We start from the raw sequence: 230686 nt of genomic DNA, 5'->3' as shown, positions 1-230686 counted from the left end.
AGATCTTGAGCCGCATCTTGGCCGGCCAGGGCCGTCCCCAAGACCTGGATCTGTTGATGGACGTGTGCGACAACATCAGCCCCGGTATCGCCTGGCCGCCCCGCCAGACCACCATCTGTCCGTTGGGGCCTTCGGCAGTGTCGCCCATCGCCTCGGCCCTGGAGCGGTTCCGCGGCGAGTTCGAGGCCTATCTGCCCGCCACCTCGGTCGCGGTCACGACAAGCGCAGGAGTTATGTCGTGAGCGAGCAAGAGACCGTGGTCAACATCACCGTCAACGGCCAGCCGGTGGAGGCCCAGCCCGGCGAGTGGGTCATCGCCGCGGCCGAGCGGGCCGGGGTGTACATCCCCCACTTCTGCTACCACCCCCGCATGAATTCGGTGGGCATGTGCCGCATGTGCATCGTGGACATCGACACCGGACGAGGCCCCGCTCTGCAACCCTCCTGCATGGTCGCAGTGAGCGAGGGCATGGAGGTGGATACAACCTCGGATCAAACCCGCAAAGCCCAAGACGGTGTGCTGGAATTTCTGTTGCTGAACCACCCGCTGGACTGCCCGGTGTGCGACAAGGGCGGCGAGTGCCCTCTCCAAGACCAGACCATGGCCTATGGCCCCGGCGAGAGCCGGTTCGTGGAGGAGAAGCGCCACTTCGAGAAGCCCATCCCGGTGAACGACCTGGTGTATCTCGACCGGGAGCGCTGCATCCTGTGCGACCGCTGCACCCGGTTCGCCGATGAGGTGGCCGGCGACCCGCTCATCACCTTCCAAGACCGGGGCGACCAAACCCAGGTCAACACCTTTCCTGATCTGCCCTTCTCCTCCTACTTCAGCGGCAACACCGTGCAGATCTGCCCGGTTGGCGCCCTCACCGCGGTGCCCTATCGGTTCAAGGCCCGCCCCTGGGATCTCATCGAGGTGGAGTCCACCTACCCCAACCCAATGGGCGACCGGGTGGTGGTCCAGGCCTCCCGGGATCAGGTGCTGCGCTATCAGGGGGTGGACAGCGACGCGGTCAACTGGGGATGGCTGACCGACAAGGACCGTTTTTCTTTCGAGGCCACTGCCAGCGAGCTTCGGCTGCGGACGCCGCTGGTTCGGGGCACGCCCTTGGGCCGAATCGACCCCGCTGGCAGCGAGCTGGTCGAGACTTCTTGGGGCCAAGCCCTCAGCCAGGCAGCTGATGCCATCAAAGGGGCAGTGGCCAGCAATGGCCCCCAGTCGGTGGCAGTGCTGGGCGGCGCCCGGCTAACCAATGAAGACCAGTACGTTTGGGCCCGGCTGGCCAAAGGCGTAATCGGCACCGACAACGTCGACGCCCAGCTCGACGACGGTCTGCCCGCCGATGCGGTGTTGGGCCTGCCCCGGGCCACCATCAACCGGGCCTGCACTCCGGGCGGCACAGTCATTCTGCTGACCCCTGATCCCAAAGAGGAGCAGGGCACCCTGTATCTGCGCCTCCGCCACGCCGTGGTCAACGACGGGGTGCAGCTCATCGAGATCACCCCCCGCGCCACCGGGCTGAGCCACTTGACTACCCACCGGCTGCACCATCGTCCGGGAGAGGCCGCCGCGGTGGCCGCCGCGCTGGTGGGCGGCGAGATCGACGCCGGACCTGACGGAGACATCGGTGGGGTTCCCGCTGCCGTCGTGGCTGGCGCGGCGGCCGCACTGGCCGACCGCGCCGATCAGCCGATTACTGTCATTTTGGGCCGCCCCTCGCTGGCGGAGTCGGCCGATTTCACTTTGGACGCGGCGGCCGAGCTGGCTCGGTTCGCCAACCTTCTCAACGCTGGTGGCCGGCCGGGCATCGCGTTTCTGCCCGCGCTGCACCGGGGCAACGTGCTGGGCACATTCGACATGGGGTTGGGCCCCGGACTGCTGCCCGGACGAATAACTCTGACTGACGGCGGTTCGGCGCTGGCCGAGTCGTGGGGTTCGGTGCCCTCCTCCCCGGGTTCGGATGCCCGCGGCATTCTGAAAGCCGCCGCCGAAGGCCACATCGACGTGCTGATTCTGTTGGGCGCCGATCCGCTGGGCGATTTCCCGAACGCCGAGCAGGCCGAAGAAGCCCTCGGGCGAGTGGGCACGATCATCGCCTCTGATCTATTCCTCAACCCGTCTGCGGCCCGGGCCCACATCGTGTTTCCCGCCGCCGGGTTCGCCGAACGTCGGGGCACCCACACCAACATGGAAGGGCGCATCACCAGCCAGCGCCAGATCATCACTCCGCCGGGCACGGCCCGAGCCGACTGGGCCATCGCCACCGAATTGGCCCGACAGCTCGGTGCTGACTTCGGATTCGGCTCTCCTGAGGAAGTGTGGGAGGAGATCGCCCGGGTGGCCCCGTCGCACCGAAACCTGTCCTTAGAAACCATCGAGGCTGCTGACGACGGCGTTGTGGTCGCCGACAGCTCCATCGAATTCACCTCGCTCGAAGCCCCCACCTCAGCGCCGCCAATCGATGCCTACAGCCTGCGGCTGGTGTCTTCGAGGCGCATGTACGACCGGGGCACCCTGGTTCAGCACGCCGGTTCGCTGGCCGCCTTGGCGCCGGCCGCGGTCCTGTCGGTCAATCCCTACGACTTCGACCGGGTCGGCGTGGAGCCGGGCACCGACGTACAGGTGATTTCCCACGTGGGCGAGATGGACATGCCGGTGGTGGCCGATCCCGGTGTCCCCCGAGGAACCGCGGTGTTCGGCTACAACTACCCGGACCTGGATGTGAGGGATCTCGTTGATCCCGAGGCCCCGGTCACCGACTTGAGGATCCAGACGCAATGAGCGGAGAGACGCCTCATCAGGGGGGTTGTACCCGATGACCGCGGCTCTCGGTCCCAGCGTGTTCGGCCTCGACCCCCTCTATGTCGGCGGGGTGGGTTTGGCCGAGGTGCTCATCACCCTGCTCAAGGTTGGGGTGGCCTTCGCCGTCCTCCTGGTGGCCGTCATGCTGATGATCTGGTTCGAGCGCAAGCTCATCAGCGACATGCAGAACCGCATCGGCCCCAACTTGGCCGGCCCGTTCGGCATCTTCCAAACGCTGGCCGACGGCATCAAGCTGTTCTTCAAGGAAGACCTCGTTCCCGAGCAGTCCGACCGATTGGTGTTCAAGCTGGCCCCCTACCTGTCGCTGGTGCCCGCCTTTTTGGTGTTTGCCGTGGTCCCGGTGGGGGGCGACTTCAGCGGCGGCAACGGCCGAATCTCCCTGTTCGGCCACGAGACCCTTCTCCAAGTGTCCGATCCGCCGGTGGGAATCCTGCTGGTGCTGGCCATGTCGTCGGTGGCCGTGTACGGGGTGATGCTGGCCGGCTGGTCGTCGGGCTCCAAGTATCCGCTGCTGGCGTCGGTGCGAGCCTCAGCCCAAATGGTGTCGTACGAGGCCGCTCTGGGCCTGTCACTGGCCGCGGTGCTGTTGAAGTCGGGCAGCTTGTCCACCAACCAGATCGTGGCTGAGCAGTCGGTGTGGAACTGGAACCTGTGGGTCACCTGGGTTGTGCCCATGGTCATCTTCTTGATCGCGGCCACCGCCGAACTGAACCGTCCCCCGTTCGACTTGGTGGAGGCCGAGCAGGAGCTGGTCGGCGGATTCCACACCGAGTACAGCTCCCTCCGGTTCGCCTTGTTCTTCCTGGCCGAGTTCATGAACACCATCACCATGTCGGCCATCATCGTGACGCTGTTCCTGGGCGGCCCCAACGGCCCCGATTTCACTACGGTGGGCTGGCTGTCGGGCCTGTTGTGGTTCTTCATCAAGCTGATGCTGTTCTTGTTCGCCTTCGTGTGGTTGCGGGCCACCCTGCCTCGCTTCCGCTACGACCAGCTCATGGACCTGGGCTGGAAGCTGCTCATCCCCTTATCGCTGGGCTGGCTGCTGGTGTTGGCCTCCTATGACGTGGCCGGCGACCGGGGCTGGAACCGGGCCGCGGCGGTGATCGTGATGCTGGCCATCATGGCCGCGCTGGCTGGCCTGCTGGCCCTGGCCCTGCGGGCCGCCCGCCAGCGCCGAGAGCTCGATCCGCAAGGAGGGTTCGCCTAATGGGATACCTCCAGGGATTCGCAGTCACGCTGCGCAAGCTGCTCAAAGGCACCGCCACTGGCCGGGTGGTCACCACCCAGTACCCCGATGAGAAGCGCCCCAAGCCCGAGCGCTTCCACGGCCGCCACGTGCTCAACCGCTACGAGGACGGCATGGAGAAGTGCATCGGGTGCGAGCTGTGCGCTGGGGTGTGCCCGGCTCGCTGCATCTACGTGCGCGGCGCCGACAACCCGCCCGACGATCCAGTGTCGCCCGGCGAGCGCTTCGGCTACGTGTACGAGATCAATTACCTGCGGTGTATTCACTGCGACCTGTGCGTGGAGGCCTGCCCCACCGAGGCCATCACCGAGTCGAAGCTGTTCGAGTTCTCGTTCACCAACCGGTCCGACGCCATCTACACCAAAGACGAGTTGGTGGTGGGCGACGACGGCCGGCCCCAGCAGCTTCCGTGGGAACACTGGGAACCAGGCGACGATGAGCACACCTCGGCGTGGGTGCGGGCCACGTCGCCGTCGGGCATGGCCGCCTACGAGGGCAAGGTGGCCTGGTCGGGCGAGCTGGGCTACGGCATCCGTCCCCCCGAACGGGGCCAAACCGAGGACGAGGACACGGCTGAAGAGCCTGAGGAAACTGACGCCACACACGACGACCATGGCGGCCACCACTGATGGAGACCGCGGTCTTCATAGTGTGCGCGGCCATCGTGCTGGCCGGGGCGCTGGGTGTGGTTCTGGCCCGTAACCCGGTCCACGCCGCATTGAGCCTGGTGGGGACCCTGTTCGGCATGGCCGTTTTGTTCCTCAACCTGGAGGCCCACTTCTTGGCCGCGGTGCAGATCATCGTCTACGCCGGCGCCATCGTGGTCCTTTTCTTGTTCGTGATCATGCTGTTGGGCGTCGACCGGCTGGAAGACTTGTCGGTGGAGCCCATCACCGGCCAGCGGGTTCTGGCCGCCATCGTGGGCTTGGGCACCTTCGGGTTGGCCGTGGCGTTTTTGGTGACCAGCGACATCGGCTTGCCGGGTCAAAAGGCCATGACGGCGCCCATCACCGATCAATACTCCAACTTGCGCCAGATCGCCGACGTCTTGTTCACACACTACGTGTACGCCTTTGAAGCCACCGCCGCCTTGCTCACCATCTCGGTGGTGGGCGCAGTGGTCATGTCCCGTCGCATAGCCCGCGCCGACCAAGCTCAGGAAGCCCCCGAATCCCAAGAAGCCGCAGGGGACGACTGATGGTCACCGCCTCCTGGTATCTGATCTTGGCCGCCGGCCTGTTCACCATCGGCGCGGTGGGCCTGCTGGTGCGGCGCAACCCGCTGATCATGTTCATGTGCGTGGAGCTGATGCTCAACGCCGTCAACCTCACCTTCATTACCTTCGGGCGGGAGCTGGGCGACATCGGCGGGCAGGTATCGGTGTTCTTCGTGCTGGTGGTGGCGGCCGCCGAGGTGGTGGTGGGATTGGCCATTGTGGTGGCCATCAACCGCCGCCGCCCCCAAGCCACCGCCGACGACTTATCGGTGTTGAGGGGATAGGGCCGGGGTAGTCCATGAGCACGCTCGTTGATCTGGTCTGGCTGATCCCCGCGTTCCCGCTGGCGGGGGTCTTGATCCTCATGACGCTGGGCCGCCGCCTGGGCGAGCCCTGGGCCGGCTGGCTGGCCACGGCCATGATGGGCGGATCGTTCCTGGCCACGCTGCTGGTGTTCATCGGGCTGGTGGGCCACGAGGGCGACGAGCGGGAGACGGTGGTCACCCTGTTCGAGTGGGTGCCAGCCGGGAAGCTGGCGGTGGACATCGGTTTTCTGGCCGACCCGCTGTCCATCACCATGGCCCTGTTTGTGACCGGGGTCGGGGCCCTCATCCACCTGTACTCCATCGGCTACATGCACGGCGACGCCGACTTCTCCCGGTTCTTCATCTACCTCAACCTGTTCGCCTTCTCCATGCTCATGCTGGTGCTGGGCGACAACCTGCTGCTCACCTTCCTGGGCTGGGAAGGTGTGGGGGCCTGCTCCTACCTGCTGATCTCGTTCTGGTTCACCGACGAGGCCAACGCCTCGGCAGGCAAGAAGGCGTTCGTCACCAACCGGGTGGGGGACTGGGGCTTTCTGGTGGCCATGTTCCTGGCCTTTTTGACCTTCGGATCGCTTCAGTACGGGGAGATCTTCTTCGACGTGGAGTCCAATGGCGTGGCCGCGGGCACGGCGTCGGCCATCGTGGTGCTGCTGCTGGTAGGCGCGGCGGGCAAGTCGGCCCAGTTCCCGCTGCACATTTGGCTTCCTGACGCCATGGCCGGCCCCACCCCGGTGTCGGCCCTCATCCACGCCGCCACCATGGTTACCGCCGGGGTGTACCTGCTTACCCGGATGAACCCCATCATCGCCGAGGCCCACGGCTGGGTGCCCGACCTCATTATGTGGGTGGGTCTGGGCACCGCGCTGATGGCCGCCACTATCGCGGTGGCCCAAAACGACATCAAAAAGGTGCTGGCCTACTCCACCGTCAGCCAGCTCGGGTTCATGTTCGTGGCCGTGGGCTCGGGGGCCTACGTGGCTGCCATCTTCCACATGGTCACCCACGCCTTCTTCAAGGCGCTGCTGTTCTTGGGAGCCGGGTCGGTGATCCACGGCATGGACGGCGACCAGGACATCCGCCGCTATGGCGGCCTGGCTCGGCTGCTGCCCATCACCTCGATGACCTTCGTGGCCGGATGGCTGGCCATCGCCGGGGTGCCCCCGTTCTCGGGCTTCTGGTCGAAGGACGAGATTCTGGCCTACGCCTACGGCGAGAACAAGGTGCTGTGGGTGCTGCTGTTGGCCACCGCCATCCTCACCGCCTTCTACATGACCCGACTGGTGCTCATGACCTTCTTCGGTCCGCCCCGCTGGGTGTCCGGCGACGACGCTGGAGACGTCGAGCCAGGCGAGGCAGAAGACACGGCTGATGCAAACGAGGCCGACGCCCACGACGAAGCAGCCCCACCCAATCGCCACCCCCACGAGTCGCCGTGGACCATGACCATTCCCCTGGTGGTGCTGGCCGGATTGGCCATGGTGGCCGGGGTGTTCAACCTGCCGTTTACTTCTGATGTCCACTTCCTGGGCAACTGGCTGAAGCCCTCTCTGTTCGGCAACGGCGGCCATCTCCCCTTCGGCGGGGGCACCCAGTGGGTGCTGGCCCTAGTGGCCATTGTCGGCAGCCTGGGCGGGGTGTCGGCCGGCGCCGCGGTCTACATCCGCCGCCGGATCGACCCGGCTCGCATCGAGCGCCCCTTCTTGGCCCGGGCCTGGCGCATCGACGAGATCGTCACCAACTTCATGGGCGGTCCCGGCCGCCGGGCATTCGAGCGCACCACCCAATTCGATGAGCGAGTGGTGGACGGTGCGGTCAACGCCACCGGCACCCTGATCCGCCGGGGCGGGACCAAGCTGCGGGTGTCGCAGTCCGGCCTAGTCCGCAGCTATGCCCTGGGCATCGCCATCGGCGCGGTGGCGCTGCTGGCCTGGTTCATCTCGAGGGCGGGATTCTGATGGGTGGCGCCATGATCTTGCCGGTCATCATCTTCCTTCCCCTAGTGGGCGCGGCAGCCATCGCGCTCATCGCCTCGTCCCGGTCCGAGGTGCTCAAGCCGGTGGCGGTGGCCACCTCGGCGGCCACCGGGGCACTCACCCTGTGGCTGATGGCCACCTTCGACAAGCACGACGGCGGCTTCCAGTTCACCCAGCTCACCGAGTGGGTCGACTCCGCCGGCATCTCCTGGCACGTCGGGGTTGATGGCATCTCGCTGTTCTTGGTGGTGCTCACCGGGCTGCTGTTCCCCATCGCCATCGTGGCCTGCGACCCGTCCCACGACGCCAAGGCCTATTACATCTGGATGCTGGTGCTGGAAACCGGCTGCCTCGGGGTGTTCCTGGCGCTGGATCTGGTGCTGTTCTTCCTGTTCTTCGAGATCGTGCTGATCCCCATGTACTTCCTCATCGGCTCGTGGGGCCACGAAAACCGCAAGTACGCGGCCACCAAGTTCTTCTTATTCACCATGCTGGGCTCGGCCCTCATGCTGGTTGGGATGCTGGTGCTGGCCCTGCTCACCGCTCGGGAGACCGGCAACGCCGTCACCTTCAATGTGCTGGAGTTGGCCAACAGCGCGGGCGAGCTACCCACCATCACCGCCCGCTGGATCTTCTTATCGTTCGTGTTGGCCTTCGCGGTGAAGGTGCCCCTGTTCCCGGTACACACCTGGCTGCCCGACGCCCACACCGAGGCCCCCACCGCCGGGTCGGTGATCCTGGCCGGTGTGTTGCTCAAGCTGGGCACCTACGGGCTGGTCCGTTTTGGCCTGTATCTGTTCCCCGAAGCATCCCGCTACTTCGCCCCGCTGCTGTTCACCTTGGGGGTGATCGGCATTCTTTACGGCGCGGTGGTGGCCACCATGCAGCGCGACTTGAAACGCCTGGTGGCCTATTCGTCGGTGGCTCACCTCGGGTTCATTGTGCTGGGCATCTTCTCCATCAACACCGAGGGTATCGAGGGCGGCCTGCTCCAGATGGTCAACCACGGCCTGTCCACCGGGGCGCTGTTCTTGCTGGTGGGGTTCATCTACGAGCGCCGCCACACCCGCCAGATCTCCGAGATGATTGGGCTCCAGAAGGCGGCCCCGGTGCTGGCCGCGGTGTTCACCCTGGTGATGCTGTCGTCGGTGGGCCTGCCCGGCCTCAACGGCTTCGTGGGCGAGTTCTTGATCTTGGCCGGCGCCTTTGTGGCCCACCGCTGGTGGGCGGTGGTGGCGGCTGCTGGGGTCATCCTGGCTGCGCTCTACCTCCTGTGGGCTTACCAGCGGGTGTTCCATGGCACCCCCGACGACGCCAACCGGTCTATGCCCGACCTCAACTGGCAGGAGAAGCTGGTGATGGTGCCCTTGGTGGGGCTCATCGTTTTCTTGGGGGTGTACCCCAAGCCGGTGATCGAGCGGATGGAGCCGGCCGTCAATGCCTTGATTGAACACATGGAGGAAGTCGAGGGATTTGAGTCTCCCACCGTGGATGACCGACCCGAGGGCAGCTTTGAAGAACTCCGCACCCTCATGGGCGACTACGGCGGCGACGAGGGGGAGGGTCACTGATGCTCTCCGTTCTCGCGCAGGTAGAAATTCCCGACATCCAGTGGCTGCCGCTCATTCCCCATCTGGTGATGGCCGGAGCCGCGGTGGTGCTGTTGACCATTGTGTCGCTGGCCGGCAGCCGACTGCCGGGGTGGTTCGCGTCGGCCTTCACGGTGGCCGCCGGGCTGGGAGTGCTGGCCACCGCTATTCCGGTTTGGATACGGGTATCGCAGTGGGGCCCCCATTCGACCATTGCCGGTTCGATCGGGGTGGACCAGTTCTCGGTGTTCATCATCGTGGTCCTGGCCTGCACAGTGGTGTTGACCGCGCTGGTGGCCGATGGGTTCTTGCACCGGGAGAACCTCGATGCTTCGGCCTTCTACGTGTTGTTGATGCTGTCGGCTGCCGGCGGCATCACCATGTCCTCGGCCAACAACCTCATCGTGCTGTTCTTGGGCCTGGAAATCCTGTCGCTGGCGGTGTACGTGCTGGTGGCCATGCACCTGCGCCGGGCCGAGTCGCAGGAAGCGGGCATCAAGTACTTCGTGCTGGGGGCGTTCGCGTCCGCATTCCTGCTCTACGGCATCGCCTTGGTGTACGGGGCCACCGGCTCGCTCAACCTGATCGACATCGAGGGAATTCTCCAGAACAACGATCTGAGCGACAACGGTTTGCTCCTGGCCGGAATGGGCATGCTGTTGGTGGGGTTCGGCTTCAAGGTGGCCGCCGTGCCGTTCCATGCCTGGACGCCCGATGTGTACCAGGGGGCGCCGTCACCGGTGGTGTCGTACATGGCCGCCGGGGTGAAAGCCGCCGCCTTTGCTGCCTTGCTTCGGGTGTTCTTCGCCGGATTCGAGGACGTGGCCGACGAGTGGCAGCCGGTGGTGTTCGGCCTGGCCATCGCCAGCTTGGCGGTGGGCTCGATGCTGGCCATCGTTCAGACCGACGTGAAGCGGATCTTGGCCTACTCCTCCATCAGTCATGCCGGATTCATTCTGGTCGGCGTGCAGGCCGCCACCGACGAAGGCGTGGCCAGCGTGCTGTTTTACCTGGCCGCCTACGCGGCCATGGCCATCGGCAGCTTCGCGGTGATCACCGTGGTGAGCAGCCCCGGCGACGAGGGTACCGGCATCGACAATATGCGGGGTCTGGCCGCACGCCGCCCGCTGCTGGCCGTGGCCTTCACCGTGCTGTTGTTGTCGCAGGCCGGCATTCCGTTCACCGCCGGGTTCTGGGCCAAGTTCGAGGTGATCACCGCCGCGGTGGACGCCCGCTCTTTCTGGCTGGCCGTCATCGCCATGCTGGCCGCAGTGGTGGCCGCCTTCTTGTACCTGCGCATCGTGGTGGCCATGTTCCTCGACGCCCCCGACCCCGACGCCCCCCGCCTCCGCATACCTCGCGGCCCGGCTCTGGCCATCGCCATTGTGGTGCTATTCACCCTGGCCTTCGGCATCTACCCCGAACCCCTCTTCGACCTCGCCGACCACGCCCAACTGACACTCCAGCACTTCTCCGCCTACTAACCCACTGTCCAGTCTCTGCAACCCTTCTACCGGTTTTGGAGATGGCGTTGGTAGCCTGAACGGTCTGTAAGTGGGACAGGATGGTGAATTGGATGCGGGGATTTAGGTGCTGGGTGGCTGTCGCGGCGGTGGCCGTGTTGCTCTTTGGGTTTGTGGCGTGCGGCAACGATGACGATGGGGCGAGCGGGCCACCGCCCAAGACCGAGCGGGACGCATTCACGAAGTGGTTTGTGCAGCAGGCGGTGGATCGATACGAGGAGACCGGTCGGCAGGCCACTCTCGACTACTACAACAACGAGGCCGGCGCCGATGACGAGTGGTACATCTTCATCTCCGACACCGAGACGGGCACTGTGGTGGCCCACGCCACCATTCCCTCCCGGGTGGGCACCTACTCAGCCGACAATGTGGACATAAGGGGACATGCTTACGGTGCCCTGCTGATGGCTTCGCCCGAGTCGGGTCATTGGGTTGACTACGTGTTCTTCAACCCGCAAACCGGCACCGGCGGCACCAAGCACTCCTGGGCCGTCGGTCGAGACAACCTGGTAATCGGTTCCGGCTGGTACGAGGACTCCTACCCCGTTCCCCGGCCCACCAAATCTGAGCCCGGCTCTTACACGCGGGCCTTTGTGGAAGACGCGGTGTGGTTCTATGAGAGCAACGGGCAGGCCGCACTGGTTGACCACCTGAATTCCCCCGAAAGCACCGATCCTCCCAGCGTGGACGGGCAGTGGTACGGGTTCGCCTTCGACCTCGACGGCGTGGTGATAGCCCATCCCACGGTCCCCGAGAATGTGGGTATGTCCCTCCATGAGATTCTCGGTGCCACTCCCGAGGGCCTCGCCGCCGCCGATGAGATGGTGGCCGCAACCGAGGCGGGCAAATGGGTGGACTACACCTATCTCAACCCCCAAAGCGGCAATTGGGAGACCAAGCACACCTGGATCGTCAAGCGAGACGAAGTTCACATCGCCTCCGGCTGGTACGAATCTGGCTGAGCCTCTTTCGTCTCCGGGCGGGCAGCACCGCAGCTAGGGCGAGATCAGCCCGTCTTGGGGGTGGGCCCAGGGGAGCTTGGGCACATGTTCGATCTGCTTGGGCCGTTCAAGCGGAATATGGCCGATGGGGACGTCGATGATGACCGGTGCTGGCCGCTCTAAGGCCGACGGAATCAAACTCTCGAGGTCCATCGGGTCATCTGCTCTCAAGCCGATGGCGCCGAATGACTCGGCGTACTTCACGAAGTCTGGGTTGGCGAGGTCGGTTTCGTGTGTGCCGCCGAATAAGTCGTCCAGATCGCGGGCAACATTTCCGAAAGAGTCATCTCTGAAGATGACGGTTGTGACATTGATTCCGTACCTCACGGCAGTTGACAACTCCGATGAGTTGAACAGGAAGCCCCCGTCTCCGGCCACGCACACCACGGGGCGGTCTGGTTGGGCCACCTTTGCTCCCAGCGCAGTCGGGAAGGCGTATCCCAAATTGAACGAATAGCCGGAGTCGATGTAGGTCCTTGGCTGGCTCACTTGCCAGTGCGTGCGAGAATAGAAGCCGAACTGAGTGACGTCCCAGACAGTGAAGGCGTCTTCGGGTGTGCCCCGCTGAAGCGCCTCCAAGATGGGGTACTGCGGCTCTTTGAATCGGATGTCGTAGTAGGCGATGAGACGGCGGGCGGCGGTCACCGCATCAGCCGGTGACGGACGCTCATGGCAACCGGCGTCAATGAGCAGCGGCAAGAGCGCCTTGATGGTCGCCTTGGCGTCACCGTGCAAGGGGATCGTGTTGGCTTGAATCCGCCCGAGATCGAACTCGTCGATGTTTATGTTCACCAGCGTCGATGACTCTCCCGCAGGATTGCCCAGGGAAAAGCGTGTTCCAATCCCGATGACCACATCGGCGGTCTTCATCACGTCTAGAAGCTGGTTCAATTCGTGCCGGTCACCGCCAGGGCTGACACATGAGCCGTAGCACAACCGATGGTTATCGGGGATGGCGCCCTTTCCGCCGCCCGAAGTCACCACCGGGATGTTTGTGGCTTCCACCAGATCGAGGAGCGCCTGCTCTGCGCCGGAGAGAGCCACTCCACCTCCGGCGACGATCAGGGGAAGGCGGGATTGTGAGATGGCCGCCGCAGCGCTTTGCAGCTGCTCGCGGCTAGGCACAACCGGTGATACTGGAACGGGATCCCGTAGCACGACTTCATCCCGTTCCACCAGGGCATCCGGTGGGCATTCGATGTAGGTCGGACGGGGGCGGCCGGTGCGCATTTGTCGAAATGCCTCGGATACGGCCGCGGGTATCTCTCTGGGCGTCAGGGCTTGTTGGCGCCATTTGGTGAGGGATCGAACGATGTCCATCTGGTCGTCAATCTCATGGACGCCTCCCAGGTCTTTCCCCATCTGCCCTCGGGGAATCTGTCCGGCGAGGAGCAAGATTGGCGATGAGCGGGAGTAGGCGGTGGCCAATCCCCCTGATGCGTTGCATACCCCCACCCCGGGAACCACCAAGGCCACTCCCGGCTTGCCTGACGCTCGGGCGTATCCGTAGGCCATGAAGGTCGAGGCCTGTTCGTGTCGATTGGTGACCATCTCGATGCCAGGCTCGTCTCGCAGCGCAGCCACGACTCCGTATAGCTGGATGCCGGGAATGCCAAAGACAACCTCGACACCCTCTCGGACCAGCGCTTTGACGAGAGCCTCGCCGCCGCTCAACTGCACCGGATCATTCTTGCACCCGCAGAATCGGGTGCGGCTACTGGGCCGGCTCGAGCCGGTACACGGTGCCGCCGAAGCTCAGCACGTACAGCTCGCCGGAGGCATCCTCGCCGAAGGAGACCAGCGTGACCTGGGGGACGGAGAGGCCGAGTTCCACCCGAGTGTCAACTCCCTCGTCGTCGATGGTCAGCGCCCATAGGCGCCCCGCGCAGTAGTCGCCGAACACGTAGGCGCCTTCCAAATGGGGAATGGCCGAGCCACGGTACACGTGGCCCCCGGTGACCGAGCAGCCGACGTCGTGGCTGTACACATGGACGGGGAAATCCAAGTCGTCGGGGGTGGCGGTTCCGGCAAAGCGCTCGTTGCCCTCGAATAGGGGCCATCCCAAGTTGGCGCTCGGAGCCCAGCCGTCGGCGGCCCAGAGAACGTGGATCTCCTCCCAGTCGTTTTGGCCCACGTCGGCGATCCACAGGTCGCCAGTGGCCCGGTCGAACGAGAACCGCCAGGGGTTGCGGGCCCCGTAGGCCCAGATCTCCGGCTGGCCTTCGCCGACGGTAAACGGGTTGTCAGAGGGAATGGTGTAGCTGGCTTCGCCAGCGGCCTCGGGGTTGATCCGTACCATGGTGGCCAGGAGGCTGTCCAGATTCTGACCGTGACCAAACTGGTCGTTGGACCCACCTCCATCACCGAAGCCAAGCCACAGGTGGCCGTCGGGGCCAAAGGCGATATGGCCGCCATTGTGGTTGCAGAACGGCTGATCCACGCTCAGCACCGTCCGGCCCTGGTCGCTTCGAACCCGTTGCCCGCCCATGGGGTACTCCACGATCTGGTTGTTGCCCAGCAAATCGGTGTAGTGGACGTAGAGGTGGGATCCATCGGGCGAGAAGGCCAAACCCAACAGCCCGTTCTCGCAATCGTCGGTGGTTATCTCGCCAATGTCCAGCACCAACTCCGAAGGCTCGTCCCCATCGGCACTCAATAACCACACCTGGCCGGCTCGGGCGGCCACATACAAATCGCCGGTGCCGCTTCCGGTGCCTGGGCGGGCCACCAGGGCAATAGGGTCGGGCAGAGAGACCACCGGGGTCAGTACTAAGGAGGGCTCCTGCGGCTGGTCGGCGGGTGCGGGTTGGCCATCACCGTCTTGCCCAAGAGTGGGACCGGCGGTCGGGGCTGGGGTGGGCGGCTGGTCCGGTGTGGGGCTCATGGTGGGTGAAGCGGTGCCATTCTCAGGAGTAGGACTGCTAGTAGCTGTCGCAGTGCTGGTGGCGACTCTCTCACGCCGGTCGCCATCATCGTCGTCGTTGCCCCCGCAGGCGCCGGCCAATAGGCCGATCGCGGCGGCCACCGCCAGCAGCCTCAGGCACAGTGTCATGGCTGCTTGCGCAGGGGCCGGATCAGGCCCTCCTGCACGACAGAGGCCACCAGTTCGCCGGTGCGGTTCCACGCTGTGCCCCAGGCCAGGCCCCGGGCATTGGACGCCGAGTTGGACATTTGGTCTAAGAAGATCCAGTCGTCCATGCGCAGCGGCCGGTGGAACCACATGGCGTGGTCCAGGCTGGCTGCTTGAATGTCGATCTCGTTGCCCCGTACCGGGAGGGCCTTGGTGGCGGTGTCCAGCACCGTCATGTCGCTGGCGTAGGTGAACATGCAGGTATGCAGCACCGGATTCTCGGGCAGCGTACCGGTGGCTCGCAGCCACACCTGCAAGTGGGGCTCTCGGGTCTGGCCCCGCTCGGCTGGGGAGCCGGTTACGTAGCGCAGCTCTATTGGGCGGATCATCCGGCCCTGATCGTCCACCGGAAAGCCGTCCCACACAAACGGCTCCAGTTCTTCGGGGTCGGGAATGCCGGTGGGCAAGTCGGTCTGGTGCTCGAAGCCTTCTTCTTCTTTGTGGAACGAGGCCGACATGGCGAAAATGGGCTGGCCGTGCTGGATGGCGGTCACCCGCCTGGTGGTGAACGAGCGGCCGTCGCGCACCCGCTCCACCAGATACACCAGGGGTGCCGACACGTCGCCGGGGCGAATGAAGTAGGCCTGGAGGCTGTGGACTGAGCGGTCTTCCACTGTCCGGGTGGCGGCCACCAACGCCTGGCCAGCCACCTGACCACCGAAAACCCGCTGGCGGTCTTCTTGGGGGCTGACTCCCCGGAAGATGTCCTCTTCGATGGGTTCCAGATCCAGCAGCTCGATTAGCGCATCTACCTCAGCCTGCATGACCGACTGATCCTACCGTTTGCCCCTACGATTCCCTGCTGCCCGGACGCCGGTTCCCTCCTGCTGTGCTCCCGCTGTGGCCTTGCCCTAGTCGATATTGCAGGGCGCTGGGGTACGCTTATTGCTCCCCATGTCGCTCCTTGTCTCCGCCCGCGCTCACGTCACCGACAACTGGCAGCGCCTGCTGCGCTACTGCGGTACCTCCGCGGTAGGGGTGGTGTTGGGCCAGACCATTCTGCGGGTGTGCTACGACCTGCTGGGCTGGTCGGGGCTGGTGTCCAACCTGGTGGCGTTCATTATCGCCAACATCCCCGTGTACTTCCTGTACCGAGGGTGGGTGTGGGACAGCGATGGCCCCACCCGTTGGGGTCGGGTGGTCCTGCCCTTCTGGCTGGTCTCGCTGGCTGGGTTGGCCCTGTCGTCGCTGGCCGTGGGCTTGGTGGACGCCGCTACCGACAACGGCTGGTACATCACCGCGGCGTCGGTAGGGGCTTTCGGCACGGTGTGGCTGGTGAAATACGCGGTGTGCGACCGCTATCTGTTCGGCGCCCCATTGGAAGGCGACGAATCCAAGCAAATTTTTCTGGGGACGGCTAACGATGGATCCCAGTCGGCGGGCGTTCGCTGAAGCCGCCCGGGGGTTCATGCCCCCAAATGAGGGGGTGGCCCTGCACCAGGCGGCCTGTGATCTAGAGGTCGACGGGCCTCTGCTCGAGGTGGGTAGTTACTGCGGCAAGTCGTCGGTGTATCTGGGCGACGCCGCCCAAGCCCAGGGCCGGGTGCTGTTCGCCCTCGACCACCACCGGGGGTCGGAAGAAAACCAGCCCGGCTGGGAGTGGCACGAGCCCGACCTCGTCGATCCCTCGGTGGGCCTGATCGACACCCTGCCCCACTTCCGCCGCACCGTGTACGAGGCCGGTTTAGAGGGGAGCGTGGTGGCGCTGGTGGGCGACTCGGTTGCCATTGCCCAGAACTGGTCCACGCCGCTGGCCTTGCTGTTCATAGACGGCGGCCACGGTACCGAGCCGGCCCACGCCGACTACGAGAATTGGGTGCCCCACGTTGCCATCGGCGGCCGTCTGGCCATCCACGACGTGTTCCCCGACCCCGCCGACGGCGGTCGCCCCCCCTTTGAGATCTACTGCCGGGCCATGGACTCCGGCGCTTTCACCGAGCAGTCTGCCACCGGTTCCCTGCGAGTCCTTACCCGCCTCGCCCCCGGCATCTGACAAGGCCCAACGTCTCACAGCACTACTAACTTCTTGGACGTGGACAGCGAAGAAAAACTGGTATCAGGTGAAGCCTGGCGGGAGTTCTGCAATCGATTGAAGTCCGCTGGCGACCGGTTGCTGGAAGACGACTTTCCCGCGGGGGCGGCGGATCGGGCCGAAGGCTTTCGGCATTTGGGCCGATTGCTGATGCAGGGGTGGATCGAGCAGGTGGAGTTTGCCGATCGAGATTTCCCGGTGATGTACCGCCACAACGACGACGTCATGCGCTGGGGCGGTCCCAACATCGACAACACCTACTGGCGGGCCCACGTGAGCCCCGAATACACCTACCGGGTCACCGGGTGGCTGCCGCCAGGGGCGATGTTCGTGATCCAAAGCGCCCATGGGGAGATGCACCAGAATCGGCTGGGAATCTCCGCCGAGCGTTCCAGCGACGACTTTGCCGTCGAGCCCGACGGCAGCTTCACCTTCATTGCCAGCGCCACTTCCCACGAGGGCAATTGGCTGCCCATCGACGAGCACACCGATCACATTTCGGTGCGGGAGTACAACGTGGACTGGGGGGTCGATGAGCCGGGACGGTTCTCCATAGAACGGCTAGGCAGCGAGGGCCAAACCCCTGCGCTCCTCGATCCTGGTGATCTGGCCGATGGGTTGGACCGGGCCATTGCTTGGGCCGAGGACGCCCTGGTGTTCTGGAACCAGTGGATGGAGCGCAGCCGCCGGGCTGCGCCGCCCAACGTGTTCTATGGCCCCCGTTCAGTGCCCGGCGGTGCTGACGCCATCGGCTACGGCGGCTGCTCCTACGAGCTGGCCCCCGATGAGGCCCTGATTGTCACCTGCGATGTGCCCGACGCCCAGTACTGGTCGTTCATGCTCTACAGCTATGCCTGGTTCGAGTCACTGGACTTCGCCAATCGCACCGTGAGCCTCAACAACGCCCAGATCGCCACTGATTCCGACGGCCGCTTTCGCATTGTGGTCGCGCACCAGGACCCAGGCGTGCAGAACTGGCTCGACACCGAGGGCCGCCCGGAAGCCCTCATCACATTCCGCTGGGTGCTGAGCACCACCATGCCCACCCCCGAGGGCCTTGTGGTCCCCTTCGCCGAGATCGACAACCACCTTCCCGAGTTCGTCACCCGCCTCACCCCCGACCAGCGCACCGCCCAAATCGCCCTACGCCGCCAGTCCCGAGCTCACCGCTTCCGCTGCTGATTTCCAGCTAGGTCCGCCCTAAAGCAGCGCGTACCCACTGTTCAACAGCATCGGCGACGGCTTCGGGGTCTTCGTGTTCCCAGAAGCGCAGGACGGTCCAGCCGGCTTCGGCGAGATGGGCATCGGTGTCTTGGTCGCGGGCCATGTTGCCGCTGATCTTGTTGGACCAGTACTCGGGGTTGGTTGAGGGCTGGGTGTGGTGCTCGGGACAGCCATGCCAATAGCAGCCGTCTATGAACACCGCGATCTTGGCTTTACGGAACACCAGATCGGCCGTTCGCCGCAGCTCCGGTAGCGGTCGGGTCGCCACTCGATAACGCAGGCCCCGGCGGTGCACCGCCGAGCGAACCGCCAACTCCGGCTTGGTGTCGCGGCTGCGGTTCCCCTGCATCGACTTCCGAGTGGCCTCAGACGAAGCCCACGACTCCTCCGGCAGCCCGCTCATGGGCCGATGGTATTGCTATTGCCGTCTACTGTGGTCGCCATGGCATACCAAATGAGTGGGAAAATCCTCGGACTTGTCGGTGTAATTTGCTTGTTGGTCGCCGCGTGCGGTGATGACAACGGCGGCGGTGCGGCTTATGAAGCTGACCGGGTTGGTGATATGGCCGTGGCTGATCTCATCAACCCCGAAGGTGACGCCGTAGGTGCTGCCTCCTTCCATCAAGGACCGACCGGCGTATTGGTGACACTCTCGGTAGAAGGCCTCACCCCTGGTGCCCACGGCATCCACCTACACACGGTTGGAGCGTGTGCTCCTGACTTCACGGCGGCAGGCGGTCACCTCACAGCTACAGACAACGCAGTACACGGTTTGAAGAACCTTGAGCGAACCGTGGACAACCACGACAACGGCGACCTGCCCAATCTCTATGCAGCGGCTGACGGCATTGCCCAAGCCGAATACTTCACATCACTGGTCACCATATTCGGAGGCTCGATGCCCGCGCTGCTCGACGCCGACGGTGCCACGTTGGTCATCCATGAAAACCCAGATGACCACGTCACCCAGCCCATCGGCGGTGCCGGAGGCCGCGTAGCCTGCGGCATAATCCGCTAACCCCGGATTCCGCAGACGAAGTACGACTCGTCTACTTGAGTTCTTCTAACCTAACCGGTGATGCGGATTATTTGTCCGACCAAACTGCTACTTCGTTACCGATTGGGTCATGAAAGTGAAATCGCTTTCCGCCCGGAAATTCATATGTTTCTACAGTTATATCACCTCCTGCATCAATGATGGTCTTCATAGATGCATCAAGATTATTGCTGTAGATGACGACTAGGGTGTTGTTTGGTTGTTTGGGCTCTACATCTATCCCACTCGTGAGACCACTGTCGTGCGTGTCGCTGTATAGCTCACCCCAGTCGGTGTATTTCCAGCCGAATGACTTGGCATAGAATTCTGTTAATCTGTCTCGTTCATCTTGGGATGAAGCTCTAAGCTCAACTAGGTCGATTTGGTGATGCTCGCTCATGCAATGTCCACCTAGAAGCCTCAGCCGATGGTGATGAGTTCGGGGAGGGTGCGGTGGTTGGAGAACAGGGCGGAGGCGGGGGAGTACCGGGATAGGGCGTCGGCTGCCAAGATGACAGCCGCGGCGGTGTAGGAAGTGCGCTCGTCGGCGGGGAAGTGGGTGCGCTCGGGGTGGACCATGCCGGTGAAGTAGGAGCCGTCGTCGGCCCGCAGGTCTTGTACCCATTCGAACATCTCGGCGGCGACGTCTCGGCGGCCCACGCCGAGGTGGGCGATGACGCATTCGCAGGTCTCCGCAGCGGTGACCCAGGGCCGGTCGGACACGCAGCGCACTCCGTGGCCGTCCATCACGAACTGGTCGAATTGAGAGGCCAGCCGGGCTCGGCCCTCTTGTCCGGTGACCACCCCCGACAGCACCGGGTAGTACCAGTCCATGGCCCAGCGGTCTTTGGGGGCGAAGGCGTCGGGCTGGGTGCGGATCACATCGGCTAGCCGAGCGGCGCTCAATTCCCAGTCGGGCCGCTCGTGGCCCAGTTCCTCGCCGGTGGCGATGGCGGCCCGAAGACTGTGGCAGATGCTGGACGACCCGGTGAGCAGGGCGAACGACCACGGGGTGCCGTCGGTGTGGCGGGCCCAGCGGATCTCGCCTCGAGGGAGCTGCAAGTCGAGCACGAAGTCCACGGCCCGCTCCACCACCGGCCACATCGACTCCAAGAAACTCCGGTCACCGGTACACAGGTAGTGGTGCCACACCCCGGTGGCAACGTAGGCCACACAGTTGGCATCTAGTTTGTCCTGCTCCACGCCGTCGGCCACGTAGTACTGGTGCCAGGCGCCGTCGGGCCGTTGATAGTCCACCAGCCATTGGTAGGCCCGCTCGGCCTCGGTCCTACGGCCCATCACGGTGAGGGCCATGGCGGCTTCCACATGGTTCCAGGGGTCGGCGTGGCCGCCGGAGAACCAGGGGATCATGCCGTTGGGCAACTGCCAGTCGGCGATGCTGTCGGCCGTTTGCTCGAGGTCAGACGCCGATAGAACCCCGGCCACGCGAGGCCCGGCGAGGTCGGTCTCCCTTTGGTTGTGGGGTTCAGACGGCGACAAGCTCGGTCTCCCTTGAACTCTCTGATCCTGGCTTCCGGCTATAAAGAACCAGGCTCTTGCCCAGCACTGGACTCAGGACCCGTTCGGCAATTCGGGTGATTTTCGGTTGGCGAACAATATCCCATTCCAAGAGCCGACGATAAGCCGCCACCAGCCGGTGATCGTGCCGATTGGGCCCGACCGCGCACCGCAACCACCAGTACGGGCTGTGCAGCGCATGGGCGTGGTGGCCTGTATAGGGGGCCAGTCCGGCCCGGCGGAGCCTCTTGCGGAGCTCGCCTCGCCGGTAGATTCGCACGTGGCCGCCCACTGCCTTGGGGGCGTGGTACTCATCGGACAGCGCCCAGCACACCTTCTCGGGGAACCAGGTGGGCACGGTCACGGCCAGCACCCCGCCGGGGCGCAGAATCCGGGCCAGTTCGGCCAGCGCGGTCTCATCGGAGTCCACGTGCTCCAATACCTCGGAGGCAATTACTCGGTCGAACGACTGGTCGGGGAACGGCAGGCAGGTGGCATCGCCCTGAGCCGCCTGGCACGTTCCGTGGTACTGCTCGCCGGCGTCAGACATGGCGGCGAACGTGGCCCGAACCTCGGCCAACTCGGCCGAGGCCAGATCGCATGCCACCACATGGGCTCCCCGGCGGGCGGCCTCGTAGGCGTGGCGCCCGAATCCGCACCCCAAATCCAGCAGCCGTTCGCCCGGCTTCAGGCCCAGGCAGTGGTAGTCAACGGTCAGCATAAGAGGCCGGGTCCCTTGGAATCGCGGAGAACTACCGGCTGGGCCGCCACTCGTCGAGCAAGGCCCGATAGTGCTCCACAGTCTGTTCGGCGGTGTGGTGCCAGCTCCACCGGCTGACTACTCGCTCCCGTCCCGCCGCCCCGATGCGGGCGGCCATCGCAGGGTCGTCCAATACCTGGGTTAGCGCGGCGGCCAGCGCTCCGCTGTCGCCCGGTGGCACCGACACGCAGGTCTGGCCGTCGGGGCCCGCCACCTCGGGCAGCGCCCCTCCGGTGGTGGCCACCAGCGGTGTGCCGCTGCTCATGGCCTCGATGGCGGGCAGCGAGAACCCCTCATACAGCGACGGCACCACTGCCACCGAGCTGGTGGCGTACAGCTCCACGATGCGCTCGTCGGGGACCCCAGAGATGAACTCCACCACCTGGCTCAGACCCAAGCTGGCAATGGCCTCCGCCGAGGTGCCCCCCTCACGGGGCTTGCCGATGACAATTAGGCGAACGTCCCGCTCGGTTCGCAGTTTGGCCACCGCCTCCAGCAAAAAACGCAATCCCTTCATGGGCACATCCGCGCTGGCGGTGGTGATGATCTGCTCTGGTTTGCGGTCGACGCCGGGCAGCGGGCGGAACTGCTCGGGGTCTACGCCCACCGGCACCACGTGCATCAGGTGACGGGGCACCTTTTGGTCCCGGGTGATGTCGTCGCGCGAAGACTCCGACACGGTGATGATGCGCCGCAGGCGCCGAGCCACCCGGGCCTGCATCCGGGTGAAGGAGTACCAGCGTCGCTTGCCCAGTCTCTCCACCGGGCCTCGGGCGTGCTCCAACTCCAGTTGACGATCGACGGTGATGGGGTGGTGGATGGTGCCGAGCACCGGCAATCCATCCCGTTCGATGGCCAGCAGCCCGTAGCCCAACGACTGGTTGTCGTGAACCAGGTCGAAATCCCCGAGCCGGGTGCGCAGCATCTGCCACGCCCGGATGGAGAAGGCCAGCGGCTCTGAAAAGGCCCCAGTCATGAAGGAGCCCACCTCGGCGGCGTCGGCCCACGACTTGATCTCCCAGAACCCCGGCATCCGCCCCGGGTGGATGTCGTTGAAGATGTCCAGGCTGGGGAGCTGGTGCAGCGGCACCCGGTCGTCAAGCACCGGATAGGGCTGTCCGCTCAGCACCTCCACATGGTGACCGAGCTCGGTCAGCGCCCGGCTCAGATGGTGGACGTATACCCCCTGCCCGCCGCAATGGGGCTTGCCCCGGTACGACAAAAGGGCGATTTTGAGCGGCTTATCCGCCGAGACCATAGCCCCACAAGGCTTTCGGAATTCGGGGGGTTTAGCAAATGCTCAACCACCGAAATGGGCCGCTATCTTGGCGCCGTGCGAGCGCTAGTGCAGCGGGCCGCCGAGGCTCGGGTTCGGGTGGACGGCGAGGTCATCGGGGAGATCGGCCCCGGGCTGTGTTGCTTAGTGGGCGTGACCCACGACGATGATGCCGAGACGGTCAAAAAGATGGCCGGAAAGCTGTGGAACCTACGCATCTTCACCGACGAGAACGGGCACATGAACCTGTCGGTGGCCGACACCAGCGGTGAGCTGTTGGTGGTGAGCCAGTTCACCCTCTTCGGCGACATCAGCCGCGGCCGCCGCCCCTCATTCCTGGGCGCGGCCGCTCCCGACCAAGCCGCCGCCCTGATCGACGACCTGGTCGCCGAGCTCCGCAGCCTCGGCGCCACCGTCGCCATCGGCTCCTTCGGCGCCATGATGGCCGTCGAACTCACCAACGACGGCCCCGTCACCCTGATGGTGGAGGTCTGATCAGCGGGTTCGGCGGCTGGACGGCGTGGGGGTGCGGTGGTGGGCGATCCAGGCGGCTAGGAGGGCGGCGAGGGCGAGGGCGATCATGGGCCAGGGGCCGGCGCGGGTGGCGAGGGTTTGGCCGGTGCGGAGCTCGATTTCGGTTTGGATGACTTTGCGCTCCGAGACGGCGGTGCGCTGGTATACGTTGCCGTCGGGGTCGACGAAGGCGCTGAACCCGGTGGGGGCAGACTGCACTACCCAGCGGCCGGTTTCCAGGGCTCGCAGCCGGGAACTGGCAATTTGCTGGGTCTGCACGATAGTCAGCCAGTAGCTGGCTCCATTGGTGGGGTTCAACAGCACCTCGCCGCCGTTACCGATGGCGTCGCGGGCCCGGTCCTCGAAGAAGATCTCCCAGCTAATGGTCACCCCGAGTCGGCCCACAGGGGTGTCCACCACCGCGGGGGTGTCGCCCCGGCGCATGTCTCGGGCCGGCAGGTAATCGGGGGCCAGCGGTTCGATAAGAGATCGCAGCGGCACATACTCCCCGAACGGCACCAGCCTTACCTTGTCGTAGCGGTCTACCAACGATCCGTCGGGAGCAAACACCGCAGCGAAGTTGGCTGCCTCAGTGGCTGACACGTCTTCGACCACTCCGGCCACCAGCGTGGCATCGAGTTCGGTGGCCAACTCTGCTAGTCGTTGACGCTCCTCGCTGCCGACAAACAAGCCGTGGACGTCCACCACGTCTTCGGGCCACACCACCAAGTCCACCGGCTTCTGCACCAGCTGGCTGGCTTCCAGGTGCCGTTCAAACACCACTCCGGGGATGGTGTTGGCCGCCCTGGTCCGCTGCGGTCCGCCCCCCTGCACGATGGCCACGTCGATGGTCCCGGTGGCCGAGCCTCGGGGGGCCAGCGCCGCCCAGCCCCAGAACCCCAGCACCACTACCGCCAACACCAGTGCTGCCTGCCACCGGCGCTCCAGCGCAGCGGCCAGCACCATGGCGATGACTACACACACCCCTACCAGCAGCAATGGCCCCAGCACCCGCACGGTGGTGGCCCATGGGGTGTCGACCTGGCTCATGGGCAGGGTGGCCAGCGGCACACCTCCGAACGGCCACCGCCAACGGATTGCTCCAACCAGCACGAATAGGCCGGGCAGGGCCACCCACCGGCTGCGTCCCGGCGGACAGGCCGCCCCCGCCAGTCCATAGAGCGCGGAGAACACCACGCACACCGCCAGATAGCCGGGCAGGGTGAAATCCACCATCCAGAAGGTGGCCGGGAATAGCCACCCAGCCCCGAAGCCGAACCCTCTCCACGCCCGAGCCCAAATGGGCTGATCGGCGATGAGGCGCTCGAAGGCCACCAGCCCTATCAGGGCCAGGGGCCACCACCCCCAGGGGGGCATCGACAGGGCCACTAGTCCGCCCGCTGCCAATGAGCCCGCCGCCGTCCACCCGCTGGTGCGAGCCCACACCGCCAACCTCGGGCTACTCATCGGGCGACCGTCCGTCGGTCTTACTGGCGGGGCTACTCATCTGGTGACCGCGCCCTGAGCCACGCTGGTTTGGGCCGCGAGACGGCCCTGGTGGATGCAGGCCGGAATCCCCAAACCCCGAGCCCATGCCCCGGCAACTTGCAGCCAGGGGGCGTCTTGGGCCAAAGACTGTTCAATTTCGGCCACCAACCCCAAATGGCCAGGTCGGAACTGAGGCAGCGACCGCTCCCATCGGCTAATGCGCACCTCCTGCGGCTCGGCGTTCAAGCCCATCGTGGTCGTCAAGTCAGCCCCCACTGCCTCCAACAGCGCATCGTCGCCGAGGGCCAACACCTGGTCGTTGCCGTAGCGCCCGGCCGACACCCGCAGCACCACCGTGTCGGCTGATCCGACGTGGTTCCACTTGCTCGATGCCCAGGAGCAGGCCGTGATGGAGAGTCCCTCAACCGAGGGCACCAGATAGCCCGAACCGGCCATAGGGTGGTCAACCTCGGATGCGTCGAAGGCCAGCGACACCAGCACCACCGACGCGTAGTCAATTTTTCCCATCAGCTCGGCGGCGCGAGCTGACACGGGGGCAACCAGCGGACGGGCGGCATCAGCCGGGAGGGTCACGATCACCTTGTCGGCGTCGATCTCGCCCAGTTCAGCCACCGGGGACGACAGTCGCAAACGGTCGCCCAGCCGGTCGCCCAATCCGTCGGTTAGCCGCCCCAGGCCGTCGGGCAGTGTGAAGAACACCGGCGCGGCCGGATCGACCGTCGACGACGCGGCCAAACGCCGCAGCTCTTGCACCAGGCTGGGGCCCCGAGAAGCGGCCTCGGCCAACTGCGGCACCGCTGCCTGAACGCTGAGGTCATCGATGGAAGAGGCGTTGATGCCCCCAACCAGCGGATCCACCAGCCGTTCGGCCACCTCGTCGCCCAGCCGCCGTCGCATCAGCGCCCCCACCGACTCGTCGCCGACTAACGGCGATCCGGCCAGTTCGGGCTCTTGGCGGGCGCGATTCGCGCCATCGGAAGAGACGATCCCCGAAGCAGCCAAGGCGTCGAAGTCCAACGGCACACCCATTACGTTGGGCTGGGGCAGTGCCCGCAGCGCCCCTCGGGAGTACACGAATGCTGCCCGCTGAGCGGGCGAAACCAATTCATCACCCAGTCCCAGCTCCTGGCACAGTTCTGTCGCCCACGGCACCCGAGCCAAGAATGCGTCCGCCCCCTCGTCCACCGGCTGACCGGCCAGCTCGGTGGTGAGAAGCCGCCCGCCAGCCCGCTCGGCGGCCTCGTACACCACCACTTCGGCTCCGGCCTTGGCCGCCTCATGCCCGGCAACCAACCCGGTGATTCCCGCCCCGACAACGGCAATCTTCACAGAGACACCCTCATGGCGCGGCAATCTCCCTGCGAACTGCTTCTCTCACCGCGACCCTCACGGGGTGGCCTTGTACCCGTGTACCAACTCCACCACCCGTTCCAGCGTCTCGGGGTCGGTCTCGGGCAGCACGCCGTGGCCCAGGTTGAACACATGACCCGGCTGTCCGGCATTGCGGTCGAGCACGTCGATAGCCCGCTCGGCCACCACCGACCACGGGGCCAGCACTGCGGCCGGGTCCAGGTTGCCCTGCACGGCAACGTCGGGCCCCAGCCGTTCCCGAGCGTCGTCCAGGTGAACCCGCCAGTCCACCCCCACCACGTCGGCCCCGGCCTTTGCCAAAAGCTCCAGCAGTTCTCCGGTGCCCACACCGAAGTGAATGCCCGGCACCCCGTCGCCGCGACCGCCCAATTCGGCGAAAATCCGCTGGCTGGCGGGCAGCACGAATTGCCGGTACTCGTCGGGGGCCAGTGCTCCGGCCCACGAATCGAACAGCTGAAAGGCAGAAGCCCCGGCGTCGAGCTGCGAGCCAATGGAGGCGATGGCCAGGTCGGCCAAGCGATCCAGCAGTGCGATCCACAAATCGGGTTCGCCGTGCATCAGCCGCTTGGTGAGGGCGTGGGTGCGCGACGGGCCCCCTTCCACCAAATAGGAGGCCATGGTGAACGGCGCCCCCGCAAAGGCGATCAACGGCACGTCCAGCTCCGCCACCAAGTTACGGACCGTCTCCAGCACATGGGGAGTATCGGTCTCGGGGTCGAGGGGGCGCAGCCGGTCGAGGTCGCGAGCTTCCCGAAACGGGTACTCCACCACTGGCCCCACCCCAGGCACGATGTCCACGCCAAACCCGATGGCGTGGGTAGGCACCACAATGTCGGAGTACAAGATGGCCGCGTCCACCCCGTAGCGCCGCACTGGCTGAAGGGTTATCTCGGTGGCCACCTCCGGGCGGGCGATCGTTTCCAGCATCGACCCCTCGCCCCGCATCTTGTGATATTCGGGCAGCGATCGTCCGGCTTGTCGCATGAACCACACCGGCACCCGGTCTACCGGCAGGCCGCGGCACGCCCGCAGAAAGACATCGTTGTTGATGGGAGCGCCGCTGGCCACGTATCAACGGTACTGACATATTGAGCGGTCATTGCTATCGCTCCGATGCCGGTTTCTCCGCGCTATCGCTCCAAGACCTGCGCCCCAGTACCATCGACAGCGTGCGCCGGTCTATAGACGACTACCCCTTCGACCCAGCAGACCTACCTCCCGGCGATGACGACGAGTTCTCCCCGGTGTCGTGGGCGGTGGCCATTGCCGACGACTATGAGGACGCCACCCCCCGGGTGGTGCTCACCGTTGAGGAGGTGGGCCAGGCCGGTTACGGGCTGGTAGCTCATCTGCCCCCTCACCTCGCTCGCCGACTTCGGGCCGCCATTGGCGATGCTCTCAAGGAGATCGGCGAGCCCACCACGCCATAACGGGACAAATTCGTACTAGACTTGAACGTTCACTGATTTTGCGCTCAGTCTGAGGAGCATCCCGATTCATCCCGATCACACCGCGGAGCAGTCCTACATCGATCGGGCCCACCAAGCCCTCGAATCAGCTCGGGAACGAGCCTTGTCGCTGCAAGACATGGTGGAGGTGGGCGCTGGCGGCACTCACCAGGCCCGGTACGAGCGGGAGATCATCTGGGATTCCATCAGCAACCGCCTCAGCGCCCTCGACATCGGCGAGTCCTCGCTGGTGTTTGGGCGTCTCGACTGGAGCGATGATCAAGACCAGGGGGGCGACCAGCTCTATGTGGGCCGGGTGGCGGTATGGGATGACGATCAGGAGCCGGTGACCATCGACTGGCGGGCCCCGGCGGCCGAGGCCTTCTATCGGGCCACCGGCAGTGAGCCCATGGGCCTGTCCCGGCGCCGCCACTTCGTCACCAGAGGCCGAGAGCTCCTAGGGGTGGAAGACGAGTATTTCGGCGAGACAAACGGCCGCGGCCGCCTGACTCTAGTGGGGGAGGCCACGCTGAGAGCCAGTTTGGAGGCCGGGCGCACTGGTCGCCTGGCCGATGCCGCCGCCACGATCCAGGTCGAGCAGGACGCCATCATCCGCTCGCCGCTGGCGGGGATGCTGGTTGTGCAGGGCGGTCCCGGCACCGGCAAGACGGTGGCCGCTCTCCACCGAGCCGCCTACTTGCTTTACACCCACCGCTTCCCCCTCGAAGGGCAGGGAATGCTGGTGCTCGGCCCCAATCGCCTGTTTCTCACCTACATCGAGCAGGTGTTGCCGTCGCTGGGCGAGGCCGGTGTGGAGGTGTCGATGCTGGCCGACCTGCTGCCCGGCACTCGAGTAAAGGGGCTCGACAATCCCCGAGTCTCCCGCATCAAGGGTGACCTGCGCATGATCACGCTTCTGCGGCGAGCCCGGCGGGACCGCCAGCGGCCATTGCGTTCTGACGTGTCGGTGGGATTTGGCCTGCGCCGGCTCCGGCTCACCGTGGAGCAGAGCGAAGAGATCGTGCGCCAGGCTCGCAAGCGATTCCGCACCCACAATCGGGCTCGCCGATTCGTAGAGGAGCAGTTTTACCAGCACTTGGCCGACAGCGGATCGCGTTCCAACAGTCCGGGCCCCGATGTCGAGACGGTGCGAGAGAGGCTTCGCGGCAGCATCGAACTGCGTGAGGCCCTGGAGTGGATGTGGCCAGTGCTCACCCCGGCTCACTTCCTTCACGACTTGTTCGGCTCTGAGGCCCTGCTCCGCTCGGCGGCCGGTTCGCAGCTCACCTCCGAGGAGACCGAGCTGCTCTATCGCCCCCGGGCTGCCCACGCCTCCGATGTGGTGTGGACGGCCGACGACGCCCCCCTCCTCGATGAGGCTCTGGCTTTGCTGGGCCCCCGTCCCGGCCACAAGCTGGCCGACTCGATTCGCACCTACGGCCACATCGTGGTGGACGAGGCCCAGGATCTGTCGCCCATGCAGCTCAAGATGATCAGCCGCCGCTCGCTCAACGGCTCCATGACCTTGGTTGGCGACATCGCTCAGGCCACCTCAGCCTGGGGGCACGATTCCTGGGACAGCGTGATCGAACACTTGCCCGGTCGCGCCGAACCCCGCTTCTCCGAGTTGACCATCGGGTATCGCCTGCCCGAGCCGATCATGGACGTGGCCGCCAAGGTGCTTGACGCGGCCATGCCCGGCCTAGTGCCGCCGCAATCGATTCGCGCCGAGGGCCGACCTCCCCGGTTCGTGCCCGTAGCTGGCCAAGAGGCCGCAGCCAGCGCCAACGGACAGGGCAATGGTCAGGGCCCCCAATCCACCCCCAGCAGCCTGACCGCTGCCGTCGTCGGCGAAGTGAAAGTCGAGCTCAGCGCGTTGGCCAACGGAAACCTGGCGGTGATTTGCCACAACGATTTAGCTAATGCCATATCTGAGGCACTCACCGCGGCCGAGGTCGACCACGGCTTGGTATATGAGCGGGGCCTGGAGTCGCGGGTGACCATTGTTCCGGTGGAGCTGGTTAAGGGACTCGAAGTGGACACCGCCATCGTGGTGGAGCCGGCCGACATCTGCGAGAGGCTCCCCAAGGGGATGCGAGCCCTGTATGTGGCCATGACCCGGGCCACCCAGCGCCTGGTCGTGGTCCACGCCCGCCCCCTGCCCGAACCCCTGCTTACCAAGGAGGCATGAGCCGATGGCCCACGACCCCCGCAACCTCACCGACGAGATGAACGGGTTCCTCCGGGATCGCCACTTGGGGTCGCTCACCCTGCTGCGCCCTGACGGCACCCCTCATGTGACCCCGGTGGGGTTCACCTGGGATCCCGACACCGCCACCGCCCGCATCATTACTTATTCGGGAGCTAAGAAAGTCCGCCTGCTGGAGGCATCCGGAGGCGGTCGGGCCGCGCTGTGCCAGGTGGACGGCGGCCGGTGGATCACCCTGGAGGGCAACGCCATCGCCACCGCCGATCCCGAACAGTGCGCCGATGCGGTGGCCCGCTACGACCAGCGCTATAGCCCGGCCAAAGACCGAGGCGCCGACCGGCGGGCCATCATCATTGCGGTAGACACCGTGTTGGGGCGTGCCTAGTGAACCCCAAGAGCATCGGCCTCAGCGCCAATGTGCAGGAGTACCTGGTGGCCCACGGGGCGGGTATAGATCCCATCGCCCAGGAGCTGATCGAGGTCACCGCCGAGCTGGGCCGGATTTCCGGGATGCAGGTTGCTCCTGAGCAGGCCGCCTTCATGACCATGCTCACCCGCCTGCTCGACGTGCGCTTCGCCGTGGAGGTGGGCACCTTCACCGGCTATTCGGCCCTGTCCATCGCCCGGGGGCTGGCCCCCGGGGGGCGTCTGCTGTGCTGTGACGTGAGCGACGAGTGGGTGAATGTGGGGCGGCCCTACTGGGAGCGAGCTGGGGTGGCCGATGGCATCGAGGTGGTGATCGCCCCCGCGGCCGAGACGCTGGCCGCGCTGCCCGATGATCCGCCCATCGATTTGGCCTTCATCGACGCCGACAAGCGGTCGTACCAGACCTACTACGAGGAAATCGTGCCCCGCCTCAGCCCCAAAGGGATCATCTTGGTGGACAACGTGCTCTGGGGCGGTCGAGTGGCCGATCCCGATGCCGACCTCGAAGAAAACCCCGACACCGCCCATATTCGAGAATTCAACGCCTCGGTGGCGGCCGACCCCCGCACCGCCCAAGTCATGCTCCCCATCTCCGACGGGCTGACGCTCATAACTCTGGCTCCCTGACCCGCCAGCCTGCCGGGGGGTTCAACTTCTAATCAATCAAATGCGCAACCGGTCCCCGACCCGCACCCAAATCCCAGTCAGCCGACCGCACAATGCACTGTCGCACAAACCCCTTAGCCGCCGCGACCGCATCCATGGGCTCCACTCCCAGCGCCAACCCCGCCGCAACTGCCGACGAAAACGTGCAGCCCGTCCCGTGGTCGTTAACCGTTTCCACCACCTCCCCGGCCAGCACTGTCCAGTCGCCGCCTTGGTGTACCCGGTCGGCCGCGGTGGTCTCTCCGGTCACCACCAACCAGCCGGGGCACAGGGCGCCCAAATCGTCCAAATCGTCCAACCTGGCCACTTCCCGAAGCACCGCAGCCTCCCGGCCGTTGGGCGTGGCGACGGTGGCGTGCTTGAGCAACTCCAGATAGAGGGACTCGGCCCCGGCGTCCAGCAGCCGGACCCCGGTGGACGACACCATCACCGGGTCCACCACCAGGTTGGGCAGCCGTCCGGCCGCGGCGTAGTCGCCCACCACGGCGATGATTTCGAGATTGGCCAGCATGCCGGTCTTGACCGCGGCCACCGGCAGGTCATCCAGCACTGAGTCGAGCTGCTGGGCCACAAATTCAGCCGGGACGGGGTGAACCCCCTGCACCCCCGCCGTGTTCTGGGCCGTGACCGCAGTGATGGCCGCGGTCCCGTGAACTCCTAGCGTCGCAAAAGTGGCCAGATCGGCAGCAATCCCCGCGCCGCCCGAGGGATCCGACCCGGCCACACTGAGTGCTACGGGCGGATTCATCCCGAGTGCCATTCGTCCAACAGCGAGGTGATGGTCTCTTGGGGATTGGGGCTGCGGGCTACTGCGCCCTGCACGGCGACTCCCGCTGCCCCGGCGTCTCGACAGGCAGCGACCCGGCCCAGGTCGATTCCCCCCAAGGCGTACACCGGCACATGGGCTTGGCGAACGATCCTTCCCAGACCGCCTAGACCCAGAGGAGGTCCGTAGCCCGGCTTCGACTCGGTTTCGAACACCGGGGAGATGGTCACGTAGTCCACCCCGTCGAGTTCGGCTTGGCGCACGTCATCAAGGCTGTGGCACGACCGGCCCACAATGCCCTGGTACATCTTGGGGTAACGGTCGAATCCGGTGAGGTGAACCCCATCGGCCACCGGATCGATCATCGACCCCAGGATCAGGCATTCGGTCTGCTCTCTCATCAATTTGGCCAGTTCACGCCGGATATGTGCCGGTCGGTCTTTGGCCCGAAAGATCACCGCCGGGGCCTTCACCACTACATCGGTGAGCACAAGCAGCTCGGAAGAAGGGGCCCGTTTCGGGCTGAACGGGCGGCGGTGGTCAGAACTCGGCACGGCCATGGGCGGAGGTGGAGGCCTCGGCGAGATATCGCTTGGGTATCCGACCAGACAGCCGTGCCCGCCGCCCGGCTTCGGTGGCCAGCCTCATGGCGATGGCCATTTGCTCGGGGTCGCGGGCCCGGGTGATGGCCGAAGCCACCATGACCGCGTCGCACCCCAGCTCCATGGCCAGAGCGGCGTCGGAGGCGGTGCCGATTCCCGCGTCCAACACAACAGGAACCGATGACTGCTCCACGATCATCTCGATGTTGTGGGGATTGCGGATCCCCAGTCCCGATCCGATCGGCGCCCCCAGTGGCATCACCGACGCGCAGCCCAGATCTTCCAGCCGGCGGGCCAACACCGGGTCGTCATTGGTGTAGGCCATCACGGTGAACCCGTCGTCCACCAGGGTCTCGGCCGCCTCCGCCAATTCGATGCCCTCGGGCAGAAGGGTGATGTCATCGGCGATTACCTCTAGCTTCACCCAGTCGGTTTCGAATGCCTCTCGGGCCAGCTGGGCGGTGAGCACCGCATCGGCTGCGGTATGGCATCCGGCGGTGTTGGGCAGCACTTCGAGCCCTAGGCGGTCGATCACCTCCAGCACAGAACCGGTGGCCTCGGGCGACACCCGCCGCAGGGCCACGGTGACCAGCTCGCACTCCGACGCCACCAGGGCCCGCTCAAGCACGGCCAGGTTCGGCGCACCACCGGTGCCGGTGATCAGCCGGCTGGTAAAGCTGCGCTCAGCCACGGTCCAGGAGTCGCCCATTCAGATCACCTGCTCAAGGGGTCAGAGTCGCCCATCTATCCCCCCTGGGCCGCTTCGAGAATCTCGACACGATCGCCCTCCGCCAGCATGGCCTGGCCCCATCGACTGCGGGGGACGATCTCCCGGTTGACGGCCACCGCCACCCCCCGCTTGTTGGGGGCCAGGGTGCCCACCGTGCAATTGGCCGGGACGTCGCGGCTCTCACCGTTGACGACAACAATCATGTTGGCCCGATCATCCTGGAACCCCGCTTAGGGGCTGTTCGGCTCCAGTAGAGGGGCCGCGGTCGGTATGGAACCGGCTAGGGCTGAATGGAGCCAGGTCAACCGGTGGTTTGCGGCCTTGCACCAATGCAGATACCGCCGCCGCGGTGATGGGGGCAGTGAGAATGCCGTTGCGATAGTGGCCGGTGGCGTAAACAATGCCGTCGTCGCCGGTCCCGATGATGGGGGCGTTGTCGGGGGCACCGGGTCGCAGGCCGGCCCACGTCTCCACCAGGTCAATCTCGCTGAGCCCTGGCAAGAGGGCCAGAACGTCTCGGAGCAGTTCGTAAATGCCGCCTGCGGTCACCCGGGTGTCAAAGCCCTGTTCCTCTTGGGTAGCTCCCACCACGATTTCACCGTCGCTGCGGGGTACCGCGTACACGCTTGACCCTCGCACCACCCCTCGCACCGGCATCCCCATGAGCCCCTCGGGGCCGCTCAAGCGCAGGATCTGTCCCTTGATGGGCCGAATGGGCACTCCCAACAGCCGGCCGCTCCATGCCCCGGCGGCCACCACCACCTGTTGGCAGGCCATCACTCGGCCATCGTCGGCCACAACTTGACTGCGAGCCACCTCGGTAGCCGTCACCGGGATGGCGGGCACACGATTCAGCAGCTCGGCCACCACCCGGCGGGGGTTCACCTGGTGGTCGAGCGGGGAGTACACGCCGCCCCGCACACCAGGAGCAAGCAGCGGCTCTCGGCCACGGCATTCCCGGCTGCGGAGTCGCTCCACCGGCAGGCCTTCCTGCTCATGAAGGTCTCCCAGATTGTCGAGCAGCGCCTTGTCGTCAGCGTCGTAGGCCGCCATCAGCATCCCGTTGCGGCGGTAGTCCACGGCGTCGACTCCCAGAGAGTCGGCGAATGCCGGCCACGCTTGGCTGGCGGCCAGGTTCAGTCGGAGGATGTGGCTCTCTCCCCAGTAGGCCTCGTGGATAGGGGCCAGCATCCCGGCGGCGGCGTGGGTGGCTCCGGTGCCGGGCGCGGGGTCGAGCACCACCACCTCAACTCCTTCCTGGCGAAGCTGCCATGCGGCTGAGAGCCCGATAATGCCTCCACCCACGATGATGACGTCGGGCCTGGCGGGCACGTCAGCCACCGAGGGCCTCCAGCAGTTCAGCGGTGGCTGAGATGGGGTCGGCGGCGTGGGCTACCGCACCGATCACCGCTACCCCGTGGGCTCCCGCATTCAACAGCTCCGGTATTTGGGCCGCGGTGATTCCGGCGATGGCAATCACCGGGATGTCCACGGTGGCGGCCACCTTCTCCACCCCGGCTGGCCCCAGCGGCTCGGGTAGACCGTCTTTGGTGGTGGTGGCATATACCGGGCCGACTCCCACATAGGAGGCGCCGTTGTCTTGGTGACGAAGTGCAGTGTCGGGGTCTCGGGCCGTGCCCCCCACCAGAGCGTCGGGGCCGAGCACGCGGCGCAGCACCGAAACCGGTAGGTCGTCGGCGCCTCCGTGAACGCCGTCGGCCCCAACAGCCAGCGCGATATCGGCCCGGTCGTTCACGATCACCACGGCTTGCGCCTTGTGGGCTGCGGCCACGATCTGCTCGCACTCAGCCAGCATCTCGGCATCGTTCGACCCTTTGATCCGAACCTGCACCGCGGGGGCTCCGCCGCGAAGTGCCTTATCGGCCAATGAAGCGCAGTCGGCGATGACGTGCAGCCGGGGAACATGCAGGGTCACGACCCGGCCGAGTAGATCTCGGCGCCTTTGTCCCGGAACTCGTCGGCCTTGGACTTCATCCCCAGCTCGATGGCCACCGACTCGTCCACCCCCTGGCGAGCGGCATAGTCCCGCACGTCCTGGGTGATCTTCATAGAGCAGAACTTGGGTCCGCACATGGAGCAGAAGTGGGCGGTCTTGGCCGGCTCGGCCGGAAGGGTCTCGTCGTGGTATTTCAGCGCCGTCTCCGGATCCAGCGACAGGTTGAACTGGTCGGCCCAGCGGAACTCAAATCGAGCTTTGGACAGGGCGTCGTCCCACGCTTGGGCCCCGGGATGGCCCTTAGCCACATCGGCGGCGTGGGCGGCGATCTTGTAGGCGATCACCCCATCTTTCACGTCAGCCCGGTTGGGCAGGCCCAAGTGCTCCTTGGGGGTCACGTAACAGAGCATGGCGGTGCCGTACCAGCCGATGTTGGCCGCCCCGATGGCCGAGGTGATGTGGTCATAGCCCGGAGCCACGTCGGTGGTGAGCGGGCCCAGCGTGTAGAAGGGGGCGTCCTGGCACCACTCTCTTTCCAAGGTCACGTTCTCTTTGATCTTGTCCAATGGCACGTGGCCCGGTCCTTCGATCATCACCTGTACGTCGTGGGTCCAGGCCCGGCCGGTGAGCTCGCCCAGGGTTTCCAATTCGGCCATCTGGGCGGTGTCGTTGGCGTCGGCGATCGATCCCGGCCGCAAACCGTCGCCCAGGGAGAAGGCCACGTCGTAGGCCGCGAAGATCTCGCACAGCTCGTCGAAGTGGGTGTACAGGAAGTTCTCCTGGTGATGGGCCAGGCACCAAGCGGCCAGGATCGAGCCGCCCCGGCTCACGATCCCGGTGGTGCGCTCGGCAGTGAGGGGCACATAGCGCAACAGCACCCCGGCGTGGACGGTCATGTAGTCCACTCCTTGCTCGGCCTGCTCGATCACAGTGTCGCGGTAGATCTCCCAGGTGAGCTCCTCGGGGCTGCCGTTGGTCTTCTCCAGGGCCTGGTAGATGGGGACCGTGCCGATGGGCACCGGCGAGTTGCGGATGATCCACTCCCGGGTGGTGTGGATGTCGGACCCGGTGGACAGGTCCATCACCGTGTCGGCCCCCCAACGGGTGGCCCAAGTCATCTTCTCCACCTCCTCGGCGATCGACGAGGTGACCGCCGAGTTGCCGATGTTGGCGTTGACCTTGGTGAGGAACTTGCGACCGATGATCATCGGCTCCGACTCGGGGTGGTTCACGTTGGCCGGAATGATGGCCCGGCCCCGGGCCACCTCCGATCGCACCAGTTCGGCGTCGAGCCGCTCGCGAATAGCGATGAACTCCATCTCCGGGGTGACCTCCCCCCGACGGGCATAGGCCATCTGGGTAACCGCCGCGCCCTTGGCCCGTAGCACGGGGCGGCGCTCGCCCAAGAACGGGTCGGAGGCGCCACCGTCGCGCACCGCCCGGCGACCGTCGTCGCGCAGATCAGCGCTTCGCCCCTCGATCTCGGTGGTGTCGCCCCGCTCGGCGATCCAGTCCAGCCGCAAGGGTGGAAGACCCACGCTGGGGTTGGAGCCCGGGCCGCTGGTGTCGTACAGCAGGAATGGCGGCTCCGGTTCGGTCAGGTTCACCTGGGTGAACGGCACCCGCACGTCGGGTCGGTTCCCGGTTTCATACACCTTTTCACGAGCAGGCTTTTGGCTGGAGGTGGAGCCTTCCTGGGTTGGCGCGTTGCCGTTGGTGCTCTCGCTCATCGTCATCTCCCTTCGCCGGCGTTATCCGGATCAGGTTCAGCGGTCGGTGCCAGCGGACACCCTCTCAGCCCGACGATCCTCGAGCTCCCGCGTGGTTGTCGCCCTTATCTTGTCACACCCCGCCGACAGGCGACGTAGCGGTTGATGAGGGATTGGGTGGAGGAGTCGCGGGTGGGGTCGGGGGTGGCTGCGCCGGTGAGTTCGGCGGCGATGCCGCTGGCCAGGGTCTTGCCCAGTTCCACTCCCCACTGGTCGAAGGGGTTGATGCCCCACACGGTGGCTTGGGTGAACACCTTGTGTTCGTAGAGGGCCACCAGCTGGCCCAGCGAGCGGGGAGTGAGCTGGTCGGCGAGGACCACGGTGCTGGGTCGGTTGCCGGGAAAGCTCCGGTGGGGATCGCCGGTGTCGGGGGCGCCGAAGGCCAGGGCCTCGGCCTGGGCGAACAAGTTGGCCATGAGCAGGTCGTGGTGCTCGATGTGGGGGTGGTTGGGGCGGCAGAAGCCGACGAACTCCACCGGGACGATATCGGTGCCTTGATGCAAGAGCTGATGGAATGCGTGCTGGCCGTTAGTGCCCGGTTGACCCCACACCACCGGGCCGGTGCCCACGCCCGCCGGAGTACCGTCGGCCCGAACCGACTTGCCGCTGCTCTCCATGTCGAGCTGCTGGATGTAGGCCGGGAACAGGGCCAGCTCTTGGGCGTAGGGGAGCAGCCCGTAGGTGGGCCAGTCCCAGAAGTTGCGGTTCCAGATGCTGATGAGCCCCAGCAGGGCGGGCAGGTTCTCCTCCCATGGGGCGGTGCGGTAGTGCTCGTCGATGTAGTGCATCCCAGCCAGCATGTCGGCGAAGTCGTCAGGCCCGACGGCGATCATGAGGCTGAGCCCCACCGCGGAGGCCAGCGAATAGCGGCCGCCCACCCAGTCCCACATGGCGAAAACGGCGTTGGCATCGATGCCGAATTCCCGGGCCTTGTCGGGGCTGGCGGTGACGGCGGCGAAGTTACCGCCCGCCTTCTCCAGCCCCACGGCGTCGGCGACCCATGCCCGGGCGGTGATGGCATTAGCCAGGGTCTCGGTGGTGGTGAACGTCTTGGACACCACTATGAACAGGGTTCGGGCTGGGTCCAGGCCCCGGGTGGTGGCACCGAAGTGGGCGCCATCCACGTTGGACAGAAAGCGGACGTCCAAGTCGGCGTCGGCGTAGGCCGCCAGTGCGGAGGTGGCCATAGCCGGTCCCAGGTCCGACCCGCCGATGCCGATGTTCACCACTGCCTGCCACCCTCCACCTCGGACGTCGGCCGCGAAGCCCGCCATGTGGTCGAGTTGTTGCCGGATTTCGGGAGGCGGATCGGGTCGGCGAAGAGCGGCGTGCCAGGCGGGACGGTTTTCGGTGGTGTTCACCGGCTCGCCATCGAGCATGGCCTCAATCCGGTGCCGTAGCCCGGTCCGGTCGGCCAAGGCGGCCAGCATCGCCACTGTCTCATCGGTCAGCCGGTTCTTGGAGTAGTCCACCAGCAGCCCGTCGGTCTCGGCCACCAGCCGCTCGCCTCGTTGCGGGTCGCGGTCGAACAGATCCCGCAGATGCACGCCGTCAAGCGCCTCTCGGTGGGCACTCAGCGCTTGCCACTCGCCGGTGTCGTGCATGCTCCGCAGCGTAACCGGGGCTTGCGTCGCCGCTGGACGACTATTCGTAGGAGATGGCGTCGAGCACGTTGAGGCGACTGGCCCGGCGGGCCGGTATCGAAGCGGCCAGCAGGCCGGCAACGGCCACCACCACCAAATAGATCCACAGCGTGCCCCACGGGATGGCGAACGACGAGACGAAGTTGTCGGGGATGATCTCCACCGTGGCCCAGCCGAACAGCACCCCGACGGTTATGCCCATGAGCCCGCCGAACACGGCCACGATGCCCCCTTCCCAGCGGATCATCCGCCGCGCCTGGCGACGGGACATGCCCACTGCTCGCAACAGCCCCAGCTCACGGGTCCGCTCGAACACCGAGAGGGCCAGCGTGTTGGCCACTCCCATGAGGGCGACGATCAGGGATATGGCCAAGAAGGCGTTGACCACCCCCAAGAACGTGTCGATCTGGCTCTCTTGGGTCTCTTGGAACTCGGCCTGGTCCCGCACGTTGAGCTGCGGGTAGGCCAGGGTGGCCTGCTCGATTGCCTCTCGAGCCTGGTCCGCGGTGTAGCCCGGTGCGGTCAGAGCCGAGATAAAGCCGTCCTCTTGCTCGAATAGGTAGCGGTCCCAGTCGACGATATCGATCAGCCAAGAGCCGAATATCGCATTGTTTTCGAAGATGGCCGCCACCTCAAAGGTCGCCGTCTGGCCGTCGGAGAATTCCAGCTCCACCGGATCGCCGACGCCGACCGCCAAGTCGTCGGCCTGGTCGGTGTGCAGGGCAACATCGCCGGGACCGGCACCGGCAAGGCTGCCCCTGGTTACCTCGATGTCGAAGTGCAGGGGGAGGACATCCAGATCAACGGCCCCGACTTCGTCGACATCGCCATCGATCACCGACCGGACCCCCTCGAACTTGAACCGAGAGGCCAGCACCGAGGCCACCTCGTCGCGTTCACTGATCCTCTGGGCCGCTTGCGTACTGAAGGTCTCGGTGGGGTCGCCGCAGCCTCCCGGGCAGATTAGCCAGTCGGACTTGACCGAGCGGTCCAGGGTGTCATCCAGGGTCTGTTTGAAGGACTGTCCCAGCACCGAGACCATTGACACCAGAGCCAGGCTGATCATGAGAGCCGAGGCGGTGTTGGCCGTACGCCGGGGGCTGCGCTCCGCGTTCTGTCGGGCCAGCCGCCCGCTCACTTGGGAGACCTTGGCCGGGATCCATCCCAAGACTCTGGAAACCGGTACGGCAAACACCGGGCTGACCAGGTTCATCCCCACAAACACCAACAATGCGCTCATGCCCAGCAAGGCCAATAGCGAGCTGGTCGGGAATTCTCCGACCACGGCCACGATGAGCATGGCCAGGCCCAAAATCAACACCCGGGCCTGACCCACCGGCTGGGGCAGGTTGCGACCCCCGACGAAGGCCAACACCGCGCCAACCAGCGCAGTTACCACGATGACTGAAGCCGTTTCCGAGACGATTCCGAATGCCACCAAGATCACGCTGGACGCGGTGAGCAGCTTCTCCAGCCCAGTTGAGCGGCGCTCCTCGGTAAGTCGGGGCGGCATATTCCCGGTGAGCGCCGCCATGGGAGTCACCCGCCGGGCTCTCAAGGCGGGCCAAATGGCTGACACCGCGGTCACGCCCACCCCGACTAACACCGCGGCCAGAATTGAGTTGGTGCCCACAACGATGGGCGCGTCGGGCAAGCCGGCGCCGAAGCCTGAGATCAATGCTCGGATGCCAAGAGAAATCAGCACCCCTAGTCCGAGCCCGGCGGCGCTGGCCATCACCCCGACGGCGATTGCTTCGCCGACCACGATGGCGGTGACCTGCCGGCCGCTGGCCCCCAATGCCCGCAGCAGCCCCAGCTCCCGGGTGCGCTGGCTCACCAGGATGGTGAAGGTGTTGTAGATGATGAAGGCCGACACCACCAGGATCACCACGGCGAATCCCAGCATGAAGTACTCGAAGAAGCCGATGAACTCGTTGAACAGGTCGGACTGTTCTTCCACCAACTCCTGATTGGCCACCACCTCCAAGCCATCGTCAAGCACCGTGGCCACGGCCGCCGATGCCGCCTCCGGTGAGGTATTGGGCTCCAGTCGGATGTCGATGCTGTCGTAGCCCCCACCGTTGTGCAGCAGTTGGCGGGCGGTCTCGATGTCCCAGGCCATCATTTGCGCGCCCGCGGTGGCATTGTCACCGCTGCCGTAACGGAACAGTCCGACCAGGGTGAACGCTTCGGTGCCGCCGGGGGTGGACACCCGGTAGCGTTCGCCGATTTCGAATCCGTTCTCGTCGGCGGTGTCGGCGTCCATGGCGAACTCGTCGGGCCCGGAGGGGATCCGGCTGACGCCATCGGGCCACACCTTGAGAGCTCCCAGGGAGTCGTCGGAGGGCCAGCCGATGCCGATCTGCGGGGGTCCGAAAAGCTCCACCGCTTCGCCGTCAGCGGTGATGGGAACCACGTTGAACTCGACCACCGTCCCCACTGCGGCCGCCACCCCGTCTACCGACCGCACATCGTCGAGGAGCTCGGGGTCTACCAGTGTCCCGCTCTCGCCCCGGTCGCCGAAGGCCAGCTCGGGGCGCACCGACAGATCAACGCCCTCGAAGATGTCCTCGGAGAGAGTGTCGAACGTGGAGCGGAGCCCCGAAGTGGTGACTAGCACGCCCACGGTGAATCCCACGCTCACGACGACGGCCAGCGTGGTCAGCAGGAACCGAATGCGGGTTCCTGCGATGCTCTTCAGGGCGTAGCGGATGAGGCCTATAGCGGCATTCTTACTGGTGAGCGATGGCTTCCAACACATTGAGGCGGTTGGCCCGGCGGGCCGGGAAGAAGGCGGCCAGCATTCCGGCCAAGGCTGAAACAACCAGGTAAATCACCAAAGTCACCCAGGGTATGGACGGGCTGGAGATCAAGTTTGAGGGGAAGGCGGCCGCGGCAATCGAGCCGGCAACTACGCCGGTGGCGACGCCGATGAGCCCCCCGAACACGGCCACAATGATGCTTTCCAAGAAGATTGTTCCCCAGGTTTGCCGCTTGGCCATGCCGATGGCTCGCACAAGACCCAATTCTCGAGTTCGTTCGAATATCGATAGGGCCATGGTGTTGGCGATGCCTACCACCGCGATGAGCAGCGCGAGCACCAAGAACACGTTGATGATGACCAGCAGGTTGTTGATCTGTGAGGCTCGGCTCTCCCGGTATTCGGCCTGGTTTTTCACGTTGACCTGGGGGTAGTCGGTAAGGATGGATTCCATTGCTGACCGAGCCTGGTCCAGTTCGATACCCGGAGCGGTGACTGCTGTCACCAGGTTGACTTGGTTGCTGAGCTCAAGGCGTTCCCAGTCGGAGGTATCAATCACCAAGGGGCCGACAACTGATGTTTCGGTGTGAAGGGCAATGACCTCAAAGGTCGAATGCTGCTCGCCGGGAAACTCGAGGGATATCTGGTCTCCGACCGCTACGTCCAAATCATCGGCTAGATCCTTTTCCATCAGCACATGGCCAAGGCCCGCTTGGCTCAAGCTGCCGACGACGACGCCCGGGTTGACGTGGGGGGAGAACGAGTCGAGGTCGGCGGCGGTAATCCGGCGCTGTTCGCCGTCGGAGGTGCGCACAGCATCGGAGCGGAACCGGAAGTTCTCCACCGACTCCAATTCGGGCAACCCTGCCATCCTCTGGGAAGCCTCCAGACTGAATGCCCCGAGCTGAGTGCTGAGTGCTGACGTGTCGTTGCTGCAATCGCCGGTGCAGATGAGCCAATCAGCCTGCACTGAGTCTTCTAGTTGGCTGTTCAAGGTCTGCTTGAAGGATGTTCCCAGCACGGCGACCAGTGACACCATGGCCAGCCCGATCATGAGCGCCGAGGCGGTGGTAGCGGTACGGCGGGGATTGCGGGCCGCGTTCAGTCGGGCCAGTCGTCCGTTGATGGTGAACAGCCGGTTGGCGGGCCACCCCAGGAATAGCGACATCGATCGGGCTAGGGCCGGGGTGATGATGTTGACCCCCAGCAGCATCAACAGCGCTCCCAAGCCAAGCGGAAGAAGGAGTTCAGAGGTGGAAAGGTCGGCCAGCAGGCCGATGAGCAGCAGAATCAATCCAGCTCCGCTGACTACCGACCCGATGATCAGAGAGCGGCGCCGGTTGAAGGGGTCGATTTCGGCCTCATCGGCCAGCGCCACCATGGGCGTGACCCGGCGGGCCCGCATGGCCGGCCAGATGGCGGTAACCATGGTCACGCCGATGCCGATGACCACCGCGGCAACAATGGTCCACCCGCTGATAATCACATCGGATTCGGGAAGGTGAGCACCGGAGCTGTCCAGCGCGGAGCGAATGCCAAGGGCCACTAAGACGCCGAGACCCAATCCCACGATGGTGGCCACGATCCCTACGATCAGGGCTTCGAACCCGACGACTCGAGCGACTTGACCCCGCCCAGCGCCGAGAACTCGCAGCAGCCCCAATTCTCTGATCCGCTGACCCATGACCAGGATGAACGTGTTGTAGGTAATGAACCCCGAGATGATCAGGACGATGACGGCGAAAGCCAGCAAGAGGTTCCGAATCAGGTCGATGTTTTCGGCGAACTCTTGGTTGCTTTCTTCGATGTTTTCCTGTCTGGAGATCACCTCGATGTAAGGGCCGACGCGGGCACCGATGGCCGCAGCCACCTCGTCGTACGATGCGCCGGGTGACAGCTTCCCGTGGATGAGGTCGTAGCCGCCGCCACCGTGAACAAGCTGCCGGGTGGTTGTCATGTCCCAGGAGACAATTTGAAGAGTGATGCGGGTCTCGGGATCGAGGAAGTACAGGTAGCCGACAAGCTCGAAGTCGAAGGTTCCGGAGGGAGTAGCCACTTCGTAGCGCTCGCCGATAATGAAGCCGTTTTCCCGGCCGGTGAAGTGGTCGATGGCCATTTCATCGGGTCCGACGGGTTGGCGACTTATGCCGTCGGGATATGGGTAGACCGTGCTCAGCACTTCGGACTCGGGCCAGCCGAAGCCCATTTGTCGTCCCACACCGGGGTCTACGGCGTTGCCGTCACCGTCGATGGCAACCACGTTGAATTCCTGCGCCAGTCCTACTACCGCCTCTACGCCGTCGATCGACGCAAGCTCCTCACTCAATTCCACGGGGAGGAGGGGCACGCCCTCATTGCGATCACCGACATCGGTTGCGGCGCGAACGGTGAAGTCGTACTTTTCGTAGATCCTGCCCGACAACTCGTTGAGGGAGGCGCGGAGGCCGTCGGTGGAGATGAGCACGCCCACTGTGAGAGCGACCCCGATGATCACGGCAAGGGTGGTGAGCGCGAACCTCACCTTGACGCCGGCGATGCTTCGGAGGCTGTATCGCAGGAGGGTCATCCGCCGACTACCGGGTCATGAACTTCGAGGAGGGGCTACCTGGCTGCGCCCAAGCTCAGTCGTCCAGGTCCTTCATGTATTCCAACACTTCTTCCATGGTTGCCCCCTCTGTTATGCCCCGGACGAACTGGCCCACTTGCAGAATCTTCATGTAGTCGAGGATCTGATCGGCGGTGGGATTGAGCATCTCGCCCTGAAGTCTGCCGTCGGCCAAGAACACGGTCCGGTCGGCGAACGATGCCGCCTTGGCGTCATGGGTGACCATCACAATGGTCTGGCCCAGATCGTCCACCGCTTCGCGCATGAACTTCAGCACGTCGTTGCCCGACCGGGAGTCGAGGTTGCCGGTGGGCTCGTCGGCAAAGATGATCTCCGGCTGGCTGGCCAGCGCCCTGGACACCGCCACTCGTTGTTGCTGACCCCCCGATAGCTCGTTGGGCCGGTGGGTGAGTCGGTCGGCCAGCCCCACGGTGGCGATCACGCTGTCGACCCACGCCTGGTCGGGTTCGCGTCGAGCCAGGTCCATGGGCAGGGTGATGTTCTCGATGGCGTTCAGGGTGGGCACCAGATTGAAAGCCTGGAAGATGAACCCCACCCTGTCGCGGCGCAACAGGGTCAGCTCTTTGTCCGACAGGGTGCTCAGGTCGGTGTCGCCGATGAGGGCGTGACCTTCGGTGAGATTGTCGAGTGCGGCCATGCAGTGCATGAGGGTAGACTTGCCCGAGCCCGACGGGCCCATGATGGCGCTGAATTTGCCCTTCTCAAAGGTAATGTCCACCCCGTCGAGGGCTCGGACTTCGGTCTCCCCCGACCCGTAGATCTTTACCGCTTCTACCGCTCGGGCGGCAGCCATGGTCTCTGTGGCCAGCGTGGACGCATCGCTCATGGAAATAGCACCCCTTCGGCGTCAGCCAGGTTTTCCTTGGTGGAAGTAGTGGAGATTATGGCTGGGAGACTACACGAAGGTAGGGCTTCTGCTCGTCCCAACCATCGGGGAACAGCTCCGCGGCCTCATCATTGGAGAGGGCGGGCACGATGATCACATCGTCGCCGTGCATCCAGTTCACCGGGGTGGCCACTTTCTTAGTGGCGGTTAGTTGGAGCGAGTCGATCACCCGAAGAACCTCATCAAAATTGCGCCCGGTGCTGGCCGGATAGGTGATGGTGAGCTTCACCGCGTTGTCGGGACCGATCACGAACACCGAGCGCACCGTCATGGTGTCGCTGGCATTGGGGTGGATCATGTCGTAGAGGTCGGCCACCGCTCGGTCGGCATCGCCGATCATCGGGAAGTTGGGACGAATGCCCTGGGTGTCCTCGATGTCCTGTGACCATGCAATGTGGTCTTCGACCGAGTCGCACGACAGGCCGATCACCTTTACATTGCGGGCCGCGAACTGCTCGGCCAGCCGAGCGGTGTAGCCCAATTCGGTGGTACACACCGGGGTGAAGTCCTTGGGATGGGAGAACAGAACCGCCCAGGAGTCCCCTTTCCACTCGTGGAAGGAGATGGTTCCCTCGGTGGTTTCGGCGGTGAAGTCTGGGGCGATGTCGCCTAGTTGAATGGCCATTTCCGGCTCCTTGCTTTGCTGCGAATGATGCAGGAAGTCTGTTCACCCTACCCGGTCAGGGCAATACCTGACCAAAGAGGTCTGGATTAGCGTCGCCGCTTTTTCTACTCAGGGTCCTCGGGGGTGCGGCGGCGGCGAAGGACGCGGCGGATGCGGCCGCCTTCAAGGTCCTCCGTGGTGTCGTCGGGAGTGCCGACGGCAACCTGCAAGGGACCATCGGTCTGGTCCACCAAGTCGAGAACCGACTCCCGTTCTTCTCTGACCATGATTGGGGCCTCGAAGTCGGGCTCGACCTCTTCGGGCTCTTCGGTTTCGAACAGAGCGGATTCCAGCGCGGCGCGTATCTCCTCCAACTCGAATTCGTCGGTATTCATCACCGAACGAAGACTGGTCATGGGGCTTTGGGAGAATTGGCGGAGCCGCTCGATCCACTCATCCCGATACTGCACATAGATGAGGTGTTGGCGACGAGCGGTTTCGTAGTCGCTCTTGATCACTGCGAACACCGCCGCCTCGCCGGCCACGTGCATGGCGCTCAGCTCGGCCCGCATGACCGGTGAGGGATGGCTGGCGATGGCCTCTCGCATCTTCGGGGCCAGCTCATCGTGTCCGGCCAACAGTTCGTCGCGCTGGCCCATGTCGATCTGAAGTCCGGAGGCATTGATATCGCTCAACACCTTCTGGTGGTTCTCTATCCAGTCCGACACCGTTTGCTCGTGCCGACGGTGCCATTGGGTCAGGAGCTCTTGGCCGGATCGGGAGATTCCCACCACATCAGCAACGTCCTCCGCGGGATCACCCACCAACTCCAGCGTTGGTCGGCCGTTGCCCGCGCCGTTCTCTAAATCGCCCTCCGACGGGGAGTACTCGGCGCCGCCGTCGAACAACTCAGGTCTGCCGACTTGGTTCTCAACCCCAGCATCGGGGGTTGGGCCAGGAAATATGTCCCACAACGCCTTCTTCTTGCGGGTGGAAAAGGCCACAATGAGACCGAGCAGGCCACAACCCAGGATGATGGCAGCGGGAATTAGAAGCCCAGCGCTCACGACTCGCCAACTGTGCTGGCAGCTAGCACGCGAACGTTGGCAGTCGGGGCCGGGGTGGTGGCGGTGTGCTGGCGGCACGACCAACAGGTGTCGCGCGCCGTGCCCCACCAGGTGACATCGCAAAGAGGACACCACATGGTGGCTTTGCGCCTTGCCTTGGGCGCAAGAAGCCATGCACGAGCCGGAGCGGCCATGTATCCCACACTAGAAGCGCGGTGTGCCGAAATTGTGGATATCCACAACCTGCTGTTCGACCAGGGCTCGTACAACGCACTGATCTATTGGTCGTCGGTCGAACCACTAAGGCGCGGGCTCTTCTGCGTCGGGGGGAATGATGAGCTCTTGGCCGACCTGGATCAGGTTGGCTGCGGTGATGTTGTTGGCCTCGAGTACCTCATCCAGGGTCTTGCCGTACTGAAGGGCGATGTCCAGCAACGTGTCGCCAGCCACCACGATGTGGGTGCGCTCGCCGGGGCGGACGGTGCCGTCGCTGTTGAGCACCACCGGCGCGTCCTGGGGAATCTCAATCTCCTGGCCGATGCTTAAAACGTTGGGGTTCTCCAACTCGTTGACGGCGTCGATCTCCTGCCAGGTGATGCCGAACTCGTCGGCGATGCTGCCCAGCGTGTCGCCCTCACGCACGACGTAGATGAACGCTTCTGGAGTTGAAGTAGGTGTGGGGGTGGGGGGAAGGGTCGGCTCCGGGACCGCGATGGTGGCGGTGACCAACTCGTCGGAGTCCACGCCGATCGGGCGATCCTCCGAAGTCGTTCCTCCTCCTCCGCCGCAGGCCGCGCCCAACACAGCCAACATCAGCACCATCAACAACACTTGGGCCCGGCGCATGGCGGCACCTCCTCTGAACCAGTGGCCCACAACAATACGCAACGCGCCCCAAAACCTAAAAAAGAACGATCACCGTCTTGTACCGAGAACTGTGAATGTCGGTGAATGACCATATTCTGAATGGATGCTGGCAACGACAACCACGCGCTGGACTGATGCTGACAACATGGAGGAGTGTCCACTGTCGGCATCTTGGTGAACCCGCGTTCGGGCAGCGATGTGCGCCGCCTGCTCACCAGTGCGGGCTCGTCCACCGTCGAGGACAAGGTCAGCATTCTGCGCCGCATCATCCACGGAGCGACCGAAGCGGGTGCCGAGGAGGTGGTGTTGACCCGCGATCCGTTCTCCATCACCCGGCGCGCCACCGAGAACCTCCACCTGCCCCTGAAGGTGGCGTTTCTCGACCTGCCCCTTCACCACAACGAGCGGGATTCGGTGGACGCCGCCCGGGCGATGCGGGACGCCGGATGCGGCTCAGTGGTCAGCCTGGGGGGAGACGGCACCAATCGGGCGCTGGCTCTGGGATGGCCCGACGCGCCGCTGATCCCGATCTCTACTGGAACCAACAACGCCTTTCCCGTCCACGTTGAGCCCACCGTGGCCGGCGTGGCCGCGGGACTTGTTGCCACCGGTGCAGTGAGCCTCATGGCCCATTCGGCCCGGGCCAAGGTGGTGGCGGTGGAGGTGACCGGTGGTGACACCGGCACCGAGACCGACATGGCGCTGGTGGATGCGATCGCGGTGGACGACCCCTATGTGGGTTCGCTGGAGCTGTTCGATCCCGAGACCATGATGCTTGGCGTACTGACCCAGGCCGATCCGGCCGCCATCGGCTTCAGCGGCCTAGCTGGAACGGTGCTGCCGTGCCCTTCCGTCGAGGAACGCGGGGTGGTGTTGGAATTTGCGCCTCCCAGCCAATATCCAGCCCGGCTGATAAGGGCCGCTTTGGCCCCGGGGTGGTTCGCCGCGGTTGGCTTGGTTCGAAGTGAGTATCTGGATCTCGACACCCCGGTCGAAGTGGATGGACCGTGCCTGTTGGCCTTCGACGGTGAGCGCAGCCGTCGCCTTCACGCTGGCCAGACCGCTTCGCTGCGGGTGGTGCGCCAGGGACCCCGGGTGATCGACGTGGGCGCAGTGGTGCATTCGGGAGCCCGAACAGGCGCGTTCGAGCTTCGCGTGGGAAACTCTGACCTATGAGTGCAGACGTTGTCATTCGCGGGGGAGTTGTGGTGGACGGCTCGGGCGAGCCGGGACGGGAGGCCGACGTCGCCATCACCGGGGATCGCATCAGTGAGATCGGTTCAGGCTTGTCCGGCAAGGTCGAATTGGACGCCGGCGGCCAGGTGGTGGCCCCCGGCTTCATCGACATCCACACCCATTACGACGCCCAAGTGTTCTGGGACCCGGCGCTCACCCCCTCGTGCTACCACGGGGTGACCTCGGTGATTGCCGGCAACTGCGGTTTCTCCATCGCGCCCACCCGGCCCCGCCATCAGGATCTCATTGCCCGCACGCTGGAAAACGTTGAGGACATGAACGTGGATAGCCTGGCCGAGGGCATCCCCTGGGACTTCGAGACGTTCCCCGAGTATTTGGACTCCATTTCTAACCGGGGCATCGCCCTCAACTTCGGGGCCTACATCGGCCACACCGCATTGCGGCTGTTCGTGGTCGGCGACGAGGCCTACGAGCGGGCGTCCACCGACGGGGAGGTGGCCCGCATGGTGGAGGTGGTGGCCGAGGCCATCGACGCCGGGGCGGCCGGGCTGGCCACCAGCTTTGCCATGACCCACCGGGGCGCCGACGGTCTTCCCATTCCCAGCCGATTCGCCACCCGTGATGAGTTCGAGTCCCTCATCGGCGTGCTGGGCCAAAAGCGCCGGGGAGTGGTGTCGATTGCTCCCGGCGAGCAGATTGGCATCGACGATATGTACGCGTTGCAGCCTCAGGTGGGCGTGCCGTTCACCTACGGCGCCCTGTTGACCTTCCCCAACGGGAACCACGAGAAGAGCGCAGCCAAGAACCGGGAGGCATGGGAGAAGGGGATCCAGGTGTGGCCCCAGGTCACTCCTCGCCCCCTCACCTTCCAGATGGTGATGTCCGACCCGTTCACCCTCAACGTGAACCCCGAGTTCGCCGCGTTGATGAGCGAGGACCACGACGCCCGGCTCAAGTCCTACGACGACGAGGATTGGCGCAACCGGACCGCGGAGGCCTTCGAGCACCAAAAGGCCATGCGGCCCCGGTGGGAGACGTTCCAGATCGCCGAGACGGGTTCCCGGCCCGAGCTGATCGGACGGCGGCTTACCGACGTGGCCGAGGAGCTGGGGGTGCGCCCCCTCGACGTGCTGCTCGACACTGCGGTGGCCGACGACCTGACCACTCGGATCAGCTGCATCATCGCCAACGACGATCCCGACGGTGTGGCCATGCTGTTGCAGCAGGACGGTTGCACGCTGGGCCTGTCCGACGCCGGGGCCCACGTGGGCCAGCTTTGCGATGCTCCCCAGGCCACCGATTTCTTGGGCAACTGGGTGCGCGACCGCGAGCTCATGCCGATGGAAAAGGCGGTGCGGAAGCTCTCAGGGGTGCAGGCCGACCTGTTCAACCTGGTCGACCGGGGCTATCTGCGGGAAGGGGCGTATGCCGACGTGGTGGTGTTCGACGCCGACACCGTGGCGCCCGGACCGCTGCGCCGGATCCGAGACTTCCCCGCCAACGCCGAGCGGCTCACCGCCGACGCCTCCGTGGGCATCAACCATGTGCTGGTGAACGGCACCCCCATCCGCCGCGACGGCGAAATGGATCAGAGCGGCGTGGACGCTCACCCCGGCGACATCCTGCGCCCCACTGCCCGATAGTCCCAACCAGGCGTAAGCGCAGAATTGGCAAAAGTCCTCTGGCGTTTTCCGTTGGAGCGGGCCTAAGCTGGCCTTGAACGCAAGAGCGACAGCGTGGTCGTTCCCACATGATGACGAGGAGATCGCCATGGGGGAAAACACAGACTGGCGCGTTGAGCTGAATAGAGCAGGGGTTGGCCTGCACGAGCTCTTGTCCGAGGGCATGCCTGCTGACAATCCCGATGACTGGGTGCACCGCCTTGAAGACCAGCTCGGAGAGCTCAGCCGGGCACTTACCGGTTTCTGCTCGGATTGCGACCTCGGGTTGTTCGACGAGTGCATCGAGCTGGCCCCCCGGCTGGTGCCGCAGGTGAACAAGATCCGCACCGAGCAGGTTCAGCTCCAGGCCTCGGTGCAACAGCAGATCGCTCGGCTGCACACCCAAAAGCCCGACTCCAGCCTGGAACGGTCGATGGCCGACATCGTCCACCGGGTGGACCAGCTCAATCACCACGCCGTCGACGTGGTGTACAGCGCTTACGAAACCGACCTCGGCGGACCCGGCTGATTCTCTCTTAGCCGGAACAGCTCAGAGCTCTCCGAACTGGCGGTCGCCCGCGTCTCCCAAGCCGGGCACGATGTAGGCCCTCTCGTTGAGGCCCTCGTCTACCGCCGCCGCGAACAGCCTCACGCCAGGAGCGGCGGCTTCTAGTGCCTTCACCCCTTCGGGTGCGGCCAGCACGCACACCGCGGTGATCTGTCCGGCCCCAGCTGCGGCCATCCGCCCACACACATAGGCCAGCGACCCCCCGGTGGCCAGCATCGGTTCCAACACCAAAACGGCCTGTCCGCTGAGGTGGTCGGGCACGGTGTTGAGATAGGGCTCGGGCTGGAATGTCTCCTCGTTGCGGCGCACGCCCAGAAAGCCCACGGCGGCCTCTGGCAACAGCTTGCGGGCCGCGTCCAGCATGCCCAGCCCCGCCCGGAGCACCGGCACCAGCAGCGGGGGATCGGCGATGTGCACCCCGGAGGTTCGGGCCAGCGGCGTGTCGATGCTGATGGCGGTGGCAGGGAGATCCCGCAAGGCTTCGTAGACCAACAGTCCGCTCAGGTCGTCCAAGGCCTGTCGGAACTCCGGTGATGGAGTCTCGGCTCGACGCAACACGGTCAAGCGGGCCTGCACCAGCGGGTGATCGACGACCGTAACGCTCATTACCTCACCTTAGGCATGGATCACGGGTGACCGGTTGTCGAACCGCCGCCCTATCCTTGGACGGGTGACCGATCTGCTTGCCGTCGAGACCCCGGCAGGACCGGCCGACGCCGTGGCCGGCATACGCATCACCCCGGTGGACGCGGTGGGGCTGGAGCAGCGGGCCGCGTCGCTGTGTACTCGGTCGATCAAAACCTCGTCCAAGGCGGCGGCGCTGGATTTGGCCATCCGGATGATGGACCTCACCACCTTGGAGGGGGCCGACACCCCCGAGCGGGTCCAGGCCCTGTGCGCCCGAGCCCGTCACCCCGATGCCTCCGACTGGTTGGTGCCGCCAGTGGCCGCGGTGTGCGTGTATCCCGAGTTGGTGCCGGTGGCCGCCGAGGCGCTGGCCGACAGCCCGGTGGCGGTGGCCAGCGTGGCTGGGGGGTTCCCCGCCGGTTTGGCCCCTCTGGAGGCTCGTCTAGCCGAGATCGCCTGGGCAGTGGCCGCCGGGGCCGACGAGGTGGACATCGTGCTGAACCGCTCGGCGTTCTTGTCCGGGCGGTACCAACAGGCCTACGACGAGATCGCCGCGGCCAAGCAGGCCTGCGGATCGGCCCACCTGAAGGTGATCCTGGAGACCGGGGAATTGGGCGCCTACGACCAAATCAGGAGGGCGTCCATGCTGGCCATGGTGGCCGGGGCCGACTTCATCAAGACTTCCACCGGCAAGATCGGCACCTCGGCCACCCCACCCACCGCCCTGTGCATGGCCGAAGCCATCCGGGACATGGCCGAGCAAACCGGGCGGGCCGTGGGCCTCAAGCTGGCCGGGGGCATCCGCACCGCCAAGCAGGCCTGGCACTACCTGGTGATCGTGGGCGAGACGCTGGGATCAGGATGGCTGACCCCGGAGCGGTTCCGCCTGGGAGCATCCAGCCTGCTCAACGATGTGCTCATGCAGCGGGCCAAGCTCGGTGACGGCCGCTACCAGCGGCGGGAGGATTTCAGCGTTGACTGACCGTTCGTCTTCTGGGCACGAATTGGAACCCGCCAGCGGGTTTGCGCTCGACTACGCCCCCGCCCCCGAGTCCACCGCCCCCGTGCGACTGGCCTCGCAGTACGGCCTGTTTGTGGGGGGCGAAATGGTGGAGCCAGCCGCGGGGGCGCTGGCTCCCACCATCAACCCGGCCACTGGGGAGCAGTTGGCCGAGGTGAGCGTGGCCGACGCCGCCGATGTGGACCGGGCGGTGGCTGCGGCCCGGGCCGCGTGGGAGGGAGGCTGGCGGGATCTGCCCGGAGCGGAGCGGGCCAAGTACCTATACCGGGTGGCCCGGCTGCTGCAAGAGCGAGCCCGAGAGTTCGCGGTATTGGAGACCATGGACGGGGGCAAACCCATCCGGGAATCCCGCGACCTCGACATCCCGCTGGCTGCGGCCCACTTCTTCCACTACGCCGGCTGGGCCGACAAGCTCGACTACGCCTTCAGCGGTCGCCGGGCCGCGCCGATAGGGGTGGCTGCCCAGGTCATCCCGTGGAACTTCCCCCTGCTCATGGCGGCCTGGAAGCTGGCCCCCGCGTTGGCGTGCGGGAACACCGCGGTGCTCAAACCGGCCCCGACCACCCCGCTGACTGCCCTGCTGTTGGCCGACGTCTTGCGCGACGCCGAGGTGCCCGCCGGTGTGGTCAACATCATCACCGGCGACGACGCCACCGGGGCCGCGCTGGTGTCCCATCCCGGCGTGGACAAGGTGGCGTTCACCGGGTCGACCGAAGTGGGCCGGGCCATCGGTGCCGAGCTGGCCGGTACCGGAAAGCGCCTCACCCTGGAATTGGGGGGCAAGGCGGCCAACATCGTGTTCGAAGACGCCGCCTTGGATCAGGTGACCGAGGGCATCGTCAACGGCATCTACTTCAACGGCGGCCAGGTGTGCTGCGCCGGGTCCCGCCTGCTGGTGCAAGAGTCGGTGGCCGACGCGGTAATCGGCAAGCTCCAGCGGCGCATGGAAACCCTGAGGGTGGGGGATCCACTGGACAAGAACACCGACATCGGGGCCATCAACTCCCAAGCCCAACTCGACCGCATCACCGAGCTGGTGGCCTCCGGAGTAGCCGAAGGGGCCGAGCTGTACACCCCAGAGTGCGTGCTGCCTGAGCAGGGGTTCTTCCACCCGCCGGCGCTGTTCACCAACGTGTCCACCGCCCATCGCATCGCCCAGGAGGAGATCTTCGGCCCGGTGCTGTCGGTGCTCACCTTCCGCACCGCCGAGGAGGCGGTGGCCAAGGCCAACAACACCCCGTATGGGTTGTCGGCCGGCATCTGGACCGAGAAGGGGTCGCGCATCTTGTGGATGGCCGACCGGATGCAGGCCGGCGTGGTGTGGGCCAACACCTTCAACCGATTCGACCCGGCCAGCCCGTTCGGCGGCTACCGGGAGAGCGGTTACGGCCGTGAAGGGGGCCGAGCGGGTCTCCTTCCTTATGTGGAGTTAGTGGTCCGTCCGTGAATTGGACAGGACGCCCTGCTCGGCATCGACGCCCCTCGCGGCGTTGCTCCTCCTTGCCGTACGCTTCGAGTATGGCTGCGTCGGTGCGCCTTGCGAGGAACGCCGCTACCGTCGCAATCCGCCCCGCCAATTCACGGACGGACCACTAGCGGCATGAGCAGCCGGTTAACGGTCAACAAGACCTACAAGCAGTTCATCGGAGGGGGGTTTGAGCGCTCGGAGTCGGGCCGGTCTTATCCGGTGACTGGGGCTGGGGGAGAGCTCTTGGCTCACGCCGTCCAGGGATCGCGCAAAGACGTCCGGGACGCGGTGGCCGCGGCCCGTTCGGCCCAAGCAGGCTGGGCTGGGCGCACCGCCTACAACCGAGGCCAGATCCTTTACCGGGTGGCCGAGGTCATGGAGTCGCGCCGCGACGAGTTCTGCGCCGAGGTGCTCCGGGCAACCGAGGGGTGTTCGGAGGAAGCCGCCGCCACAGAGACCGCCACAGCCATCGACCGATGGGTGTGGTACGCCGGCTGGGCCGACAAGTTCCCCACCGTTTTGGGCGGGGCCAACCCGGTGGCCGGCCCCTACTTCAACCTCAGCGTGCCCGAGCCCACCGGAGTGGTGGGGATCGTGGCCCCCGACGAGCCTCCCCTGCTTCCGCTGGTGTCGCGGCTGGCCCCGGTGATCGTGTCGGGCAACACCGCGGTGGTGCTGGCCTCCGAGCGCTGCCCGCTGGCCGCCATCACCCTGGCCGAAACCCTGGCGCTGAGCGACGTGCCCGCTGGGGTGGTCAACATCATCACCGGCCACCGCGGTGAGCTGGTCTCCCCGTTGGCCGGCCATGTGGCGGTGGATTCGCTGGACCTCACCGGTTGCGACTCTGAACAGGGCGCGGCGGCGGCCCGCCAGGCCGCGGCCACCATCACCCGGGTGGTGAGCGCATCGGCCGCAGAGCGGCAGTGGGCTGATGAGGCCGCCCAGAGCCCCTATCTCATCGACGCCTTCTGCGAGACCAAGACCGTCTGGCACCCCAAGGGACGATGAGCCCGGGGCCGTTTGTGCTCGGCGTCGACCTCGACGGGGTGTGCGCTCAGCACACCGTGGCCTTCCGCAAGATCGTGGCCCAGGAAAAGGGCGTGGCTGAGGAATCTCTGACCCTGGAGTGCGGGTGGGGCTTTCAGGAATGGGGGTTCGAGGACGGCGACTTTGAGACCTACCACCGGCGGGCGGTGGTGGAGCACCGGATGCTGGCTGACATGCCGGCCATGCCCGGCGCCTCCAAGGCGCTGTGGCGGCTGTCAGAGGCCGGAGTGTGGATCCGCATCATCACCCACCGGCTCTACACCAACTGGGACCACGCCATCGCCGCCGGCGACACCGCCGAGTGGCTCGACAAAGCCAAGATCCCCTACCGCGACCTGTGCTTTGTGGGCGGTAAGACCGCGGTCGACGCCCACGTTTACATCGAAGACGCCCCCCACAACGTCGAGGCCCTACGGGAAGAAGGCCGAACCGTCATAGTGTTCGACCAGCCTTACAACCGGGATCTCGACCCACCTCGGGCCACCACTTGGGACGAGGTGGAGGCCATCGTTTATGACGAGTTGGCCGCCCACCAGGGGGCCGTGCAGCACCAGCTCCCCACCTTCGATCCCAGCACCGACCGCCTCGACGACTATTCGCGCTGAACCCGCTATTGGGCGGCCAGCCAGGAGGGGAGTTGGCGGATGTCGGACAGTTCCACCCAGCTGTCGTGGGGCGAAATGGTGGCGTGCTCCAGGTCCCAGGTGAGGTGATAGGGGATGTGGACGCCCCGGCCGCCGAGGGCGACCACGGGCTCGATGTCGGAGCGCACCGAGTTGCCCACCATCACGAACCGGTCGATGGCGATGTCGTGGCGCTCCAATAGCCGGGTGTAGGTGGCCTCGTCTTTCTCGGCCACGATCTCCACCGCGTCGAAGTGGTCGGCCAGCCCGGAGGCGGCGATCTTGGTCTCCTGGTTCCACAGGTCGCCCTTGGTGATGAGCACCAGCCGGTAGCGGTGCTCCAATTCCTCGATGGTGTCGGCCACCCCGTCGAGCAGCTCCACCGGGTGGGCGTGCATCTCCTTGGCCCAGCCCACGATGGTGTGGATCTCTTGGGCGGTGATCTGGCCATCGGTGGCCTCGATGGCGGTCTCGATCATCGACAGCACGAACCCCTTGATGCCGTAGCCGAAGATGGCCACGTTGTGGCGCTCCAGCTCGATGAGCCGCTCGTGGAAGTCCACATCGGGCAGGTAGCGGGCCACGAGGTTGGCCATTCGCTCCTCGTAGTCGGCGAAGATCGACTCGTTGTGCCACAAGGTGTCATCGGCATCGAGGCCGACGGTTTCAATGGTGGCCGAGGTCACAACGAGAGGGGGCCGTAGGCTGGCTTGACGACCTTGTTGATGATCTCCAGCCGCTCATCGAAGGGGATGAACGCGCTCTTCATGGCGTTGATGGTCAGCCACTGGATGTCGGCCCAGCTGAAGCCGAACTCGTCCACCAGCTGCATCACCTCTTGGGTCATGGAGGTGGCGCTCATCAGGCGGTTGTCGGTGTTGACCGTGATCCGGAACCGCAGGTCGCTCAGCAATTTGATGGGGTGCTCGGCGATGGACGGCGCCGCCCCGGTGTGGACGTTGGACGTGGGACACAGCTCCAATGGGATGCGCCGATCCCGCACGAAGGCGGCCAGGCGGCCCAGCTTGGGGGTGCCGTCGGGGCCGAAGTCGATGTCGTCGACGATGCGCACCCCGTGGCCCAGGCGCTCGGTGCCGCAGTACTGCACGGCTTCCCAGATGGACGGAGGGCCGTAGGCCTCCCCGGCGTGGATGGTGAAGTGGAAGTTCTCCCGTTGGATGAGGTGGAAGGCGTCGAGGTGGCGGGTGGGTGGGTTACCAGCCTCGGCCCCGGCGATGTCGAAGCCCACCACGCCCCGGTCGCGATGGCGAATGGCCAGCTGCGCGATCTCCAGCGAGCGGGCCGCGGTGCGCATGGCGGTGAGCAGCGTGCCGATGCGGATGTTGCGGTTGGCGCTGCCCGCCTCGAAGCCAGCCACCACCGCCTCCACCACCTCGTCCAGGCTCAGCCCTTCCTCGGTGTGCAGTTCGGGGGCGAACCTCACCTCGGCGTAGACCACTCCGTCGTCGCCCAGGTCTTCGGCGCACTCGGCCGCCACCCGCTCCAGGGCGTCGCGGGTCTGCATGACGCCCACGGTGTGGGCGAAGGTCTCCAGGTACAGGGTGAGGTCTAGGCGGCTGGCCCCTCGCACCATCCAGCGGGCCAGCTCGTCGGCGTCGGTGGTGGGCAGGTTGTCGTAGCCGGTCTCCGCCGCCAACTCCACCACGGTCTGCGGGCGCAGGCCGCCGTCCAGGTGGTCGTGCAGCAGGACTTTTGGAGCGGCTCTTACTTCTTCGATTGTCGGGTGAATCACTGCCCTAATGGTACGGAATCCGAGCGGCAATCAGGCGGCGAGGCTCGGGAGCGGTGTTGGCGATGGTCAAAGCTGAGCTCAGGGCTTCGTGGGCCGCGGGCAAAAGGGACGGGTCGTCGGTGTGCAGTTCGGCGATCACCTCGCCCGCCGCCACCCGGTCTCCGTGCGCTCGGCGCAGGAGCACCCCGGCCACCGCCGACACATTGTCTTCCTTGCGGGCTCGGCCCGCGCCCAGCCGCCAGGCCGCCACTCCCACGGCTAGGGCGTCTATGCGGTTGACCACCCCGTCGGCCGGGGCGGTCCAGTGCTCCACCACCGGGGCGGCGGGCAGCGCAGCGGCGGGATCGCCGCCCTGGGCGGCCACCATGGCCCGCCACACGTCCATGGCCCGGCCGGAGGCCAGCACCTCGGCGGGGTCGGCGTCGAGACCGGCGATGGCCACCATCTCCTGGGCCAAAGCCAGGGTCACATCCACCAGGTCGGCGGGCCCGCCCCCGGCCAATGTCTCGACCGACTCGGCCACCTCAAGGGCGTTGCCCGCAGCCAGTCCCAAGGGTTGGTCCATATCAGTTAGCAGCGCCACGGTGTCCACCCCGTGGGCGTGGCCCAGCCCGACCATGGTGCGAGCCAGTTCCTCGCCCATGGCCGGGTCGGGCAGAAACGCCCCCGATCCGAACTTCACGTCCAGCACCAGCCCGGCGGTGCCCTCGGCGATCTTCTTGGACATGATCGAGCTGGCTATCAGCGGGATCGACGCCACCGTTCCGGTCACGTCTCGCAGGGCGTAAAGCACTCGGTCGGCGGGGGCCAGGTCGGCGGTGGCCGCGGCGATCACCGCGCCCACGTCCTGGAGTTGGCCCAGGAATTGATCGTGGCTGAGGGCGGCCTGCCAGCCGCTGATGGCCTCCATCTTGTCGAGGGTGCCCCCGGTATGGCCCAAGCCCCGCCCGGAGAGCTGGGGCACTGCCGCGCCGCAGGCCGCCACCAACGGGCACAGCACCAGCGACACCTTGTCGCCCACCCCGCCGGTGGAGTGCTTGTCGACCGTGGGCCGGGCCAGGCTCGACAAGTCCAGCCGCTGGCCGCTGTCAATCATGGCCGCGGTCCAGGTGGCCAGCTCTCGGCCGGTCATGCCCCGCCACACGATGGCCATGAGCAGGGCGGCGGCTTGCTCAGCCGGGATGGCGCCCGAGGTGACTCCTTCGATGAACCAGTTGATCTGCTCGTCGCTCAGCTCGCCGCCGTCACGCTTGGCGACGATGAGATCGACCGCGTTCACGATTCGTCCTCGCCTCGGGGAATCACGCCACCGCGTTCACGGCAGGTCGTCGGGGCCGAAGGCGCCGGGTAGCAGCTCGCCCACGGTTTGGGTCTCGTTCACCTGGCAAGCGGCCCCGCCCGCTTCGTAGAGCAGTTGACGGCAGCGCCCACAGGGGGTGAGCGGGTTGCCGTCGCCGTCGGTCACCGCCACGGCCACCAGCCGCCCGCCCCCGGTGCGGTGCAGGTCGCCCACCAATCCGCATTCGGCGCACAGGGTGAGCCCGTAGGAGGCGTTCTCCACGTTGCACCCGGTGACAATCCGCCCGTCATTGGTCAGCGCAGCCGCGCCCACCGACAGCTTCGAGTACGGGGCATAGGCCCCCGTGGACGCCTCATGGGCCGCGGCCCACAACTCACTCCACGGGATCTCCTGCGTTGCGCCCATTTCGTCTCTTTCCGCTACTTGCTTCGCTGGAATGGCTGGCCCGCGGCCGCAGGGGGAATAGAGCGGCCCACCGCCCCGGCCACCACCACCAGCGTGACCACAAACGGCAGGGCCTGTAGGAACTCGCTGGGAATCTCGAACCCGCTCACCTCTACCCCGAGGAACTGGAGTCGGGTGCCCAGCGCCCGGGAGAAGCCGAACAGCAGCGCCCCGCCGAACGCCCCCCACGGGGTCCACTTGCCGAAGATGAGGGCGGCCAGGGCGATGAACCCCGCCGCGTTGGTCATGTTGTCCTCGAAGCGGGTCTGCGACTCCATGGAGAACCAGGCCCCGGCCAGACCGGCGATGAGCCCGCCCAGGATCACCGACTGGTAGCGGATCCGAATCACGTTCACGCCCAGCGTCTCGGCGGCATGGGGGTTCTCCCCGCACGATCGCACCCGCAGCCCCCACGGCGTGCGGAACATCACCAGCCAGGTGCCGATCACCACCAGATACATCATCCAGTAGATGGGCTTGCCCCGGAACAGCTGATCGCCGATCACCGGGATTTCCGACAGCAAGGGCAAGCCGAACTCAGAGGTCCCCACCCCGGTGGTGATGCCGGTTTTGACGATCACCTCCGAGCGCAGGAAGCCGGTGAGCCCCAAGGCGAACAGGTTGATCACCACCCCGGCCACGATCTGGTTCACCCCGAAGCGGATGGACAGCACGGCCAAGAGGGAGGCCACTAGTCCGCCAGCCAGCACCGAGATGAGGATGGAGAACCACAGCCACCCGGTGGACTGGGCATCTCCGATGGTGGCGTAGGTCATGTAGCCGATGCCGGCGCCGGCCAGCATGGTGCCCTCGATGCCGATGTTGATGATGCCCGAGCGCTCGCACCACAAGCCGGTGGTGGCTCCCAAGGCCAGCGGGGTGGCCAGCACCAGCGATTCGTTGAACAGGTTGATGATGTTGGTGCTGGGGTTGTCGGATAGCGCCAGGCTGAGCACCAGCACCAATGGGATCAGAGCTATGGCGCTCAAGAGCCGGGCCGGGCTGGCGTACCGCCGGGCGTCGGGGGGCGCGAATCCCAGCACCGCGGCGACCAGGAACAGCACACCGATGGCTATGACCCACGTCGGGGGATGGAATCCGATGCCGGCCGGGTCGGGGGGCGGCTCGAAATTGAATCTCCGGCTGTTGCCGCTGATGGCCGGGGCCACCCCGGCGATCAGGGCCACTCCCAGAAGCCCGAAGACCAGCCCGGTCACCGTCTGGCGACTCAGACCAGTCCGCTCCGCGGCTCCGGTCGCGCCCACGGCGTGCTCGACGGTGGTCACACGCTTCTCCGGGGTTGCACTGATATCCAAGCTGTGCTCGTGGTGTGGTCAATCATGGTCACACCGCCCCCTCGACGGAAGTGGCCTTGAACGGGCTCTGGTCCATTTCTCGCACCCGGAACAGGTAGCGGACTATGGCGTCAGCGGCCACGAACAACAGCACCATGGCCTGGATGATCCGCACCACGTCGATGGACACATCGGCTTCTTGCTGCATCAGCGGCGCTCCCGACAGCATCGACCCCCACAACAGGGCGGCGGCGATGATGGCCACCGGGTTGGTGCGGGCCAACAGGGCGATGGCGATGCCGTCGAAGCCCATCAGGAAGAACGTGCCCGGCTGGAAGAAGCCGTTGGTGCCCGAGATCTCCGAGGCCGCGGCCAGCCCGGCGAATGCTCCCGAAGCGGCCATCGAGATCACAATTACCCGGTTCACGTTGATCCCGGCGTAGTGGGAGGCGTGGGGGTTCAGTCCCACGGTGCCCACCTCGAACCCGAAAGTGGTGCGGTTGAGCACGAAAGCCACCACGAAGCAGATGCCCAGCAGAGCGAGCAGGCCAGTGTGGAGAACGGGCTGGCTGTCCACCAGCTCGGGCAGCACCGCGGTGTCGGAGATGGGGTCGGTGCGGGGAACCGTGCTCTCGGTGTCCCGCAGGACTATCGGATCACGGGAGTTCACCATCCAGCGGACTCCGAACAGCACCAAGGAGTTGAGCATGATGGTGCTGATCACCTCGTGGGCCCCGGTCTTGGTGCGCAACACGCCGGGAATTCCGCCCCAAAAGGCACCCCCCAGCGTGCCGGCGATGAGGATCAGCGGGATGGCCACGATGCCGGGCAGATCGGACATCCACGACAGCGCCCCCACATAGGCCGCGGTGATGCCACCGGCCAGGAGCTGACCCTCGGCGCCGATGTTGAACAGCCCGGCTCGGAAGGCGAAGGCCAAGGCCAAGGCCGACCCGATGAACGGCACCGACCGGGCCACCGACCCGGCGATTTGGTCGCCCCCGCCCACCATGCCCCGCAACAGCGCCCAGTAGGCGGTGAAGGGGTTGACCCCGATGATGGAGATCAGCACGCCGCCGACCACGAACGACAACAAGATGGCGTAGAGCGATACGTACAGCGGTTGGAGCCGCCATGCTTCGGTTAGCAGGCGGTGGACTTGGCTTGCGGCCCGCCCAATCCCGGCGTTGGCGTTCTTGGCGGCGCTCACGACTGGCCTCCAGAAGAGCCAGTGGCCATGAGCAGGCCGAGTTCTTCGCGGGTGGCGTCGGCGGCGTCCACCGTTCCGGCCAGTCGGCCCCGATAGAGAACACCGATTCGGTCGGACAGCGACATGATCTCGTCCAGCTCGGCCGATACCAACAGCACCGCCACGCCCTGGTCGCGCAACTCGATGATCTTGCGGTGGATGAACTCGATCGATCCCACGTCGAGGCCCCGGGTGGGCTGGGCCACGATCAAGGCCTTGAGATCGCCGGTCAGCTCTCGGGCCACGATCACCTTCTGCTGATTGCCGCCCGACAGGGTGTCGATGGTGGCGTCGACCCCGGGGGTGCGGACATCAAACTGCTCCACCAGCTCTTCGGCCTCGGCGTTGATGGCCGCGGCGTTGCGCACCCCGCGCTGGGAGAACTGGCGTTGGTGATAGCGGTTCAGCACCAGATTGTCGGCGACGGTGTACTGGGCCACCACCCCGTGCTTGCTGCGGTTCTCGGGCACATGGGCCACGCCCAACTCATGGATTTTGCGGGGAGTCCAGTGGGTGGTCTCCTGCCCGAGCATCTCCACTCGCCCCCCGGTCGCCGGACGCATTCCGCAGATGGTCTCCACCAGCTCTCGCTGGCCGTTGCCCTCCACGCCGGCGATACCGAAGATCTCTCCGGCCCTCACCTCCACATCCAATCCGGTGACCGTCTCCACGCCCCGGTCGTCTTGTGAGCGCAGGCCCTGCACACGAACGACCGGTGACCCCGGATCGGCTTCGGCCTTGTCCACCCGGAACACCACATCGCGCCCCACCATCAGGTTGGCCAGCGACTGCTGGGTGGCGCCCTCAGCCGTGGTCGTCCCCACCACCCGCCCGGACCGCAGCACGGTGATGCGGTCGGCCACGGCCAGCACCTCGCGCAGCTTGTGGGTGATGAAGATGATGGACTTGCCCTGGCCGGTGAGGCTTTCCACCACCCCGAAGAAGTCGTCCACCTCGCCGGGAGTGAGCACCGCGGTGGGCTCGTCGAGGATCAAGATGTCGGCGTCTCGGAACAGGGCCTTGACCAGCTCAACCCGCTGCTGTTCGCCCACCGAGAGCTCGCCCACGGTGGCATCGGGGTCTACGGCCAGCCCGTAGCGCTCGGCCAGGGCGTCGATCTGGCGGCGGGCGGTGTCGAGGTCTAGGAACGCCCCTTTGGTGACCTCGTTGCCCAGGATGATGTTCTCGGCCACGGTGAACACCGGGATGAGCTGGAAGTGCTGGTGGACCATTCCGATGCCCCGGGCGATGGCATCACCCGAGTCCTCGAAATGCACCTCTTCGCCCCGCACCTTGATGGTGCCCTGGTCGGGCCGATACAGCCCGAACACCATGTTCACCAGGGTGCTCTTGCCGGCGCCGTTCTCTCCTAGCAGGCAGTGGATCTCGCCCTGATTGAGGGTGAGGCTCACGTCGTCGTTGGCCACCACTCCTGGAAAGGCCTTGGTGATGCCCTCAACCTCCAGCACTGTGCCCCCGCTTGCTTGAGCCATGCGCAGCCCAGGCTACGTCAAATGACGCCGGCCGAACGCGAAAGGCGGCGGCTGATTTCTTTCAGCCGCCGCCTTTCAGTTGTTGATCACAGGATCGGTTAGTCGCAGAGAGAGCCTTCGCCTATGAACAGGCCGTCGATGCCGCACACACCGGTGTCGATGGTGCCGCCGGCCAGTCCGGCTCGCACCATCTCCACGTTGGCGGCCGCTTCGGCGCTCACCGCGGCGTCGTGGAATGGGGCGTAGGTGATGCCCAGGTTCTCGGCGGTGAGCACGAACGGCCCACCGGCGAAGGTGCCCTGGATGGTGGTGGCGATGTTGCGGAACACCGACAGGTCCACCCGCTTGATGGCCGAGCTGGCCAGGTACTCAGAACCAGGAGCCGTGCCGCCGTTGAAGGTGGTGTAGTACTCGTCCTGGTCTACGCCGATGCCCCAGGCCCCGGCTTCAGCGGCGGCCTTTATGCCGCCGGAGCCGGTGGGACCACCAGCGCCGAAGATCACATCAGCGCCGTCGCCGATGAACTGCTGGGCGTCGGATGCGCCCTTGGCCGGATCGGTGAAGCTCTCGTTGTACACCGACAGCACCTGGATGTCGGGGTTGATGTACTTGGCGCCGGCTTCGTAGCCGTTGACGAACTTCACCACCGGGGGTACGTCCTCGCGGCCGGCGACCACGCCGACCACGCCCGACTCGCTGAGCGAGGCGGCCAAGGCACCGGCGATGAAGCCGCCCTCGTGCTCGTTGAACAGCACGCCCACATAGTTGGACGGGTACTCGGGGTGCCACTGGTCGATGCCGATGTAGTTGATGTTGGCGTTCTCGCTGGCCGCGGCCATGGTGTCGGTGCCGAGCAGGAAGCCCACGGTGATGAGCACGTCGGGGTTCTCGCTGGCTGAGGTGCTCAGGTTGGCGTCGTAGTCGGCCTCCGACGCGGTCTCGATCACGCTGAAGTCCTCGATGCCGAAGCACTCGGTGGCCCCGATCATGCCCTCATAGGCGAACTGGTTGAACGTGCCGTCGTCCACCTTGCCGATGTCGGTGACCATGTTCACCCGGAAGCCGTCGGGGGCTTGGATGCCGCCCCACGCCTCGCATTCTTCCTCCAACGAGATCAGGGCCCCGGAAGGCGCCATTGGCGCCTCAGGCTCCGGCGCTTCGGTTGGCTCGGGGGCCGGGGCCTCGGTGGGCTCAGGAGCTGGTGCTTCGGTTGGTTCCGGTGCCGGAGCCTCGGTAGGTGCGGGCGCAGGAGCCGCACCGTCATCATCGTCGTCGTTGCCGCAGCCGGCCGCTACCAGGGCCAGGCAAAACAGCAGGGCCAATAGAGCAATGAGTTTCTTACGCATCTGAACCCCTCCGTCTGATGCCAGTGGTTGGACACACGAGGCTAGCCCAGGACGGTGGCAGCCACAGTGTCGAACACGGGGTCGGATCAGTGAGTTTGAGGAGCCTCAAAGTGTCTAGGGTGGGGCCATGTCAAGGCTTGCAGGAAAGACAGCCATCGTCACCGGCGCAGCCCGGGGCACTGGAGAGGTCATCGCCCAGATGTTCCGGGATGAGGGCGCCGTGGTGGTGGCCACCGATATCGCCGAGGGCGACGGAGTCGTCAAGCTCGACGTGACCAATGAGGCCCATTGGGACGAGGTGGTGAGCGGCATGGACCAAGTGGACGTGCTGGTGAACAACGCCGCCATATTGCACTTGGGGTCCATCGAGCGCACCCCGGCCGATGTCTACCGCCAGGTGCTGGACGTGAACCTGGTCGGCCCGTTCTTGGGCATGCGCGCGGTGATCGGACCGATGAAGGCGGCCGGGGGCGGCTCGATCGTCAACATCAGTTCCATTGACGGACTCATTGGCATGAACGGGATTTCGGCCTATGGGGCCAGCAAGTTCGGCCTTGGGGGGTTGATGCGCTGCGCCGCCCTGGAATTGGGCCGATCTGGCATCCGGGTCAACAACGTGTGTCCCGCGGGCGGCAACCCGGCCATGTACGCCCAGTGGTTCGACCAGATGATGTCGTTTATGGATGAGACCGCGGCCTACTCGGCCAATCGGGGCATTCCCGGCGAGGTCCCGCTGGAGGGCATCGCGGCCGCCGCGCTGTTTCTGGCCTCCGACGAGTCGTCCCACATCACCGGCGCCGACTTGCCGGTGGACGGAGGAGCGGCCGCCGGAGTGTTTATCGGGGGCATCAACTCCCTGGAGTGACTGGGCGCCGCAAAGTCTCAGATTCGATCATCAGCGATATCATTCAACCAATCGGCCTGGCCCTCGGCGGTAGAGGAGAGACGCATGGCTCCGCCCACTCGCACTGACGAAGAGATCATCGGACGCGCCGACGTCAACGACATCGACACCATCATCGATATCTCTCGAGCCAATAGCGATGTGACCTCGTTGATCCACGCCGTTCAGGACAACAGCGACGCCCTGTTCACCTGGGATTACGCCAAGGGCGCCCGGCCCCAGCTGGAGCGCCTGTACGAGAAGGCCAAGACGTCGCAATGGAACGCCCAAACCGACCTGGACTGGTCGATTGAGGTGGACCCCTATGAGGCGTTCTCCGTTTTCTCCGAGTCCAATTTCACTCCCGAGTTTGAGCCCGACAAGAGTCGCCGTCTCCCCACCGACAACTGGGGCGAGGCTGAGTGGCGAGAGTTCTCCCTGGAGAGCTTCAAGTGGCGGATGAGCCAGTTCCTCCACGGCGAGCAGGGGGCTCTGTTGTGTACCGCCAAGATCGTCGAGACCGTGCCGTGGATCGACGCCAAGTACTACGCCGCCACCCAGGTGGTGGACGAGGCCCGCCATGTGGAGGTGTTCGGCCAGTACATCGAAACCAAGCTGGGCGACTCCTATCCCATCAACGTCCACCTCAAGATGCTGCTCGACGACATCATCAATGACAGCCGCTGGGACATGACCTACCTGGGCATGCAGATCATGGTGGAGGGCCTGGCCTTGGCCGCCTTCGGCTTCATGTACCAGCTCACCCCCGAGCCGCTGCTCAAGCAGCTCCTTCGCTATGTGATGGCCGACGAGGCCCGCCATGTGGCCTTCGGGGTGCTCAGCCTCCAGGAGTTCTACAGCGAGTTAACTGTTCCTGAGCTTCGTGAGCGCCAGGAGTTCGCCTTTGAGGCTGCGGTGCGGATGCGCGACCGGTTCTTGTCCCAAGAGGTGTGGGAGCGCATGGGCGTGCCGGTGCGGCCCATGGTGGAAAACTTCCTGTCGCTGCCCGCCGACCAGAAGCCGTTCCAGAACATCCTGTTCTCCAAGATCGTGCCCAACTGCAAGAAGCTGGGCCTGCTGGATGCCGGCGACGGCTGGCTGCGGCGCCGGTTCGAGGAGATCCACGTAATCGAGTTCGAAGACTGGGTGGACACCGGCGAGGAGTACGAGGACTTCCAGCTCGACGAGGCCGCCGCGGTCTGAGTTGTCAGCGCTGCGGCTACCTATCGCACTTTTTGGGGCTGCCGAATCGAGGCAGGCGGTAGCGATTGCCAGCTATTAGTCGATATGTCCAGCGGGCCAGCGGGCTGATGGGTCCCAAGGTAAGCAGGCGGCCTAGCGCGGGCCAGGGGGCGGGCATGGCTCTCAGGGCATTGGCGATGCATCGGTGCTCGTCGGAGCGGGTGCCGTCGGGGTCGACCCACCAGGCTGAGCGGGCTACATCCTCATCGGTAAGTCCGAGGGCATCGAGGTCGGCCTGCTGGGAGGGGACTACCCGGTAGTCGTCGCTCAGCCGACGTTTCGCCCACAGAGCGGTGGCGGTGCAGAAACCGCAGTCGCCGTCATAGATCAGCGTGCCCGAGGGGATGGGCGGAGAGGGAGAGTTGGGCTCAGCTGTTGCGCCCGGGGGTGATGGCGCCGAAGAGCTCGGTTCAGCTGTTGCGCCCGGCATTGGGCTTCCGCCCATGGTTGGCCTTCTTGCGCCGCGCTCGGGCCTTGCGTTTTTGGGTGCGCTTCGACATTCGAACCTCCGCGTCTCTAGAAATAGTACCGGCCGGGGCTAGCGTGAACGACCCGTGGAGCGCTTCGGGTTCGTCGGATTGCCCAACTCTGGCAAGTCGTCCCTGTATAACGCCTTGATCGGGTCAGACGTGCTGGCCGCGCCGTATGCGTTTGCCACCACCAGCTCCAACGTGGGCGTGGCCAAGGTGGTCGACCCCCGTCTTGACGCCATCGCCGAGCTCAGCGGCTCTCGCACCGTGACCCCGGCCAGCGTGCAGTTCACCGACATCGGCGGCCTGGTGGAGGGGGCCAGCCGGGGCGAGGGTTTGGGCAATCAGTTTCTGGCCGGCATTCGGGAAGTGGACGCGGTGGTGTTCGTTCTCCGGGCCTTCGTCGACCCCGACGTGCCCGGCCCCACCGACCCGCTGGACCACCTGCGGGTGTTGGAGATCGAGTTGACGCTGGCCGATTTGGATTCGGTGGAGAACCGGCTGGTCAAACGGCGCAAGTCTGCGGTGCAAGACCGTTCGCAGGCCGGGGAGGTGGCCGCTTTGGAAGCTGCCGCCGACGTGTTGGGCGAGGGTATCCCGATATATCGCAGCGATCTGTCGGCCGACCAGCGAACCGACTTGCGGGAGAGCTTTCTGCTCACCAACCGCCCGGTGCTGGCGGTGGTCAACATCGGCGAGGACCAACTCGACGATGCCGATGCGGTGATCGAACCGGTGGCCGCCGAGCTGGACGGCCGGGCCGGGGTTATAGCGGTGTGCGTGCAGCTCGAGGCCGAGGCCGCCCAGCTTCCCGCCGGGGAGCGGGCCGAGATGCTCGATGGCCTGGGCCTGGGCGAGGGAGCCCTGGGCCGGTTCACCCACGCGGCCTACGACCTGCTGGGATTGCGCACCTTCTTTACCACCGGCGACAAAGAGACCCGGGCCTGGACCTTCCGCATGGGCGCCACCGCCCCGGAGGCCGCCGGGCGCATCCACACCGACTTCCAGCGGGGGTTTATTCGGGCCGACGTGATCGGCTGGCAGGAACTGCTGGAGGCGGGCGGATGGACCAAGTCCAAGGAACTGGGCGTGATGCGCACCGAGGGTCGCGACTATCTGGTGGCCGACGGCGACGTGATGGAGATTCGCTTCAACGTTTAGCGGTTGTCAAAGTCCCTCTTGAACAAACGCCGCTGGAGTTGGAAAATCATGAGATGGCGTGGCTCGTCTGTGACGACCGGGTGCTGGCCACCGTGGAATTCGCCACCGGCTGGCGGGAACGGGCCCTCGGACTGCTGGGCCGGGACGAGTTCGACAATGCGCTGCTGCTGCGACCGGCGCTATCGGTCCACACCCTGGGCATGCGCTTTCCCATTGACGTGGCCTATCTGGACCGCAATCTGGTGGTGCTGAAAGCAACCACCATGGCTCGCTTTCGGGTTGGCCTGCCGGTATGGCGGGCCCGGGCGGTACTGGAGGCCGAGGCCGGTTCGTTTACCCGCTGGGGCCTAAAGCCCGGCGATCGATTGGAAGTGCGACAGACTGCTAGTGATCCCCATCGGGGATAGACAAGCTCCTGGATTAGGTGATCCCGATCGGGGATAGACAAGATCCAGGATTGGGGAGGAAGCATGGCTGGAAAGCTGGTTTTGGTTGCCACCCCGATCGGCAACCTGGGCGACCTGTCCCCGAGAGCGGTGGAGGCATTGGCCGACGCTGACGTGGTGGCCTGCGAGGACACTCGTCGCACCGGAAAACTGCTGGCCCACGCCGGGGTGAGCGCTCCCCGGTTGCTGGTGGTCAACGAGCACACCGAGAAGGCCAGTGCGGCCGAGATCGCCGACCTGATCGTCGCCGGGAACATGGTGGCCCTGGTCACCGATGCCGGCACTCCAGCGGTGTCTGATCCGGGGGCCAAGGTGGTGCAGGCGGTCCTCAAGGTCGGAGCCGAGGTGGAGGCCGTACCCGGCCCGTCGGCTGCCTTGTCGGCCCTGGTGGTGAGCGGCCTGCCCACCGGGCGCTTTTGCTTTGAGGGATTTCTGCCCAAGAAGGGGCGCCACCGCACCGATCGCCTCCACGCGCTGGCGGCCGAGCCTCGCACCATGGTGCTGTTTGAAGCGCCGCATCGGCTGGCCCGCACCCTGGGCGACCTGGCATCAGCGCTGGGCGGGGATCGGGCCATCGCCATCGTGCGGGAGCAGACCAAGCTGCACGAGGAGGTATGGCGGGGCACCCTCGCCGATGCCGTTGCCCAGGTAGGCGAGGCAGAGCCCCGGGGCGAATACGTGCTGGTGGTGGCCGGTTGCCCCGACCCTGCTCCGCCCTCGGTGACCCAGATCAGAGCGGCGCTTGAGGAGAGGTTGGCCGACGGATTGTCCCGCCGGGATGCGGCCGCCGCGGTGGCCGCCGACCTCGGAGTGTCCCGACGAGCCGTGTACCAGATCAGTCTGAAAGACTGACTCTTCCAGAGGCCCCAAGTACTGGCCCAGTTGGCAGAGGAGTCCCCATGAGCGAAGTAAAGCCCATTCCCGACGACTACCCCCGTGTCACCCCCTACCTGTGCGTGGACGGCGCGGCCGCGGCCATCGATTTCATGGTCGAGGTATTCGACGCCACCGAGCGCATGCGGATATCAGCCCCCGGAGGAATGATCGGCCACGCCGAGGTGGCCATCGGCGACAGCATCATCATGGTGTCCGACGAATATCCCGAGATGGATGTGATCGGACCCAAGAAGATCGGCGGCACTGCGGTCACTGTCATGGTGTACGTGGAGGACGCCGATGCCACCTTCGCCAAGGCGGTAGCTGCCGGGGCCACCGCCGAACGACCGGTGGAGACCCATTTCTACGGCGACCGCGGCGGTCAGTTCACCGACCCGTTCGGCCACCGCTGGAACGTGTCCACCCATGTGGAGGACGTGGCCCCCGATGAGCTGGCCCGCCGTTCGGCCGAGATGTTCGGGGAGTGACCCCGAGCACTTGGGCCATCCCAATCGGGAACAGCGGGCCGAGGAAAGTAGGGTGATCCGGTGTCGCGCTACTTCTTGACGACCCCGATCTTCTACGTCAACGACGCGCCCCACATCGGCCACGCCTACACCGTGCTAAACGGTGATGCCGTCACCCGCTGGCATCGGCTGTTGGGCGAAGAGGTCTTCTACCTGACCGGGACCGACGAGCACGGCCTCAAAGTTCAGCGGGCCGCGGAGGCCAACGGCCTGTCTCCCCTAGAGCAGGCCGACGGCACCAGTCAGCGCTTTCGGGAAGCGTGGGCCGAGCTCGGCGTGGCCAACGACGAGTTCATCCGCACCACCGAGCCCCGCCACCACCGTTCGGTCCAGACCCTCATGCAGCGGGCCTACGACAACGGTTACATCTACTCGGCGGTCTACGACGGTTGGTACTCGGTGTCGGACGAGGCCTACGTGTCAGAAGAAGACGTGTCGGAGGAGGACATCGAGTCGGGCCGAGTGGAGCGGATGACCGAGGAGAACTACTTCTTCAAGCTCTCCGAATTCGAGGAGCCGCTGTTGAAGTGGTTCGAGTCCAACCCCACCAACATCACCCCCGAGGGTTATCGCAACGAGGCGCTGGGCATCATCCGGGGCGGCTTGCGGGACATCTCCATCACCCGCACCTCCATCGACTGGGGCATCCCGGTGCCCTGGGCCGAGGGCCATGTGTTCTATGTGTGGTACGACGCGCTCACCAACTACGCCACCGCGGCGGGCTACGGGAACGACGACGAGCGGTTTGCCCAGTGGTGGCCGTCGGTGCGCCATCTGCTGGGCAAAGACATCATTCGCTTCCACTGCGTGTATTGGCCGGCCATGCTCCTGGCCGCCGGGGTCGAGGAACTGCCCCAATACCACGTCCACGGATGGCTGCTGGTGGGCGGGGAGAAGATGTCCAAGTCGGCGTTCAACCAGATCTCGCCCACCGACCTCGTCAACGACTTCGGCGTGGACGGATTCCGCTACTCCCTGCTCCGTGACACGCCGTTCGGCCCCGACAGCGAGGTCAGCCACGAGGCACTCCAGCACCGCTACAACACCGATCTGGCCAACAACTTCGGCAATCTGTTGCAGCGGTCGTCCACGTTGGTTCACCAAAAGTGCGACGGGATCGGCCCTGCTCCCGACCCCGACCATCCGCTGGCCGACATTGCCGCCGAGGTGTACGCCGACGCCGCCGCGGCCTGGGACCGGTTCCAGCCGTCGGTAGCGCTGGAGGCCACTTGGCGGCTAATCCGCGACACAAATGAGTACTTGCAGGCCACCGAGCCGTGGAAGATGGACTCCGGGCCCTTGGTGAACACGGTGCTGGGCAATGCCTTGGAGGCTCTGCGCATCGTGTGCGTGCTGGCCAGCCCGGCCATCCCCACTTCCTGCGAGGCGGCGTGGACCCGCCTTGGGTTGGACGGATCTCCCCTCGACCAGCGGCTGCCCGAAGCCGCGGTGTGGGGGCAGTATCCCGGCAGGTTGCCGGTGGCCCAAGGCGATCCGCTATTCCCCCGCCTCAAGGGCTGAAGGTGCGCTGGATAGACAACCACTGCCACCTGGAGTCGGACACGCTGGATGAGGTGGTCGCCCAGGCATCGGCGGCCGGAGTGGAGCGCCTGATCGATGTGGGCACCGATTTGGCCACCTCGATGGCCGCAGTAGCCAAGGCCGCGGCCAGTGACCGGGTGTGGGCCACGGCGGGAGTTCACCCTCACGAGGCTCGCCACGGCATCGCCGGCATCGAGGATTTGCTGGGATCCGACCGAGTGGTGGCAGTAGGGGAGTGCGGGCTCGACTACCACTACAACCACTCCCCGCAACCCGACCAGCAGGCGGCGTTCGCCGTCCAGATCGACATGGCCCATCGGCATCGGATGCCCCTGGTGATCCACACTCGGGAGGCGTGGGACGACACCTTCGCCATCCTGGACGAGGGCGGGGTGCCCGACCACACGGTGTTCCACTGCTTCACCGGAGGTGCCGACGAGGCCCGGGCCGCCCTTGATCGGGGGGCGTACCTGTCGTTCAGCGGCATCGTGAGCTTCCCCTCGGCCGACGACGTGCGGTCGGCGGCCGAGTTGTGCCCGCTAAACCGGCTGCTGGTGGAAACCGACTCGCCGTATCTGGCGCCGGTACCTCTGCGCGGCAAGCGCAACGCCCCGGCGAATCTGCCGCTGGTGGGCGAGGCACTGGCCCGAGTCCACGGCATCGCACCGGAGCAGGTGGCCGAGCACACCTGGGACAACGCGGCCGCCTTCTATGGCCTATGACCCTTACCCGCACCCAGGTTCTTGACCTGCTGGACCGCCACGGTCTGGCTCCCAGCCGGGCCATGGGTCAGAACTTTGTGGTCGACCCCAACACCATCGATGCCATGGTTAGGGCCGCTGAGCTGGCCCCCGAGGATTCGGTGGTCGAGATCGGCCCGGGGCTGGGGTCGCTCACTCGAGCCCTGGCCGCCGAGGTTGATCATGTGCTGGCCGTGGAGGCCGACCGCCACCTGCTGGCCCCACTGGCCGAGGTGGCTGATGCTCCCAACGTCGAGATTGTCCACGCCGATGCCACCACCTCAGAGTGGCGCACCAAGCTCGGCCCCACCGAGAGGCGGTGGTCGCTGGTGGCCAACCTGCCCTACAACGTGGCCGTTCCCCTGCTGTTGGACCTGTTGGACAACGAGCCCCGCATCGAGACCATCACCTTCATGGTGCAAAAGGAGGTGGCCGATCGGCTGGTGGCCCCGGTGGGTACCAAGGCCTACGGGATTCCCACCCTCAAGGTGGCCTACTGGTGCGAGGCCCGCATCGTCCGCTCGGTACCTCCCACGGTGTTCTACCCCCGACCCCGGGTGTCGTCTGCGGTGGTCCGGATGGAGCGACTACCGGCCCCAGCCGTCGAAGCTGATCCTGACCATCTGTTCTCCCTAATCCGCACCGCCTTTGGCCAGCGCCGCAAAATGCTACGCCGCTCGCTGGCCGCCCACTTGACGCCCGATCATTTCGCCCAAACCGCCATTTCCCCCACCGCCCGCCCCGAACAACTCACCCTCGCCGACTGGGCCGAATTGGCTGTCGTAGCCTCGTCTCGATGACCACGCTCATCGCCTCGGCCAAGCTCACCTTGTCGCTGCGCATTACCGGCGTGCAAGATGACGGGTATCACTTGATCGATGCCGAGATGGTGGCCCTCGATTTGGCCGACACGCTGGAGATCGAGGAGGGCCACGGAGTTGCCATCAGCGGAGCGGACGAGATTGACCCGTCTGAAAATCTCATAACCCGGGCGCTGGCCCTGGTGGGGCGCACTGCCCGGATCACAGTGGACAAGCGAATCCCACCCGGGGCCGGGTTGGGGGGAGGATCGGCCAACGCCGCCGCCATTTTGCGCTGGGCCGGCTACACCAAAGTCCAAGGAGCGGCTCAGCTGGGTGCCGACGTCCCCTTCTGCCTGGTCGGCGGGCGGGCTCGTGTGCAAGGCATTGGTGAGCTTGTGCAGCCGCTTGACTACGTTCCCCGAACGCTTACCCTGAACATCCCCCCATTCGGATGCTCCACACCAGCGGTATATCAGCGCTGGGACGAGATGGGAGGACCCGAGGGATCGAACGGGAACGACTTGGAGCCGGCCGCTCTTGAAGTGGAACCCCGCCTGGACCAATACCGCCGAGAGTTGGAGGAGGCCACTGGCCAGACGGCAAGGTTGGCCGGCAGCGGATCTACCTGGTTTGTCGAGGGCGCCTACCCCGGTGAGGGTCGAATCGTGGTTAGCACCGTGCCCTCTCAGCCTTTGCGAGCTTGAAGAGGAGTGGGGGAGCTACTTCCCGCGGGCCCGCCGCTGGAAGCGAGTGCGCTAGGTCTACTTCCCGCGGGCCCGCCGCTGGAAGCGAGTGCGCTTCAGCATCTTCTTGTGCTTCTTCTTGCGCATCCGCTTGCGGCGCTTCTTGATCAACGATCCCATGGTGCTTCCACGCTAGCCCGGCCAACGCCATCACCAATAACCCGAGAGTTCATATGGTGGTCATGGAGTAGCCTGCAAATGGTGCCTGACGACTGCATAGCAAGGGGCTCCTTGGCGAGTAGTTCAAGTGGCAGAACGCCTGGCTTTGGACCAGGAGGTTGCAGGTTCGAGTCCTGCCTCGCCAGCCGCGCTAGAAATACACATGTGATGGTCGAGAGCGGGTTGGCCCGCTAAACACATGACGGCTGATCCAATGCCCCTTTCTGCGGTTGTGTTGGCTGCGGGCAGGGGCGCTCGTATGAGATCGGGGCGACCCAAACCCCTCCACGACCTCTGCGGCCGGGCCATGCTGCTGCACGTGATAGATGCCCTCGCCGCCGCGAAGCCCCGCCAAATTGCCGTGGTGGTGGGCTTTGGCGCCGAGGAAGTGGCCAAACACGTCACCGAGGAGGCCTACGACCTTCGGATCGACTTTGTCGAGCAGCCCGTGCAGCGGGGCACGGCTGATGCCACCGCTTTGGGCCTGTCCGCCCTGGACAGCGATGTCGACGACGAGGATGTGCTGGTGGTTTCGGCCGACATGCCGCTCATGCAGGGTCAGACGCTGCGGGGCCTGTCCGCCCAGCACCGGCTGTCCGGGGCCGCGGCCACCGTGGCCACGGCGTCCGAGGAGCCCGCCGAAATCGTCTGCTTCCGCCGGAGCCTGCTGTCCCCGGCCCTGCGCCGACTGGCCTCCGGCGACTTCGGGCGCGAGTACGACCTCAACGACGCGGTCGCCGTGCTCACCTCCGCCGGGCACGACGCGGGGTCTTTCGCTATCGACGAATCTGAGGCTCAGGGGGTGGACGACCGAGAGCAACTGGCCTTCGCCGAAGCGGAGATGCGTCAGCGCATCAACCGCAACTGGATGGTCGCTGGGGTGCGCATCATGGCCCCCCACAGCGCCTACATCGACGTGAGCGTGAAGCTGGCCGCCGATGTGGTCATCCACCCTGGTGTCGTACTCAGAGGCCAGACGGTGATCGGCGAGGATGCGGTCATCGGTCCCCACACCCACTTGGTCGATTGCGTTGTCGGTCCTCGAGCGGTGGTGGAGGCGGTGTCGGCCACTGACGCCGAGATCGGCGCCGATGCCCATGTTGGGGCCTACATCACCCTGGAGCCTGGAGCTCAAATACCACCTGCCTCCACTGAAGGAATTTGATTTCATGGAACTCGTCACCAAGAAGAAGCTGGCCATCATCTCGGGTAGGGCCAACCACGAACTGGCCGCCGAGATCGCCGAAACACTTGGAGAGGAGCTGGTGGAGCCCAACATCGCCGACTTCGCCAACGGGGAAATCCACTGTCGGTTTGAGGAATCGGTGAGGGGCACCGACGTGTTCATCGTCCAAAGCCACACCGCGCACGGCGACGCCTCCATCAACGACGCGGTGATGGAGCATCTCATCATGGTGGACGCGGCCCGGCGGGCCTCGGCCAAGCGCATTACCGCGGTGTGCCCCTTCTACGGCTATGGCCGCCAAGACCGCAAGGCCGCGGGCCGTGAGCCCATCACCGCCAAGCTGATGGCCAACACCTTCCGAACCGCGGGGGCCAATCGCATGCTGAGCGTCGATCTCCACTCTGGGCAGATCCAGGGATTCTTCGACGGCCCATGGGACCACCTGACCGCTATGCCGGTGCTAGTCGACTATCTCAAGGACTTCGACGGCGACTTGGTAATTGTGTCCCCCGATGCGGGTCGAGTGAAGGTTGCCGAGCGCTACACCAACGAACTGGACGCCGACCTAGCCATTGTTCACAAGCGCAGAGCCATGGATGTCAAGCACGCGGTGGAGGTCATAGAGGTGGTGGGCGACGTGGAGGGCCGAACCTGCGTGCTTATCGACGACATGATCGATACTGGGGGCACCATCGTGGCCGCGGCCGACGCCTTGGCCGCTCGGGGTGCGGCCACGATAGTTGCCGCCACCACCCATGGCGTGTTCTCCGGCCCGGCCGTCGACCGGCTCAAGAACTCGGTGATCTCAAAGGTGGTTATCACCAACACCTTGCCGTTGTCGCCCGACAAGCAGATCGACAAGGTCGAAGTGCTGTCGGTGGCCAGCATCATCGCCGACGCCATCGATGCCGTGTTCGAAGACACCTCAGTCTCCGAGATCTTCGGCGGCAAGAACCTCTCTTAGCTCTTAGCCCTTTCGCGCTGCGGGCCGATAAGATTGCTAGCTGCACTATGGCTGAGCTGATCTTGAAGACCGATACCCATCGCGAGCTGGGTACCCGGCCGTCTCGGCGCCTGCGCCACGAGGGACGGGTTCCCGGCGTGGTGTACGGGCTGGGTGGAGAGACGGTTTCGGTGGCAGTGGATGCCCGCGAGCTGCGGTCAGCCTTGAACACTGAAGCTGGCCTCAATGCCCTGCTCACCTTGGAGGTGGACGGCGATCGCCAGCTCAGCCTGGTCAAGGATTTGCAGCACCACCCGGTTCGCAATGAGGTCATCCATGTGGATTTCATCCGGGTGGACGCCGACGTAGCCGTGGAAGTAGAGGTTCGGGTGGTGCTGGAGGGCGATGCCACCGCAGTGACCAACGAAGACGGTGTGGTGGATCAAGTTGCCTTCACTGTCGCGGTGCTGGCCAAGCCCGAGGCCATTCCCAACGAGTTGACAATCGACATCAGCGAGATGGTGATGGGCGACACGGTGAGAACTGGCGATCTCGAACTGCCCGAAGGGGTAGAGCTGGCCGGCGATCCCGAGGAGCTGGTGGCCAGCACTTCGATCAGGGTCATGGAGATTGAAGAGCCTGAGGTGGACGAAGAGGCCGAGGTCGAGCTGGATGAAGACGGCCAGCCGATTGTGTCCGAGGAAGACGACGAAGCCGACGACCAGGGCGACGACGCCGCTTCCGAAGACCCCGCCGAATAGCCCTCGGCGCCTGTCGCCGTGCCCTCCCGCTGGCGATCCCGAAAGAAGCACACCGACACCCCGGCCGATCTTGTGGTGGTGGGGTTGGGCAATCCCGGAGACAAGTACGCGGGCTCTCGCCACAACGTGGGTGCCGAGGCGGTGGAGCTTCTGGCCGAGCGCTACGGGCAGTCGTTGGGCAAGAGCCGGGAGGCGGCCCTGGTGGCTGAGATCAGGGTGGAAGGCCGACGGGTGGTGCTGGCCTTTCCCCAGACCTTCATGAACAAGTCGGGCGAGGCGGTGCGGGCACTGGTGCGCCGCTGGAGCATCGCCGAGCACTTGGACCGGTTGGTGGTGATCCACGACGAGCTCGACCTGCCCCCGGGGCGCATCAAGGTAAAGGATGGCGGGGGGCTGGCCGGGCACTATGGCCTGTCGTCCATCAAGTCTCACCTCCGTACGGCCGAGTTCACCCGCATCCGCATCGGAGTGGGCAAGCCCCCCGATACCCGGGCTGGTGCCGACTATGTGCTGAAGCGACCGGGCCGGGCCGACCGGGACCTGTTGGACGATGCGGTGGAGCGGGCGGCCGACGCCGCCCTGGCCCTGCTCGACCGCCCGGTTGACATTGTGATGAACAGGTTCAACTGATGGCCGCTACCGCAGTTGCGGCCGCCGGACCGGGTTTGGCCGGACTGGGGCGACTGCTGGCCTCAGACCCATCAGTGGTGCAGGTTCTGGGGCAGCGCGACGCCTCTTTGGCGGTGGCCGAATCGGGCCAGGCTGCGGTGCTGGCCGCCATCGCCGAGCTGAACGGCCGCCGCCCGGTGGTGGTGGCCGTCCCCACCACCGCCGACGCTGAGCGTCTGGCCGGCGACTTGGCCGCGATGCTCGACGGCGGCGCCGCCGTGTTCCCGGCGTGGGAGACGCTGCCGTTCGAGCGGATCAGCCCCGGAGTAGAGACCATGGGGCGACGATGTGAGGCCATCTGGCAGCTCCGCGATCCCGACAGGTGCCCGCCAGTGCTGGTGGCCCCGATCCGGGCTTTGCTCCAGCGCCTGGTCTTGGATTCTGACGACGCCGAGCCGGTGACCGTGGCTTCGGGCGACCGAGTCGACCAAGAGCAGCTGGTTGTCAACCTAGCCACTCGGGGATATCGGCGCGACGTGCAGGTGGAGCACCGGGGCGTGTTCGCGGTGCGGGGTTCGATTGTCGACGTGTTCCCGTCCACCGCCGACAGCCCGGTGCGCATCGACCTGTGGGGTGACGAGGTGGACCGGTTGACCGAGTTCTCGGTGGCCGACCAGCGGGCCACCCACCCCATAGGCAGGGCGGTGATCTTCCCCGCTCGTGAGGTGCGGCCGGTGCCAGAGGTTCGAGCTGCGGCCGAGGGCCTGGTGGCCTCCCGACCTTGGGGTCGAGAACAGTGGGAGCGGTTGGCCGAGGGTCAGTTCTTCGACGGTATGGAGTCGTGGCTTCCCTGGCTCATCGACACCGACGAGATCATCACCGACCGACTCGGCGCCGACGCCCTGGTGGTGCTGCTGGAGCCGGGGCGGCTGCGGGATCGCGCCTCCGACATCGCCGCTGAGGAAGCGGATCTGGCTGGTGCGCTGGCCCAGACCTGGGGTGCGGCCGGGGAGGAGTTTCCCCGCCTGCACGTGGACTACGACCGGCTGCTGACCGCCTGCCAGTCACCGGTGTGGACCATGACCCCGGTGCCGGCCTCGCCGTCCACTCCGGTGGTGGCGGTGGGAGGGTGGGCTTCGGCCATCGGCGACCCGTCGGCCCCCGTGGCCCAGGTCTCCCGGCTTCTGGCCGACGGGTACCGGGTTCGGGTGGCTGCCGACGGGGCCGGATCGGCCACCCGGTCGGCGGAACTGCTGCGAGAGCACGGGGTGGACCTCCCGGTTCACATGGGAGGCGACGCCGGATTCGGGGGTACCTCTGACCCCGCGGGGTCCGTGGTGGTGGCCCCAATTCAGCGGGGGTTTGTGCTCCCCGACGCCAAAGTGGCCGTGATGGGCGAGGCCGATCTGACCGGCCGCCGCCGGGCCCACCGGCGCAGCCGTCCCCGCCAGTCGTTGGCCCAAGAGATGGACGACCTGGCCGCAGGCGACTATGTGGTCCATCGCCACCACGGCGTGGGCCGCTACGCCGGAATGGTGAACCGTTCGATAGCCGGGGTCAGCCGCGACTACCTGCTGGTGGAGTACCGGGGGGGCGACAAGCTCTATGTGCCCACCGACCAGGTGGACGCCGTGCGCCGCTATTCGGGGGGCGAGTCGCCCACCCTGAGCAAGATGGGGGGCGCCGATTGGCAGCGGACCAAGAGCGGGGTGCGCTCCGCGGTCAGCGAGATCGCCAAGGAGCTGGTGGTGCTGTACCAGCGCCGGATCACCACCCCCGGCCGGGCGTTCTCCCCCGATACCCCGTGGCAGACGGAGATGGAGTCGGCCTTCGGATACCAGCTTACCCCCGATCAGCACAAGGCCATCGTGGAGGTCAAGGCCGACATGGAGCAGTCGGTGCCCATGGACCGCCTCATTTGCGGCGATGTGGGCTTCGGCAAGACCGAGGTGGCCTTGCGGGCGGTTTTCAAGGCCGTCCAGGACGGTGCTCAGGCGGCGGTGCTGGTGCCCACCACGCTGTTGGCCCAGCAGCACTACCAGACATTTGGCGACCGGTTCGCCAGCTATCCCATCCGAGTGGAGGTGCTGAGCCGGTTCTTGTCCCCTGGCCAGGCCCGCAAGGTGGTGAGCGGCTTGGCCGACGGCTCGGTGGACGTGGTGATCGGAACCCACCGACTGCTGTCCGACGACGTCGCCTTCCGGGACTTGGGGCTGCTGGTGGTGGACGAGGAGCAGCGCTTCGGGGTCACCCACAAAGAGGCCATCAAGTCGATAAAGGCCGATGTGGACGTGATCACCCTCACCGCCACGCCCATTCCCCGGACCCTGGAGATGAGCCTTACCGGTATTCGCGACCTCACGCTGCTGCACACGCCGCCCGCCGACCGCCAGCCCATCTTGACCTACGTGGGCGCCTTCGACGAGCGTCCGGTGGCCGAAGCCATCCGCCGGGAGCTGCTGCGCGATGGCCAGGCCTTCTTCGTCCACAACCGGGTGGCCGACATCGACCACGTGGCCGCCGACCTTCGGGAGATGGTGCCCGAAGCTCGCATTGCGGTGGCTCACGGTCAGATGGATGAGGGCACGCTGGAGCAGGTGGTAATCGACTTTTGGGAGCGGGCCTACGACGTGCTGGTGTGCACCACCATCATCGAATCGGGCATAGACATGCCCACGGTGAACACCTTGGTGGTGGACCGGGCCGACCTGTTGGGACTGGGCCAGCTCCACCAGCTACGGGGCCGGGTGGGCCGGGCCGGAGCCCGGGCCTACGCCTATCTGTTCACCCCCGAGGGCCGGGTGATCACCGAAGATGCCTATGAGCGGCTCAAGACGATCGGCGAGGCCACCGAGCTGGGATCAGGCTTCAAGATCGCCATGCGGGACCTGGAGATCCGGGGCGCGGGCAACATGCTGGGAACCGGCCAGTCGGGCCACATCGCCGCGGTGGGCTACGACCTGTATTGCCAGCTTGTCACCGAAGCGGTGGCCGAGTTGAAGGGTGAGACCCCGCCCGAGCCGGTCGAGATAAGCATCGATGTGCCCCAGGCCGCCAGCATTCCGGCTGACTACATGCCCAAAGAGGAGCTGAAATTGGAAGCCTATCGACGGGTGGCCGGCTGCCAGAGTCCCGACCAGGTTGACGACGTGGCCGCCGAATGGGTCGACCGCTATGGGCCGATCCCCGACGTGGCCCAGACGCTGCTGGCTGTGGCCCGTCTGCGGTGCGAATGCCTGCGCAGCGGGGTTCGGGATGTGGCGGTGGCAAAGGGCCCCGGTTTCGGTGGCCCGAAGTGGGTGGCCCGGCTCAGCCCGGTGAGGCTCCGGCCCAGCCGCCGCGTCCGCTTGGAGCGCCTCTATCCGCAAGCCACTTTCCACGAAGCTGCCGGACTCCTCGTCCTCCCGATGGAGTCCACCGCGGTGGCCGTGGAGACCATCATCGCCACCCTGCGGGACCTGGTTCCCGACGACGAGGCGGCTGAGGCAGCAGCATCGTGATAGGCAGGACAGCATGGCCAAGGTAATCGTTGCCGGGCTCGGACCGGCCGGCCCTGAGCTGATCACCGACGAGGTTCTCGGGGCCATGAGCCGGACCAGCCGCCGCTTCGTGCGCACCCGTCGCCATCCTGCCGCGGCAGCGGTGGAGCCAGCCGAGTCATTCGACGACGTCTACGAGCACGCCTCATCCTTCGAGGAGGTGTACGAGGCCATCGTCGACCGCTTGTCGGCCGAAGCCGATGGCGCCGATGGCGACGTGCTCTATGCCGTGCCCGGATCTCCGATGGTGGCCGAGCGCACCGTGGAATTGCTGCGGTCCGCGCCCGGAGTGGAGCTGGAGGTACTGGCCGGCTTGTCATTTGCCGATCTGGTGTGGGTAAGGCTGGGCATCGATCCCCTGGCCAGCGGGGTGCGGCTGGTGGACGGGCGCCGGTTCGCGGTGGACGCCGCCGGAGAGCGGGGGCCGTTGTTGGTGGCCCAGTGCGACGCGATGCATGTGCTCAGCGACATCAAGCTGGCCGCCCTGGCGTCCCTCGATCGCTCGGCCGCGGACGGGGCTGAACTACCGGTGACCGTGCTGCAGCGCCTGGGACTTCCCGACGAGCAAGTCTTTGAGGTGGCTTGGTCCGACTTGGACCACGCGGTGGAGCCCGACCATCTCACTTCGCTGTACGTGCCGGAGCTGGGCGCGCCCATCGCCTGGGAGGTGGCCCAGTTCGCCGACCTGGCCATCGAGCTGCGTCGCCGCTGCCCCTGGGACAAGGAGCAGACCCACCAGTCGTTGCGAGGCCATCTGCTGGAGGAGACATACGAGGTTCTGGAAGCCCTTGACGCGGTGGACCCCGACACCCTGTCGGGCTACGAGGAGCTGGAGGAGGAGCTGGGCGACTTGCTCTACCAGATTGTCTTCCACTCGGTTCTGGCTACCGAAGCCGGCCAGTTCACCTTGGCCGATGTGGCCCGGGGCATCCACGACAAGCTCAAGTCCCGCCACCCCCATGTATTCGGCCCGTTTGATTCAGACCGGTCCGACCCCGACAGCGCCGACGAGGTGCTGGTCAACTGGGAGGCCATCAAGCGGGACCAGAAGGGACGGGCCTCGGTGATGGACGGAATCCCTTCAGGGCTGCCCGCTCTGTTGTTTGCCGACAAGGTGATTCACAAGGCCCGCTCGGTGGGGGTGGAGCCCAAGGTGGATACCGCGACGGTGGCCGGTCGACTCTACGATGCTGTTTTGGCTGCTCAGATGGCGGGTTTGGATGCCGAATCAGAGCTTAGAGCCTTTGCCAATACCGTCGGAGACCAAATTCGCACCGCTGAAATTTCTTCCTTGTAATTTGAGACAATCCCTAGTCAAACCGGACTTTATCGTCTACTTTTGTAACTCCAGCCACATCAGCAACAAGCGATGGGCCAGGAAGACCCCGAAAGACCCGGCAATTGAGCGCGATCACACACATAGTCGCCCGAGAGGTTCTCGACTCCCGGGGTAACCCTACAGTCGAGGTTGAGGTAACGGTGGAATCCGGTGCATCTGGGCGGGCCATCGTGCCATCGGGAGCATCCACCGGACGCTATGAGGCGGTGGAGAGACGCGACGGCGGCAACCGGTATTTGGGCCGGGGCGTGGCCGGCGCGGTGGCTTCGGTCAACGATGAGATTGCCCGGGCCGCCACCGGATTGGATTCCTCCGATCAGCGGGGGCTCGACCAGGTGATGATCGATTTGGACGGAACCGACGGGCTCAGCCGCCTGGGAGCCAATGCGGTGCTGGGCGTGTCGCTGGCGGCGGCTCACGCCGCGGCCGCCGACAGCGGTCTGTCGCTGTTCCGCTACATCGGCGGGGCCAACGCCCATGTGCTGCCGGTACCCATGATGAACGTGCTCAATGGCGGAGCGCACGCGGCCAACAACATCGACCTTCAAGAGTTCATGGTAGTGCCGGTGGGGGCGGCCTCATTCCGCGAGGCCCTGCAATGGGGGACCGAGACCTACCACCAACTGCGCCGCCTTCTGGTGGAGCGTGGGCTGTCGGCTGGCATCGGCGACGAGGGGGGATTCGCCCCCGACCTGGAGTCCAACGAAGCAGCGGTTGCGGTGCTGGTGGATGCCATTGAGGCGACCGGGCTGACCCCAGGCGACGACATAGCCCTTGCCTTGGATGTGGCCTCTACCGAGTTCTTCGCCGAGGGTGAGTACCGCTTGGCCGCAGAGGACCGGTCACTGAACTCCGCCGGAATGGCCGCCTATCTGACCGATCTGTGCAACGCCTATCCCATCGTTTCTATCGAGGACGGGATGGCCGAGGACGACTGGGATGGCTGGGCGCTCCTCACCAAATCTCTCGGTGGGCGGGTGCAGTTGGTGGGCGACGACCTGTTCGTCACCAACACCGAGCGGCTGGCCCGAGGGATTGAGTTGGGCGTGGCCAACTCCATCCTGGTGAAGGTCAACCAGGTGGGCACCCTCACCCGAACCCTGGAAGCCGTGGAACTGGCCACCGCATCCGGCTACACCTCGGTGATGTCGCATCGCTCAGGAGAGACCGAGGACGCCACCATTGCCGATTTGGCCGTGGCCACCAACTGCGGACAGATCAAGACCGGAGCCCCGGCCCGCAGCGACCGTGTGGCCAAGTACAACCAGCTTTTGCGAATCGAGGAGGAGTTGGGCGAGGCCGCCGCCTACCGGGGCGCAGAGGCGCTGGCGGCGGCAACGGAGGCAGGGTCGTGATCGCCCTGCGCCGCTCGGTGGTCCCGCTAGTTATCGCACTCGTCATCCTCGCCGTGCTGTTCTATGCCTTGTTCCCCACCCGGACCTTTATGGAGCAGAGTTCGGCCCTCTCCGAGGTCCGGGCTGAGCTGGACGCCCTGTATCAGGAGAACGACGCATTGCGCGACCGGATTTACCTGCTTTCCGAGCCCGAGGAGATCGAACGCCTGGCCCGTTCGGAGTACAACTTGGTGTATCCGGGCGAGGAGGCATTCGCGCTGCTGCCCCCGGCCCCCAAGCCGGTTGAGATTCCCGACCTTTGGCCCCTCAACGCCCTGGTGACCTCCCTCGGCGGTTAGTAGCGGGATAGCGTCGGGGCGATGCCGGAGCGGTCGCACTACGACGTTCTGGGTGTATCTCCGGGCGCCAAGCCCGATGCCATTCGGCGGGCTTATCTCCGCCAGGCTCGTCGCTGGCACCCCGACCGCCCGACAGGCGATTCCGAGAGGATGCGGGCCGTTAACGAGGCTTGGGAAGTGCTCGGAGACATCCGATCCCGGGCCGCCTACGATCGAAAGCTGGCCCGCAGCGCTCCTGGACATCCCGGCAGCCCTCGTCCTGCGGGTGCAACCCGACCGACCGGCAGCCCCCGTCCTGCGGCCAGCCCTCGCACTTCCGGGACACCGCCAAGACCGCAAACCCCCTCCCTAGAGGTGGTCAGCATCCGCTGGCGCTGGATCAGCCTGGCGGCTGTGGTCTTGGCCGCAGTGGCGGTGGCAGTGATCTTCCTGGCCACTTCCGCCATTGACGACTCCGACCCCGACGATCCCATCGCGGCGACGGCGCCGGTGTCTGAGTCCCGCCCCGAGCCCGGCGACTGCTTCCGCATCGGCACCACCACTCTCATCACCGTGCCCTGCGACCACCCCCACGACGGCAAGCTAGTGCGCTGGGTGCCCCTTGGCGCGCCTTGCCCCCCCGACACCGAGCTCCGCTGGGTGCGCTCCGCCCAGGAAGCCGTCTGCTACCACCCTCCCTCTGGCTAACTGCTGCGAACCCGCGATATCAGCCCGGTCATGGCCAGGAATCCGATGAAACTCGGGAGGGTGACCACGGCGATGGCGCTGCCCACCGAGAGGCGGCTCGCGGCCAGCGTTCCCACCAGAAGGGGGATGGTGAGGAAGGCGGCCCGGAGGCCGGCGGTGAGCGCTCCGAGGCCAGCGCCCGGCCGTCCGGGATGCTGAGCCGCGGCGTCGTAGAGAATCGGGCTCAGATTGGCCACCCCCAGGCCGGCAATGGCATATCCGATGAGGGTGACGGTCTGGTCAGGAGTAAGGGTGGCGGCGGCCAAACCGCCGCCGGTCATGATGGTCGACATGCTGAGGAGTCGGCTTCCCCCCAGCCGGGCAGCTATGAGGTCGCCGGTGAACCGACCGGCGGTCATCCCTGTGGCGACGGCCACATAGCCCAGGGCGGCCAGCCCCGTAGAGGCCGAGAAGTCGTCGGTGAGGCGAAATGCAGCCCAGTCGATTGCGGTTGACTCGAGGGCAATTGAGAAGAAGCCGACCAGTAGGAAAGCCGCTAGGACAGGAGAGACACGTCGGCCATTGGGAATGGTCTGTGCTGGTGCCTCGGTTGACTCGCTCCCGGAGTGCTCGTCAACTCGAAGCAAGCCCCGGCTCGCAAAACCGAGGGCAGCGAGCAAGATCGCCGCGGCGCATACCAAGTGAGTGGACAACGAGATTCCCGCGGCGGCGACTCGAGAGGCCGATACGCCGCCGATCACCGTTCCGAGGCTCCACAGTCCGTGCAGGCGGGTCATCACCGGTGTGTGCCTTCGTGCACTCAGCCACGAACCCTGCAAATTCATGGCCACATCCATGAGCACGTCGAAGGTTTGCAGGGCGATCAAGCCGACCAACAGCACCCATGGGGCGCGGGCGACGCCGATGACGGGGAGCGACAGGGCGGTGAGCGCCCCGGCGACCAGCATCACCAGTCGGGTTCCGAAGCGGCTGACAGCCGGGCCGACCACCGCACTGCCCACCAATCCGCTGACTCCGGCAATCGACATGAGCAGACCGATCTCGGCCACGCTGATGTCCACTCGGTCTCGGATCTCGGGGAGTCGGGGGATGAAGGATGCGAAAATCGCCCCGTTGACGAAGAACTGAACGGCGACAGCCCTCAGCGCCCGTTGATCGGAAGCAGTGAACATAGGGAACGGGCAATAGTAGGTCTTGGCCCGACCGGTGGGTTCGACTCGTCGTCTTCTGCCTCCTTCTGCCGGTTGACCTACTCTTGGCGGACCAGCAAGGCACACGCCAGCAAGGGGAGGACAGCCAGCCATGCGGCATGGGTACAAGGTTTTTGACGCCGACGGGCACGTGGTGGAGCCCAAGAATCTGTGGGAGCGGTTTTTGGACCAGAAGTTCCAGCACCGGGTGGGCTGGAAGGAAGTCCCCGGCCGGGAGGCGTTCCGTCCGGCCACTGTGGACGGCCGCTACACCCAGAGCCGGGTCACCATCTACGGCGACTTCATGGAGGCGGTGAACTGGACCTACGACCACATGCGGGCCAAGTACGGCCAGGCGGTGGTGGACAACGGCTTTCCCGGTGACGCGGTGGCCGAGGCCATGCCGCTGGACGGCATGGACTTCATGGTGATCTACGGCCCCGGCTACGACCTGTGGTCCGACGGCATGGACGCCGAGCTTCAGGCCGCCATGTGCCGGGCCTACAACCGCTGGGGCCAGGAGATGCGGGAGACCTCGGGCGGGCGGGTCATCGCCGCGGGGCCGGTGGTGATGAACGACGTACACCGGGCGGTGGAGGAGATCCAGTACGCCTACGACCACCTGGGCACCCGGTGCTTCTTCGCCCGGCCCAACCTGTTCAACCACCGGACGCTGGGCGACCCCTACTACGACCCCATGTACGAGTTGCTCCAAGACCTGGACTGCGCCTTCGCCACCCACGACTTCATGGGCCACAACGGGTCGTCGGCCGGGGCCGACCGCTTCGAGACCTTCACCGAGTGGCACACCGTCTGCCACCCCCATGAGGCCCAGATGGCCATGCTGTCGATGATCTGCAACGGAGTCTTCGAGCGGTTCCCCCGGCTGCGGGTGGCCTACATGGAGGCCAACTGCGCCTGGCTGCCGTGGTGGCTGTGGCGCATGGAGGAGCACATCGAGCTGTCGGGCGATTACGAGAAGCCGGGGCTCACCAAGTCGCCCCAGGAGTACTTCCAGGACAACTGCTTCATCTCGGTGGAGCCCGACGAGTATCTCGTGTACCACGTGATCGAGGAGCTGGGCGACGACAAGATCGTGTGGGAGAGCGACTACCCCCACCCCGACTCCAAGTACCCGGAGGCGGTGCAGTCGTTCTTGGATCTGCCCAAGATTTCGGACGAGTCAAAGCGCAAGATCCTGTGGGACAACTCCCTCGACCTGTACCGGTTCCCTGAGGGCTACCTGCCCGACGAGTTCATCGAGGCCACTACCTACGAGTACGACCCCTCGAGCTACGTGCCCAGAGTTCCTGCCGGGGTGAGCTGAGCGATGGCGTCGCCCCATGAGGTTCCCGGCGTGGAGCCCATCTTCCGCCATCTCGATGACAAGGATCTGAAGACCCAGCAGGTCCGCACCCAGATGCACCCCGACGGGCAGAAGTCGGTGTGGGAGAAGTGGTTCACCTTCGGCAGCCACGGCAAGCAGTACCTGTCGATGTGGGCCCGCTGGGACCCGGGCATGATCGTGCACCGCCACGGCCACCACTCTCCCCAGGTGATGTACGTGCTGAGCGGCGATCTGATGTGCGGCGACGTCCACTGCCCGGCCGGCACTCACATAGAGCTGCCCCACGGCGCCGCGCTAGGACCCCTGATCGCCGGCCCCGAAGGGGTTGAGCTGTTCGAGGTGATGATGGGCGACGCCGCCTCGTGGGCCGCCGACCCCGAGGGCTTCGAGGCCCTGCTGGCCTCCCGCAACATCACCAAGCTCCCCGATCCCCCCATCGACCTCCCCGAAGACTTCGAAGACCGCCGCCACCAATAGAAGGGCGGTCCTTGTCGGGCTATCGGGGTTTGCGGGTGGCGATGGTGAAGCCGAAGGCGAAGCCGACGAACTCGATGATGGCCAGGCTCAGCGCGGAGTGGAAGAAAAGGGCCGCATAATCGCCGACCACGTTGGAGTGGAGGTCGGGGCTGTCGATGACGAAGTGAGCCAGATAGCCGAAAAGGAATGCCGCCGCCATCGACACCGCGAACAGACCGGCGCCCAGTCGCACGTCTTTGCGAAGCGCGACGTACACCGCAGCCAGCGGCATGAACGTCGCCACCACGTAGATGAATACCTGCTGCATGGCGGATAGGCCAACGTCGGCTGCTAAGTGGCTGTAGCCGTGGGTCAACTGGACCACAAGGTGCACTAGGGCCAGCACCAGCAGCGTGACCTGCTCAAATCTCGCAGGCGTCGCCATTGCATCCCGGTTTCTTGCGCCCGAAGTAATTCGAGATAGAAGTAATGCCCATCGGGATGTCTCCTCGACGCTGAGGTCTTCCAGTTTGAAGCTATGGCATCGACCGGGCTCAGTTGTACTTGTAGACCCGGGCGGCGTTGGCGTAGAGGACCTTTTCTGTGTCGGCGTCGGTCATGCCGTCGACCAGCTCGGCGATGATCTTGCGGCTGTCGGGCCACAGGGTCACCGAGTGGGGGTAGTCGGACGACCACATGGACATGTTCACCAGGGTCTGGTTGCCGCCGGCCATCTGCATGTGGCCGTTGTGGTCGTCGAGGCCGGTCACGAACACGTTGGTGCCCAGGTAGCTGCTGGGATCGCGCTCCATGGGCGAGTCGGACCAGGCCGACTGGGTGCGGTACTCGTCGTCCATGGTCTGGTACCAGAACGGCACCCAGCCGTAGTTCACCTCGGCGGCCACCACCTTGAGGTTGGGGTGGCGGTCGAAGATGCCGGCGAAGATCATGTAAGTGAGCGGGCGCACGGCGCTGAAGAACCGGTTGACGATGCCGGGGACCGACACGTTCTGCTCCACCAGCTCGTCCCAGTCACTGTCGGGCGGCTTGCCCCCGAAGGTGCGGTGGAAGGTGACCGGTATGTCCAGCTCCGAGCACGCCTTCCACAGCGGCTCGTAGTACGAGTCGTTGTAGGGCCGGGACGGCATGCCGGGGATGAACAGCCCCTTGGCCCCCTTCTCCAGCACCCGGTCGACTTCGGCCAGGGTGATCTCCATGCCGTCCTCGGTGGGCAGCATGGGCAGGCCCCGCAGCCGGTCGGGCGCCGCCCCCTGGAACTCGTCCAGCACCCAGTCGTTGTAGCTGCGCATGCAGGCCACCGCCAGGCCCCGGTCGGGCTCCAGGTAGGTAAAGATGGAGTTGGCCGGGTACACCACCGAGCCCCACACGCCGTCGATGTCCATGTCGGCGCAGTGGGCGGTGCCGTCGTAGTTGCCCGGCATGATTTCCTCGAACTTCATGCCCGAGAGCTTGTAATCCTCCTTGGCCACCCCGGCCATGGCCTCGATGCCGAAGCTGCGCTTGGGCGGCCCGCCGTCGAACGACCATCCGTCGCCCCCGTCGGGCGCGGGCATCATTCGGGGGATGCGGTCTTTGTACTCCTCGGGCACCCGCTCGAACACATGGGGCGGCTCGTTGATGTGGCAATCGGCCGAGATGACTTTCACGGCCAAAACGCTAGTTCCCGACTGGGGCATCGTGCAGTGGCCGGGTTCGCGGTCTGTCGCCGCCTAGCTCGGCGCGGGTACCGTGGCTGTTCTATGAGCACGGGGCATGGCGCGGGAATGCGGCTATGAGCACGGGGATGCGCCGCCCGCACCAGCTGGACTACGACGCCATCGAGCGCCTTTTCCCCCCGCCGCCGGAGTACTTCGAGACCACATTCTTCGAAGATCCCGACACCATTGCCCGCAAGCAGCTACTGCGCCTCCAAGACCGGGCCCAGCGGGCCTGGCAGGTGCCCTTCTTCCGCAAGCGCTGGGAGGCGGCCGGCTTCCACCCCGACCAGCTCCACACCGTCGACGACCTTTGGAAGGCCCCGGCCTACACCGTGGACGACATCCGGGCCTCCATCAACGAGAACCCCCCGCTGGGCGACTACCAGAGCATCGGTTTGGAAGACGCCCGCAACGAGCCCATGCGGTTGTACGTGTCGGGCGGGACCACCGGGCGGTCCCGGCCCACCCTCTACACCGCCTGGGACCGGGAGGTGGGGGCCATCACCATGGCCCGAGCCCTGTACGCCGAGGGGATCCGCCCCGGAGACGTGGTTATCAACGCCTGGGCCTACTCCACCCACAACGGCGCCCACGCCTTCGACGAGGCGCTCTACCGCTGGCTCAACTGCGTGGTCCTCACCACGGGCACCGGCAATGTGACCTCCACCCGCAAGCAGGTGGAGCTGGCCCACGAGTACGGGGCGGCCGCCATCTTGACCACCGGCGACTACATGCTGAAGATGGCCGAGACCGCGGTGGAGATGGGCCTCGACCCCAAGGCCGACTTCAACATCCGGGCCCTGCCCGGCGGCCACATCGGCGATGCCGAACGGGTCAAAGAGGTGTGGGGGGTGACCCCCGCCCAGCCCTACGGCTTCCACGAGGTGCAGAACGTGTCCATCGAGTGTCCGCTGCGCAACGGCCAACTCCACATCTTCGAGGACTGCTTCGTGGTGCAGGTGGTGGACGTGGAGACCGGCGAGCAGGTGCCCGACGGCACCCAGGGGGCGCTGGTGATTACAGAGATCTACAAGACCGGCTCGCCCCAGTTCCGCTACAACATCATGGACCTGTCGTTTTTGTACCCGCCGGGCCAGTGCGAGTGCGGCTCGTGGCTGCGGCGCATGGGGCCGTTCGCCGGGCGGGGCGACAACATGGTCAAGCTGCGGGGGGTGAACGTGTGGCCCGAGGCCATCGGCGACGTGATCAGCGATGTGGCCGGGGTGACCGAGGACTTCTTCTGCCGGGCGGTTCGGGCTGGCGATCGCGACGAGATGATCGTGATGGTGGCCAGCGACGCCCCCACCGACGAGTTTGCGGCGGTGGCCGAGCGGGTTGAAGCCCGGATCAAGGAGGTCATGAGCGTGCGGATGACCGCCGAGGTGGTGCGCCCCGGCGAGCTGGACGACCTCACCGGCATGGCCACCGGTGCGGCCAAGCTGGTGCGCTTCAAGGACGAGCGGCCATGAGTGCCGCTGCCCCGGCCAGCGGCGCCATCGACTACTGGTGCAACCGATTCTTCCCTGAGCAGGCTGACATCTGGAACGCCGCGGTGGGGGCTACCGGCATCGCAGTGAAGTTCCGCACCGACGGCAACGACTCTTTCTGCGACACCGAGACCATGGTGGCCCGCATGGACGAGCTGGGCATCGCTGCGGTGATTATGACCGTGGCCCATCGGCCCGCCCATCCCGAGACCACCGACTTCGAGCTGGTGGCTGCCCAGCCCGTTGACCTGGAGCGGTTGGCCGCCGATTACCCGGGCCGGTTCTTCGGCCAGTGGTCCATCGATCCCCGCACCGGCATGGCCGGGGTGGACGAGGCCGCCGCCATGCTGAATGAGCCCTGGTGCGTGGGCCTGCACACCCACACCCACAGCTTCGACCGCCGCTTCGACCACGCCGACTTCTACCCCTACTACGCCCTTTGCGCCACCCACGACGTGCCCTTCGTGATGCAGGCAGGCACGTCTGGCGGCCTCATGCCCAGCGAGTGCGGGGTGCCCGTCGGCATCGATCGGCCCGCCCTGTACTTCCCTCAAGTGCGGTTCGTACTGTCGCACACCGGCTGGCCGTGGGTGGCTGAGTGCATCGCCATGGCCCTCAAGTTTCCCAACGTGTACCTGGGCACCTCGGTGTACCCGCCCCGGCACTGGTCGGACGAGCTGGTGGAGTTCATGAACCGGGCTGGTCGCCGCAAGTGCCTGTGGGGAACCGGATTCCCTGCGGCTGGCCACCGCCACTGCCTGGACCAGCTCCAGGAGTTGGACCTGGGCGATGAGGCCCGGGCCAACCTGCTCGGCGACACCGCCCGACGGGTGTTCACTCGCCTGGGATGACGTGACCGTCCCCGAGCCAGAAGTCAAGGCCCTGCTCGCTGATACCGGGGTAGTAGTGCCCAAAGGCGTGGTGGCGGCCTACGACGACGCGGTGGCCAACCCCTCGCTGCTGGCCGACATGGTGGCGGCCTACGGGCTGAGCGAGCCTCTGGTGCTGAAGGGCTTCGGCGGCAGCGTGGTTCACAAGAGCGATGTGGGCGCGGTGCGCATGGGGGTGGCCGCCTACGAGCTGAACTACGAGGCCTCCCAGATGGCGGTGGCGGTGGCCGAAGCTAGGGGGCACATCCACGGGTTCCTGGTGGAGGAGCAGGCGGCGGCCGGGGTGGAGCTGCTGGTTGGGGTGGTGGACCGGCCCCCGTTCGGCCCGGTGGCCGCCCTCGGATTGGGGGGCACCCTCACCGAAGTGCTCGACGAGGTGGTGCTGCGGCTGGCCCCCATCTCCCGAGCTGACGCCGAGGCAATGGTGACCGGATTCAAGGGGGCCGAGCTGTTGGGCGGCTTCCGGGGCCAGCCGCCCGTGGACGTTGACTCGCTCATCGAGCTGTTGTTGGCCGTGGCCGGCCCCGATGGGCTGGCGGTGCACCTTGGCGGCCATCTGGCCGAGCTGGAGTGCAACCCAGTGATCGCCACCCCGAACGGTTCAATGGCGGTGGACGCCCGGCTCATCCTCCGGAACGCCACCGCCGAGGTTCCCTCGGAGTCGCCGCTCACCGACTTCGGACCGCTGTTCGCCCCCCGGGGCATCGCGGTGGCCGGGGCCTCCACCAGCCGGCCCGGATTCGGCAACACCTTCCTCACCGCCTACAAAGAGCTGGGCTGGGGGCCGGGCACGCTGTGGGCGGTGCATCCCAAAGCATCTGAGATCGACGGCGTACCCGCGGTGCCAACTGTGGCCGACATCGACGGCGAGGTCGACTACGTGGTGGGCGCGGTGCCCGCCGCCGCGTGCGCCGATCTGGTGAGGGGAGCGGCGGGCAAGGCCAAGTTCGTCCACGTGATCAGCGGCGGGTTTCGGGAGGCCAGCGGGGAGGGCGCTGATCTGGAAGATGCTTTAGGTGAGGTCGCCCGAGAGTCGGGGGTGCGGGTGCTCGGCCCCAACTGCCTGGGGGCCTACAGCCCAGCCGGACGACAGACGTTCTTGCGCAACGCCCCCACCGAAATAGGCCGGGTGTCCATGATCTCCCAGAGCGGAGGTCTGGCTGGCGACATGGTCAAGGGCGGGGCCATCCGGGGTATCCGCCTGTCCAAGCTGTGTACCGTCGGCAACTGCATCGACGTCACCCCCGGCGAACTTCTGGAGTGGCTGGTGGACGACCCCGACACCGGGATCATCGGCATGTACCTGGAGGATCCCCGCGACGGCCGCCGCCTCTACGACGCCCTCCACAAGGCCAAGGGCCACAAGCCGGTGGTGATCCTGGTGGGGGGTCGCACGACTCAGGGCCGGGGAGCGGCCATATCCCACACCGGAGCGCTGGTGGCCGACGACCGGATATGGGAAGCCATCAGCGCATCGACCGGCGTCAGTGTCGTAAGCACCATCGAGGACTTGCTGTCGTCGGTCGCCTATCTCCAGCGTTGGGCCGACGTCGACATCAGCGGCGACCTCGACACCCTGGTGCTGGGAGTGGGCGGGGGTGCCTCGGTGCTGGGCACCGACGCGGCCGATAGGGCCAGTTTGGTCACCACCACCGTCAGCGACCAGGGCCAGCAAGCCCTCCGCGATCTGGGCTACGGCGTGGGGGCCAGTGTCCGCAACCCAATCGAGATCGGCTTCGGCCCGGTGTCGGAGCCCGATGTGCTGGTGCAGGCCCTCGACCCCATCCTGGAGGTTCAGCCCTATCCCGACGTGGTGATCCACACCAACGTCCAAGCCTTCTACAGCTACGCCGGCGACGGCATCGAGCGCCTGTTCCCCATAATCGAGACGACCGCCGCCCGAGGCTGGCCCCACTCCCGGATGTGCCTGGTGCTCCGCAACATCGACTGCGCCCCACCCGAGACCGCGGCTCGCATCCAGCAGACCTGCCTAGACGCCAACCTTCCCACCGTCACCCGCTTCGCCGAGGCCATGACCGCCGTCGCCACCGCCAAACGCCACGCCCGCAACCGCGCCCTCGCCGGATAGCTACCATCGCCCTATGCCTGCTGAGAATGAGTTTGCCGGTCGGGTGGCGCTGGTCACGGGGGCGGCGGGGGCGGCCATCGGGTCGACCACTTGTCGGTCGCTGGCCTCATATGGGGCCGGGATTGTGGTATTGGACAACCACGAGCGCCGCACCCATGAGATGGCTGAGGCGCTGCGGGAGGCCTATGACGTGCCGGTGATGGCCGCGGTGGCCGACATCGGCGACCGGGAGCACATGGCCAAGACCATGGATGAGGTCTACGCCGAAATGGGGTCAGTGGACATCTTGGTGAACAGCGCGGCGGTCAATGTGCAGGGGAGCATCTTCGACTATAAGCCCGAGGACTGGGACTGGGTCATCGGCGTGGATCTGACCGCCTGTTGGTGGCTGATCTGGCGCACCATCGGAGCGATGCGGGATCGCCAGTGGGGCCGCATCGTTAACGTCTCCTCGGTGGCCGCCTATCTGGGGGGCAACGGGCGGGAGGGGCCGTACGCCGCCGCTAAGGCTGCACTCAACGACGTCACCCGAGGAGTCGCCATCGAAGGCGGGCCCCACAACATCCGGGCCAACGCCGTGGCGCCCGGCCTGATCCGCTCCAAGTGGGTGGACGCCCAGGCCGAGCACTACGAGTCGTTCAAGGAGGAGACCCCACTGCGCCGCCACGGCGAGCCCGAGGACGTGTCCAACACCATCGCCTTTCTGTGCAGCGACGAGTCGGCCCACATCACCGGCCAGGTGATCAACATCTCCGGCGGGTGGTACCTCACCCCGTGACGCTCGGCCCATTGAGTCCTGGCCGATGAGCGGGATCGGCGGCCGGATTCGGGCCGCGGCTCCGGCGCCGGGAGAGCTTGACCGCAACGCGGTCGTGCTGATCCTGCTGGCCATCGGCACCGTCATCGCCATCCGCTACGGCGGACTGTCGTCCACCACCGACTGGCTGACTACTGCCCTCGATGGCGTGGCCCTCGACGGATTGTCCAACCGTTTCGACCGGGCCCTGGGCCAATCCGAACACGCCGGCTTCAACCGCCGAATCTATTGGGGGCTGTTCCGCTGGGTGGTGTATGTGGCGCCCGCCGTGCTGGTGGCCCGCTACGTGCTGCGCACCCGCCTGCGCGACCTCGGCCTCAAAGCTGGCCCCGAACTCCGCCGCCACGCCCCCCTCTACCTGGGCCTGTATCTGCTGCTGCTGCCGTTCGTGGTGGCGGCCAGCTTCAACGGCGAATTCCAGGACACCTACCCGTTCTACGAGCCGCCCCCCGGCATCGGCTACTGGCCCCGCTTCTACATTTGGCAGGCGGTGTACGCCGGGCAGTTCCTGGCCCTGGAGTTCTTCTTCCGCGGCGTGCTGGTCCACGGCCTGGCCCGCCGTTTCGGGGCCATGGCCGTGTTCATCGCCCTCATCCCCTACGTGATGATCCACTTGACGAAGCCCCTGGCCGAGGCCCTCGGGTCCATCGTGGCCGGAACCGTTCTCGGCTTCCTCAGCCTCCGCACCGGCTCGGTGTACTTGGGCGCCGCCCTCCACTTCGCCGTCGCCCTAACGATTGACCTACTCGTATTGGCCGTAAGCTGAACCCCATGGCCGACCTCGGCTACCGCACGTTCGACTCCGACAACCACTACTACGAGGCCCCCGACTGCTTCAGCCGCCACATCGAGTCTCGTTACGCGGAAATGGCCATTACCGCCAGCCAGAGGGCCGACGGGGAGTGGGAAGTCAAAGTGGGCGACCGGCCCTACAACTTCATGCACGTGAAGTTCGACAAGACCAACGCTCCGGGCTCCATGTACGAGATGTTCAAGGCCAAGCGCGACAATCCCGACCTGAGCTGGGGCGACGCCTACACCACCGAGAACATGCTCCCCGCCTACAAGCAGCCCGACGCCCGCCTCGACCTGCTCGATAGCCAGGGCGTGGAGTGGGCCATCCTGCTCCCCACCTTCGGGGTGTCGGTGGAGGAGTACATGGTTGACGACGTGGAGCAGACCTACGCCAACCTGCGGGCCTTCAACCGGTGGCTGGAAGACGACTGGGGCTACGTCCACCAAGACCGTCTGTTCACCCCGCCGCTTTTGTCGCTGCTGGAACGGGAGCACGCCATCGAAGAGCTCGACCGGGTGCTGGAGGCCGGGGCCCGCATCGTGCACCTGCGGCCTTGCCCGTGGGGCGGCGAGGGCCGCTCGATCGCCGACCCCTACTACGACCTGTTCTGGGCCCGCCTCAACGAGGCCCAGATCCCGGTGGCGTTCCACATCTCCGATCTGCGCTACGGGGATTTGGCCGTGCGCATGGGCGACGACCCGGCGGCCAACGTGCGGGAGATGTCGGCCTTCCAGTGGGCCTTCCTCCACGGCGACCGCCCCATCATGGAGACGTTCGGGGCGCTGCTCTACGGCAACATGCACGCCCGTTTCCCCGACCTCAACTTCTTGAGCATCGAGAACGGCTCCGACTGGGTCCACTACCTGCTCACCCTGATGGACAAGAAGAAGGGCATGGCCCGCTTCGGCCCCTGGCCCGCCGGCCGCCCCGCTGGGCGCATGAGCGAGATCTTCAAGCAGTGCTGCTTCGTGTCCCCCTACCCCGAAGACGACGTGGAGGCCCTAACCGACCGCATCGGCGCCTCCCAGGTACTGTTCGGCTCCGACCACCCCCACCCTGAGGGCATCGCCGACCCCAACTCCTTCATCAACCTCATCGCCAACCGCCCCGAGCCCGAACAGCGCCTCATCATGCGCGACAACGCCGCCACCCTCTTCAAGGTCGCCTGAACCTCACCGCGCGGGGACGAAACCGCCGTCGACGATGATGCATTGGCCGGTGATGTAGCTGCCGGCGTCGGAGGCCAGGAGGAGGGCGGTGCCGACGAGCTCGTCGGGGTGGCCGATGCGGCCGATGTGGCTGAGGTCGGCCATGCGGCCCATGGCCTCGGGTCCGGTGTTGCGGGTCATGGTGGTGTCCACGGTGCCGGGGGCGATGGCGTTCACCCGGATGCCTCGGGCGGAGTACTCGCCGGCCATGGTCCGGGTGTACGACAGCAGGCCCGCCTTGGCCGCCGAGTACATGGAGGTGTTACCCGCCGGGATGTAGGCCCCCACCGAGATCACGTTGATCACCGAGGCGTGGTCGGATTCCAAGAGCGACGGCAGGCAGCGCTGGAACAAGAAGAACGGCCCCCGCAGGTTGACGGTAAAGGACTTGTCCCAGATCTCGGGGGTGATGTCCTCCATGGGAACGCCCAGCGGGTTGGCGGCGTTGTTCACCAGGATGTCGATCTGGCCGTAGTGCTCCAGGGTGGCGTCGACCAGCTGGTTCACGCTGTCGAGGTCGCCCATGTGGACAGGCACGGCCAGCGCCTCGCCCTCGGCCTCGGCGATCTCGGCCACGGCCAGATCGCAGGCGTCGGCCTTGCGGCTGGCCACCACCACCTTGGCCCCTTGGGCGGCGAAACCGTGGGCGATGGACAGCCCGATGCCCCGGCTGCCCCCGGTGACGATGGCCACCCGCCCCGACAGGTCGAACATTGTGGCCGCATCCAGCGACGCCGAGTCTGGCCGGGGGGCCAAACGCGGGTCAGTAGTGGTATCAGCAGCGGAGGGGTCGGCCATGGCCGAACCCTAGAGCCAGATTCGAACAGGACTAGAAGTGATACGGGAACTTCGAGAAATCGGCGTCGCGCTTCTCGAGGAACGAGTCCCGGCCCTCGGCGGCCTCGTCGGTGCCGTAGGCCAGCCGGGTGGCCTCCCCGGCGAACACCTGTTGGCCCACCAGTCCGTCGTCGATGAGATTGAAGGCGAACTTCAGCATGCGCTGGGCAGTGGGGCTCTTGGCGTTCACCGCCGCGGCCCACTCCAAGGCCACCTGCTCCAGCTCGGCGTGGGGCACCACTGCGTTGACCATCCCCATCTCGTAGGCCTCGGCCGCGGTGTAGGCCTTGCCCACGAAGAACACCTCCCGGGCCCGCTTCTGACCCACTTGGCGGGCCAGGTAGGCCGAGCCGAAACCGCCGTCAAAGCTGGCCACATCGGCATCGGTCTGCTTGAACATGGCGTGTTCGGCCGATGCCAAGGTCATGTCACTCACCACGTGCAGGCTGTGGCCCCCGCCGGCCGCCCACCCCGGCACCACGGCGATCACCACCTTGGGCATGAACCGGATGAGGCGCTGCACCTCCAAGATGTGCAGGCGTCCGGTGCGGGCGTCGTCCACCGTGTCGGCCGTTTCGCCGCTGGCGTACTGGTAGCCGTCGGCTCCCCGGATTCGCTGGTCGCCCCCGGAGCTGAACGCCCACCCGCCGTCGTCCGGCGACGGCCCGTTGCCGGTGAGCAGCACGGTGCCCACGTCGGGGGTCATGCGGGCGTGGTCCAGGGTGCGGTAAAGCTCGTCCACCGTGTGAGGCCGGAAGGCGTTGCGCACCTCGGGACGGTCAAAGGCGATTCGCACCGTGGCCTGGTTCACGGCGCGGTGATAGGTCACGTCGGTCAGGTCAAACCCCTCAACCGGCTTCCACTCTTCGGCGTCGAACAGCTCCGAAACCATTCCTCAAGACTACGGGCGAGGCACAAGAGGCCGGTATTCGAACCCGGCTGGTGCGTCGTCCCGCCAATCTTGGTAGGTCTCCTTGGCCTTGCTGGTGGCCCTCTTCCGCACGGTCTTGGCCACCTTCTTCTTGGCCTTCTCCGCCGACTTTGTGAGGGTGTAGTACTGCATCTCCTTGAACGCCCGGCGTCGGCCCATCTCCACCAGCGCCCGGGCCGCCATCAGCGTCTTTCCCGACCCCAGGGGCATGGCCACCCTCCCGGCGAACATCAGCGCCGAGCGCCAATCGCCCTGGCTCAGCGCGTACAGAGCCCGGGTGGTGTCCACGATCTCGCCCACCACCGGCAGCACCCCGGCGGCCTCCATGGCCCAGAACCCCACGTCGTCCCAGCCGAAGCCGTCCTTGCGGTGGTAGGCCCCGTGGGCGATGACCGCCGCGGCCGCCTCCCGCACCGCAGGCGGCAGGCTCTCATCGGCGGCGATGGCCTCGAAGTCGGCCTTGGACAAGAACCGGTCGGCTTTGGTGGGGTCGCCCTGGGCCGCAGTGTCGATTGCGGCCAGATAGGGCAGCAGCGTGGTGTAGGCCGACATCTTTGCCTCGAAGGCGTCGAGGTCGTCGAGGCTGATGCGCCCGTCTCCGCCGCTGGCCGAGAATCCCTCGGTGGGATCGGACAGGTAGTCGCGGTTGTTGCGGGCCGTGTCCACCATGGTGAACAGGCTGGGATTGGTGAGCAGGATCCGGGACGCCTCGCCCAACTCGTCGGTGCGGGTGACGAAGCCCTCCAAGTCGCCCCGCGACACGATGTGGTCGCCGCCCCACGCCTCGGGAGCGTCCCGCAGCACCTCGATGGCCCACAAAGCCAGGTTCAGCCCTTCGGGACCGAGCAGGATCATCTGAGCCCGCTGGGAGATGTCTTCCGAGTCGATCCGAAGCTGTTGGGCGATCCCGCCTAGCGACAGCTCTACCGGGTACTGCTCACCCCCCAGCCAATACTCCACCTCGGGCAGTACCGCAGCCCACCGTTGGCGCCGCCGGTCGATCTCGTCGGCGGCTACCAGGTAGCTGGTGGCCAGTCCAAAGGCCGCCTCGGCATCCATTCCCACAGTGGGCATACATGGAATATAGGGAAATTATTTGAAACTGGCTATAGGCAATTGGCTAAGCGGCCTTGCCGGGACCAGATCCGCCATTTCGCGAGAAGGACCGCGGTGGACGACGCAGCAGGTTCACAGCCATGGCCGATGCCCGCGTAGACCACGGAACGAACTCGCCTTGCTCATCCACCGGGACGCCTTCTCGGGCCACGATCCGCCACCCGGTGTAGGCCACCACCACGGCATGGGCCCCCACCAGCACCAGAAAGAAGGTCCAGGGGGCGGTCAAACTCATGACCACCCCGCCGGCCACCGGTCCAATTATCGAACCCACTCCGGCCATTCGTACGAGCGATGCGCTGGCTCCGTTCAGCTGCGACGACGGCACCCAGTCGCCGGTCAGGGCAATGGCCAGCGAATAGAGCGGGAAGGTGGCGCCACCGAAGCAGAACATGAGCACCAGCGACAGGGCCGAGCCCGGCTCGACCAAGGGCAGGATCCCGGCGATGGCGGCGGCCGCGGCGGCGGCGGCAAAGATCACAGCTCGACGAGACACCCGATCGGAAAGCGACCCCACGGGCCATTGGAAGGCGATGGCCCCCGCGGTGGCGGATACCAGGAAAAGGGCGATTCGGGAAGTGGGCAGGCCCTCGTAGGCGGCGTACACCGCGCCCACCCCCAGCAGTGCCCCGTGGCTGATGCCGGAGCAGAAGGCGGTGACCACCCCGGTGGGGGCCAGAGAGATGAGCTGGCGCAGCGACAGCGGCTCGGGCACGGTCAGCGGAGGAGCACTGGTGGCCGACAGCGTGATGGGTACCAGCGCGGCGGAGATGAGCGCCGAGGAAATCACGAACAGCTCGAAACTGAAGGGGTCACCCCCATTGAGCAGCAATTGGCCGAGGGTGAGCCCGCCCATCGACGACACCATGTACATCGACAGAAGCCGACCCCGGGTGGCGTTGGTGGCCATGTCATTCAGCCACGACTCCACCACCACCAAGACGCCGGCGATGCACAGACCGAACAGCATCCGCAGCAGTGCCCAAGCGGAGGGGTTGATCCATAGCAGATGGAGAATGGAGACCGCGGAGGCCACCGAGGCCAAGGCCGCGAACACCCGGATGTGGCCCACCGCGGCCAGGAAGTGCTCGGCCAGTCGCGTCCCGATCATGAACCCCAGATAGAAGCAGGCCATGACAAGGCCGCTGACCGCCAGGCCGAACCCCTCCGACTCGGTTCGCACGCCCAGCAGCACTCCCTGGAGGCCGCCGCCCACCTGAATGAAGAGCATTCCCACCAGCAGGGCTCGGGCCGCACCGAGGCCGCGTCCCTTGGGCCCTGTCTCGATAAGGGGTCCACCGACGATCCCGCCGTCGTCTTCCTCTAGCCGCCCGACGGCGTTCTCGGCCACTGCCGCTCAGCCTACCGACAAGACTCCTAAATCCCAGATGATCTTATTTATGCAATAACCTATAACATATGAATTAGAAGTTCTTGCAGACCTATTGCGCTCTCTAACTCATTTGTATAGCGTCTAACCCACGTAGCTCCACGGCTTCCAGGGGGGAGGGGTAGATGCTCGGTGACCGCGAGCGGGCACAACGCCACCTAATTCCCCATTTCACGCGGGGCGACGCTTGGCGGGCGGACGATCTGGTGGTGATCGACCGGGGCGAGGGCTGCTACGTGTGGGACGCCGACGGCAACCGCTACCTCGATGGTCTCGCCGGCCTTTTCTGCACCAACCTGGGCCACGGTCGAAGCGACCTGACTGCGGCGGCGGCCAAGCAGATGGACAAGCTGGCGTTCTACTCCAACTGGGGTTTCGCGCACCCTTCTTCCATTGAGGCGGCATCGATGATCGCCGCCGTGGCGCCCGGCGACCTCGACCGGGTGTTCTTTGTGAATTCCGGCTCTGAGGCGGTGGAGTCGGCTCTCAAATTCGCCCGCTGCTATCACTTGGCCAACGGCGAAGAGCAGCGCAACAAGGTGATCTCCCGCAACTGGGCCTACCACGGGACCTCGCTGGGCGCCTTGGCCCTGACCGGCATTCCCAACCTGCGAGATCCGTTCCTGCCCATGCTGGCCGGACCGGTGAGACACGTGCCCAACACGCTGGGCGTCCAACTCGAGGCCGGCCAATCGGCCGCTGAGCTGCCGTGCGTGACCGCCGTCGAAGAGGCGATCGTGGCCGAGGGCCCTGAGTCCGTGGCCATGGTGATCGCCGAGCCGGTGCAGAACGGCCGCGGCGCGTTGGTGCCCCCGGAGGGCTATTGGCGGGAGCTGCGCCGCATTTGCGACGCCTATGGCGTGCTGTTGTGCGCCGATGAGGTGATCAACTCGTTCGGACGTCTCGGCCATTGGTTCGGCAGCGAGCGCTTCGGCGCGGAGCCCGACATGATCACCTTCGCCAAAGGCGTCACCAGCGCCTATGTGCCCTTGGGCGGCCTCGTCGTCAGGAGCCCGCTGGTGGAACGGGTATGGGATTCCTCTCTGGCCATGTATGTCCACGGGTCCACATTCGGCGGCCATCCCGTATCCACCGCCGTCGCCGCCGCCAACATGACGGCGCTGCGCGACGAGAACGTCATGGCCAACGTGCTGGGCAACGAAGACCGCTTGGCGGCCGGACTGCGCGATCTGATGGCGGCCCACGCCTGCGTGAAGGACGTCCGGGGCACGGGCTACTTCTACGCCGTGGAGCTGATGCGCGACCGGGACAGCGGCACCGACCTAACCGAGGCCGAGTTCGCGTCGTTGTTGCCTGGCGGGGTGCTGGAGCGGTTCGTGAGGGAGGCGCGGGTGCTGGTGCGCCCAGACTCCCGGGGTGCGGCCATGTTGATGATCTCGCCGCCGCTGGTGGCCGACGCTGAAGTGATCGACGACCTGCTGAGCCGGGTCGACCAGGTGTTCAACCGCGTGAGCGGTTGGCTCAAGGCCTTGAAATGAGGCAATAGACATCCATCGAGATGGAGGAACCAATATGAAGCGACTACTGGCATTATTCATGGTGATGGGGTTGATCGTTGCGGCCTGCGGCAATGACGACGACGATGCCCCAGACGCCCCTGCTGCTCCCGAGGCCACTGAGGCTCCCGAAGCCCCTGCCCCTGACGACGAGATGATGCTCGACGAGCTGAACGTGGCGTACTTCTTGGAGTGGCCGACGGCCAACCAGGTAGCGCAGGCCCGCCAGACCTATGACGATGCTCTGGGTGTGACGGTGAACTGGATTCCGTTCGCATCGGGCGGCGACATGGCCCAGGCCATGGAGGCCGGCGACATCGACATCTCCTACTCCCAGGGGCTGACGCCGTTCGCCAACTTCGTGACCGGGGGTTCCGACCTGCTCCTCGTCGGCGTGGCGGTGAGCTATGCCGATGCCGACAACTGCGTGGCCAACCCCGACCTCGGCATCAACGCGGCCAACGCGGCGGAGACTCTGGCGGGCCAGAGCATCTACACGCCGCTGGGCAACGTGACGCACTTCAAGCTGTTGAAGATGCTCGAGTACCTGGGGGTGGACACCGCCTCGGTTGAGCTGATCCAGTCTGAGGGCGGCCCGGCTGCGGTGGCCGCGCTGGACTCGGGCGAGGTGGCCATGGCGTGCGCGTTCGGCGGCGCGGTCAACCAGATGATCGCCAACGGCGGCAACCTGGTGATGACCGGCTCCGAGCAGGAGGCCATCGGCATCCGCGTGTTCGACATCATCTCCACCACCGGCACGTTTGCCGCCGAGCATCCCGACGTCGTCACCACCTTCTTGCAGGTGACCGAGGACGCCAACGTGGCCTACAACGACGACCGGGAGCCGTTCATCGACATCATCGCCGGAGCTGCGGGCATGGAGCGTGCCCCGACCATCGCACTGTTGGACGCCTTCTCGTTCCCCGAGAGGGACGTGCAGCTCTCGCAGGCATGGCTCGGCGGGACGGTGCAGCAGGTGATGAAGGAGCAAATGGACTTCTTCGTTGCCCAAGGCGAGATTGAATCGGCGCTGCCCAGCTACGACTCCTTCGTCGACACCAGCTTCCTCGAGGCCGTCGAAGGACGGGCGAAGCCTGATGAGCTGAACGTGGCGTATTTCCTGGAGTGGCCGACGGCCAACCAGGTGGCCCAGGCCGAGCAGACCTATGACGATGTGCTGGGTTTGACGGTGAACTGGATTCCGTTCGCGTCGGGCGGCGATATGGCCCAGGCCATGGAGGCCGGCGACATCGACATCTCCTACTCCCAGGGTTTGACGCCGTTCGCCAACTTCGTGACCGGCGGTTCGGATCTTCTGTTGATCGGTGTGGCGGTGAGCTATGCCGATGCCGACAACTGCGTGGCCAACCCCGACCTCGGCATCACCGCGGACAATGCGGCGGAGACTCTGGCGGGCCAGAGCATCTACACGCCGCTGGGCAACGTGACGCACTTCAAGCTGTTGAAGATGCTCGAGTACTTGGGGGTGGACACCGCCTCGGTTGAGCTGATCCAGTCTGAGGGCGGCCCGGCTGCGGTGGCCGCGCTCGACTCGGGCGAGGTGGCCATGGCGTGCGCCTTCGGCGGCGCGGTGAACCAGATGATCGCCAACGGCGGCAACTTGGTGATGACCGGCTCCGAGCAAGAGGCCATTGGCATCCGCGTATTCGACATCATCTCCACCACCGGAGACTTTGCCGACACATATCCCAGCTTGTTGACGGGCTTCTTGCAGGTGACCGAGGACGCGAACCGGGCGTACAACGACAACCGGGATCCGTTTATCGACACCATCGCAGGAGCGGCTGGTATGGAGCGGGCGCCGACCATTGCACTGTTGGACGCCTTCTCGTTCCCCGAGAAGGACGTGCAGTTGTCGGAGGCCTGGCTTGGTGGCACTGTGCAGCAGGTGATGAAGGACCAGATGGACTTCTTCGTCGCCCAGGGCGAAATCGCCTCGGCGCTGCCCAGCTACGACAGCTTTGTCGACATCAGCTTCCTCCAAGCCGTCAACTGAGCACTGGCAGCGGGGGCGGGTGTAATCCCCTCCAAGCCCGCCCCCGCTAATGGCTCATCGCCAAACAGCTAAGTTCATTCTGGGTTGATCCTCTACGCCAAAGGCGGACGCTATGGATTCGTTTGTTCAGGGACTGGCCGACGTATACGACGGCATCACCTATGTGATCGCCCGGGGTGCGTACTGGCTCTCGGTCGCACTCCTTGCTGCCGCCGCCTTGGCGGTGCTGGTGATGGTGGTTGATCTGGCCATTACACCGGCCCGCCGTTTCAAGGGCGCGGATCGGGCCGCCCAGCCCCGTGACGGCATCATCCTGATCGGCCAGATCATGGCCGGCGTGGCCATTATCGGGGGCGTCGTACTGTCGTTCCGCGATACCGCGTCGCCGTGGCAGCCGGTGGTCTCGCTGGTGGGCGGGGCGGCGCTGCTGGCCATGCTGATGCTGTATCGGCGGGCCGACGAGGAGAGGCAGGCCGCCACGGCTTGGTACGTGTGGCTTGCCTTGGCGGCCAGCGCCACCATCGCGGTGATTTTGGCCTTCCTGCAGCGCGAGGACTCGTCGATTCCCTATATGGGGCTGCTGGTGGCGGCGCTGGTAATCGCCCGGGCATGGTTGACGCTGGCGCGGCCCGAGGTGCACTTCGATCCGTCCAAAGTGGAGGTCGCCCGGGAGTCCAAAACGGAGAGCCCCCTCGTCGTGGAGGAGCTCGGCATGGTGTACGAGCTGCCCGACGGAGGCGGAGTGGAGGCGCTCAAGGACGTCACGTTCACCCTTGAGCCGGGCCGGCTGCTCACCCTGCTGGGGCCGTCGGGGTGCGGCAAGACCACGCTTTTGAACATCATCGCCGGCTTCCTGGCCCCCACCTCCGGCGACGTGAGGCTGGGTAGTGAACCGATCACCGGACCGGGCCAAGACCGGGGCATGGTGTTCCAGCGGGGGGCGCTGTTCGAGTGGCTGAGCGTGAACGACAACGTGGGCTTCGGCGCTCGCATGAACGGGCGCTCCCGACCCGCTTCCCGCGAGGCAGTTCAGGACTTGCTGAACATCGTTGGGCTCCAGGACTTTGGCGACAAGGCCGTGTACGAGCTCTCCGGCGGGATGCAGCAGAGGGTGGCCTTGGCCCGATGTCTGGCCAACGATCCGAAGATCATCTTGATGGATGAGCCCCTGGGCGCCCTTGACGCGCTGACCCGAGAGAAGATGCAGAGCCTGGTGCTCAACCTGTGGAACGAGACCGGCAAGACCATCGTGCTGGTCACCCACAGCGTGGAGGAGGCGCTGTACTTGGGCGACCAGCTCTTTGTGATGGCGCCGCGGCCGGGCCGCATCGAGCGGACCTACGAGCTTCCCTTCGCCCAGGAGGCGCTGACCGCGGATGCCCGCGAGCTGAAGACGTCTCAGGAGTTCATCGACACCCGAGAGGAGATCCTCACGATGATCTGGGAGATGGAAGAACAGATCATGGGCACGGGAGGAGGTGCCTGATGGTAGAGGGACCGGGCGGGCACGCCGTGAAAGAGAACATCGAACAACAGAACCGCACCGCGAACTGGCCCTTCAACTGGCTGTTCCGGGGCAAGACCGGCCAGAGCACTCGCAAGACGGTGACCTTTGGCGACGCGGCCGAGGTCAGCGGTGCGCTGCGGTGGACCATTTTCAGCCTGATCGTGATCTTGGCTCTGTGGTTCATATCCACCCGGGTGTGGGGACTGCCCCAGGCCTGGTACGGCTACGCCGACGACGTGCGGGCCGGACTCTCCGAAGACGAGAGCTACGGCCAGCGCGACCTGCTGCGAGACTGCGACCGGGCAGCCGACGACCCGGGGGACTTCCCCGGGCTGCCCTCGTGCTCTTATACGCAGTGGCTCAGCGAGTCGACCCTTCCCAGTCCGGGCCAGGTGTGGGACGCCACCTGGGACTTCGCCCGCAACGGCTATAGCGGGTTCACCCTGTGGCAGCACCTGTGGCTGAGCTTCAGCCGCTTGGCCAAGGGCTTGTTCTGGGGGGTGGCCATCGGGGTGCCCATCGGTCTGGCCATGGGCCTCTCCAGCCGCTGGCGGGGCATCTTCGACCCCATCGTGGAGCTGTTGCGGCCCATCCCGCCGCTGGCGCTGATCCCCCTGTTCATCGTCTGGTTCGGCATCGGCGAGGAGGGCAAGGTGAACCTGCTCCTGTTCGCCGCCATCTGGATCATGATCATCGCCGCCCGATCCGGAGTGTTGGCGGTGAACACCACCAAGGTGCACGCCGCCTATTCGCTCGGCGCGTCCAAGGCCCAAGTGCTGCGCCATGTGATCCTGCCCAACGCGCTGCCGGAGATCTTCACCGGACTTCGAGTTGCCATTGGAGTGTGCTGGGGCACGCTGGTGGCCGCCGAGCTGCTTGGGGCCAGCTCCGGCCTCGGATTCACCATCTTCAAGGCCCGCCAGTTCTTCCTGCTCGATCTGATGTTGTCGGCGGTGATCCTCATCAGCATCCTCGGGGTGACCATGGACGTGGCCATGCGCATGGCTGAGAAGCGGCTCATCCCCTGGCGGGGCAAGGGTTGACCAAACTCGAGCCAGCCGCGGGCCACGTCCCCATCACCGAGTCGTGGCGCCAACGGGCGCGCGCCTCGAAACGGCGGGTGGTGCTGGCCGATGGCAGCGACGAACGAGCCCAGGCCGCCGCCCGGTATCTGGAACGCGAGGGTCTGGCCGAACCCGTGATCCTCGACGACCCAGCGAACTACTGCTCGCCAGCGGTGCAAGAGCAGATTGCGATTTCGCCAAAAGGCGAGAAAATCGATTTGGGCGATCCACTCCACGTCGCCGCCCTCATGGTGGCGGCCGGCGAGGCCGATGCCTGTGTAGGGGGCGCGAGCCGGCCTACGCCCGATGTGGTGAGGACTGCCCTGAATTGCATCGGCTTGGCATCGGACGTCGAAACCATCAGCAGTTGTTTTCTCTTCGTGCTGCCCGACGGGACCCCGATCACCTATGGCGATTGCGGAGTGGTCCCCGATCCCAGTCCCGACCAGCTCGCCTCCATTGCGATCTCGACGGCCACCACCCATGAGCAGCTGGCGGGGGAGAGGGCCCGGGTGGCCATGCTGTCGTACTCCACCAAGGGGAGTGCCGACGGCTCGCGGGTGGATCGGGTGCGCTCGGCCACTGAAATAGTGCGCCAGCGGATGCCGGCGCTGGCCGTCGACGGGGAAATGCAGTTCGACGCGGCCTGGGATCAGCAGGTGGCGGCGGCCAAGGCACCCGACTCGGAGGTTGCCGGCCGGGCCAACGTGTTCGTTTTTCCCGATCTCGACTCGGGAAACATCGCCTACAAGATCACCGAGCGCCTCGCTGGAGCTCGGGCCTATGGACCGCTGCTTCAGGGAACCGCTCGGGTGATCCACGACCTGTCACGGGGTTGCAGCGCCGACGACATCGCCACGGTGGCCGTGATCGCGGCTTGTCAGGCGGCGAAGGGCTGCCCCTGATGTCAATGCACTCTAACAATTTCGCTATAGCTGCTAACTTGCCTGCCATCCACCCCTGGGAATCGGGAGCGGGCAGGGAAGGACGGGGGATATGACTCAACGCAAGGGAGCTAAGTCTCCGGAGCGGCTGCCGCTGGACAGCGCCAGGGTGATCGCCACCGCTGCGAGAATCGCCGACAGCGAAGGGCTCGATCGGCTGACCCTGACCCGGGTGGCCGAGGAGCTCGGCGTGCGCCAGCCGGCTCTGTACCGCCACATCGGCGGATACGACGACCTCCTCCGCAGCCTCAGCCTGCGGGGACGGGAGATTCTGGCCCAGCGGCTGGCCGATGCCGCAGTGGGCCTCTCGGGAGACGACTCGGTAGCGGCGGTGGGCCACGCCTGGCGGCAGATGGTTCGGGATCATCCCGGCATCTACGCGGCCACCGATCGCTACCCGTGCGCCGGCGACGATGAGTTGGAAGCGGCGGTGGAGTGGGTGCTGGCCGTACTGGGCCAAACCCTGCGGGGCTACGACCTCACCGAGGAAGACCAGGTGCACGCGGCCCGCGCTCTGCGCAGCGCCTTTCACGGTTTCAGCCATCTCGAATCAGGCGATGGTCATCCCCTGCCCCACGATCCCGAGGACACCTTCGACCACCTCGTGCAGCTGCTGTGCGCCGGAATCCAGCGGCTCTCTCGCAAGCCCCAGATGAGCACAGGAGTTGTGGAGTGAATGGCATTCCCCAGATGAGCGCCAAGGGCGTCGGGTGACCCGACTCGGTTTCCTCCTCGACAGCGAGAGCTGCATCGGGTGCCATGCCTGTACGGTGGCGTGCAAGGCCGAGCACGACGTGCCTCTCGGCGTGAACCGAACCTGGGTGAAGTACATCGAGACCGGCACGTTTCCCGATGTAAACCGGCACTTCTCGGTGATGCGGTGCAACCACTGCGACGACGCGCCGTGCATCTCTATTTGTCCTACCAATGCCCTGTTCCGGGCCGACAACGGGGTGGTGGACTTTGACGATGACAACTGCATCGGCTGCAAGGGGTGCATGAACGCTTGTCCCTACGACGCCATTTACATCAATCCGGCCACCAACACAGCCAACAAGTGCAATTTCTGCAACCACCGCATTGAGCAGGGTCTTGAGCCGAGCTGTGTGGTGGTGTGTCCCACTCACGCCATCAAGGTGGCCGACCTCGACAACCCGGCCGACGCCACCACCGAGCTCATCGCCCAAAGCGACACCGCGGTGCGGGCGCCGGAGCAGAACACCCGGCCCAAGGTGCACTACCGGGGGGCAGATGCGGCTTCGCTTGACCCGTTGCGCACCGCAATCGCTGTCGACGGGATGATCTGGGCCGACACCACCGCCCAGCATCCGACGGCCGATCTCGGCGGCGATGGGGTGGAGGCCCGCACCGCCTACACCACGGCCCACCAGATGACCTGGAAGGCCAAGGTGTCGAGCTATCTGGTGACCAAGGCGGTGGCCGCGGGCATGATGATGGTGGCCGCCCTGCTGGTTCTGCTCGGCCACGGCGGAGAACAGGCGGTTGTGGGGGTGGCGCCGGCGGTAACCGCGGGGGTGTTCTTGGCGCTCACCGGCGTGCTCTTGGTGGGCGACCTGCGCCAGCCCGCTCGGTTCTACTACCTCATCACCCGGGCCAATCCCCGGTCTTGGCTGGTGAAGGGCGCGGTTGTGCTTGGGGCATTCGCCGCGGTAAGCGCGGCTTGGTTCATTGCCGGTGTGGCGGGCTCGGTGGGCGCGCTGCAAGGGCTGGCCGCGCCCGCTGCGCTGTTGGGATTGGCCACCGCGGGCTACACCGCATTCTTGTTCGCCCAGTGCGAGGGCCGCGATCTATGGCAGTCGCCCTTGGTGCTGCCCACGCTGTTGGCCCAAGCGGTTGTCGCCGGGGGTGCCGGCTACGCGGTGATGGAACTGGCCGCCGATGGTCCCGACCCTGTCGCCGTGCAGTGGGTTCTGTTGGCGGGGTTGCTGGCCACCGCAGTGCTGGTGGCCGCCGAGGTCTTGGGGCGGGGAACGCCCCATGTGGAGGCGGCGGTTGCGGCCATGACCCGGGGTCGATACGCCCGGCAGTTCTGGCTCGGAGGAGTCGTGCTGGGGCTGGCTGCGCCGGCAGTGCTGGTTGCGATCAGCCTCGCCGCTGACGCGGGGTCTTGGCTGGCCGCAGTGGCCGGGATCAGCGCCGTGGTGGGCATGTGGTGCTACGAGGACAGCTTCGTGCGGGCCGGCCAGTCCGTGCCGCTGTCATAGGCGGATGGCGACTGATGACTGACTTGCACCGCTACCCCCCGCACGAGACCTGGCACGACGCCACTTCGCTCGACGCTAAGGCCTGGCCCCGCCGGGTGGAGCTCCACCACACCCTGGTGCCCACAACCTGCTTCAACTGCGAGGCGGCCTGCGGGCTGGTGTGCCATGTGGACCATGCCACCGGTCGCATCGACCGCGTGGAGGGCAATCCCCTGCATCCGGCCAGCCGGGGCCGCAATTGTGCCAAGGGTCCGGCCACGCTCAATCAAATCGACGACCACGAGCGCATCCTGTATCCGCTGCGGCGGGCCGGTGAGCGGGGCTCCGGGCAGTGGGAGCGGGTGAGCTGGGACGAGGCGCTGGCCGACATCGGCAGCCGCATTCGAGGGGCTATCGCCGAAGGGCGCCACAACGAGGTCATGTACCACGTGGGCCGCCCCGGCGAGGACGGCTTCGCCGAGCGGGTACTCCAGTGCTGGGGCGTGGACGGCCACAACAGCCACACCAACGTGTGCAGCTCCAACGCCCGAGTCGGCTATCAGAGCTGGATGGGCCACGACCGCCCATCGGCAGATTTCGCCAACGCCGAGGTGATCTTCCTCATCTCGTCGCACCTGGAGTCGGGCCACTATTTCAACCCCCACGCCCAGCGGATCGTCGAAGCCCAAAGCCAGGGAGCCACTGTCATCTGCGTGGATCCCCGGCTGTCTAATACCGGCTCCAAATCCGACTATTGGCTGCCCGCCTGGCCGGGCACCGAGCCCTTCTTGTTGCTGGCCATCGCCCGGCTGCTGTTGCTCAACGGCACCTGGGAGCGCGACTTCGTGCGGCGCTGGACCAACTGGGAGGTGTACCTGCGCCAGCGCCACCCGCACCGCGCGATGGAGTTCGAGTCGGTGGGCCCGGCGCTGCTCGACGACTACGCGGCCTACACCCTTGAGGAGGCTGAGCGGGTGTGCGGGGTGCCCGCGGCCCAACTCATCGAGATCGCCGAGATCATCGGCGCCCATCCCACCAAGTTCGCCTCCCACAACTGGCGGGCCGCAGCCGCCGGCAATCTGGGCGGCTGGCAGACGGCCCGGTGCCTGTTCTTCCTCAATGTGCTCACCGGCTCGGTGGGCACGGTGGGGGGCACCACCGGCAACGGCTGGAACAAGTACAAGGCACCCCACCCGGCGGGCGCGCCGCCCTTTGAGCAGTGGAACGAGCTGAGCTGGCCTCGGGAATACCCGCTGGCCCACCACGAGATGTCGATCCTGCTGCCCCATTTTTTGGCCGAGGGCCGGGGCCGCCTCGAGGTGTACTTCAGCCGGGTGTACAACCCGGTGTGGACCAACCCCGACGGGTTCAGCTGGCTGGAGGCGCTCAAAGACCCCGACAAGGTGGCCTGTCACGTGGCGCTGACGCCCACGTGGTCGGAGACGGCGGTGTTCGCCGACTACGTGCTGCCCATGGGGGTGGGGGCCGAGCGCCACGATGTGGCCAGTTTCGAGACCCACGCCGGGCGGTGGATCGGCTTCCGCCAGCCGGTGCTGCGCCGCTACGCCGAGATTCGCGGCGCTGAGGTGGGCAATGGGTCGCGAACCCACGAGTTCAACCCGGGCGAGGTGTGGGAGGAGAACGAGTTCTGGATCGACCTGTCGTGGCGCATCGACCCCGACGGCTCCATGGGCATCCGCCGCTGGTTTGAGAGCACTGAGCGACCCGGCACGCCGATGAGCGTGGACGAGTACTACGGGTCAATGTTCGCGGCGGTTCCCGGCTTGGCCGACGACGCCGAAGCGGCCGGTCAGACCCCGTTGGAGTACATGCGCGACCGGGGCGCCTATGCCCTCGACGGCGACATGCACCAGCCCTATGAGCGGGAGGTGGACCCTGTTGAGCTGGAGGGATGCCACCTCGATGACGCCGGCGTGTACCGCCGCTCGGGCACTCCCGGCACGTGGTCGGGCTCGGCGGCCGACCTGGCCGGCTTGGAGCTGGCCGGCTTGGGGGACGGCTCCCCGGCGGTGCAGGTGGACGGAACCCCCAAGGAGGGCTTTCCCACGCCGTCGCGCAAACTGGAGCTGTACTCGGAGACGCTGGCCGACTGGGGCTGGCCCGAGTACGCCACCCCCACCTGGATTCCGTCGCACGTGCATTGGGAGAACCTCGATCTCTCCGGCGCCGAGCGCATCCTGGTTCCGACCTTTCGCATCCCGACCTTGATCCACACCCGCTCGGCCAACAGCAAGTGGCTGTCGGAGCTCAGCCATCGCCATCCGCTGTGGATCCATCCCTCAGATGCCGAGGCTCTGGGAATCGAGGTGAACGGGCTGGTGAGGATCACCACCCGTATCGGCCATTTCGTGATTGGAGCGTGGCGCACCGAGGGCATCCGACCCGGCGTGGTGGCCGCATCGCATCACATGGGCCGCTGGCGCCTCGATCCGGACAACGGCGGGTCGTGGACGGGGGGCGACGCCGACATTTCCAACGACGGCACGCGGTGGCGGCTCACCCGTCGAGGCCGACCGGAGCGCCATGCCAGCACGGATGACGACACCGAGCGGATCTGGTGGAGCGATACCGGCGTCCATCAGAATCTGACGTTCAGTGTGCAGCCCGATCCGGTTTCGGGCATGCAGTGCTGGCACCAGCGGGTGCGGGTGACGCCGGCTGAGCCCGGGGACTCACCGGGCGACGTGGTGGTGGACACCGCCGAAGCCCGCAAGGCCTATCAGGAGTGGCTGGCCATGACCCGCCCAGCTCCCGGCCCCGGAGGCCTGCGCCGGCCCTTGTGGTACTCCCGTCCGCTCAAGCCCAAGCCCTCGGCCTATGCGATCTGATCTTCTTGCCCGCGGGATCTCCTTCAACGGAGAATTCTCTTACACGAAAGGAACGAGCCATGACCCGCATGACTCCTAGCGAAGCGTTCGTGGAGACCATGGTCGCCCACGGCGTCGACACCATCTTCGGCATCATGGGCAGTGCGTTCATGGATGCCATGGACATCTTCGAGCCGGCCGGCATCGAGCTGGTGCCGGTGGTCCACGAGCAGGGCGCGGCCCACATGGCCGACGGATTTAGCCGGGTGAGCGGCCGCCACGGCGTGGTGATCGGCCAGAACGGGCCGGGCATCTCCAACTGCGTGACCGCCATCGCCGCCGCGTTCTGGGCCCACAGCCCGGTGGTAGTCGTCACCCCCGAAACGGGAACCATGGGCATCGGCCTGGGTGGCTTCCAAGAGGCCAACCAGCTGCCGATGTTCGAGGAGTTCACCAAGTACCAGGGCCACGTCAACAACGAGCACCGCATGGCCGAGCTCACCGGCCGGTGCTTTGATCGGGCGCTGTCGGAGATGGGGCCCACGCAGCTCAACATCCCCCGCGACCGCTTCTACGGCGACATCGACGTGGAGATTCCGCAACCGCAGGGCCTGGATCGGGGCCCAGGCGGCGAGCGCACCCTGAACGAGGCGGCCGAGCTGTTGGCCGGTGCCTCGTTCCCGGTGATGGTCTCCGGCGGCGGGGTGGTGATGGGAGACGCCATGGCCGAGACGGTGGCGCTGGCCGAGCGGCTCGGTTGCCCAGTGGTCAACAGCTACCTGCACAACGACTCGTTCCCGGCGTCGCATCCCCTGTGGTGCGGGCCGCTCGGCTATCAGGGCTCCAAGGCGGCCATGCGGCTGATCTCGAGGGCCGACGTGGTGCTGGCGCTGGGCACCCGGCTGGGACCGTTCGGGACCTTGCCCCAACACGACATGGACTACTGGCCTGCCGAGGCCAAGATCATCCAAGTGGACGCCGACAACAAGATGCTCGGGCTGGTCAAGCCCATCGACGTGGGCATCTGCGGCGACGCCGGCGCGGCCGCCACGGCGCTGCTTCAGCGCCTGGAGGGTCGGGAGCTGGCGTGCGATGCCACTCGGGCGCAGCGAGCGGCCGAGATCGCCGCCGACAAGGCCGACTGGGAGGCCGAGCTGGACGACTGGATCCACGAGACCGACGACTTCAGCGTGGACATGATCAAGCAGGCCGCCGAGGAGCACTACAACTGGATGCACCCCCGGCAGGTGCTGCGCGAGTTGGAGAATGCCATGCCGGAGCGGGTCATGGTGTCCACCGACATCGGCAACATCAACTCGGTGGCCAACAGCTACCTGCGCTTCGAGGAGCCCCGGTCGTTCTTCGCCGCCATGAGCTGGGGTAACTGCGGCTATGCGCTGCCCACCATCATCGGGGCCAAGAAGGCTGCGCCGGATCGCCCGGCGGTGGCCTACGCCGGTGACGGGGCATGGGCCATGAGCATGGTGGAGACCATGACCGCGGTGCGCCACAACATCCCGGTGACCGCGGTGGTGTTCCACAACCGCCAGTGGGGCGCGGAGAAGAAGAACCAGGTGGACTTCTACGGTCGCCGGTTCGTGGCCGGCGAGCTCGACGGCGGCGAGGACTGGTCGGAGGTGGCCCGGGCCATGGGCGCCGACGGCGTGCGGGTGAACGAGCTCGAAGAGGTGGGCCCGGCGCTGACCAAGGCCATCGACGCCCAGATGAACGGCGGCCGCACCACGGTCATCGAGGCCATGTGCACCATGGAGCTGGGCGACCCATTCCGCAAAGACGCCCTCAAGATCCCCACCCGCCACCTGGACAAATACACCAACTACACCTGATCGCTGATGCACTAGGGCCAATAGAGCCAGTAGTTCAGGACGAATCAAACCTCGACCATATGTAGTTGCCGGGGGAGTCTCGGTCAGATGATGCCTTCGGCTCTGAGAGAGTCCAGCTCGGTGCCGGACAGGCCGACCACTTCCGACAGCACTTCGTCGGTGTGCTCGCCCACGCGGGGCGCGCCACTCGGAGCGGAGGGCACTTCGCCCAGCACGCGGGGGAATGGCGCCTGCTGACGGACCGGTCCGACGATCGGGTCCTGAACCGTGCAGATGTCTCCCCTGGCCAAGACGTGTTCGTCAGCGGTGAGGTCGGCAACGTCGTAGATCTTGCCGGCGGGTACGTCGCAGGCGACGCAGCGGGCCTCTATGTCGTCGGCGTCGGCCTCCGAGACCCATTGGGACACGATGGCGTTGATGTCGGCCCGGTTGCGGGCTCGGGCCGCCGCGGTAGCGAAGCGCTCGTCGGCGACCAGATCGGGGCGTTCCATTGCCCGGCACAGCCGTTCGAAGAAGGTTTGGCTGCCGCCGACGATATACACGTAGCGCGAGTCGCGGCTGGCGTAGTTGCCGACCGGCGCGGCGATGTCGAGGCTGTCGGCCGAGCGGTTGCGGACCATGCCGAGTCGGTCGTAGGCGGCGATGGTCCACTCCATGATGCGCAGCACTGAGCCGTACATGTACACGTCGATGACCCCGCCGGTTCCGGTGCCGCGAGCGTCGCGTTCATAGAGCAGGCTGGTGATCGCCTGAGCCGCGAACAAGCCGGTCAGATAGCCGGCGATGTTCACCCCCGGCCTCGCCGGAGGCCGATCGGGGTCACCGGTGAGGTGCATCAGCCCGCTGAAGGCCAGCGCGTTTCCGTTGAGTCCCGGCTGAAGCGACTTCGGGCCGTCTTGACCGAACACGCTGAAGCGGGCCGTCACCACTTGAGGCGGAAGACGGGAGGGGTCGATGTCCCAGCGTTCAAGGGTGCCAGGGCGGAAGCTCTCGCACACCACGTCACTGGTGGCGGCCAGGGAGCGGAAGATCTCCTGCCCCTGCGGGCGGCGCAGGTCGATGGTCACCGACTTGCGGCCCCGGCCCTCCACTGACCAGTAGAGGGAGTACAGCTCATCGCCGTCTTCGACGTAGGGGCCGAGTTCGCGCAGTCGGTCGCCTCGCCCCGGCTCCTCGATCTTGATGACTTCGGCGCCCTGTTCGCCCAAGATCCCGGCGCAGAACGGAGCCGAGACGCGGGACCCCAAGTCGATTACCCGCAGTCCTTCCAAAGGTCGCCTCATACATTCTCCGATCTGCTCAAATCACGTTTCGCCTTTTCAGAGCGGCAATCTCGATTTCAGAGAGGCCCAGCAGGCTCGAGAGCACCTCGTTGGTGTGCTCTCCCAACCGGGGCGCGCCCTCGGGCACCGGAAGCGAGTCGCCATCGAAACGAGGATAGGGGGCCTGTTGGCGGACCGGGCCGATGACGGGATCATGCACGGTGCACACATCTCCTTGAGCACGCACATGGTTGTCGGCAACCACGTCGGCCGCGTCGTAGACGACGCTGACGGGCACCCCGCGGCGACCACAGCGCTCTTCGATGGTGGTGGCGTCCAGTCCCGATGCCCACTCGGCAACGGTCTGGTTGACAACCTCCCGATTGTGGCGTCGCGCCTTTGGTGTGGCGAAGCGCTCGTCGGTCAGCAATTCGGGGCGGTCCATTGCCTCACAGAGGCGTTCGAACACTGCCTGGCGCACGGCCACAATGCACACATGCCGGCCGTCGCGGCTTTGGAAGTTGTCGAGCGGCGCAGCGTTGTCCGACCTGTTGCCCGTGCGCTGGCGCACCGAGTTCAGGCGGTCGTAGGCCGCGATGGTCCACTCCATGATCCGCAACACCGATCCGTACAGGTAGGCGTCTACCACGCCACCGGTTCCGGTGCCCCTGGCGTCTCGCTCATAGAGCAGGCTGGTCACGGCCTGAGCCGCGAATATTCCGGTCAGATAGTCGGAGACAGAAAGGCCCGGCCGGGTTGGGGGCTGGTCGGCATGTCCGGTGAGGTGCGTCAGCCCGGCGAACGCGACAGCGTTGTGGTCGAAACCGTTATACAGAGACTTGGGTCCCTTCTGGCCGTACAAGCTGATGCGGGCTGTGACCAGCTTCGGGTCGAGCCGGGACGGATCGATATTCCAGCGCTCCAGCGTGCCGGGTCGGAAGTTCTCGCACACCACATCGGATTTCGAAGCCAAACGCCGAAACAGGTCCTGGCCCTCAGAGCTTCGAAGGTTGATGGTCACCGACTTGCGCCCCCGGCCCTCCACCGACCAAAAGAGGGAGTAGAAGTTGCCGTCGCTATCAGTGGTAAATGGCCCGTTGGTACGGGTCTTGTCGCCGCCAATGGGATCCTCGACCTTGATTACCTCCGCCCCCTGTTCACCCAGGATCCCGGCGCAGAACGGGGCCGCGATCCGAGTGCCCATATCGAGCACCCTCACCCCGGCCAGAGGCTGCCTCACCGCCACTTCGTCAAAATAACAACTACAATCCCTGGTGGCCCACCTGTCTTGCCCTGGCGTGTGTTTTTCTGTCCTAGTGAGGTCCTATTGGCTGGGTGGTGTGGCCAGGCTGTGAAAAAGGGTTCTGATGAGAGCTTCCCAATCCGAGGCGGTAGGCAGATGTTGGTCGTCTCGGCTAGCGGAAAGCAGTAGGTGGGTGCCGACTCCGACGGCCTGGATTAGCAAGGCGACGGCGGCGGTGCTGTAGCCGGGGTCGAAGTTCGCCTCGCCTCGGCCTCGATCGACGATGCGCCCAATTTGGTGGGCCTGCTCGTCGAGGAACCACCTCAGGCGCTCTCGCACCGCGTCGTTGTTGCGGGCGCTGGCGAATACCTGCACCATCACGTCTTGGGTGTCGTCGCCGGACAAGATGTTGGCGGCCCACGCCGAAAAGATGTCGATCACCGGCCACTCGTCGATGCCCAGCTGCTTGATCCTCTGGTCGGGCAGGATCTGGTCGAAGATGTGGTCGGCGGCCGCAGCCATCAACTCGCTCTTGTTGGCCCACCGACTGAACACTGCGCCGGTGGTCAATCCGGCGCGGCGCGCGATGTCAGCGATCACGGCACGGTCATAGCCGTGCTCCACAAACACCTCAGCCGCAGCATCCAACAACCGCGTTGTGGTCTCATCCGAATCCCTGCGCCGCACGTCATCGTCGGCCACGTGCACCCCCCCAAAGCAGAAGACTAATAAGAACACAAACTATCTGAAGGTGAAGCCCAGGATCGGTTTGACTTGCGGGCAATTTGAACTTGCTTGTAGTTTGTGCTATTATTTGGAATTCTGGCGCCTGCGGGCCGGAACGCGGGCGGGTTGCGGCTATCGTGGATTTGCCATGCCGTCCACGCCAGCGCCCCACTCCCGAACTCCAAGCAGGGGGAGCAGTGCTGAGGAATCGACCGAGCGCCTCCTGGATGCCGCCGCCAGCGTGTTTGGCGAGAACGGTTTCGAAGGCGCGCGAGTTGCCCACATTGCACGCCGATGCGGTCTGACGACAGGGGCTGTCTATTCCCGATGGCTGACCAAACAAGAGCTGTTCCTCGCGGCAATAGAGCACCGGGCTTCGCGGGGCACTGAGAAGTTGTCGAGTCGTTCCGATATGTCGACGCTCGAGAAGATCGCCGTTATGGGCAGCAAGTTGATGGAGTCCGGTGACGACGAAGCCGGCAACCTGTTGCTTGAAGCCTGTGTGATTGCCCGACGCGACGATTCAATGAGTGTGGAGGTGTCGCGGTCCCTGGAAGAGGAGGGGGCGGTGATCGCCGGCATGATTGAGGCGGGCAAGGCCGCAGGGGAAGTCGACGCGTCGCTGAGCACCGAGGCGATCGTGTTCGCATGCCAGTCGCTCAGCCTCGGAGTCAGGCTGGCCGCGGCAGCCGCACCACGTCGGGGAGGGCAGCCTTCAGAGGAAGACTGGAATACGCTGCTCGGCCGGTTTATTAACTCCATTGGCCCGAATGCTGGAGGGTCTGGCACATCCAGCGACTGAGGAAACCGTCGGCACCATCGACGGGCACCCACGCCCTGGACGCCATGAATCCCAATTCCTAGAGGCCTGCTGCTGGCGCGCCCTAGCCGCCTGAATCAGCACGGGACGCCATCCCTTATTTGAAATGTAGTAGGTACTACGATTTATCCTCTCAGGCTGATAGTAGTACGAACTCCAATGAATGGGAGGCACAATGAAGGCATCTACGACCGGGCGCGCCCACCAGCGGTATCTGGTGGCAGTGGCGTGCGTGTTGGCATTGGTTGCGACGCTCTTGCCGCTTTCTGTGGTCGGCGCGCAGAGCAGCAGTACCGGCAAGGTGCGCGAATTGAAGCTCTACATGTGGAACCCGAGTCAGGGCGTGCAGCCGGGCGATTACCTCAAGTGGGAGAGGCCGACCACGGGCCGGAGCGACATCGTCGATTACACAGTTGAGCGCCAGACCCGCACCGACAACCGCTGGAGTTCTTGGTCGCATATAGCGGACGTAGGCACCTCGGTGGACCCGAAGATCTACGACATCACTACATCGCAGCCCGCGTGCACCGACTGGAATTACCGGGTTCGCGCCAACTACAGCAACGGGACGTCAGGCCCATGGTCGAAAGCGTGGAACATCTTGACGGCGCGCCGGTATCCGGCGCGGCCCAACCTGGACACCACCCACAGCGGAACCGTCAATGTGATCAACACCGCGACCAATACCGTGGAGTTGACCGCAAAGTGGCCCCAGGCCTACTGCCAGACGGACTACCAGGTGTGGTACCGCACCCGCTCCGGGGGCCGGACTGGGAACATCAACGCCAACTGGTCGGCGTGGCAGCTGCTTGAGGGCGGCCCTTCCACTGAAGGTGCCGAGAACGTCGACGATGTCTATCCGGGAACGACGACCAGCACGACTTTGGAACACAACTTCACCAGACGGGGAGTCGGCGTACAGATGGCGGTCACGGTCAAGAACCGGGTGGGCTGGAGCTACTGGAGCTATATGCGATGGACCTGGGGATTCCGGGTTCCGTGTTCCGATTGCGGTTGGGTGGCAATCACCAGAGGCGACCTCGACGACTAGCAGACCCCCAACCCCGCCATACCGGAGAGGACACGAGTTCATGAAGCCAATCAAGTCGTACGCGTGCCGTCAGCTGTGCCGGTGGCTGCTGGTGCTGGTTGTCGCCGCTTTAGCGGTGCAGGCGTGCAGCAACGATGACGCGGCACCAGATGATGCCGGGCCGGCAGCCGCTCCCGGCGCCGAGCAAGGGCCCGATCCGGCCCAGTACACCCAGCAGGTGGTGCAGGATGCCATCGACATGTACGAGTCCTCGGGTCTCGACGCCGCGGTGGCGCACTACAGCGATCCCGCGAGCATCGACGGCCAGTGGTACGTGTTCATCATCGACGGCGACGGCGCGCTGTTGGCCCACTACCAGCCCGAGAGGGTGGGCCAGAGCCTTCACGGGTGGATCGGCACCGACATCAACGGATACGAGTTCGGGCCCGAGATGATGTCGGCCGACCACAACGGCAAATGGGTTCCCTACGTGTTCACGAATCCCGCCGGAGGCGTGCTGGACGACACTGCGGAACTTGCCTTCGAGCTGAAGAACGCCTGGGTGGTACGCCACGATGGCCTGTTGTTCGGCTCTGGCTGGTACATCAGCGCGGAGGAATTCCTGCCGGAGCTCATCGCCGAGGCCGCAAAGCATTACCGCTCCGGCGGGCTCGAGGCGACTCTGGCCTTCTACAACAACCCCCAGGGCATCTCGGCGGGACTGGAGACGGCGGTGAGGTATTACAACAGCACCAACACGGTCGACGGCTACTTCACGGGGATCATCGCTGCCGACGACGGCGAGATTGTCTCCCACATCGATCCTGCGATCATCGGTACCGCCATTGAGGATCTGCTGGGGCCGGCGGTGAGCAAGGCGACGCCTGAAGGTACGTGGATCACCGCGGAGGACAACGACCCCGGTGCCGGCGGACCCGACACCATGCGCGTCTGGCTCGTGGACGTCGACGGAACCCTGATCGGCGGCGGCTGGTACACCCCCAGCGGTACTCCGTGAGCGCACGGACCTGGGCGTTCGTTGTGCAATTGTAGTAACAACGACTATTCTCTGGGACATGGCAAGGCTTTTCGGCAACAGCTCGGCAAACTCAATCGCAACTTCCCTCTCCGACCCGCGGGGTTTCCACTCGGCCCGGCGCGCCCGGTTGCGCTGGCCGCGCTGGGCCGTTCTAGTTGCCGCATTAGCACTGCTGGCGACGGCAACCAGCTTCGGCCCGGCCGCGGCCCAAGGAGTGAATTCAGAGGATTCGACCGAGCAGTTCGGGCGCACTCCTTCCAAAGACATCACCGTCAACTTGGACAGTTCCCTGAGCCTGTGGGGCACCCTCGACGACGCCGGACTCGGCGAAAAGCTGTGGGTCCTGGGACACACCTTTTTGCTTGACGATGGCGGCTGGGTTGAAGCGAGCAGCCGCTATTCGTATGACCTGACCTCAGGCACCCAATTCGGCAGAACCCTCAGCGGTAATGCCTTCAATGACCCCGGGGTGGACCGGTCCGGCCTGTGGTCGGACGGCACCACCGCCTGGTTGCTCCGGGACGCTACCGCCCCAGACGGGGCACCGATTTCAGGCCGCAACAAGATCTTCGCCTACACGCTGAGCGACTGGAGCCGCGACTCCAGCAAGGACATCACCCTCCAAGCGCAGAACGAAGACCCGATGGGCCTGTGGTCGGACGGCACGACCATCTACACAGCCGACACCGTGGACAAGAAGGTGTACGCGTACACGCTGTACACAACCGACGACAACGGCGACCAAGTGTTCAGCGGGGTCAACGACAGCACCAAGGAGTTCAGCCTCTTCGGCGGCGGCAACTCGGCGTATTCCGACGGCAACGCCCTACCCGGAGGCCTGTGGTCCGACGGCACCACGATGTGGGTTACTGACGGAGACAGGAGTGTGTACGCCTACACGCTGGCCACCGGTGCCTACGACTCCGCCAAGACGTTCAGCGCAGTGATTTCCATCACCATACCGCCGAGCCCAACACGACCCCTGGGCGCCCAGACACACGTCACCCCCCACGGCATCTGGTCCGACGGCACAACGGTGTGGATCAGCGACTACACAGACGGCGACGTCTACGCCTTCAACCTGACGGGGAACCCACCAGTAGGCGGCGTCTAGACACTGAGTCATTTGCGAGCAGAGAGGTGCCATAGCCGAGCGCCTCTCCGTGGCTCCTCGGGATCCGTAGTGGCCAGCCAATAGCTGGCTGACACAACCCATCACCCCTAACTCCCGCTGCCCACCTAGAATTCGTCACTTAGCAATAGGCGCCAGCCCGCCCACGTAGGCGTGTGCGCGAAATTGAGTAGAGCCTGATCAGGGGCTCGTCGGAATTGAGGTTTGGGACGGGTTTCGCCAGATTCTGGAACTTTTTTGGCCACTGCCGGCTAGTGCGGCAGTGTTTTCCCTGGTCTGAGGGGTGTGGGAACTGGTGGTCTCCTTGCACGCCGGCGTTCTTTTTCCATCGCATGTGGGATGGGGAAATTCGTAATGCCAAATTTTATGGGTGTGATTTACTGGCCTGATGACTGGTGATGGCTCGAGCGACTATGGACCCGTTGACGGCTCGGCGCTGGCTGCGATGGTTGATGCTGCGATCTGTGAGATGCCGGGGCTGGGCAAGCGTCTGTCTCTGTCTGGCCTTGGCAGGCACTTGATCGGGGAGCTGGCTGATTCTGATCCGCTGCGGGGTTTGGCGGTCGGGTTGCAGTACCGGCTCATCGCGAATGCTGATTCTGAGGCCCGGCAGTTGTTTGGCCCTTTCGGCCCGTTCTTTGAGGGAGTGCTTGAATCCGGCGAGCCTTTTCGGATTCCACAGGATCTTGGCGAGGTCAGCTCCGATGCAGTCGAGGTTTGGCGCTTGTGCGCTCTTGAGGATGTGCATCCTTTGGTTCGGGCCCGTCTGGCCGATCTGCTGTGGGAGGTCGGGCAGGGAGCTGAACCGCACGAATGGGCCTTTTTGGCCATCGACAGCTATGCGGCGGCGGCTGGCGCCGACTGGGGGCATCCGATAGAGGTGCGGGACGGCCTGCTACGAGCGCTCGAGCTGTGCCTTTCGCTCAACCAGCCCGATCGGAATGTCCCTGTCCTGGCTGCGCTGGCAGACATGGCCGAGCGCTCTTTGGCCAGCACAGCTGACGAGCCCGGTGTTGTCATCCCGATTCTCGAAGTGCTGGCTGAGCGCGGCGAGCCAGCCGCAGAGCTGCTCACCGGCGAAGCGTTGGAGGTCTATGGGGATGACCCCAGGGTCATGGAGTCCGTGTTGGAGATCCATGCTCAGTTCTGCAGCCCCGACGAGCGCGAGGAGATTTGGGAACGGCAGGTAGCCGGATATGTGACGCAAGCCGACCTGGCAGAGGGGATGCGCAAGCATGCCCTGCTGAGGAGGGCCGCAGAACTGGCGGCCTCCAAGGGTCTCACAGCGACCCATGACGAGATCGTCACCCGGATCGAGGCGATCGACTGGGACGAAATGGGCTACGGAACAGCCCAAGCCGAAACCGAGATTGATGGGGAAGTGATTGAAGAATGGGTGTCGTACTTTGTTGGCGATGACGACCTCGACTCGGCCCTTGCCCGATTCGGATCGTATAACCCGGCCGGCGACCTCGACGAGAACCGGGACTTCGTCGAGCGCCTGGCCCAAGAGCACCCAATCCAGCGCCTGATTCCCTGGAGGGTCATGGGTGACTACAACAGCGTTGTGTGGGAGGTTTCAGACGTCGAGGGCCACCAAGAATTCGACCTGTACCGGCACGAGCAACAGAGCATCTTGTTCTTCGCGCAGCTGCCCGGGTTGCAGGCCTTGCGGCGCATCGTGTCCCGCTACCCCGCCTCTGCCGAAGCGCTGACCGAACTGTTCACCACTCAGCTCGTCGAACCGGCGGTCGCAGAGCGCATCGCCCGGTCAGTCGGGCTGTGGCAGCAAGGAGACCCCGACGCTGCCGTGTCGGTTATCGCGCCGCGCCTTGAGCGGGCCATACGCCACGCATGCCATCACGGCGGGCTAAGAGTCACCAGGCAAGCCGACATGGCACGCGGCATGCCAGGAGGGGTTCTCAGCCTGGGTGCGCTGCTGTCATCGCTGGAAGGCAGGCTCGAAGAATCAGAGCGTCGGTACCTTCGCGGCGCGCTCGTAGAGGTGACCTCGCTGAACCTTCGGAACCGAGTCGCCCACGGCCAGATCGACCGCGCATCAGACACGGATTTCGTCGTTTTGTTCCACATCGCCTGCTGGCTCCGCCTCCTGATGGTGTCCGCCCCGGAGACATAGGAAGGTGGTCGCGCTACTGATGCCTTCTGAACAGGTAGGTCGTGGGAATTGCGGCATCGAACGCGTTCAGTCGAGTTCTGGCATCTACTGGCTCGAGCAACCGGATCTACAGCGTCTTCCCAGGCCGTTGGTGCTGTTGCGAAAAGCGACTTAGCGCACTGAGAGGGCCAGCGCGGGATCCTTCCCCCGTGGGGGCTGTGGCCTTCACCTGTGGATTGGGACCGCAAGAATTTTCGGTGCACTGGCGTTGCGGTGGGGCTACGTTTCCAACATGTCTGTGGTCGGCAGATCTCAAGCTGTGGGCATTCTTCTAGCGGTCAGTCTTGTGGCGTGGCTGCCTTGGATTACAGGCGCAGATGCTCAGGGGGGTAGCCGCGGGCCGACTCTGCACGACATCTCTGTTCGCGATGAGTTGATCGCGGATCAAGAGGCTCTTTTGAACATTTACCGCTGCAATTTCGATGTCAACACCCATCTTGTTCCTGGCGGGTGCGTAAGCGGCAAGCCCGGGCACGGTAGGCAAGGTCCGGCACCGTTCGAGGGGCCCCCTACCAGAGCCGACATATCGAAGCGCGACTGGCTGATCGCCGTTCAGGAATTGGATCTCAACATCTTCCGCTGCCGGTTCAAGGTGGACACCCACGTCATTCCAGGGGGCTGCCCGACAGAGCCGCCTGAGTTTCCCGAGCCTTTGTCATGGGAGTCCTCCGGCGACTCCTATTCCTCCGGTTTGGGGATCGAGCCATACAGCTGGATGTTAGGCGAGAACTCCGACGGCTATTGCAAGCGGAGCGACGAAGCATACGGCCCCAAAGCAGCCGAGATTCTGCGAGAGAGAAAATGGGAAATAGACTGGCAATCGGAGACGATGACCGCCTGCTCAGGGCACCACATCGAGCAGTTCTTCAACTTCTATCCCGACGTCGAATCATTTCGTTTTGGGATAGAGAATAGAACGACAAAAAGAGGGCTCTGGGATCAAGGGAGATACAGCCAGGCCGGACCTGAGAGGGTCGATGTGCTGACTTTTTCGTTCGGGGGCAACGACATCGGTTTCGGCAGGTTTGAGAAGAAGCTGTTGGACTGTTTCAATCCATTCAGCCGATGCTCCCCGTTCACAGACACAGCAGACAATATTGCGCACCTGCTTGACCCAATTCACAACTGTACGGGGCTTCGCTATGAGAAAGAGGAGCCTGGCAGATATACCTGTGATCTGCTCATAGACGAGAAGTTCTCGGCATTCGAATCAGATGATATCAGGGGCGGGCTAGCCGACTTCTATGTTCATGTTGTGAACATCACACTCACCGATCGCGGTCGGCTCTATGTGGTGGGATATCCCGCACTTATCGCCGAGTTCGATGAGTGGCAAGATGGTGGCAGTGGCGAAAGAGCGCAGGGGTGTTCCGACAAGTTGCGATATGTCCCCGATGGTCCTGTAGAGGATGTAGTCAACGCCCTCAATTGGTTGGCCAGGACCCTCAATTCGACCATGAAACAGGCTGTCGGCCGTGCAAATGCCGAATTGGGAGACATTCGCGTGCACTATCTGGACCTGTATCGGCTATATCGCACGGGCACCCACCAGACGATGCTGTACCCCGCCGAGAATCTCGTCGAAGCAGGTGAGTTAGGCGAATGGGACTATGGAACCGGGGGTTCGCACGAGCTCTGCGGGAACAATGAGGGTTGGATGCGGGGACTTGGAGGAGATGCGCGCCTTCATCCCACCCAGGCGGGTCATGCTGCTGCTGCGGAAGCGCTTGCTGATTTGATCATGGAAACCCATCCTTATTTGAAGGAGCTCAACAAGTACCATCGAGACAGAAGTCTTTATCTGTTCACACGTGAGTAATTGCAATACGGCGCGGCTCATACAGATTATCTTCGAAAGTTCGCCGCCACCATTGATCACGGCTTGATCGCACGATATCCAGGGGCTTCACTGAACGTGGAGGAAAGTCACTACCTCAGGATCGGAAACTATAGGCCTAACTAGATATCCGGGTCGTCATCGCCCTCATACCTGATGTTGTGCTTGAAAGGCGTCTCGGCTGACTCTTCGACAAAAAGGTGGCTGAGAGCTGACGGGCGCACAAGCCCTGGGTCGTGTCCGTAGGCCCCCATCAATGATCTCACCGTTTCGAGCATCCATGGATGCGCTCTGGGCGACACAAACACTCCGTGTTTCATCAAAGCGTGGACCGACATAATTTTGACGCTGGTGCCTGAGGCTGGCGAGACAGCAGCGGGGACGAACACGCCAACGGAATCATTCGGGAGAGGAATAGGAGCGGGGCTGGCGCGATATCGGAAATATCCTCGTTCACCTGGGCCTTTGGATTGTCGTTCCGAGTGCGTTTGAAAGCACTTTGCCCGAATTAAGAAGGGACTATGACGGTTTCATTACGGTACGTGTCCTGCGGTGGGGTCGTTGAGTCTGGAGGAGCGCCATATGCAGGGGATTCGAGCTGGTGAGAAAACAGTCCTTGAGGCTCGAGGGAGAGCGGTTACAGTCAGGGTGTTTTGAGCGCCGATCTTGTCCATTTGCGCGTGCGACGCGAGTTTCGGGAGCTGTGCTCGGGTTGGGGGACGCTGCGCCTAATTGAGGATGCGTTTGATGCTGAGGGGTTCGTGCCTGGTCCGGAGCCCGAGGAGTGGGAAGTCAGCGGAATGCGTCGCCGGCTGTTCGACTCCTATGCAGATGTCATCGACTGGCAGAACAGAGAGCAGGTCGATAGGGCGATGCGGGTCTTCGAGGAGGTCTGGTCGTGGGGGGAGGGAGTCGAGGCTGAGTACCGCGAGAGGGAACTGGCCAAGATGCTCCGTTTGCTTGACAAGGATGGATACACGATCGACGACCGGGGACGTATCCGCCCCGCCCGCCTTCCCCGTTTGGCTGAACTGCCGCTCGAGCACCTCGACGACCCGGCTTCCATCGAAGAGCACCTCGGCCGGCTCGACCCCGACGACCCCCCGCTAGCCATCAGCTCGGCGAAATCGCTGATCGAGGCCACATGCAAGAAGGTCCTCGAAGCCCTCGGGGAGGAATACGAGGAGAGGGCCGAGGTTCCCCAGCTCGTCAAGTCCGTCCAAATGGCGCTCAAAGCCCACCCTGAGACAATCGCCCCCACCGCCAAGGGCAAGGACACCATCGTGCGCGTCCTGGCAAGCCTGTCGCAGGTCGCCATCGGCGTAGCCGAGCTGCGCAATGAGTACGGCACCGACCACGGCAGGACAAGGCCCAGCAAGGGACTCGGTCCTCGACACGCCCACCTTGCCGTTGACGCCGCCCACACTTACTGCCGCTTCCTTCTCCAAACTCTCCATGACCGCCTGCCTGAGGCCAGCCAGCGACCGGCGCCTTGAGCGCTCCCCAAGAAATAGAGCGGAGATCGTGCTTGCTTGAGCGTCGCCCTCCAGAATCCCTGAAGTAGGCCTGTAGAGTGCCGACCGGACAGCCGTTCTCCACAGGAAGCGAGACATCCGTGTCCATTGCCGACCCCAGCGCCGCACTCGAAGAAATCGGCAGATTCATCGACCTCATAGTCAAGGACAGAGAGCTAGAGGAAGCCGAAAGAGGAGGGGGTCGCCCGTACCAGCGGAAAGGTGGCGGGGACGACGAGCGGGGTCGCGTCAATACTGAAATCCTGCGACTCCAGCCACTGATCGAGGCCATAGCCCTCGAGGTCGACCCCTACGAAGCCTCAGATAGATTCAAGCGCTACACCACCGTGGCAAGAGGTTGGGGATGGGGCGCGGCTCTGAACGCAGCGGAGCGATTGATCGGCATTCTGGAGCAGCAGGAGAAACTCGATGCGATCCTCGGCCCGAAGGGCCCGCTCCTGGCCGCTGGGGACTTGCACAGATGGGTCTGGAACGCGGCGGTCGATCTATGGGACAGCGGCCACTTCAAAGAAGCCGTCCAGTCTGCCGCGTCCGCGGTCGAAGAACAGACTCGCCTCAAAATCGACCGTAGCGACGTCGCAGGTGCCGCGATCTTCGGCGAGGCCTTCAGCCTTGACCCGCCCAAGGCTGGCAGGCCCAGGTTGCGCTTCCCCCATATTCCCGAAAAGGCCGGAAGTGGCGAGAGATCGCAAGAATGGATTTCAGCGCACGAGGGCGCGATGTCGTTCGGCCGAGGATGCTTCCAAGGGATCCGCAATCTCCAGGCGCACGGCACAGCCGACCTCCCTAAACAGCAGGCCCTCGAGTGCCTTGCGGCCCTCAGCGTGCTCGCCCGCTGGGTGGATGACGCCAGGCTAGACAACAGGGGCCACAGCTGAGCGCTCTCGGAATTCTACCGGGGTGAGTGCGACGCGAAATGACCCCTGGTCGAGGGCTTGAGATTCTGTGAGTTGGAACGCGTTTTGGCTGATTCTGACCCGCTTCTTCTTTACCCTAGATCAGGATGCCGCGAGAATTGCCTTGAAGCACGGTCGGCCAGTGCAGGGCAGTAGGACCACCCAGCGGCGGGGGTCGCATAGCGAGCCCGATCGGAACGGCCGGGACATCTCGGCTTCGAATCGATGGATTGATATCGACCGCTGAGCGCTGGCTTGCTCGACCCGCGCGCTGCCCGAACAGCCTGAGGATCTGGCGCGCACCGATGGCAGGGTGGATGGCCCAGGGTAACTGTCATAGGCGGTGGGTAAATTGTTTGTGACACATATTTGGCATTGCCAGAATCACTTTGAACAGGTGAGACAGGCATGGGACTCGCAGGAGGCGACATGGCCAAGCATTTTGAACCCGGCGAATGGGAGCGCATCAACGCGGCGCTCGACGAGGACCCGGGCAGGTATGGCTTCCCGGAGCGGGCGGCCGGTTCGGTGCTGCTCGGCTCGTTCAACATCCGCAAGCTCGGCGACCCGGACAACCGCACAGATGGCGACTGGAAGTTCCTTGCGAGGGTGTGCGCCGAATTCGACCTGCTCGGAGTGCAGGAGATCATGTCGGACCTCGGCGGCCTCGACAGGCTCATCGACGAGATGAACCAGCTTGTCGATGGCACAGATGGGGGTTTTGCCGCTGCCGTGTCCGACGAAACCGGCGCGTTCGCCGGCGATCCGGGGCTCAGGGAGCGCCTGGGGTTCGTATACCGCTGGTCCGCGGTGGAGCGCAGGAGGCTGGCCAGCGACCTCACCTACGACAGGACCAAGACATATCGGACCCTCGTCGAGAACGCCGAAGGGCTGAAGCAGGCGCTGGACGACTGCGACGGCGACTCGGGAGAGTTCCGCCCGCCGTTCTTTGTGACGTTCGCCCGCCAGCCGTACGTGACCGCATTCCGAATCCCCACCTCGAGCGGGGAGCCCTACGACTTTCTGGCAGTGGGCGCCCATCTCATCTTCGGCGACCGCATCGACGACCGCCGACGAGAGTTCACCGCGCTCATGGACCTCATCAAAAGCCGCCTCGTCGCAGACGACAGCATCAATTTGATCCTGATGGGCGACCTCAACCTGGACTTCGACAAACCCGACAGCGACCGCCCCCGCATCGACGAGGAGATCAAAGAACTCGGCGCAGGCGCAGAGGGCGATGGCGCGTTCATCAATTTCCCGTTCCTGGACAAGCACCAAGGCCAAGAAGAGGTGTTCCGCACCAATGCCCGCCTGAACCAGACCTACGACCACATCGGACTATTCGCCCACGACCCGCGGCTGCCGGCTTACGACAAGAACGAGCAGATGCCCTTGTCTGGCGACGGCCCCGACTACGGCGTGTTCGACTTCATGGAACTGTTCAGCCAAGCGATCTACGACAAGACATGGGACGACCTCGAGCAGGCAGAGCGAAAGGCGCTGTGGAAGAAATCGGAGCACTCCGTGAGCGACCACCTGCCACTGTGGCTCAGACTGCCCCTCGCAACCTGATCGCGAGCCGGGAGAACCTGCCGTTCGCCCCAACTGGGTGCCTCTGCGCTGCGGTGGTCGGCGCCGAAGACGTGCGAGCTCTCAGCCGCACAGCGAAGTCAGATTCGGAAGGTCGCCTTGCGCTGCTCATTTGGTCTGGCTGGGCGTGTGTTCGGCAAGAGGCAACTCGCCTTCCGATGAGGGTGGCGACTTGACCGGGTTTGTCAGCAGCCTCTAGTCGCAAAGGGACGGCAACGCCAGCGTAGAATCCGCACCCGATACCGCCAGCACCGAGGTAGGCAGATGGCCGACAACTCAAACAGGCGACGCATTCGCCTCTTCTATTCCTATTCGCACGAAGACAAGAACCACCGGGCGGACATGCAGAAGATGCTCAGCATGCTTAAGCGGCAAGGCGTCCTCCAGGATTGGGATGACACCGCGATCACCCCTGGGCGGAGCATCTCCAAGTACACCCGACGGAACTTGCGAGAGTCCGACATCATCGCCTTCCTGTTGAGCCCGGACTTCTTGGACTCCGAGGCGTGCATGGAGGAATGGCGGGACGCCAAGGAGCTGGAAGAGACCGGCCATCCGGTTGTGCGCGTCCCGATCATTCTCCGCCCCTGCCGATGGCAAGACCTCCTCAAGGACGACGACATCAAGGCGCTGCCCACCGACGGAGCCCCGGTTACGTCGTATCCGAGCAAGGACGAGGCCTGGCTGGTGGTGAGCGACGGGATCGAAGCGGTCGTCGACGAGCTCCGCACGACATTTGCGCCCAAGCCCGAGTTCCTCACAGAGATCAACGATTCCGAATTGCCGTCATCGCAGCCGGTGTTGCTGGACGACATCTTCGTGTTCCCGCACCTCGCCACCCAGCCGCGTGAGACAACCTCCAAGCGATATCAGGAAGACGTGCTGTCATCAGCTGAAGACCTGCTCGGCTTGAAGCGTGTCATAGTCCACGGCCAAGACAAATCGGGCAAGACCGCCCTGGCCAAACATGTCGTCCGGACGCTCATCGACAGGGACGAGCCGGTTCTGCTCGTGACCATGGACAAAGCATCGGGGCAGCTCGGAAACAGGTTCCTGCGGGACTTGTACGAGAGCCAATTCCAGGGCGACTACGACCTGTGGAAGCAACAGGACAACAAGACCCTGCTTGTAGACCATGTGACCGAGTCTCCCAAAGTGCTCTCGTTCATAGAGAAGCACTTGGGCGATTTCGACCGGATATGCCTGTTCACATCGTCTGACACCTACCACGCCTTTTTGATAGACGACATCCGCACAGCCGGCTTCCAGGTAGCTGGCTTGAAGCCGCTGACACGCACCCAGCAGGAGGTATTGATCAGGAAGCGGCTCGCCACCTTGAACCGAGACGAAGCGCTGGCAGACGGGTTGGTGGACCAGGCCGAGGACCACGTCAACTCCATAATCTTCTCAAAAAGGATCGTTCCCCGGTACCCCTTCTACGTCCTCTCAGTCCTCCACATCTACGACACCATCATGCCCGCCCCCATAACGATCACGTCCTACGGCCACTGCTACTACATCTTCATAGTGGCCAGCCTCAGCCGCGCAGGCGTCGCCAACACTGACGACGCCCTCAACTCGTGCTTCAACTTCGCCGAGCAGCTGGCACTGGCGACATTCCTCGCAAGACGGCAGGGTCAAGAGGCAGTCGACTTCGCCGCCTTCAGGCAGAAATACCACGGCGACTACTTCATAGAGACATCTCTCATCAACCGGTTGACCCACAAGGAATACGGCATCATCACCGAGGCGGGGGAGTTCAAGACCGCCTACATGTACTACTACTTCCTCGGGAAACTGCTCGCCTCCAACCCCGAACTGGGCAAGCAGCACCTCCCGGAACTGGCCGAGTTCAGCCACTCACGCGAGAACCACCTGACGTTGCTGTTCGCAATCCACCACGCCACAGACAACTCCATCATCGACGAAATCCTGCACCACACCAAAACAGCAGGCGACGGCCTGGAAATAGCAACGCTGCACCGTGAGGAGACCGCGAGATTCGACAGGATCGTGCCAGAGCTCTCCAGAAGTGTGCTCTCAGAGCAATCGGTCGAAGAAGAACGCGCGGAAATCCGCCGGCGGATGGAGAAAGTCGAAGAGGCCAGCAGCGAACTCCCAGATGAGGTCGACGACGACGCGAGCATGTCAACCCTGCGCATCTTAAAGAACAACGAGATATTGGGACAGGTGCTCCGAAACCAGCACGGCCGGCTTCAAAAGGACCGGGTGGAGGAGATCGTAGAGGTAATAGCAGAAAGCTCTTTCAAGCTCGTCAATGTTGTCCTAAAGGACGAAGACGAAATACGGAAGCTCGCACTGCGACTTGTTGCCGAAACGCCGGACATGGAACTCGACGAGTGCATCAAGCTAATGACCTTCATCTCATTCGTATGGACGATGGTCAGCATCGAGACTGCCGTTCACGCCGTGAGCGTCCCCGCCATACGAGAAGCCGTCAATGCAGTCGTGGCGCACCACAATACTCCCGCCTACAAGATTCTCGGCTACTTCTGCGAACTGGACAACGCCGAAGAGCTGTCTACCGGCGAACGCGACTCGCTCAAAGCCATCTACCCGGACCATCGCACAGACTTCGTTGGGAGGGTGCTGTCGCTCCGCACCCAGATGTACCTGAACACCCACCGCAGCAAACCCGAGATCGCCCAGTCGATCTGCTCCGTCCTCGAAATCCAATACACGCCTAGACGAGCCATCGGGCCCTCCCCCGGCCAGATCTGACACCGACAGGCCACAACAACTTCAAACTGCGGCCAAATCGACGTGTCGCCGGGCACGTCGTCGGGAGGGTCGTCCTTCGGCGACCTGTCAGTCCCTTTGGGTCTGCGTATGCGGCTGCCCGGGATGCGGCGGTGCCCCTTCCGTAAAAGTCATCCTTATGTTGGACGGTCACACCCCTGCGGACTGCTCGGCATCCTTACTGGGGACAGCCATTCCTGCCGATTGCGTTAACTCTCTGTCGGCAGGAATGACCAACCACCCAGAAGGGATCACAAGATGAGGCACAAGCAGAAGATGGCCTGGCTTGGAATAGGGCTCGGCGCCGCCGTGGTGGTGTTGGCGGTGTTCCGCCAACACCGGGCTGGGATCGCCGATGGCCTACCAGAGCAGTCAGAGCCTGGGGAACCCCGCACTCCGCAGCGTCCGAGCGGCACTTGCGGAAAGGGATGGCGCTACTGGCTCCTCAATCTCTTTTTGGCAGCGCTGGCGGCAGGGTCGATGACTTTCACGCTGCGTAACTTCCAGGAGTCCGGTTTGAGTGTGGCGGAGTTCCTGGCCTATTTGATCCTTCCGGCGATCATTCCGGCTGCGGCCTTCTGGCGGGTCATCTCCAAGCGCGACAAGGGCGGGGCGCCGGTAGCCGCGTTCATCGTCATCGCCTGGCTCGCGGTGGCGGTCGTGTTCGGCCTGCTCGAGTCGTTCGGCTTGGCCAGGGGGTTTCTGCAGTGGTTCGGGGCCCTGATGGGGATGATCGCCTTTTTCACAGTCACCCATCGGCCGCTGATCCGAGTGTCGACCTGGTTCGCCGAGGCCTACTACCGGAACAGCCCCTGAAGTCTGCGATCATGGCCAGGGGCCCCTGGCAGGCCTTGGGCCAGGAGGCCTTCACCACCCGGTCCCACAGGGGCGGGCGTGTGGCTGTGCCGTAGCCGGCATTGTTGAATCGGTGGATCGACGCAACTAGCGGCGCGCCTACGCCTATCCACACAACCAAGTCCCAATAGCCAGGCAAAGGGACCAGCCAGTGGGCCACCCGGATCAGCGAAATGGCCGCCGCGACCTGGACGACGATGACGAGAAGCGGCGGGACAGGCGGGCCGCCATCGCTGTTGGGCGCAGGCGATGCCACTCAGGCGAGTCTTCCACGAGCCCGCTTAAGAGCCAAAGGAACAGCACCGTGGGGTGCAATTGCCGACGGAACCCTGTCGGTGCAGGTCAGCGCCGGTTGCTGCGTCAACGGCTTGTTCAGCGAAGAGGGGAACAGAAATCACCTGGAAGTGGCACTGCGAGCGGCCTATGGTCACCGATCACCATGAGCGCTTCAGAGCCAGCAAGAACCATATCGCCTCAAGAACGTGAAGCGATCAGAGTACTCAAGACAATCGTTGGCCAAGAAAGCGCCAGGGTCAACTGGAGATTGCCAGGATCCGATGGCGGCAATTATGACGCTGACCTCGTCCTTGCGAATGGCGTCACAGTAGCAGTAGAGGTCACTAGTTCGGATGGTGGCAGGAGGAACCTGGCATCAACACATAGACGACACTACAAGAAGCCTGCCACCAAGAACGCTTGGACAATTGAAATCAAGCCTCTGTCCGTTCACGGCGAAGACATGCTCAACTCGCAAGAAGTCAAACAGATCGTTGAGGAAATTGTCCCCACCCTGCGCAAAATCGAGCGAGAGTACCAGACGGGAATAGACCCGAGACTATACGATCCAAACTTGTACAATAGTCTTTTGCAAAGGGAAATAAAACGGAACGCCCACTTGAAGCTGCGAGTGAGAGAATCACGGCATCCCGACACAGAGCGCCCGCCAGGAATAACTGTTGAGATACTGCCGATCGCTGCCCTGCAATTCGACAATACAGACATTTTGGCCAAGAGAACGCAAGAGGTAATCGATTGCAAGTCTGACAAAGATCAAGGAGCCAAATGGCTTGTCTTTTTGTTGTGCGACTACGGTGCAGGTGCTGAACAACTTCGAGAACTGTGCAAGACTGACAGGGATCCGCCAAATGGCGTAGAACGCCTGTGTGAGATCGACTTGAAGAGTTTCGACAAGGTTGTCGCATATGCGGGAGATGGTGGCAACTACGCCGTCCTAGTGCTTGATGCATGTGCTTCACCCAACTATGGCCTCTGGGAAGTTGAGTAGAGGCGAACGCTGCAGATGGTTGTGGCGGACGCGTCATGTTGGCCGGTCCGGCACATCGCAACCGACCGGTGTAGATCGCAGGGACCGGTGCGAATGGGGTTTCGGCCCTGTCTGAGCTGGGTGGTTGGATCAGCGGATTGCAGGCACCGGAGAGCAATTGGGCCGGATACGAAAGGGCCTGTTGCTGTGCCACTGCTGATTGGGAGCCTCCTCGGATGTTGGGACTTCCCTCGGCAATTGCGGCAGCGGCGACAGCTTGGTCTTGAGTCAGGCCCGGCCTCGCCGCCGTCTCCGCGACGCGGTGCGGTAGAGGGAGAGGGCGGCCAGGAAGACGAAGAATGATGGCCATTGCCCGACGAGATCGGACAGCACAAAGCGGTGGGCCAGGTACATCGCAACGCCTGCGGCGACGACATCGAATGGCCAGTCTCTGCTTTTTCTGGGCGGCATCCGGCGCTGCGGAGGCGGCAACGGTGGGATTCTCATATGGCGGGTCTCAGGTGATCATGCGGTCCGGGACAGCGGGCGACGACGCGACGATCGCTCGAATTGCCCCGCTTGGCGCGCCTGCCAGTCGCTCGACCGCTGCGGTACGCAACATCGAAGTCGGCCGCTAGGCCCTCCGCCCCGGTGTTTGCCGGTCGCAAGTGTGTTGTGTGTGACGCGTGGACGTCAGCCAGCCTGCCGCAGCAATAAGGTATTGGCTGACGCTACTGTTCTCGCAACTCTCGGTTTGTTGCTGAAAGTAGCCGTGAGGGTGATTTTCTGTTGCCGGGGACCCGTATGACGAGGAAGCACCTGTCTGTGCCCTCTGGTTCAGGTGATTCCAGTCGATCTACCCATACATTGTCGCGTATGTGAGCTGCGAGCGGCCCAGAGCTGAGATCAAGCACGATTAGCATTCCGACCGCGATGTCGGCAGCTAGGTATGCGGCGGGTTGGCGCAAGTATCTGCCCAGTGAAGGTTCTGTCGCGTCGACCAGTTCGCGTTTGAGCTCTATCACAAAGCGGAATTCGTTGAATGCGAAGGTGATGTCGGGTCGCCCTCCTCCGATGTTCTGCGGCTCTCGGTACATCCCGTAGAGCCCATTCCCTTTGAACCAGTCGACCAGGTCGGTCCTGAGGTCGTCCTCGTCGGCGTCAGGGTCGAACAGGTACGCGGTCCTGCCGCTCGACCCTCCCTCTTGTTCATCCAGGCACCGGGCGAGAAACCGGATTGCCGAGGTGATGATCGGAGTGATCTGCTCTCGCTTCGGAGCCGTGAAGTCGGGGCATTCTCTGAGTCTTTCGATTGCTTTGCCGACTACTTCTTCGACGACAGGGGCGAGTTCTGATCTTGACAAGGCGTCGCGACACTGGAGTCCGGCTTCGATTTGGGAGAGAAGTACCGGGTCTGTGCTGGAAGGCGCGGTTCCGAGGAGTGCCGTTACCGCCGGATAGATCCCGGCGGCTGCGCTTTTGGGGACACCACCTGCGAATTCACAGCATCATTGTCCAAGAGTCGTTCCGCGGCTTCTTTCACCAGTTGGGCGAATGCCTCAGCGTCGGGGCTGTCGCTTTCCTTCAGCCATTCGTCTACGAGGGCGAGGCGTTCGGTTCTTTCCAGGAACGGAGCTGTGAGGCGAGGAGCGATCATCCTTGTCAACATTGCAGGTTTCTCGGCGTCGTCATCCTTGTGCCTGAGCGGCAGAAGACTGTTGGATGCCTTATATGCGTCTGACAGTGAATTGATTACCATTGCCGGTTTGTACCAAGCGTGGGTTCGGGTTTGTGGGCCGACTGCTTGGTGGATGCGTTGGATTGCGGAAATCCAAGCGCTCTCGGCCGCGTATCGTGGTCGGAGCCATGTTGGCCGTTCAGGAAGCCCGGTGCCTCCAAGCACGTACTCGGCTAGGGCCCTTTCTGCTCCGCGAACGTGTGGGCGAAGCTCTTCGGCGGTGGCGTTTTTCGCAAGCGCTGTTACGAATCGGATGATGTGGACGTACAGCGCTGCGTCCGAGCGGCTCTCTCCGGTTCTTTCGGATTTCTCGAAGCAACTCAGGGCTCTTTGTAGTCCTTCCACCATGGCGTCGCTTCCGTCTTCTTCTAGGGCATCTACAAGCATCACTTGCCCGAGGCCGAACCACGCGTCGGCCTCCGCGTCGGTGTCAGTTAGCCGCAATAGGCACTCTCGGGCGTTCTGGTCTCTCCAATGGTCGTAAGCGATCCCAGCAGCTTGAGCTGCCGCAATTGCGAACTCTCGAGTCTCCCTACTTTCGCTGGGGATGACCGTGAACAGGTCGCAGAGGCCCGGCCGGGCCGTGTGGATGCCCACGGCGAGATGAGCGAGCCACTGAATGGAAATGGCGGCGAGAGCGCCTTCGGAGGGGTTTGACCGTGCTGAGGCCTTCTCGCGGAGGGCGTCCTTGAGTCGGATGTCGATTTCCAGAGCCGCCGCGGAGGGCACTATTGCTTTGCAAGTGTCATTGAGTGCCAACCCCGACTGGGCTGTCGTGATGGCGGTGACGAACATACTGGCCGCGGCCCCATGTTGGCTGTCATCCAGTTCGTCCCAGCCGAGCACTATCGCCTCGGCCGCGTACGGAAACATGGCCGAGTTAGCCAATTCTGCTGGGATGGCGTTGAATCCTCCGATTGCGCCGAGGGTGACTTCTTGACCCAAGGCGCAGATTTCCTCGATTTTGGCTTCGAGATGCTCAGCTGCTCCCATCGTCACCACAGGTATTCTTCGCCCCTGGCAATTATGCACCGATTCTCGGCGACATGCTCTGAGACTTCGGGCCGGGCTGAAGCGACTATGGTCTGGATGCCCAGTTGGTTGGTCACACTGCCGAGCTCCCGCATGAAAGCGGCCAAGTCGCTGGGTTCGGTTTCCTCGGCTCCAATGGAGTCGATCAGCAGTAGCCCCGGGTGTCGGCCGATGCCGAGATTGTGGGCGACGCGGAGGAGCGCAACGATGACCGCGATGCGCAACCGCAGCTTCTCGCCTGGCGTCTGCTTCGAAAAAGTATCTTCGACGTCTCCCTTTTTTAGTCGAAGCTGTGCGGCGAGATTTAGGCGGACTTCTTGGAGGTTCTCCAGCCCGAATCTCCGGGCCAGATCGAATATCTCCTGGTTGATCAGCCCCATGACTTCTGCGAATGCGGTGTCGACCCGTTGTTTTGCTTCGCCTGCAGCGGCTTCGAGAATCCGGATCCGGTCTTCCACATCTGAGTCTGTGGAAACCGGAGTCGGCGCGTCGACGGCAAGATTCCCCAAATCTTCTATCACTATTTGTATGGCTGCTACCTGGGCTTCTAGCTCACGCCGTCGATTGATGACGGCCAGTTTGTTGTTGTGCTCGTCAATGCGGCCTTTGGCGGCATCTGTCTCGACGGCCAGAGACTCGGCCTGTGCTTCCAATTCCGCGACCCGAGCCTGTTCGTCGGCGGCGGCTTCCCTTGCCTCGTTTATGAGCTGTTCAAGCTCTTCGGCGGTCCTGGTTTCGTCGATGTCTCCGTTGCCAACGTCGGCGCCTTCGATTTCGGCGTCCAACTCGAGGTTCAATTGGCGGTTGCATAGGGCGCACAAGTGATCGCGCTTTTCGGCTTCTCTTCGATGTTCGTCAATAGCGGCAGTGCATCTTGGGCAGCGGACGGGGTTGAGCCCTTGAAACAGCTTGCGGGCCAGGGCCGCCTCGGTGAAGTCGTCGAGGATTTTCTGCTGCCGTGTTGCTTCCCTGTCCGCTTCTCTGGCGTCTCGTCTGGCCTCGCGCAATTCGTTTTCGACATCGGCGTGCCGCGAAATGAGCCCTAGCCATTCCTCTCGGGCTTGTTCGATCTCTTCATCGGTAGGAAGATCGCTTGGAAGTGCTGCGATCTCGGCCGTGGCATCGGCTAACTCTTGCCGTCGGTGTTCCAGGATGCCGTCTGCTGTGTCTTGGATCACCTGTATGCGTTCCGCCCTCTCCCCGTGTTCTGACTGTGCGGCTTTGAGGGCTGCCTGGGACGAAATGCGCGTTCGCGCCCATCTAACTCCGATGAACAATTGAACCAGCCGTTGAGCGAGTCCCGCTTTGGTAGTGTCACCGATTACGGCATTCTGCGATTCGCGGGGCAAGTACAAGACGGTCGAATACAACGGCCAACCATGGATGGAGATTCCCCTGTTGTTGACCCACTGGGGAAAGGTGTCGAATCCGAGTTTTTCCATCATGAACATCGACATGGTGTCTGCAAACGCGGCATCGCTGGAGAACGGTTGCGACTCCCCGCCGTGCGTAAGGGATCCGCCAGGCACACCGCCGACCAGGTCAAAATGGACAGTGAAGGGGCTGGCGTCGACCGTGCCTTCGAGAGTGACCGTGTGAAGCCAAGACCGGACGTCGTCTTGCAGGCGTTTGGGCTGGCCGCGCAGCGCCCACATCATAATTTCCATAACGCTGGTTTTGCCCCGATCGTTCTTCTCGGTCACAAACGCCCAGAGCCCGTCCCCGAACGTTTGGTTGAAGTCAATGTCCTCGCTGCTGACTCCCGCCTTCTTCCCCGTGAAAGCGAGACGTTTGACTCGGAGCCGATGTGGCGCGCCGACAATGTCGATTGTAGGCACCTGCTTTGCCTTCAGCAGGTCGGCCACCATGTCCACGGGCGTGCCGCTGCGCTCGGCGACAGCGTCCACGAAGGATGCGCTCGTCATAGCCGGGCCCGGAGTTCGCTGAGCTTTTCTAGGACTGTATCGGCAATCGGCTGGATCACGCTCCCGATCCTCGTTTGTGCGTATTCAGCCAACTCATATTGCCGGCCCTTCAATTCGCTGCCTGAGCGGCCATTGCCGACAAGAGCCACCAAGCCGGCCTGTCGGGGGTACCACTCCAATTCGGCGTACTCGTCGACTATCTGTTTTGCCAGCGCCCGACCTTGCTGAAACAAGTAGAAATCGGTTCTCTGCACTTTCCCCGGCTCGCCGAACCTATGACACGCCGCGAGCCCTGCTGCGACAAGATATGAGAACGAGTTGTCAATGGGCTCGTAGGCTCCGAACTTGTAGCGAAGCATCGGGTAACGGCGCAGGTCGGGCTCGTCGCCCTCGAGGAGCTTTTCGGCCTGATCCATCCACTGCTGGTCAAGTTCGCCGTTATCAACGAGAACAAGGATCTCGTGGGCCAGATAGTCCGGGTTCCGCATCCAGAAATCGAGCGCGTGGATCTTCATTTCAGAGGCAACGACTGCAACAGCCCCCGCTTCGCTGGCATGGCTTCCCTCTACCGGCGAGGAGCCTGCAGTATTGAGCAAATGCAGAATTCGCAGCGCACCTTGCAGATCCCCCTCATCCACCGTTGGTCCCTTCGTAGTCGTCTTGCCGCTATCTTGCTTTCCCTTTGCTCAGGGGTCGCAGCGGCAGCCAAATCGAAGTGAAGGTAGCACGCCCACAATTGCTTGCCCGCAGTGGCTTCTATCGATACATCATGCGGCCGGGCAGCGCCTACGAAGGCAAAGAACCGTCGGCGCTGGTTGCGGCATAAGCTGTGCGGCACATGCAGGGGGTCGTCGACCTGCACCAAAGAAGCTAGCTGGGACGCGATTACGAAAAAACGTCTTAGCGAGGCGCTGGGCCGTGCATCGGCTGGCGCCATCTCCTGCTCGTGTTGGGGTCGGTTGCGGAGCCCAGCCGCTAGAGGGCGGCAATGCAGCCTCCAAGGCTGTCAGCCCCGATGGGAGAGAAGCGGCACGCGCGGCTGTAGCTTGTGGCCCGTGCGAAACAACCCGAAATCCCTCCCGCTAACAAGGCTCGCCGCAGTTCTCGTCCTAATGGCGGTGCTGCTCGCTCCTGTCGCCTCGGCGCAGACCCAAAGCGATGTCGAGGTGCGGGACCAGCTCATCGCCAACCAGGAGAACCTGCTGAACACCTACAGGTGCCTGTTCGGAGTGGACGTCGATGTGGTTCCGGGCCAGTGCCCGAATCCCGACTTGGTTGCCCCCGGCGTGGCGCCGCCCAACCCCAGCCAGAACGACCTCGACGTGCGCGACGGGCTGATCCAGAGCCAGGAGGCCCTGTTGAACGTCTACCGATGCCAATTCGACGTCGACACCCAGCTCGTGCCCGGAGGATGCACGGCAGACGGCGGTTCAGCCGACCCGTCGGAAGGCGATGTCGGCACTGGCACAACGGTGATCGACGTGCTCAACACCTTGACCGTCGTTGTTGAGTACGGGGGGTCGGGCTATTCCCGGGCCGATTTCGACCATGACCGGGGCTACCTGTGCAATGACGCCGGCACCGACCCTTACACCGGCATTAGCTTCGACCCGTCGACCTGCGACGTGGACCACATCGTGGCCGCACAAGAAGCATTCGAGTCCGGGGGGTGGTCCTGGGATGTCGCCCGCCGTGAGACGTTCGGAAACGATGCTCTGAATCTCGTGCCGACACGCGATTGCGTGAACAGAAGCAAAGGCGCTCGCGATATGGCCGAGTGGTCGGGCCGAATCGGCAGCGGAATCTGCGAAGGCGTGACGACAACCAGCCAAGGCCAGTGCTTTTTGGCTTGGAAGACAGTCGAGGTCAAAGCCGCCTACTCGCTGTCAGTCGACCAAGCCGAGAAGAACGCGCTTGCGCAGGTCCTGGGTGGCTGTCCTGCCGACGGTCCGATGCAGCCGTCCGGCCCTGTCGGCTCTCTGCCCACACCGGAGCCGACTCCTTCGACTCAGACCGGGGCGACCGGCGGCTCCGACTGCCACCCCGCGTACAGTCCATGCCTTCCCAACCTTCCCGGCGACGCGCTCAACTGCGGCGACATACCGTCATCGCTGAAGCCGATCCGAGTCCTCACCATCGGCATCGACCCATACCGCCTGGACCGCGACCGCGACGGATGGGGCTGCGAATCCTGAACAGTGAACAGCTACATCAGATGGAATTCGATATCGGGGTCAACTAGGAGGCACGAGTCACCATGCCTAAATTGCACGCAGACCTAAATAAGAATACGAGGGTGTGGAAGTACATGGACTTTGACAAGTTCGTGCATATTTTGGCCACACAAAGCCTATGGCTGACTCCCCTTGTGGACCTAGACGATAGACGTGAAGGCAATTGGTGCGACTACACCTTGTTTTCTATGCATCTTCACGACATTTACGACCACACGAGAAATCAGACATCAGTTTCCTGCTGGTCTATGTTGAAGCAGGAATCTGTGTATATGTGGGACTTATACACCACCCCCGGAAAGGGCATTGCCATTTCTACTACCATTTCAGGACTAGAATCGTGCTGCCCTGTCGAAAAGTCGACTCCAGGACAAGACCAATTCAGACTGAAAGATGTGCGGTACGAGGACAGGCCGGTTTTCATAGAGATAGAGCCGGGAGAATCCTTTGACCCGCTGGATGTAGCTGGCTACAAGAGCGCAGATTTCAAGCATGAGAGTGAATTGCGGTTCATCTACTCGCTAGACATCGAGAACAAGCTCGAGAGTGCCGACAAACCAATCGACGAACTGCCACCGCCTCTTGGTGTGCAAATGCCCGTCGATCTGGAAATTCTCATAGATAAGGTGCACATTTCGCCAAGAAGGGCACCCTGGCTAATGGATTGTGCAAAGGCAGTCCTAACAGCGTTCGGGTTGGAGGACATATCTGTTGTGCCGTCGTCCCTCAGCACCCACTTTTTCTTGGAGCCTTCCTATCGTCGGAGGAAAATATCTATGGGTGCTGCCGAGCCTCAGCAGTATCGAGAGCAATCCCCGGGACCTGGTACCGGATAGCAGCGGAGCGCTATGGCCGGTCGCAGGCTTGTTGTCAATGCCGCCCACACTGGAAGCAGTTCTTCCACGCGTGTGATCGTTTAGGGAGTCGGCCACGCCCTGAGCCAAATGGCAGCTCTGCCCGACTTGCTGTCTTGGGCCGTGCAATTCCCTTGGTTGGCGCGGCAATCTGTGAGATGGTCTTTCACGCGTCGGCGCTCGGCGCACCTGATCGTTTGATCCAATCTGCAGCGTGAGGTGTCGTTCAAGTGTTCCTCGCCCATGCGCTTTAGCGCTTCGGGCAGATCTTCAAAAGTCCCATCAAACACATCTTGGGAGTTGTAGGTATCCTCTAGCTCTTTGGGTGGCCCTTCCTCTGATGCCATAGTCCATCTACCTCTGGTCTGGGATCGCGGCGTGAGAAGTTGAGATGGTCAACATTCAGGAACGAACACGGGTCAGGTGGCCAACACCCGGACTCGTCTGCCTTGGCGGTCAGGGGCACAATGCGCCAGTTCCAACAATGGCAGTACTCCGATGGGCAGCCGGATTGGCCACTTGGGCGGTGCCGACGGGCTGTCCTTGATGCGCCCCTTCTAACGGCCCCAACTCAATGACTGGTCGGCATCCCGCATCACACTCCCGCGCACTTCCCTGATTGGTGCGGCCCGTGTCCCGCAAAGGGATGGGTGTGGGTTCCTGGGTTATAGCCGAGATAGCCGTGACCTCTTCCATCGTGCGTGCATGTCACAGCAGGCTGTTGGACGGGCCTAGGAGTAGGCCTTTCAGCAATTGAACTGGATTCGCAGCCGATTCCGTCCCCGTCCCCGTCCAGTCGATAGGGGTCGACTCCCGGCCGATGGACCGTGACCGGCTTCTGGCCTGCGGCCAGGTTGCCGCAGTTGAGCGCGTCGCCCGGCAGGTTTGGCAAGCAAGGGCTGTAGGCGGGATGGCATTCATCGTTGGCCCCGGTGGGACCGGCGGGTGAAATCGCTTCCTCGTCCGGCCTTTTGGTCGGCTCTGGAGGGGAAGCGAAGGACAATTTGAACGGATCTGATGGAGGCACAGGCCCGCTCTCGGGACAGCCGCCGAGCACGAACGAGAGAACGTCCCTCTCGCGTTCGTCCACAGACAGGCCATATGCGGCCTTCACCTCTATCGTCTTCCAGGCCAGGTAGCACCAGCCCTTGCCCGTTATAGTCACCCCTTCGCACGCTCCGCTCCCGACACCTCCGGTCCACTCTCCCGGGTCGCCCGCCCCCTTGGACCGGTTCACGCAGTCACGGGTTGCGACAAGGTTCAGGGCATCGTTGCCGAACGATCGCCGGCGGGCGGCATCCCACTCCCACGCACCCGACTCGAATGCTTCCTTTGCTGCGACGATGTGGTCTACGTCGCAGGTCGAGGGATCGAAGGCGATCCCGGTGTATGGGTCGGTGCCGGCGGAGTCGCAAAGATATCCCCTGTCATGCTCGAAGTCCGCCCGCTCATATCCCAGTCCCCCGTACTCAGGCTCAACGGCCAGATCGTCCAGCATTTCGGACGTGGTTGGGACAGAGGTCGGCTCTGGTGTCGCTGCCGCCGGAGTGGGCTGAGGGGTCGGCCTGGCGGTAGCAGCGGCTCTGGGGGCCGGCGGGGGAGTCGCCTGAGTCTCGGTTCTCGTCTCAGACGTACAGGAGGCCGCCAGCAATACCGCCGCCAGCAACAGGGCAAGCGGGCGGGGCATCCGGTCATCGTAGATTCCGCTGACCTGTGTGCAGCAGTCGCCCACACACCCAAAAGCTGCCCGCCCAATCCGCACGATCGCCCGCGCCGAAACGGTGGACGATGATTGGGAAGTGCCAACCTGGTGCCAACACAGCGCCGGATCGACCAGCACTGGATGCTGCTGTAGACAGGCAATCCGACGCCCTCTTGTGAACCGGTGGCTACGGTGAGCTGAGGAGCCATTCAAGAATGCCTTGCAACCTGAGGGCATTTCGCCGAGCTGTCGTCCACGAGTGCTCCAACGTCTCGCCATCTATGCCGTATTCGAACTGCCCGTGGCGAATATTGCCTGTGGAAGTGTCGAAGGCAGCTGAGATGGCTTCCATCAGCGGAGCCATCTTGAAGATCTCGTCATGGTCGTTGTTCGAGATCAGATCGAGGAATCTATTGACGTCCTCAAGTGCCTGTTCCTTGGTGTAGGAGGCTGGGAGCTTCACCTTGAGCCCTCCGTTTCCTGCGGGTCAACGTACATCTTCGTATTGCCCAATTCCCAGACCCGATGCGGCCCGATTGCCCTACCCACACCGGCAGCGCTTCGGCCATCTCATCAGTGCCTTTGCGGTGACGTCGGTATCGATCATGACTTCTGCTGGTCAAGGAATTTTCTCACATCGGCGCACAGCCCAGATATGTGCCCTATCGCCTCGGCGGCGTCGGCCTCGGACCCGAATGCCGTGCGGGCCGCAGCCGCAGCCGACGCCAAGAACGCGGTCTCGGCGGTGTCGGGGTCGAGGTCGGCCCTCGCCGCTGCCGCCAGTTTGCCGAGCGCTGCATGAAGGGCGGTCAAAGCGCCAGCCAGCTCGTCGATGGCCGGGTCTAGCTGGGCTGTGACATGGGGCGGCAGACGGCTCACAATGGGGGCTCCTGAACAATGGGAATTGGCAGCGGCCAACGGTAGCCGACCACAGCGGGAGCCCACACAGGGCGGCGGCCGACTGAGCTCCCCGCCGCCAGCGGGTACTGCTCCTGCGGGTTCAACGGCGACGGTGTCCCGGGGACCTGTGCCGCGTTGGCGGGGATCCACTTGGGCTGGGCGCGCTCTTTTACCGGTTGCAGCTTCGGCTCTAGGGCAGCTTAGGATTCGAATTCTCGCTCTGGGCCTTTGAGCATCTCTTGGCAGGGTTCAGTGCAGCAACGAGGAGGCGGAGCTTCGCCATTCGGCTTTGACCTGTCGGTGGCCCAGCGCGAGTACGGTATCTGTTGCCGCGTTTGATGTTCTTGCGGTGTCCTCTGCGGATCTTCCTTCCGTCAGCGAGGCAACTGGTGGTTGTCGCCGTCCATTGGCGCCCAGCGCTTTTTTCGTATTTGAGGTACCTGTAGCAGGACAGGACGAGCATGCTCACTCCCACCCATGAGACGAGTTCCCAGCCCAGAATGACGCCGATCAGCGCCGGACCGGGCAGTTCAGTCCCCCATCCATGGTCGATCATCGACCAAGGCAGCACTGCGCCGGCTGCGAGCGGCACTGCGGTCGCCAGGTATCGGCCCCACCGTGTGGCATCCCAAGGCTCGCGCGGGGTGCATTGGGCAGCCTCGTTTCCGCAAGGCTCGGGCAGAGCGCGCTCGTCACTCTCATTTCCGCAAGGCGGGCAGACCTGCTCCTTTGTGCCCGGGCTGCTCTGGGCGTCCCTTGCGGCGGCTTGGTCGGAGCTGCGATCGGGATCTTCTTCGCCTGTGGCCGAGCTGGGGTCGGTCAGGAACAGCCAAATGGCGTCATCTGGCAGCTTGCCGGTCTTGACTATCTCATCGTGCTGTCTTTGGGCGTAGAGGGGGTCCGCGCTGTACACGACTGCTGCTCCTTTGTCATCAGCAGCTTTTTTCGCGTATCGGCGGTCCACGAACAAGACTTCGATCGGGCCGTCTGGGGCCAAGAAATCCTCAATCTGGCCGTCTGGGGCCGAGGAATCCTCGATCGGGCCCTTTGAGTCCAAGAGGCCGGCAATCGGGCCGTCTGGGTCCAAGAAGTCCTCGAGCGGGCAGACCAGCAGTGTCCTCAGCGGCCTGGCGCGCCCGGAGGTCAAGCTCCCTTTCAGGTGCTTGGGGTTCTCGTTGGGGTGGAGGGCGATGAAGATGCGTTTGCCGGCGGTCCGTTGCCTTACAACCGGGCCCTGCGGGGGCAGTCGCACCTGCACAGAGTCCAACACCTCCACCGAGGAGACCAAGAATGCCGGTTTCGGCGAGCTCGGCCTCGTCGCCAGGAAGAACAGGCGCCTCGCAATGCCGAGGCGGCCGTTGAATTTCAGGCGCGGGTCCAGGGGCATCCTCCCGTATTCGTAGACGGATTCGACGGGCGCATATCGGGAGGGCTGCAAGACGCTGCGGAACCGCAGCCACCGCCGCCCCAGGCCCGGACCCGCAGGCTCGCCCGGCAAGCGCCTTACCAGATACTCGAAGGCGACCCGCAGCAGCAGCGGGCCGACAGAAGCCGCCGCCAGGATGACGATGCTCACCCCGTCCCCGTCGGCGACTGCCGCCCACCACCTCTCGACGGCCCCCTGCGGATCCCCTGATGCTCCTACCATCAAGCCTCCTGCCTACCGGTGAGACGCCGCCTGCACAAGCCGCCTCGGCATGCCGTTCTGGTGCGTCCCCGGCCGTCGGCAGGCGCTCGCGCCGCGAGCCCTCCCGGCTGCGGCTCTGCCGCGCCCAGTTTCTCGCCTGACGCCCGGGAAAGCCAGTCCCCGGGGATCGCCGTTCAGCGGGGAAACTCCGCGGGTTTCGCGCCGGGGACGGGCTCCCTGGGAGTGGTCGAGGCGTGGCGCTGCCCGTGCTTCTGTCGGCCGGCTTGCCCGGGTTCGGCCGGTTGTCGTGGCGTGGCGGAACTCGTGCATGGCGGCGGGACTTGCCGGGGGCCGGTCTAGTCGGCTGTTGGGCCGGTTCCGCCGATCATCCTCGCTATCAATTCGACCCAGTCTTGCTGTCCGGGGAGGTGGCGGTTTGCCCGTTCGGCTGAGATCAGGAGATGGGTGCCGATCCCGACTGCTTGGATCGCCAAGACGATGCTGGCCGTGGTCAATGCGGGATCGAACAATCCCTCGCTTTTGCCTCTCTCGACAAGGTCGCCCAGCTGGTCGGCCTGGTCGTCGAGGAACCGGCGAAGGCTCTCTTGGACCGCGTCGTTGCTGCGGGCGCTGCCGAACACCTGCACCAGCACGTCCTGCGCGGCATCGTGGACGAGCAGGTACGCCGCCCACACTGTCAGGATCTCTGATGCCGGGAGCTCGCTGATCCCGAATTCCCTCATCCTCTGCTCGGGGGTGATCTGGTCGAGCAGATGCTCCAGAGCGGCGACCATCATGTCGTTCTTGTGGGGCCACCGCGCATAGATCGCGCCGGTGGTGGCCCCGGCCCGGCGGGCGACTTCGGTGACGACCGCTTCGCCGTATCCGCGCTCCACGAACACCTCGGCAGCCGCTTCCAGCAGCCGCTCGGTCAGCCCATCCGGGTCGCGCCCGCGGCCCCGCCCATCACCATCAGACACGGAAACGTCCTCCAACAAGCAGCATACATCGACCGGTTTACCGAGACTTGACCCGTTGCGAGGATAGTTGTTCCATTCCTTTTCCATCTCTTCTAGAGATGAGATTGTTTGTTCGTATCCTTTTCCATCTCTTCTAGAGATGAGATTGTTTGTTCGTATTCTGCGGCGAGTTCGGCGATGGTGCTGAGGTCGGAGAGGGCGTCGTCTGGGTGCTTTGACTGATCTGTGTCCGCGTCAGCGGCGCAGCCAGCGCTGCTGGCTGGCCGCAGCGAGTGTGTTCGGGCGAAGGCTTCGACGGCTTCGCCAAGCTCTCAGATTCTGGTGGTGGCCCGGACCGCGGCCTCTTGTTCGCCCGCTCGATCACCGATGACTGCTCTGGGCTGGGCGGGGCTCGCCTGTATTGCAAAGCCGTCGCCGTCAAGGGTGACATGTCTGCTGAATTCTCTCATCGCATCCTTCAGGGGCTAGTCGGCTGCGGGGCCGGCTCCGCCGATTATTCTCATGAGCGCTTCGGCCCATTCTTGCTGTCCGGGGAGGTGGCGGTCTGCCCGCTCGGCTGACATCAGAAGATGGGTGCCGATCCCGACTGCTTGGATCATCAGGGTAAGGCTGGCCGTGCTCATTTCGGGGTCGAGGAATCCCTCGCTTTTGCCTCTCTCGACGAGGTCGCCCAGCTGGTCGGCCTGGTCGTCGAGGAACCGGCGAAGGCTCTCTTGGACCGCGTCGTTGCTGCGGGCGCTGCCGAACACCTGCACCAGCACGTCCTGCGCGGTGTCTGAGACCAGAAGTTTCTCCGCCCACACTGTCAGGATCTCCGCTGCCGGCAGCTCGCCGACCCCGAAGCCCCTCATCCTCTGCTCGGGGGTGACCTGGCCGAGCAGATGCTCCAGAGCGGCGACCATCATGTCGTTCTTGTGGGGCCACCGCGCATAGATCGCGCCGGTGGTGGCCCCGGCCCGGCGGGCGACTTCGGTGACGACCGCTTCGCCGTATCCGCGCTCCACGAACACCTCGGCAGCCGCTTCCAGCAGCCGCTCGGTCAGCCCAACCGGGTCGCGCCCGCGGCCCCGCCCATCATCATCAGACACGGAAACGTCCCCCAGAAGGCAGCACTTGAACATAATACCTATGATCGCGAACCGCCGCGAACGCTCGCCAGGGACGCTCGCGCCTTGGTCTCTGGTCCCGCCGGGGCGGAATCGGCGGTCGCCCGGGGATCCCGCTGTCTCAGCCGTCTACCTCCGCAAAGGCGATGCAGGCACCGGCGGAGCCGCCCCAGAGGTGGGAGGCTCTTTCCGACACGCGAAGAGCGCAGCGCCAAGGTGTGGCCAGCGACGCGTCGCGCCCGCGGCCATCCGCCGCCATAGGGGCGAATCGAGAGATCATGTTCCGGTAGCAGGGGCCAGCATTCCAGGCCACGCCGTGGACGATGCCGGCCGCTCTGTGGGCCCGCCGCTGTTCGAGCCATTCGAGCCTATGGTGCACCGCCTCGCCCGAGGCGAAGTCCTCCGCCGCCTGCAAGCGGCCCGCTCCCGCCTCCAAGACCTCGCCTGAATGCCGGCGTCTGGCCTGCGGCGATAACAAAGCTGGATTGTCCCCGACGGCAGAAATCTCGACGCCTGTACGCCGTCTGTGTGCGCCATGTTCATCGGCACGATGGCAATATGATAATAAGTGTGATGATATGATAATAAGTGTGATAATGCGACCGTGGCCTTGCAGAGGGGGTTGACATGTTCGAGTTAGCCAGAACACCTTCACGGGGAAGGGGGGCGGTGGCGAGGGTCGTTGTTGCCTTCGCCCTGCTTGTTGTGCTGCTGGCCCAGCCCGCCGCGGGCCACACTCCGGGATACGACTCAGAAGGCTTGCAAATAACCACCACTCACGCGACGGGCATCTTGTACTACTGGTCCACCCATCCCGATAAAAGCTCTAATGATAGCGAGTGCGCCGACGATCGGTTCGGAAAGATGCAGCACTTTGAGTTGTGGATGAAAGACGGCACGGTCGAAGTCGGTCTCGAGCCGACCACCGCTCCGAATGTGTACAGCAAGGCTATGGACGAACAAGACGGCAGCACTCACGGTCAAATCTCGCATGCCTGCAACAACGCCGAGAGCGCAGAGGCCTGGTGGACTGCTAATACTGACGTGGGTACGGCAAGAGACACTCTCAATGCTCAAAGGAGTAACCGGCAGAATCCCTCATCAACCAATGTCGAAAGGGCGCAGTACAACTTCTTGTCCGATACTCCACTTGCCGCTGGTCTGGACATTAGATCGACCGCGGTTGCCAGTAGGTACTACTGCGCCATGGTCAGGATCAACAAGCGCCCTCTCGGCAGCGGCACGGGCACTCTGTCCACCCTGGTCGACGGGCCGTCAACCGGTTCCGATCGAGGAGATTGGACCAATGTCCTGTGCATCTTTGTGGACGCAAGCCGTACCAATACCAAAGCGTGTTGGAATCATCATACTAGTCCTAATTCAGTAATTGCTCCTGGTGATTATTCTAATTCTCATTGCAGGAGGCCATAGACGGTTTCGCCCCGACAACGACGATTTCTTCGGCTGCGCGAAATGAGGAGACCTATGAGTCAGCGGGCTCGGCAACTGGGCGCGCTCGCGCTGGTGTGGGTGCTGGTGGCGGCCTGCGCCGGTTCAGAGTCTGGAGGCGTCTCGGTTGGCCCGGGGGTTGATGCCGGGTCGAAGACCATCCGGGTGGGGGTGAACACAGATCTGTCGGGCATCTTCACGACGCATTCCCTGAGAGCCGCCGAGGGCCATGTGGCCTATTGGGAGTGGCTCAACGACCGGGGCGGGATCAGGGGGTGGCAGATCGAACCGGTTGTGATGGACAACGGGTATGACGTGGCGGCCCATGTGGAGAACTACGAGGTGATGTCGGGCGACGGCCCGAACAGCGTGGTGATGTTCTCAGTGTCCACCGGGTCCCCTCAGAACGAGGCCATCGTCGACCGTCTGGCTGAAGACGAGATGGCGGCCGTGCCCTTTTCCCGGCACTCTCGCTGGGCCGACGCCGAGATGGGCTCCAATCTGTTCGAGACGCTGGTCAACTACTGCGTCGAGGCGATGAACGGCGCCACGCACATGGCAGAGGCCCACGGCGACAAGGTGGCGCTGGTCAGCTTCGACAACGAATACGGCCGGGACAGCGCCGAGGGGCTGAGGATCGCGGCCGAGGCGAAGGGCCTGGAAATAGTCTACGACGCCGGGGGCGCCATATCCTCCGGCGACAACCTCGACGGAGTGATCAGCCGAATCGCCGCCTCGGGCGCCGACTGGGTGTGGCTGGGCACCAGCCCCGAGACGACCGTCGCGCTGCTGGTCGGCGCCGAAAAGGCGGGGTTCGAGGGCCAGTGGTCGGGGAGCGCCCCGAGCTGGTCGCCGCTGCTGTTGTTGACGCAGGCCCGGTGGGTTGCCGACACCAGCTACACCCATGTGGCCGCGGCCCAGCTGTGGAATGTGGGCGACTCCCAGGGGATGCAGGAGATGGTGTGGGCGCTGCGCCAGTACCGCCCCCGCGCCGCCTTTGACGACCTGTATGTGTACAGCTGGATCCAAGGCTACGTCACCACCCAAATCCTCGACCGCGCCATCGCCGACGGCGACTTGACCCGAGCCGGGGTGCTGGCCGCAGCCGGCAAGATCACCGCCGACCTCAAGGGACTGGGGCCCGACCAGAGCTGGAGCGGCGAGCCCGACGACATCATCGCCAGAGGGTCCTACATCTACGACGTGGACTTGTCGCTATACGCTCACAGCCTCCTCCCCGAAGAGATGTACGACTTCGACCTGGGCGTCGACGGCATCGACGTCGAGTTCGACGAATGGGGCCACACAGTGGGCTCAGACCACGCCAACGCCGGCTACCGCCTCATCAAGGGCCCCTACGTGTCCGACGTCGCCCGCGACTGGAACTACCGCCCCTGCTCCTAACCCCAAGCCACCCCCTGCCCCAGCCCGACCCCTCGCACTCTGCTTCTGCCGCCAACCCGCTGAGAACGCAGAAGGTAGCCGACACCGCAGGGCTGGGCCATTGACGACGTGTCGTCTGCCCCCGTCGTCGGCGGTGAGCCGCCCGGCTGCTGGAAGCACCCACCAGGCACGAGCCGGGGGGCAACTGAGACGGGGCACGAGAACCCAGCCCGACCCCCTAAACCCCGGACTTGTCGGTGCTCATCAACGGAAACGAGGGCGGCTACCACCAGCTCTAATCGAGCTACTTGCCATTATATAACAAGCCTTATTATGGTCCGCGCCGTGCGAGCCTTCACCAGATCCAAGTCCGTTGCAATCCTTTTCGCTGTGGTCGCAGCAATCTCGGTGTTCGCCGCGCCTGCTGCGACGGCCCAGACTGTCGAGGACGTGAGACAGAGGGATCAGCTGATCGCCAACCAGGAGAACCTATTGAACACCTACCGGTGCTTGTTCGGAGTGGACGTCGATGTGGTTCCGGGCCAGTGCCCGAATCCCGACTTGGTTGCCCCCGGCGTGGCGCCGCCCAACCCCAGCCAGAACGACCTCGACGTGCGCGACGGGCTGATCCAGAGCCAGGAGGCCCTGTTGAACGTGTACCGGTGCCGTTTCGACGTCGACACCCAGATCGTTCCCGGCGGCTGCGTCGACGGCGCTCCTGCGCCTCAGCCCGGCGAGGACTCCCAGCCGGACGGCGGGGCGCTCACAGCCGCCCAGATCTACGAGCGGACAGCTCCGTCTGTACCGCTCATTCGAACCGCGTCGGGCTCTGGCAGCGGGATCTTGATCGAGGGAGGCTATGTCGTCACCAACTATCACGTGGTCGGCTTCCACGAAACAGCCCGGGTCGTGTTCCCCGACGGCACCGAGTTCGAGGACGTCCCGGTGATCGGCTACGACTTCATGGCCGACATCGCGGTGTTGGGGCCGATCGAATTCCACGCAGCCGCATTGGAGCTCGCCGACGGGGAGGCTTTGGCGCCGGGCAGCGATCTGTTCCTGGTCGGCTACCCCGCCGAGTACGAGCAGTTCCCACAGGCTTCGATCACCCGGGGCATCCTGTCCCGGTTCCGCCAGTGGGACACCTATGACCTCACCTTGATCCAGACTGACGCGGCCATCGCCGGCGGCCAGAGCGGCGGGGCCTTGGTCAACGAACGCGGCCAAGTAGTTGGCATCTCCACTTGGAGCTTCAGCGCAGCCGGCTTCGGAGTCGCCACCTCGGCCGCCGACGTCGCTGTGATCGTCGAAGGCCTCATCGCGTCGGGCCCATCGGCGGACCCCGACGACGACCGCACCCTGTCAGATGCCGTCGGGGATTTCGCCTTCGAAGTGGATGCCACCTTCGCCCAAGCGCTCACCTTCCACGGCCAGGCGGGAACGACTGTGACCATCACCATCGACGGGGAAGCAGACGGCATCCTCTTGGTGACTGACGCCATCGGCGTGCTCGTCGAAGTCGACGAAACCGAGACCAGCGAGGAAACGGCCGTATTCGAGATCCCCGAAGACGCCACGTACTTCGTTGTCGTCGACAGCTGGGCGAACGACTCCGGCGACTACACATTCGACCTGACGAGCTCTGTGCGACTGCAGCCCTACGCCGATCCCGACGACAGCCAGGAGGCAATAGACGCCAGCGGCTGGGCGCAGGGTGAATGGGCGGCCACATTCGGCCTGTTCGACTTCTACTCAGATGTCGACGAATACGTGCTCGTCCTGAGCGAGGGCGCGACCTACTCGGTGAGCACCGACTCCATTTTCGCCGACACCGACATCGCAATCATCGCCCCCGACGGCGAAGTCCTCTACGACGACGACAGCGGGCCCTCAACGGTTTTCGACAACCCCTACAACGCGATGATCGAGTTCACAGCAACAAGCACCGGGGAGTATTTCGTCCTTGTCGGAGAGGTGAACGGAGAACGCGGCGACGGCTACGCCATATTGGTCCAGCGGCTGGCTTGATCGGCCGCCCACCGGCCCACTAGCCCAGCGAGCAGGAAGCCCGAACGCGAGGGATTGCCAGTCTTACTGCGGTCGCTCTCCGGCGTTTGCCGCTCGGTAGCCTGAGGAGTCATGGAGCGCACTGATCAGCCGATCGGTTCTTTGCTGTTCTCGTATCGGCGTGGTGGAGGCAGGGCGTGCAACGACTGATCGAACTGCTGGATTCAGCCGCCGCCAGTTCTACATTCGACATCGGCCACACGAAACCAGAGGATGATGGCTTTGTGACCTACTACGGGCAGAGGCCGGATGAAGTCCTCACAGCGCAACAGCTACGCGACCTGATTGAACGCCGAACTTGGCAAGACAGAGAACACAAAATGGCAAATCGGGCACGGATGTCAGTGCCTTCATCGTCGCTCGCGCAAGTCGCCGATTACGTGCGCGCCGAACTCGCCCACTGCGTTGACTCATCCAAAGACCGCATCGGGCACGCCTTCCCCGGCCGCGGATCATCAGGCACTCTCACTGTCCAGGCTGATGGCGTGGTGAGCCACACATCAACGTCTCAAGTATCGGACCTTGCCGAATCGCTAGTCAGAGGAGCAGCCTTCCTCGGCTCAGCACGCGTGGCAGAGCTCCTCACAGGGTGGGCAGACGGCGACCCGGCCGCCTTCAAGACCAGAGTCCTTCTCAACGCCAAAGGCATCCTCGCGGAACCCCTATCACCAGTGGGCGGCATCCGAATAGAGTCACTGCCTTTGTCGACCCGCCAATTCACGTTCTTCTTGCCGACGACGAAGGGCCGCACGATCGGGGACTACCTGGCACGCATGGTGATCACGATCGATCACACGACCGCACCTGCGCTGTTCCACCCGAGCAACACGGATCAGGTACGGACCACGCGGGCTACGGCCATGCCGGGAATTGACGCAACCACAGTCTGCACAGCCCTCTCGCTAGAAGCGGATATACATGCCGACATCGCCTTCTTCTGGACCGACTTCGGCGAGCTTGTGGCCTTCGGCAGCGGACACGAGAACGCGATCCGGTCTTTCGGCCAACAGCACTACAGGAGCCACTCCTACACAAACGCAACGATCAGACCCGAATCCCACCCAGACGGTCCTTCCATAGAGCTTGCTGAAGACTGGACGCTGGAGATCGAGGAAGCCGAACTCGGGCGTACCCTTGACGCGCTAGCAGCCGACTGTTCGCATCAACTGCGTATAGCTGCATCAAGGTGGCAAAGCACGAAGAATACGCGAGCCAGTCTGGAGGATAGATTCATCGACCTGCGTATTGCATTGGAGTCGCTCTACCTCAGAGACTTCGGCAATGAGATGAGTCAGGAGATGAGGTTCAGGCTGGCGCTCTTTGCAGCTTGGCACTTGGGAGCCGACCACGAAGAAAGAAAGACCATCCGCAAGAAATTCCGTGACGCCTATGACACAGCATCAAAAGCAGTGCATCTCGGACACGTCGAGAGCACTCAACAGAACCGAGACTTATTGTCTGATGCCCAGGCACTGTGTCGGCGCGGAGCTCTGAGACTGCTCAAGGATGGCGAACCTCAAGACTGGGGAAACCTAGTCCTGGGCCCCGACGAATAGACCTGTCTCTCGTAGCTGCTGCCGTTGCGTGGCCACTCCTAGGCCCCGCAAGAGTCCGCGCCTTGAGTCCCCAGATTTCTACCCTTGAGCCCGCCACCAGCGCGCCACAGGACGCAACTTCTGCGCTTCACCCGGTGAGAGATACACCCGGCAAGCCAAGACTTCAACAGCAGCGATTCAGTCGAGCAGCACCTTGACTTCTAGCTCGGTGACCGTTCCGTCGTCGCCTGTCCTGCCGGCAGTCGCCACCAGCTCGAAGCCTGCGCCGACAAGCAAGGCGAGGTGCCATGGAAACGGTTACAGGGCCGAACAGGGCTGGGCGAAAGCGCGAATGCGACACGATGGTCCTGCTGGTACACGAAGTGGCCGCCTGGATGAACGGGAGCTATCCCGAAGCCGACGACCAGTACAAAGACCCCGCCCACTGGACGAGGATTTGCGACACGCGACAAGCCGCCCACCCAGACACCCCGAAGTATTGGATGTCGCGCAAGCCGGTCAACAGATCACAGAACTTCAGATTCCGCAAGAAATTGACAGCCAACATACAAACAAAACAGCCTGCTTGAAACCCGGTGAGGTTCAAGATGCCCATTCCGCGAGGTGGCCGAGAGCCGACGAGCGCACAGGGCATGGACAATGCCCAGAGAGATTCATTGCTGACTTCGCCGCCATCGGCATCCATGGGTGCGCTCTGGGCGACTAGTGGACACCGTTGTTCGTCGGATCGCCGATGCTCTCAGTTCTGATCGAAGTGCCGGGTGCTGGACGATACTTGCGACATCGCACGATGGCTGCGGCGGGCACGGCGGGTCATCGGCGCGAAGAGCGTCGATCGAAGTCTCTGGTGTAGGCGCATCCGATCTTGGACCAGAATTCGGAGCATCCTTCGAATTCGCCGGTCTTCTCGGATTGGCGGGGCACGATAACCCCGACGCGGCACCACGGGCATGACTCGGGCTGCTCCCCGCAGCCGGGGTTGGTGCATGCGGCGGGGCTCCTCTTTCCGGAGACGACGTACCCGTCTTCGCAGTGCCGGCAGCGGGGCGCCTGGTAGTCGCAGTGCGGATGCATGGTGCATCGCAATGTCTTATGGGTCTGTGATCGCACCAGGCGCCCGCCGGGGCAGCGCGGGCAGTTCCTGGCCGGGGCGAGCTCGCCTATCGTCCGCAGGCCGGGGTTTCGGTCGAGCAGCTCCAGCACGAAAGGCGACGGGAAGGCCGGGTCGGTGACGAGGTAGGCGCCGTTTCGGGCTCGGGTAAGCGCCACGTAGAACAGGCGGCGCTCCTCGGCGAACGCGAAGGGGTTGTCGCTGGCTGGGGGAAGGAGCAGCTCGAGGAGCGGGTCGTCGCCGATCTGGGAGGGGAACCCCCGCCGGCCGTCTTTGAGGTCGACGACGACCGTGTAGTCCGCTTCTGTCCCCTTGGCCCTGTGGACCGTGCTGAATCCCGCACCGGGCGGCGCCGTCTCCCTGCTCGTGTTGTAGCGGCCCAGAACCAACACATCCGACGGCCCGGCGCCTCTTTTGCGCTCGATGTCTTGCAGGGCCGCTTGCACGCCGCCGGCGGGGTTGTCGGCGGCCACGACGGTTATGCCGTCGTCGGCTGCTGCGCTCTGGGAGCGCATCGGCCGCTGGGTCTGCTCGGGGTTCTGCTTGATGAACGCGGTGGAGGGGGCGAGGATGCCGTCCGAGTGGCGGAACGTCCGACTCAGTGCCCGCTGCTGGACGTGGCCCAAATGGCTGCCGCAGCCGCGCACCAGAGCCACGTCGCTGCCCGCGAACCGGTAGATCGACTGCCAGTCGTCTCCCACCAAAAAGCACGCGGCGCCCTGGCCGCTGAAGGCGAGGGCTTGCAGCAGGTTCATCCGGCCGGCGGAGATGTCCTGGAACTCGTCGACAAGCACATAGCGGTACCGCCACCGCTCTCGGTCTTGGCGGATGCAGGCGGCGGCGCGGTTGATGAAATCGTGGAAGTCCATTTCGCCCGCTTCGGAGAGGAGCCGATCGTATTGTCGGCGCACCTGCTCGAATACGTCCAGGAAAGCCGCCGACCGCCGCTGGTCCCGGCGATCTGAGGCCCGTGCTCGCAGCACTTCGGAGCTGGCATTGCTGGTCTTGGCGTGGTTGAGGAACGTGGCCAGCAGCCCCGACAGCCGGGAGATCCTGGTCTCGGAGAGGCTGTCGATGAGGTCTCGGCGGGGAACCGGGGCGAGGTCCACGCCATTCGATTCCAGCTGGGCTCTCAGCGACGAGCGCCATGTGCCGTGTTTGTGCTCCCAGCTGTAGGTCTCGATCAGGGTGGTCGAGTGCTGCCGGTGGGTCTGGCGCTTCCAGGCCACGCCTTCGGCGTAGCCGCCGAAGTGAGGCGGTGGGTTTCCCTGCTCGTCGAGCGCGAAGTGCTCGATGTAGATGCCGTGTTCGGGCAGGTAGAAGTCGGGGAGATAGGGGCGGTGCTCGTCGGTTCCCGACAAGTGGGGGTATTTGGACTCGTATTCGAATTTCACTCCGTGCTCTGAGAGGAAGTTCGCTATTTGCAGCTCCTGGATGCTCTTGACCAAGTCCCCGCTCAGGGTGCGCAGCTCGATTCTCCGCCAATATGCCTCGTATTCCTGCTCCGTTGCGAAGTCGAACGGCGAGTAGCAGGGCTCGTGGTGGTACAGCAAGAAGCTGACGACTGCATCCGACGACCCTTCGTCTTCGATCAGCGCTTCGAGGATGTCGTCGATCGCTGAGCGGCGAACATGGTCGTCGGTGGCCATCTTCGACAAGTTGGGGGTGTCCCCGCTCTCGATGAGCACCCCTCGGCCGAACGCATGGAACGTCTTGATGTCCACCTCTGACAGCTCGTCTGGTAGCCGGCCGGCGATCTCGGCTTGTGCGCTGTTGTTGTAGGCCAGCACCAGTATCTGGTCGGGGTCGACGCCCTCGTTGCGCACGAGGTGCGCGACCTTGGCGGCCATCACGGTCGTCTTGCCCGTGCCCGCACCTGCGAGCACCAGCGTCACGTCCTCATCGGTCGCGATCGCCTCGGCCTGCTCGCCGGTCAGGCGGGCGCCGAAAGCGGCCCGCGCCGCCTCGGCCACATCGGGTACGCGCTGGGACACGAACCGCTGGTTGGCCTTGTCGCGCAGCGCCTCGATGCTCTCTTCGGGCACCAGGGGCTCGAGCCGCCTGCGCGACTCGATCGCTGGTTCGGACAGATGGCAGGCGACGATCCCGCCGCTGCGGCCCACTGACGACACCAGCTTCTGGTGGACCGCCCCCATCGCAGAATGGCGCACGTAGATGTCGAGCCGAAGAAGCTGCCGCAGCGCTTCGTCGACCTCGACCAGTTCTCGCCCAACGGCCGCCGCGGCCTTTCGGGCAGCTTCAGCCACTGCGTCGCACAGGCGCGACGCCTCGTCTCTGTCGAGCCCGCGCACCGCGACCGCCGCGCCCCCGACCTCGCGGACCGTCAGGCGGCTGGCGAACCTGCCCCGTCGAACCTCCACGCCGTCCAACGACTCCAGAGCCGCACTCTCCACAAGGGTGTGGCGGCGGCCCTCTACCCGCAACACCCCGTCCGAGAAGACCGCCCGCCGCCGACCCACCGCCAGCAGCCGGAAAAATGGCGTGCTCTCAGCGACGACCGGCAGCGAGCACATCGCAAGAACAGTAACCGTTCACCGGTGCGACGCGAATCTGGACCATGACCTGTGCGGCTCCCCCAACTGCCCGAACTTCGGGATCAGACGGGCCTGTCACGGCATCCAACCGCCTCTCCAATTCCCCCCTTGCGGCGACCTCCACCCGCCGCAAAGATGTGCCAGCAGCTGGCCCAGCGGAGCTAGCCAGGCTGAAACAGAGGCTGCACGATGCCGGCCTGCAAGTCGCCTCATGACCGGACGGCGAATCCCTGCGCAAGAGCAGCGGCCGGCAGGGCGGCTGAGTTCAATCGGGTGCCGGGCCAACCCCCTTCTTCTGCCCAAAGTACGGTTCCAGTATCGGGATTGGCGAGGGCTTCTGGTCGGCGGTTGATGGCTGGAGCAAGAAATGGGTCGTCAGCGGCGAGACACCGGGGTGGACCAGTCTTTGGTCTCTAGCGTGTCGACGTCCAAGATGAGCGCCGCGCCTGCGGTGTTGTCGCAGTTGAGCCCTTCGATGGTGATGCCTTGTTGCTGGGTGGTGTAGCGGCGGTGCCAGTGGCCGTGGACGACGAGTCGGGGTTGGATGGCCTCGGCGACTTCGGCGAGCCGCTCTTGGACTAGGCGGGATATGCGGTCGAGCTCTTCGTCGATGTCAAGGGTGCTGGGCAGGTGGTAGCCCAGCGCCGGGTAGTCGTGGCACAAAAGCACGTCTGTCGGGCCGGCGTCGATGGCGCGTTGGAGGTCCTCGTCTGAGGGGAGTTCTTCGATGAACCAGGTCTTGCCGGATATGCGGAACGGCCGGTCGACGCTGAACGCTCCGCCCAGGGCGCGGAATTTCGTAGTGCCCCATTGCCAGGCGCAGCCCCGCGGCAGGTACCACAGGTCAGGGTGCAGCTGCACGGGCCGGCCGTTGTCGCATTGGGGATCGGCGTTGCGGGCTGATTTGCGCAGGTTCAGGTGGTGCTCGTGGTTCCCGTCCAAAAACAGCACCTGAACCCCGGCCTTCTGCGCGTCTCTTGAGACTTTGCGGGCGAACGCGAGCTGGGGCCACCAGCCGAAATCGCCGAGCTGGACGACTGTCTTGATCCCGTCTGCGGCGAGGGCCTTGATGACGCGCAGCACCCAGTCGGTGTTGGCGTGCGTGTCGCCCAGCAGTGCGACGCGCCCGTCTTCTGGGCTGGGGAAGCCCTCGGGGATCTCGTAGGCCACTGTTCCTCCTGGCGGTGTGCTCCCATTAAAACCGCTGGACAAGCACCGGTTTTAACGATTTTCGCCTGGGGCTCCGGCAGGCCGTCTATCGGGCTGGTATGCCGGTTGGCCCCGCGATCGCGGCCAGCTCTCGGCATCGCTGGCGGAACAGTTTGCCTTGTCCTCGTTCGGCGTCGGCTACTTCGACGAACAGTTCAGAGCGGATGGCGCCGATCCAGTCGCGGGACAGGTAGTCGGCGTGTTTGTCGAGCGCTTTGGGCCATGTGATCTCTGACCATGTATCGAAGTCCCTTATGGCTTCGAGCAGCGACGCCTCCCACATTGTCAGCTCGGCTCGGCGCTTGTTGGAGCGGCCTGTGAAGACGATGGGTACCGGGGTGCGGGGCGGGCGTCCCACTACTGCGATCCATATGCGGGGCGGCACCTGGGTGCTCCAGTGGATGCGGTTGGCGACGTAGGGCCCGGTCATGCCTGCGCCGGGCCCTGCGATCCTCCATCCCAGGTGCGGATAGACCATAGGGGGTACCGGCACAGGGTAGGGGGCGTCCTGGATCCGCCGGCAGTACCAGCCGCGCGCCGGGCGGCACATAAGCGGATCGTCGTCGTTGCACAACCGGCCCAGACCCGCGATGACCGCGGTGCGGGACATGGCGGGGAACATGTCTTGCACCTCGTCCAAGTTGAACAGCTCGTATGGCTCCAGGGCCTCGGCCCAGTCGCGCATCTCCTCTATGCCCATCGCACACCTCTTCTGACAGCAGCCGCTTATCGCAGCACAATGTCGAACCGCCAGACCAGCGAATAAAGCGCCCCCTTGCTTCCGCGGATTGGGTCCGGTGGTCTGGGATTCGCTGGCGATGGGGCTCAGTCGAGTTGCCCTGCGATGGCGGCGAGCTCTCGACATCTTTGGCGGAACAGCGGGCCGCGGCCCCGTTCGGCGTCTGCGACAGCGACGAACAGGTCCGGGCGCAAGGGGCCCAACCAGCCTCTGGAGGCATATTTCGCGTATCGGTCCAGAGCGTCGGCCCATTCGAGCTCGGACCATGTGTCGAAGTCTCTGATGGCTTCGAGCATCGACACCTCGAAGTTCGCCAGCTCGAGGCGGCGTCTGTTCGAGCGGCCCAAATAGACCGGCCCGCCGGGAGATCTGGGCGGGCGGCCCACGACCGCAATCCACCAACGGGGCGACACCTGGGTGCTCCAGCCGATCACGTTGGCGACGAAAGGCCCGGCCATTCCCGCACCCGGCCCCGCGATCCGCCACGCGAGCACCGGGTACACGTCATGGGGGACCGGCACCCGCCGAAGGGTTCCCAGCCGACGCCGGCAGTACCACCCACCCTGTGGGCGTCCCATGAGCGGGTCGTCGCCTTGGCACAACCGGCTCAAGCACGACACGACCGCAGACCGCGACATGGCGGGAAATACCGCCTGAACCTCGTCCAGATTGAACAGGGCGGCCGGCTCCAAGGCCTCCGCCCACTCCCGCATCTCCCTCAAACCCATCGCACACCTCACCCGGACAGCAGCCGCCCATCGCAGCACAGGCCCCTACCGGAGCACCAGCGAATAAAGCGGATCCCTGGCCGGACGGGCACGGCGAACACGTAGGCCCGGGAGGCCGACCTTCTAGTTGCTGTTCCTAGTCCCTGTGAGGTGCTCGTCTCCCCAGAGGCTGGCGTCGAGGGCCTTTTCGAGTCGGGCAACGGTGTCGATGTCGGGCCAGGAGATGCCGCGGAGGATGTTGGTGATGGTCGTGATCGACAAGCCGGTGGCAGCGGCTGCCTTGCGGGCCGAGCCGGGGCCCCGGCTATTTGCCCGGTTGTGCTCCAGGGCCCGTTGGAGGCGGGAGGCGACGCCCCGAGCTAGCGCTGCCGAGGGCGGCGCACCCTCGCGCAGGGGAGCGTTGGGCCATTCGCCGGAGATACTCCAGTGCCTCGGGGGGTGTTTCGGGCGTCTGCCGGGCACGGGCTCATACTACGTTCCCGGAAATCCCCCCGGCGCCACCGCCCCCGCAAACCGGGCCACGCCGCTGCGGCCGTGGAGGCCGGACTCTCGTTGAGAAGATCCCTTGCATTGCCGGCCGCAACAGCTAGTCTATTAGAATGGACTAGCTGGATGGGCTCGTCTCCGGCAAGGGGCGGGCCCGGCGGCCAAAGAGCATCGAGGCACCCCAGATGTCTTGCCGGACAGGGGTGCCTCGATGGAACAACCTCGAAGAGGCGTCAATGCAGAGTACCACAGCATGCCGGTCGAAAAACCGGGGGACACGGCGTCGCCCCGGGCTCTGCCCGCCGCCGGGCCTCACATGGTCGGGCCGGGCCCAATCCAGAGCGGCAAGTGGGAACGCCCGGCGACTGCCGAGCCTCACAGCGGGTGCGGCAGCCGCTTCAGACGCCCCCGCTGAAGGGCATTGGACCTGTCTTTTGGGCCGCGAGTCCCGGTTGTGCGGCCGCCTCCGCTCCGTCCTCTCGGGTTCTCGACACGCTGCACACAGGCCGTTGGCCAGGGTGTTTTTGCCCTCAGGAACACAGCGTGAAGGGCCGAGTCGGCGGCCAGAAAAAAATTTTCCGAGTTTCTGTCAGAAACGGGACACCCTTGGACCTAAGGCAGGAAAGCAGCAGCGCCCCATCTTTTTCCGAGGACAAGGCGCTGCTGCAAAACACAAAAGGTTTACATGCAGTCTACCGCCGCAAACGGCATATCTCCAGGGCAAACAGACCGAACCCTGCGGCTGTTCGACCCCGACGGCGGCGGCCCTGCGGTGCTGCGCCGGATACGCCTTCTCGCGGCGGGCTGGAGGCTGTCAGTGAGCGGCGCTTTGCTGATGGAGGAGTGGCGCGACCTGGTGCAGGCGGCGCTGCGAGAGCGCTATGGCGGCAATGAGCGCACCGCGGAGAAGATCGCGGCCGAGGCGACAAGGCTGTTCAGGTATCTGGGCGCCCGAGGCGCCGCTTCGTGGCCAGAAGTGACCGAGCAGTTGGTGGCGGAGTGGTGCTGGGCGCCGCGCCCGGACCGATGGGGCCGGCTGCAAGACCCGGCGCAGACCACCGCCCGCAATCGCCAGTGGGCCGCGCTGGCCGTGTTCGAGGAGGCCAAGGGGCTGGGCGCTCCTATCGACCCCGAAGAGCTGGTCGGCGAGCGAATCAAGCGCAGGGGAGCCGGCATCCCGACCCGACCGCTTACCGACGAGGAGGCCACCTCGGTCGAGGTTCACGCCGACAGGGGGCTGCCGGGGTCCCGGCGCTGTCTTCTGGTCGCGTTCAGCTTCGCCGGCGGCACCGCTACCGAGGTGGCGGGGGTGCGGATGGGCGACGTGGATCTCCAAGCCGGGATGGTCGCATTCGACGGCCCTTCGGCTCGCACTAACCCGCTTGGCGGTTGGGCCGCGGAGGCCGTCGACTGCTTCGTCCGAACCCACCGGCCGATCCCGCCGGAACAGCTGTTGTGTGTTTCGGGGCGCACCGACGAGTTCCAGGCCGCGCACTCGGTGACGGTCCGGCTGGGCGAGGTGCTCGCCGACGCAGGTATCGCCGGGCGGGCGGGGGTGACGGCCCGGTCGATCCGCCTCACCACTGCGGTGCGGGTGCTCCAAGAATCGTGCATCGAGGCCGCCGCCCGGTTCCTGGGATCCCGGTCGCTGGACGCCGCCGCCGACGCGCTCGGCCACGACTGGAGGCACGGCGATGTCGGGTAGGGTCGAGAGGCTGTTCGCCGACGGCCTTCCCGTGAGGCTCGCGGACATCAGGGCCATCGGCAGCGCCAAATCGCCTCGCAAGGGCGGCGGCAGCGGCCCCAAGGGCAGGAAGAAGGGCAAGAGCAAGCGCGGACCCGGGGGAGGCAGACCCCAGCCGACTAGGGCCGACAACATCTCCAACCTCGCAGACCGCCGCCCAGCGCGCCCCAGCGAAGAGGAAGCGGCCGATGCCGGAGGGGAACCTGAAGACTGGTCCGAGCAGTCCGGCGGCGCCGGGCGCAAGGTCAAGAGCGCCCCGCTCAAGCTTTCGGACGTCGAGCTGCTCGAGCTCATGGCCTGCTTCATGCCGATGCTTACGGCGGCCGGCCTGTTCGAAGGGGTGATCTCCACGCGCTCTGAGCGGCGCAGGGTCGGGCGAAAGCGGGAGTACAGCGTGATCGATGTGTTCGTGTTCGAGTTCGCAATCTGGCTCTACGGGTCCATCAGGTCAGCGGAGGACAACCTGAGCGACCCCAAGAACTGGGAGCGGGTGCGCGAGGCGCTCGAGTTCGCCCACCCCGACCGGCCCGATTGGCGGCTCTCGCCCAAGCCGATGAACCGAGACAAGCACTACCGGTTCCGGAGCAAGTATCTGACCGATCAGATGCTGAGAACGATCCGCAAGCTCGCAAGGGACGCCGCGGTCAACGCCGCCAAAGCCATGGGACTGCTCGACCCCGAAGGCAGGAACTCGTTCACATACCCCCGGCTGTTGATGGTCGCCGACGCGACGTTCCTCCCCGCGGTGTACACCATCCCACATTGGGCCGTCGGCCCAGGCGACAACAAGAGAACCGACCCCGACGCGAAGGTGTTCTACAGAAATGACCGCTATTTGGCCGGCTCAGCTGGATACATGCTGGTCTATGTGTCTTGCCGTCTCCCCTTCGGGAACGAGCGCCTCGTCCTTGACATCGACTTCGCCGACCCAGACCACCCCGGCGCAGACGACGACCCGGGTTTCAACCCCAACAACGACGCCACCGTCGCAACGAAAATGTTCCTGGACCTGATCGGGGACTACGCCCACAAGCTCGCCAGGGTCCACGGACTGTGCTACGACATGGCACTCCGGTCAGCGGACGCCGACCGGCTCCTTGACGCGGGGAAGCTCCCCTTCACAAGAATCCCCTACACCGCAGGAAGCGGGCCCGCAGAAAAGAACCTCGGAACCCACACCTTCACAACCCGAGACGGCAACAAAGCCACGTTCAAGGTCTACGCCATCAACGGCACGCCGGGCATCGTGTTCCCCGACGGCAACGGTGAGCTCTGGTTCTTCCCGCTCAAACGCATCCAAACCAAAAAAGTCCCCAGAGCCGGCGACAAGTTCTCCATCCAAGGCACCTGGGCGATCCGCGAATACAGCAAGCACACCAAGAACGGCGCAAAGCGCGACGCCTCCCAAAGCACCGACTGCGACCACAACCGGGAAACCGACGAGATCCCCGCGCTGTTCCCGAACCTGATGAAGTTCAAAGGGGCCAAGACCACCATCACCCACAACAGCTCCCGCGCCGAGCGCAAAGCCAACCCCCACGCCCGCCGCACCCTCGCCCTGCGGCCCATCCCAGAATCAGACCCATGGTTCACAGAAATGTATGGGCTACGCGAAGACGCGGAATCCACCTTCAGCGGCGTCAAAGCCGACCTCTTGGACCGGCGCTGCCGGACCATAGGAAAGCGCAGCGTCCACTTCAACCAGCTGGCCTACCAATTCAAGACCATCATCACCGCACTGGTCGCGCACCACAAACGCACCAATGCCGACATATCCAAATGGTTCGGGAAATACCAGCTCCCCGTACGGCTCAGAGCCGGCCCCGAACTCAAAGCCGCCTAACCCCAACACCCAGACCGAAAATCCAAACCAGACAGACGCGCCCCCGAACACCCCCAAACCCACCCGCAGACCGCGCGCACATCCTGCCTGAGCCAAACCAGCCCTAATCGGCCACCGGAAACTGCCCGAAGCCGCCTAAAATCCCGTTCCCAACCAAATTCGCGCACAAAATCGCGCACACCCGCCCACGTAGCTCAGTCGGGACAGAGCAGGGACCTCCTAAGTCCAAGGTCGCAGGTTCGAATCCTGCCGTGGGCGCTGCCGAGAGTTTTCTGTTGTTGCCAGCACGTCTGCGTAGTTCTGCATTTGACCAGCGTAGCGACCGTTTATGTCATCGGCCGGTGGTAGGCTGTTCCCAGTATCGTTCGAGCTATCCCCGAAAATGTGGGGGATAAATTGGGGGATGGGATGCCGCAGTTGACCGCCGCGAAGGTCAAGAACGCCGGTGTGGGAAAGCACCAGGACGGCCAAGGATTATTTCTGCGAGTGTACGAATCCGGGTCGAGATGCTGGGTTCTGCGCCTCACTGTGGACGGGCGCCGCCGCGAGATCGGGCTGGGAGGCTGGCCCGAAGTGAGCTTGGCCGATGCGCGCGCCAAGGCGTTCGGGCACCGCGCCGCTGTAGCCAGCGGCCGCGATCCATTGGCAGATAAGCGCCGGGGCGATGTGCCGACGTTCCGCGAGGCTGCGAAGAAGGTGCTAGATGCGAACCGGGCCAGATGGCGCAGCGACCGGACCGCGACCCTGTGGTGGGCGTCGCTGGAGAACCACGCTTTCCCCATCATCGGGGACATGGCAGTAGACCGCATCTCCCAGTCTGACGTGCTCCACTGCGTGGAGCCCATGTGGGCGACCCGCACCGAAACGGCCCGCAAGGTCCGCCAAAGGATCCGCGCGGTGCTGAGATGGTGCCAAGCACACGGCTACGTCCAATTCAACATGGCCGGCGAAGTAATCGACGGGGCCCTGCCGCCGATGCCCCGCATAAAGTCCCATTTCCGTTCGCTGCCATACACCGCAGTGGCGGAAGCCCTTGCGGCGGTAGAGGAATCCGGCGCGTCGCCGTCGGCCAAGCTGTGCCTGCGGTTTGTCGTGTTGACTGCGGCCCGCTCCGGCGAGGCCCGCGACGCCACATGGGGTGAAATCGACTTCAACGCCTGCGAATGGAAGATCCCCGCAGAGAGAATGAAGGCCGCATCCGAGCACAGGGTGCCACTGAGCGACGCAGCCCTCGAGGTGCTGGACCGGGCCAAGGATTGCCACGACGGCTCCGACCTGGTGTTCCCATCCCCGCTCAAGCCCGGCAGGCCCCTGTCGGACATGACCCTCACTAAGATCCTGCGCGATGTCGGGTTGGCTGACCGGGCCACCGTCCACGGTTTCCGGGCCAGCTTCCGTACCTGGGCGCTGGAGCAGACCGACACGCCCTGGGCAGTGGCCGAGGCCGCATTGGCCCACAGCCTCGGCGACTCAACCCAACAGGCCTACATCCGAGGCGACGCCTACACCAAGCGCCGCAAGCTCATGAACCAATGGGCCGACTACCTGCAACAGACATAGGAGAGGGCCGGGCTCCGTTCTGGAGACACGAGGGGAACCGTCGAGCCACGGGACCGGATCGGAGAGAAATGAGGGAGGAGAGGTCGGGTTGGTTGGCCCTATTGCCTAATCCGGTGGCTGCCGACGGGACGGGGCATGGGGATCGCCGATTGGCTTCTCCGTGGCGTCTAACTAGCTCACGGTAGGGTTGGCTCTTGAGCCTATTTGTTGTCTGATTGTTGGAGCCGTTGTCGAAGGGTTGCTGCGTCGCTGGCGACTGCGGTGTCTATCGCGTTGCGGTCTCTCACGGCGTATTTCTTGTACAGCCAGGTGGGGATGCGCCGATTTTCAAGGCGCATTCTGCACAGCTCATCTTGTGCGGTGCGCACATCACGTTCTGTGGCGAGCGAAGTACTGCTGAGCAAATTCCGAATGTGGCGTTCGAGGTCCTCACGCTTGAGAGCAAGAGCAGCGTGGGCTCGTGCGCTATGCAGCCGGCCAACGACAAGTGGAGCCATAGCCATCAAAACAGCCGCCGTTTCACGTGCGTCAAGGTCTGAAATCAATGCTGTGGCAATGATGAGGGCGGGGCAAATGAGAGCTAGGGACTTATTTAGACGTGCATAGCGTTCGTGACCCATGGCACCCCAACCGGCTGACTGTTGGATTCTGAGGAGGGCTGCCTCGTTTGGTGGGATGTCGTGAGTAGCTATCCAGTAGTCATCGTCAAAATCCAATTCCTTGTTTTTTTGTGAGAGGTCTCGAATTTTCCGTGGCTGAATTGGGTCGCCACAAAGGAGATGGTTCCACCCTTCGCTCCAGGCTTTGGACTTCCAGAATGTGAGGTCGAACTGTTCTTGGATGGCCACGGCGATGCGTCGGTGTTCTTTGTCTTCTACAAATAGGCCAGACTCCCGGAATATCAGCCAAACCAGGGCTGCTGTTGGCAACCAGGTGATGAGGAAGTCAACGATCGAACTGGACGAATCGCCGGATGCGATTGCTGCCGCGATTGCTGCCGCGATTGCGGCGAACACGATGTCTGCAATGAACGAGATGCGGCGATTACTTGCTTCTGTCTGGTAGCTCTGAGAATACGCGCGATACAGGTCCTGCTGTTCTATGGCCAGTTGAGTCATGGTCGGGGCATCCGGGGACCGAAGATCTCACGCCATAGCTCGACGGCATTGCGCTCTTCTCCCTCGTCCTCCAGATATACGGCTTCCTCTGCGATGGAGAGCGCATCCTTCGCCGCGCATCTGATGGAATCTCGGTCGCTAGAGGTAAGGAGTTCGTCGACGTCTGGACCTATTCCGGCGGGGTCGGCCCATGGGCCGGAGGCATGGTCGATGACATTTCCAAAGAATGTGGTGATTTCGTCCTGGTAGCGGCCAAATGGGGGGTGCACGAGCGTGAGCGCCATGGTCTCGATCAAGAACGACTGGGGCACTGGCCGTCCGACTTGGAGGTTCCAGCCTTTCACCATTTTCACGAAGGGCACCCACATTTTCCTGCACGCAGCGTTTTTTGATGAGGTGAGTTGGGCGTGTGCTTCGGGGTCGGTCCGGATCCAGCGCCCGCGCTGAGGGTCGGGAGCTTCATACCCGGCCTGAGAATGCTCAAATGCTGGAACCAATTCGAATGAGGCGTCACCGTCATTGTCCGACATTGTGATGCGCACTGCCATTCCGTCTGCTTCTACACGGTTGAACTTGCCTTGGAGGCAATTGACGAGCGCCGTGATGATGCTGTTCGGCAGCTTCTGGCGGTAGTGGCCCTGTCCTCCGGCAGGGTCGATGACTGCAAAGATGTCGACATCCTCGAGAGGTTTGATCTTGGTGTGCCGGTCGTAGCTACCGGTCAAGAACGTCTTCTCTATGTCCCACTCGCCGCTTAGTACTTCTCGGATTCGATGGTGCCGTTTCTGCGCTAGAGCCTGCTCGCCCTTAGTGATCTCTCCGGCTTGGCGCATCTTCTCGAATGCGTCATCTACATAGGTCACGTTGGACTCCTCTCAAGTAAGTCGATACGAGCGCAGCACCGCGGAGGCACCTGGACCACTGCCTGCTGTGCCATGGCGGTATCCGTTGCTGAAGGATGGCAGTTGTCTGTTCGTATTGGTCCATCCAGGTTGGTCAGACAGCGAATACCCAGACCGTGGTGATGCGATTACTTTGAAGTCAGTCCCTGTTCGCACTCGTGGTTCTTTCACTATCTGGCGGCGGATGCGGGCGAGTTGGTCGCGGAATTTCTGTTCGGGATCCCAGGCTGTGTAGTCGATGTCGAACGCGTAGCCAGCGGTCTCAGCTCCACCGGGGGGCTTGAGGGTGACGCGAATCTTTGCGAGGGAACGCTCTTCAATCCAGCACTTGATCGCAGACTCGTACTCGAAGACCCGTGAAACCCTGTCGGAGGACACTCCGATAGCAAGCAGTGTCTCAGCTAGCGCCGAGACCATTACGCCCGCGAGTTGGGTGGCCGTGTGGGTGAAGGTGCGAGTGGTCGTGTATGTGGTTGTGCTCATTTGCTGCCTCGTGAGTGTGCGAGCCTCGACAAATCGATCACGGGTGCTGAAGACTGTCCTTGGCGCGAGGGGGTCTCGGCTGGCGCTGGTTCAAGCGAAATGTGGGGGCACGATTTGGCAGCTCTATGCACAACAGGGGCGAGGCCGTCAGGCGCAGGTAGATGCAGCGACCACGAACTGGCTGTCGCGGCACCCCGCGGCACGTCGATATGCTCCTTCGCGGCGTGAGCGTCCTCACCTACCGGCACTTCGACCTGCAGGCGAAGTCCTGCAGCTACAAGTACGAGTTCGCCTCGGCAAAGGTGCCCTCCCACACTGAGTAGTCCCAGTGCTTGTTCTGCTCCTTTGAGTTCTGACCTGACTGCATCTCCGTTTAGGCTGGAACTGCGATCTAGCGTGTCGGCTACAAGATCAATGATTTTCGTCGCGACAGTCTTGCCATCGTTGACGGGCCGTCCTGGCACGGTGCGTATTGCCTTCATTGGATCCCTTTCCACCTCTGCGCAGCCTGGCCCAGGTGGGTGGCGGTGAGCCGCCTCGGGTCTGATGCAAGCTCAAGATCAGAACTGAGCACGTCGAGCACGAATTTGCGGCTCTGACGGGCATCGATTCCCTTTGCTGCTAGTTCCTCCGAAACGCTTGAGATCGAAGGGTGATCGATTACCGCCTTGAGATCGGGGAACTCTCGTGACCAAGCCTTGAGCGTTGATTGGATGATCTCCTGGACGGCCTCTTTGGTCGGCAGTGGAATCGCGACGGTTACATCCGTCCGGGACCGCAGCGCGGAGTCGACAATCTCGGGGAAATTCGTGGTCATCACTGTTACGACGTTGGGACAGATATCGGCGAGCAGGTCTAGGGCGGTTATTGCTGCATCGGTTGTCCTGTGTACGTCGACGGGATTCGCCTCCAAGCTGACCTGTCCGCGGTGGATGGCCAGTGCCTCCACTTCATCTACTACCAATACAGTTATGTCGGCACCAGCGAGGTGAGGGACGGTCTCGGTCAGAATCCGATGCACTTCACGCTGAGTGCGGCCGTGTTCTCCGCTCATCGCTTCGTGGGAGGCGAACTCGATGACCCGGACTGCTGACTCAGCAATGGTCGACAGAGGGGCTCCCAAGTTTCGGGCTAGTGAAGTCTTACCGGTCCCAGGTGGGCCCTCGACCAAAGCGAGCCGGTTCACCGCAGTGGCATTTCTGTCAAGCGACCCAGCCCTTAGCGAGAGAGCCGCCCAGGCGAGGAGTTGGTTCTTTTGGGCATCGATGCCCAAAAGGCTGTTCCAGGCCTCACGATGGCGCTCTTCGATGACCTCGTTCCGAACAATACTGGTGCCTTCCATGCCTTTCCTCGAATGGTCTATATGGTCCACCAGCGGAATATAGCGGCAAAGTAGTATAACTGCAACATGATAAAACAGGAATTTAGCGGGGGGACGTGACTTCATGAATGAGTCAGGGACGATCCCTACAGCAGCCTTGGCCCTGTCTGATCTGCGGAAGCGAATCGGCAGGTCACAGGCTGAGATTGCCAACGCAACCGGCACCACCCAATCCGGGGTCTCGAGGCTTGAGCATCAATCAGATATGCGACTGTCGACGCTCGTCGAGTATGTCACCGCACTCGGGGGCCACCTACACCTGGTTGTAGAACACGGAATTGATCAGATTGAGATAGAAATTCCGCTGCTGCGGAAGCAGCGTGGGGACCTTGGCCATGAGTTCCGCGTGATTTGGCAAGATCAGGACTCGCGAGGCCTCATTCACGTCGGATGGCTCGAGATCGCCGGAGAACAATACCTGTTTTCGTACACCAACGAAGCCAAGTCCCACCCTCGCTTCCAGCCATTCCCGTCGTTCCCACTGTTCGACAAGGAGTACCGATCTAGCGAGCTGTTCCCATTCTTTGCAGTAAGGCTCATAAGCACAGCAGACCCGGGCTATCGCGCCACCCTCGATGCCCTGGGACTAACGCGCGATACCGCGACCCCGGCAGAACTCTTGGCTCGGTCACCGACAGAGTCACCACATGACACGATTCAAGTCGTCCCGGAACCTACGGAGAGGCCAGACGGCTCTCTAGTGCGGTTGTTTTTGGTGTCGGGAATCCGCCACGCAGACCAACAGAATCCGCAAGCCTTGAGCCAACTGATCGAGAATCTCGCAGAGGGTACTCAGCTTGAACTTGTGCCCGATCCCCACAACCCCGCAAATCCCGAGGCGCTTCAACTCGCAGTAGATGGCAAATTGATCGGGTGGGTACCCGACTATCTGGTGTCAGAGGTACACAGCCACATCAACTCAAACCGCTCAGTGGCGATCAACGTCTCCCGAGCCAACGGACCTGACGTCCCGTGGCATCTGCGCCTTCTTTGTCAACTGACCTTATCTGCCAAGTCGAACAGCTAGCGGGCGCACCAGTCTTGAGGCACCAATCCCATATACATCGGGTGGCATGCCCCAAATGCGAATTGCGGAATTGTGGTTCGACTCCTCTGCAGGGGATCACTGCCCGAGGCGAAACTCCTGGTTGTGTTCTGAATTCGATGGTGCTGGCTAGTTCCTTTTGACGCTTCTAGCCAAGGGCAAGGTGCCGCAGCCACTGGGCTGTCGACTGGAGGGGGTATCGGCCTCTTCAACGTTGAGAGCGCTCGATGCAACGAGTGGCGGTACCAGAGTGTTTGGACTACACGGCCGCCGGCGGGGAATCTTGGCAATCCTTCCACTCACCCCAGGCCCTCCATCCATTCACATCCTGAAATCATCCGGCAGAAAGACAGGTGATGGCACGCTGGGTGCGCCGCGTGACGGTTTCGCAAAACCGGTCAAGTGCCTGCCCTGGGCGGCGTGTACGTAGATGCAGATGAGCCGCGATCATCTTGGAATGGGTGTGGAGCGGAATGCGATCTGGCACGGGATGCCACCTGGCACCTTGATATCGCAGCAGCGTTGTCATAGCTCGAGTGAGGGGCCAGGGAGGTGGCGGCGCGGGAGGGTTGTGTTGATGGCGTCGATGGCGTCGATGACGTGGTGGGCTACCCAAACTTGGGACCTTTCGGCGCGATGGGAGCTGGGTCTGAGGACGTCGGCGTCGGCGAGCTGGTGAAGTATTTGCGATGCCCGGCCGGGGGTTACGCCGTAGGTGTCTTGTATGTGGCGGGCGGTGATGGCCGGTGTGTGGATGAGCGAGTCCAAGATGTGCTCGACAGCGGATCCGGCCCGGGTGGGGACCCGGTCCCGGTGTTGTTGTGCCAGTTCGTCGACGCGTCCGACGAGGCGGATGGCGGCGGTTGCGCCGTCGGCGACGGCGGCCGCGAAGGTTGCCACCCATGTGTCGATGTCTCCGGCCCGGTAGGCGGTGAGGCCTTCCACGTAGCCGGCCGGGTCGTGCAGCAGGCCGTGGGCGACGGGAACCGGAGCGGGGCCGGCGTCGAGGAGGGGGTGGACCAATAGCCGGCCGACGCGGCCGTTTCCGTCGACGTAGGGATGGATCGTCTCGAACTGGGCGTGCGCTATCGCCGCATGCACCACCGGGTGCAGGTCCCGGCGAGCGACGAATCGGACCAAGTCGTCCATCAGCGCCGGTACCTGGTTGTGGGGCGGTCCCTCGAAGTCGGCGGTCTGACGGTTCTCCCCTATCCACACCGCGCAATCCCTCCACGCCCCGCGGTGGCGCGGCAGTATCTCTCGGTCCGCGGCCAGCAGGTTGCGATGCCGGCGATGGAACCACTCGGCGTCGACCGGCTCGTCGGACCGGAAGGCATGCAGCGCGGTCGCCACGTTCGCCGCCACCAACTCGGTACCCCGGGGGACAGGGTCAGCCTCCTCATCTCCGAAACCGGCCAGCGCGACCGCTAGCGCCTCGCTAGAAGTGGTGATCTGCTCGATCTGCGACGACGCCACCGCATCGGCGCGGATCAACACCGCGCTCAGGTGCCCCAGCGCACCGGTCGCATCCCCCGAGTGGGCCCGCAACCGGCTGACCTCATCCCGCGCCTCATGAACCGCCTGGGCCGCATGCTGTCCAGGCGGCGGCACCGGCTGATCCGCTATTGGTGGGGGCACCGTCTGCACGACCGTGATACGCGGCTCGCTGTCGTCGATCCACGGGCGATACAGCTCATTGTCGACTACTACCGTCCGGCGGCCGGCGGCCGGCCACCTCTCAAGTGGCACCTCAACCCCTCCCCAAGATGTTTAGGCAATTATAACTTTGCCTAAACTCTGTGCGCCGATGTTTAGGCGCAGTACCAACCCACCCCACCTCAGTCGCCACCTGTTTCCCAGAACCCGCCAGTCCGCCGAACCGAACCTTAACCCGCCCTCGGCCGTCAACAATCCACCACACCAGCCAACACGACAACCACAACAGCGCCAAGCCGCATCCTGCCGCCGGCACACGGACAACCCCTCGAATCACAGCCGCCATCTTGCAACCCCCCACCGGTCGCGACAGGTCGCAAATCCCCGCCAGCACCGGTCGCAACCCACACCCGAAGCCCCAACGACCGGTCGCAAACCCTAGACCCCGCGAAACCCGCCAAACCGGGCCACCCGACCCGGGCCGAATCCCCCCTCCACCGCCGCCCACAGCCAAACCCCCAGGCCCGCGGCGCACAGGCACCCGCTGCCACCCGAAGCAACACAGCAGTTGAAACGCGGCACCGGCTAAGACTGCTGGGACCCGACCTAGCCCACCCGGTGAACGCGCACCCGCAAAGCCGTGCACCCGAGCACGGCCCAAGACCAGCCAAGAGAAATCACCCAAAACGAAGCCAACCAACCGCAACCAGCGAGCCAGCAACAGCAAGCAAAGACAACCAGGCCAGAGTTGAGGCCGAATCAGTCAACCCGCTAGCACCCAGCGAACGACCCAGCCAGCACCGAGCAAGAGTCAGGTCTACACGCTTGCACTAGGAGTGCCGCTGCCGAACATCCTAACTGTTTGTTAATCGAACCAGTATGTGTTCGTATCTCGAACGACTAACATGTGTGCTGTGACGAACACCTTGCAACTGGCCGATCTGAGCGACGATGAACTCAGAGCGCTACTAAATGACGAGAGCCTTCCTCTGGCTCAGCAGATCAAGGTTCTCGACGAGCGCCGCCATAGAGCCGCAGTACGTCGCAAGGTCGAGGAAATGGCCGAGTTGGTGGCGACGGTCCCAGTAATGGCTGCTTTAGACGACAGCGCCCAAATGGTGTGGAAGGCCCAAGCTTGGCTAGACCGCACCAAGTGGGTGAGGTCCAAGGCAGTGAAATCAGCCCTCGCCGCCGGTTACAGCGTCCGCACGGTGGCCGAGGTCGCCCGGGTGGCGCCGTCCACCGCGCTGAGGATCGGCTCTCAGGAAGTCGCGGCCGAGCCGCCTGGATAGTCGGGCTCTTGCCCGAAACGGGCGTATCGCCGGGTTCTCGAATGGTTGACACCACAAAGAGCATTCAATCAAGCAAGTGCGATGACCGTATGAGAGCGCCCACAGAAGAATTGATAGTCCCACTACAGGGTCTGCCCGATGGATGAGATGAGGTAGAAAAGACGGATGTTGGATCAAGCGCGTCCGAGCCTGCTTGAACGACCAATCCAGGCAAGCGCCCTCAATAGGCTCGCGGTCGCTGAATCTTGGCGCAAGGAGGTGCACAGTCCTCCCACTCATGTGCACAAGTGGTGGGCTCAACGTCTCGGGGTGGTCAATCGTCATCTGTTGATGGCGGCGGGCTCGTCATCCCAAGCCGAGCTAGAGCGACTCGGCCGAGGGGAGGCCGACCTTGGCGGTATTGTGGTGTATGACCCGTTCTGTGGTTCGGGCGGAGCACTACTAGAGGCGGCCAAGCTCGGAGCGCAGGTCGTCGGTCGTGACATCAACCCGGTGGCGGCCCTTGCAACGCGGCAAGCTCTTCAAAGTTGGGATGCTCACGAACTCCGGCGTGGGTTCGACCTGATCTCGCAATCGTGCGGGGACGAGCTCACTGACCTCTACCTCGATGACGAGGGCCGCGTTATTCGGGGTTACTTCTGGGTCGCTACTGCCGTGTGCGGTGTCTGCGACGAGCGTGTGGACCTGTTCCACCGTCACGTCTTCGCGCGGCACGCCTATCCAAAAAGGCACCCGTCTGCCCACGGATTATGCCGCACGTGCGGGGAGGTCGCGAAGGTTGACCTCTCCGTCGACAACGCCATCTTGTGTCCTTCATGTGCTGCTCTAACTCCGTTTCGCGGATCGGTGCGCAGCGGCGCCGGCACCAGCGGGGCGCAGTTTCAGTGCGGGCTTGGCCATACGACCAAAGTCGCAAACAGCGCAGAGATCGCTCCGATCAGCTATCGCATGTACGCGAAGCTAATTGAGGAAGAAGGCAAACGGGTCTACGCACGCACGACAGAAGCAGACGATGACGCCTACCTGCGGGCGAGCGCCAGGCTAGGTCAGCTTGGCTCTGGGATTGTGCAGCCATGCGGCTCGCTGGAGCGGGGCAAGAACACCGACCAGGTGCTGAGGGTCGGTCTCAAGGAGTGGCGGGACTTCTACAACGACCGGCAGCTTCTTGCGCTCGGCCTGATCGCCACCGCCATCCGCGATCTCGAAGTCGGTGCGGCCGAACGCGAGGCTCTCGCAGCGGCATTCTCCAAGTCGGTCGAGTTCAACAACATGCTCTCGTCATACAAGGGGGAGGGCACCGGAGCGGTTCGCAGCGCTTTCCACAACCACACGCTCCAGTTCGAGCGGATGCCCTTTGAGGCAAACCCGTGGTCAGCGGCCTCCGGAGGCTTCCACGCGAGCTACCTGCGGTTGCACAAAGCGTTGGATTTCAAGGCAGCGCCGTCTGACCTGAGGATCACCGGAGGCAACACTGAGCGCATCATCGGGTGCTCGGCTCCTTTGCAGCTACGCGTCGTGGACATGCCACAGTTCGGCCCAGGCTTGGCCTCGGTGACGTGCGGAGATTCAGGACGCTCTGAGATCGCAGACGCATCGGTGGATATCGTGTTGACCGACCCGCCCCATTTCGACAAGGTGAATTACTCCGAACTTGCAGACTTCTTCCACGCGTGGCTTACCCAGATCAGGCCCTTTGCCGGATACCCGCAACCAGAAACCACCCGCAGCGAACTTGATGTGCAGAACAATAGTTCTGCAACGTTTGAAGATGGGTTGACCCGCGTTTGGAAGGATGTAGCGCGCGCTCTCAAGGCCGACGGCATCGTGGTGTTCAGTTTCCACCACAGAGACGCCCAGGGGTGGAAGGCATGCATGAACTCCCTGCGAACAGCCGGGCTGTGCGTCACCTATCTGCAGATGGTCAGGGCTGAGATGACCACGAGCTTGAGCAAAAAGAATCAGAGTTCGCCGCATTCCATGGACATCTTGGTGATCTGCCGGAAGCAACCGGCAGCTGAGCCTCTTGCCTTCGACATCAAGGGGGCGGTCAACCATGCGCGCGGCCGGATTCGCTCGCTCGCAAGAGGTGGAGTCGAGCCGCTACCGGGCGATGTCCGCTCGATCGTGCTCGCCTCGGTTCTCAGTCTTCTCACGAACACCCAAGTCGTCGTGGATGTTGGCGACCTTGTCAATGCCGCCGACCGCTTTGCCGTCCGTGCCGAGCAACGGCGAGCAAATCGAATCCGGTCTGTGGAGAGCGCGGCCTAGCGTTGCGTTACCCACGGGGCAGCAGGCTCCGCTCCATGTGTTGTCACACCGCAAACATATAGTGGGCAGTAATGGGCATGAAGAGGCTCTGGTGTGGCCTGGGTTGACGACCTCATTCCTCCGGGAACGGAGCAGCTCCCGATTCTCAGCCGAATCTGTTCCACCCAAATCACGGACGCAGGAACACTCGTCTATCTCGGGGCTGTTGACCAGAGTTGCGCCGGTCTCGCCTACCAGCTGTTGCAGACCCAACCCGGGACGGGGCTGGTCGTCCAGTTCCCCCGTGGCCGCCACGAGCTAGCTGTACTGCTCGGCTGCGTTGTGCAGTTGATGAGACTGGCGCGGCGTGTGACCTCCGTTGCCGCGTCAACGAGCTTCGACGGCCCCGTTGTCGTAATCGGTACAGACACCCTGGTGCATGAACGTCTCGCTCGAATCCGAATCGCTAACCAGCCTTCTCATCTCGCTCTGCTGGCGGGAAGAATCCGCAGCGATGGGAGAATCGTCGCCTCCGACGGCGAACTTCACGAGAACGTCCCAGACGGGCTGCTCTACCTCAACACCCGTGTGGGATGGCCTCGCCTATTACGAGGGCTTAACGCTGGCGTAGTGATCATCGACCGCTCGACGTTCTCGTCGCCGAGCATTCTCGATCGAGCGCTTGCCTGGGCCCATGAGCACCGAGCTCGGCATGTGATCGTCGTGGCGGAGATCGGAGACGAGAGCACCATAGAGCAGACCAAAAGCGCTTTGGACCAGCAGCCTTGCGTATGGCCTTGGACCGCCGAGATGATCGCAGACTGCCACGCCACGGTCGGAACCCCTGAGGACACGTCCTCGTTGTCGGCAAACGAACTGCGCGGCGCCCCACGACATTTCTCGGTTGTTCGACCTAGTTCCACGAACATCGAGGACATCAGCGCAAGAATCCGAGTCGCCCTCGGCAATGCAGCCAGGCTGCAACTGGAATTCCCGCCCTCGCTCCAGACGGCCCGACGGCTGTTCTACGGCCTCGTCCAGCTCACAGGACATGTTGAGACGTACAACCTTCATGCCGCTCTCGATCACAGGACCTCGGCGTTGTCGTCGCTCCGCCACCGCATCGAGAGCGAGCGCGACCCTCGGGTCGAAGCCGGGTGGTCCACCTACTACATGACCAGATGGACCGACCTGCGGCTGGATTTGCTGGACCTCTACCGACTGATGGAACAAGACAACCCGAAGCTATTGGGAGTGGCGCTCGCCATCGAGTGGTTGCGCGACAAGCACAGCACAGCGCCAATCTGCATCCGAGTACCTAGCGAGGCGGCTGGCATGGCCTTGGCCGACGACATGGCAGATTTGGTCCCCGAGTGGCCAATCGACGGAGAGTCGATCACTTGGCGGCCCTGGAGCGAGAGGCTCGAATGGAACGCCGATGAGCGATTCGAGATCCTGCCAGCTTCGCCGCCTCCCTCACGGGCGGGGCTGCTTTGGTCCGTTGAGGCCTCTCAGCAGATGCTCGTACTGTACGACTTCGAACTGGCAAGCGTCACGCGCCGGGTCGAACACAGCAACGAGCTCTCCATAGAACGGCTCAACCATTGTTGTGACCGACTTGGTCTCGGCAGTCTTCCACCGCTGACGGCATCAGCGAGTATCGACGAAGTCATCGAGTTCGATCCCGGCTCTCGAGAGAAGCCAGTCGTGGACCTCGAAGTAGACCTCGACGTCATGTTCTTCGATCCCGAGGACGACACTGGTGCAAGCTCTGAGTATTCGGCTGTTGGAGGGGACCCAGTGACAGTGATCCCCGTCGTGTTGGAGCCTGATGGAAGCCGATGGCTGATTCGACACGACGCACAAGTCGAGACTCTCAAGGCACAGAAAGTCGTGTACCTTGCAGTCGATTCGGTGAAACCGGGAATGACAGTCGTGGTTCCCCAAGGCGACGGGCGCGAGGAACTCTTCGCCCGGCTCGTGACCGCAACCCACCAGTCCCAAGACCTCCAAGCTTTCGACGTGCTATTCGTGCGCTGGCGAAACGCATGCCGGACCGCGTACCGCGACGCCGGCTCATGGGAGGCCCTCGGGCGGCGCATGCAGGCGGAAGGCTGCCTCGTCACGTCTCAGTCGCCCCGGACATGGGCGACTGGCGCGGTGATCGGCCCCGAAGACCCTGAGGACATTCGCCGTATCGGCAAACTCGCTTGCGACCCGCTCGTTGAGACGCAATACAGGCGGATCGACGCCGCAGTCCGGCAGGTACGGTCTCTACACATGAAACTCGGTTCGCTGTTGAACGCAGCCATGACAGACGCCATGTCTGGTGGGGGTGTCAACCTGGACAAGCTAAAGGACCTTCTCGGCGGCATTGACCCGTCGGAACTGCTAGACGAATTTGAGCTGCGCGTTGTTCGCGCAATTGACGAACCCGAAGAAGCCCCTGGGCATCTAGTACGGCGAGTCGTGGCCCCATGAACGTCACCACTTCAACAGAGCCCAGCTCCGAACACAGCGAGCTTCGCCTTGTCAACAACGTAGCGACCGAGATCAAGCGCCTACTCACCGACCGTGAGGGCGATAGGCACCCCCCGCCATGGGAACCACGACAGAACGTTGTCATCGGCGTACTGCCTTCAACAGTCGCCCCACCACCGCCCGTCGCGACCACCAATAGCGACGAAGACGATCTGCTAGAGGATGTAGACCCCACAGAGGCGAGCATCGACGAATTGCTGAGCGGCGACGGCACTAGCGGTCCCAGCATTGGAATGAGCTTCGCGGTCAAGAGCGATGAACCGATCACAGTGAAGGCATCGCTTGACTTCGCGATCTACGTCGAAGAATACGCAACACTCGAGGAATTTCGGGAATACATCGCGCTAGCAGCCTCCACCGCCCATGACACTTCACAAACGGACGACGCCGCCGACGCGGACCCGAGCCCGGCCAACGCGCCAACGCGAAGACCGGTGACAGTCCTCGGTGCCTGGCGCCGCATCCCCATTTCGCTCTCAGACATCGAGCTTCGAATTCACCTCGACGAGGAACACACCGAAGTGCAGCAACCGATCACTAGGGCGGTAAGGAGAGCAATCGACAAGCACTTCGACAACCCAGCAGCGGCACGTCCTTTCTCAACTCGGACACGAACGATCTCCTCGGCTGACCTGGCCGATCATTCGACATATCTGACGGCGCTACAGGCGAAGCACGACCCGCACTTCGAACCCGTCTACCCCCAAGTTCGTTTGACCGGCTTCGCGCAGCCTCTCGACGATGGCAGCTCACTGGTGAGCGTCTCGGTCACTAACGCGAGCATCCTCGGCGCGTATCCGTTCCAGGACCTGAATCTCTATGACTGCCGGCTCCGCCTCAATGTCGCTCCCCCCGCAGATATACAGAAGCAACGGTTCCTCTTAGCGCCACGCGATTACCGCTTCGAGGACGTGGCGGATGTTTGGGGCCAAGGCAACGCCTGCGTGGTTACTCGCAGCGACTCGGGTGAACTCGTGGCCGAGACACTCCCCCTATTCCACCAGCCAGTGGTCGAGCCTCGCAGCGACCTCGTGGAACCCGCCAAATGGGACGACCTCGCTGATGACCCGCGCCCAACTCTCGACGCCATCGAATCCGCCATGCGCGAATACTTGCGACATTGGGACAACTTCATCCAAGGTGCTGAGCCGAGCATCGCCTCGGAGTCCTCCCTCGACAGGACCCGCTTTGAACAGGAGATCGAGCGATTCCAACTCGGACGCCGCGCAATGCAAGTCGACGATCGTCTCGAGCGGGCGTTTCGCCTTGCCAACCGGGCCTTCAGCAGAGCGAACGCCAGCAAAGACTACGACAGCTGGCGCCTGTTCCAGATCGTCTATCTGGTGTCGCACCTGCCCGACCTGGCGGCCAGGGAACACACCGACTACCCGCTCTTTCGACAGGAGCTCGAATTCGCTGATGTTCTGTGGGTACCCACAGGCGGCGGCAAGACGGAGGCATACCTCGGGCTGATAGTCACGGCGCTGCTGTACGACCGGATGCGCGGCAAGGACAAAGGAGTCACAGCCTGGCTGAAGTTCCCTCTTCGGATGCTGTCGGTGCAGCAGCTCTCAAGGGTGCTGCGCGTCCTGGTCGAAGCCGAAAAGATCAGGCGCGAAGACCTCCATGGTGCAGGAGACCCATTCGAACTTGGCTACCTCGTCGGCGGCAGCAACACACCGAACAGTCTCACATGGCCCAGGGAGTGGTGGCCCGGCTTCGAGGCCGCCGTAGACGCCGAGAGCGGCTCATTCGACGAACGCCGGCTGCTAGCCGAATGCCCGTTCTGCAACGAGGAGGAGGTCAGCATTCGTATCGACGGGCAGCACCGCCGATTGCGGCATACCTGCGGGGCATGCGGAGAGGCGCTCCCACTGCACATGAGCGACGAGGAAATATTCCGGTTCATGCCCTCGGTGCTAGTCGGGACGGTCGACAAACTCACAGGACTGGCTTGGTTCGGAGAATTCGTCCAGTTCTCCCACGGCGCCCGGTGGCGATGCCCCGACCACGGCTACTTCACTTTCAATGTGGCCGGCCGCTGCCTCGCGGGGAGGAACTGCGGGCGCAAGCCCGCCGACTTCGAGCGGCAAGAGGCTTGGCACGACCCGGTACCGGCATTGATCATCCAAGACGAGATGCATCTCCTCAAAGAAGAGCTTGGAGCCTTCGATGCCCACTACGAAGGCGCGCTGGCCGAACTCCAGGCAAGAGCTGGCATAGGCCTCCCCTCAAAGGTCCTCGCAGCCTCAGCAACGATCGAGCAGTACGAAGACCAACTCCGTCAAGCCTACGGCCGGAAACCGCGGAGCTTCCCGACACCCGGGTTCGAGCGGACCAAGAGCTTTTACTCCCAAGAGACAACCGACACGCGAAGGCTCTACCTAGGAGTGATGCCCCACTACCGCCGCAAAGCCGACGTCGCGGGCATTATCCAGCGGCATCTACTGTCCCACATCTCCGCCCAGCAAGACACGCTGACCCCCAGCATCGAAGGCGAATCCCGCTCCGAGGTGGAGGAGGCACTCTTCAACTACGAGCTGTCCCTCGCGTATGTCAACTCCAAGATCCATGGAGACCAAATAGCCGATGACCTGCGAGAACTGGCCCAGAGCTTCGTCGATCACGACCAAGACCACCTTGCAATGCGCGTCCTGACGGGAGACGTCAGAGTAGCCGAACTAGCAGAACCTATCAGCCGAATCGAGAAGGACACCCTCGACACACCACGTTCAGACCGCATTCGAGCTCTTGTGGGCACATCCGTTGTGTCACACGGCGTCGACCTTGAGCGGCTGAACATGCTCGTGATGGCCGGACTTCCACCCACAGTCGCCGATTACATCCAGGCTTCGAGCAGGTCAGGCCGCAACCACGTCGGACTCGTCGTAACAGTGTTTGACGCGTTCTCCAAGCGCGAGAGATCAACATTCGTGAACTTCACCAGCTTCCACCAGTTTCTGGACCGCATGGTGGCCCCAGTTCCGGTTAACAAATACGCCTATTTCGGCGCGGAACGGACACTTCCGGGCATTGTCGTGGCGCACCTGTGGGATCTAGCCCTTGATCCCGACCTTGGAGGCCCCGCGGAGGGCATTAGACAGACCAAGCGGCTGTCACCGTGGTGGCAGGCACATGCGAACGAGTTGGAGGCACGAATTCTTGAGCGCCTTGAGCGGTCCTATCGGGCCTTTGTAAACGGAGTTAACGACAGGGTCCTCGAGGACGAGCTGATCGAACGTGTCCTGTACCGGTGGGAGGAGCACGAACTCCATTCGATGGTCCGGTTCAACCACGACCGAACAACCGAGCTGTTCATGTCGAAAGTGCTGACAAGTTTCCGAGATGTAGACGAAGCGGTCGGCTTTAGCGCAATGCCCAAGACGGCCTACGCCTTCGAACAACTCACCGGCAGTCCACCAGAAGGAAGGGGGTCCTGATGCAACGCAGCCGCACCCAGGTGCTGTTCTCCTATTTGCCGGGGTCTGTCTTCGTGCACGAAACCGGTTACATCGCCAGGAGCACAGAGATCCGAGGATCGGACCCTCCACAGCTCAGCAGCAAGCAAGTCCTGCTAGAGGAAATCGACCGCTACCTGGAGCACTGGGACGACGACAGGATCCAAGGGCTGCGTCGACCATCGCGTGTCGCAAGCAGCGACTTCAGGGTGCTGACCCCAGAAGGAGTTCGCTGGGAGTTCTGGCCGCTTCGTTTCGAATGCGCACGAGAAAACTGCCGCAGAATCGTCTCGTTCCAGCGAATCGACGACATTCAAAAAACCCCCCGATGCGCAACCTGCAACGGGCGGTTGCGTCAACTGCGATATCTCAGCGCCCACGAGTGCGGCCGTATCCTCCCGATGCACATACCTCCCTGCACCAGCCACGGATACGACCACGTCTACTTCGACGACACTGGAACTTTCCGCACCGCCGTGTTTCGTTGCCGGGCATGCAACGGAAGCATCATCCGCCGCACACTGCAAAGCCCATGCTCGTGCAACCTCGCTACACAGGACGGCGAGCAACCAAAAATGCACGCCTACACAGTGCGCGACACCCGGATCTACTTCACACACTACCTGTCGCTGATCAACCTCCAATCCCAGACATTCAACGACCTCCAAGGCCATGCGAGGCGCGGGGAGATCGCGGTCGCCTCCTACCTCGGCCACCTTGGGGCGACGAACGACGTCAAGAAAGGCATCCAAGAGGCGAACCTGCCAAGTCAATCGCCACGGCTGTCGCCCGAAGAATGGGAGATCCGCGAGCGCCAGCTCCGAGAGATGGAGCTAGGCGAAGAGGAAATCGAAGCGATCCGGTCTAGTCTGGCGCCAACAGCAACTGGACTCGCATCACTCGCCGGAATCGAGTCAACAGTCATTGATATAGGACAACGCCGACGCGTCGTAGAGCGAGCAGCGCTCTTCGACACCTCCGAGGTCAGTCGGCTTAGCCTCAACGACGCCCAAGAATCACTCAGCGAGCGCGGCGAAATCGCAGCATCCCAGGCAGTGACCTCAGCCATCGACAAGGCACACGAACTGGGCATCGACGACGTCAGCGTCACATGGGCCTTCCCGATTGCCCTAGCCGCCTTTGGCTACACCCGTACGACCGGCAGACCGGGCGAAGGGACACTGCAAGGGTTCTTCTCCTCAGCAGACCAGTACCAGGGCAAGTATCCCGTGTTCGCGGTGGCGACCGACACCGAAGCGGTGCTCATCACTCTCAATGCCGCCCGAGTTATGAACTGGCTTACACATCAAGATGCCGTCGAACCCGCAGGCGAAGATCCCAAGCTCCAGATCTTGCGCCTCTTTGCGTCGGAAGCAGCCAACCCGCGCCCAGCCAAATTAGTTAGGACTCTGCTCCACACCATGTCTCACACGATGCTTCGCGCTCTCGACGATGGCCAGGTCGGATTCTCCGAATCGTCTCTAGCCGAGTGGGTTGTACCCGAAACCCTCACCTTCGCCCTCTACGCCAACAATTTCAAGAGCGTAACTATGGGCTCACTTTGGACGCTGATCAACAACCGAACCCTGCAATGGCTGGAACGATCCGCCGACGCTTCACAGAGATGCGACAACGACCCCCTGTGCCACCAGCGAACCGAACAGGCCTGCGAGCGCTGCCTCTACATCACATTTGGATGTCAAGACTTCAACCACGACCTCGATCGAAAGACGCTCCGCACCTTCTGGCGGCATGCGTGATCTCAACAAGTTCTTCCTGTTCCCAAAAGATGCTTGCCACCCAAAGGGCCCAGTCGAATTTGTCGACTGCATCCGAGCACGAAGCGCAACTCCCTTTGTGGATCAGGTCGCTTCGATCTTCCACCATTCGACGAACGCAAACTGCAGCAGGTTGGCGCCCTTATCCCGGACGGCTCCCCTGACTATGCACAGGCGTCCAAGTTTCTCGTAGTTGCAGGCATCCGCATGGAGGTGCTCCGGGTTCGAGCATCATCCGCGAAAGGACAGCCTCCAGCCTTCACCGTACCGACCGAAGCAGCCGAACTGGTGCAGCCCTCCAATCGTCAAGAGTTGGCGGTTGTTTGTGCGACAGGCCGGTCGCCGGTGGCGCGTGGCCGTGAGGCGAGCCATGCGTCAATCTCCGACGCATACCAACGCACAGCCCGCCTGCCGACCCGGATCGGCTCGGGGAACAGTCCATCGCGCATCAGTCGGTAGATCGAGCTGGTTGACAGACGGCAGAGCGCCTCCAACTGACGGCGGGTCAAGAGCGTCTCGCGGCGGTAATGAATTTCAGTTTCCATGCCCACCACACTGGTATGACGCACCGGTCGGAACCGGTTGCTAGCACACTGGGGACCGGTCGGAGCCCTCAGGAAGCAACCGCCGGAATTGGAACAGCGACGCTCGATGCCAGCCGATCAGTATTGCCCGTCCTTAGCCGCAGTAAGCCTTTGCCCACGAACCGTCTCCTTCTCGAGAATCGCGTCACAAATGGGGGATAAAGTGGGGGAAGAGCAAGTTGCTAGCGCCCGTTTAGCGTCTCTACCTGGGTGTTTGGCAAGTATTCGAATCCTGCCGTGGGCGCTGAATGACGACTTTTTCAATTTCCGAGTTGTGGCGCTATCCCGTCAAGTCGATGAGGGGGGAGCGGGTCGAGAGCCTTGAGCTTCGCATCAGTGACGTGGTCGGAGATCGGCAGTGGGCGGTGCGCAACACCGAGACCGGCAAGATTGCCAGCGCCAAACGGCCGCGACCCTATGGCCAGCTCCTGTCGTGGAGCGCCAGGACTCAGGCCGATGGCGGGCTGGTTGTCGTCGGTCCTAACGGCGGGGAATACGCCGTGGGCAGCGGTGAGCTTGATGCCGCGTTGACCGAGGCCCTGGGAGAACCGGTTCAAGTGGTCGAAGTGGAAAAGGGCCGCGAGGAGACCTACGGCAGCGAGTGGCCGGAGATCCCCGGCACCGTCCTTTCCGATGTGGAAGTCGACCTACCCGTCGCCGCACTCACCGAGAAGACCTCGTTTGTCGACGCCTCGGCCGTTCACATCATCGTCAACCAGTCGATGGCGCACCTCGCCTCGCTTTTGGACGGCGTCGGGCTCGGCGTCGAGCGATTCCGCCCCAACATCGTGCTCAACGCCCACGACGATGTCGGTTCCGGGGAGTTCGCTGATCTGGCATGGAAGGACATCGACTTCAAGATCGGCAACGCCGAGCTTCGGATTGGCGACGCCACCCCTCGCTGCGTGATGACCACCTTGGCCCAGCCGGGCTACGAGCAGGCCAAGGGCGTGCTGCAAGTGCTCGCCGCCACCGCCCGCAAAGAATTCGACTACGGGGCCTTCGCCTGCTTTGGCACCAACGCCGAGATCACCGCGGCGGGCACCATCAACGTCGGCGACACGCTCACCGTCCCAGACTGAGTGATTTGTCGGCGAGGTTGATGGCGGCGACGCAGCGAGTAAGCACGCCGGTGAAGACCTCGCGCTCGGCCGCAGTGGCGTCGGGATGGCGTTGGGCGAAATCGGCGAGTCCGTGCAGCAGCAGTACCGCCGTGAGCTCCAATCGGTGTCCGAGGTCGGGCATCGTCGTGTCTTCCATCAGATCAACCAGGGCTTGAGCCACGCGCCGAATGCCGGGTCTCGGCTCGTTGGCGGCCTCCCCGCCGTCGGCGCTCGCGAGCAATTCCCGCATCAGGTCGGAGTCGCTGGGAAGCCTGGCTGTGCCCACCAGCTGAGCCCGAATCCTGATGTAGTGGCGCCCCGACTCGTTGTCGAGCAAGGAGGCGAGGGGCCGAACGAAAATCTCGATGAGTTCGTCAAGCGCCGGCTGCTCGCCGAGTTCATCGAGCATCTCGGTTCGTCGAGCATCGAGGCGGGCCTGATGCGGATCCATGATCGCCTGAAGGAGCCCGGCTTTGTTGCCGAAGTGGTATTGCACGGCCGAGCTGTTGCGCTGGCCGGCGGCCTTCACCACGTCGCGCACCGTTACTGCGTCGACGCCTCGCTCGGCGAAAAGGCGCTCGGCGACGGCAATGAGCGCCTCGCGTGCAGGCTCGGGCGAACGGGGCATCAGCCGAGAGGATAACCAGCTGTCATCGACACCTCCGCCCCCTGCTGGGCAACGCGGCTCATGCCCGCGGTCCTACGAGTCGAGTCCGCTGTAGAACTGGAGCGCCCACTCTCGCCCGACGCGGATGTTCCGTTCCACGGCGGTCACTAGCGGCTTCGGTTCGTAGCGCTTGTTCTCCCAGATGACGATGTCCTGGCTGATGCCGTCGAGGAAATTGGCCGCGAGACCCTTCAGAGCCGCTTCTCCCAATGAGTTCGGCATGGTGAACCACCACCTCATCCTCACGTTCTCCTCGTCGGTCGGCAGGAGCGATTGGCCGATTCGTATCGAGTCGCCAACCGAGATGAGGGTGCAGCCGAGGCCGAAGTTCTCGATCGTGAAGTTGCCGTTGGAGTTGTGTCGGTAAGTCCCGTTGACGACCATGTCGGTGCTGGGCAGCGGGGTCGCGCCGTGCACATATTTGAAGTGCTGAACGTCGAATTCACCCTCGGCGAACTCTTGGGCGATGGTGGCCACTTCGACGTCGTATGTCTCGTAGGGCTGCCAGTCCGGGTCCTCGAACTCCGGAATGTGGGGCACGTCGTAAAACGGCTCGCCGCCCTCGAGATGATGCCACGCCCAGATCATGTGGCTGCTCTCGATGATCGGATAGGTGCGAATCTTGGCCTTGGTCGGGATCGCCTTGCCTTCGGCATAGGGGATGTCGATGCAGCGGCCGCCGCCGTCGAAGTGCCAACCATGGAACGGGCACCGCATACCGTCGCCTTCGACCCTGCCGCCCACCCCGATGTGGGCACCCAGGTGGGGGCAGTAGGCGTCCATGAGCCGGGCCTCGCCGCTCTCGGCGCGGAATAGAACTAGGTCTTTGCCGAAGGCGTAGAGGTTCTTGTGCTCACCCGGCGCGAGCTCGCGGGACTCGTCGACAACGAACCAGCCGTTGGGGATCGGAAACGGATAGCGCTTCTCGCCGACGCCTTCACGGCGGATCTGAACCCGTCGGCTCAAGTCGTGCACCGATGCCGGGTCGGATCGCATCGGCCCGACCTCGAACACCGCATCTTCCATGCCAGGCCGGGCCCCGTTCCCGGGCTCGTTTGTGGTAGTGCTCATCGGTCGACCTCCTGGAGGCCTGGCATTGGGTTCCGCCGGACCTGTCCCTTGTCTCGACTGTTGCTAATGTAGCAAGATTACTAAAGAGTTGGCTATAGCGGACGGAGCTGATGAGCATCACCGATGACCAGCTGACGCAACCCTTGCCGGAATTGGACGAGATCAGGCATCGGTACCGCGAGGAGCGCGACAAGCGCCTGAGAGCCGACGGCCCCGACCAGTACATCCAGGTAAACGGGTCGTTCGCCCGCTATACCGACGACCCCTGGGCCGACCCCGAGTTCACCCGCCAGCCGCTTCACGACGAGGTCGAGGTTCTTGTCGTCGGCGGAGGCTTCGGCGGCCTTCTGGCCGGAGCACGGCTGCGCCAGCAGGGCGTCGACAGCATCCGAATCGTCGACCCGGCGGCCGACTTCGGGGGAACCTGGTATTGGAACCGATACCCGGGCATATCCTGCGATGTCGAGTCGTACGTCTATCTACCCTTGCTGGAGGAGGTGGGCTACGTACCGAAGCACAAGTACTCGTACGGCCAGGAAATCCTCGAGCACAGCCAGGCGATCGCCCGCCAATTCGACCTCTACCGGGACACCTGCTTCCAAACCCGGGTAACCGAGCTCCGGTGGGACAACGACGCCTCGCGCTGGATCGTCGAGACCGACCGCGGCGATCGGATGAAGGCCCAGTACGTGTGTCTGGCCCTCGGGCAGTTGAGCCGGCCCAAGCTGCCGGGGATTCCCGGCATCGAGGATTTCGAAGGCCATTCGTTTCACACCAGCCGCTGGGACTACCACTACACGGGAGGCGACCAAGAGGGGAATCTCACCGGTCTCGTCGGGAAGCGGGTCGGCGTGATCGGCACCGGCGCCAGTGGCGTGCAGATCGTTCCCCACATCGCCGAATGGGCAGAGCATCTCTACGTGTTCCAGCGGACTCCGTCGTCGATCGATGTCAAGAACAACCCGGATACCGACCCCGAGTGGGCCCGGCAGCTGACGCCGGGCTGGCACCAGCACCGCCGCGACAACTTCAACGCGCTGGTGTCAGGCGTCCCCCAAGAGGAAGATCTTGTCGACGACGGCTGGACCGACCTGATCGGCAACCTCATGAAGCTCTTGCGGGCGGGGCAGGGCGGAGAGATGTCGCCCGAAGACATCAAGCGCGTCATCGAGCTGGCCGACCTCCAGAAGATGGAGCAGATCAGGGCGCGGGTGGACGAGCTTGTACACGACCCCGAGACCGCCGAGCTCCTCAAGCCCTACTACCGGCAATTCTGCAAGCGGCCCTGCATCCACAACGACTACCTCCCTGCGTTCAATCGCCCCAACGTGACCCTCGTCGACACTGAGGGCAAGGGCGTTGAACGCATAACGGCGACGGGTGCCGTGGTTGCCGGGCAACACTACGAGGTGGATTGCCTGATCTACGCCAGCGGCTTCGAGGTCGGGACCCCGCTTTCGCAGCGAGGGGGATTCGAGATAATCGGCGGTGATGGCGAGACGCTCATGGAAAGGTGGGCCGACGGCCTCCGCACCCTGCACGGGATGCACATGCACGGCTTCCCCAACCTCTTCCTCATGTCCATCGGCCAGTCGGGCAACACCATCAACTACACCCACATGCTGGACGAGCAGGCGATCCACCTCGCCTACATCGTGGCTCGGGCCCGCGAGTTGGGGGCGGAGACGGTGGAGGTCTCGGCCGAAGCCGAGGACGCCTGGGTGGCCGCGTGTCTCGAGAAGGCGAACAACCGCGGTCCCATGAACGAAGACTGCACCCCCGGGTACTACAACAACGAGGGCCAGGCCCGGAACCAGCCCCAAAACGGCGCCTACGGCCTGGGCCCGGGAGTCATCGAATTTCTCCAGCTCCTGGGCGACTGGCGCGCCGCCGGCGATCTGGCCGGCTTGGAGATCGGCCTTCAACCAACCCGAGGAGAGCAATGACAACCCACCAGGCAAGCATCCAGGCGGTGGCCGACCGATTCTTCGCCGTCTACGCCGCCGCTGACGAAGACGGTATTCGCGAAGTCCTCGCCCCCGACTTCGAGGGATGGACGAGTTCCTTCGGCGGGCGGGAACTCACCGTTGACTCGCTCGTCATCGGGGCCAAGTGGGAGGCCGACAACGTCAACATGGAGCTCGACGAAGTGCGCTTCCATGTCACCGACAGCGGTTTCGTGCGCCAGTTCGTGATCCGAATGACCAACGCCCAAGGTGCACCTTTGGAAATCCCGGGATGCATGGTGGCACTGGTGGCCGACGGGAGGATCACTCGATTCGATGAGTACGTAGTAGTGCCGAACGCGGGACAGAAGTGACCCGCCTTTGCCTAACGTGAACCTCGGAGAGGAGCCCACCTCATGACCGACCCAGCAAACACCCCCGAACCGGCCCCTGAACAGAGCCTCTTGCGCCGCCTGCGCTGGTACCTCGCCATAGCGGTGGTGGCCGCCGTCGTGGTCATCGTGCTGATCGTGTCTGGCGGCGGCTCCGATGACGACGATGGTGACGACGCCCCCGGCGACACCGCGCCCCCGGCGACCGTTGAACCCGCGGACGACAGCGCCACGGACGACGACGCCACGGGTGACGACGCCACGGGCGACACCGCGTCCCCGGCGGCTGAGGAGCCCGCGGACGAACCGATGGACGATGCCGCCGAGGCCACCGAGCCCGCCGACGAGGCCGCCGCGGCCACCGACGACGACACCGCCGCAGCTGAGCCGGCCGAGCCGGCCGAACCCGCCGAGCCCGAATTCCCGGGCATCGGGTCCGAAGCAGCGCTGGCCAACCCCCACTGCGATCCGGAGACCGGGCAGATCCGGGTTCCCCTCGTGGACGCGCCGCCATGCGTCCTCGAGTGGCCTGAGGGCGCCGACAACGGCGGAAACACGGCCCCGGGCGTCACCGCCACCGAGATCGTCATGGTGGTGAGAGTGGATGCCGGCCAGACGGAGTTGGTAAGCGACGTCGGCAGTATCCCCCGAGGCTGGCTGGACGGCGTTGACATATTCAACCAGAACTACGAATTCTGGGGCCGCCAGGTCCGTCTCGAGTTCATCGATGCGAGCGGATCAACCGAGGTCGCCCAGAGGGCCGACGCCACTCAGGCCGTGAACGATTTCCAGCCGTTCCTAGCCTTCGACGCCACCACCTCCGGCGAGGGGAAGGCGATTTTCGAGGCCGAGATGGCGGCCCGAGGGGTGATCGTCTGGAGTACGGGCGTCTCCTGGCAGGAAACCCAGGACCAGGCCGGCTTCCGCTGGGCGGCCACGGCCGACGACCGGGTGACGATGCTCCATGTGGCCGAGTACATCGGCAAGCGCGTCGCCGACTACCCGGTGCAGTGGGCTGGCGACGGCGACATGATCGGTGAGCCCCGGCAGATCGGGATGATCTACACCGATCGGTGGAGCAGGGAATTCATGGAAGACCAGGCGGCACAAAATGGCTTCGAGCTCGTGGAGGCGGTGAGCTACGACGAGGGCGCCGAGAACACGCAGCGACAGGAGCGAGCCCGGGTGATCGCCGCCCGGATGAAAGATGCCGGTGTCACCACGGTGATCGCCGGAACCGACAACATCTTCACCAGGACGATGACCGAGGCGGCAACCGAGCAGCAGTGGTTCCCGGAGTGGATCATTACCGGCTACAGCGGTCACGACACGGCCTTCTTCGCTCGCGGCTACGACCAACAGCAGTGGGCCCACGCGTTCGGGCCGGGTCCGCTCGGTTTGGCCGTCGCTGACCGGCCCAGCGCGCTCGGGTTCTTGTTCGAGTGGCACCACGGCAGAGAGCCGGTCTCTCTGTCCGAGAGATTCTCGATTTCGACCCTGAAGTGGCCTATGGCGTGCCTCCATCTGGCCGGACCCGATCTCACCCCCGAGAGCTTTAGCCAGGGCTGCTTCGCGCTGCCCCCGTCGCTCGGGTCGTACTGCGACTGCGTGACCGGCCCAGGCGCAGCCTTTGGCCCTGGCCGGCTTCCCTGGACCGACTACACCGGTTTCGACGACATGGCCGAGAAGTGGTGGGATCCCGAGTTCGAGCGCACGACGGCGACCGGTCGCGTAATCGTCGGCGAATACATGAAGGTCGACGACGGGCGCCGCTACGCAGCCGGCGAGTGGACCGCCGAGCAGCCGAAGGTGTTCGATCCGGATGCGGCCGTTGGCATCCTCTACGAACTACCCCCCAACGACACTCCGCCGAGCTACGAGCGCTAGGCCGGCGACTGCGGAGCTCACGCCTTTTCGGAGGCCTCCATGCTGTGGCCGTCGTCGACCACAGCCCACAGGCGGTCGTAGGCGCTGCCGGTGCCGACTAACCCGTCGGGGGGGCCGACCTCGACCACCTGACCGGCTTCGAGCACGATGGCGAGGTCGGAGTGCTGGGCCACGTTTTGGCGGTGGGTGACGGTGAGGGTCGTGACCCCGAGGGTTCTGATCGCCTCGAGGACCCGATCCTCCATGGGGCCGTCGAGGCTGGACGTGGCCTCGTCGAGTACGAGGATGTCGGGACGGGCAAGCCACACCCGCGCCAGCGCCACGAGTTGGCGCTGGGCGGCGGTGAGGTTGCGGGCCTCCTCGTCGACGGGGTGCTCGTAGCCGCCTTCGAGGGCGGTGAGCACGTCGTGGGCGCCGATGGCCCGCGCCGCCCGGTCGATCTCATCGAGTGAGGCATCGGGTCGCGAGTAGGCGATGTTGGAGGCGATGGTGCCCTTGAACAAGAACGCGTCTTGGGGGACGATTCCGAGCCGCCGTCGGTAAGAGCGTGATTCGTAGTCGGCAATGTCGACGCCGCCGGCGAGGACCCGGCCCGCGGTCGGGTCGTAGATCCGGGCGAGCAGCTTGGTGATCGACGACTTGCCAGCACCGGTGAACCCCACCAGGCAAGTCACCTCGCCCGCGGAAAGCGTGAACGAGATGTCGTGCAGAACGGGCAGGGTGGTGTGCGGGTAGGTGAAGGCAACCGACTCGAAAGTCACGTCGCCATCGAGAGCCCCCGCCTCGGTCGCCCCGGGCCGTTCGGCGGGCAGGATCGGCGTGTCGAATGGCTGGGCGAGGCGGAGCCAGGAGACCCGGGCCTCGAGCATCTCGGTGTAGATCGAGCTCATGTACGCCAGGGGCTGAAGGGCCTGCTGGGCCACGAGTCGGGCCGACAAGGCGGTGCCCACCGCGATCGTGCCAGCGAGCACTTCATGGCCTGCGACCCAGAGGATGAGCGCCCCGCCGATGTGGGTGATCAGCGCCATGAGCTCCGAGTACATGTTGGCGATCGAGGTCGCCCACCGCCGGCTCTGGCGCAGCTCCCAGGCATCCTCGACAAACCGGCGATTGGCTTTGTCGGTTGCCCCGCAGCCCCGCAGCTCGCTGCGCCCCGCAAAGTGCTCTTCGAACGTGGCCACGGTGCGGCCGAGATCGTCGCGCGCCCGGTTGAAGGCCCGCATGCCCAGGTAGAGCTGGGCCACGGTGAAGGCGAGGATCACCGCGACCAGGCCGATGATCGTGGGAGTCAGCTGCGGCACGAGCACGATCACCACCACAACCCCCACGGCAAAGCGACCCAGGCTCGAGATGAATCGGAACAGCCTCTCGCCCACGAATCCGAGGATTGTGTCGAGGTCGTTTACCACCCTGGTGGCCACCTCGCCCGGAAGCTCGCGGTCGTAGAAGTCGATGCCGAGCTTGGTGAGCCGCTGGAAGATGCGACGCCGCAGCAGATAGCCGATCGACTGGGCGATCTTCATCGACAGGACCCTCACGAAGTAGCCGCTGGCGGCGAAGACGATCCCAACGGCGACCACCGCCAGCCCGATCCCGTAGATGATGCTCGTCTCGCCGTCCTCGGCCGACTCGGTGGCCTCGGCGAAGAGAATCTCGGGACCCAGACCGGCCAGGGAGTTGACCACCAGCAAGATGAGCACGGCGATCAGCGCAAACAGGGTGATTCCCACCAGCCGCCGCACCCGGGGCATGGCGTCGACCCGGCATTCGGCGTCAGAGACGATGGGCGCCTCCTCGCTCACCTCAAGCGAGTGCACGACGTCCATCAGCTCGGATACAGCCTCGCCGGCGCCCGGTTGCTCGGGGGCCGTGGCCTGGGCTGTGACGGGGGCGGGCGGGGCCGGCGCTTCGGGTTGGCCGAGTTCGACCACGGTGTCGGCCATCGAGGTGGGGCCGGGGCGCCGGGTGATGGCCACGATCGCGGCTTCGGGCAGGAACTCGGCAACCCGCCGGATGATCTCCATCTCGTGGGCTGGGTTGACGGCGGAGAGGGCGTCGTCAAGCACGATCACTCGGGGTCGGGCCACCAAGGCTCGGGCAAGGGCCAGCCGCTGGCGCTGCCCGCCCGACAAGGTGAGGCCTCGATCGCCCACGTGGGTGCCCAGTCCGTCGGGCATCCCGGCGACGATGTCGTCGGCACCCGCCGCGTACAGGGCGGCGTTGATCTCGTCGTCGGAGACGCTCCACGCCGCCCCGAGGTCGAGGTTCTGGCGAATCGACCCCGAGAACAGCACCGGATCCTCGGCCACAATGCGCACCATCGAGCGGATTGTGGTGATGTCGATCTCGCCCAGTGGCCGCCCATCGAGCAACACCTCACCGCTCGTCGGCTCCACCAGACCGCCGATCAATCCGGCCAGAGTGGACTTGCCCGATCCGGGTGGCCCGCTCACCGCCACGAGCTGGCCCGGACGGGCCTCGAACGAGAGGCCGTCGATCACCGGTGTGCCGGCAAAGGAGACTCCTGCGTCGCGAAGTTCGACCGACTCGAATCGGCTGGCGGCGGGCCGCCCCTCGGTGGGCCGGGCCCCCAGTGAGATAACTTCGGCCAGCCGGCCCTGGGCGGTGCGCAGGAACTGCCATGAACTGGCCAGCTCATCGAACAGCTGGGCGATGGCGATGACGTACCCCGCCACCTGGAACGTGACCAGGAACACGCCCACCGACAGCTGATCGGCGGCGATGAGCTGAGCGCCGGCCACCAGCACCAGCGCGTTGATGAGGAGGGGTACGGCTTTGAGCAGAATGTCGTAGCGGGCCAGCAACCTGACTCGGGTCATCGAGTAGCGGAAGGCCCGCAGCGCGGTGGCCCCCAGTCGCTCCCGCTCGTGCTCCTCGCGCCCGAACGCCCGCATCACCCGCACCCCGCGCACGGGCTCGTCGATGGCACTGGCAACCTCGGCCCGCTCGTTCAAGTCCGCCCAGCTCAGCCCCCACAGACGCAACCGGAACTTGGAGAGAAACCACAGGTTGAGGGGCAGCGCCAGCGATGCGATCACCGCCAACGGGAAACTGAGATAGGCGAGATAAATGAGCAAGACGATCGTCGCCGGCGCCAGCGTCACAATGGAGGGCAGGAACTGGATGATGGTCTGAACCATCTTGAGGTCGGTCATCGACCGGGTGACGAGTTGCCCGGTGGCCATCTGCTTGGGCATGCGGAGATCGGCCCACTGCACCCGGGTGTAGAGCCAGGCCCGCAGGTCGTACTCCAGCTGGTAGCCGATCCGGGCCGTCATTTGGCGACTGGCGAAACCGACGATGAAGCTCAGCAGGGCCAGCTTGGCGATGTGCGACACATAGGGCCCGATGGGGGCGGCCTGGTCGACGATGCCGTTGTCCACCAGCTCTACCACCTCTTGGGCGATCATGAGGGCCAAGATGCTGTGCAGCACGATCAAGGCCAGCACGGCGCGCACCGGCCCCCTTTGGCGCGACAGGAGCATCCACACCAGCGACCGGCGCGCCGCCGAGTTGGTGGCGGCTGCTCGCTCCCGCATCGACTCGAGCCTGGTCATGTCGCCCTGCTGAGGTCGGGACCTCGGCCCTCGGGCCCCCCGCCGGATCGCTCGGTTGCAGAGCGGGACCCGCCTAAGTAGGAAGCGATCACCGCGGGATGCTCCAAGACCTCAACCGCCGGTCCCTCCGCCACCTTGGCCCCGAGGTCGAGGGCCACCATCCGATCGCAGATCGATGCCAGCACCGCCATGTCGTGATCGATCACCAGCAGGCTCGCACCGGTGTCGTCGCGGATCTGCTCCAGCATCGGCCCGAGCGCCTCCGCCTCCCGTTGGGCGATGCCCGAGGAGGGCTCATCGAAGAGGATCACTCGGGGCGAGCCCACTGCCTGACAGGCGAGATCGACAATCCGCCGGGTTCCGGTGGACAGCTCCGACACGAACTTCTCGCGGTAGGCATCGAGCCCGAGCCCTCCGATCAGCTCGTCGACCTGGCGGGTGAGGCGGTCTTCGGCCCTGCGGACGTCGGGGAATCCGAGGGCGGCGGCCACCGGATCGCGGGTGGCCATGGTCTGGTCGAGGGCCACCTTCAAAACGTCCTCCACGGTGAGCGATCCGAAGAGCCGGGAGTCCTGGAAGGATTGTCCGAGCCCCAGTCGGGCCCGGCGATCGGGGGAAAGGTTGGTGATGTCGCGCCCGTCAAGCAGCACCCTGCCCTCGTCGGGGGTCAGAAGGCCGGTGATCAGCTCGAACACCGTGGTCTTCCCCGCGCCGTTCGGCCCGATGACGCCGACGATCTCCCCCTCGCCCACTTGAAGCGACACCCCATCCACCGCTCGGTTGCCGGCGAATGACTTGGTCAGGCCCTCGATCTCGAGCCGCGGCACGGTGGTTGCTCCGATGGGGGCGCGGGCCGGTTGTGACCGCTCTGCGGTGCGGGCCGCGGCCCCGCCCAAGAACACCGACCGGACGATGTCGTCGCGCCCCAGCAGATCGCTCGTGGGCCCCCGGAATCGGACCTCGCCCTTCTCCATGAAGAACGCCGTTTCCGCAATCGTGAGGGCCACGTTGACGGACTGCTCGACCACCACGATCGTGACCCCTTCGTCATTCAAGGCCCGCACCACGTCGAGGAGTTGATCTACCACCACGGGGGCAAGGCCGAGCGACAGCTCATCGATGAGGAGGATCCGAGGCTTGGACACCAGTGCCATTGCCAGGGTGAGCATCTGCTGTTGGCCGCCGGATAGGTTGGCGGCCAGTTCGTTCTGCTTCTCCCGAAGGCTCGGGAAGATTTCGAGCACGCGGGCGGTCTCCCGCTCCATGTGCTGTTTGTTGCCGCGGTGGAGCCAACCGCCCAAAGCGATGTTCTCGGCGACGGTCAGCGACGGGAACACTCCCTTGCCGCCGGGGACCTGGGCGATCCCGAGCGCGGCGATCCGGTGCGGCGCCATCGTGGTGATGTCGGCCCCCTCGAACGACACCGACCCCCCGGTGGCCACCGAGAGCCCGGAGACGGCCCGCAGCACGGTGGACTTTCCCGCGCCGTTGGTTCCCAGCAGCGCTACGAATTCGCCTTCGGCCACTTCGATGTTGACGCCGAACAACACCTGCACCGGTCCGTACGACACGTCGATCGCCCGAATGCTCAACAACGACCCGTCGTGATCGTCGCCCATTCCGATGTCGGGGAACGAGAAGTAGTCGGTGGGTGGTGCCTGCTTGCTTGGCAGATAGCGGAAAATCCCCTCGGCATCGCGACGAGGTGATCTCGTCACGGCCACCGGTTCTGCCGGCCCGAGCCCGGCGGCCTCGTCGGTGCCCGCGTGATCGTGGGTGACCGCGTCATCGTCGATGCGCTGGTCGGCGAGCAGATTGGGGACCGGGATCTGGCGGCGGAAGGCCGCGATGGCCAGCAGACGCCGGCGGACCTCGTATAACAGCCCGCCGAGGCCCTCGCGCAGGAACATCAACACCACCAGCAGGCCGACACCGCTGCTGGCGAACAGCCACAACGGCCGGATGTCGGCGGGGATGTCGTCGCCGAAGTAGTCGGTGCCCTGAAGGAACACCGCACCGAGAAGCGCGCCCGGTACCGATCCGAGGCCGCCGATGACCACCATCGTGAGGACCCGGATGCTCTCTGCCGGCGAGAACGAGCCCTGGCCGAGCGCTTGCTGGTGCAAGGTGAACAGCCCCCCGGCTAAAGAGGCGTAGAAGCCGGAGATGGCGAATGCCATGAGCTTGGTCCGGGTCAGATTCACACCGAACGCCTGGGCGTTGTCCCCGTTGTCGCGGGCCGCCCGCAGAACCCGGGCGGTCCGGGTTTCCTCCAGCCGCCCCACGGTCCAGATCACCGCGACTAAGGCGGCGAGGCACACGTAGTAGAAGGCGTGCTCGCTTGACACGTCGATCCGCCCCAGGAGAGGCAACCGGGTGACCCGCTCGCTGATGTTGTCGGGGAGGAAGGTGAATCGGTCATTGTCGAGGAGGTACGACGCTGTCGCCACCGAGAAGGCGAGTGTGGTCACCGCGAGGAAGAGCCCACGGATGCGCAGGGCCGGTAGGCCGACGATCACCGACGCCACCGCCCCGACGACCCCGGCCAGCAGCAGCGTCAGGGTCAGGTCCCACTGATAGTGGACATTCACCACCGCGGCGGTGGCCGCGCCGATGGCGACGAAGCCCATCTGGCCGAGGCTGATCTCTCCGGACCAGCCGGTGAGGATCACCATGCTCACGGCGATGACCCCGTAGATGATGACCGCCGAAGCGAAGTGGATGTCGGAGTCGCCGAGCGCGAGCGGTAGCCACACCAAAAAGCCGATCATCGCCAGCTTGGCCAGCCATCCACCCCATTGCACCTCCGGCAGCGAGGCCAGGTTGCGGGGGATCTTCTTCACCGACGCGGCTTCCGCCCACGACCCCTCGGTCTGGGTTTCGGCTCGGCCGCGGGCCCGCCGCTGGAACAAGAGCACAACCACCACGATCACGAACAGTGCCGGGTCGATCAGCGCGTCGGTGTCCTCGTTCCAGATGACGGCCGTTTCCAGCACGCCGAGAAAGGTGGCGCCGACGAACATCACCGAGTAGTTCTGCATCCGCCCCATCACCGCCACCGCGAGCGCCCGCAGGAGGATGGCGGGTCCAAAGGCTGGTCCGAGGGGGAGTCCGAACATGCCCGCCCGCAGCACCATGGCCACCGCGGCCAACACCGCGGCGATGATCCACACCACGTTCTGGGTTCCCTGCACGTCGATGCCCACCAGCGACGCGCGGTCTCGACTCTGGGCACTGGCCCTCACCGCGGTGCCCACGTCGGTGCGGTTGAGGAAGGCCATGAGGCCGATGATCGCCAGGGGCACGATGATCATGGCCAGCAGGTCGTTGACGGTGAAGACGATCGGGTCGATCTCGAAGGTGAAGTCGATTGGCGGGTTGAATCTCGGGAAGCGGAGGAGCGCCAATCCGTCCTCGTCGCTGAACAACGTCGGAATGTAGAAGCCGATGCCGAGCAGCAGCTGGGCGAGCCCGATCGTGGCGACGCTGAGGATGATCCGCGGCGCCTTCCAGAACCGGCGGACCACGAGGAACTCGACCGCCGAGCCCAGAGCCATGGCCACCACGATTGTGATGGGGAGGACGACGAAGTAGGGCCAGTCCCAGTCCCTCAGCAGCGACAGGCCTAGCGTGGCCGGCACCACCCCCAGGTCGGCCTGGGCAAAGTTGATGATTCCGTTGGTTTTGTAGACAAGCGACAGCCCTAACGCCAGCAGCGCGGTGAGCGAGCCGACCACCACGCCTTGGACGATCACCCCCGGCGGCGTGGGCCAGATGAACTGGAGCGCGCCGATCGCTGCCCCCCAGATCAACGCCTGGCGCGCGTAGCGAACAAGGGTGTGCGAGCTCAACAGAACTCCTCGTGTTGTTCTTCGCACTCGTCGCTTTCCGGCTCGCCGCGATACACGAGGACGCACCCACGGGAGGTGATCGCGCCGTCTTCGCTCACGCCGAAGTCGGCCCCTGCCCAGTTCGACTGGTCGCGGGCGTGCTCGTCCACCGAGAGGAAGTAAGACCCCCGAGGATCGTCGGTGAACCAGGTGAGGATGTCGCCGTCGAAGTCTTCGTCCTTGTCGGAGGGAAGGAACTCGGCGCTTATGAAGAACTGGTCGTCGGTCCGCTCGTGGGTGCGACCGTGGCGCAGCGTGCCATCTTCGGTGAGGCCTGCTTGCAGCGTTTCCATAGTGGCGGTGAGCGCAACGTCGCATCCGGAGACGTCGATCGAGGGGCCCGTGCAGGCGGAGAGGAATGGCGCAACAAGCGCGATGATCGCCGCGGCAGGCAGCGTCCTCGTCGGCGACATGCTCATCGTCGCCGACTGATCACTAGTCCTGGGACGATCGCCCGTTGCCGAGGGCGATCAGAGTTCTCCCGAGGCGAGCATGTCGGCAGGGACTTTGAGGTCGAGTGCTCCTAGGTAGCCGCCGCCGTCGTCGACGGCGTAATGGACGTCGTAGCCCAGCAGCTCTTGGGCTCGGCGGGGGAGGGTGCGGGCGATGTCGGGGGGTGTGGCCAGGCAGTTGTTCTCCTCCGATCGCAGCCAGCCCAGCATGTAGCTGAGGTGGAATGCGGGCCGGTGCTGGTCGGTGGTGGAATTGGTGCCCGCGCCGTGGATGGTGGAGCCCAGGTAGATCACTCGGGAGCCGGAAGGCATCTCGGCGTTGGCGAACTCATGGGGCTCGGGCTGGCGGTCGGGCTCCCAGCGGTGGCTGCCGGGCACTACTCGGGTGGCGCCGAGCTCGCGGGTGAAATCGCACAGCGCGGTCACCGACGACAGCTCCATCTCGGGGCTGGGTTGGGGCATATGCACCCACACGTCTTCGTCGCGGTGGGGAAACTGGGCTTGGGCCCCCGGACCTACCACCAGCATGTGGGCCACGTTCACCTGGATGTCGGCGCAGTTGGGGCCCAGCACCGCATCCGCAATGTCCAGCATCAATGGGTGCAACAGCACCTCGGCTACGAAGGTGGGCGACTTGGAGGCCAGTCCGGTCACGTGGCGCGTGTGATCGCCGAAGAAGGCCGCGATCGCAGGGCTGATGTGGGTCCGGTTGGAGTCGGGCTTCTCGGCGTAGGGCATCAGCTCGGCGAGGATCTGGTTGATCACCTCGTCGCTGAAGCACTCCTCCACGATGATCGCCCCGTCGGCGTCGAGCACCTCCAGCACGTGCTCGAGCGGCTCGTCGTTCTTCAAGTGGACCAATTCGGCTTGTGCGGCCATGCCCCACTGTATTCCGAGCTTGCCGAAGCGGCGCCCGATCAGGCCTCTTGGAGCAACCAGAGGCCGACCACGCTGTAGAAGACCATGACCAGCAGCATGGGGCGCTGCGCCCAGGTGGCCTCACTGGCGTCGCTGGTCTCTACCGCCCGGTCGTGAGCCACCAGCACTGCGGCGATGTGGCCGACCACGATGGCCGAGAACTGCACCCAGGCGATGGCATCGGTGGACACCAGGAAGAAGTTCACCGCCCAGTCGGCGGTCCCAAACCAGTTGGACCCCCGGTCGAATGGGTTCGAAAGCAGGCGCAGGAAGTTCTGCCCGCCGTCGAGCACCAGAAGCGAGAAGTAATGGGCCACCGTGTAGCCCAGCGCGATGGGCACCAGGGAGTGGGCGAATCGTCGGGCCACATCGGCTGCGGACTGATCGGTGAACCAGCCCACGGCCAGCGACCCCAGGTAGTAGAGCGCCGCCATGATGGCGATGACGACGATCATTCCTGCGGTGTTGATGCCGGTGGCGGTCCAGCCCCGGTGAGTTCCCACCAAATCGGGCCACAGGGTGCTGCCGGCCAGCGAGTCGAAAGTGGTGCCGCCCAGCACCACCAGCAGCACGGCCAGCAGGTCGATGCGGGGGGTCAGGGTTGTCAACCCCGACAGGGGTGCCCGCAGCCGCACCGCTCCGGTGTCGTCCCGATATAGCGGCGACATCCGGGCCAGCAGCGAGAACAGCACCCCAAACCCGTCGGCCTGGCGCAGCCACCGACGCCCGAACACCGCCGATCCGCCCACCATCCCCAACGTGTAGGCGATCATGGCTCCGGCCACCGCCTCGTTGGTGGTGCCGTCGTGGTAGGCGAGTTCGAACAGCAGGAACCAAAACAGCGCGATCACCGCGGGCCAGTAGCCGCCGGGGATCTCGCCCTTGTCTTCTAACTGGGGCAGCCCCAGCTTGCCCGCGGCCCACTCGATGGCCGCGGCGATGGTCTCGAAGGGGTTCAGCACCCGCCATACATCGCCGAACACCGCCGCCACCATGGCCATCCCCACCCACAGCGCCACGTACACCGTGAGGGGTCCGAAGCGTTGGCTTCCCACAGCGGCATCGCTGACGCTGCTGGCCAGGGCCAGCACGAACACCGCCAGCGACGCCAGCCGGGCCGGCACCGCCACCGCATCCAGCACCCGGCCGAAGGCTCTTCCCAGACTTCGTCCCGAGGCGGCCCGGGGCAGCCAGGCCCGATGCCAGAAGAAGCTCAGGCTGACGAAAGTGGCCATGAGGGCCACGGCGGCGCCGATGCCGAACAGATAGAACGGCAGGGGCAAGTCGCCCCGCGACCCCACCCCATGGGCCAGCACGGTGTTCAGCGTGGTCACGCCAGGATCATCCCACCTGGAGCTCCATCACTAGATCACTGTGGTGGTGGGTCTCTACTTCGAAGATGCCGGGGATATTGGCTTCGAAGGTGATGGTGCCGGGCTGTCCGGGGGCAAAGGGCACCACGAGGTCGTAGCCGTGGATGTGCAGTTCGTCGGTGGTGTCGCCGTTCACAACGATGCTGACGTCGTCTCCGGCGTCGACCCGGAAGCGCTGCACCCCGTCCACCGGCTTGCCCCCGGCCACTTCTAGTTCGATGGCGGTACCGGCACCGTCGTTCATCTCCATGGGCTCGGGGTCTTTGGCTGCGCCGGGAATAGTCACCACGGCGGTGGCATCGAGCTTTACCCCGTTCACCGCCAAGACGGCGTGGTTGTTGGCCGACATCTCCACCCGGATCTCGTAGTCGCCGGGCTCTTTCAGGTCGACATGGGCCCAGTGGGCGTACAGCCGCCTGAGCTTCACCCCGTCCACATAGATGTGGAAGTGCCCCTCACCGTCGACCGGGTCGGTCGAGGCTCTTTCAGGGGCCAGGGTGAATCCGGTGGTGATCACCTCGAGGTTGACGCCCGACATCGGGTCGAGGTGGGTTCTGAGCTCGATGGTGGGCACCGGCTCGTAGTCCACCTCCATCAGCGTGGCGTGGTCGTGATCGTGATCGTGGGCGTGGTCATGCCCATCATCGGCACCTTCCATCGCGGTGTCTTCGGAATGGTCGACGGTGCTTTCGGTTGTCGGTGGGTACGACGCCGAATCGTCGTCGTTCCCGCAGGCGGTGGTCAGCAAGCCGAGAATGGCCAGCAGGCCAATCAAGTAGGTGGCGCCTCTTCGGGTGATTCTCATCTCATACTCCCTGGACGGGTGTTGTGACTTCGGGGACGTCGTTGGAGGCCGAGTTGACCAGGCGCGACACCTCGTAGGCTTCCAGGGCATCGTCGGGGTACGGCTCGAGGAGTTGCGACAAAGCGTCGCTGTCATCGAGGGCGGTGTCGAGCCAGATGTCCTCTGCCTCCTCGGCCAGGATGACCGGCATTCGGTGGTGGATCGGTTTGAGCACGTCGTTTGCCGCGGTGGTGATGATGGCGCAGGACGGGATGCGGTTGCCCTCGGGATCGGTCCACATTGACCACAACCCGGCGAAGGCGAATGGCTCTCCTGACCGCATGGTGATTCTCATCGGGCGCTTGGCGTCGCCCACCTTCTGCCACTCATAGAAGCTGTCGGCGGGCACCAGGCACCGCCGGTTCTTCAGCGGACCGCGGAATGAGGACTTCTCGGCCACCGTCTCGGCCCGGGCGTTGATGAGGGGCCGGCTGGAAGGGCCATCCTTGGACCACGATGGGATCAGGCCCCAGCGCATGAAGCCGGCTCGTCGAGTGTCGCCACCGATCACTGTTAGCACTTGCTGGGTGGGAGAGACGTTGTATCTGGGTACGAAGCCTTCGGGTTCACCGTCGAATTCAAACCGCTGGGCCAGCTCTTGCAGGCTGGCGGTCAGGCTGTACCGGCCACACATCTCGATCCCATTATGCGGCTGACGGGGGCTTCTAACCAACCCCCCGACCGCTGTGTCAGTGCCAGTCGTGCGACGGCGGCATGGCCACGCCCGAGTCGATGCTGCGCACGTCGGTGGCCACCACGTTCACGGTGCCGTCCCATCGGGAAATCCGCCCGGTGACCACGATCACCTGGCTGCCCAGCTCCCGGCGGCGTCGGGCGAACAGGTCGGAGTAGATGATCACCTGGGTGTCGCTCGTCTCGTCTTCGATGGTCACGAAGACGGTGCCATCGCGCCCATGGGGGTGTTGGCGGGCTACCGGCCAGCCGGCGACGGTGACCACTTCGTTTTCTTTGCGGGCCTCCACCTCGGCGGTGGGCATCACCCCGGGATCGAGGGTTGGCCGGAGGAACTCCATGAGGTGGCCCTTGGGATACATCCCCATGGTTCGGTACTCGCCCATCATCTTCTCCCGCTCGGTGAAGTCGGCGAGCTGGGGCACGCGGTCGTCGGTCGACAGCGAAAGGGCGGTTTGGCCGGAGCCCGAGGGCCGGTTTTGCAGCCCCGACTCCCACAGCGCCTCCCTTCGGTTCGCGGCAATGGCGTCGAACGCACCGGCTAGCACCAGCGACAACACTGCCTGGTCCTTCAGCCCCGTCCGGCGCACCAGGTCGCCAGCGCTGGTGTAAAGCCCTAGGCGCTGCCGTTCGGCCACGATGAGCTTGGCCGACTCCACCCCCACGTCCTTGATGAACTGAAGCCCGAGCCGCACCGAGGCGCCTTCAGGCGAGCACACGGCACTGCTTTGGTTGACGCACGGGTTCAGAAACGCCACGTCGAAGCGCCGGGCGTCCTGCTTCAGCGTCTCCATGGGATAGAAGCCCATCGGCTGGTTGTTCATCAGTGCCACGAAGAACTCCACCGGGTGGTAGCGCTTGAGCCATGCCGCCTGATAGGCGGTCACCGCGAACGCATGGGAGTGCGACTCCGGGAACATGTAGTGGCCGTTGATCTTGGCGAAGATCCTCTTGGCGGCCGCTTCGAGGACGCCGTTTTGGCGAGCGCCCTCGGCGAAGCGCTCCCAGTGCAGGGCGATGAGGTGCTCGCTGTTGGGCCGGGCGAAGGCGCGGCGCACCTCGTCGGCCTCAGACGCAGTCATGCCGGCCACGTCCTCGATGAGCTGCACCACCTGCTCCTGCCACACGATGATGCCGTACCCCCGTTCCAGGGCGCGCTTCTCCAGCGGATGGTCGTAGTCCCAGTCAGCATCGTGGCGGTAGCGCTCAACGAACTGGGACACCGCGCTGCCTTGGGTGCCCACGCCGGGGCGGATGAGGGCCACCTGGTAGGCCAAGTCGAGAAGGTTGCGCGACTTCAGCCGCTGGGCCATTTTCAGCTGCGCGGGGGACTGGAGCAAAAACACCCCCTTGCAGAGGCCGTCGTTGATCATGTCGTAGACGCCGGGGTCCTCCGGGCTGATCTGGCCCAGGTCGGGCCGGGCGCCCTCCCGCTCGGCCACGAGGTCGAGGGCTTCGTCGATCTGGTCGAGCACCGGCAGCGACAAGATGTCGATTTTGGCGAAGTTGGCGTCGGCCACGCTGTCTTTGTCCCAGTCCATGATGTAGCGGCCGTCGGTGGCCCCGGCCCGGATCGGCACCATCTCCGGGATGGGCGAGCTGCTGAGCACCATGCCGCCCACGTGCTGGCCCAACCCCCGGGGAGCGCCCATGAGCTGGGGGGCGAGGTTGAGCAGGTCTCGCCATCCGGGGGCGTCCACTTTGTCTTTGAACTCCGGCAACTGAGCCATCTCATTACGGAGGTCATCGGCGTGGTGGGAGTGCAGCCGCTTCGACAGCAGCCCGAGGCGCTCCTGGGGCAGTCCCAGGGCCTTTCCCAGGTCTTGGATGATGCCCTTGACCTTGTAGGTGGTGATGGCCCCGGCCAGCACGGCGTGCTCGGGTCCGAAATGGGCGTGTACCCGCTCGATCAGCTCGTCGCGCAGCCCTCGGGGGAAGTCGAGATCTATATCGGGCAGTGTGGTCATGTCTTCGGAGATGAAGCGCTCCAAGGTGAGATCCCATTTCAGGGGATCGACATGGCTGATGCCGATTAGGTAGCCCACGAGCAAGGCCACCGACGAACCCCGCCCCCGTCCCGGCGGCCTCTCCTCTATCGGCGTGTCGGGGCTGATCTCGCCCCGCTCCACCAGGATCTGCTGGCCCAGCAGGGCGATCTGGCGGTAGAGCAGCAGAAATCCGGCCAGGTTGAGCCGTTCGATCAAACCGAACTCCTCGGCTAGGCGATCTTCCACCTGTGAGGTGACGCTGCCGTACCGCCGTACCGCCCCCTCCCGGCAGAGCCGTTCCAGGTAGCTCAGGGGTGTGTTGTCGGGGGGCACCGCGGCATCGGGCAGGGCATAGCCCAGGTCGGTGCTGAGGTCGAAACAGCACTGCTCGGCGATGCGAAGGGTGTTGGACACCGCTTCCGGGCACTCGGCGAAGAGCCGCTCCATCTCGGCGGGCGGTTTCAGGTGCAGATGGTGGTTGGGCCGCAGGTGGGGCAGGGCTTGGTCGATGGTGGTGTTGAGTTTGGCCGCCACCAGCGCCTGCTGGAGCCGGGCGCGGTCGGGGGTGTGGTAGTGGACGTCGTTAGTGGCCACCACCCGGGCGCCGGTCTCTTCGGCGAGCCTGATCAGCTTGCGGTTGCGGTCGGTGTCGCCGGCCAGAAAGTTCTGCTGAAGCTCCACGTACACCGAGTTCGGCCCATACCAGTCGAAGTACTGCCGCAACAGGCCGTGGGCCTCGCCGAAGCGGTCTTCCATGGTCAGCTGGGACAAGGGGCCGTCGCGCCCCCCGGTCAGCAGCACCACGCCCTCGCAGTGGTCGGGAAGGTGGGAAGGGTCGAGCTTCGGGTCCCGGCGGTCGTCGGCGTTGGCCAGGGTGAACAGGCGCGAGATGTTGGAGTACCCGGCCCGGGTCTTGGCCAGCAGGGCGAGCTTGGAGCCGTCGGTCAGCGTCAGTTCTCCGCCGGTGATGGGCTGGGTGCCCAGGCTCTTGGCCAGACGGGCGAACTCCAGTGCGCCACACAGGTTGGTGTCGGTGAGAGCCAAAGCCGGATAGCCGAACTGCTTGGCCTGGGCCAGCAACTCGTGGGCATGCGACGCCCCCTCCCCGTAAGAGAAGAAGCTCTTGGCCCGAAGCTCCACCCAGTTCGCCATCAGGGGTCGCCCATCCTGTCCGTCACCCAGTTCGCCATCAGGGGTCCATCGTCAGTGGTTCGTCGCTAGTAGTTCCCATCGACAGCTCGCAATCAGGCGCTTTGTCGGTACCAGCGGCTGTCGGTGCAGTCTCGGAACAGGGTGATCAGCCGCCCGTCGCCGGGGTCGACCCGGTAGTAGGAGCGGGCCACCGGCTTGGGGAGCCACCACAGGTCGAATGTCCACCGGTCGTCGATTCGAGCCACCTTCCTCCAGCGCCGGCCCGCCCGCAGCGACCGCGGCTCGCCCTTTGAGTTCTCGCGCACGTCCACCGGCCTCGGCGTCAGCAGGGGTCTGATGGTGTCTTGGGCCGACGGGTCGAGGGGCATCTGGAGGAACCGCATCTCCGGCACCGGATGCCACGGGGCCACGCCGGCGATCCGGTACAGGGCATGGTCGCCCCTCATCAGCGGCCGTAGTCGGCGATCGGCTTCCACGAGCCGCCCCAGGCGGTCGCGTCGTGCATCCTTCAGCAGTGTCAGCTGGGCCACCGACTCGCCGGTGAGGTCCGACAGGGTGAGGGTCACGTCCTCGACAGGACGGCGCGGCGGGTCGGCTTCCAGGCGATCTCGGATGATCTCCGAGGCACTCTCCCACTCGCCGACGGGCTGCTTGAACCGCACACTGTGCTCCCACGCCGGCCAGCCCGGCGCCTCGCACAGCAGGTGCGCCGACCCGGCGAGGCGGCCTTTCGCCTCCGGGCGAGCGAAGGCCCGCAGCAAAACGGTGTCCACCGCCATCAACAGGGCCTCGATGGCGGGGTGCAGCGCCATCGAGATGTGCTCGACCACCGGCTCCTCACACGTCTGGGGAACGAGGGGGCTGTCGTCGATGCCGTTGCACAGCGACCATGCCCGCAAGCCCTCGAGGCCGAACCGGTCGGAGAGCAAATGCCCGCTCACCGAGGCGACGGCGCCCATGGTGTGCAGGCCGAAGCGGTGCAGATCGTTCTTCATGGCGTCCGAGACGGGAAGCAGGTCGATGCTGTGGGGGGCGAGAAAGGTGCCAAGATCGTCGCCCACCCCACAGGCGCCCGGGCCCCGGCGCATCCGAGCGGCGACAAAAGCGGGGAACTTGGCGTCTGCCACTCCAACCCGGGGACTCAGGAAGGCGGGGAGCGCGCTCATGAGCGCAGAGACCGCGCCCGATTCACCCCCGTACAGCCCCTCCAGCCCGTCCAGCCGTACATAGGCCGTGCCCAGATCGGCCGCCTCCACCCGGTCGCTCACCCCTTGCAGGTCTGCCACCATGCGGTGGAAGGCCCGCCGATAGCAGGGCTCGTCGGCGTCCAGCACCACGGCGTTGGCGTGGTGTGACATGGCCTCTTCCAAGGTCATGCCCTCCCTCACCCCGACGGCGGCGGGGAAGTGATCGACCACCAGAGCCCTGGTGGCCGACGGATCGCCGTCGACGATCAGCACCGGGCTGTCCTCCAGGTGGCGATGCCGGCTCATCTCCACCTTCGCCCGCAAATGGGTCGCCAGCACACACGCAACCCTCATGTGGCACCCGTGCGAAGCTCGCTGCAACTACACAGGACAACCTTATTGACGCCAGTGACACATTCGATCCGACGAGGCGGATGAGCCGGTCAGAGGGTTTGGGTGCCGTCGACGCCGAGGGCGATGGCGAGGACGATGGCGATGCCGCCGAGGAGGCGGGCGGTGACCGAGAGCAAGGGGGTGGGCACCGCTCGGAACCAGAGCAGGGCGGCGGTGACCAATGCGGCCAGCACCACGCCGGCCATGGTGCGGAGGGTGCCGTCGTGGGCGGCGGTGGCCAGCACCACGGCGACGAGCTGGGGGGTGAACAACACGGTGAGCGCGATGAGGGCCACTTGGGTTCCGGCCCGGGGCTCGTCGTGGACGGGGTGGTCGGGCCACACCATCCACCACAGCCCGGCTACGGCGAAGGGCACCGCGGTGGCCAGTCGCCAAGTGCCCGTCGTTACCGACAGGCCGTCGAGGATGGGATCAGCCAGCGCGGCGATCACCCACAGCGCGCCCACCGCGGCAACCACGGCCAGCGCCACCCGGGGCCGCCACTGATCCCGGTTGGAGGGCCGCCAGGCCACGCTCAGCGCGCCCGCGGCCGGGTTGGCCGCGACCAGCACCATCAACATCACCGGTCCGAGTCCGCTCATGGTTGTCTCGCTTTCATGGCTTGTTTCCTCCGAGGTTGAAACTGACATCGGCCATCAACAGGCCGGAGATGGCGTGCTGTTGGTCGTCCACTCTGGTTTGGTCGTCGTAGTACCAGGCGCCATCGTCGGCCTGGACTTCGGCCAAGCGGGCCGCGCCGCACTCCAGCCGATCCCGCAGCGGTGCGTCGGCGAGACGGGGCTCGTTGAGCCAGAGCCACTCCAGGGCGCCCAGCCCCTCCAGGATGGTCCCGTAGCCGCCGCCGCGGGGCATGGGCAGATGGGAGATCTTGGCCACGCCCTCCCGCTGGGCGTCCCAGCGGATCATCTGCCCGAATCGTCCGGCCAAGCGCTCGGCATAGGCCAGATGGTGGTCTTCCAAGCCCCACTCGGCCGTCTCGCCCAAGGTGTAGGCCGCCCACTGATCGGGCCATGGCGGAGGCCACAGTTCTTCCAGCTCGTCCCGCTCGGTGGACAGATAGTCCAAGATGGCCCACACCGGGGCATCCCACCCCTCGCCGGGAAATATCTCGTGCAAGAGCGCCAAACCCCAAGAGGCCTCTCCGGTGGCGAACCGGGACCGCTCCCCGGGCACTGGCGCGCCGGTCTTGGGATCCCAGAAGTTGAGCATCCCGCCATCGGGCAGCTGCTGGCCCACCAGGAACCGGCCCAGCGCCCGCATCTCGCCGTCGTAGCGTTCATCGCCGGTGAGGATGCGCCGATGGGCCAGCGACACCAGCGTGAGCGCGGCCGTGCCTGTTTTCACCGGACCCCGGGGCGACAGCGCCGGTCCCATGCCCCCGTTGCTGGTGTCCACGGCCCGCTCCAGCAGGTAGTTCATGCCCCGGTCGGCGGCTTCCACCACTTGGTGGTTGCTGCCCTGTTGCACGATGGCCAGCTGGTAGAGCGACATGGTGCCCCCGGCGTGGCGGACCAGGTTGTACCCCGGCTTCGCTGACTCAATTCGCCGGTCGTACTCGTACAGATACCGCCCGCTGGGCTCCTGAGTGCGGACGATCCAGTCGGCCCCGGCGTCGATAGAAGCCTGGCCGTCGCCGGGGAAATAGGCCGGGCACACCTCGGGCGCGGCCAGCGTCACCCGCAACAGTGCGGCCATCACCACCCACACCACCGCCCAGGCAATGAGCCGACGCGAGGCTCGACCGGTCCAGAGCCGCCGCAGTGACGACAAAGCGCTCACGGATACCGCCAGAGCCGGGAGAACAAGAACGTGGCTGGCAGCCGAGTCCGCACGAACTGGCGGGCTTCTCTTCCCTCCAGCACCGTCCCGTCGCGATCCACCATGCGCCACGATGCCCCCGGCACCACGGTGATGTCGAACCGGGCCGTCCAATCGAACCACCAAACCCAGCGGCTCGGAGCAACCAAGGTGCGGTCGCGTGTGGAAGGGGTGGCCCAGATGGCCAGGGCCCCGATGGCAATCACGCTGAACACCTCCACTTGTGCGCTCACCTCGATGCCCACGTGGAAGGCCACTGCCACCCACACCGCGGCCAGCCGGGTGCGGCGGAACCAAATCCCGAAAGCGATGATCAGCTCGGTGGCCACCGCCACCGGCGACAGCACCCACTGGAAGGCCCGGGCGGTCAGCACTTCGAGGATGGGGTCGCCCAGCGTGTCTCCCAGCACCTCCCGGGCGTCGTCTTGGTAGCGCAAGGTTCGGTCGTGCATCACCCGTCCGCCCACCCAGTCGGGATCGATCAGCTTGGAGAACCCCGAGGCGAAGTAGATGGCGGCGGCCTCGAACCGAAGCAGCCACACCGGCCACAAAAGCGCCCGATCATCAGGGGGCGGCCGGCGGCGGGCATCTAGCGACAGCACCCGACCGTTGTCGCACAGCGCCACCCCAGCCAACAGGATGATGAGAAAGGCCCGGTTGTGGCGGAAGTGGGTCTCCGACAAGAAGAAGTTGTAGGCCACCACCGCCAAAGTCACCCAGGTGGCGGTTCGGGACCACAGGCCCACGGTCATCAGCACCGCAGCGGCCACGCCGATCCACAGCAGCGCCACATACAGTCCGGCGGGGGCGTTGGGCACCCACGGCCACCACTTCTGCTGGAACACGTCGAGGTAGGTGGTGCCGTCGAGGGCGTCGGCCAGAAACGGACGCAAGTGCCAGATGACCGACGGGCCCAGCACGATGCGCACGATGGCCACAGATCGCACGCTGGCGGGCTGGTCGAATACCTCGTCCAGCCACCGCCGGCACCTCGCCCGCCAATCGGCGGTCGTCGAAACAGAGGCCGTGGCCGTCATGGGCCGCCCAACTCCCGGTCGTGGCTGCGGATCACCGTGACATAGGGGCCGCGGGCGTTGCGGAAGTAGGTGACGGTGGCTTCGAGGTAGAGGGTCTCAGTGTCGTTGGGGGTGTTGTCGGCCATCCAGTCCAGGGCATGGTCCAAGTAGTCCACCACCGCGTCCACCCCGGAAAAGGCGTGGCGCTGGCGCCATGGCCCCTGCAATGCCCGCCAGCCGATCAGCTCGTCCCAGTCGTAGCCCTCCCAGCGCCCGTAGGGAACCTCCACCCGCTCGCCGTCGGGCAGCACCCGCACCAGTTCCACCGCATAGGTGCTCGACTCGTTGAACGGCTGGAAGGCGAAGTAGTTGTGCGGGTCCCGGTAGCCGTTGGCTACCAGCCCCAATTGCACCACCACGATGGCGGCGGCAAACCACCGCGCGCCCCGTCGCCGCCACAGGGGTCGGGGCGGCGCGGTCGCTTCTAGGTCAGCGTCAGCCGCCGTTGCCATACCTCTGCTTGTAGGCCTCCAGATCAGGCGGCAGGCGGTCGCGCTTGAGCTCGGCGAAGTTGTCGTAGGCGGTCAGCCACCGCACATGGCGCCACAGCTCCACTGCCTCTTCGGTGGTCGCCGCCGGGTTTGAGATCACCGGGCCGAACAGGGCCGGGCCTTGTCCGCCCTCCAAACGAATAGTGGGCACGCCAAAGCTGCGGGTCTCGTCGCACAAGATGGTGTGCTCGGACTTCAACGTCTCCCAGGTGCTGTCGTCGGCCAGGGCGTCGTCCACCAAGCTGGCGTCGAATCCGGCGTCGACTGCGGCGGCCCGGATGGTGTCGAGCTCGTCCACCGACTCCACCAAATCGAACGCCCGGTGGCCGATGGCCTGGTAGTAGGCGCCGATGCCGTCGTTTCCGCCCACCTCGCGGGCCTTCACCGCGGTGCGCAGCGAGCGCACCCCCACCCCTCGGTCGGGGTCGAACTCGTCCATGGGCTTGTCGAAGTTGACGATGGCCAACGAGAACAGGCCCCAGGTGACGCTCACCTCACCGGCGTCTTCAATCTGACGAACCCAACGGGCCGTCTGCCAGCACCATGGTCAAAGCGGGTCGAAATAAAAGGTGATGGGCTCGCTCATCAGGCTCTCTCCCTGTTCCAGTTCATCGGACTTTCAATTTAACCCAGGATGACATCGGCGATGGTCCGCAGCTCGTCTGCCGATCGGGCGCCCACGTTGATGCCGGTGATCGGGCTCTCCTCCCAGGCCGCCAGCCGGTCGCGGATCCGCTCCGGCGAACCCACTAGGGAGATCTCATCGGCGAACTGGTCGGGCACCGCGGCGATGGCCTCTTCCCGCCGGCCCTCGAAGAACAGGTCTTGGATGTGGTAGGCCTCCTCCTCAAACCCCATCCGGGCCATGAGCTTGGTGTGGTAGTTCTGGCCCTTGGCCCCCATGCCCCCGATGTAGAAGCCCAGCGAGGCCTTGGTGGGGAACAGCGCTTCGGCCAATTCCTCGTCGGAGTTGCCGGTGACCCGGATGGTGGTGTGGACGGTGATCTCGAAGTCGTCGGAGCGCCCGGCGATCGATTCGGCGTACACCTCGGGGCGGAACGGGGAGTAGTACAGCGGCAGCCAGCCGTCGGCGATCTCCACCGTCTGGGCGATGTTTTTGGGGCCCTCAGCGCCAATGAAGATGGGAATGTCGGTTCGGGGAGGATGGGTCATGATCTTGAGCGGCTTGCCCAGGCCGGTGTCGCCCTCTCCCTTGTAGGGGTGGTTGTAGTAGTCGCCCTCGAAAGTCAGATAGCCGTCGCGGGCGAACACCCGCCGCAGGATCTCCACGTACTCCCGGGTGCGAGCCAAAGGGCGGTTGCCGGGCTGGCCGTACCACCCCTCCACCACTTGGGGGCCCGACACGCCGAGGCCCAAGATGAGCCGCTGGTTGGACAGGTGGTCGGCGGTGACCGCATGCATGGCCGTTGCCGTGGGGGTGCGGGCGGCCAGCTGCACGATGCCGGTGCCTAGTCGGATGCGCTCGGTGTGGGCCGCCAGCCACACCAGGGGCGAAAATGCGTCGGAGCCCCACGACTCCGCCGTCCACACCGAGTCGTAGCCCAGTCGCTCGGCCTCCTGGGTTAGGGGCACAAATCCCTCCGGCATCCCGCGGCTCCAGTATCCCCAGACCAGTCCGAGTTTCATGGCGGCGACCCTATCCCGATCGCCTGCTGAGACCGTTGTCGGGATTGGGCGCGAGTGCCTCTATCCGTTTGCCGCTGGCCGTTCTCCGACCGGTAACATGGTTCCCTATGTCCAAGGTCTGCCAGGTGACCGGTCGTCGCCCGTCGTTCGGCAATAACGTGTCCCACTCGCACCGCAAGACGCGGCGCCGGTGGAACCCGAACGTCCACAAGCACCGCTTCTGGGTGCCGTCGGAGAAGCGGTGGATCACCCTCAATGTGTCGGCCAAGGGCCTCAAGACCATCAACAAGCACGGCATCGACAAAGTGGTGGCCCAGATGCGCCAGCGCGGGGAGAAATTCTGAGCCATGGCTAGCGACAAGCGTCCCATCATCAAGCTGAAGTCCACGGCGGGAACCGGCTACACCTACGTGACCACCAAGAACCGCATCAACGACCGGGAGCGGATCGAGCTCAAGAAGTACGACCCGGTGGCCCGCAAGCATGTGGTGTTCAAGGAGGAGCGGTAGTCACCACCGTCGACGAGCGCAGGGAGCTCTTGACAGCCGCACTGCTGGCCGAAGACCCTGCCCCGCCGCTGTGGCATCTGGTTGACTCCGGCCTCGCCGACGAGATCGTTCCCGAACTGCCCGCGCTCCGTTTGGAGCAAGATCCGGTCCACCGCCACAAAGACGTGCTGGCCCACACCATCGCGGTGGTGGCCAAGACCCGCGCTGATCTGGTTTTGCGGTTGGCCACGCTGTTCCACGACGTGGGCAAGCCCCGCACTCGCTCCTATGAGCGGGGAACGGTCACCTTCTACCACCACGAGGCGGTGGGGGCTCGCATGACCCACAAGCGGCTCACCGAGCTGGGCTACCCCGAGGAGGTAGTGGACGACGTGAGCGAGCTGGTGCGGCTGTCGGGCCGATTCAAGGGTTACGCCGACGGCTGGAGCGACGCTGCCGTGCGCCGCTACGCCCGAGAGGCTGGTCCCCTGCTGGGTTACCTCAATGAATTGGTGAGGGCCGACTGCACCACCCGGAATGTCCAGAAGGCCAACGATCTCCAGCACCATGTCGACGATCTCGAAGCCCGGATTGCCCGACTGGCTGAGGAGGAGCGCCGGGCGGCCGAGCGGCCCATGATCGACGGCAACGAGGTCATGGAGCGCTATGGCATGGGTCCCGGACCCGAGGTGGGCGCGGCGTTGAAGTTTCTGTTGGAGCTGAAGCGGTCCGAACCCGACCTAGATCGGCCCGCCACCGAGGCCCGACTCGACGCCTGGTGGGCTGAGAACCGCTAAATCCCCTGCTCAGGCGGTGACACAAAAGTAGGCGGTGGCCGGGCTAGCCTCCGATCGGGAGTTGTCAATTGGCCGGTCGAATTGTTGTTCTCATAGCAGTTTTGTTGCTGGCCTCGTCCTGTTCTGACCGCTCTGCCGGCCAACCGGATTCTCAGCCGATCAGCACTCCAGACACTCCCTTTACTCCCGAAATTAGTCCTGCGCCCTCGGCAAACCCCACTGTGGTCGCCACTACGCCGGAGGCACCTGCGCCCACTGAGGTCCCCACGACGGCGGCGGTCCCCGAGTCCACTGCGACGCCCGAGCCCACCGCGGCCCCCACACCGACCCCAACCCCTGAGCCCACTGAGACACCCGAGCCCACCGCGGCCCCCACACCAACCCTGACCCCAACCCCAGAGGCGACCCCAGCCCCCGAGCCCATAGAGGACGATAGCGAGTGCTCGCCACAAGTCCCCGACGACTTCCGTCTGTCCACCACCGATCTCGCCCCGGCCAGTGTCCAGATAACGCAGGCTGCCTATAGCTGTGCTCATGAGGTCGGCATTGCACTGGCCCGGGACCATGCTGCGATTGCCACATTGGCGTCTCGTGGGGTCAACGGCCCGATGCTGCTGCTTGAATCGTGGTTCGAACCCGCATTCATGGCCGAGCTTGGGCGTCTCGCCCCCCAGGTAGTGGTGGCGGCCGGGTTCGAAGAACAGGTCCTCGGTACCTCCTTGGCCGACTTCGAATTCGAGCTGATGTCTGTCGATGAGGAGGCCACGGTGCCTCCCTACGAAGGGTCCAGCGACCGCATCTGGCTAGTCGGCGATGATGCGCCGGTGGCCACGCTTACCGCACTGGGCGCCCCAATCGGTGCCCGGCTAGTGATTGTCGACGGCGATCTGCGAGCCCTTTCTCCCGAGACAAGGGAGATGATTCTCGGCGCTTCCCAGGTTGAAGTGCTCTCCGACCTTGGGGAGGACGCAGACTGGCAGTTGGCGGTAGTCCTCCGGGGCGACGAAATCCCCGGTGGCGGGTGGCTCATGTTCGATGCCGGTTTCAACCGCCGTCTAGTGGCGATGTACGGACACCCGTCGACGCCAGGCCTCGGGGTGCTGGGCGAGCAGGACGCCGAAGAGGGAGTCGAGCGCCTCCAGACCATCGCCGAGGGCTACGACGCCGACGGCGCCGTGATACTGCCCACCTTCGAGATCATTGCCACCGTTGCCTCTGCCGGCCCGGGAGAGGACGGGGACTATTCGGCTGAGACCACCCGGGCTGAGATACGGCCTTGGGTCGAGACAGCGGCGGCCAACGATATGTACGTGGTGCTGGACCTACAGCCGGGGCGAACCGACTACCTCACCCAGGCCAAGATCTACGAAGAGTTCCTGCGCCTGCCTAATGTCGGCCTTGCGCTGGATCCCGAGTGGAGGCTCAAGCCAAACGAGGTTCATTTGCGCCAGATCGGCACGGTCGACGCCGAAGAGATCAACCAGGTTGTCGAGTGGCTAGCCGGAATTGTCCGTGAGGAAGCCCTTCCCCAGAAGCTGCTGATTCTTCACCAGTTCCGCTTGCAGATGATCACTAACCGTCATCTGGTTGAGACTCCTCCGGAGCTGGCGGTGTTGGTCCACATGGACGGTCAGGGTCCGGTTCGAGACAAGATCAACACCTGGAACTTGTTGACCAGACAGCCCGATGCCGGGCAGTTCTATTGGGGTTGGAAGAACTTCTTCGACGAGGACTTCACCATCGCAACCCCGGAACAAGTACTTGAACGAACACCCACACCATTGTTCGTTTCGTTCCAGTAGGGCCAGAGTCAGCCTGACAACAGACCCCTAGAGCTGGTCGACGTAGGTGTCGGTGCCCACCACGGTCTTGTAGAACGGACCGGCCCAGCAAACGCTGGCCAAGCCCGAGCCGTTGACGGCGTCCACATACGATGCGAACGAGTCCCAACAACCGTCGGGCTGCTCGTCGCAGAAGAAGATTTGGAGGGTGCGAGCCTCAGTGCCGGTGCCCGAGCCCAGGTCCATGGGGGAGTTGGAGGTGATCTCGTCACGCTGGCGGGGCTTCCAGGTGGAACCGATGGCCACCGGGGAGCCAGCCATCATCTCGGGCACGGCGGTGTCCCGCAGAAAGGCGTGCAGTTCGTCCTCGCTCACCCCGTCGGCCCGATCCATGGCCACCACCCCGATGCCGGCGTAGCCGTGATCGAGGGCCAGCTCCAGGGGCACCGGGTCGCCATCGCGGTAGGCGGCCCAGCCGACGTCGGCCAAGATGGTGTGGCGGTGGGTGCGCTCAGCGAATCCCCGGTCGTTGGTGTAAAGCCAGTGAACCTGGTCGCCGGCCCACTTCCAGTGCTCCTCGTCGTGGCCGTCGAGCACCCAGTACACGGCCAGGAATGACCCGTCGCCGGCCTGCGACACTTCGCCGCTGCCGTCGGTGATGCGCATGTCCTTGAGCGTCCGGGGGGCCACCCAGCGGGAACCGGCGAACATCCAGGGGCCGATCATGCACCCGGCGTAGAAGTGGTCTCGCTCGTACCAGCGGTTGTACTCCTTCTCGTGGCCCGGATTGGGGTCCACCAGGGTGAAGAGCATGCTGCCAACGTGGATGGGATAGTCGTTCACGCCGCCCGAAGATAGCCGTTGCGCTCTAGTGTCGGCATGGTGAGCAGCCATCCATTCCGCGACAAGGCGGCCATAGCGGGAATCGGCATCACCGAATTGTCCAAGAACTCGGGGGTAAGCACCCTCACGCTGGCGCTGCGGGCGATCATGGCTGCCATCGACGATGCCGGCCTCCGCCGGGGGGACATAGACGGAGTGGCCTGCCACCAGGTGCAGGACTCCATCACCGCTTCCATAGTGGCCCAGTGCCTGGGGGTGGACGACCTGTCGTGGTTCTGCGACCAGTTCGGCGGCGGCTCCACGTCGCATTCGGTGGTGGGCCAAGCCGCCAACGCCGCGGCACTGGGACATGCCCGTCACATCGTGGTGTGGCGCTCAATCAACGCCCGATCCGAGCACCGCATGGGCGGCACCGGCCGTCCACCTCCGGCCATTGTGGAGACCCAGTACCAGCACCCCATCGGATGGGTGACCCCGCCGCAGTGGTATGCCATGTTCGCCCGCTCCCACATGAGCCGCTGGGGAACAACCTCTGAGGACTTGGGGCGCATCGCCGTCCAGCAGCGGGCCAATGCCGCCCACAACGAGCGGGCCATGATGCGGGCCCCCATGACCATGGACGACTATCTGGCCTCCCGGTGGATCGTGGAGCCGTTCCGGCTGTTCGACTGCTGCCTGGAGACCGACGCCGCCGCCGCAGTGGTGATCACCACGTCTGAGCGGGCCCGGGACCTGCGCCAGACTCCGGTGCTGATCTCGGGGATGACCTGGGGCGGCGGCCACATGATGCACAGCAATCGGGTGCAGGCCGACTGGACCACCTCCATTGCCGCCAAGATGGCCCAGAGGTTGTACGAGATGGCCGGGGTCGGCCCCGAGGACGTTCAGTACGCGTCCCTATATGACGCCTTCACCCACCTGGTACTAGTCCAAGTGGAGGACTACGGATTCGCCCCCAAGGGCGAGGCGGCGGCGTTCATTGCCGAGGGTGGAACCGCTCCCGGCGGCCGAATCCCGGTGAACACCCACGGCGGATTTCTGTCGGAGGGCTACGTCCACGGCCTCAACAACCTGCACGAGGCCGTTCGCCAGGTCCGGGGCACCGCCGGGCGCTTCCAAGTGCCCGACGCCGAGGTGGCGCTGTCCACCGGCCAGCCCGGCTATGTGGCCGGCAACTCCTCAGCCCTCATCCTGCGCCGCGATAGCTGACCGGCTTCTCTTGTTCCTGGCGTGCGGCATACCAGGCCGCGGCCGCGGCGGCCACCAGCAGCAGGGCGCTGAGTCCGGCCCAATGACTTAGCGAGTGAAAGCCGAAGTGCTCCATGGCCACGCCTGAGGACAAACCGGCGACCGCCCCGCCGCCGGTCATCAATAGGTCGGCGCCTCCCTGCATCTCCACCCGTTGGGCTACTGGAAACGCGGAAGTCAAAAGAGCGCTCCCCGCGATCAGCCCGAAGCTCCAACCCAAGCCCACCAGCAGGAGGCCGGCGAACATCCCGGCGCTGTCCTCAGCGCTGTTGTGCGCCGCTGTCTCTGCGCCGATGCACAGGATCACCCCACCCAGTCCGACCATGAGGTAAGGGCCGATTCGGTCGACCAGCCAGCCCACGATGGGCGAGAAGGCGAACATGCCGATGACGTGCACTGAGATCACCCAGCCGATCACCCGGAGATGGTGATCCCCGTTGTCCATGTGTAGCGGGGTCATGGTCATCACCCCCACCATCACCGCCTGCCCGGTGAGCATGGCGATCACCGCCAGCCGGGCCGCGGGCACGGTGGCGATTCGGCGCCCCACCACCCGCAGCGGCGCTGGCCGGGCCGCGGCTTGGCCCACCGTGCCCAGCACTTCCAGCGGGTCGGGACGCAGCCACACATGGGTGACCATGAGCCCGATGACGAAAAGGACCATTCCCAGCAGATAGGGGCCGGACAGCTCCGGCAGCCCGAAGAACTCAGCCACCGCCGAAGCAGGACCCAGCGCGATGGTTGGCCCGAGAGCCGCGCCGAAAGTTGTCGACCACACCAGCATCCCAATTGCTCGGGCCCGCCGGTCGTCGGGAGCCAGGTCGGCCGAGGCGAATCGGGCCGCCAAGTTGGTGGCGTTGCCCGCGCCGATTCCGATGATCCCCACCACCAGCAGCGGATAGAAGTCGGCCACCGCAGCCAAGAAGGCGAGGGTGGCTCCGACGGTTCCTATCGACCACCCGGCCACCAATCCCCGGCGGCGGCCCAGGCGGGCCATCCGGCGAGCCAAGGGAACGGTCATTGCCACGCTGCCCACCTGCATCATGGCGGCGGCCACCCCGGCCAGCGTCTCGCTGTCGGTGATCTCCTTGGCCAGTACCGCGGCGGCCGCAAATCCCGAAGCCATGGCCGCCGAGGTGGGGACCACCGAGGCCATCAGCGTCCGTGATGCCCGCTGATAGGCGGCTGTTCGCTCTACCGTCATATCAGCGCAACTGGGGTCTTCAACGTCCTAATGAGAAGTTCCCTTTTCGGAGTTCTTGCTTGGCTTCGGCTCACTCTAGTGACAGTCTGAAGGCGATGACCGCCGTTGACCGGCCAGCCGACCAGGCCCCCAAGCCCCGGCCCTATCCCGAGCGGGACTCGGCGCCGTGGTGGGAACGGATCAACCAGCACCGCTTTGAATTGCAGCGCTGCGATAAGTGCGGGGCCTGGCGGTGGCCCCCCCGAGTCATGTGCGGGCGATGTGCCTCCTTCGAATTCACCTGGACCCCGCTGTCGGGCCGGGCCACGGTGGAGAGCTGGGTGGTGAACCACCATGCCTTCCTGCCGGGATTCGCCTCCCCCTACACCGTGGTGCTGGGCCGACTAGACGAACAAGACGACCTGTGCCTGCCCGCCACCTGGCAAGGCGACCATGAGCCCGCCGATGGACAGCCCATCGAGGTGGCATTCGAAGACCACACCGACGACGAGGGTCCATTCACCCTTCTCGCCTGGCGCCCGGTTTGAGGATCTGGGGGTGCAAAGGCTTGGCGTTCGGGGTGACCAGAGCGGGGGCGGTTGTACTAGATTTCTCGCGGACCCGGAAGACGATTAGGGAGATGCCGTGGAAGTAACGGTCACCATAAATGGGGACAGCCACACCCACGATGTGGAGCCGCGCACGCTGCTGGTTCACTACATCCGAGACGTGGTTGGCCTCACCGGCACCAACATCGGGTGCGACACCTCCTCGTGCGGCGCCTGCACCATCCATGTGAACGGCGAGTCGGTGAAATCCTGCACCATGCTGGCCGTGCAGGCCGACGGCCAAGACCTCTTGACTATCGAGGGTCTGGCCGACGGCGACGTGCTGCATCCCATGCAGGAGTCGTTCCGCCAGTGCCACGCCCTCCAGTGCGGCTATTGCACGCCGGGCATGGTCATGGCCGCCGTCTCGCTGCTAGATGAGAACCCCGACCCCACCGAGCGGGAAGTCCGCATCGGCCTCGAGGGCAACCTGTGCCGCTGCACCGGGTACCACAACATTGTCAAAGCTGTTCTGCACTGTGCGGAGGCCTCGTCATGATTCCTGCGGCATTCGACTACATCCGGGCCGGATCGGCCGATGAGGCGCTGGCCGCTCTGGCCGAGCACGGCGACGAGGCCAAGCTGCTGGCCGGCGGCCACTCTCTGCTGCCCCTGATGAAGCTCCGCTTGTCTACCCCCGCGGTGCTCGTGGACATCGGCCGCCTCGACGACCTCAGCTACATCAACGACGCCGGCGACCACCTGGCCATCGGGGCCCTCACCCGCCACCGCGACGTGGAGACCAGCGAGCTGGTGCAGTCGCAGGCTGGGCTGCTGGCCGAGGCCACCAGCCACGTAGGCGACCCCCAGGTGCGCCATCGGGGCACCATTGGCGGCTCCATCGCCCACGGTGATCCCGCCTCCGACCTGCCTTCGGTGATGTTGGCCATGCGGGCCACCCTGGTGGCCCGGGGACCGGGCGGCGAGCGGGAGATCGCGGTGGACGAATTCTTCACCGGGTTCCTGGAGACCGCTCTGGGCGACGACGAACTGCTCACTGAGATCCGGGTGCCCAAGATGCCCGACGCCACTTGGGGCTTCCAGAAGTTCAACCGCCGGGCCCAGGACTGGGCCATCGTGGGCGTGTCGGCCATCGTGGGCAACGGCAACGCCGGCGTGGGGCTGGTGAACATGGACAGCACTCCGGTCCGGGCCGCTGGCGTGGAGGCCGCCCTTGCCGGGGGCGCATCGGCCTCTGACGCTGCCGAAGCGGCTGCTGAGGGCACCAACCCGCCATCTGACCTGAACGCCGGACCCGAATACCGCGAGCACCTCGCCCGGGTGCTCACCCGTCGGGCGCTCGAAGCCGCTGGACGCTAACGCCCAGCCTTTGGGCACTCAGCCTTCTTCGGCATCCGAGGTTGCCGACGGGCTAAAGGGCTGTGATTACCTGGCCGACGAGGGGTTGGCCACGGCCGTGTTCTTGGCCATGACCCTGAACCGCCCCCTGTTGTTGGAGGGCGAGCCGGGTGTGGGCAAGACCGAGACGGCCAACGCCCTGGCCGAGTGGACTGGCGGGGAATTGATCCGCCTCCAGTGCTACGAGGGCATCGATGTGGCCCAGGCGGTGTACGAGTGGGACTACTCCCGCCAACTCCTGCACCTGCGCACGGCGGAAGCCACCGGGGGCGCCACCCGGGAGATGGCCGACGCCCTGGAAGACGAGCTGTACTCTGAGCGCTTCTTGATCAGGCGGCCCCTGCTGCGGGCCATCGCCGCCACTGAGGGCCCGCCCCCGGTGCTGTTGATCGACGAGGTCGACCGGGCCGATGACGAATTCGAAGCCTTCCTGCTGGAGATCCTGTCCGACTATGCGGTGACCGTGCCCGAGATCGGCCGATTTGCGGCCACCACGCCGCCTCGGGTCATCATCACCTCCAACCGCACCCGCGACGTCCACGACGCCCTCAAGAGGCGCTGTCTGTACCACTGGGTGGAGCACCCCAGCTTTGAGCGGGAAGTGGCCATAATCGGCCGCCGGGCCCCTGGGGTGAGCGAGCTGCTTGCCCGCCAGGTGGCTGCCGCGGTGGCCGCATTCCGGGAGCTGGGCCTGTACAAGCCCCCTGGTGTGGCCGAGAGTATCGACTGGAGCTTGGCGCTGGGCCGACTCGGGGCCGCCGAGCTGACCCCTGAGATCACCCAGGCCAGCCTGGGGTCGGTGCTCAAATACCGGGAAGACCAGCAGCGGGTAGTGGACCAGGGCATCGGCGGCCTAATTGAGCAGGCCATTGCCCGTGCAGGCTGACGAACTAGCGGTCGGCTTCGTCAATGCGCTGAGAGGCGCGGGTATCGATGTGGCCGTGGGGTCGTCGGTGAACTACTACCAGGCGCTCGGCGCGGTGGGCATGGAACAGCGCAGCTCGGTGTACTGGGCCGGCCGTGCAACCCTGGTTACCGAGCCCGACGACATCGAGCTCTACGACAAGATCTTCGATGCCTATTACGGCGGACAGCAGCTGGTTGCCACTCCGGTGATGGAGGTGACCCAGCCCATCACACTGGTGGTGGACGACGACGGCGACGACGAGGCCGACGACGACGGAGACGACGAAGACTCCGGAGATCCATCCCTCACGCTGCGGTGGAGCCGCCACGAGGTGCTGCGCGACAAAGACTTCGCCGACTACAGCGACGACGAGCTCGACGAGGCCCATCGGCTCATGGCCGCCATGGCCCGCATCGGCGGCACCCGCCGGTCTCGCCGCCGACGCCGCACCCATCGCACCGCGGGGCACCCCGAGCTGAGGCGCACAGTGCGGGCCGCTATCCGCAGCGGCGGTGAGCCGGTGCGACGCTGGTATACCGAGCCGGGCGAGCGGCTCCGCCGGGTGGTGCTGCTGCTGGACATCTCGGGGTCGATGGAGTCGTACGCCCGTGCGCTCATCCGCTTCGTCCACGCCGCAGTGGTGGGCCGCCGCCGAGTGGAGGTGTTCACCATCGGCACCCGGCTGACTCGCATTACCCGGGAGCTGTCGTCACGAGATCCCGACCGGGCGCTGGGCGAGGCTGCTGATGCAGTAAGCGACTGGTCGGGGGGCACCCGGCTGGGCGACACCCTGGCCGAATTCAATGAGCTGTGGGGTATCCGGGGAATGGCCCGGGGGGCGACCGTGGTCATAATGAGCGACGGATGGGATAGGGGCAGCCCCGAGGTGATGGCCGAGCAGATGGCCCGATTGCACCGGGTGACCCATAGACTCGTATGGGTGAATCCGCTGAAGGCCACCCCTGGCTACCAGCCTCTGGCCCAGGGCATGGCCGCCGCCCTGCCCTACATCGACGATTTCATCGAGGGCCATTCGTTGCACTCATTGGAGCGTCTCGCCGCGGTTCTAGATGACGACAGGTCTCCGACCGATGCTCTTCTCATGATCGGAGCAGGCGCAGAATGAAAGAAATCTTGGCCGATTTGGACGCCTGGCGGGCCGAGGGCCGGCAGGTGGCGCTGGCCCGGGTGGTCAACGTCGAGGGCTCCGGTCCCCGCGACCCCGGAGCGGCCATGGCGGTCAGCGACAACGGCGACGTGATCGGATCAGTGTCGGGGGGTTGCGTGGAGGGCGCGGTGGTGGTCGAAGCCCTCGACATCCTCGATACCGGCGAGCGCCGCATGGTCAGCTTCGGCTACAGCGACGACGAGGCGTTTGCAGTGGGGCTCACCTGCGGAGGCACCATCCACCTGTTCATTGAGCCGCTGGACTGGTAGCGGTGTCCGAACTCTACGGACGGCTGCGAGAGGCCATCGTCGACGAGCGGCCGGTCGCCCTGGCCACCGTCATCGAGGGCCACAACGCCGGGGCCAAGCTGGTGGTGGAGCCCGATGGCGACATCATTGGCACCCTGGGCCATCCCGAGCTGGACCGGATCGTGAGCCGGGATGCGGTGGGGGAGCTGGCCGCCGGCCGCACCGGAGTGCGTCACTACGGTGCCGAAGGGCAAGCCCGAGAGACCGACGTGTCGGTGTTCATCGAGTCGTTCTCGCCTCCGCCGATCATGCTCGTCTTCGGGGCGGTGGACTTCACCGCCGCCCTGGCTCGGGCCGGCAAGCTGCTGGGGTTCAACGTGATCGTGGCTGACGCCCGTTCGGTGTTCGCCACCGTCAAGCGGTTCCCCATGGCCGACCGGGTGGTGGTGGCCTGGCCCGATGAGGTGTTCGACACCTACGGCGACCGGCTAGGCCCCCACGATGCGGTGTGCATCCTCACCCACGACCCCAAATTCGACGTCCCCGCCGTGCAGCGGGCGGTGGCCACCGATGTGGGCTACATAGGAGTCATGGGGAGCCGCCGAACCCACGCCACCCGCCTGGAGCGGTTGCACGAGGTGGGAGTGGACCAGAAGGGAATCGACCGGCTCATGGCCCCCATAGGGTTGGACATCGGCTCCCGCACCCCCGAAGAGACCGCCGTATCGGTGTGCGCGGAGATTATCGCCAACCGCACCGGCCATAGCGCTCCGTCGCTGCGCGACAGCGAAGGCCCCATCCATCGCCCACCGGCCGAGGAATGAAGCGCCTCGCCCCGCTGATAGCGGCGGCGCTGGTGCTCTCGTCTTGCGGCAGCTCTGATCCGGCCGCCGACCCCACCGCGTCTCCGGTAGCGCCGACGGCCACCGCAGTTGTCGACGCAACCGAGGCTCCCGAACCCACCGCGGCGTCAACTGCCGCCTCTATCGCACCCGCATCCACACCTACTTCAATTCCTGCCCCGCCCACACCCAAGTGATCACCGGAGGCGAAGGGCCCACCGGGGATCTGCTCTACGTGTCGCGTGATTGGGCCACCGACTGGTCCACCCGCACTATCGACCTCGACGAGCTGCGCATCGGCATCCAGGTGGTACCCATCCGCGACCGCATCCCGCCCATTGACAACCCTGAGTTCGCCCCGACAACGGAGGCCGGATGGTCAGATCCCGAACCCGGCCTGTTGCTGGTGATGGGCGATACCGCCCGCTTCTACCCCCTGGCCATGCTCATCGTCCATGAGATCGTCAACGACGAGATCGACGGACGCCCGGTGCTGGTCACCTACTGCCCGCTGTGCAACAGCGCTTTGGTGTTCGACCCGGTGGTCGACGGACAGCGGCTGCGGTTCGGCACTTCCGGGCTGTTGCGCAACAGCGACTTGGTGATGTGGGACGACGCCACCGAGTCGCTGTGGCAGCAGATCGGCGGCGAGGGATTGGTGGGGACTTACGCCGGTCATCGCTTAGACGCCATTCCGTCGGCCATCGTGTCGTGGAGCGACTTCAAAGCCGGCTATCCCGATGGGGTGGTGCTGGCCCCGCCCGGACGCCCGGCTAGCAGCTACGGCCGCAACCCCTATGTGCAGTACACCTCCCGGACGTCGCCCATACCCGGTTTCTTCGACTCCACCATTTTGGATGACCGTTATCCCGCCCTGGAGCGCACCGTCGGTGTCACGGTAAACGACCACGACAAGGCCTACCCGTTCAGCGTGGTGCAGGCCAACAGAGCACTGAACGACACTGTGGCCGGGGTTCCGGTGGTGGTGCTGTGGTCGCCGGGCACCGCCGATGCGCTGGATTCCCCGGTTACCGCCGAAGGGATGGATGTGGGGGCGGCGCTGGCCTTCGACCGGCGGGTAGACGGAGAGGCGCTGGAGTTCGCCCCGGCCGGCGATGGCCGGTTCACCGATGACCAAACCGGGTCGACATGGAATGTGCTCGGCCAAGCGGTCGATGGTGAGCTGACCGGCACCCGGTTAGAGCCGGTGGTGCACACCAACGAGTTCTGGTTCGCCTGGTCTGCGTTCCACCCCAATGGCGAGGTATTCGGGCCATGACCATTGCCGCCGTCTTGTTGGCCGCCGGCGCCGGAACCCGGTTCGGGGGCGACACCCACAAGCTGCGGGCCCCGTTTCGAGGTCTGACCGTGGTCCAGCACGCCCTCGGAGCCGCACTGGAAGCCGGGCTCGATGAGGTTTACATCGTGACCGGGGCGGTGGAGCTGCGCGACCTGATCCCCGACGGCGTGGTGTTGGTGGAGAACCACTCCTGGGAGCTGGGCCAGGCCACCTCGCTGCGGGCCGGGGTGTTCACCGCGGAGAACGACGGCCACGACGCGGTGGTGATCGGGCTGGGCGACCAACCCCTGGTGGGCGCCGAGTCTTGGCGGGCAGTGGCGGACGCTGAGGGTGACTTGGTGACCGCCGTCTATCGGGGACGCCGCAGCCCTCCGGTGAAGTTGGGAGCGGCGGTCTGGCCGTTGCTGCCCACCAGCGGGGATGCTGGGGCCAGAATGCTCATGCAAATGAGGCCCGAGCAGGTTACGGAAGTATCCTGTCCCGGTGAGCCGGTCGATTTTGACACTGTTCAGGACTTGGAAGAATGGTCTTGAAGGGTTCGGAATCGAATTGAGTGATGTGAATTCGGAGGACCTGCAATCATGGAAATGAACAACGAGATCGAGGTCAACGCCTCGGCCAGCGATGTGTGGGACGCTTTCAATGACGTGGAGCGCATCGCCCCTTGCCTGCCCGGTGCCCAGCTCACCGAGATCGAGGGTGAGGAGTACCTGGGTGTGGTCAAGGTCAAAGTCGGGCCGGTCAACGCCCAGTACAAGGGCAAGGCCACCTTCGTCGAGCGAGATCAAGATGCCCTCAAGGTGGTGATCCTGGCCGAGGGTCGGGAGACCCGGGGACAGGGAAACGCCAGCGCCAACATCACCGCGACGCTCGAGGCGCTGGACGACAATCGGACAAAGGTCGGGGTTACCACCGACCTCAAGATCACCGGCAAAGTGGCTCAGATCGGCCGCAACCTCATCCCCGACGTGAGTTCGAAGATCATGGATCAATTTGCCGATAATCTGGAGGCCATGCTTTCAGCCTCCACAGATGATTCTTCCTCTGGCGACGCTGCTGCTGGCGATTCAGGCGCTGGCCCGGCCTCCCGCCCCGAGCCCGAAGCGGTTGATTTGCTGGAAGTGGCCGGTCCGCCGGCCGCCAAGAAGTTTGGTCCCATCGCTGGGATCATCGCCGCTCTTTGGATCGTGAGGAAGATCTTCAAGAGAAGGAAGAAAAAGAAGGGCTGACCCTTCGCTTGGAAAACGACGAGCAAGTCGAGGCCCTGCTGGGCCGCGCCCCCCGGCGTCCCTATGAGGTGGTGGTCAGAGCCGAAGACGGGACTCCTCGGGTGCTGCGCAACGCTCCCATCTTGGACGACGGCACCCCCATGCCCACCCGCTACTGGCTGGTAGGCCCCGACGACGTGCTGAGCGTGAGCCGGCTGGAATCGGCCGGGGGAGTCCGCCGGGCCGAGTCCGCCGTCGATTCCGATGAGTTGGCCGACGCCCATCGCCGGTATGCCGCCGAGCGGGACGCCGCCATTCCCGAAGGCCACGCAGGACACCGCCCAACCGCGGGGGTGGGCGGTACCCGCCAGGGAGTCAAGTGCCTGCATGCCCACTACGCCTGGTACTTGGCCGGGGGCGACGATCCGGTCGGTCGATGGGTGGCAGAGAACCTGGAAGCCGAAGATCTGTCGTGAGCGCGCCGGTAGTGGCCGCCATCGACTGCGGCACCAACTCCACCCGTTTGCTGGTCAGCCGGGGCGGCACCGAGCCGCTGGACCGGCTGATGACCATCACCCGCCTGGGGGAGAGGGTGGACCAAACCGGCCGGCTGGCCCCGGGGGCCATCGAGCGCACGCTGGACTGCCTGCGCCGTTACCGGGAGGTAATGGATGGCCACGGGGTGGAGGCGGTGCGGATCACCGCCACCTCGGCGGCCCGGGACGCGGCCAACCGCGAGGAGTTCTTCGACGCCGGCGAAGCGGTTGTCGGCACCCGTCCCGAGCTGTTGAGCGGACCGGCCGAGGGCCAGCTGTCGTTTCGGGGGGCCACCGCCGAACTCGATCCGGCGATGGGGCCGTTTCTGGTGGTCGACTTGGGGGGAGGGTCGACCGAGCTGAGCGTGGGCACCACCGTGTGCGAGGCGGCAATGTCACTGGATGTGGGCTGTGTTCGCCTCACCGAAAAGTACCTCCACGGCGATCCGCCGCTTCCCGAGGAGTTACATGCCTGCATCTCGGTGACCGGTGCTCACCTGGACGACGTTGACCGGGAGATGCCCGCCGCCCGTCAGGCCCGGACGCTTGTCGGCCTAGCCGGCACGATCTCCACGGCCGCGGCCGTGGAACAGGGGCTGCACTCTTATGATCGGGACAAGATCCACCACTTCGAGCTGACCAAGGCCGCGGCCGAAGACGTGTTTCGCACTTTGGCCACTGAGAGTCGGGCTGATCGGGCCTTCAATCCGGGATTGGAGCCTGGTCGGGTGGATGTGATTGTGGGGGGAATGACGATTTTGGTGAAGATCATGCGGCACTTTGGGTTTGAGTCATGCTTGGTGTCGGAGTCGGACATCCTTGATGGGATGGTTTTGAGCTTGTTGGACTAGCAGGGATCGACCGGCGGGGCGGCGGGCTCTCTTGGCGGGGTCGTGGTGGCGGGTCCTGTCGCTCTACGGCGGCTTGGCGTGCTTCGCGTGCGCCAAGTCCGCCTCCGGCGCCACCCCCCACCACGACCCATTTTGTTGCCCGCCGCCCCGCCTACCGTTCATGCCCCCACTTTGTTTTGAGCGATTGAGTAGGTTTGGCGGGAGTGCGGACTTGGTCTCGGATTCGGGGGGCTCGGGAGGGGCAGGTGCTGCGCGGGTCTCGGGTGGAGTTGCGTCCGCTGATGGAGGCCGATTTCGCTGAGTGGCAAGCGGTGCGACGGGCCAATAGGGAGTGGCTTACCCCGTGGGAGCCGACCCCGCCCAGCACCCAGCCCGACGTGGTGGAGGACCGCCTGGCCTTCGCCGCCCGGTGCAGTGCTCGCGACCGAGAACGCCAGATGGACGCGGGCTATGGGTTTGCCGTGTTCGCCGAGGGTTGCCTGGTGGGGGAGATGAACCTGTCGGGTGTGCAGCGGGGCCCGTTCCAAAGCGGCCATGTGGGGTATTGGATCGATCACCGATACGCGGGGCGGGAGTATGCCCCCGAGGCCCTGGTCGTGGTGCTGGACTACGCCTTTGAGAGGCTGGGGCTGCACCGGGTGCAGATCAACATCATTCCCCGCAACCAGGCCAGTCGCCGGGTGGTGGAGAAACTGGGCATCCGCAACGAGGGGGTTGCCCTGCGCTATCTGGAGATCAATGGCCGCTGGGAAGACCACGTCCGCTACGCCATCACCTCAGAGGAGTGGCAAGAGCGGGGTCCTGAACTGGTA

Annotated in this window: 200 protein-coding genes, 2 tRNA genes, 1 pseudogene and 1 riboswitch (2 of these 204 running past the window's edge); of the genes and pseudogenes, 115 read left to right on the top strand and 88 right to left on the bottom strand. The window is 64.7% G+C overall.

The genetic code is table 11. The features are described from left to right. The 10 genes from nuoF to ACOGXH_RS14305 form a co-directional block, all read left to right on the top strand. A protein-coding gene (gene nuoF, locus ACOGXH_RS14350) for an NADH-quinone oxidoreductase subunit NuoF (protein WP_419929773.1) crosses the window boundary here: on the top strand, positions 1-242 show its end. It extends 1096 nt beyond the left edge of the window; 242 of the gene's 1338 nt are visible here — the last part of the coding sequence; its start codon lies off the left edge, out of view; its stop codon occupies positions 240-242. Then, positions 239-2782 (top strand): molybdopterin-dependent oxidoreductase, encoded by a 2544-nt coding sequence (locus ACOGXH_RS14345; RefSeq protein WP_419929772.1) that lies wholly within the window; start codon positions 239-241, stop codon positions 2780-2782. Before nuoF ends, ACOGXH_RS14345 begins: the two co-directional genes overlap by 4 nt. 34 nt (positions 2783-2816) lie before the next feature. Further along, positions 2817-4034, top strand: a complete 1218-nt coding sequence (gene nuoH, locus ACOGXH_RS14340) for an NADH-quinone oxidoreductase subunit NuoH (RefSeq protein ID WP_419929771.1) — start codon at positions 2817-2819, stop codon at positions 4032-4034. Then, positions 4034-4702 carry an NADH-quinone oxidoreductase subunit NuoI gene (nuoI, locus tag ACOGXH_RS14335; RefSeq protein WP_419929770.1) on the top strand — a complete coding sequence of 223 codons (669 nt, stop codon included), beginning with the start codon at positions 4034-4036 and terminating at the stop codon, positions 4700-4702. Before nuoH ends, nuoI begins: the two co-directional genes overlap by 1 nt. Then, complete coding sequence (locus tag ACOGXH_RS14330) at positions 4702-5271, top strand: NADH-quinone oxidoreductase subunit J (protein ID WP_419929769.1); 570 nt, start codon at positions 4702-4704, stop codon at positions 5269-5271. The genes nuoI and ACOGXH_RS14330 overlap by 1 nt, the downstream gene beginning before the upstream one ends. Next, positions 5271-5573, top strand: a complete 303-nt coding sequence (nuoK, locus tag ACOGXH_RS14325) for an NADH-quinone oxidoreductase subunit NuoK (RefSeq protein ID WP_419929768.1) — start codon at positions 5271-5273, stop codon at positions 5571-5573. Before ACOGXH_RS14330 ends, nuoK begins: the two co-directional genes overlap by 1 nt. 14 nt (positions 5574-5587) lie before the next feature. After that, positions 5588-7570 carry an NADH-quinone oxidoreductase subunit L gene (gene nuoL / locus ACOGXH_RS14320; RefSeq protein ID WP_419929767.1) on the top strand — a complete coding sequence of 661 codons (1983 nt, stop codon included), beginning with the start codon at positions 5588-5590 and terminating at the stop codon, positions 7568-7570. Positions 7571-7581: 11 nt separating this feature from the next. Further along, positions 7582-9159: an NADH-quinone oxidoreductase subunit M gene (locus ACOGXH_RS14315; protein ID WP_419929766.1), complete on the top strand. Its 1578-nt coding sequence runs from the start codon at positions 7582-7584 to the stop codon at positions 9157-9159. Then, on the top strand, positions 9159-10661 hold the full coding sequence (locus tag ACOGXH_RS14310) for an NADH-quinone oxidoreductase subunit N (protein WP_419929765.1): 1503 nt from the start codon (positions 9159-9161) through the stop codon (positions 10659-10661). Before ACOGXH_RS14315 ends, ACOGXH_RS14310 begins: the two co-directional genes overlap by 1 nt. An 80-nt stretch (positions 10662-10741) precedes the next feature. Next, a complete protein-coding gene (locus tag ACOGXH_RS14305; protein WP_419929764.1) occupies positions 10742-11662 on the top strand; it encodes a cache domain-containing protein in 921 nt (306 codons plus the stop codon). Positions 11663-11695: 33 nt separating this feature from the next. Here ACOGXH_RS14305 and ACOGXH_RS14300 read toward each other — a convergent pair whose 3' ends face one another. From ACOGXH_RS14300 to ACOGXH_RS14290, 3 genes are read right to left on the bottom strand one after another with little or no spacing between them, the layout of a single operon-like run. Next, positions 11696-13381 (bottom strand): thiamine pyrophosphate-binding protein, encoded by a 1686-nt coding sequence (locus ACOGXH_RS14300; RefSeq protein ID WP_419929763.1) that lies wholly within the window; start codon positions 13379-13381, stop codon positions 11696-11698. A 34-nt stretch (positions 13382-13415) separates the two neighbouring features. Further along, positions 13416-14753 (bottom strand): PQQ-dependent sugar dehydrogenase, encoded by a 1338-nt coding sequence (locus ACOGXH_RS14295; protein ID WP_419929762.1) that lies wholly within the window; start codon positions 14751-14753, stop codon positions 13416-13418. After that, positions 14750-15595, bottom strand: a complete 846-nt coding sequence (locus ACOGXH_RS14290; protein ID WP_419929761.1) for an acyl-CoA thioesterase — start codon at positions 15593-15595, stop codon at positions 14750-14752. The genes ACOGXH_RS14295 and ACOGXH_RS14290 overlap by 4 nt, the downstream gene beginning before the upstream one ends. A gap of 130 nt (positions 15596-15725) precedes the next feature. On the opposite strand from ACOGXH_RS14290, the gene ACOGXH_RS14285 reads away from it, so the two are divergent. The 3 genes from ACOGXH_RS14285 to ACOGXH_RS14275 are packed head-to-tail and all read left to right on the top strand — an operon-like array spanning position 15726 to position 18045. Further along, the gene (locus ACOGXH_RS14285; protein ID WP_419929760.1) at positions 15726-16223 is read left to right on the top strand and encodes a GtrA family protein; all 498 of its coding nucleotides are present in this window, start codon (positions 15726-15728) and stop codon (positions 16221-16223) included. After that, a complete protein-coding gene (locus ACOGXH_RS14280; protein ID WP_419929759.1) occupies positions 16195-16824 on the top strand; it encodes a class I SAM-dependent methyltransferase in 630 nt (209 codons plus the stop codon). Before ACOGXH_RS14285 ends, ACOGXH_RS14280 begins: the two co-directional genes overlap by 29 nt. Before the next feature lie 39 nt (positions 16825-16863). Next, positions 16864-18045 (top strand): DUF1214 domain-containing protein, encoded by a 1182-nt coding sequence (locus ACOGXH_RS14275; RefSeq protein ID WP_419929758.1) that lies wholly within the window; start codon positions 16864-16866, stop codon positions 18043-18045. A 7-nt stretch (positions 18046-18052) separates the two neighbouring features. Here ACOGXH_RS14275 and ACOGXH_RS14270 read toward each other — a convergent pair whose 3' ends face one another. Further along, positions 18053-18490: a very short patch repair endonuclease gene (locus ACOGXH_RS14270; RefSeq protein ID WP_419929757.1), complete on the bottom strand. Its 438-nt coding sequence runs from the start codon at positions 18488-18490 to the stop codon at positions 18053-18055. A gap of 159 nt (positions 18491-18649) precedes the next feature. Between ACOGXH_RS14270 and ACOGXH_RS14265 the strand changes: the two genes are divergently transcribed. Next, on the top strand, positions 18650-19105 hold the full coding sequence (locus ACOGXH_RS14265) for a superoxide dismutase family protein (RefSeq protein WP_419930382.1): 456 nt from the start codon (positions 18650-18652) through the stop codon (positions 19103-19105). Between the two features lie 67 nt (positions 19106-19172). Here the strand turns inward: ACOGXH_RS14265 and ACOGXH_RS14260 are convergent, their stop codons facing one another. From ACOGXH_RS14260 to ACOGXH_RS14245, 4 genes are read right to left on the bottom strand one after another with little or no spacing between them, the layout of a single operon-like run. Next, the gene (locus ACOGXH_RS14260) at positions 19173-19523 is read right to left on the bottom strand and encodes a VOC family protein (protein ID WP_419929756.1); all 351 of its coding nucleotides are present in this window, start codon (positions 19521-19523) and stop codon (positions 19173-19175) included. Between the two features lie 20 nt (positions 19524-19543). Next, positions 19544-20623, bottom strand: a complete 1080-nt coding sequence (locus ACOGXH_RS14255) for a prenyltransferase (protein WP_419929755.1) — start codon at positions 20621-20623, stop codon at positions 19544-19546. Then, positions 20610-21362: a class I SAM-dependent methyltransferase gene (locus tag ACOGXH_RS14250; RefSeq protein WP_419929754.1), complete on the bottom strand. Its 753-nt coding sequence runs from the start codon at positions 21360-21362 to the stop codon at positions 20610-20612. Before ACOGXH_RS14250 ends, ACOGXH_RS14255 begins: the two co-directional genes overlap by 14 nt. Positions 21363-21393: 31 nt before the next feature. Further along, a complete protein-coding gene (locus tag ACOGXH_RS14245) occupies positions 21394-22659 on the bottom strand; it encodes a glycosyltransferase family 4 protein (RefSeq protein WP_419929753.1) in 1266 nt (421 codons plus the stop codon). 75 nt (positions 22660-22734) lie between these two features. On the opposite strand from ACOGXH_RS14245, the gene dtd reads away from it, so the two are divergent. Then, positions 22735-23172: a D-aminoacyl-tRNA deacylase gene (gene dtd, locus ACOGXH_RS14240; RefSeq protein ID WP_419929752.1), complete on the top strand. Its 438-nt coding sequence runs from the start codon at positions 22735-22737 to the stop codon at positions 23170-23172. Here the strand turns inward: dtd and lnt are convergent, their stop codons facing one another. Genes lnt through hemE form a run of 3 tightly spaced genes read right to left on the bottom strand, consistent with a single transcriptional unit; the run spans position 23173 to position 27138 of the window. Beyond that, a complete protein-coding gene (gene lnt / locus ACOGXH_RS14235) occupies positions 23173-24657 on the bottom strand; it encodes an apolipoprotein N-acyltransferase (RefSeq protein ID WP_419929751.1) in 1485 nt (494 codons plus the stop codon). A gap of 36 nt (positions 24658-24693) precedes the next feature. Continuing rightward, a complete protein-coding gene (gene hemG / locus ACOGXH_RS14230; RefSeq protein WP_419929750.1) occupies positions 24694-26028 on the bottom strand; it encodes a protoporphyrinogen oxidase in 1335 nt (444 codons plus the stop codon). Positions 26029-26085: 57 nt separating this feature from the next. Further along, on the bottom strand, positions 26086-27138 hold the full coding sequence (gene hemE, locus ACOGXH_RS14225; RefSeq protein WP_419929749.1) for a uroporphyrinogen decarboxylase: 1053 nt from the start codon (positions 27136-27138) through the stop codon (positions 26086-26088). 20 nt (positions 27139-27158) lie between these two features. Here hemE and ACOGXH_RS14220 point away from each other — a divergent pair, with 20 nt between their 5' ends. The 4 genes from ACOGXH_RS14220 (at position 27159) to ACOGXH_RS14205 (ending at position 30780) form a co-directional block, all read left to right on the top strand. Beyond that, complete coding sequence (locus ACOGXH_RS14220; protein WP_419929748.1) at positions 27159-27500, top strand: hypothetical protein; 342 nt, start codon at positions 27159-27161, stop codon at positions 27498-27500. 142 nt (positions 27501-27642) lie between these two features. After that, the gene (locus ACOGXH_RS14215; protein WP_419929747.1) at positions 27643-29709 is read left to right on the top strand and encodes a HelD family protein; all 2067 of its coding nucleotides are present in this window, start codon (positions 27643-27645) and stop codon (positions 29707-29709) included. Between the two features lie 4 nt (positions 29710-29713). Beyond that, positions 29714-30112 (top strand): pyridoxamine 5'-phosphate oxidase family protein, encoded by a 399-nt coding sequence (locus ACOGXH_RS14210; protein ID WP_419929746.1) that lies wholly within the window; start codon positions 29714-29716, stop codon positions 30110-30112. Beyond that, on the top strand, positions 30112-30780 hold the full coding sequence (locus ACOGXH_RS14205; RefSeq protein WP_419929745.1) for an O-methyltransferase: 669 nt from the start codon (positions 30112-30114) through the stop codon (positions 30778-30780). The genes ACOGXH_RS14210 and ACOGXH_RS14205 overlap by 1 nt, the downstream gene beginning before the upstream one ends. A gap of 28 nt (positions 30781-30808) precedes the next feature. Here the strand turns inward: ACOGXH_RS14205 and thiD are convergent, their stop codons facing one another. The 14 genes from thiD to ACOGXH_RS14135 form a co-directional block, all read right to left on the bottom strand. Next, a complete protein-coding gene (thiD, locus tag ACOGXH_RS14200) occupies positions 30809-31567 on the bottom strand; it encodes a bifunctional hydroxymethylpyrimidine kinase/phosphomethylpyrimidine kinase (RefSeq protein WP_419929744.1) in 759 nt (252 codons plus the stop codon). Next, the gene (locus ACOGXH_RS14195) at positions 31564-32139 is read right to left on the bottom strand and encodes a thiamine phosphate synthase (protein WP_419929743.1); all 576 of its coding nucleotides are present in this window, start codon (positions 32137-32139) and stop codon (positions 31564-31566) included. Before ACOGXH_RS14195 ends, thiD begins: the two co-directional genes overlap by 4 nt. Continuing rightward, positions 32126-32896: a thiazole synthase gene (locus ACOGXH_RS14190; protein WP_419929742.1), complete on the bottom strand. Its 771-nt coding sequence runs from the start codon at positions 32894-32896 to the stop codon at positions 32126-32128. Before ACOGXH_RS14190 ends, ACOGXH_RS14195 begins: the two co-directional genes overlap by 14 nt. Before the next feature lie 35 nt (positions 32897-32931). Then, positions 32932-33120, bottom strand: coding sequence for a sulfur carrier protein ThiS (gene thiS, locus ACOGXH_RS14185; RefSeq protein WP_419929741.1), 189 nt, complete (start codon positions 33118-33120; stop codon positions 32932-32934). Positions 33121-33130: 10 nt separating this feature from the next. After that, on the bottom strand, positions 33131-34258 hold the full coding sequence (gene thiO / locus ACOGXH_RS14180; RefSeq protein ID WP_419929740.1) for a glycine oxidase ThiO: 1128 nt from the start codon (positions 34256-34258) through the stop codon (positions 33131-33133). Next, a complete protein-coding gene (gene thiE, locus ACOGXH_RS14175) occupies positions 34251-34847 on the bottom strand; it encodes a thiamine phosphate synthase (protein WP_419930381.1) in 597 nt (198 codons plus the stop codon). Before thiE ends, thiO begins: the two co-directional genes overlap by 8 nt. A gap of 2 nt (positions 34848-34849) precedes the next feature. Beyond that, entirely contained in the window at positions 34850-36604 is a 1755-nt protein-coding gene (gene thiC, locus ACOGXH_RS14170; protein WP_419929739.1) for a phosphomethylpyrimidine synthase ThiC, read from the bottom strand. Next, positions 36595-36705: riboswitch (TPP riboswitch) on the bottom strand. Its footprint overlaps the gene before it by 10 nt. Positions 36706-36708: 3 nt before the next feature. Further along, entirely contained in the window at positions 36709-38247 is a 1539-nt protein-coding gene (gene pgi / locus ACOGXH_RS14165; protein WP_419929738.1) for a glucose-6-phosphate isomerase, read from the bottom strand. A 40-nt stretch (positions 38248-38287) separates the two neighbouring features. Next, complete coding sequence (locus tag ACOGXH_RS14160) at positions 38288-41047, bottom strand: ABC transporter permease (RefSeq protein WP_419929737.1); 2760 nt, start codon at positions 41045-41047, stop codon at positions 38288-38290. Continuing rightward, entirely contained in the window at positions 41019-43613 is a 2595-nt protein-coding gene (locus ACOGXH_RS14155; protein ID WP_419929736.1) for an ABC transporter permease, read from the bottom strand. Before ACOGXH_RS14155 ends, ACOGXH_RS14160 begins: the two co-directional genes overlap by 29 nt. 55 nt (positions 43614-43668) lie before the next feature. Beyond that, positions 43669-44499 carry an ABC transporter ATP-binding protein gene (locus ACOGXH_RS14150; protein WP_419929735.1) on the bottom strand — a complete coding sequence of 277 codons (831 nt, stop codon included), beginning with the start codon at positions 44497-44499 and terminating at the stop codon, positions 43669-43671. A 55-nt stretch (positions 44500-44554) separates the two neighbouring features. Next, a complete protein-coding gene (locus ACOGXH_RS14145; protein ID WP_419929734.1) occupies positions 44555-45184 on the bottom strand; it encodes a peroxiredoxin in 630 nt (209 codons plus the stop codon). 104 nt (positions 45185-45288) lie between these two features. Continuing rightward, positions 45289-46230, bottom strand: coding sequence for a hypothetical protein (locus ACOGXH_RS14140; protein WP_419929733.1), 942 nt, complete (start codon positions 46228-46230; stop codon positions 45289-45291). 300 nt (positions 46231-46530) lie between these two features. After that, complete coding sequence (locus tag ACOGXH_RS14135; RefSeq protein WP_419929732.1) at positions 46531-47076, bottom strand: LysM peptidoglycan-binding domain-containing protein; 546 nt, start codon at positions 47074-47076, stop codon at positions 46531-46533. A gap of 174 nt (positions 47077-47250) precedes the next feature. On the opposite strand from ACOGXH_RS14135, the gene ACOGXH_RS14130 reads away from it, so the two are divergent. The 3 genes from ACOGXH_RS14130 to ACOGXH_RS14120 all read left to right on the top strand — a co-directional run bounded on the left by ACOGXH_RS14130 (position 47251) and on the right by ACOGXH_RS14120 (position 50484). Then, positions 47251-48273: an NAD(+)/NADH kinase gene (locus tag ACOGXH_RS14130; RefSeq protein ID WP_419929731.1), complete on the top strand. Its 1023-nt coding sequence runs from the start codon at positions 47251-47253 to the stop codon at positions 48271-48273. Next, a complete protein-coding gene (locus ACOGXH_RS14125; RefSeq protein WP_419929730.1) occupies positions 48270-49937 on the top strand; it encodes an N-acyl-D-amino-acid deacylase family protein in 1668 nt (555 codons plus the stop codon). The genes ACOGXH_RS14130 and ACOGXH_RS14125 overlap by 4 nt, the downstream gene beginning before the upstream one ends. 127 nt (positions 49938-50064) lie before the next feature. Further along, positions 50065-50484 carry a hypothetical protein gene (locus tag ACOGXH_RS14120; RefSeq protein ID WP_419929729.1) on the top strand — a complete coding sequence of 140 codons (420 nt, stop codon included), beginning with the start codon at positions 50065-50067 and terminating at the stop codon, positions 50482-50484. Between the two features lie 21 nt (positions 50485-50505). On the opposite strand, the gene upp is transcribed toward ACOGXH_RS14120, so the two are convergent. Further along, a complete protein-coding gene (gene upp / locus ACOGXH_RS14115) occupies positions 50506-51129 on the bottom strand; it encodes a uracil phosphoribosyltransferase (protein WP_419929728.1) in 624 nt (207 codons plus the stop codon). Between the two features lie 136 nt (positions 51130-51265). Between upp and deoC the strand changes: the two genes are divergently transcribed. The 4 genes from deoC to ACOGXH_RS14095 all read left to right on the top strand — a co-directional run bounded on the left by deoC (position 51266) and on the right by ACOGXH_RS14095 (position 55291). Further along, positions 51266-52132 carry a deoxyribose-phosphate aldolase gene (gene deoC, locus ACOGXH_RS14110; protein ID WP_419930380.1) on the top strand — a complete coding sequence of 289 codons (867 nt, stop codon included), beginning with the start codon at positions 51266-51268 and terminating at the stop codon, positions 52130-52132. A 22-nt stretch (positions 52133-52154) separates the two neighbouring features. Continuing rightward, positions 52155-53618 (top strand): aldehyde dehydrogenase family protein, encoded by a 1464-nt coding sequence (locus tag ACOGXH_RS14105; protein WP_419930379.1) that lies wholly within the window; start codon positions 52155-52157, stop codon positions 53616-53618. Positions 53619-53771: 153 nt separating this feature from the next. Then, the gene (locus ACOGXH_RS14100) at positions 53772-54647 is read left to right on the top strand and encodes an aldehyde dehydrogenase family protein (RefSeq protein ID WP_419929727.1); all 876 of its coding nucleotides are present in this window, start codon (positions 53772-53774) and stop codon (positions 54645-54647) included. Next, positions 54644-55291 (top strand): 5' nucleotidase, NT5C type, encoded by a 648-nt coding sequence (locus tag ACOGXH_RS14095; protein WP_419929726.1) that lies wholly within the window; start codon positions 54644-54646, stop codon positions 55289-55291. The genes ACOGXH_RS14100 and ACOGXH_RS14095 overlap by 4 nt, the downstream gene beginning before the upstream one ends. A gap of 5 nt (positions 55292-55296) precedes the next feature. Here the strand turns inward: ACOGXH_RS14095 and ACOGXH_RS14090 are convergent, their stop codons facing one another. From ACOGXH_RS14090 to ACOGXH_RS14055, 8 genes are all read right to left on the bottom strand, one after another. After that, the gene (locus ACOGXH_RS14090) at positions 55297-55995 is read right to left on the bottom strand and encodes an HAD family hydrolase (RefSeq protein WP_419929725.1); all 699 of its coding nucleotides are present in this window, start codon (positions 55993-55995) and stop codon (positions 55297-55299) included. After that, positions 55992-57062, bottom strand: coding sequence for an adenosine deaminase (locus ACOGXH_RS14085; RefSeq protein WP_419929724.1), 1071 nt, complete (start codon positions 57060-57062; stop codon positions 55992-55994). The genes ACOGXH_RS14090 and ACOGXH_RS14085 overlap by 4 nt, the downstream gene beginning before the upstream one ends. A gap of 4 nt (positions 57063-57066) precedes the next feature. Continuing rightward, positions 57067-58341, bottom strand: a complete 1275-nt coding sequence (locus ACOGXH_RS14080) for a thymidine phosphorylase (protein ID WP_419929723.1) — start codon at positions 58339-58341, stop codon at positions 57067-57069. A gap of 36 nt (positions 58342-58377) precedes the next feature. Next, positions 58378-58767 carry a cytidine deaminase gene (locus ACOGXH_RS14075; RefSeq protein ID WP_419929722.1) on the bottom strand — a complete coding sequence of 130 codons (390 nt, stop codon included), beginning with the start codon at positions 58765-58767 and terminating at the stop codon, positions 58378-58380. A 14-nt stretch (positions 58768-58781) separates the two neighbouring features. Continuing rightward, positions 58782-60092 carry an ABC transporter permease gene (locus tag ACOGXH_RS14070; protein WP_419929721.1) on the bottom strand — a complete coding sequence of 437 codons (1311 nt, stop codon included), beginning with the start codon at positions 60090-60092 and terminating at the stop codon, positions 58782-58784. A gap of 58 nt (positions 60093-60150) precedes the next feature. Further along, positions 60151-61311, bottom strand: coding sequence for an ABC transporter permease (locus ACOGXH_RS14065; RefSeq protein ID WP_419929720.1), 1161 nt, complete (start codon positions 61309-61311; stop codon positions 60151-60153). Continuing rightward, positions 61308-62843 carry an ABC transporter ATP-binding protein gene (locus ACOGXH_RS14060; protein WP_419929719.1) on the bottom strand — a complete coding sequence of 512 codons (1536 nt, stop codon included), beginning with the start codon at positions 62841-62843 and terminating at the stop codon, positions 61308-61310. The genes ACOGXH_RS14065 and ACOGXH_RS14060 overlap by 4 nt, the downstream gene beginning before the upstream one ends. Positions 62844-62941: 98 nt before the next feature. Then, a complete protein-coding gene (locus ACOGXH_RS14055) occupies positions 62942-64189 on the bottom strand; it encodes a BMP family ABC transporter substrate-binding protein (RefSeq protein WP_419929718.1) in 1248 nt (415 codons plus the stop codon). Between the two features lie 127 nt (positions 64190-64316). Here ACOGXH_RS14055 and ACOGXH_RS14050 point away from each other — a divergent pair, with 127 nt between their 5' ends. Beyond that, complete coding sequence (locus tag ACOGXH_RS14050; protein WP_419929717.1) at positions 64317-65054, top strand: SDR family NAD(P)-dependent oxidoreductase; 738 nt, start codon at positions 64317-64319, stop codon at positions 65052-65054. An 84-nt stretch (positions 65055-65138) separates the two neighbouring features. Beyond that, the gene (locus ACOGXH_RS14045) at positions 65139-66275 is read left to right on the top strand and encodes a ferritin-like domain-containing protein (protein ID WP_419929716.1); all 1137 of its coding nucleotides are present in this window, start codon (positions 65139-65141) and stop codon (positions 66273-66275) included. A gap of 16 nt (positions 66276-66291) precedes the next feature. Here the strand turns inward: ACOGXH_RS14045 and ACOGXH_RS14040 are convergent, their stop codons facing one another. Continuing rightward, positions 66292-66744 (bottom strand): thiol-disulfide oxidoreductase DCC family protein, encoded by a 453-nt coding sequence (locus tag ACOGXH_RS14040; RefSeq protein ID WP_419929715.1) that lies wholly within the window; start codon positions 66742-66744, stop codon positions 66292-66294. A gap of 124 nt (positions 66745-66868) precedes the next feature. Here ACOGXH_RS14040 and ychF point away from each other — a divergent pair, with 124 nt between their 5' ends. From ychF to ACOGXH_RS14000, 8 genes are all read left to right on the top strand, one after another. Next, positions 66869-67945 carry a redox-regulated ATPase YchF gene (gene ychF, locus ACOGXH_RS14035; protein ID WP_419929714.1) on the top strand — a complete coding sequence of 359 codons (1077 nt, stop codon included), beginning with the start codon at positions 66869-66871 and terminating at the stop codon, positions 67943-67945. A 53-nt stretch (positions 67946-67998) separates the two neighbouring features. Next, a complete protein-coding gene (locus ACOGXH_RS14030; RefSeq protein WP_419929713.1) occupies positions 67999-68352 on the top strand; it encodes a DUF192 domain-containing protein in 354 nt (117 codons plus the stop codon). A 63-nt stretch (positions 68353-68415) separates the two neighbouring features. Next, entirely contained in the window at positions 68416-69243 is an 828-nt protein-coding gene (gene rsmI / locus ACOGXH_RS14025; protein ID WP_419929712.1) for a 16S rRNA (cytidine(1402)-2'-O)-methyltransferase, read from the top strand. A 47-nt stretch (positions 69244-69290) separates the two neighbouring features. Next, positions 69291-69755, top strand: coding sequence for a VOC family protein (locus ACOGXH_RS14020; protein ID WP_419929711.1), 465 nt, complete (start codon positions 69291-69293; stop codon positions 69753-69755). A gap of 60 nt (positions 69756-69815) precedes the next feature. Beyond that, complete coding sequence (locus ACOGXH_RS14015; protein WP_419929710.1) at positions 69816-71315, top strand: class I tRNA ligase family protein; 1500 nt, start codon at positions 69816-69818, stop codon at positions 71313-71315. Positions 71316-71317: 2 nt separating this feature from the next. Continuing rightward, entirely contained in the window at positions 71318-72058 is a 741-nt protein-coding gene (locus ACOGXH_RS14010; RefSeq protein WP_419929709.1) for a TatD family hydrolase, read from the top strand. Next, a complete protein-coding gene (gene rsmA, locus ACOGXH_RS14005) occupies positions 72055-72876 on the top strand; it encodes a 16S rRNA (adenine(1518)-N(6)/adenine(1519)-N(6))-dimethyltransferase RsmA (protein WP_419929708.1) in 822 nt (273 codons plus the stop codon). The genes ACOGXH_RS14010 and rsmA overlap by 4 nt, the downstream gene beginning before the upstream one ends. Then, the gene (locus tag ACOGXH_RS14000) at positions 72873-73583 is read left to right on the top strand and encodes a 4-(cytidine 5'-diphospho)-2-C-methyl-D-erythritol kinase (RefSeq protein ID WP_419929707.1); all 711 of its coding nucleotides are present in this window, start codon (positions 72873-72875) and stop codon (positions 73581-73583) included. Before rsmA ends, ACOGXH_RS14000 begins: the two co-directional genes overlap by 4 nt. 57 nt (positions 73584-73640) lie before the next feature. On the opposite strand, the gene ACOGXH_RS13995 is transcribed toward ACOGXH_RS14000, so the two are convergent. Beyond that, on the bottom strand, positions 73641-73742 hold the full coding sequence (locus ACOGXH_RS13995; RefSeq protein WP_419847603.1) for a 30S ribosomal protein bS22: 102 nt from the start codon (positions 73740-73742) through the stop codon (positions 73641-73643). A gap of 112 nt (positions 73743-73854) precedes the next feature. On the opposite strand from ACOGXH_RS13995, the gene ACOGXH_RS13990 reads away from it, so the two are divergent. From ACOGXH_RS13990 to ACOGXH_RS13945, 10 genes are all read left to right on the top strand, one after another. Then, positions 73855-73927 (top strand) — tRNA-Gln (locus ACOGXH_RS13990). 53 nt (positions 73928-73980) lie between these two features. Continuing rightward, positions 73981-74946 carry an NTP transferase domain-containing protein gene (locus ACOGXH_RS13985; RefSeq protein ID WP_419929706.1) on the top strand — a complete coding sequence of 322 codons (966 nt, stop codon included), beginning with the start codon at positions 73981-73983 and terminating at the stop codon, positions 74944-74946. A 4-nt stretch (positions 74947-74950) separates the two neighbouring features. Continuing rightward, positions 74951-75931, top strand: coding sequence for a ribose-phosphate diphosphokinase (locus ACOGXH_RS13980; protein ID WP_419929705.1), 981 nt, complete (start codon positions 74951-74953; stop codon positions 75929-75931). Positions 75932-75978: 47 nt separating this feature from the next. After that, on the top strand, positions 75979-76671 hold the full coding sequence (locus tag ACOGXH_RS13975; RefSeq protein ID WP_419929704.1) for a 50S ribosomal protein L25: 693 nt from the start codon (positions 75979-75981) through the stop codon (positions 76669-76671). Positions 76672-76689: 18 nt separating this feature from the next. Further along, positions 76690-77301, top strand: coding sequence for an aminoacyl-tRNA hydrolase (pth, locus tag ACOGXH_RS13970; RefSeq protein WP_419929703.1), 612 nt, complete (start codon positions 76690-76692; stop codon positions 77299-77301). Then, on the top strand, positions 77301-80780 hold the full coding sequence (gene mfd, locus ACOGXH_RS13965) for a transcription-repair coupling factor (RefSeq protein ID WP_419929702.1): 3480 nt from the start codon (positions 77301-77303) through the stop codon (positions 80778-80780). The genes pth and mfd overlap by 1 nt, the downstream gene beginning before the upstream one ends. A 13-nt stretch (positions 80781-80793) precedes the next feature. After that, complete coding sequence (locus tag ACOGXH_RS13960; protein ID WP_419929701.1) at positions 80794-82116, top strand: MazG nucleotide pyrophosphohydrolase domain-containing protein; 1323 nt, start codon at positions 80794-80796, stop codon at positions 82114-82116. Between the two features lie 104 nt (positions 82117-82220). Beyond that, positions 82221-83513, top strand: a complete 1293-nt coding sequence (eno, locus tag ACOGXH_RS13955; RefSeq protein WP_419929700.1) for a phosphopyruvate hydratase — start codon at positions 82221-82223, stop codon at positions 83511-83513. Next, on the top strand, positions 83510-83851 hold the full coding sequence (locus ACOGXH_RS13950) for an FtsB family cell division protein (protein ID WP_419929699.1): 342 nt from the start codon (positions 83510-83512) through the stop codon (positions 83849-83851). Before eno ends, ACOGXH_RS13950 begins: the two co-directional genes overlap by 4 nt. A 21-nt stretch (positions 83852-83872) precedes the next feature. Further along, positions 83873-84538 carry a J domain-containing protein gene (locus ACOGXH_RS13945; RefSeq protein WP_419929698.1) on the top strand — a complete coding sequence of 222 codons (666 nt, stop codon included), beginning with the start codon at positions 83873-83875 and terminating at the stop codon, positions 84536-84538. On the opposite strand, the gene ACOGXH_RS13940 is transcribed toward ACOGXH_RS13945, so the two are convergent. Then, entirely contained in the window at positions 84535-85710 is a 1176-nt protein-coding gene (locus ACOGXH_RS13940; protein WP_419929697.1) for an MFS transporter, read from the bottom strand. The genes ACOGXH_RS13945 and ACOGXH_RS13940 overlap by 4 nt on opposite strands. Before the next feature lie 130 nt (positions 85711-85840). Here ACOGXH_RS13940 and ACOGXH_RS13935 point away from each other — a divergent pair, with 130 nt between their 5' ends. Together ACOGXH_RS13935 and ACOGXH_RS13930 are read left to right on the top strand one after the other, a co-directional pair. Continuing rightward, entirely contained in the window at positions 85841-87055 is a 1215-nt protein-coding gene (locus ACOGXH_RS13935) for an amidohydrolase family protein (RefSeq protein WP_419929696.1), read from the top strand. 3 nt (positions 87056-87058) lie between these two features. Continuing rightward, positions 87059-87553, top strand: coding sequence for a hypothetical protein (locus ACOGXH_RS13930; protein WP_419929695.1), 495 nt, complete (start codon positions 87059-87061; stop codon positions 87551-87553). Positions 87554-87572: 19 nt separating this feature from the next. Here ACOGXH_RS13930 and ACOGXH_RS13925 read toward each other — a convergent pair whose 3' ends face one another. Together ACOGXH_RS13925 and ACOGXH_RS13920 are read right to left on the bottom strand one after the other, a co-directional pair. After that, complete coding sequence (locus tag ACOGXH_RS13925) at positions 87573-87977, bottom strand: hypothetical protein (RefSeq protein WP_419929694.1); 405 nt, start codon at positions 87975-87977, stop codon at positions 87573-87575. 109 nt (positions 87978-88086) lie between these two features. After that, positions 88087-89199, bottom strand: a complete 1113-nt coding sequence (locus ACOGXH_RS13920) for an amidohydrolase family protein (RefSeq protein WP_419929693.1) — start codon at positions 89197-89199, stop codon at positions 88087-88089. 125 nt (positions 89200-89324) lie between these two features. Between ACOGXH_RS13920 and ACOGXH_RS13915 the strand changes: the two genes are divergently transcribed. The 6 genes from ACOGXH_RS13915 to ACOGXH_RS13890 are packed head-to-tail and all read left to right on the top strand — an operon-like array spanning position 89325 to position 96498. Beyond that, positions 89325-90719 carry a phenylacetate--CoA ligase family protein gene (locus ACOGXH_RS13915; protein ID WP_419929692.1) on the top strand — a complete coding sequence of 465 codons (1395 nt, stop codon included), beginning with the start codon at positions 89325-89327 and terminating at the stop codon, positions 90717-90719. Next, positions 90716-91588, top strand: coding sequence for an amidohydrolase family protein (locus ACOGXH_RS13910; RefSeq protein ID WP_419929691.1), 873 nt, complete (start codon positions 90716-90718; stop codon positions 91586-91588). The genes ACOGXH_RS13915 and ACOGXH_RS13910 overlap by 4 nt, the downstream gene beginning before the upstream one ends. A 1-nt stretch (position 91589) precedes the next feature. Continuing rightward, entirely contained in the window at positions 91590-93716 is a 2127-nt protein-coding gene (locus ACOGXH_RS13905; RefSeq protein ID WP_419929690.1) for an acetate--CoA ligase family protein, read from the top strand. 13 nt (positions 93717-93729) lie between these two features. Then, positions 93730-94494, top strand: a complete 765-nt coding sequence (locus ACOGXH_RS13900) for an SDR family NAD(P)-dependent oxidoreductase (protein WP_419929689.1) — start codon at positions 93730-93732, stop codon at positions 94492-94494. A gap of 25 nt (positions 94495-94519) precedes the next feature. Then, complete coding sequence (locus ACOGXH_RS13895) at positions 94520-95299, top strand: CPBP family intramembrane glutamic endopeptidase (protein ID WP_419929688.1); 780 nt, start codon at positions 94520-94522, stop codon at positions 95297-95299. A 5-nt stretch (positions 95300-95304) separates the two neighbouring features. After that, positions 95305-96498: an amidohydrolase family protein gene (locus tag ACOGXH_RS13890; protein ID WP_419929687.1), complete on the top strand. Its 1194-nt coding sequence runs from the start codon at positions 95305-95307 to the stop codon at positions 96496-96498. 3 nt (positions 96499-96501) lie between these two features. Here ACOGXH_RS13890 and ACOGXH_RS13885 read toward each other — a convergent pair whose 3' ends face one another. The 4 genes from ACOGXH_RS13885 to ACOGXH_RS13870 all read right to left on the bottom strand — a co-directional run bounded on the left by ACOGXH_RS13885 (position 96502) and on the right by ACOGXH_RS13870 (position 100772). After that, positions 96502-97251, bottom strand: coding sequence for an SDR family NAD(P)-dependent oxidoreductase (locus tag ACOGXH_RS13885; protein ID WP_419930378.1), 750 nt, complete (start codon positions 97249-97251; stop codon positions 96502-96504). A 115-nt stretch (positions 97252-97366) separates the two neighbouring features. Continuing rightward, positions 97367-98266 (bottom strand): 1,4-dihydroxy-2-naphthoyl-CoA synthase, encoded by a 900-nt coding sequence (locus ACOGXH_RS13880; RefSeq protein ID WP_419929686.1) that lies wholly within the window; start codon positions 98264-98266, stop codon positions 97367-97369. 9 nt (positions 98267-98275) lie between these two features. Continuing rightward, positions 98276-99379 carry a hypothetical protein gene (locus tag ACOGXH_RS13875; protein ID WP_419929685.1) on the bottom strand — a complete coding sequence of 368 codons (1104 nt, stop codon included), beginning with the start codon at positions 99377-99379 and terminating at the stop codon, positions 98276-98278. Positions 99380-99425: 46 nt separating this feature from the next. Beyond that, on the bottom strand, positions 99426-100772 hold the full coding sequence (locus ACOGXH_RS13870; RefSeq protein WP_419929684.1) for an MFS transporter: 1347 nt from the start codon (positions 100770-100772) through the stop codon (positions 99426-99428). Positions 100773-100936: 164 nt separating this feature from the next. On the opposite strand from ACOGXH_RS13870, the gene ACOGXH_RS13865 reads away from it, so the two are divergent. The 9 genes from ACOGXH_RS13865 (at position 100937) to xsc (ending at position 114739) form a co-directional block, all read left to right on the top strand. Further along, complete coding sequence (locus tag ACOGXH_RS13865; RefSeq protein ID WP_419929683.1) at positions 100937-102310, top strand: aspartate aminotransferase family protein; 1374 nt, start codon at positions 100937-100939, stop codon at positions 102308-102310. A 34-nt stretch (positions 102311-102344) separates the two neighbouring features. Beyond that, a complete protein-coding gene (locus ACOGXH_RS13860) occupies positions 102345-104345 on the top strand; it encodes an ABC transporter substrate-binding protein (protein WP_419929682.1) in 2001 nt (666 codons plus the stop codon). Positions 104346-105057: 712 nt separating this feature from the next. Beyond that, positions 105058-105831: an ATP-binding cassette domain-containing protein gene (locus tag ACOGXH_RS13855; protein ID WP_419930377.1), complete on the top strand. Its 774-nt coding sequence runs from the start codon at positions 105058-105060 to the stop codon at positions 105829-105831. After that, positions 105831-106895, top strand: coding sequence for an ABC transporter permease (locus ACOGXH_RS13850; protein ID WP_419929681.1), 1065 nt, complete (start codon positions 105831-105833; stop codon positions 106893-106895). Before ACOGXH_RS13855 ends, ACOGXH_RS13850 begins: the two co-directional genes overlap by 1 nt. Further along, positions 106892-107821 carry a phosphate acyltransferase gene (locus tag ACOGXH_RS13845; protein WP_419929680.1) on the top strand — a complete coding sequence of 310 codons (930 nt, stop codon included), beginning with the start codon at positions 106892-106894 and terminating at the stop codon, positions 107819-107821. Before ACOGXH_RS13850 ends, ACOGXH_RS13845 begins: the two co-directional genes overlap by 4 nt. A gap of 91 nt (positions 107822-107912) precedes the next feature. After that, positions 107913-108536 carry a TetR/AcrR family transcriptional regulator gene (locus ACOGXH_RS13840; RefSeq protein ID WP_419929679.1) on the top strand — a complete coding sequence of 208 codons (624 nt, stop codon included), beginning with the start codon at positions 107913-107915 and terminating at the stop codon, positions 108534-108536. 34 nt (positions 108537-108570) lie between these two features. Then, positions 108571-110085 carry a 4Fe-4S dicluster domain-containing protein gene (locus tag ACOGXH_RS13835; protein WP_419929678.1) on the top strand — a complete coding sequence of 505 codons (1515 nt, stop codon included), beginning with the start codon at positions 108571-108573 and terminating at the stop codon, positions 110083-110085. 14 nt (positions 110086-110099) lie between these two features. Beyond that, positions 110100-112913, top strand: a complete 2814-nt coding sequence (locus ACOGXH_RS13830) for a molybdopterin dinucleotide binding domain-containing protein (protein WP_419929677.1) — start codon at positions 110100-110102, stop codon at positions 112911-112913. 59 nt (positions 112914-112972) lie between these two features. Continuing rightward, positions 112973-114739 (top strand): sulfoacetaldehyde acetyltransferase, encoded by a 1767-nt coding sequence (gene xsc / locus ACOGXH_RS13825; protein ID WP_419929676.1) that lies wholly within the window; start codon positions 112973-112975, stop codon positions 114737-114739. A gap of 83 nt (positions 114740-114822) precedes the next feature. On the opposite strand, the gene ACOGXH_RS13820 is transcribed toward xsc, so the two are convergent. From ACOGXH_RS13820 to ACOGXH_RS13810, 3 genes are all read right to left on the bottom strand, one after another. Next, entirely contained in the window at positions 114823-116022 is a 1200-nt protein-coding gene (locus ACOGXH_RS13820; protein ID WP_419929675.1) for a CaiB/BaiF CoA transferase family protein, read from the bottom strand. Between the two features lie 16 nt (positions 116023-116038). Continuing rightward, on the bottom strand, positions 116039-117247 hold the full coding sequence (locus ACOGXH_RS13815) for a CaiB/BaiF CoA transferase family protein (RefSeq protein WP_419929674.1): 1209 nt from the start codon (positions 117245-117247) through the stop codon (positions 116039-116041). Between the two features lie 78 nt (positions 117248-117325). After that, positions 117326-117946 (bottom strand): TetR/AcrR family transcriptional regulator, encoded by a 621-nt coding sequence (locus ACOGXH_RS13810; RefSeq protein WP_419929673.1) that lies wholly within the window; start codon positions 117944-117946, stop codon positions 117326-117328. Between the two features lie 49 nt (positions 117947-117995). Here ACOGXH_RS13810 and ACOGXH_RS13805 point away from each other — a divergent pair, with 49 nt between their 5' ends. The 12 genes from ACOGXH_RS13805 to ACOGXH_RS13750 all read left to right on the top strand — a co-directional run bounded on the left by ACOGXH_RS13805 (position 117996) and on the right by ACOGXH_RS13750 (position 134928). Further along, positions 117996-118772 carry a TetR/AcrR family transcriptional regulator gene (locus ACOGXH_RS13805; RefSeq protein ID WP_419929672.1) on the top strand — a complete coding sequence of 259 codons (777 nt, stop codon included), beginning with the start codon at positions 117996-117998 and terminating at the stop codon, positions 118770-118772. A gap of 193 nt (positions 118773-118965) precedes the next feature. Next, a complete protein-coding gene (locus ACOGXH_RS13800) occupies positions 118966-119841 on the top strand; it encodes a hypothetical protein (RefSeq protein WP_419929671.1) in 876 nt (291 codons plus the stop codon). Between the two features lie 40 nt (positions 119842-119881). Next, entirely contained in the window at positions 119882-120838 is a 957-nt protein-coding gene (locus ACOGXH_RS13795; protein WP_419929670.1) for a cache domain-containing protein, read from the top strand. Positions 120839-121073: 235 nt separating this feature from the next. After that, entirely contained in the window at positions 121074-121973 is a 900-nt protein-coding gene (locus ACOGXH_RS13790; RefSeq protein WP_419929669.1) for a hypothetical protein, read from the top strand. A gap of 406 nt (positions 121974-122379) precedes the next feature. Next, positions 122380-124128 carry a DUF7380 domain-containing protein gene (locus ACOGXH_RS13785; RefSeq protein ID WP_419929668.1) on the top strand — a complete coding sequence of 583 codons (1749 nt, stop codon included), beginning with the start codon at positions 122380-122382 and terminating at the stop codon, positions 124126-124128. 271 nt (positions 124129-124399) lie between these two features. Further along, complete coding sequence (locus tag ACOGXH_RS13780) at positions 124400-125986, top strand: hypothetical protein (protein WP_419929667.1); 1587 nt, start codon at positions 124400-124402, stop codon at positions 125984-125986. Between the two features lie 671 nt (positions 125987-126657). Then, positions 126658-127500: an abortive infection family protein gene (locus tag ACOGXH_RS13775; RefSeq protein WP_419929666.1), complete on the top strand. Its 843-nt coding sequence runs from the start codon at positions 126658-126660 to the stop codon at positions 127498-127500. A gap of 119 nt (positions 127501-127619) precedes the next feature. After that, entirely contained in the window at positions 127620-128417 is a 798-nt protein-coding gene (locus tag ACOGXH_RS13770) for a TIGR02391 family protein (RefSeq protein WP_419929665.1), read from the top strand. A 426-nt stretch (positions 128418-128843) separates the two neighbouring features. Then, a complete protein-coding gene (locus ACOGXH_RS13765; protein WP_419929664.1) occupies positions 128844-130010 on the top strand; it encodes an endonuclease/exonuclease/phosphatase in 1167 nt (388 codons plus the stop codon). A 282-nt stretch (positions 130011-130292) separates the two neighbouring features. Further along, positions 130293-132770, top strand: a complete 2478-nt coding sequence (locus tag ACOGXH_RS13760; protein WP_419929663.1) for a TIR domain-containing protein — start codon at positions 130293-130295, stop codon at positions 132768-132770. A gap of 276 nt (positions 132771-133046) precedes the next feature. Next, positions 133047-133604, top strand: a complete 558-nt coding sequence (locus ACOGXH_RS13755) for a hypothetical protein (protein ID WP_419929662.1) — start codon at positions 133047-133049, stop codon at positions 133602-133604. 478 nt (positions 133605-134082) lie between these two features. After that, on the top strand, positions 134083-134928 hold the full coding sequence (locus ACOGXH_RS13750; RefSeq protein ID WP_419929661.1) for a hypothetical protein: 846 nt from the start codon (positions 134083-134085) through the stop codon (positions 134926-134928). A gap of 710 nt (positions 134929-135638) precedes the next feature. On the opposite strand, the gene ACOGXH_RS13745 is transcribed toward ACOGXH_RS13750, so the two are convergent. The 4 genes from ACOGXH_RS13745 to ACOGXH_RS13730 all read right to left on the bottom strand — a co-directional run bounded on the left by ACOGXH_RS13745 (position 135639) and on the right by ACOGXH_RS13730 (position 140240). After that, a complete protein-coding gene (locus ACOGXH_RS13745; RefSeq protein ID WP_419929660.1) occupies positions 135639-136271 on the bottom strand; it encodes a hypothetical protein in 633 nt (210 codons plus the stop codon). Positions 136272-136354: 83 nt separating this feature from the next. After that, the gene (locus tag ACOGXH_RS13740; protein ID WP_419929659.1) at positions 136355-137644 is read right to left on the bottom strand and encodes a hypothetical protein; all 1290 of its coding nucleotides are present in this window, start codon (positions 137642-137644) and stop codon (positions 136355-136357) included. Next, positions 137641-139584 carry a hypothetical protein gene (locus ACOGXH_RS13735; protein WP_419929658.1) on the bottom strand — a complete coding sequence of 648 codons (1944 nt, stop codon included), beginning with the start codon at positions 139582-139584 and terminating at the stop codon, positions 137641-137643. Before ACOGXH_RS13735 ends, ACOGXH_RS13740 begins: the two co-directional genes overlap by 4 nt. Positions 139585-139598: 14 nt before the next feature. Beyond that, positions 139599-140240 (bottom strand): hypothetical protein, encoded by a 642-nt coding sequence (locus ACOGXH_RS13730; protein ID WP_419929657.1) that lies wholly within the window; start codon positions 140238-140240, stop codon positions 139599-139601. 474 nt (positions 140241-140714) lie between these two features. Here ACOGXH_RS13730 and ACOGXH_RS13725 point away from each other — a divergent pair, with 474 nt between their 5' ends. Then, positions 140715-141797 carry a hypothetical protein gene (locus tag ACOGXH_RS13725; RefSeq protein WP_419929656.1) on the top strand — a complete coding sequence of 361 codons (1083 nt, stop codon included), beginning with the start codon at positions 140715-140717 and terminating at the stop codon, positions 141795-141797. Positions 141798-141910: 113 nt separating this feature from the next. Next, positions 141911-142672 carry a hypothetical protein gene (locus ACOGXH_RS13720; RefSeq protein ID WP_419929655.1) on the top strand — a complete coding sequence of 254 codons (762 nt, stop codon included), beginning with the start codon at positions 141911-141913 and terminating at the stop codon, positions 142670-142672. A 613-nt stretch (positions 142673-143285) separates the two neighbouring features. Here the strand turns inward: ACOGXH_RS13720 and ACOGXH_RS13715 are convergent. The 7 genes from ACOGXH_RS13715 to ACOGXH_RS13685 all read right to left on the bottom strand — a co-directional run bounded on the left by ACOGXH_RS13715 (position 143286) and on the right by ACOGXH_RS13685 (position 149441). Beyond that, positions 143286-144188 carry an excalibur calcium-binding domain-containing protein gene (locus ACOGXH_RS13715; protein WP_419929654.1) on the bottom strand — a complete coding sequence of 301 codons (903 nt, stop codon included), beginning with the start codon at positions 144186-144188 and terminating at the stop codon, positions 143286-143288. A 391-nt stretch (positions 144189-144579) separates the two neighbouring features. Continuing rightward, positions 144580-144855: a hypothetical protein gene (locus ACOGXH_RS13710; RefSeq protein WP_419929653.1), complete on the bottom strand. Its 276-nt coding sequence runs from the start codon at positions 144853-144855 to the stop codon at positions 144580-144582. Between the two features lie 140 nt (positions 144856-144995). After that, complete coding sequence (locus ACOGXH_RS13705; protein WP_419929652.1) at positions 144996-145271, bottom strand: hypothetical protein; 276 nt, start codon at positions 145269-145271, stop codon at positions 144996-144998. A gap of 211 nt (positions 145272-145482) precedes the next feature. Further along, positions 145483-146940 carry a hypothetical protein gene (locus ACOGXH_RS13700; protein ID WP_419929651.1) on the bottom strand — a complete coding sequence of 486 codons (1458 nt, stop codon included), beginning with the start codon at positions 146938-146940 and terminating at the stop codon, positions 145483-145485. Positions 146941-147275: 335 nt separating this feature from the next. Further along, positions 147276-147899 (bottom strand): TetR/AcrR family transcriptional regulator, encoded by a 624-nt coding sequence (locus tag ACOGXH_RS13695; RefSeq protein WP_419929650.1) that lies wholly within the window; start codon positions 147897-147899, stop codon positions 147276-147278. Positions 147900-148363: 464 nt separating this feature from the next. After that, positions 148364-148987, bottom strand: coding sequence for a TetR/AcrR family transcriptional regulator (locus ACOGXH_RS13690; protein ID WP_419929649.1), 624 nt, complete (start codon positions 148985-148987; stop codon positions 148364-148366). A gap of 139 nt (positions 148988-149126) precedes the next feature. Continuing rightward, the gene (locus tag ACOGXH_RS13685) at positions 149127-149441 is read right to left on the bottom strand and encodes a hypothetical protein (protein WP_419929648.1); all 315 of its coding nucleotides are present in this window, start codon (positions 149439-149441) and stop codon (positions 149127-149129) included. A gap of 191 nt (positions 149442-149632) precedes the next feature. Here ACOGXH_RS13685 and ACOGXH_RS13680 point away from each other — a divergent pair, with 191 nt between their 5' ends. The 5 genes from ACOGXH_RS13680 (at position 149633) to ACOGXH_RS13660 (ending at position 156029) form a co-directional block, all read left to right on the top strand. Then, positions 149633-150436, top strand: a complete 804-nt coding sequence (locus tag ACOGXH_RS13680) for a hypothetical protein (RefSeq protein ID WP_419929647.1) — start codon at positions 149633-149635, stop codon at positions 150434-150436. A 54-nt stretch (positions 150437-150490) separates the two neighbouring features. Beyond that, the gene (locus ACOGXH_RS13675; RefSeq protein WP_419929646.1) at positions 150491-151858 is read left to right on the top strand and encodes an ABC transporter substrate-binding protein; all 1368 of its coding nucleotides are present in this window, start codon (positions 150491-150493) and stop codon (positions 151856-151858) included. A gap of 369 nt (positions 151859-152227) precedes the next feature. Further along, positions 152228-153865: a trypsin-like peptidase domain-containing protein gene (locus ACOGXH_RS13670; RefSeq protein ID WP_419929645.1), complete on the top strand. Its 1638-nt coding sequence runs from the start codon at positions 152228-152230 to the stop codon at positions 153863-153865. Between the two features lie 176 nt (positions 153866-154041). Continuing rightward, positions 154042-155460 carry a hypothetical protein gene (locus tag ACOGXH_RS13665; RefSeq protein ID WP_419929644.1) on the top strand — a complete coding sequence of 473 codons (1419 nt, stop codon included), beginning with the start codon at positions 154042-154044 and terminating at the stop codon, positions 155458-155460. 287 nt (positions 155461-155747) lie between these two features. Then, the gene (locus ACOGXH_RS13660; protein ID WP_419929643.1) at positions 155748-156029 is read left to right on the top strand and encodes a hypothetical protein; all 282 of its coding nucleotides are present in this window, start codon (positions 155748-155750) and stop codon (positions 156027-156029) included. A 244-nt stretch (positions 156030-156273) separates the two neighbouring features. Here ACOGXH_RS13660 and ACOGXH_RS13655 read toward each other — a convergent pair whose 3' ends face one another. The 5 genes from ACOGXH_RS13655 to ACOGXH_RS13635 all read right to left on the bottom strand — a co-directional run bounded on the left by ACOGXH_RS13655 (position 156274) and on the right by ACOGXH_RS13635 (position 162264). Then, positions 156274-159105: a UvrD-helicase domain-containing protein gene (locus ACOGXH_RS13655; protein WP_419929642.1), complete on the bottom strand. Its 2832-nt coding sequence runs from the start codon at positions 159103-159105 to the stop codon at positions 156274-156276. A 396-nt stretch (positions 159106-159501) separates the two neighbouring features. Beyond that, positions 159502-160296, bottom strand: coding sequence for a metallophosphoesterase family protein (locus ACOGXH_RS13650; protein WP_419929641.1), 795 nt, complete (start codon positions 160294-160296; stop codon positions 159502-159504). Between the two features lie 85 nt (positions 160297-160381). Then, the gene (locus ACOGXH_RS13645; protein WP_419929640.1) at positions 160382-161035 is read right to left on the bottom strand and encodes a hypothetical protein; all 654 of its coding nucleotides are present in this window, start codon (positions 161033-161035) and stop codon (positions 160382-160384) included. Positions 161036-161160: 125 nt separating this feature from the next. After that, a complete protein-coding gene (locus ACOGXH_RS13640; RefSeq protein ID WP_419929639.1) occupies positions 161161-161802 on the bottom strand; it encodes a hypothetical protein in 642 nt (213 codons plus the stop codon). Positions 161803-161925: 123 nt separating this feature from the next. After that, a complete protein-coding gene (locus tag ACOGXH_RS13635) occupies positions 161926-162264 on the bottom strand; it encodes a helix-turn-helix domain-containing protein (protein WP_419929638.1) in 339 nt (112 codons plus the stop codon). A gap of 709 nt (positions 162265-162973) precedes the next feature. Here ACOGXH_RS13635 and ACOGXH_RS13630 point away from each other — a divergent pair. From ACOGXH_RS13630 to ACOGXH_RS13615, 4 genes are all read left to right on the top strand, one after another. Beyond that, positions 162974-163993: a hypothetical protein gene (locus tag ACOGXH_RS13630; RefSeq protein ID WP_419929637.1), complete on the top strand. Its 1020-nt coding sequence runs from the start codon at positions 162974-162976 to the stop codon at positions 163991-163993. Further along, positions 163983-165875: a hypothetical protein gene (locus ACOGXH_RS13625; protein ID WP_419929636.1), complete on the top strand. Its 1893-nt coding sequence runs from the start codon at positions 163983-163985 to the stop codon at positions 165873-165875. The genes ACOGXH_RS13630 and ACOGXH_RS13625 overlap by 11 nt, the downstream gene beginning before the upstream one ends. A gap of 183 nt (positions 165876-166058) precedes the next feature. Continuing rightward, positions 166059-166133 (top strand) — tRNA-Arg (locus tag ACOGXH_RS13620). 159 nt (positions 166134-166292) lie between these two features. After that, positions 166293-167435, top strand: a complete 1143-nt coding sequence (locus ACOGXH_RS13615) for a tyrosine-type recombinase/integrase (protein WP_419929635.1) — start codon at positions 166293-166295, stop codon at positions 167433-167435. A 200-nt stretch (positions 167436-167635) separates the two neighbouring features. Here ACOGXH_RS13615 and ACOGXH_RS13610 read toward each other — a convergent pair whose 3' ends face one another. The 4 genes from ACOGXH_RS13610 to ACOGXH_RS13595 form a co-directional block, all read right to left on the bottom strand. Next, complete coding sequence (locus ACOGXH_RS13610) at positions 167636-168553, bottom strand: S-4TM family putative pore-forming effector (RefSeq protein ID WP_419929634.1); 918 nt, start codon at positions 168551-168553, stop codon at positions 167636-167638. Continuing rightward, entirely contained in the window at positions 168550-169416 is an 867-nt protein-coding gene (locus tag ACOGXH_RS13605; RefSeq protein ID WP_419929633.1) for a CBASS oligonucleotide cyclase, read from the bottom strand. Before ACOGXH_RS13605 ends, ACOGXH_RS13610 begins: the two co-directional genes overlap by 4 nt. Before the next feature lie 12 nt (positions 169417-169428). Beyond that, complete coding sequence (locus ACOGXH_RS13600; protein WP_419929632.1) at positions 169429-169938, bottom strand: hypothetical protein; 510 nt, start codon at positions 169936-169938, stop codon at positions 169429-169431. Between the two features lie 478 nt (positions 169939-170416). Continuing rightward, positions 170417-171310 carry an AAA family ATPase gene (locus ACOGXH_RS13595; protein ID WP_419929631.1) on the bottom strand — a complete coding sequence of 298 codons (894 nt, stop codon included), beginning with the start codon at positions 171308-171310 and terminating at the stop codon, positions 170417-170419. Positions 171311-171383: 73 nt separating this feature from the next. On the opposite strand from ACOGXH_RS13595, the gene ACOGXH_RS13590 reads away from it, so the two are divergent. Beyond that, entirely contained in the window at positions 171384-172346 is a 963-nt protein-coding gene (locus ACOGXH_RS13590; protein WP_419929630.1) for a hypothetical protein, read from the top strand. Between the two features lie 543 nt (positions 172347-172889). Here ACOGXH_RS13590 and ACOGXH_RS13585 read toward each other — a convergent pair. Continuing rightward, entirely contained in the window at positions 172890-174113 is a 1224-nt protein-coding gene (locus ACOGXH_RS13585; RefSeq protein ID WP_419929629.1) for a Fic family protein, read from the bottom strand. Between the two features lie 821 nt (positions 174114-174934). Between ACOGXH_RS13585 and ACOGXH_RS13580 the strand changes: the two genes are divergently transcribed. The 5 genes from ACOGXH_RS13580 (at position 174935) to ACOGXH_RS13560 (ending at position 185318) form a co-directional block, all read left to right on the top strand. Further along, positions 174935-175312, top strand: coding sequence for a hypothetical protein (locus ACOGXH_RS13580; protein ID WP_419929628.1), 378 nt, complete (start codon positions 174935-174937; stop codon positions 175310-175312). A 165-nt stretch (positions 175313-175477) separates the two neighbouring features. Beyond that, positions 175478-177580 (top strand): SAM-dependent methyltransferase, encoded by a 2103-nt coding sequence (locus ACOGXH_RS13575; RefSeq protein WP_419929627.1) that lies wholly within the window; start codon positions 175478-175480, stop codon positions 177578-177580. Between the two features lie 414 nt (positions 177581-177994). Next, the gene (locus ACOGXH_RS13570) at positions 177995-180040 is read left to right on the top strand and encodes a DrmE family protein (RefSeq protein WP_419929626.1); all 2046 of its coding nucleotides are present in this window, start codon (positions 177995-177997) and stop codon (positions 180038-180040) included. After that, positions 180037-183540 carry a helicase-related protein gene (locus tag ACOGXH_RS13565; RefSeq protein ID WP_419929625.1) on the top strand — a complete coding sequence of 1168 codons (3504 nt, stop codon included), beginning with the start codon at positions 180037-180039 and terminating at the stop codon, positions 183538-183540. Before ACOGXH_RS13570 ends, ACOGXH_RS13565 begins: the two co-directional genes overlap by 4 nt. A 20-nt stretch (positions 183541-183560) precedes the next feature. Next, entirely contained in the window at positions 183561-185318 is a 1758-nt protein-coding gene (locus ACOGXH_RS13560) for a hypothetical protein (RefSeq protein ID WP_419929624.1), read from the top strand. Between the two features lie 323 nt (positions 185319-185641). Here ACOGXH_RS13560 and ACOGXH_RS13555 read toward each other — a convergent pair whose 3' ends face one another. Next, on the bottom strand, positions 185642-185881 hold the full coding sequence (locus ACOGXH_RS13555) for a helix-turn-helix transcriptional regulator (protein ID WP_419929623.1): 240 nt from the start codon (positions 185879-185881) through the stop codon (positions 185642-185644). 287 nt (positions 185882-186168) lie between these two features. Here ACOGXH_RS13555 and ACOGXH_RS13550 point away from each other — a divergent pair, with 287 nt between their 5' ends. Beyond that, positions 186169-187002 carry an MOSC domain-containing protein gene (locus tag ACOGXH_RS13550; RefSeq protein ID WP_419929622.1) on the top strand — a complete coding sequence of 278 codons (834 nt, stop codon included), beginning with the start codon at positions 186169-186171 and terminating at the stop codon, positions 187000-187002. Here ACOGXH_RS13550 and ACOGXH_RS13545 read toward each other — a convergent pair. Continuing rightward, positions 186986-187651: a TetR/AcrR family transcriptional regulator gene (locus ACOGXH_RS13545; RefSeq protein ID WP_419929621.1), complete on the bottom strand. Its 666-nt coding sequence runs from the start codon at positions 187649-187651 to the stop codon at positions 186986-186988. The genes ACOGXH_RS13550 and ACOGXH_RS13545 overlap by 17 nt on opposite strands. 72 nt (positions 187652-187723) lie before the next feature. Next, positions 187724-188761, bottom strand: a complete 1038-nt coding sequence (locus ACOGXH_RS13540) for a Rieske 2Fe-2S domain-containing protein (RefSeq protein ID WP_419929620.1) — start codon at positions 188759-188761, stop codon at positions 187724-187726. A 110-nt stretch (positions 188762-188871) separates the two neighbouring features. Here ACOGXH_RS13540 and ACOGXH_RS13535 point away from each other — a divergent pair, with 110 nt between their 5' ends. Genes ACOGXH_RS13535 through ACOGXH_RS13525 form a run of 3 tightly spaced genes read left to right on the top strand, consistent with a single transcriptional unit; the run spans position 188872 to position 192986 of the window. After that, entirely contained in the window at positions 188872-190707 is a 1836-nt protein-coding gene (locus tag ACOGXH_RS13535) for a flavin-containing monooxygenase (RefSeq protein WP_419929619.1), read from the top strand. Next, positions 190704-191081: a nuclear transport factor 2 family protein gene (locus ACOGXH_RS13530; RefSeq protein WP_419929618.1), complete on the top strand. Its 378-nt coding sequence runs from the start codon at positions 190704-190706 to the stop codon at positions 191079-191081. The genes ACOGXH_RS13535 and ACOGXH_RS13530 overlap by 4 nt, the downstream gene beginning before the upstream one ends. A 42-nt stretch (positions 191082-191123) precedes the next feature. Next, positions 191124-192986, top strand: a complete 1863-nt coding sequence (locus ACOGXH_RS13525) for an ABC transporter substrate-binding protein (protein ID WP_419929617.1) — start codon at positions 191124-191126, stop codon at positions 192984-192986. A 17-nt stretch (positions 192987-193003) separates the two neighbouring features. On the opposite strand, the gene ACOGXH_RS13520 is transcribed toward ACOGXH_RS13525, so the two are convergent. From ACOGXH_RS13520 to ACOGXH_RS13450, 15 genes and pseudogenes are all read right to left on the bottom strand, one after another. Next, on the bottom strand, positions 193004-196564 hold the full coding sequence (locus tag ACOGXH_RS13520) for an ABC transporter ATP-binding protein (protein WP_419929616.1): 3561 nt from the start codon (positions 196562-196564) through the stop codon (positions 193004-193006). Continuing rightward, positions 196561-200415, bottom strand: a complete 3855-nt coding sequence (locus ACOGXH_RS13515) for an ABC transporter permease subunit (protein ID WP_419929615.1) — start codon at positions 200413-200415, stop codon at positions 196561-196563. Before ACOGXH_RS13515 ends, ACOGXH_RS13520 begins: the two co-directional genes overlap by 4 nt. Next, complete coding sequence (locus ACOGXH_RS13510; RefSeq protein WP_419929614.1) at positions 200412-200873, bottom strand: hypothetical protein; 462 nt, start codon at positions 200871-200873, stop codon at positions 200412-200414. The genes ACOGXH_RS13515 and ACOGXH_RS13510 overlap by 4 nt, the downstream gene beginning before the upstream one ends. Before the next feature lie 51 nt (positions 200874-200924). Next, entirely contained in the window at positions 200925-201785 is an 861-nt protein-coding gene (locus ACOGXH_RS13505) for a phytanoyl-CoA dioxygenase family protein (RefSeq protein ID WP_419929613.1), read from the bottom strand. A 38-nt stretch (positions 201786-201823) separates the two neighbouring features. Then, positions 201824-203158 carry a hypothetical protein gene (locus ACOGXH_RS13500; RefSeq protein ID WP_419929612.1) on the bottom strand — a complete coding sequence of 445 codons (1335 nt, stop codon included), beginning with the start codon at positions 203156-203158 and terminating at the stop codon, positions 201824-201826. 7 nt (positions 203159-203165) lie between these two features. Beyond that, positions 203166-204002 carry a hypothetical protein gene (locus ACOGXH_RS13495; RefSeq protein ID WP_419929611.1) on the bottom strand — a complete coding sequence of 279 codons (837 nt, stop codon included), beginning with the start codon at positions 204000-204002 and terminating at the stop codon, positions 203166-203168. A gap of 1 nt (position 204003) precedes the next feature. Then, complete coding sequence (locus ACOGXH_RS13490) at positions 204004-204675, bottom strand: SOS response-associated peptidase (RefSeq protein WP_419929610.1); 672 nt, start codon at positions 204673-204675, stop codon at positions 204004-204006. A gap of 55 nt (positions 204676-204730) precedes the next feature. Then, entirely contained in the window at positions 204731-207874 is a 3144-nt protein-coding gene (locus ACOGXH_RS13485; RefSeq protein ID WP_419929609.1) for a DNA polymerase III subunit alpha, read from the bottom strand. 92 nt (positions 207875-207966) lie between these two features. Beyond that, positions 207967-209400: a hypothetical protein gene (locus tag ACOGXH_RS13480; protein ID WP_419929608.1), complete on the bottom strand. Its 1434-nt coding sequence runs from the start codon at positions 209398-209400 to the stop codon at positions 207967-207969. A gap of 104 nt (positions 209401-209504) precedes the next feature. Next, on the bottom strand, positions 209505-210056 hold the full coding sequence (locus ACOGXH_RS13475; protein WP_419929607.1) for a hypothetical protein: 552 nt from the start codon (positions 210054-210056) through the stop codon (positions 209505-209507). A gap of 13 nt (positions 210057-210069) precedes the next feature. Beyond that, positions 210070-211254 (bottom strand): hypothetical protein, encoded by a 1185-nt coding sequence (locus tag ACOGXH_RS13470; protein ID WP_419929606.1) that lies wholly within the window; start codon positions 211252-211254, stop codon positions 210070-210072. Then, positions 211251-212330, bottom strand: coding sequence for an HTTM domain-containing protein (locus ACOGXH_RS13465; protein WP_419929605.1), 1080 nt, complete (start codon positions 212328-212330; stop codon positions 211251-211253). Before ACOGXH_RS13465 ends, ACOGXH_RS13470 begins: the two co-directional genes overlap by 4 nt. Next, positions 212327-212821: a hypothetical protein gene (locus tag ACOGXH_RS13460; RefSeq protein ID WP_419929604.1), complete on the bottom strand. Its 495-nt coding sequence runs from the start codon at positions 212819-212821 to the stop codon at positions 212327-212329. The genes ACOGXH_RS13465 and ACOGXH_RS13460 overlap by 4 nt, the downstream gene beginning before the upstream one ends. Further along, positions 212805-213395 (bottom strand): annotated as a pseudogene (locus ACOGXH_RS13455) (hypothetical protein); the annotation flags it as partial. The gene ACOGXH_RS13460 and the pseudogene ACOGXH_RS13455, both read right to left, overlap by 17 nt. Before the next feature lie 89 nt (positions 213396-213484). Beyond that, a complete protein-coding gene (locus ACOGXH_RS13450; protein WP_419929603.1) occupies positions 213485-214507 on the bottom strand; it encodes an LLM class F420-dependent oxidoreductase in 1023 nt (340 codons plus the stop codon). A gap of 107 nt (positions 214508-214614) precedes the next feature. Between ACOGXH_RS13450 and rpmB the strand changes: the two genes are divergently transcribed. From rpmB to ACOGXH_RS13435, 3 genes are read left to right on the top strand one after another with little or no spacing between them, the layout of a single operon-like run. Further along, on the top strand, positions 214615-214851 hold the full coding sequence (gene rpmB, locus ACOGXH_RS13445; RefSeq protein ID WP_419929602.1) for a 50S ribosomal protein L28: 237 nt from the start codon (positions 214615-214617) through the stop codon (positions 214849-214851). A 3-nt stretch (positions 214852-214854) separates the two neighbouring features. Then, entirely contained in the window at positions 214855-215016 is a 162-nt protein-coding gene (gene rpmG / locus ACOGXH_RS13440; protein WP_419847506.1) for a 50S ribosomal protein L33, read from the top strand. A gap of 29 nt (positions 215017-215045) precedes the next feature. Beyond that, positions 215046-215792, top strand: coding sequence for an HDIG domain-containing metalloprotein (locus ACOGXH_RS13435; protein ID WP_419929601.1), 747 nt, complete (start codon positions 215046-215048; stop codon positions 215790-215792). A gap of 151 nt (positions 215793-215943) precedes the next feature. Here the strand turns inward: ACOGXH_RS13435 and ACOGXH_RS13430 are convergent, their stop codons facing one another. Continuing rightward, positions 215944-216216, bottom strand: coding sequence for a hypothetical protein (locus tag ACOGXH_RS13430; RefSeq protein WP_419929600.1), 273 nt, complete (start codon positions 216214-216216; stop codon positions 215944-215946). A gap of 184 nt (positions 216217-216400) precedes the next feature. Between ACOGXH_RS13430 and ACOGXH_RS13425 the strand changes: the two genes are divergently transcribed. Then, positions 216401-217594, top strand: a complete 1194-nt coding sequence (locus ACOGXH_RS13425; RefSeq protein WP_419929599.1) for a hypothetical protein — start codon at positions 216401-216403, stop codon at positions 217592-217594. 27 nt (positions 217595-217621) lie between these two features. On the opposite strand, the gene ACOGXH_RS13420 is transcribed toward ACOGXH_RS13425, so the two are convergent. After that, complete coding sequence (locus ACOGXH_RS13420; protein WP_419929598.1) at positions 217622-218416, bottom strand: hypothetical protein; 795 nt, start codon at positions 218414-218416, stop codon at positions 217622-217624. 39 nt (positions 218417-218455) lie between these two features. Between ACOGXH_RS13420 and ACOGXH_RS13415 the strand changes: the two genes are divergently transcribed. After that, entirely contained in the window at positions 218456-219625 is a 1170-nt protein-coding gene (locus ACOGXH_RS13415) for a thiolase C-terminal domain-containing protein (protein ID WP_419929597.1), read from the top strand. On the opposite strand, the gene ACOGXH_RS13410 is transcribed toward ACOGXH_RS13415, so the two are convergent. Further along, positions 219603-220868: an MFS transporter gene (locus ACOGXH_RS13410; RefSeq protein WP_419929596.1), complete on the bottom strand. Its 1266-nt coding sequence runs from the start codon at positions 220866-220868 to the stop codon at positions 219603-219605. The genes ACOGXH_RS13415 and ACOGXH_RS13410 overlap by 23 nt on opposite strands. Positions 220869-220963: 95 nt before the next feature. Here ACOGXH_RS13410 and ACOGXH_RS13405 point away from each other — a divergent pair, with 95 nt between their 5' ends. From ACOGXH_RS13405 to ACOGXH_RS13340, 14 genes are all read left to right on the top strand, one after another. Beyond that, positions 220964-221395, top strand: a complete 432-nt coding sequence (locus ACOGXH_RS13405) for a Zn-ribbon domain-containing OB-fold protein (protein WP_419929595.1) — start codon at positions 220964-220966, stop codon at positions 221393-221395. Between the two features lie 97 nt (positions 221396-221492). Next, the gene (locus ACOGXH_RS13400; RefSeq protein WP_419929594.1) at positions 221493-221954 is read left to right on the top strand and encodes a (2Fe-2S)-binding protein; all 462 of its coding nucleotides are present in this window, start codon (positions 221493-221495) and stop codon (positions 221952-221954) included. Next, a complete protein-coding gene (locus tag ACOGXH_RS13395; RefSeq protein ID WP_419929593.1) occupies positions 221951-222775 on the top strand; it encodes an FAD binding domain-containing protein in 825 nt (274 codons plus the stop codon). The genes ACOGXH_RS13400 and ACOGXH_RS13395 overlap by 4 nt, the downstream gene beginning before the upstream one ends. A gap of 10 nt (positions 222776-222785) precedes the next feature. Beyond that, positions 222786-223700, top strand: coding sequence for an AAA family ATPase (locus ACOGXH_RS13390; protein ID WP_419929592.1), 915 nt, complete (start codon positions 222786-222788; stop codon positions 223698-223700). Continuing rightward, positions 223690-224847 (top strand): vWA domain-containing protein, encoded by a 1158-nt coding sequence (locus tag ACOGXH_RS13385; RefSeq protein ID WP_419929591.1) that lies wholly within the window; start codon positions 223690-223692, stop codon positions 224845-224847. The genes ACOGXH_RS13390 and ACOGXH_RS13385 overlap by 11 nt, the downstream gene beginning before the upstream one ends. Continuing rightward, a complete protein-coding gene (locus ACOGXH_RS13380; protein ID WP_419929590.1) occupies positions 224844-225158 on the top strand; it encodes an XdhC family protein in 315 nt (104 codons plus the stop codon). The genes ACOGXH_RS13385 and ACOGXH_RS13380 overlap by 4 nt, the downstream gene beginning before the upstream one ends. 2 nt (positions 225159-225160) lie before the next feature. Then, a complete protein-coding gene (locus ACOGXH_RS13375) occupies positions 225161-225961 on the top strand; it encodes an XdhC family protein (protein WP_419929589.1) in 801 nt (266 codons plus the stop codon). After that, on the top strand, positions 225958-226176 hold the full coding sequence (locus ACOGXH_RS13370; RefSeq protein ID WP_419929588.1) for a hypothetical protein: 219 nt from the start codon (positions 225958-225960) through the stop codon (positions 226174-226176). Before ACOGXH_RS13375 ends, ACOGXH_RS13370 begins: the two co-directional genes overlap by 4 nt. Beyond that, positions 226173-227258, top strand: a complete 1086-nt coding sequence (locus ACOGXH_RS13365) for a DUF3179 domain-containing protein (protein ID WP_419929587.1) — start codon at positions 226173-226175, stop codon at positions 227256-227258. The genes ACOGXH_RS13370 and ACOGXH_RS13365 overlap by 4 nt, the downstream gene beginning before the upstream one ends. After that, positions 227255-227812, top strand: a complete 558-nt coding sequence (locus tag ACOGXH_RS13360) for a nucleotidyltransferase family protein (RefSeq protein ID WP_419929586.1) — start codon at positions 227255-227257, stop codon at positions 227810-227812. Before ACOGXH_RS13365 ends, ACOGXH_RS13360 begins: the two co-directional genes overlap by 4 nt. A gap of 48 nt (positions 227813-227860) precedes the next feature. Further along, positions 227861-228508 carry an SRPBCC family protein gene (locus ACOGXH_RS13355; protein WP_419929585.1) on the top strand — a complete coding sequence of 216 codons (648 nt, stop codon included), beginning with the start codon at positions 227861-227863 and terminating at the stop codon, positions 228506-228508. Next, on the top strand, positions 228460-228963 hold the full coding sequence (locus ACOGXH_RS13350; RefSeq protein ID WP_419929584.1) for a DUF501 domain-containing protein: 504 nt from the start codon (positions 228460-228462) through the stop codon (positions 228961-228963). The genes ACOGXH_RS13355 and ACOGXH_RS13350 overlap by 49 nt, the downstream gene beginning before the upstream one ends. After that, a complete protein-coding gene (locus ACOGXH_RS13345) occupies positions 228960-229874 on the top strand; it encodes an exopolyphosphatase (RefSeq protein WP_419929583.1) in 915 nt (304 codons plus the stop codon). Before ACOGXH_RS13350 ends, ACOGXH_RS13345 begins: the two co-directional genes overlap by 4 nt. A gap of 203 nt (positions 229875-230077) precedes the next feature. Beyond that, on the top strand, positions 230078-230686 hold the 5' portion of the coding sequence (locus ACOGXH_RS13340; RefSeq protein WP_419929582.1) for a GNAT family N-acetyltransferase. It continues 18 nt past the right edge of the window; 609 of the gene's 627 nt are visible here — the first part of the coding sequence; its start codon is at positions 230078-230080; the stop codon falls past the right edge of the window.

The sequence above is a fragment of the Candidatus Poriferisocius sp. genome (assembly GCF_965208355.1).
Taxonomy (GTDB): Bacteria; Actinomycetota; Acidimicrobiia; order Acidimicrobiales; family Bin134; genus Poriferisocius.
The sequence above is the reverse complement of the archived record's forward strand: the minus strand, read 5'-3'. Positions and strand labels throughout refer to the sequence as shown.

Excerpts from the sequence above, each read along its gene's own strand:
- ACOGXH_RS13785 (WP_419929668.1), top strand. The coding sequence starts at position 122,380 with ATGACTGGTGATGGCTCGAGCGACTATGGACCCGTTGACGGCTCGGCG.
- ACOGXH_RS13855 (WP_419930377.1), top strand. The coding sequence starts at position 105,058 with ATGGTGTACGAGCTGCCCGACGGAGGCGGAGTGGAGGCGCTCAAGGAC.
- ACOGXH_RS13725 (WP_419929656.1), top strand. The coding sequence starts at position 140,715 with ATGGCGGTGCTGCTCGCTCCTGTCGCCTCGGCGCAGACCCAAAGCGAT.
- ACOGXH_RS13590 (WP_419929630.1), top strand. The coding sequence starts at position 171,384 with ATGAATGAGTCAGGGACGATCCCTACAGCAGCCTTGGCCCTGTCTGAT.
- ACOGXH_RS13840 (WP_419929679.1), top strand. The coding sequence starts at position 107,913 with ATGACTCAACGCAAGGGAGCTAAGTCTCCGGAGCGGCTGCCGCTGGAC.
- ACOGXH_RS13850 (WP_419929681.1), top strand. The coding sequence starts at position 105,831 with ATGGTAGAGGGACCGGGCGGGCACGCCGTGAAAGAGAACATCGAACAA.
- ACOGXH_RS13475 (WP_419929607.1), bottom strand. The coding sequence starts at position 210,056 with ATGAGCGGACTCGGACCGGTGATGTTGATGGTGCTGGTCGCGGCCAAC.
- ACOGXH_RS13885 (WP_419930378.1), bottom strand. The coding sequence starts at position 97,251 with ATGTTCGACCTGTCGGGGCGGGTGGCCATCGTCACCGGGGGCAGCCGG.
- ACOGXH_RS13540 (WP_419929620.1), bottom strand. The coding sequence starts at position 188,761 with ATGAGCACTACCACAAACGAGCCCGGGAACGGGGCCCGGCCTGGCATG.
- ACOGXH_RS13795 (WP_419929670.1), top strand. The coding sequence starts at position 119,882 with ATGAAGCCAATCAAGTCGTACGCGTGCCGTCAGCTGTGCCGGTGGCTG.
- ACOGXH_RS13700 (WP_419929651.1), bottom strand. The coding sequence starts at position 146,940 with ATGGTAGGAGCATCAGGGGATCCGCAGGGGGCCGTCGAGAGGTGGTGG.
- ACOGXH_RS13880 (WP_419929686.1), bottom strand. The coding sequence starts at position 98,266 with ATGGTTTCGGAGCTGTTCGACGCCGAAGAGTGGAAGCCGGTTGAGGGG.
- ACOGXH_RS13525 (WP_419929617.1), top strand. The coding sequence starts at position 191,124 with ATGACCGACCCAGCAAACACCCCCGAACCGGCCCCTGAACAGAGCCTC.
- ACOGXH_RS13370 (WP_419929588.1), top strand. The coding sequence starts at position 225,958 with ATGAAGCGCCTCGCCCCGCTGATAGCGGCGGCGCTGGTGCTCTCGTCT.
- xsc (WP_419929676.1), top strand. The coding sequence starts at position 112,973 with ATGACCCGCATGACTCCTAGCGAAGCGTTCGTGGAGACCATGGTCGCC.
- ACOGXH_RS13520 (WP_419929616.1), bottom strand. The coding sequence starts at position 196,564 with ATGACCAGGCTCGAGTCGATGCGGGAGCGAGCAGCCGCCACCAACTCG.
- lnt (WP_419929751.1), bottom strand. The coding sequence starts at position 24,657 with ATGAGTAGCCCGAGGTTGGCGGTGTGGGCTCGCACCAGCGGGTGGACG.
- ACOGXH_RS14270 (WP_419929757.1), bottom strand. The coding sequence starts at position 18,490 with ATGAGCGGGCTGCCGGAGGAGTCGTGGGCTTCGTCTGAGGCCACTCGG.
- ACOGXH_RS14295 (WP_419929762.1), bottom strand. The coding sequence starts at position 14,753 with ATGACACTGTGCCTGAGGCTGCTGGCGGTGGCCGCCGCGATCGGCCTA.
- ACOGXH_RS13890 (WP_419929687.1), top strand. The coding sequence starts at position 95,305 with ATGGCCGACCTCGGCTACCGCACGTTCGACTCCGACAACCACTACTAC.
- ACOGXH_RS13945 (WP_419929698.1), top strand. The coding sequence starts at position 83,873 with ATGCCGGAGCGGTCGCACTACGACGTTCTGGGTGTATCTCCGGGCGCC.
- ACOGXH_RS14050 (WP_419929717.1), top strand. The coding sequence starts at position 64,317 with ATGTCAAGGCTTGCAGGAAAGACAGCCATCGTCACCGGCGCAGCCCGG.
- ACOGXH_RS13660 (WP_419929643.1), top strand. The coding sequence starts at position 155,748 with ATGGAAACGGTTACAGGGCCGAACAGGGCTGGGCGAAAGCGCGAATGC.
- ACOGXH_RS13755 (WP_419929662.1), top strand. The coding sequence starts at position 133,047 with ATGAGGCACAAGCAGAAGATGGCCTGGCTTGGAATAGGGCTCGGCGCC.
- ACOGXH_RS13355 (WP_419929585.1), top strand. The coding sequence starts at position 227,861 with ATGGAAATGAACAACGAGATCGAGGTCAACGCCTCGGCCAGCGATGTG.
- ACOGXH_RS14125 (WP_419929730.1), top strand. The coding sequence starts at position 48,270 with ATGAGTGCAGACGTTGTCATTCGCGGGGGAGTTGTGGTGGACGGCTCG.
- upp (WP_419929728.1), bottom strand. The coding sequence starts at position 51,129 with ATGAGCGTTACGGTCGTCGATCACCCGCTGGTGCAGGCCCGCTTGACC.
- ACOGXH_RS14190 (WP_419929742.1), bottom strand. The coding sequence starts at position 32,896 with ATGGGCGACTCCTGGACCGTGGCTGAGCGCAGCTTTACCAGCCGGCTG.
- ACOGXH_RS13995 (WP_419847603.1), bottom strand. The coding sequence starts at position 73,742 with ATGGGATCGTTGATCAAGAAGCGCCGCAAGCGGATGCGCAAGAAGAAG.
- ACOGXH_RS13575 (WP_419929627.1), top strand. The coding sequence starts at position 175,478 with ATGTTGGATCAAGCGCGTCCGAGCCTGCTTGAACGACCAATCCAGGCA.
- ACOGXH_RS13425 (WP_419929599.1), top strand. The coding sequence starts at position 216,401 with ATGCTGCTGCTTGAATCGTGGTTCGAACCCGCATTCATGGCCGAGCTT.
- ACOGXH_RS14055 (WP_419929718.1), bottom strand. The coding sequence starts at position 64,189 with ATGCGTAAGAAACTCATTGCTCTATTGGCCCTGCTGTTTTGCCTGGCC.
- mfd (WP_419929702.1), top strand. The coding sequence starts at position 77,301 with ATGGCCGCTACCGCAGTTGCGGCCGCCGGACCGGGTTTGGCCGGACTG.
- ACOGXH_RS13680 (WP_419929647.1), top strand. The coding sequence starts at position 149,633 with ATGTTCGAGTTAGCCAGAACACCTTCACGGGGAAGGGGGGCGGTGGCG.
- ACOGXH_RS13630 (WP_419929637.1), top strand. The coding sequence starts at position 162,974 with ATGCAGTCTACCGCCGCAAACGGCATATCTCCAGGGCAAACAGACCGA.
- ACOGXH_RS13550 (WP_419929622.1), top strand. The coding sequence starts at position 186,169 with ATGACGACTTTTTCAATTTCCGAGTTGTGGCGCTATCCCGTCAAGTCG.
- ACOGXH_RS13875 (WP_419929685.1), bottom strand. The coding sequence starts at position 99,379 with ATGCCCACTGTGGGAATGGATGCCGAGGCGGCCTTTGGACTGGCCACC.
- ACOGXH_RS13490 (WP_419929610.1), bottom strand. The coding sequence starts at position 204,675 with ATGTGTGGCCGGTACAGCCTGACCGCCAGCCTGCAAGAGCTGGCCCAG.
- thiS (WP_419929741.1), bottom strand. The coding sequence starts at position 33,120 with ATGATTGTTGTCGTCAACGGTGAGAGCCGCGACGTCCCGGCCAATTGC.
- ACOGXH_RS13600 (WP_419929632.1), bottom strand. The coding sequence starts at position 169,938 with ATGAGCACAACCACATACACGACCACTCGCACCTTCACCCACACGGCC.
- ACOGXH_RS13545 (WP_419929621.1), bottom strand. The coding sequence starts at position 187,651 with ATGCCCCGTTCGCCCGAGCCTGCACGCGAGGCGCTCATTGCCGTCGCC.
- ACOGXH_RS14280 (WP_419929759.1), top strand. The coding sequence starts at position 16,195 with ATGGATCCCAGTCGGCGGGCGTTCGCTGAAGCCGCCCGGGGGTTCATG.
- ACOGXH_RS14100 (WP_419929727.1), top strand. The coding sequence starts at position 53,772 with ATGAGCAGCCGGTTAACGGTCAACAAGACCTACAAGCAGTTCATCGGA.
- ACOGXH_RS14160 (WP_419929737.1), bottom strand. The coding sequence starts at position 41,047 with ATGTGTTGGAAGCCATCGCTCACCAGTAAGAATGCCGCTATAGGCCTC.
- thiD (WP_419929744.1), bottom strand. The coding sequence starts at position 31,567 with ATGAATCCGCCCGTAGCACTCAGTGTGGCCGGGTCGGATCCCTCGGGC.
- ACOGXH_RS13895 (WP_419929688.1), top strand. The coding sequence starts at position 94,520 with ATGAGCGGGATCGGCGGCCGGATTCGGGCCGCGGCTCCGGCGCCGGGA.
- rpmB (WP_419929602.1), top strand. The coding sequence starts at position 214,615 with ATGTCCAAGGTCTGCCAGGTGACCGGTCGTCGCCCGTCGTTCGGCAAT.
- ACOGXH_RS14245 (WP_419929753.1), bottom strand. The coding sequence starts at position 22,659 with ATGGTCTCGGCGGATAAGCCGCTCAAAATCGCCCTTTTGTCGTACCGG.
- ACOGXH_RS14020 (WP_419929711.1), top strand. The coding sequence starts at position 69,291 with ATGAGCGAAGTAAAGCCCATTCCCGACGACTACCCCCGTGTCACCCCC.
- ACOGXH_RS13675 (WP_419929646.1), top strand. The coding sequence starts at position 150,491 with ATGAGTCAGCGGGCTCGGCAACTGGGCGCGCTCGCGCTGGTGTGGGTG.
- ACOGXH_RS14075 (WP_419929722.1), bottom strand. The coding sequence starts at position 58,767 with ATGGGCGCAACGCAGGAGATCCCGTGGAGTGAGTTGTGGGCCGCGGCC.
- ACOGXH_RS13975 (WP_419929704.1), top strand. The coding sequence starts at position 75,979 with ATGGCTGAGCTGATCTTGAAGACCGATACCCATCGCGAGCTGGGTACC.
- ACOGXH_RS14030 (WP_419929713.1), top strand. The coding sequence starts at position 67,999 with ATGGCGTGGCTCGTCTGTGACGACCGGGTGCTGGCCACCGTGGAATTC.
- ACOGXH_RS13535 (WP_419929619.1), top strand. The coding sequence starts at position 188,872 with ATGAGCATCACCGATGACCAGCTGACGCAACCCTTGCCGGAATTGGAC.
- nuoH (WP_419929771.1), top strand. The coding sequence starts at position 2,817 with ATGACCGCGGCTCTCGGTCCCAGCGTGTTCGGCCTCGACCCCCTCTAT.
- rsmA (WP_419929708.1), top strand. The coding sequence starts at position 72,055 with ATGACCCTTACCCGCACCCAGGTTCTTGACCTGCTGGACCGCCACGGT.
- ACOGXH_RS14250 (WP_419929754.1), bottom strand. The coding sequence starts at position 21,362 with ATGCTGACCGTTGACTACCACTGCCTGGGCCTGAAGCCGGGCGAACGG.
- ACOGXH_RS13820 (WP_419929675.1), bottom strand. The coding sequence starts at position 116,022 with ATGAGGCGACCTTTGGAAGGACTGCGGGTAATCGACTTGGGGTCCCGC.
- ACOGXH_RS13530 (WP_419929618.1), top strand. The coding sequence starts at position 190,704 with ATGACAACCCACCAGGCAAGCATCCAGGCGGTGGCCGACCGATTCTTC.
- ACOGXH_RS13865 (WP_419929683.1), top strand. The coding sequence starts at position 100,937 with ATGCTCGGTGACCGCGAGCGGGCACAACGCCACCTAATTCCCCATTTC.
- ACOGXH_RS13405 (WP_419929595.1), top strand. The coding sequence starts at position 220,964 with ATGACCGCCGTTGACCGGCCAGCCGACCAGGCCCCCAAGCCCCGGCCC.
- ACOGXH_RS14305 (WP_419929764.1), top strand. The coding sequence starts at position 10,742 with ATGGTGAATTGGATGCGGGGATTTAGGTGCTGGGTGGCTGTCGCGGCG.
- nuoI (WP_419929770.1), top strand. The coding sequence starts at position 4,034 with ATGGGATACCTCCAGGGATTCGCAGTCACGCTGCGCAAGCTGCTCAAA.
- ACOGXH_RS13565 (WP_419929625.1), top strand. The coding sequence starts at position 180,037 with ATGAACGTCACCACTTCAACAGAGCCCAGCTCCGAACACAGCGAGCTT.
- ACOGXH_RS13780 (WP_419929667.1), top strand. The coding sequence starts at position 124,400 with ATGTCTGTGGTCGGCAGATCTCAAGCTGTGGGCATTCTTCTAGCGGTC.
- ACOGXH_RS13935 (WP_419929696.1), top strand. The coding sequence starts at position 85,841 with ATGCGGCATGGGTACAAGGTTTTTGACGCCGACGGGCACGTGGTGGAG.
- ACOGXH_RS13715 (WP_419929654.1), bottom strand. The coding sequence starts at position 144,188 with ATGCTGGACGATCTGGCCGTTGAGCCTGAGTACGGGGGACTGGGATAT.
- ACOGXH_RS14330 (WP_419929769.1), top strand. The coding sequence starts at position 4,702 with ATGGAGACCGCGGTCTTCATAGTGTGCGCGGCCATCGTGCTGGCCGGG.
- ACOGXH_RS13510 (WP_419929614.1), bottom strand. The coding sequence starts at position 200,873 with ATGAGCATGTCGCCGACGAGGACGCTGCCTGCCGCGGCGATCATCGCG.
- ACOGXH_RS14040 (WP_419929715.1), bottom strand. The coding sequence starts at position 66,744 with ATGCCGGGCGCAACAGCTGAACCGAGCTCTTCGGCGCCATCACCCCCG.
- ACOGXH_RS14135 (WP_419929732.1), bottom strand. The coding sequence starts at position 47,076 with ATGCGCCGGGCCCAAGTGTTGTTGATGGTGCTGATGTTGGCTGTGTTG.
- ACOGXH_RS13750 (WP_419929661.1), top strand. The coding sequence starts at position 134,083 with ATGAGCGCTTCAGAGCCAGCAAGAACCATATCGCCTCAAGAACGTGAA.
- nuoK (WP_419929768.1), top strand. The coding sequence starts at position 5,271 with ATGGTCACCGCCTCCTGGTATCTGATCTTGGCCGCCGGCCTGTTCACC.
- ACOGXH_RS13760 (WP_419929663.1), top strand. The coding sequence starts at position 130,293 with ATGGCCGACAACTCAAACAGGCGACGCATTCGCCTCTTCTATTCCTAT.
- ACOGXH_RS13910 (WP_419929691.1), top strand. The coding sequence starts at position 90,716 with ATGAGTGCCGCTGCCCCGGCCAGCGGCGCCATCGACTACTGGTGCAAC.
- ACOGXH_RS13380 (WP_419929590.1), top strand. The coding sequence starts at position 224,844 with ATGAAAGAAATCTTGGCCGATTTGGACGCCTGGCGGGCCGAGGGCCGG.
- ACOGXH_RS13900 (WP_419929689.1), top strand. The coding sequence starts at position 93,730 with ATGCCTGCTGAGAATGAGTTTGCCGGTCGGGTGGCGCTGGTCACGGGG.
- ACOGXH_RS14045 (WP_419929716.1), top strand. The coding sequence starts at position 65,139 with ATGGCTCCGCCCACTCGCACTGACGAAGAGATCATCGGACGCGCCGAC.
- ACOGXH_RS14120 (WP_419929729.1), top strand. The coding sequence starts at position 50,065 with ATGGGGGAAAACACAGACTGGCGCGTTGAGCTGAATAGAGCAGGGGTT.
- pgi (WP_419929738.1), bottom strand. The coding sequence starts at position 38,247 with ATGCACGACACCGGCGAGTGGCAAGCGCTGAGTGCCCACCGAGAGGCG.
- thiC (WP_419929739.1), bottom strand. The coding sequence starts at position 36,604 with ATGAGCGAGAGCACCAACGGCAACGCGCCAACCCAGGAAGGCTCCACC.
- ACOGXH_RS13360 (WP_419929586.1), top strand. The coding sequence starts at position 227,255 with ATGACCATTGCCGCCGTCTTGTTGGCCGCCGGCGCCGGAACCCGGTTC.
- ACOGXH_RS13925 (WP_419929694.1), bottom strand. The coding sequence starts at position 87,977 with ATGGCGACGCCTGCGAGATTTGAGCAGGTCACGCTGCTGGTGCTGGCC.
- ACOGXH_RS13555 (WP_419929623.1), bottom strand. The coding sequence starts at position 185,881 with ATGGAAACTGAAATTCATTACCGCCGCGAGACGCTCTTGACCCGCCGT.
- ACOGXH_RS13830 (WP_419929677.1), top strand. The coding sequence starts at position 110,100 with ATGACTGACTTGCACCGCTACCCCCCGCACGAGACCTGGCACGACGCC.
- ACOGXH_RS14210 (WP_419929746.1), top strand. The coding sequence starts at position 29,714 with ATGGCCCACGACCCCCGCAACCTCACCGACGAGATGAACGGGTTCCTC.
- ACOGXH_RS13410 (WP_419929596.1), bottom strand. The coding sequence starts at position 220,868 with ATGACGGTAGAGCGAACAGCCGCCTATCAGCGGGCATCACGGACGCTG.
- ACOGXH_RS14260 (WP_419929756.1), bottom strand. The coding sequence starts at position 19,523 with ATGAGCGAGCATCACCAAATCGACCTAGTTGAGCTTAGAGCTTCATCC.
- ACOGXH_RS13655 (WP_419929642.1), bottom strand. The coding sequence starts at position 159,105 with ATGTGCTCGCTGCCGGTCGTCGCTGAGAGCACGCCATTTTTCCGGCTG.
- ACOGXH_RS14155 (WP_419929736.1), bottom strand. The coding sequence starts at position 43,613 with ATGACCCTCCTGCGATACAGCCTCCGAAGCATCGCCGGCGTCAAGGTG.
- ACOGXH_RS13645 (WP_419929640.1), bottom strand. The coding sequence starts at position 161,035 with ATGGGCATAGAGGAGATGCGCGACTGGGCCGAGGCCCTGGAGCCATAC.
- ACOGXH_RS13505 (WP_419929613.1), bottom strand. The coding sequence starts at position 201,785 with ATGGCCGCACAAGCCGAATTGGTCCACTTGAAGAACGACGAGCCGCTC.
- ACOGXH_RS13960 (WP_419929701.1), top strand. The coding sequence starts at position 80,794 with ATGGCCAAGGTAATCGTTGCCGGGCTCGGACCGGCCGGCCCTGAGCTG.
- ACOGXH_RS13980 (WP_419929705.1), top strand. The coding sequence starts at position 74,951 with ATGGAACTCGTCACCAAGAAGAAGCTGGCCATCATCTCGGGTAGGGCC.
- ACOGXH_RS14310 (WP_419929765.1), top strand. The coding sequence starts at position 9,159 with ATGCTCTCCGTTCTCGCGCAGGTAGAAATTCCCGACATCCAGTGGCTG.
- ACOGXH_RS13485 (WP_419929609.1), bottom strand. The coding sequence starts at position 207,874 with ATGGCGAACTGGGTGGAGCTTCGGGCCAAGAGCTTCTTCTCTTACGGG.
- ACOGXH_RS13800 (WP_419929671.1), top strand. The coding sequence starts at position 118,966 with ATGAAGGCATCTACGACCGGGCGCGCCCACCAGCGGTATCTGGTGGCA.
- ACOGXH_RS14095 (WP_419929726.1), top strand. The coding sequence starts at position 54,644 with ATGAGCCCGGGGCCGTTTGTGCTCGGCGTCGACCTCGACGGGGTGTGC.
- ACOGXH_RS13610 (WP_419929634.1), bottom strand. The coding sequence starts at position 168,553 with ATGACTCAACTGGCCATAGAACAGCAGGACCTGTATCGCGCGTATTCT.
- ACOGXH_RS14285 (WP_419929760.1), top strand. The coding sequence starts at position 15,726 with ATGTCGCTCCTTGTCTCCGCCCGCGCTCACGTCACCGACAACTGGCAG.
- ACOGXH_RS13430 (WP_419929600.1), bottom strand. The coding sequence starts at position 216,216 with ATGGGCTCGGGGGCTGGGGTCGCCTCTGGGGTTGGGGTCAGGGTTGGT.
- ACOGXH_RS14000 (WP_419929707.1), top strand. The coding sequence starts at position 72,873 with ATGACCACGCTCATCGCCTCGGCCAAGCTCACCTTGTCGCTGCGCATT.
- ACOGXH_RS13465 (WP_419929605.1), bottom strand. The coding sequence starts at position 212,330 with ATGACGGCCACGGCCTCTGTTTCGACGACCGCCGATTGGCGGGCGAGG.
- ACOGXH_RS13395 (WP_419929593.1), top strand. The coding sequence starts at position 221,951 with ATGATTCCTGCGGCATTCGACTACATCCGGGCCGGATCGGCCGATGAG.
- ACOGXH_RS13640 (WP_419929639.1), bottom strand. The coding sequence starts at position 161,802 with ATGGGTTTGAGGGAGATGCGGGAGTGGGCGGAGGCCTTGGAGCCGGCC.
- rpmG (WP_419847506.1), top strand. The coding sequence starts at position 214,855 with ATGGCTAGCGACAAGCGTCCCATCATCAAGCTGAAGTCCACGGCGGGA.
- ACOGXH_RS13450 (WP_419929603.1), bottom strand. The coding sequence starts at position 214,507 with ATGAAACTCGGACTGGTCTGGGGATACTGGAGCCGCGGGATGCCGGAG.
- ACOGXH_RS14150 (WP_419929735.1), bottom strand. The coding sequence starts at position 44,499 with ATGAGCGATGCGTCCACGCTGGCCACAGAGACCATGGCTGCCGCCCGA.
- ACOGXH_RS14265 (WP_419930382.1), top strand. The coding sequence starts at position 18,650 with ATGGCCGTGGCTGATCTCATCAACCCCGAAGGTGACGCCGTAGGTGCT.
- ACOGXH_RS13720 (WP_419929655.1), top strand. The coding sequence starts at position 141,911 with ATGGACTTTGACAAGTTCGTGCATATTTTGGCCACACAAAGCCTATGG.
- ACOGXH_RS13940 (WP_419929697.1), bottom strand. The coding sequence starts at position 85,710 with ATGTTCACTGCTTCCGATCAACGGGCGCTGAGGGCTGTCGCCGTTCAG.
- ACOGXH_RS13495 (WP_419929611.1), bottom strand. The coding sequence starts at position 204,002 with ATGAGAATCACCCGAAGAGGCGCCACCTACTTGATTGGCCTGCTGGCC.
- ACOGXH_RS13985 (WP_419929706.1), top strand. The coding sequence starts at position 73,981 with ATGACGGCTGATCCAATGCCCCTTTCTGCGGTTGTGTTGGCTGCGGGC.
- ACOGXH_RS14315 (WP_419929766.1), top strand. The coding sequence starts at position 7,582 with ATGATCTTGCCGGTCATCATCTTCCTTCCCCTAGTGGGCGCGGCAGCC.
- ACOGXH_RS13765 (WP_419929664.1), top strand. The coding sequence starts at position 128,844 with ATGGGACTCGCAGGAGGCGACATGGCCAAGCATTTTGAACCCGGCGAA.
- ACOGXH_RS14145 (WP_419929734.1), bottom strand. The coding sequence starts at position 45,184 with ATGGCCATTCAACTAGGCGACATCGCCCCAGACTTCACCGCCGAAACC.
- ACOGXH_RS14290 (WP_419929761.1), bottom strand. The coding sequence starts at position 15,595 with ATGCAGGCTGAGGTAGATGCGCTAATCGAGCTGCTGGATCTGGAACCC.
- nuoL (WP_419929767.1), top strand. The coding sequence starts at position 5,588 with ATGAGCACGCTCGTTGATCTGGTCTGGCTGATCCCCGCGTTCCCGCTG.
- ACOGXH_RS13915 (WP_419929692.1), top strand. The coding sequence starts at position 89,325 with ATGAGCACGGGGATGCGCCGCCCGCACCAGCTGGACTACGACGCCATC.
- ACOGXH_RS13860 (WP_419929682.1), top strand. The coding sequence starts at position 102,345 with ATGAAGCGACTACTGGCATTATTCATGGTGATGGGGTTGATCGTTGCG.
- rsmI (WP_419929712.1), top strand. The coding sequence starts at position 68,416 with ATGGCTGGAAAGCTGGTTTTGGTTGCCACCCCGATCGGCAACCTGGGC.
- ACOGXH_RS14060 (WP_419929719.1), bottom strand. The coding sequence starts at position 62,843 with ATGGCTCAAGCAAGCGGGGGCACAGTGCTGGAGGTTGAGGGCATCACC.
- ACOGXH_RS13930 (WP_419929695.1), top strand. The coding sequence starts at position 87,059 with ATGGCGTCGCCCCATGAGGTTCCCGGCGTGGAGCCCATCTTCCGCCAT.
- ACOGXH_RS13625 (WP_419929636.1), top strand. The coding sequence starts at position 163,983 with ATGTCGGGTAGGGTCGAGAGGCTGTTCGCCGACGGCCTTCCCGTGAGG.
- ACOGXH_RS13460 (WP_419929604.1), bottom strand. The coding sequence starts at position 212,821 with ATGGCAACGGCGGCTGACGCTGACCTAGAAGCGACCGCGCCGCCCCGA.